Below are 230,686 nucleotides of genomic sequence, written 5' to 3'. Positions count from 1 at the left end.
CGCCACCGCCCTGCAACGCTTCGCGCAACGCGGCCAACGGCGTATGGAATTCACCCTTGATCGGGGTGAACGGCAACTCCACTTTGTTCAACTGCCAGTGACCGGGGGCGTGTCGCAGCGGAGGGTAGTTGGGCACTTGCACCACGACATTCTGTCGGGGTTCCACCAGGGCATGCAGCGCCATGTTGAAACCCGGCTCGACGCCAGGCAGGAACACGATCTGCTGAGGCTCGACACGCCAGGCGTACTTGCTCCACAGGTCAGCCACGATGGCCGCGCGCAGATTGTCCTGGGCGACGCTGTAGCCCAGCATCGGATGTTCGAGGCGCTTGTGCAGCGCGTCGATGACCGCCGGTGGTACGGGGAAGTCCATGTCGGCCACCCACATTGGCAGCACATCGGCCGGGTAGCGGCTCCATTTGGTACTGCCGGTGCCGTGGCGCTCCAATACGGTGTCGAAATCGAAAGTCATGGGGGGTTCCATCAGTCAGTCATGAGATGGCGCACATCATAAAGCAAAGGTCGCTGAGAAAAGCTTGGTGGCGCAGTGCCACCAATTGCTGATAATCAGTTAAAGTTCCCTCTCGAAACGCCGCCGGGCCGTTAGCGGCATTCGGTAACGGACCTCCAAAGTCTTTGAAAAGGACGACCCCCATGACATCGCCCGTGCGCTTTAACGATCACCACCGTAAAGCCGACCGCATCATGCTGGGGCTGCTTTGGCTCACGTTGCTGTATTCCCTGAGCCTGGCGTTCCTGCACTCGACGTTCACCCAGGCGCTGCTGGTGGGGGCGACCACCTGCGGGGCGAGCACCGCGCTTTATCGCGTCCTGGCCGGCACCCGGGCCATGCGCTGCGTCATCGCGGTGGCGCTGATGGTCATGGCGGCATTGCACATCAACCAGACCCAAGGCGTGATCGAATTCCACTTCGGGATTTTCGTGCTGCTGGCCGTGTTGACGTTCTATCGTGACTGGTTACCAATTGTCGTTGCCGCCGCCACCATCGCGGTTCATCACCTTGGTTTTCACTGGCTTCAACACCAGGGTTATCCGGTATTCGTCATGGACAGCCACGGTGGCTGGTCGATGATCTTTCTTCACGCGTTCTACGTGGTGGTGGAAAGCGTGATCCTGATTTACCTGGCGAACCAGAGCCTGGCCGACGCCACGGAAAACCAGGAGGTGCTCGACAAGGTACTGGCGGCGGCCGCGCAGTTGAGCAACGACGCCGACAGGCAGCGCAGCGACGGCGTCAAGGTCTCTTCGAGTGAGCGTTTCGATCATTTCCTCCAGCAGGTTACCCAACTGGTGGACGGCGTGGTGCGCGACACCCGCAACCTCTCGGACCTGGGCCAGGATCTGTCCCAGGTTGGCCAGACCCTGGAAACCGGCGCCCGCCACCAACTCGACGAAGTGGCCCAGATGAGTGGTGCGATCAGCCATCTGGTGACGGCCATGGAGAACATCGCCGGCCATGTCGACCAGACCCTGCAGCGCGCCGGCCAGGCCAACGAGCAGGTCAACCGCGGGCGCACCACGGTTGACCAGACCCGCGAAGAGATTGTCGAGCTGGCAGGGCGCATCAACCTGACCAACGAAACCGTGCAGATCCTGGCCGACCAGGCGCAGCAGATCGGCCAGGTGCTGGATGTGATCAACGGCATTGCCGAGCAGACCAACCTGCTGGCCCTCAATGCCGCCATTGAGGCGGCCCGGGCTGGTGAGCAAGGCCGAGGGTTCGCGGTGGTGGCCGACGAGGTCCGCACGCTGTCACAAAAGACCTCGACGTCCACCACCGAGATCCAGCAGATCATCGCCAAGCTGCAGCAAGGCAGCCGCCAGGCCGCCGTCGCGATGCAAGACAGCCGCGATGGGGTGGAGCGCTGCGTGTCCGCCAGCCAACTGGCTTCGCAGCTGTTACATGCCGTCGTCGAAGACATCGCCGTGATCAATCATTTCAACGACCTGATCGCCAGCACCACCCAGGAACAATCCAAGGCGTCGATGGGCATCAACCAGCGCCTGCAAAGCGTGCAGGCCGTGGCTGAGCGCAACGCCGACAACATCGGCATCCTGACCCGCAGCAGCCAATGCTTGCCACCGTTGGCGGAGCGGTTGGCGGTGTTGGGGCAGGCGTTTCATGGGAAGCCACTTTAAGCGACTGGCTGGCCCCTCGATCGAAACCCGCAGCAAGCGCAAAAGCCGTGTAGAAGCCGCGTAGGCGCTGCGTAGGAGCTGTCGAGTGCAACGAGGCTGCGATCTTTCCCCCGACACTTGAGTCTCAAGCGAAAGATCAAAAGATCGCAGGCTTCGCCAGCTCCTACACAAAACGGGTCCTCCTGATACGAATGTATCTCTGTGTATCCAGGCTCCCGACCGATACGTGCCGTTGCATTCAAGCCCGTCGCTGACACATCCGCGATACCTGGCCAACGTCAAATGGGGCCCATCGAGACAGCTCAAGCCGTCTCACCGGCTCACCCCACGTCGTTCGCAAGGAGCTTCACATGGATATAAACCCTACCTCCGCTTCCCGCCATCGCCGCCTGCTCGCGCCAACCCTTCTGGCGTTGGCAATGATGCAGCTTGGCGCCTTGGGATTGACTTCGTCCCAGGCAAGCGCGGCCGATGTGCCGGCGAGCACTGTCGGCGCGATTACCCCTGGCAGCCACACGTCGTTCGGCCCGCTCAAGCATGTCAAGGCCGGGCTGCTGGACGTGGCCTATGCCGAGGTCGGTCCCGCCGATGGGCCGGTGGTGATCCTGTTGCACGGTTGGCCCTACGACATCCATAGCTATGCAGATGTGGCGCCGGCGCTGGCGGAGAAGGGCTATCGCGTGCTGATTCCCTACGCCCGCGGTTATGGCGATACGCGCTTCCTGTCTGCCAAGACCCTGCGCAACGGCCAGCCCTCCGCACTGGCAAGCGATCTCATCGACTTCATGGACGCGCTGAACATCAGACAGGCGGTGCTGGGCGGTTATGACTGGGGCGCACGCACCGCAGACATTGTCGCGGCCCTCTGGCCGGAGCGGGTGAAGGCGCTGGTGGCGGTGAGTGGCTACCTGATCGGCAGCCAGGAGGCCGGCAAGGCGCCGTTGCCGCCGGCTGCGGAGTTGCAGTGGTGGTATCAGTTCTATTTTGCGACCGAGCGTGGCCGCCTCGGTTACGAGAAAAACACCCACGACTTCGCCAAGCTGATCTGGAAGCTGGCGTCGCCGAAGTGGAACTTCGATGACGCGACGTACGACCGAAGCGCCGCCGCCTTGCAGAACCCCGATCATGTCGCGGTTTCAATCTTCAACTATCGCTGGCGCCTGGGCCTGGTCAAGGGCGAAGCCAAGTACGACAGGCTGGAAAAGAAACTGGCGACGTTCCCCTCGATCGGCGTACCGACCATCACCCTGGAAGGCGACGCCAACGGCGCTCCCCATCCGCCCGCTGAAGCCTATGCCAAGCGCTTCACCGGCAAATATGAGCATCGCCTGATCGACGGCGGCATCGGTCACAACCTGCCGCAAGAGGCGCCGCAGGCGTTCGCCCAGGCAGTGATCGACGCCGATCATCTTCAATGATGCCGCGTTCCCGGTATCCGGAGTGAAGAGTTGCCTGAAACAACGGTTTTTCCTGCCAAGGGCCGCCCCCTGAAAACACCTTGGATCAGGCAACTATGTCGGCGGATCCGGCAAGCGGATCGGTGTTTCGCTCCCCATACTCTCGCGGCCCTGAGGCCCTGCCACAGCTGTATCGCAGTGGCGGGGCCTGTTGAAGGCGGTCGAAAACATGTGTGCGAGTGCTTGATATGGAAAACAACACTGTCCGTTTTGCCTGCAACGGCTGCGGGATTTGCTGCAAAGGTCGGCTGATTCCACTGACGTTGGACGAGGCGAGGCAATGGTTACAACGCGGACATGAGGTGGCGGTCGTGCTGGAGGCGTTCGATGAGTCGACCTGGCCTTCGCAACCCCGACAATTCGCCCACAGCGCCCAAAGAGCCGTGGAAGTCACCAGTGGCGATGCCCGGATCCGAGTCGTTGCGGTGTTGGCCGGCAATGCCCTGACCCAGTGCCGCAATCTCGGCGACGACGGTCGTTGCGGCATCTATGAAGAGCGGCCGTTGGTCTGTCGAATCTACCCGATGGAAATCAATCCGTTCATTGCCTTGCGTCCAGCCGACAAGGCCTGTCCTCCCGAAGTCTGGGAGACGGGGGAGGTCTTGTTTACCGACCGCGTCGTCGATCCGATCCTGGCCGATCAGATCGAGCGTTCCCGCCAGGCGGACCGGGACGATGCCCAGGCCAAGATTGCGCTGTGTGAAGCGATGGGCATGAACGTCGCCGCCTGGAAGGGCAACGCGTTGGCGGTGTACTTGCCTGATCGGGTGCAGTTGGCTGAAGCGATCATTCGCTACGACCGCGCCCCCGAGGCACCGACAGGCCTGGACTGGAAAGTGCGGGTCGAAACACCGGCCCTGGCCCAACGACTGCTGCAAGCAGGTGTCGCGTTGGATGATCAACGGTCAACCGGCTATATCTTCCAGGGGCTCTAGTTTTCGAACCCTGTCGTCACTTTGTGCATTTTCAGCCCGCGAAACATCTTGCAATACATAGGCCTCGGTGACTTGCGTCGGTTGCAGCTCGTTGAATCGTGCAAGAAATTGCGCCAATCAGGCAAGCGGTCCGAACCGCCGACCCAGCATACTGCGTCCATATTGATCAACGATTTGCGGTGATGCCGAGCAGTGTTCGCCATCACCGCAAGTCGTGGGCCCGATGTTTCAAGGAGTGAAGTGTGCACACCGATTTCAAAAGCGACAAGGGCGCCAGCGATCTCAGTCGCCTGGCCGGTTCGGTCAGCCGGCTTGTGCCCAGCGAGGGTGACCATATGACCGCCATTGCCGGTTTGAGCCTGCATCGGCGCAAGGCAATCACCGCGCCCATGCACTGTATATACGGCCTGGGCATTGGCGTGACCTTGCAAGGGCGCAAGCAAGCCATGATCGGGGACGAGATACTGACTTATGCCCCCGGTCAGTCCATGGTGACTTGCGTGGACCTGCCGGTCATTTCCCACGTCTCCCAGGCCAGCGTCGCCAAGCCGTTCCTGGGCATGATGCTGAGATTCGACAGCACGATGGTGATGCAAGTGGCCGAGCGCATGCAGCTGTCACAACGCATGAAAGACGACGCGTTTCGACCGATTACCGTACAGGCGCTGGATGCCGGGGTGCTGGATGCCCTGAGGCGTTTGATAGACCTGCTGGACGAGCCGCCGTTGCTTGAGACCGTGGCCCCGCTGATCAAGGAAGAGATTGTCGCTCGCCTGTTGAACGGTGCCCATGCGCCGCAGTTGCTGCATGTCATCGCCGCCGGTTCACCCAGCCAGCACATTGCCAAGACGGTCGCCTGGCTGAAACTGAATTTTCGCCAGGCGTTGCGCATGGACGACCTGGCGGCGCAAGCGCACATGAGTCCTTCCACTTTCCGCCAGCATTTTCGGACCGTGACCGGAATGAGCCCGTTGCAATACCAGAAGCAACTGCGGCTGCAAGCTGCTCGGCAATTGATGTTGAGCCAGAAGGTCGACGCGAGCAGTGCAGGGGGGCTGGTTGGCTACGAGAGTGCCTCGCAGTTCAGCCGTGAATACAGTCGCCTGTTTGGAGAGCCCCCGCAGCGGGATATCAAGCGGATTCGTTTGTGATCGTGAGGCTGGCCTGGCATTGCGGCCAGACAGCCTCACGCGCCGGTCACGCCAACTTGAACGGCAACTCACGCAACGGTTTGCCCGTCAGGCTCGCCACGGCATTGGCAAACGCCGGGGCCAGCGCCGGCAGGCCGGGTTCGCCCATTCCCGTGGGCGGCTCGGCGCTGGGCACGATGTGAACGGCGAATTCCGGCATGTCGGTAATGCGCGGCACGCTGAAGTCAGCAAAATTGCTCTGCTGCACGACACCGTCTTTCAGGGTAATGGCACCACCGGGCAGGCACATCGACAAGCCCATCAGCGCCGCGCCCTGGACCTGGGCCTCGACACTGCGGGGGTTGACGGCCAGGTTGCAGTGCACGCCAGCGGTCACGTTGTGCAGCACCGGACGACCATCCTGCACCGAGGCTTCGACCACATAAGCCACCACCGAACTGAACGACTCGTGGACCGCCACACCCCAGGCACGGCCCGCCGGTAGCTGGCGCTTGCCGTACTCGCTCTTGTCCACGGCCAATTGCAGCGCCTCGCGATGGCGTGGACTCTGGTCGCCAAACAACTTCATCCGGTAGGCCACCGGATCCTGTTTAGTGGCGCGGGCGATCTCGTCGATCAGTGTTTCCATCACAAAAGCCGTATGGGTGGAACCGACGCTGCGCCACCACAGTACGGGGACGTTGAGTTTCGGGTGATGCACCGTCAGCCGCATGGGCAGCGGATACGGGTCGCGCAGGCCCTCGGTGGCGGTCGGGTCGATGCCATTTTTCACCCGCCCGCCAAACACGGTGCCGGTGATGATCGATTGGCCAACCAAGGCGTGGTCCCAGGCGAGAACCTTGCCACTGTCATCAAAACCGATGCGCGCACGGTGCAGGTGCATGGGGCGGTAGTAGCCGCCCTTGATGTCGTCTTCCCGGCTCCAGAGTGTGCGAATAGGCGCGTCGACCCCGGCGGTGCGGGCGGCCTTGGCCACTTCGCAAGCCAGTACCACGAAATCGTTGGTGGGTACGCCGCGCCGGCCAAAACCTCCGCCAGCGGTTTGCACGTTCACCTGGATCTGCTCGGGCTTGAGGTCCAGCACCTTGGCGGCGGCGGCCGCATCGCCGCCGGGGAATTGCGTGCCGACCCACAACTGAGCGCCATTGCCGGCAAGCTGCACGGTGCAATTGAGCGGTTCCATGGGGGCATGGGCGAGGTAGGGGAACAGGAACTCGGCCTCCAGTCGATGTGGCGCCGTGGCGAGTGGCGTCATGTCGGCATCGAAGTGCAACGGGCCGGGCTGGTTGGCCAGCTCGCGGTATTGAGCCAATTGTTTTTCGCTGTCTACCTTTTCCACGGCGGACGCGTTCCATTCCACCTTCAGCGCATCGCGTGCCAGCTTCGCCTGCCAGTAGCTGTCGGCGACCACCGCGACACCTTCGGCGCCGCCATCCAGCGGTATGCGCAACACGGCCTTCACGCCTTTGGTGGCCCGCGCCGCGCTGTCGTCCAGAGTAGCGATTCTGGCGCCGAACACCGGTGGCCGGGCGACGACCGCCGTGAGTTGCCCCGGCAGGTGCATGTCGATGCCGAAATCCTGTTGGCCGCTGCTCTTGGCCTTGGCATCGATGCGTGTGGTGGCCTGGCCGATGATGCGGAAATCCTTGGGATCCTTGAGGGTGATCTGCTCGGGTACAGGCATCGCCATCGCGGCTTGCGCCAGTTCACCGTAGCTCGCTTTACGGCCCGCCGGGCCGAGCACCATGCCGGCCTGGGTGGTCAGGCTCGCCACATCCACGTTCCAGCGCGCGGCGGCCGCACCCAGCAGCATGGCGCGCGCACGGGCACCAAGTTCGCGGTACTGGGTGTAGCTGTTCTTGATCGTGTTGGAACCACCCGTGAGGTGGATGCCGAACGCCGGGTCCATGTAGGCCGCGTCGTTGCTGCCGTTGCGACTGCGCACCAGGCTCCAGTCGGCATCCAGTTCTTCGGCGAGAATCATGGGCAGGCCGGTCTGCACGCCCTGGCCGAATTCCAACCGATTGATGGTGACCGTGACCTCGCCATTGGGCGCGATCTGCACGAATGCGGAGGGTTGCTGGGTCGGTTTGAGCGGCGCTGCGACGGCGCCGTTGGCTTCCTGCGCCAGGGCCAGGTGTGGAAACGCACCCAAGGCCAGCCCGCCGATGCCGACGATCTTGAGGAAGCTGCGCCGGGGCAGGGCAGCGGGGCCGTCATCCTCGCCGCGTTCAAGCATATGTTGCAAGGCGCGGGGGAGCTCGTTTGGGAGGATCTCATTCAGCATGGTCAGCTCCGATCAGGCAAGGGCTTTGGCGGCATCAGCCACCGCGGCGCGGATTCGGGCGTAGGTGCCACAGCGGCAGATATTGCCGGCCATGGCCGAGTCGATTTCGGCGGCCGTGGGCTGCTTGCCCTTGGGCCGGGCCTTGAGAAAAGCCGTTGCGCTCATGATCTGGCCACTCTGGCAGTAGCCGCATTGCGCCACGTCGTGTTTGACCCACGCCTCGTGCACGGCGCTGCCGACCGGGTCACTTCCATTGGTTGCCGCTTCGATGGTGGTGATCTTCTTGCCTACGGCGGCGGCAATGGGCGTCACGCAGGAACGAATGGCCTGGCCATCCAGGTGCACGGTGCAGGCGCCACACAGCGCCGCGCCGCAGCCGAACTTGGTGCCGGTCATGCCCAGCGTGTCGCGCAGGGTCCAGAGGATAGGGGTGCCAGGGTCGACGTCGACCGTGTATTCACGGCCGTTGATGTTGAGGGCGCTCATAGGGGGGACCAGCTCCAGATGGTTTGGCTCTGGTTAACTATAGGAAGGAATAGTCGGGGTGGGTTGCACGATCCGGGCTGATTATTGCCTGATCATGCGAATCAGCGTGCCCCCGCGAAGGTGCACGCTGTTGATGTCAGTGACGGATGTCTACCCTTGATGGCCTACTCATTGGGCTCCTGCATGTTAGTGCAAGCCTGCTGTAAACCCGCACTGCCTGGCCGACCACACCACCGCCAACGTCAGCAGCAGGAGAACGACCAGGACCGGCGCAAACGCCACGACCCCCAGGTGGTCGAGCAGAATGCCGCCGACGATCCCGCCGCCGGCAATGGCGAGGTTCCAGGCCGTGACCAGCATTGACTGGGCCAGATCCGCCGCATCACCGGCTGTCTTGGCGATGGCTGTCTGGAACAGCGTCCCAGCCCCTCCGAAAGCGATTCCCCAAGCGGCCACGGCGATATACACCGCCGCAGGCCTGTCGCTCATTGCCCCTAGCATCATTGTCGAAAGGGCGAACAGCACCGTACCTGCGAGCGTCAACGCCCGCAGATGGCGATCGATCAGCATGCCGACGACCCAGATCCCCAGTAACGACGCGACGCCAAAGACCAACAGGACCAGATCCGTCCGATCGCCCAGGCCTGCCGCCGTCAAGAACGGAGCGATGTAGGTAAAGAGAATGTTGTGCGCCAGGACAAAAGCCAGTACCACGAACAACACCGAGCGAACGCCCGGCAGGGTGAAGACCTGGCCCAAGGCAAGACGTTTGTTGGAGGCCTGCCCGGGAAAGTCAGGCACCTTGAGTCGTACCCAGACCATCAAGGCTACGGCGAACAGGCTCATGAGGGCGAAGCTCATTCGCCAGCCGATCAGATTGCCGAGCAGCGTGCCAGCCGGTACGCCCAGGGACAACGCTAAGGGCGCGCCCACCATGGCGATTGCAATCGCTCGACCTTTCTGGCTTTCAGGCACCATGCGGGCGGCATAACCGGCCAACAAGGCCCACAGCAGCCCGGCCGATACGCCACCCAGCAAGCGCGCGACAATCGTCAAACCATAATGGGTAGAAAACGTCGTGACGGTATTGGCAACGGCGAAACCGGCGATGGCCGTCAGCAAGAGCGATCTGCGTCGCATGCCTTGGGTCGCGGCGGTCAATGGAATGGCCGCCAGCAAGGAACCGATCGCGTAGACCGTGACCAACTGGCCGGCGAGGGCTTCGGAGATCGCCAGCCCTTCGCTGATCTGTGAAAGAAGACCGGCGGGCAAGGCTTCGGTGAGGATGGTCACGAACGCCGCCAGTGCGAGGGCAAACAGTGATCCGATGGGAAGCGGCGCAGTGTCTTGAACGACCTCGGCATCGGCGTTGATAGGGGTGTTGGCAATCGTCATGTGTCACCTGCTGGAGCGCTCCTGACCCGCCGGGACGACGCGGTCAATCGCAGATTGATAAGTGTCGACTACGGTAGGTGTCCCTCTTTGGCGAGACAAGAATGCTAGAGTGCACAACACATCGGAAAAAATGTCCGCAATGGGAGCTGGCGTGGAATCACTGAGCGGGATTGATTTTTTTGTGCGCGCGGCCGAAACCCGCAGTTTTTCAGAGGCGGGCAGGGCGCTGGGCATTTCGTCTTCGGCGGTGGGCAAAAGCGTCGCCCGGCTCGAGGAACGGCTGGGTGTGCGGCTGTTTCATCGCAGCACGCGAAGTATCACGCTGACGGCGGAAGGGACACTGTTTCTCGAACGTTGCCGGCGCATTCTCTGCGAGGTCGAAGCGGCCGAGCAGGAACTGTCGCAAACCCGCCAAGCGCCTCGGGGCAAACTGCGCGTGAGCCTGCCTCTCGTCGCGGACCTGGTCATGCCGACGCTGATCGCCTTCATGCGGCGCTACCCCAGCATTGAACTGGACCTGGATTTTTCCGACAGGCTGGTGGACATCATCGAGGAGGGGTTCGATGCGGTCATTCGGACCGGAGAGCCGAACGACTCCCGGCTGATGTCCCGTCCGTTGGGCCCGTTCAAGCTCGTTGTGGTCGGTTCGCCCCGGTACTTCGCCGAACACGGCACACCGCACGTACCGACGGATCTTCTGCGCCATGCCTGCCTGTTATACAAGTTTCCCAGTACTGGCAGGATGCAGGTCTGGCCGGTAAACGGGGACGGGGAGCCGGAACTCAACCTGCCGGCGACCCTGGTCTGCAACACCACCGAGGCGTTGCTGCACGTGGTGCATGATGCGCTGGGGATCGCCTGCGTGCCGGATTTCACTGTGCATGAGTCCATCGCGGCCGGTGAGCTGGTCACCGTCCTGGACGACTTCAACAGGCATCAGAGCACCTTCCGCATGCTCTGGCCCTCAAGCAAACACCTGGCGCCGAAACTGCGGGTGTTCATTGATTTTATGAGCAGTGAGTTATTCAAGTGACTGGCCCAGCCCCCACAGGAAAAGGTGCTGGCCATGGATTTCAGGTCAAGGGGCCTTGTTCTCCACCAGGCAGTTGCCGCCATCCACCACGATGACTTCGCCCGTGATGTAGCTCGCCTCTGAAGACGCCAGAAAAGCCACCAGTGCCGCTACCTCTTCGGGCCGTCCCGCCCGGCCCATCGGCGTGTAGCCTGCCGCGGTGGCTTCCTCGGCAGTGGTCGACCCTGTGGCGATCCAGCCGGGCGCGACGCTGTTTACAGTGACCCCTTGCTGGGCGACTTCCAGCGCCAGGCTCATGCTCATTCCGACCATCGCGGCCTTTGCGGCGCTGTAAGCCGCTTCACCAGGGTTACTGCAGCGGGTGCCGGTCGTGGAGCTGATGTTGACGATCCGCCCGTATCGGCGCGCCCGCATACCGGGCAGAACAGCCCGTGTCAGCAGAAAAGCCGTGGTGAGATTGCGCGCCAGTGTCAGGTTCCAGGTGTGCAGGTCCATGACCGCCAACTCGGAAAAGCTCTCCGGACTGCCTTGCATGGCCATGCCCGCGTTGTTCACCAGAATATCGACCTGCCCCCAGACGGACTCTGCCCACACCATAAACTCACGCACCTGGTTTTCATCGGTAAGGTCGATGGCCCGCCCTTCCACTTCGAACCCTTCGGCACGCAACTGCGCGACGCGCTCAAGGATGCGAGCACTGCTCGCGGTGACGATCAATCGGGCGCCGGCGGCGCCCAGCCTGCGTGCGATCGCCATGCCGATTCCGATCTCGCTTCCAACCCCACTGATGAGTGCCACAGGGTTCTGCCCAGTTGCGTTTGGCATGGTGCCTCCAGAGGGGGGGGTAAGTGATTGCCAGGTGTCGGAGCGCTATATAAACATCCTGGTCAACGCCCGAACAGCGCCGTCATTCCCAACAACCGCTTTTGCCGCCAAGCCGGCGCGCTGGTAGGGAAAAGCACTTCGTCGGGCCGGAAGCGGGCGAGACCGCAGGCCGCGGCGATGCGCTGGCGTTGCTGGCCGCGGACAAGGGCTTGCTGAAAGCTGTGTTCGCTATGGGCCAATCCCAGCATGTAACGAGTCCCCACCTGAAAGTGTCCGCCGTTGGCTTGCCACCATCGTTCGATTGCCTGCGGGTCGGGCCAGGGCAGGTTTTCATCGGGGTCCATGGCGACATTGGGATCTTCAGGGTCGTCGTTCGGGCCCCCATCGAAATCCGGCAGGTCCTGCAATTCCAGATCAAGCAACGCCAGGTCAGCGCCGCTGATCAGGCTGAAGGCTTCACCGGCGACGCGGGCATAGGGCAGGTCGCTCATCTGCTGGATCAACCAGGGCACGCTGACCGGATCGCCCAGCAGTCCAAGGGCCTGGATGCCGATGCGCCGATCCCGGGGATCCTGTACCAATTGCCGTATCCAGGCGATGCTGGAGTCGCGCTCTTGCCAAGCCAGCAGTACGCCGAGTGCGCGGTATTGGAACTCGCCCGGTTGCTCGGCGAATGAGCGCAGAGGCTCCAAGGCCTGCTGGTCGCCCATTTGGACAGTGGCCCAATTGGCCCAAAAGCGCGTGGCGGTGTCTGCATGCTGGCGGTGGGCACGAATCGACGGGAACAGGTCACGCCGGCGCAGTTCGCCCGCCGTGCGGGCGGCACGTGCCAGCACGCTTGGGTCGGCATCGGAAAGCCCGGCCAGCAGGGCGGGGCCGGGGTCGTGGCGATGCATGCCGCAGGCCGCAAGGCCGAGACGGCGAAACAGCGGCTCGGGGGAGGCGAGCATACGTTCTATCCACGGAGACACCCGTTCCCAGTCGAGCCAGCCCAGGGCCATCAGGTAACCGCGCTCCGTTTCCAAGGCACTGCGCAACTGCTCGCTGAGCCGCGACAGCACTTTGGCGTTGGCCGCCTCGAAAGCCAGCACCACGCTGGCGAACATCTCGCCGATGGCGTGGGGGCCGAGTTGGCCCAGCAGCGTTTCCAGCCCCGCTGGGCCGGCGATACGCAGGCCATCGAGATGGGCATCGATGCGGTTGTCGAGCGTGCCGAGGTGGTCCAGATCGTAGTGTGGCGCACGTACGGCATAGTCCCTTAGGACCGCGAGGAAACTGGCCTCTTCGGTGTGTTGGTCGAGAATCGGTGACAAACTTTCCATGTATTTCTCTGCATTCGTCTCAAGGACTGGGTATGCGTGTCCAATTCGCTCCGTCAAAAGCGGCAAGGTGTCGTTCACCGGATGACCATAGGCACTGCTCATTCGCGTCGAGGTATCTGAAGGTCTGATCGCCGGGAAGTCCTGTCTCGACCTTCTCCAGCTTGTCGCCTTGTAGCGTATAGAGGGCTTTGGTGGTTGACAGCCAGAGTTGATCATTGAACCAGGCCATGTCCCAGAAGGTATCTTCAGTGAGCTCATGCTCAACGAGCTCCCAGCGGTCGAGACGACCTCGCATGACGATGCCCAACTGGCCTGAGATGTAAACCACGCCATCGGGCGCGCAGAGAACGTTTTCCAGAATGATGTTGGTCGGGCTTTCGCTGCGCTGCCAGGTACCCTGCCAGCGGTACCAGATTTCGCCCTGGTTACCGGTGGCATAGATTTCATCTTCATTAAAACCGTCGATGGACTCGAAGCCACTGAGGCTGTCGGCGGTCGGGTCTTCGACCACCCCTTTGTCGCAGCGCTGCCAGACTCTGTCCTTTCGAACATAGACCTGGCGGCCGAAGCCGGTGGCGTAGACATTTGCACCGATAGGGCGGATGTCGCGCAGCAAACCGTGTTTGCTGGGTTTTTCCGCGACGATATCCTCGTAGGCTTGCCCGTCAGGCGCAGCGCGATGAACGCGACCATCGGCACACAGCGTCAGGATTTCGGGAGGTGCGCCGCGAACGGCGCAGATACCGGCGCAGATCCCTTGAACATAATAGTTGTCCCATCCTCCGGTCCATCGAAAAACGCGGGTGCCGGGCTCGCGTTTGGAGTAGGCAAGTACATAGACGCGGTTTTTATCAAAGACCGCTACTCGGCTCAGCGTCCAATCCAATGTTTGAGTCATGTCGTCCCTGCTCCAATTGAGCTACCAAGCACTGATAGTGACCTCTGGGATCATTTCGTGGGCCAGCTCTTTCTGATTGTCTTGAAGGTTGGGGGTGTGAGTCCTCACTGGGGTTTTGTCCCCGACTCCCACCGTATTCTTGTGGTAAGCGTCTAGCTGCGCTTCCAGGCATTTCTTTGAGCATTTCGATTTCGGAAAGGTTTGCTGGAGCGCTCGTACGCCCGCTCCACGGGATTGGCCATAGTTCCAGGCGTAATCCTTTTGGGCGGTTGGCGCGCGCTCTATCGCGGCCTGTTCCAGCTTGCCTTGGGCTGCATGCATGAAGCCATGATCCCCTTCATAACGTCCGCTTCCGTCCTGAGGGCATTGCACGCAAATGCACGGTGCGTCTTTTTCGTCGTAGTTGGGGAATTGAGGAAGCGGCGTCTGGCGATTCGTGCCTGGCACTGTAAAACTGTGGGCTTCAACGAGATGGTGGCCAGTTTCGCCAGGACAACAGGCTACTTCACTGTTCTGCGCCTTGGAGTCCGCCTGTTTCTTGGAGACCAGCAAACACTTTTTTGCGGCCGTACAGGCCTTGTCGCCACACCGTTCGGCTTTGGTCTTCAACTCCCCACATGCCTTGTTTTTCCTGGCGACTTCTTTCTTGCAACGCTCCACAGGCGCCGTCGCGGAGGCGTCGGTATAAGCCCATGGAGGCGTATTTCCGGGTTTGGACGCATGGTTATGAGTCATCAAGTCTAAATGCCTGACGACATTTTCCCCTTCGAACTTCACGTCCATCGACCAGGCAATGAAGTACACCTTTCCCTTGATCTTGCTGGTCACCACGCCTTTCTTCGGCGTATTCCCGGCTTCATCACCCGTACTGGTCTTGAAACAACTCTTGTCTTTGAGCATCACCTCTTTGCCGGTGATTTTGACCGTTCGTGTCCCCCTGGTCGTATCCTTCGCCATGCCGGTATTGGGGTAGGGGATCGGCACCCCTAGTGGGGTGGGCGGAGCCTGGGGCGGGGTGAAGCAGACATCCGGGAAGCAGGCGATCGACTTGCCCGCCGCCGACTTGCAGGAAACTTCCATATTGTTGGCGTAGACCTCATTCGCCATCAGGCAGCCCTCACAGTCTGGTAACTGAGCAGCGCGACGGCGCGCTCGCCGGCGTCGTTGCCAAGATGACAGAAGATATTCGGACCTTCGCCGTAGCCCTTGCGACTGGCGGCCAACGCCACCGCGAGCATGGCCGGACCGATGGCGGCGCCGACTTCGCCGATGCAGTCGGCCGGATGCCAGAGATGGAAGAACTCCTTGCGCACGCGCAGGGTCCGGCTGAGGGCCAGGGAGGCTTCCTTGAAGTAGTACTGCTCGCCGGAGATGTCGGTGAGCCGATAATCCATTTGCTCCAACCCACAGCCGGCTTCGCCAAGGGCTGCCCGCACAGCTTGTGTCAGGCCTTCGGCGCGCAAGGGAATGTCTTCGGCCTCCACGGTGGCCTTCTCCACACCGAACCCCAGGCCGATGCAAGCCAGTTGCGGCGTTGCGCTGGCCACCGGAGCAGCCAGTACCACAGACGCAGCCCCTTCGCCGGGAATAAAACCGTTGGAGTTCTCGCTGGTAAGCAGGCGCTCGCGCTCTTCGAAGGCGGCCAGGGTCGGTCCGCAAAGGAAGGAGTCGACGCCTGCGACCAACACGTGGCGATGGCCGCCTTGATAGATCAGCGTGCGTGCATTCAGCAGGGCCACGGCGGCGCTGACCCGGCCGCGGGCGATGACGGTGGAGTCCGGGTGAAAGCGCAGGCCCAGTTCCGCTTCGATGTCCTGCAACAGTCTTCTATCGAGTCCATCCAGACGGCCGGGGCGTTCGACTTCGGCCACGCCCAGCAGCAGCGGGGTCTTTTCCGGGTCAACCCCGGGGGTGCTCTGTAACGCCTCGGCGATGGCGCGGGCGGCCATCTTGAGCAACTTGATGCGGCCGCGCCAGGGCTGCTCCAGAGGTACGCTGGCGGCAATCAACCACTCGCCACCTTGGTCGATGAAGCGGGTTTCCTGGAAATTGTCGATGGCGCAGCGGATCGCCGCGCAGCTTGCGGGTGCAGTGAGGCCGACAGCGCTGACCATGCCGGAGCCGATGATACAGAGCGCAGTCACCAGTCCGTCTCCTCGGGCGCCTGCTTGGCTCTTACCAGGGAGGACAGCGACGGGTAGTAATCCTTGCCCAGTTCACGGGCGCGCCACCAGCCCGTGGACATCGTGCCGACCAGCACCTGGGCGATCTCGAACAGGTTGCGCTGCAGGGGACGGGAGACTCGCCAGGTCAGTTGCACCTGGTGTGCGTCCGTGTCGATCAGCAGGGTATCGATCACCGCCTGCACAGTCTCATGGCCACCTTTTTTCAGGAAGAAAGTCACTGGCACGTCCATTTCGGGGATGCGAAAGCTCGCGTGCTCCCGGGGCGTGAGGTTGAGCAGCAGCACGTCCTCGCCGCCACGCGGGTAAGGAATCTGCTGATCGTCGGGGGCCGCCTGGAAGTAGCGACGGTCGAAATCCTGCGGCAGAAACGGAAAGCAGTCGGCCAACCAGGCTTCGTCGTAAGTACCGGCAAACCGGACGCGTTGCGGCCAACTACGGCCAATGGGACCGAGCGCCATGGGGCGAAAGTCGCCGGAGGGGCTGTCGATCGGCTTGCCCAACTCCTCGGTATTGGGCATTGGCTTGCCCGCGATTTGCGCACTGTCGATGCTGCCTGGAAACCAACCGCAACCACTCGGGTTGTCCGGATACCCATGCAGCATGTCCGGCTTGTTGGCCATGGGATGGGAGCCTCCGTAGGCCTGGACATAAGAGATGTCCTGCTCGGTAAAGGGCTGCGGCAAACCGGGAGAAACACCCAATAGCCCCGGTTGCCATCGGCGGGGCCCGAGGACGGAAAAAGCCTTGCTCATCTGACCGACGCGAATGCCTGCGGGCAGTTGCGTCACGGGCCGCCCGCCTGGGGCATAGGCCTTGCCGCGTAGCAGCACATCGCAGAATGGCTTGATTGGGGCGAAGTCCATTTCCTGCAGTGGGGCACTGAGGCCAGGTTCGCCGACGAATGCATCGGCCATAAACAACGGTTGCTGGGTGTCGGCGAGGGTTGCCGCCCGACCGTCCAGCGGCAAATTGAACGTGCCTTTGGCCACGATCACCAGGGATTCGCGGCCATCGGGCTCCATGCCCTGGGTGTAGGCAGCAAGCAGTTTGCTGGCGTTGAGCAGCTCCATGAGTCGACTACCTGTCTAGTTGATCTGCACCGAACCGCCCTTGATGCGGTTCACGCCGGATGATCGGCTTGAGAGGTAGGTCCCACGGATCAGCACCTTGCCCTCACGGGTGAGGGTAATGCTGGCCTTGCCGCAGCGCAGGACGATTTCCCGCTCTGCCGTGAACTCCAGGCGCTCGCCGTCCAGGTGGGCGGCGGTTGGCGTTGCGGTTTGCGGCAGGCGCTGGATGCGACCGATCACCAGCGGCCGGGTCAGGTCGCCGGCCTCGAACATCAGCGCGACCTGGGCACCGATGTCTTCACGGGTGAGCGGGGTGGTGGTGCGCGCGGCGAGGCCCGTTTCGCCGGGGCAGCCCGGGAAGGCCACCACCGGGGCGTCCGCCCCGGGCACATCCAGCAGCACCCCGATCACTACGCCATCCACGCGCGCGGGCGCGGCGGTAGAGGAAACAGGAAAATGATATTCAACGGTCATGGCGCCCACTCCGTGGCTAGTTCTGCAGGATTTTCTGGCCTTTGACGACCACGTTCTTGTTCGCCTTGATGTTGATGGCGCCGGAGCCGTCGATGGTGATGTTCTTGCCTCTGATCACGATGGTGCCGTCCTTCTTCATGGTGATGCTGGCCGCGCCCGTGGTCAGGCTGATGGAGTCGCCAGCGTTGAGGGAGAAGTGCTTGCCCACGTCCAGGCTGTCGTTCTGCTTGATGCCCGTGCTGCGGTTCTGGGCGACGTCGCGGGATTCGTTCTGGCCGATCTGGGTACTCTGGTTGCCGTTGATCTCGATGCCTTCGTTGCCCTGGACCGTTTCGTTACGGTTGCCGCTGATGCCGATGGTCTCGTTGCCACCCACGTCCTCGGTCCGGTTGCTGGCAATGCTGATTTTTTCGTTGGCGCCGACCTTTTCCGTGCGGTCCGCACCGATGGTAATGGTCTCGTTGCTGCCCACCTTCTCGGTGCGATTGGCGCCAATGGTGATTTTCTCGTTGCTGCCGACATCCTCGGTGCGGTTCACACCGATGGAGATGGTTTCGTTATTGCCGACCTTTTCCTTGCGATCCACACCAATGGTGATGGTTTCGTTGTTATCGACGGTTTCGGTGCGGTCGTGTTTGACGTGCACGGTCTCGTCGTTGTCGATGGTCTTGCGGCGGTCATGGCCAACCCAGTGGGTCTCGTCGTTCTCGACCTCGATGTCCTGGTTTTTCTCGGCGTGGATAAACAGCTGCTCGGCGCCTTTCTTGTCCTCCATGCGGATTTCATTGAAGTTGGCCGGCGAGCCGCCCTTGCTTGAACGGCTTTTCACCCCGCTCTGGGTGGCATTGGCCGGCAACCCGTAGGGCACGGTCTGTTCAGCGTTGTAGACACGGCCGGTGATGATCGGCCGATCCGGATCGCCCTCGAGAAAACTGACGATCACTTCCTGGCCGATCCGCGGGAGCTGCACGGATCCCCAGTTCTTGCCGGCCCAGGCCTGGGAGACGCGAATCCAGCAGGAGCTGTTTTCATTGGACTGGTCATGGCGGTCCCAATGGAAATGCACCTTGACCCGGCCATATTGGTCGGTCCAGATCTCCTCGCCACTGGGGCCCACCACCACGGCGGTCTGCGGCCCGCGGACGATGGGCATCGGAGTGAGGGGCAGAGGACGGAAGGCCTGGTTGGCGTCCATGCAGTCCAGCTCGCTGACGAACTGTTCGGCGACGTCAGACTGCCCGCTTTCATAGGCATCCTGACGAATCTGATAACGGGCGGCCACCACCAGATACTCGCGGTTCTGGTCCGCACGATCGTATCCCGTGAGCGTGAACACATGACCGCAACCGATGCCGCGGGCGCGTCCACGCAATTGCACACGCTCGAACTGACTGTGGATGGCTTCGATGCGAGTACGCGCGTAGTGATCGCCATCGTTGCTCTGGACGTATTCACCGGGGTAGTCGTAAAGCGGGTAGTCGGCGTTGGTGTGGTTGCGCGGTACGCTGGAGCGCACCTCGAGGCTGGCACGCGGGCGCAGGAAGTCGTAGTCGTTCAGCGCCAGCGAGCCGGGTTGGACTTCCCGTGCCAGTTGCCAGTCGTAGAAATGATCGCGCTCACGCATTTGCCGATCGGGCGGGTAGAAGGGCACCGAGGCGTAGTCCGCCGCCGTGGAGTGGGCACCATAGGCATCGGCCAGCACCAGCACATGACGGTTTTTTTCATGGCGAAAGTAGTAATAGATGCCTTCCTGCTCCATCAGTCGACTGACGAAGTCGAAGCTGGTTTCACGGTACTGCACGCAATATTCCCACTCGCGATAGCTGCCGCTCAGGCTGTCTTCGAAATCGGAGAAGCCGAGGTCACGGAACACCTGCTTGATGATGTCCGGCACCGTCTTGTTCTGGAAAATCCGGCAATCGGAGGTGCGCGTGAGCAGCCAGAACCAGGGCCGCAGGCTGACGCGGTAACCGGCGAACTGGCCGTGCCCGGTCAACTGCCGGCAACTGCAGACGATGCCGTGGAAATAGCGTTTTGCGCCGTCGTACAGCTCCAGGGTCAGGCCCATCGGCTTGCCCAGCAACTGGTCGAACGTGATCGCCCGGTCTTCGGAGGTCAGGTCCAACTCGTAGTGGAACAACCGCCCCAACTCTTCGCTACCTTCCATGCTTTGCAGCAACAGGACATCGCCGCCCAGAGGGCTGTCGACCTGCACCAAACGGTTGTTTTGGGTGATTGCCATGAGCGGCTTCCTTGGCTCGGGTTCGGGCGTCAGTTGGCCGTCGTAAGAAAGGTGGCGCCGTAGGCGAAGGCGCCGCCAAAGGGAACGTGAAGGGAAATCAAGCTCAACGTCTGCTGCACATCCACCACAGAGGTGATCTCCTTATCAGTCTGGCGGTCTTTAGCATGCGGCCAGATTGGCAGATGCTGAGGTCAAGATAGGTGACTGAAAGGTCGTTTGCTTAGTTTCATTAGCTATATATCTGATTCTTTAATCGAATAACCATGAAAGTGAATGCTGACTCAGACACCCTGGCCATAGGGGTGTGAAGCTGCGTACCCACTGCTGTTCTTCTAGGGTTTCGCCGGGCTCAATAGCTCGGTTTCCATGGCTGAACGTCTATCGATGCGCGCCACGGTGTAGGCGCACACACCCAGCACCGCGGGACACAGGGCCAATACCGCGAAGCTCTTCACGACAGGCATGCCACTGTTGAGCACATGGGCACCGAGCAGCGGCCCGCATACCGAGCCGAACTTGCCCATGGAGGCGGCCCAGCCGGCGCCGTTGCCGCGAATGGCACTGGGGTAGAAAATCCCGGCGATGCTGGTGATGCCGTAGTGACTGCCCTTGACGAAGATGGCACCGACCATGCTCAGCGCAATGAAGGCGTTACCTTGCAGGTCGCCAATGCCCAGCGCCAGCAGGAAGGGTAATGAAAGCAGGGGATAGATCATCACCGCATAGGGCCCTCGGGTATCGACGACGCGCATCAGAACAAGCCCGGCCATGGCACCGCTGAAGGACGCGAAGGAGCTTACCCAGGACGCGGTAGCCCGGTCGAAGCCCGCATACTGATACACCAGCGGGCTCCATGACGCGAGGAAATACATGGCCATGGAGCTTGCGCCAAAGCCGATCCAGATCATGGGCGTGATCCATTTCAGTTTGCCGATGAACAACTGGCCGACCCGAAATGGCTGGCGGCCGATGTCGATTTCATCGGCCAGGAAATAGCGATCCCCGGCGCGCACATCGATGCCGGGATCCAGGCGCTTGAGGATTCGCAGCACGGTTTGCGGTTGCTTCTGCTTGCTCACCAGGAACCGCACCGACTCCGGCAGGGTAAAAAACAACAGGACGCTGGAGAGCAGCGTGGCGATGCCGCCCAACACGAACACACTGGCCCAGCCGTACTGAGGTGCGAGCCATACGGTCAGTGGACCGGCTGCCGCGCCCCCCAGGCTGAAGCCGACCATGATGAGGGTGATCACGCTGGCACGGTAGCGCTTGGGCACGAATTCGATATTCAGTGCCCAGCACAGCGGCAGCATGGCGCCCAGGGCGAAGCCGTTGAGAAAACGCAGCGCCAGCAGCGAGGCGTAGCTGTCGGCGAAGGTGAACAGCAGCGTCAGCACACCAAAGGCACTGGTGGACAGCATGATGGTCGGACGGCGCCCGATCCGGTCGCCGAGATAACCGAAAAAGAACCCGCCCAGCATCATGCCGAACAACCCGATGGAAAAAATGTTGCCCAGTTGCAGTTTGTCCAGGCCGATGTCCTCGGCCATATAGGCGGCGGTATGGGACAGCATCAACAAGTCGAAACCATCGAGGAAGGTGATCAGCACCGACACGCAGATGATCAGATAGTTGAAGCCCGACAGTTTGCGCCCCTCGATCAGGGCGGCGACATCAATGGCGCGTGACGACGTCATGGGTGTTCTCCCGGTAAGACGTATGCGAGCGAGTGTTCCGGTGGGCGGGGCTCACCACAGTTTCCAGGTGTAGGCCACGATCAGGCGGTTCTCATCGAGTTGCTGGGTCAGGCCGTTTCCGGAGCGGAAGGTGAGGTTGCGCCAACGCACGTTCAGGCCTTCCAGGGCACCGCTTTGGAACACGTAAGCCAGGTCGGTGTCGCGCTCCCACTCACTGCCGTCGCTGACGGTGCGCGTGTGGATATCGCTGCCTTTCACGTAACGGGTCATGAACGTCAGGCCGGGTACGCCGAGCGCGGCGAAGTCATACTCGTAGCGCAACTGCCAGGACTTCTCGTTGGCTTTGATGAACGAGTTGTAGGTGACCAGGTTCGCCACGTAGGGCGTGCCGGTATCGATGACCGGAAACACACTCTCGCCCGACAGCCGCTGGAACGCCGCGGAGAAGCGCTGGGCCCCGACGGTCAGGGTGAACATGCCATTGAAGTTGCGGTTATCGATTTTCCCGGCTTTGCCAACACCGATATCATCGCTGTCGACGTAGCGCAGGTCGGAGCGCAGGCTCACGCCTTCACCCAGGGGCAGTACATGGATCAGGCCGGCGAACTGCTGGCGGTAGATGTCTTGCAGCTCACCGTAGTGGTAGCGCAGGGTCAGTTGCTTGCCGACGGTGTAATCGCCGCCGAGCAGGTCCAGGTGATCACTGCTTTGGCCGGCATAACCGATGTCGTCGTTGCTGGATGAGTCGCGGCCATTGGCTTTGGTCAGTCTTGCCGCGGTGACGGTCAAGTTGTCGAGCTCGCCGGACGTCAGGTAGGCACCGGTGAAGGTGGAGGGCAACAGTCGGGTATCGCTGTAATACGCCAGCGGATGAATCGGCATCAGCGTGCCGACCTTGAGCTGGGTCTTGGACAGGCGCATTTTTGCGGTCAGCCCCAATTCGCTGTAGTCGTCCACCGGTTGATTGCTGTCGGGGCCATAAGGCAACAGCCCACCGCCACGGCGGCCCGCGCCGGAGTCGAGTTTGATCCCCAGTTCGCCCAGGGCATCGAGTCCGAAGCCAACGGTGCCTTCGGTGTAGCCCGATTGCAGCTCGGCAATGAAGCCTTGGGTCCATTCCTCGGCCTTGGCCTGAGGCGCGTCGCTCTGGCGGAAATCGCGATTCAAGTAAAAGTTGCGTGTCGTCAGCGTCGCACTGCTGTCTTTGATGAAGTCCGCATGGGCGCCGGTGACTGGGCCACAGAGCGTCAGGGCGGCGGCGAGAAGAAGGTTCCTGTTCATTTTTATTGGTCTCAGGATCAGTAGGATTTTCAGGACGAGTTTTGCCTGACCGCGTCGATAGCGACGCGGTACGGGCTGCCTGGGTCAGGCGCGGTAAGCCGGCAGAAAGGTGCTCAGGTCTGTGATGAGGCGGGCAGGGGGGCCGCCCCACGATGGCGGCGTGTCAGGTGGCCAATGACGAAGGCACAGGCCGCCAGCACGGCGGGGCAGACCGCCAGGACCAGGAAACTCTTGACCACCGGCAGGCCACTATTGAGCACATAGGCGCCCAGCAATGGGCCGAGGATCGAGCCGATCTTGGCGATGGAGGTGGCCCAGCCGGCGCCATTGGCGCGAATGGCACTGGGATAGAACACCCCGGCGATGCTGAGGATCCCATAGTGGGAGCCTTTGACGAACACGCCGCCGACCAGGCTCAACATCAGGAACGCGGTGCCTTGCATGCCGGTGATGCCCAGTACCAGCAGGAAAGGCAAGGCCAGCAACGGATAGATCATCACCATGTACGGTCCACGGGTATCGACGAAACGCATCATCGCCAGGCCCGCCATCGCACCGCTGAAGGATGCGATCGAGCTGACCCACGACGCTGTCGCGCGGTCGAAGCCAGCGTATTGATAGACCAGCGGGCTCCAGGAGGCGAGGAAATACATGGCCATGGAGCTGGCGGAGTAGCCCAGCCAGATCATGGGCGTGATCCATTTCAAGCGGCCGATGAACAACTGGCTGACCCGAAATGCCTGGCGACCGATGTCCGGCTCGTCCAGCAGGACGAATTGGTCAGTAGGAAGCACGTCCAGGTTCGGGTCCATGCGCTTGAGAATCGCCGCGATTTTCTCCGGTGCCTGGCGCTTGCTGGCCAGGAAACGCACCGATTCGGGCAGGGTGAACAACAACAGCACCCAGGCGCACAATGTGACCACACCGCCGAACACGAACACGCCCTGCCAACCGATATGCGGCGCCAGCCACACCGTCAGCGGGCCGGCCATCGCGCTGCCAAGGCTGAACCCGACCATGATGATGGTGACCACCGTGGAGCGATAACGCTTGGGAACGAACTCGATGTTCAAGGCCCAGCACAACGGCAACATGGCGCCCAGGGCGAAGCCGTTGAAAAAACGCAGGACCATCAGCGATTCGTAGCTGTCGGCCATGACAAACAGCAACGTCAACAGGCCGAACGAGCAGGTGGAAAACAGAATGGTGGGGCGCCGTCCGATGCGATCCCCCAGGTAACCGAAGAAGAACCCGCCCAGCATCATGCCCAGCAGGCCGATGGAGAAGATTTCGCCCAGTTGGATCTTGTCCAGGCCGACCTCATCGGCGATGTAGGAGGCGGTGTGGGAGAGCACCAACAAGTCGAAGCCGTCGAGGAAGGTGATCAAGACCGAAACCAGAATCACCACGTAGTTGAAACGTGACAGTTTGCGCGCCTCTATAAGCGCCGCGACATCCAGGGTACGGGACTGTGACATGTGCGTTCTCCACTGCATTTTTTATTGTTGTCGGAGTGGCGCCCCCCCGTTCACATGGCGGGCGCATCGAACTGCTTGAAAAACCTATTCCAGATTGAACGCCAGCCGTTCGCGCAACACCTGCGCGGGTATATCACTCAGGCGCCCGTCCGGGCCAGCCAGATCCAGTGCATGGGCGGCCGCGGCCCCCATGGCGATACACGGCCCCATCACGCGCACACTCGACAGCGCGGCCGCGTCAGCGTCAATGCAGCGGCCCGCGACCACCAGGTTATCGCTGCCTTCGGGGAGCATGCTGCGCAACGGCACACTGTGGACATGGTCGTCGCCAAAGGGCTCCCACTGGTAACCGGTGCTGTCGCCGTGCAATTCCACCGGCCAGGAGGTGCGCGCCACCGCATCCGGAAACATCGTAGCGGCTCGCACTTCATCGGTGGTCAGGTGATGTTGGCCGACGATCCAGCGGGTCTGGCGAATGCCGGGCAATGCATACGCTCGCACCCTGGCCTTGCCGTAGGCCTGGGGGTACTCCGCTTTGAGGAAGTGGATCACCTGGTCCACCTGTTGGCGCCCGGCGAGGGCGACGTGAGACGCGGCAACCGGATCCAGCGGCGTTTCGATGTGCGTCATGTTGAACGCCGCGGTGCCGCGTCCGGGGAACTGGAAGAACAGGCCGTCGTCGCGCTCGATGCCGTAGTGCCTGGCTTTTTCCTTGACCCGTTCGGTGAATTGCGCGCGCGTCGGCAGGTGGGCCTCATTGATATGCTCTAGGACAAACATCTGGGTGCCATAGATGGGGGTGTCCGGTTCGCGACAGGCGAGCCCGGCGTTCCAGACCAGTGCCGCATCGCCGCTGGCATCGATAAAGCCGTTGGCCGCCACGCGCACGTCGCCATAACGGGTGGCCAACTCCACTTCCTGGACCCGCGGGCCTTCGCGCACCACCTCACGCAACACCGCACCGAGCACCACGGTGATGCCAGCGTCGAGCACCTTTTGACCAATCCAGCGACCGAGGGCCACTTCGTCGTAGTAAACCACGGTGGTCAAGGGACCGATGGCCTGGTGCAAATCACCCGAGGCGCCCAGGTCGCGAAGGATGCCGTCGGCGATGCCATGGGTCAGCAACTGGCGGTTCGGGCCATTGGAGAACAAACCGCAAAAAGTCCCGATGATCGAGCCGACCGCCTGGCCACCGAGCATGGGCAGGGCATCGAACAGCACGACGCGCTTGCCGAGCGCGGCGGCCTCCAGGGCGGCGGAAATACCGGAAATACCCGCGCCGGCGATGCAGACATCAGCCTGCAGGCGTTGCGGGGTGGGGGCGCTGGTACGGCGTACCGTGCGAATGACATGAGCCATAAAACTTCCTTTGTGGGGTAAAAAAGGCAGCCGAACCCGAACCCGTTGGCCGATGACCACGGGGAGCGGTTGTTTTCAGCGGGTTTCTTCGGGTTACAACGGCGCCGGCGTTCGCTGCGGAGCGTTGGGCTGTTGCGGTAGGGGCGGGTCACTGCACGATGAGCGTGGGGTCACTTCGACGATCCCGGCGTCGGCATCGACGCGCACCCAGTCCCCGGTACGGATCCGCTCCAGCGGGTCCTCGGTAAAGCCGGTCATGGCGGGTGCGTGCACGACCACCGCGCCCAGGCCCATTTTCGCAGTCATTTCATTGAACAGCATGGCGCCAGGGGCCACGCCGGCGAGGCGCGCGATGTGGAACTGCGAAGACCAGCCGGACGAGCCCTTGGCCCCCGGAAATACCAGCACCTTGCCGGCAAAACTGATGCCCTTGAGTTCGTGGCGGGTCTCAATGACGGTGCCGCTGCGCGGGTCGATGCCGCCCCAGCCAGAGATGCGGTCATGGGTCACCAGGGCTTCGCCTTCGAAGCAGCCGCCAACGACCTTGCGGCCTCGGAGGGTAAAGGTTGCGCTCATCTCAATACTCCTTTCCAGCGGCCGTCGATGGCCGCCTGGATGCATTCGGCGGTGGTGCCGAACCACGCCTGGATGCCCATGATCGCCGGCAGGTAATGGGCCTGTTTGGCCGAGTCCACGGCCGCCACGCGCGTGCCCTCGGGCAGCACCTTGCCGATTGCCGAGCAGGTATCGGTCATCACATGCCCGCCGGCCTGCTCGATGATGCGGGTGTAACCGGCCACATCAGCCAGTTGCTTGATCGACGCGGCGGTAAATATCCAGAGCTCGGTGTTCGCACTCAGGCGCTGGCCTTCCAGCAGTTGGCAGACTTCCCAGATTTGTTCGAGGCTGTAATGCGGACAGCCCAGCATGACGAAGTCGACTTGTGCATCGTGCGCCGTGACGTTGACTTGCTCATAGGCCCAGCGCCGTTCGGCTTCACCGAAGCGCAAGATGGCTGAAGGCCGGGAGGCGCCGAACGCTTGCTCGCGGGTGCGTGCTTCCGGCGTGACCCCGACCAGGTGATACATCTCCACGCCACCGCTGGAAGCTGCCGCCGCGCCGAAGTGCTTGAGGCGAGCCAGATTGGGCTGGTGGCTCACCCCTTCGATGACCGGGATGCAATCCTGCACCTGCTCACCGACCCAGTAGCCGAGCAGTCCCCAATCGGCCGTGGTGCTCACGTCCATGTCCAACTGGATCAGGTGGGTGCCGCGACGGTTCTCGTCCAGGTGCAGGCCCCAATAGGGAATCTTGCCGGTCAGCATCGCCGCGCCGGTGCTTTCCCGGCCCTCGGCATTGGTTCGGGCGCCGAGCACCGAGTTGATGTAGATCACGGCGGAAGACTCCATCCAGGCGCAGTGCTCGCCTTTCACCGGTACGTTGCCGACTTGATAAGGCGTGCAGGTGTTCAACGGTTGGACGCCCAGGCCGCTGCTGTAGGCCTGGCCGGTTTCATAAATGCGCACCACGTCCTCGCCAATGCCCTGGCGCTTGGCGTGCCGAGGGTCGATGCCTTGTTGCAGGTGACTGCTGAAGACCTTGACCTTGGGGATCTGTACCACCTCGGCGCTGTCGAGGTTGAACTCGCTGAACACCGCGTCCATGCCGCCCTCACGTTCGGCGTACTGACGCAGGAAAGGGGTGGTGGCGCCGATGGTTCCGGCCACATTCCGCGTGTCCACCAGGCATTGTGCATCCAGGGCCTCGCCATAACGCACCAGCAGGTCCATGGCTTTCTGCACGGCCGGGCCTTGATCGCCGGCAAGCATGGCTTTCTCGTCGTCGCGCAACCTCATTGCGGTTGTTCTCCGGCGTGGGTGATGTCGCGCGGCTTGATCAGTACCGCACCGCGCTCCATGGAAGACACGTTATGGCGGTAGATATCCAGCCAGCCGCCGCCGAACTGCGGCGCCAGAGGCTGCCAACGGGCGCGCCGCGCCTGCATGTCGGTTTCGCTGACATGGGCGTCGAGGCTGTTGTGGTCCAGGTCGATGGTGATGATGTCGCCGTCCTCGACCAGCGCCAACGGACCACCGACGGCCGCTTCAGGCGCGACTTCGGCCACCACCAGCCCCTTGCACACCAACCCTGAAAGATGGCCGTCCGTCAGCATGGCCACGTGGTCGCCGAGCCCGGCACCGTCGATGGCGAATACCACTTTCGAGGCGCCGCCGCCCATGGCCGGGCCGCCGCGCACACCGGCACCGCGCATGACCACCACGTGGCCAGGTTGTATGCGGCCATCCTGCAAGGCTTGGATCGCATCGGCGGAGCGCTCGAAACAGATCGCAGGGCCTTCGAAGCGGCGCATCTTGTTCGGGTCGATGCCGTATTTGACGATGCCCGCTTGGGGCGCGATGTTGCCACTGAGCATCACGATGGCGGGCTGGGTGGCGAAGGGGTTGTCCAGCGGGCGTATCACCGCGTCATCGCTGACGGTCACCCCTTGCAGATTCTGCTTCAGGGTTTTCCCGGTGACCGTCAGCACGTCGCCATGCAGCAGCGGTTCCAGGCGCTTGAGCAGCCCACGCCCGCCACCCGCGGCCTCCATCTGCTCGATGCTGTGTTCTCCCACCGGCCTTACACCGACCAGCACCGGCACCTTGTTTCCCAGGTCCCTGAAGAGTTGATAGACGTCGACCTCGACGCCGCCTTCGGCGGCTACCGCCTGCATATGTTTGATGGTGTTGACGGAGCCGCCCGCGGCGAGAATGGTCGCGACGGCGTTGGCGAAGGCATTGGGGGTCAGGATATCCCGAGGCTTGAGGTCTTCCTCGATCATTTCCACAATGCGCTGGCCGGCCTGGCGCACGAAATCGAACATCTGCGGGCTGTTGGCGGCAATCGGTGCGCTGCCGGGCAGGGCCATGCCCAGGGCTTCGCACACCAGGTGCATCGAGTTGGCGGTGCCCATCCCCGAGCAGACCCCGGGCCCCTTGATGGCATTGCGGGCCATGCCGGCCAGCTCATCGACCGGCAGCTTGCCGGTCACCACGTGCATGGAACTGATGAACACGTCTTCGATATCGACATGCTTGCCGTTGTACTCGCCGCTTGGCTGGTAGCCGCAGACCACCACCAGGGTCGGGATATTCAGGCGGGCGGCAGCCATCAGTTGGCCGGGTACCGTTTTATCGCAAGAGGCCAGGCAGATCATGCCGTCGAGCTGAGCCCCTTCGACCGCGACTTCGATATCGTTGGTGATGAGGTCGCGGGCAGCGAGCATGTAGGCGCCGCCGGCACCGGCACCGGTGATGAAGTCGCTGGGGGCGGCCGTGCGAATTTCGAAGGGCAGGGCGCCGGCATCGCGTATCGACTGCTTGAGGACCTCCGCGATGCCATCCAGGTGACTGAAGCAGATCGCCAGGTTGGACGATGAGTTCACGATGGCGATCTTGGGTTTCTCCAACTCGCTTTCGTCGATGCCCAAGGCACGCCACTGGGCGGCGCGTACGGCCCATAAATAGGAGCCGTAGGGGAAATTGCTGCGCAGCTTCTTGGGCATGGTGTGCTCCGTTATTGTTATGGGGGATGTCAATTCGGTTAATCGAGTTAACGATCTTGTGCCGAGTCTAGGCTTCGACCTAGAATCCGAAAACCTTATTTCACTTATAGATAAAATCCAAAATATGGATATCAAGGACGTCGATCTCAACCTGCTGAAAGTCTTCGATGCGCTGCGCAAAAAGCAAAGCGTGACCCTGGCCGGCGATCTCATGGGGCTCAGCCAACCTGCCATGAGTTTCGCCCTGGCCAAGCTCCGCACGCTGTTCGACGATCCTTTGTTCATCCGTACTTCCCGCGGCATGCAGCCTACCGCCAGGGCCCTGCAGATCGCCGAGCCGGTGCAGCGGATCCTGGAGATGGTCAGCAGCGAAGTGCTGCCGTCCACGGGCTTCATCCCCGAACACTCCGACCGACAACTGGTGCTGTGCATGTCGGACATTGGCGAAATGGTGTTCCTGCCCCGGCTGATGCGCATGCTCGACAAGGCCGCGCCGAATTTGAGAATTCGCACCCAGGCATTGTCGTCGGAGCAATTGGAGGAGGGCCTGGACGCTGGCGAGGTGGACGCGGCCATCGGCTATTTCCCGCGCCTGCTCAACACCTCGATCCGCAATAGGGCGCTGTACAGCCACTCGTTCGTGTGCATCGTGCGCAACGATCACCCCACCATCGGCGACAGCATAAGTGCCGAACAGTACCAGCAGGCCGTGCACGTCGCGGTCCAGGCCGAAGAGCGAGGCATGAGTGTGCTGGACCGTGAACTCGCCGCCCATGGCGTCACGCGCCGGGTGCGCTTCAGCTTGCCACGGTTCATGGGCGTGCCGTTTCTGGTGGCCGAGTCCGACATGATCGCCACCGTGCCCCTGGCGGTCGGCCGACGTTTCGCCGAAATCACCGATGTGCGCCTGGTGCCGCTGCCTTGGGCCATTTGCGGCTACGACATTCATCTTTACTGGCATACGCGGTTCCACCATGACCCGGCGAATCGTTGGTTGCGTCAATCCTTCATCGAATTGCTCGCCGACTTCTCTCCCGCGGAAACGGTATCCATCTGAGCCGTGGTTATCGTGCGTCGAGGTTGGCCATTGAACCGTTTCTGACAAGAATGTCAGGAAGCGGTCAGCCTCCAGACACCTTCACTGTCTAGACTCATTGGGTTGCCCCCGTTGCCGCAGAGGAATCAGCTGATGCGTTTGCTCATTGTCGAGGACGAAGAAAAAACCTCCTCCTACGTCCATCGTGGCTTGACCGAGCTTGGCTATATTGTCGACGTCGCGACCAATGGCATTGATGGGCTGCATTACGCGCTGGAATGGGACTACGACGTGGTGATCCTGGATGTGATGCTGCCGGGCAAGGACGGCTATGACGTGCTGCAAGGCCTGCGCCTGCAAAAGAAAACCCCGGTCATCATGTTGTCGGCCAGGGGGACGGTGGATGATCGCATTCGCGGCCTGCGCGAGGGTGCCGACGATTACCTGGGCAAACCTTTTTCATTTGCCGAGCTCGTCGCGCGCGTCCAGGCCTTGATCCGTCGCCGCACGGGTGACACGGCCGACCTGACGCATCTGCGCATCGACGACCTGGAGGTCGATCTGCAAGCGCGCAAAGTGACCCGGGGAGGGCTGCGGCTGGACCTGACGGCCAAGGAGTTCTGCCTGTTGAGCCTGTTGGCGCGGCACCAGGGCGAGATCCTTTCCAAGCTGATGATTGCCGAGCAGGTCTGGGACATGAACTTCGACAGTGATGCCAACGTGGTCGAGGTCGCGATCAAGCGGGTTCGCGCCAAGGTGGATGCCCCGTATCCACGCAAGCTGCTGCATACCGTTCGCGGCATGGGGTATGTACTGGAAAGCCGCGAGGAAAGTGGCAGGCAAAGCGGTACGTCTTGATGAAACGATCGATCGCCAAGCGGCTCGCCCTGATGTTCGCCCTCGCTGTCCTGCTGATCATGTCGATCAGCGCGACGCTACTGCGTTGTTCCTTGAAGCAATCGCTCGATGAGCAGATGCAGAACGAGTTGATCCTGCGCCATTCCGTGCTCGACCCGGTGCTGGCGAAATACGATTCGCCGACGTTCTGGGTCGGCTTGCGCCAGAAGCTCGACGGCCTGACGCCCGCCGATGAACGGGTCCGCTATTGGATCCTGGTCGATGACCCGGCCTTCAGCTACGGCGGGGCGATGCCGGACGGCCAGGATTGGTCGACGCGCTCCGATGGGCTTTTTACCCTCGACCTCCCTGAGCGCGAGCGTCCCATGATGGTGTTGCTCAAGACCATTGCGGCCATGGGCGACCGTCCGGAACTGCGCTTTATCGTGGGGCTGGATTCAACGCCCTTCAGGAAGACCCTGGACCACTTCACCAAAATACTGATCCTGACCTCGGCGTTGGGTATCGGTTTGGTTGCACTGCTCGGTTACTGGATCGCGCGCTTCGGCCTGGGGCCGGTGAGGCGCTTGAGCCATCAAGCCAATAGCCTGCCGCCGGGGGATTCGAAACAGCGACTGGACACCGAGGCGCTGCCGGGCGAATTGCAGGAACTGGCGGTGTCGTTCAACGGCGCCCTGGCTCGCCAGGAAGCGGCCTGGTGCCAGCTCGAAGGGTTCAATGCCAATGTCGCCCATGAACTGCGAACGCCCTTGACCAACCTGATCGGACAGACCCAGGTGGCATTGGCCCACGGGCGTGAGGTGGGCGAGCTTCAGGACTTGCTGCAGTCGAACCTCGAAGAGCTGGAGCGGATGGGCACCATCGTCAACGACATGCTGTTCCTGGCCGGCGCGGAGAGCGGCCAACGGGCAACCGAGCTCAGCGATGTCTCGCTTTATGAAGAGGCGGCGAAGACGGTGGAGTATCTGGAGCCGGTGTTGCACGACAAACAGCTGAGCGTGGTGATCCAGGGCGACATGCGCGTGTGCATCGACCGACGTCTTTTTCACCGCTCCCTGGCCAATCTGCTACAGAACGCGGCGCGATACGCCGTGCCGACCAGCACTGTCACGGTAAGCCTGGTCAACCACGGCATGCAGGTCGAGGTGAGCGTTTCCAATGCCGGCGAGCCCATCGACACCGTGCACCTGGAGCGTTTGTTCGAGCGTTTCTACCGTGCCGACGCCGCCCGGACGCGAAGCGATGCGCACCACGGCCTGGGCCTTTCCATCGTGCGTGCGGTGGCGTCCATGCACGGTGGGCGCGTGTTCGCCCACAGCGAGAACGGGCTCAACACCTTCGGATTTTCCTTGATGAACCAGGCGGCGCCTTAGTCGTCGCCCCGCGAGTAAAACCCACCCGCGTTTGACATCTTCCCGTCAGCCAGCAGTCACCTTGACGTCAGTCGCCCCCGCCTAAAGTGCTACGACCGTCCCCCGAGGACACAGTGTCGTGGAGTCCACTATGAACACTCAAAACCTGTCGATTGCCGGCCTGCTGGTCGTCATCGCCCTGAGCGGTTCGCCGCTGCTCGCCAAAGAACAAACGCAAGTCCCGGCCTACGAATATGGCATGCCGCTGGACATCGCCAAGGTCATCCGTATCGAGGCACCGACACCGCCGATGTGCGAGGTCGTGCAAGCGAAGATGACCTACTTGAATACCCAAGGGGTAAAGAAACACCTCAGCTTTCTGCAGTTGGCCGAGGCGTGCTCGAGACAGTGACCGTCCGGCGATGCCGGTTCATTCTTCAGACAGGGAACATCACCATGTGGAATAGCACAACAACCCCCGCCATTGGCCGCATGAGCAACATCAGCCGGCTTGGAAGACTGGCGAAAGCCCTTGCCGCTGGCTTCGCGCTGCTCAGTGCGGCGAGTATCGAAGCGTCCGCTCGCGCCGCACCGAAACCAGACTGGTCGACCGGCGACATGCCGTCCCAGAAAGGTCGGATTGTCCTGATCACCGGTGGCACCAGTGGCATGGGCTATGAGGACGCGCTGGCCTTGGCGCGCGCCGGCGCCGACGTGATCATCGCCGCGCGCAACCCGGAACGCGGTGCGCAGGCCATTGCGCGTATTCGCCAGTCCGTGCCCGACGCCAAGGTACAGTTCGAGGCCGTGGACCTGGCCGATCTTTCGTCGGTGCGCGGCCTGGCCCAGCGGCTCAATCAGCGACTGCCGCGCCTCGACGTGTTGATCAACAACGCCGCCGTCATGGCGCCTCCCGAGCGGGGGACTTCCGCCGATGGCTTTGAACTTCAATTGGCCACCAACTACCTGGGGCACTTCGCGCTGACCGGCCTGTTGGTGCCGCTCTTGCGTCAAAGCGAGGATGCCCGGGTGGTGAGCCTGTCAAGCATTGCCGCTGCGCGTGGCGCGATGAACCTCGATGACCTCCAGAGCGAGCAGAAATACGACCCCTACGCGGCCTACGCACAATCGAAACTGGCCGTGCTGCACTGGGCCTTTGCCTTGCAGCGGCGCAGTGACGCCGAAAACTGGGGCATTCGCAGCATCGCGGCGCACCCCGGCGTTGCCGTGACCGAGCTGGTCGAACGAGGTCCAGGCCTGGACAGCGAGTTCGGTCGGCGCTGGGCAAAGGACCGCGACGCGTACCACTCAGCGGCACAAGGGGCGCTGCCCACGTTATATGCCGCCACGGCTGCCCAAGCCGTAGGCGGGGCTTATTACGGCCCGACCGGTGATGGAGAAAGACGCGGTCCGCTGGGGTTCGCCAAGACGCCGCCTGCCGCCAGCGCGGAGGCGGACGCCGAGCGACTCTGGGCGGTCTCCGAGCGCCTGACCGGCGTGACCTATCGCTGATACGACCCTGGGCGCGGGCGTCCGTCCCGCGCTTGACCTTTGCCTTGTTGCCGTCTCCCCGGAGTCCCTATGAGTACGCCTTCCTATGTGCACCGGCTGAGTCTCGCCCTGAACGCCCGCGATGGCGAGTTGCGTCCGGCGCTGTGCGGGTTCCTGCTGTTTCTTTGCCTCTTCACCGGTTACTTCATGCTGCGTCCGATCCGTGAGTCGATGGGCATCGCAGCGGGGGTGGAGAATTTGCAATGGCTGTTTACCGCGACCTTCCTGGTCATGCTGGCGGCCGTGCCGTTGTTCGCCTGGCTCAGCTCCCGAGTGCCGCGCCTGCGCCTGATCGACTGGGTGTACGGCTTCTTTGGCTTCAACCTGCTGATGTTCGTCGAGCTGTTCCAGTTCCAGCCGGACAGTATCTGGCTGGCCCGGGTCTTTTACGTCTGGATCTCGGTCTATAACCTGTTCGTCGTCTCCGTGGCCTGGAGCCTGATGGCGGATGTGTTCGACAGCGAGCAGGCCAAGCGTCTGTTTGCCTTCATCGCCGCGGGCGCCAGCGTTGGCGGCCTGCTGGGCCCGGCTTTGAGCGCGCTGCTCATCGGTCCTCTCGGCGCCTCGGGGTTGATGTTGCTGGCGGCCTTGCTGCTGGGGGCCACGCTGGTGTTGAAACGAGCGTTGATGGGGTGGCGCGAAAAGGGTGGGGCGGGCCGTCCCGGCGCCGCGCCGACGCAAAGCCCCCGGCAGCCACTACAAGGTAATCCGTTCAGCGGTTTGACGGCGGTGCTCAGGTCACCTTACCTGTTGGGAATCGCCGGGTTCGTCGTGCTGTTGGCGACGGTCAGCACCTTTCTCTACTTCGAACAGGCGCGCCTGGTGGCCGAGCTCTATCCGGATCGCGCGGCGCAAGTGCGCATCTTCGGCACTATCGACATCATCGTGCAGGCCGGTGCGTTGCTGTCCCAACTGTTCATCACCGGTCGTATCGCGCCGAGGCTGGGGGTCCGTGCCTTGCTGGCCATCGTGCCGCTGCTCATGTGCATCGGTTTCCTCGGCCTGGCGTTGGCGCCGGGGTTCGCGCTGCTGGCAGCGCTGATGATCGTGCGACGGATCGGCGAGTACGCGTTCGTCCGGCCGGGCCGGGAAATGCTGTTCGCCCCCCTGGATGCCGAGAGCAAATACAAGGCCAAGAACTTCATCGATACCGTGGTCTATCGCGCGGGTGACGCCCTGAGCGGCTGGGCCAAGAGTCTGCTCGACCTGCTAGGGCAGGGCGCCGGTCCGGCCGCGATGATTGGCGCCTGTTGCGCGTTGCTGTGGGGTTACTTGGGCTGGCAATTGGGGCGGCGGGCGGACAACGCCGCTTCCCGGGAGCTGCGCTTGGCGGCCATCGCGGCCAGGGCATGAAGACCGTGCCAACCCAACTACTTTATTGTCCGTCGCATCGTTGCGACGAGTGAAAGGTGATGCGGATGAGTTTGAAAAAAAAGGTACTGGCGGTCGGTGCGGTGATTGCCTTCCTGGCATTCTCCAGCGTGTTTGCGGGCAAAGAAAACGCCTTGGTCGGGACATGGCGCATGGTCAGCGCAACCGTTGAGAGTCAGGGCAACCGATCGGAGGCTTATGGCCCCAACCCTCATGGCTGGCTTGTGTTCACGCCAGAGCTGACGTTTGTCGAAGTACTCACTGATCCGCGCGTGCCGGTGTTTCGATCCAATGCGCGTGGCGAAGGCACCGATGAGGAAAACCGGGCGGCGATGGCGGGAAGCATCGGTTTCTTCGGGCGATACACCGTCGACCAGAACGGTGAGTTCACGGGCAATACCGTCCAGGGCTCTACGTTCCCGAACTGGGTGGGCGCCGTGCGTACCCGGGACGACCTGCAGTTGAAGGTCGACGGCGACCAGATGGTGGAGGATTTTCGCCGCCCCGATGGGGCGAAGGTCCACATCGTCTGGGAGCGTGTGAAGTGATGTGCCCGAGGGCATTCGGGCACATCTGCCATCGCAGTGTGGACGGCTGGCACCGAAGCCCGAGGCGCGGCGAGAAAAGGGTGCCTAGGTACGCGAAGAGCCTTCAGGCGATTCGCCAAACCCAACGATCGCCTTGGTTTCCAGGTATTCCTCGAGGCCGAAGACGCCGTACTCACGACCATTGCCCGAGCGCTTGTAGCCGCCGAATGGCGCCATGGGATTCCAGGCGGGGTAATTCAGGAGCACTTGCCCCGCGCGAATTCGAGAAGCCACCGCGCGCGCCAGTTCAAGATCCTGCGATTGAACATGAGCGCCAAGCCCATAGATTGTGTCGTTGGCGATAGCGACTGCCTCGTCGATGCTTTCGTAGGCAATGATGCACAGCACCGGCCCGAAGATTTCTTCCTGGGCGATCCGCATGGCGTTATCCACCTCGGAGAAAACAGTCGGGCGGGTGTAGAAGCCCTTTTCAAACCCCGGCACGCGTCCGAGCCCGCCGCAGAGCAGTTTGGCGCCCTCATGCAGACCGGTCTCGATCATGGCTTGCACGCGATTGAACTGGGCTTCATTGGCGATGGGGCCCAGTACCGTTTCCGGTGATTGCGGATCACCCACGATGATCCCGTTGGCGGTGGCGACCGCCAGTGCTTCGACCTCCGCCAACCGGTCCTTGGGCACGATCATCCGGGTAGGGGCGCTGCAGGATTGTCCGACGTTGCGCAACGCCGTCATCACGCCCAATGGGACAGCTTTGGCAAAGTCGGCATCGGGCAGCAGAATGTTCGGGGATTTGCCGCCCAGTTCCTGCCCGACCCGTTTCGCCGTCGGGGCGGCCGCCTGGGCCACCAGCGCGCCCGCGCGATTCGAGCCGGTAATCGAGATCATGTCGATGTCGGGATGGGCGGCCATCGCCGCGCCGACGACATGGCCGCTGCCGTTCACCAGGTTGAAGACGCCCGGTGGAACGCCCGCGTCATGGACCACTTGCGCAAACAGCAGGGCGCTCAGCGGAGACAGTTCACTGGGCTTGAGGACCACCGTGCAGCCGGCCGCCAGCGCCGCGGCGACTTTTGCGGTGATTTGATAAAGCGGCCAGTTCCACGGGGTGATGAGGCCGCAGACGCCGATGGGTTCGCGTTGGATCGCGGTCCCGTTCTCGACGGTCTGGAAACGATAAGTGGACAGCAGGTCGCGGGCGACCCGGACGTGTTCGGCGGCCAGGGGCACTTGCATCGCCCGTGCAGAACCGATGGCTGCGCCCATTTCCAGGGAGATCGCCTGGGCGAAATCTTCTTTGCGCTCAAGGATAAGCTCATGGAGCTTGCCCAGCACCTGCGCACGCGACGCCGTAGAAGTGACAGACCAACCGGCGAACGCGGCACGCGCCGCCGCGACCGCCCGATCGACATCCTCGGCAGACCCGCTGGCGACCTGGGCGACGACCTCTTCGGTCGCCGGATTGACCACCGGCAAACTGGCCGGGCTGACCGGCGCGGACCAACCGCCATTGATATAAAACAGCTGTGCTGTTTGCGGATCAACGCTGTAGCTATTCGAAGATTGAGTCATCATCCAAGGTGTTCCTTTAGAGCGGTCTGTCGAGCCTGCTCAATAAGCTAACAAAGCGGCCCAGACAAAAAATGCCGTTGTTCGAGTGCGCAAAGGAGAATCTGCCGTATCTGCCGGGCTAACTTGGCATTACCCCGTGGCGAGGGCCATCGCCTCGATTTCGATCAGGTAGCCATGATGCAAGGCCGGCACGGGCACTACCGCTCGCGCTGGCCGATGCTCTCCCAGGTAACGGGCGTAGATTCGATCGAACGCGGGCCAGTGTTCGATACCTGCGACATAGACCGTGACCTTCAGCAGGTCGCGCGTGCTTCGGCCCGCTGCGCCGAGGATCGCCACCAGGTTATCAAGGGCGATGGCGGCCTGGACCTCAAACGATTGGTCGGCACTGTGGACGCCATCGGCGCGTATGGGCAGTTGCCCGGACACATACAGAACGCCCTGATGCACCACCGCCTGGGCGTAATGTCCACCCGGCGCAGCGGCGTTGGCCGTGCTGATCAAATGGATCGAGCCTGCTTGATTACCAGCCATGCAAACGACTCCAGGTGTGCACGCCACCCTCGGCGTCAACCGCGTGATAGTCCGGGAATTGCGCGCCTGTGGCACAGGCATGGTTGGGCAGGATGCGCAGGCGGCTACCGATGGGAAAACGCGCGGTGAGGTCGACACCCTCGGCCGTTTCAAGCGCGACAATGCCGTGCTCCTGATTGGCTCCCGTGAGCAACGCGCCCTCGATCCAATCGCCGGCTTCGGTGCAAACCTGGCCATAACCAAAATCCCGCTGCTGACGCTGCGTGCCGCGGTCACGGCTCATGGCCATCCAACCGGCATCGGTGATGATCCAGCCTTTGTCTTTCTGATGACCGATGACAGTGGTCAGCACGCTCAGCGCCAACTCGTCGGCCTGGCAGACACCGATGTTGTGCATCACCAGATCGAAGAACACATAGACGCCGGCGCGCACTTCAGTGACGCCTTCCAGGTTCAGTGCCGACAAGGCCGTAGGCGTCGAGCCCATGCTGACCTCCGGGCAGGCGAACCCGGCTTCGCGCAGTCGTTGGGCCGCTTTGACGCAAAGAGCGCGCTCCTGTTCGGCCAGGGCTCGCAGCGCTTCAGGGGTGTCGAGTTCATAGCTTGAGCCGGCATGGGTCATCACCCCGCGAAGCGGCATGCCACCCTCGCTGAGTATCCGAGCGACTTCAAGGAGTGAATCGTCTTCGACGTGCAGGCCGGATCGATGGCCGTCGCAATCGATCTCGATCCAGACGTCGAAGCGTTCGTTGTGTTGCTGGCCGAAGGCGACGATGGCCTGGGCCGCGGCAAGGCTGTCCGTGAGGAGGCTCAACTGGCAGCCCTGGCGCCGCAGCAGCAAGGCCTGGGGCAGTTTGCCTGGCGCGATGGCGACGGCATAGAAAACGTCACGAATGCCTTCAGCGAAACAGTACTGGGCTTCCTTCAAGGTCGAAACCGTGACGCCGCTGGCTCCCGCGGCGAGCTGCGCCTGGATCACGGGGAGGCATTTGCTGGTTTTGATATGCGGGCGCAAACGCACACCCAGGGCATCCATGCGTTGTTGCATGCGCTGGATATTGTGCTGCATGCGCGGCACATCCACGAGCGCGGCGGGGGTATCGAGGGCGGCAAGAGAGGTTGACATAAGAAGGGCTCGAATGGCTGGGTACAGGGCCCACTCTACAAAGCCGTCGTGAAGGTGTGCTTCAATGAGGCGTCATCAATCATTAAGTAGAATTGAATGATCTCCATCGAGGACCTGCGTCTGGCCGTGACGCTGGCGCGCGCCGAATCGTTGAGCGCCGCCGCCAGAATCCTGAATGTCTCACCTCCCGCGCTGTCCATGCGTCTGCGCAAGTTGGAGACGCTGCTCGGCCTGACGCTGGCCAATCGCGATGCCCGACGCCTGAGTCTCACCGCCGATGGCGAGCGTTTCTCCCGGGAAAGCGCGCGTTTGCTGGAGCAGTTGGAAGCGCTCCCGGAGTCCTTCAAGCAACGGGACGAGCAGTTGGTTGGCACCCTCAGGCTGGCGGCGCCGTTCGGCTATGGGCGGCAACGCATTGCGCCGCTGCTGGCGCGTTTCGCCAGGCTGCACCCTCAGTTGTGCCTGCACCTGGATTTACGCGAGACGCCATGGCCGGATCGCCATGACAGCGACGCGGTGATTCACATCGGTCACCTCAATGACAGCCTGTGGGTCGCCAGGCTCCTCACCTCAAATGACCGATGGTTATGCGCAAGCCCTGCCTATCTGCAGCAGCACGGCACGCCGTCGTCACCTGAGCAACTTGCCGGGCACCGCTGCATTTGCATTCGTGAAAATGATGAAGATGTCACGCTGTGGCACCTGCGCAAGGGGCAGGGGCGTAGAACCCTGCGCATCGAGCCCGCGATGCTGAGCAACGATGGCAGCGTGGCTCGACGCTGGGCCGAGCAAGGCCTGGGGCTGGTGCTGCGTTCGCAATGGGATGTCAGTGATGCCATTGCCGACAAGCGTCTGGTTCGGGTGTTGGCGGATTGGCAATTCGACAGTGCGCCGATCAACCTGTTGGTGCCTTCACGAAAACTGCGTAGCCCGCGGGTGCAGGCCTTGGTGGCGTTTCTGGAGGAGGCATTGAAAGCATGATCGGCAGACTGCCCGCGAAGGTGGTTTCATCGTCGATGGGACGTTGAATGGGCCGGCGTCATCGCGAGCAAGCTCGCTCCCACAGAGGACTGAGCACCTATTTTTGTCTGCCGAAAATCCAATGTGGGAGCGAGCTTGCTCGCGATAGCGGTGGCCCAGCTAAATGAATGCCGGATGTGACCCTCGGACCAGATGATCAAAACCTCCCATCCGAAGCACTCCGCAAAGTCTGCTGAACACATCCCGCAAAACGGTGGTTTGTACCAGGCGACCTATACTTTTAACCGTTTATGCACGGTTTCTTGGTGTTGTAATAACACCATGATTCAGCGTGGCACTGATGCTTCCAGAACGGAGTAGCGGCTTGCCCTGGTCGCTACCCTCAGTGCATGGCCGATGCACCCGCGACCGCCTGAAGAAGACGTACCTTCAAATTCCCCGGCCTTCATGGACATCCCTAAAATGCCAGCACCGTTAATTTCCGTAGAGACGAATTCTGAGCTTCCGACGCATGCTGACGTTGTCGTGATCGGCGGCGGCATTATCGGAACCTTCACGGCCTATTACCTGGCCAAGCGCGGCATGAAGGTCGCGCTGGTGGAAAAAGGCCGCGTGGGTGCGGAGCAATCGAGTCGAAACTGGGGCTGGTGCCGTCAGCAGAATCGAGACGCTCGTGAACTGCCGCTGTCGACCAAGAGCCTGGATCTTTGGGAGCAGTTCGCGGCAGAGACCGGTGAGGACACCGGTTTCAGAAGGTGTGGCTTGCTCTACCTGAGCAACAACGAGAAAGAGCTGGCCGGTTGGGCGAAATGGGGGGAGTTCGCCCGTACCGTCAATGTGAAAACCCACATGCTGACGGCGGAGCAGGCCGCTCAACATGGCCGGGTGACCGGCAAGCCCTGGAAAGGCGGGGTCTTTTCACCTACCGACGGTACGGCAGACCCATCCCGTGCCGCCCCGGCGGTCGCACGGGCCATCATTAAACTGGGCGGCACGGTGCACCAGGGCTGTGCCGCCCGTGGCCTCGAGACCGAGGGGGGCCGGTTGTCTGCCGTCGTCACCGAGAAGGGCACCATTCGCACCAGGCTCGCGGTGCTCGCCGGTGGCGCATGGGCGTCCTCTTTCTGCCGTCAGTACGGCATCCGGTTTCCCCAGGCGTCCATTCGCCAGACGATATTGTCGGTCTCCAAGAGCACCCAAGAGATACCGGACGCGCTCCACACGGATGAAGTCTCCATGACCCGTCGCTCCGATGGCGGGATCACGCTGGCCATCAGTGGCCGAGGGCGTGTTGACCCGACCTTGCAATTGCTGCGTTTCGCCCCGCAGTTCCTGCCGATGTTCCAGCGCCGGTGGCGCAAGCTGGCCCCCGGTGGCCTGGAAGGCTTTCAATCGGGACACGAGGGCTTGGGGCGCTGGCGGTTGGACCAGCCGACGCCGATGGAGCGCATGCGAATTCTCGATCCGAAGGCAGACGCCTCGACGGTCGAGTTGACTTACAAGCGCGCGGTAGACCTGATCCCGATGCTGAAAACCTCGTCGGTCACCGCCGCCTGGGCAGGTTATGTGGACAGCACGCCGGACGGTGTCCCGGGCATCGGCGAGATGGCCAGCCTGCCTGGCCTGGTGCTGGCGGCAGGGTTCAGTGGTCATGGCTTCGGCATCGGCCCGGGTGCGGGCCATTTGATCGCCGACATAGTCTGTGACATGCCCCCGCTGGTTGATCCGCGTCCCTATCATCCGGACCGTTTTCAATCTTCGGCCTGGGGCAAGGTCGCGGAGTTCTGAGGCGCTGGAAACTCACCGGCAAAACAATGAACGGGCGCATCCTCAGGGGATGCGCCCGTTTTCGTTTGCAGGCGCAGATTCTGCCGTTGGTGGCGTTTCCCAGCGGTTCTTTACGCACCATAAACGTCCGCAAAAGCCTTGAAAACGGCGCAAATGCCCGTGCATGGCGCATCCCGCACAGTCTGCTGAGCAGGCCCCGAAAAACGGTGGTTTGTGCCAAGGGACCTATACTTTTAACCGTTTATGCACGGTCTCATGATGCTGTAATAAATCCGTGATGCAGCGTTGCACCCAGGCTTTCGGAACGGCGCAACCGCTTGCCCCTCATGACCTCAACCATCATTCAGGACTGCACTCATGAGCTTCCTTCGCCCCAAGTTCATTACCTTTGACTGCTACGGCACGTTGACCAACTTCCAGATGGGGACCATGACGCGCGAACTGTTCGCCGATCGGGTCCCCGCCGAGCAGATGGACCAGTTCGTCAAGGATTTCTCGGCCTATCGCCTGGACCAGGTGATGGGTGACTGGCGGCCCTATGATGAAATTCTCAAGACTGCCCTGGCCCGGGTCTGCAAGCGTTGGGGTGTCGAGTACAAAGGCGAAGGTCAGCGCTACTACGATGCCGTCCCGACCTGGGGACCCCATGCCGACGTACCGGCCGGCCTGTCGAAAATCGCCGACAAGATTCCCCTGGTGATTTTCTCCAACGCGATGGACGAGCAGATCATGTCCAACGTCGACAAGCTCGGCGCACCGTTCCATAAAGTCTTCACGGCTCAACAAGCCCAAGCCTACAAGCCGCGCCTGGCGGCCTTCGAATTCATGCTCGATAACCTCGGCTGCGGGCCGGAGGATGTCCTGCACGTGTCCTCGAGCTTCCGTTATGACCTGATGTCGGCCCACGACATGAAGATCAAGCACAAAGCGTTCGTGGCCCGTGGTCATGAACTGCCTGGAAACGCTGGCTACAACTACCACCAGATCCCGGACATCGGCGGATTGGCCGGCCTGGTCGGTCTCTGAGTCTTTGGGCACTCTTCAAGGCATAAGGGGTTAGACATGGGCAGTGAGTCTTATTGGCTCGATACCGCACCGGCATTTACCGGTGCCCAGCTCGGTGCGTTGCCCGGGCAGGTCGATGTAGCCATCGTCGGTGGTGGTTTCACTGGCCTGGCCGCGGCCCGGGCCCTGGCCTTGAAGGGGGCCAATGTCGTGGTGCTGGAAGGCGGGCGGGTCATTGGCGAGGCGTCGGGGCGCAATGGCGGCCAGTGCAATACCGGCGTGGCCCAGGACTACGCGGCCCTGAGTGCCAGCCTCGGCGCTGATAAAGCGCGCGCCTATTACCAGGCCTATGAAAGCGCTGTGCAGAGCGTCGTCTCGCTGGTGGAGCAGGAACAGATTGCCTGCGACTTCACACGCAATGGCAAGCTCAAGCTGGCGGCCAAGCCCTTGCATTACGAAGGTTTGGCGCGCACCTGCGAATTGATTCGGCGAGAGGTCGATGCCGAGGTCGAATTGCTGTCTGCGCAAGAGACCCGCGCTGAAGTCAACTCGGCCCAGTTCCATGGCGGCTTGTTGCAGCGCAATGGCGTGCAGATGCACGTCGGGCGCTTCGGGGTCGGGTTGGCCGAGGCCGCCGTCCGTCACGGCGCCTTGATTTTCCAGGGCGTGTCCGTCACGGACTGGAAAGCCAGTGCCGGCGGCTATCGGGTCAATACCACCAAGGGATCGCTACAGGCCACGCAGGTCCTGCTGGCCACCGGCACCTCCCAGCAGGGTGGGTTGGGCTGGTATCGGCGGCGGATCGTGCCGGTGGGCAGCTTCGTGATCGCCACCGAGGTGTTGCCGCAGGCGCTGATCGACAGTTTGCTGCCGGCACACCGCTCCTATGTCACCAGCCGCATGATCGGTAACTACTTCCGCCTGACCCCGGACAACCGTCTGCTGTTTGGCGGGCGGGCACGGTTTGCCATGTCTGACAGCGTGTCCGATGCCAAGAGCGGCAAAGTCTTGCACGCGGCGATGGTGCAGATGTTCCCGCAGCTGGCCCAGGTGAAGATCGATTATTGCTGGGGCGGATTGGTGGACATGACCTCCGATCGGCTGCCCCGGGCCGGCCAGCACGGAGGGGTTTATCACTCCATGGGCTACAGCGGCCATGGTGTGCAGATGTCGGTGCACATGGGGCAAGTCATGGCCGACGTCATGGCGGGCAAGGTCGAGGCCAACCCTTGGCGCGAACTCGATTGGCCGGCCATCCCCGGTCATTTCGGCAAACCCTGGTTTTTGCCTCTGGTCGGTGCGTACTACCGCCTCCAAGACTATTTGCACTGAGTTGCGGGGTGACGCTTCACGTTTCAACACATTGCGTTAATCGCGCGCAATCGAGCCTTATCATTTCCGAAAGGTAGAACTGACATGACTGACGAAAAAAACAGTATCGACACCCAGCTGATAACAGGTACGGAAAGTCTGCGCATTTTCGAAGGGCTCAATCGCGGCATGTCACGCCGCAATGCATTGCAAATGCTGGGGTTGGCCGGGGTGGCCGTGGCGGGCGCGGGCAGCCTGTTCGGCGCCGCCGGCAAGCTGTTCGCCGATGAGGAGGCCGCCGCCCCTGGCAAAGGCAAGCCTGGCGGGCGCATTCGCGTCGCCGGCTCGACCAGTTCCACCACCGACACCCTGGACCCGGCCAAAGGTTCGTCGTCCACCGATTATGTGCGCCATTACATGTTCTATAACGGGCTGACGCGTTTCGACAGCCACATGGTGCCGCAACTGGAACTGGCCGAGCGTATCGACACCACCGACGCCACGCTTTGGGTGATCAGCCTGCGCAAGGAAGTGACCTTCCACAATGGCAAGGCACTGACCGCCGCCGACGTGGTGTTTTCGCTGCTGCGGCACAAGGACCCGATCACCGGCTCCAAGGTCCTGCCGCTGGCGTCGCAGTTCGCCGAAGTCAAAGCCGTCGGCACCCACGAAGTGCAGATACAATTGAGCGGTCCCAACGCGGAGCTGCCGTCGATCCTGGCCGTCTCCCACATGTTGATCGTTCCCGAGGGCACCAGCGATTTCAGCCAGGGCATCGGTACCGGTCCGTTCAAGGTCAAGGAGTTCAAGCCCGGGGTGCGCTCCATTGGTGTGCGCAACACCAACTACTGGAAACCCGGCTTGCCGTACCTGGACGAGATCGAATTCATCGGCATTGCCGACGAATCGTCACGGATCAACGCCCTGTTGTCGGGGGACGTGCACATCGTCAACGAGGTCAACCCACGTTCGACGACTCGCATCAAGGCCAGCGCCAAGCACCAGGTCATCGATTCACCGTCGGGCAACTACACTGACCTGATCATCCGCCAGGACCAGATGCCGGGCCAAAGCCCGGAATTCACCCAGGCCATGAAGTTGCTGCTGGACCGGGAACAGATCAAGTCGGCGATCTTCCGGGGCTATGCCAGGGTCGGCAACGATCATCCGATCGCACCTGGTGCACGGTTCTACAATGCCGAGTTGCCGCAACGGGCCTACGATCCGGAACAGGCCAGGTTCCTGCTCAAGAAGGCCGGCATGCAAGACATCAGCATGCCGCTGATGTGCTCGCCAGCGGCGACCGGCTCGGTGGACGTCGCGGTGCTGCTGCAGCAGTCCGCCAAGGAGGCGGGACTCAAGCTCAACGTCAACCGCCTGCCGAGCGATGGCTACTGGTCCAACCATTGGGCCAAGCACCCATTGAGCTTTGGCAACATCAACCCGCGGCCCAATGCCGACATGCTGTTCTCGCAGTTCTTCCAGTCGAGCGCACCGTGGAACGAATCCGGTTGGAAAAACGAACAGTTCGACCAGCTGTTGGTGCAGGCCCGAGGTGAGACCGACGAGGTCAAGCGCGGCAAGATGTACGGCGACATGCAAGTGCTGGTGCATGAGCACTGTGGCATCGGTGTACCGGTATTCATCAGCAACATCGATGGCGCCGATCAGCGCGTAAAGGGCTACGGTGCCAACCCCCTGGGCGGTTTCATGGGCTACATGTTTGCCGAGCAAGTCTGGCTGGATGCCTGATGACCGTCAGGTTTGTGCCATATTGCATGAGGGTCGGATGATGAACAGCAACACACTCTGGTTGATCGGCCGTCGCCTGGGGGCGGCGGTCGTGACCTTGTTGATTGTCTCCATGGTGGTGTTCGCCATCACGGCAGTGCTGCCGGGGGACGCGGCGCAACAGGCGCTGGGCCAGTTCGCCACACCGGAACAGGTGGCGGCCCTGCGGATGAAAATGGGGTTGGACCAGCCCGGTGTGTTGCGTTACCTGCATTGGCTGACGAGCCTGCTCAGCGGTGACTTGGGGATGTCGATGTCCAATGCCACGCCGGTCGTCGACTTGATGGCCGGCCGGGTCCCCAACACCTTGATGCTGGCGGCTGCCACGGCGTTGGTGTCGGTGCCTGTGGCCTTGGCCCTGGGTATCGGTTCGGCGATGGGACGAGGCGGGCGTATCGACAGCTTCCTGAGCTTCTTCACCTTGACCATGGTGGCGGTGCCGGAGTTTCTGGTCGCCACCTTGGCGGTGCTGATATTCGCCGTGAACCTGGGCTGGTTGTCGGCACTGTCCTACGCCAGTGACATCACCTCACCCTGGCAATTCATGCGCACCTACGCCTTGCCGGTGATGACGCTGTGCTGCGTGATTGTCGCGCAAATGTCGCGCATGACCCGGGCGGCGGTGATCGATCAACTCGACAGCCCTTACGTGGAAATGGCCCGGCTCAAGGGCGTCAGCAATATCCGGATCGTCCTTCGCCATGCCTTGCCCAATGCCATTGGCCCCATCGCCAATGCCATCGCCCTGAGCCTGTCCTATCTGTTGGGTGGGGTGGTGATCGTGGAAACGATCTTCAACTACCCCGGCATCGCCAGCCTGATGGTCGATGCCGTGACCAACCGCGACATGGCCCTGGTCCAGGCCTGCACCATGTTGTTTTGTACGGCGTATCTGGCGTTGGTATTGATTGCCGACCTGTGCGCCATCCTTTCCAACCCGAGGCTGAGAAACCAATGAACAACCTCATTGTGAAGTCCCCGACGGCAGCCGTTGCGCTGGGGCTGGGCAAAGACGCCCACGCAAAGTCCTGGCTTGGCCTGGTCGGTGCCGCGATGTGTGTGATCTGGTTGCTGGTGGCCATCTTCGGCCCTTGGCTGGCGCCGCATCCGGTGGGGGAAGTGGTCTCTGACAACGTCTTCGACAGCCTCAGCGCGACGTACCCGTTCGGCACCGATTACCTGGGCCGCGACATGCTCAGCCGGATCCTCGTCGGCGCACGCTTCACCGTCGGCCTGGCGTTGGTGGCCGCGGTGTTGTCCAGCACCCTGGGAACCAGTCTCGCGCTGTTGTCGGTGGTGTCGTCAAAGTGGCTGGATGAGCTGATCAGTCGCCTGATGGACGCGTTCATTTCGATCCCCAGCAAGATGTTGGCGCTGATCATGGTCTCGGCCTTCGGCTCCTCGGTCACCCTGCTGATCTGCACGGCGGTGTTGAGCTACACCCCCGGCGCTTTCCGCATCGCCCGCAGCATGGCGGTGAATATCGAAGCCCTGGAATACGTGCAAGTGGCCCGTACCCGTGGTGAGCGCCGGCTGTACATCGCTTGTGTGGAAATCCTGCCGAACATACTCAACCCGGTCCTGGCGGACCTGGGCCTGCGCTTCGGTTTTATCGTGTTGCTGCTCAGTGGCATGAGTTTCCTGGGGCTGGGCGTGCAACCGCCGGATGCCGACCTGGGCTCGCTGGTGCGCGAGAACATCGGTGGCCTCAATCAGGGGGCGCCGGCCATTGTGATTCCGGCCCTGGCCATCGGCACCCTGACCATCGGTGTGAATCTGTTCATCGACCGGTTGTCGTCGCGGCGTAGCCGACGTTCGGGAGGTCATTGAAATGAGCGAATTGATTCGAGTACAGGACCTGCGCGTGGTCGCCTGTGGCGAGCGCGGTGAAGTGGACATCGTCAAGGGGGTCAGCTTTTCCCTGCAAAAAGGCGAAGTGTTGGCGTTGATCGGTGAGTCCGGTTCCGGCAAGACCACCATTGCCCTGGCGCTGCTCGGCTATGCCCGGCGCGGTTGTCGCCTGGCGGGCGGCGTGGTGCAGGTCGGCGAGCATGACATGCTGGCGGCGAGCGAAAGCCAGTTGCAGAAGTTGCGCGGCAACCGGGTGTCCTATATCGCCCAGAGCGCCGCAGCGGCCTTCAACCCGGCGAAAAAGCTGATCGACCAAGTGGTGGAGGGCGCGCTGATTCACGGCTTGGGTAGTCGGGCGGTGCTTGAAGCCAAGGCCATCGAGTTGTTCCGCGACCTGGCCCTGCCAGACCCTGAGCGCATTGGCCGGCGCTACCCCCACCAGGTGTCCGGCGGGCAACTGCAACGGGTGATGGCGGCCATGGCGCTGATCAGCGATCCGTTGCTGGTGGTGCTCGACGAGCCGACCACGGCCCTCGACGTGACAACCCAGATCGATGTGCTGCGGGCCTTCAAGCGAGTGGTCGGCGAACGTGGGGCCACGGCCGTCTATGTGTCTCACGACCTGGCGGTGGTGGCGCAGATGGCTGACCAGATCGTGGTGCTCAACGGCGGTGAAATCTTCGAGCACAGCGCCACGGCACCGTTGCTCAAGGGCCCGGCCCATGAATACACCCGCAGCTTGTTGGCGGCGGCGCGACCGGACACGACGATCCGTCCGCCGAGCGACATCGCCCAAGACACACCGTTGCTGACCATCCAGGGGCTGACCGCCGGCTACGGCAACAAAAATGCCCAAGGCATGCCGGCGATTCGCGTGCTGGAAGACATTGACCTGACGATTCGCAGGGGTCAGGCCATTGGTGTCATCGGTGAGTCGGGCTCTGGCAAATCGACCCTGGCACGGGTCGTGGCCGGATTGTTGATGCCGGCCCTTGGCGGGTTGACCTTCGATGGCCAACCCCTGGGGGGCAGCCTGTCGTCGCGCACCCCCGAGCAGTTCCGACGTATCCAAATGGTCTTCCAGAATGCCGACACCGCGCTCAACCCGATGCACAGCGTCAGCACGATCCTGAGCCGGCCGCTGAAGATGTATTTCGGCCTCAAGGGCGCGGCTTTGCGCGAGCGTATCGGCGAATTGCTGGACCTGGTGCGTTTGCCGCGGGCGATGGCGCAGCGGCGTCCGAACGAACTGTCCGGCGGGCAGAAGCAAAGGGTCAACCTGGCCCGGGCCTTGGCGGCCAAGCCGGACCTGATCCTCTGCGACGAGGTGACCTCGGCGCTGGATACCGTGGTCGGTGCGGCGATTCTCGAACTGCTGCGCGATCTGCGCCAGCAACTGGGAGTGTCCTATCTGTTCATCAGCCACGACATCTCCACCGTGCGCGCCCTGTGTGACGACATCGTGGTGATGTACAGCGGCCACAAGATCCAGGCCGGCACGCGCCAATCCTATGCCGAGACGCCGTTCCATCCGTACACCGACCTGCTGATCCATTGCGTACCGGAACTGCGCCAGGGCTGGCTGGAAACCTGTGGGGCCACGACCTGCCAGACGCTGCCGTCCGTTGGCCCCAAAGCCAACGTGCCCGGCCTGTGTACCTTTCTCAGTCGCTGCCCGGTGCGGGTCGACGGCTTGTGCAATTGCGTCGCGCCGCAACGGCGGACGATTGTGGGCGGCAGTGAAATCCTCTGCCACCACGACAGTGCGGAACTGATGAAGACCCAGCAGTCCAACAACCTGACCGTGGCGGCATATGCATGAACCGGCGTTTCGTCAGGCGGGTCGACATCAAGCGTTTCTTCTTTTCAGTCGAGCAACGGAGCAAGGCCTCATGAAACCCCGCGTGTTGGACATTCTCAAACGGCTGATGGCCTTCGATACCGTCTCTTCGGAATCGAACATGGCCTTGATCGAGTACGTGCGCGACCTGCTGCTGACCAAGGGCATCGAGTCCCTGATCGTCCAGGATGAAAGCGGCAGGAAAGCCAATCTGTTTGCCAGCACCGGGCCACGGGACGTGCCGGGGATCCTGCTGTCCGGGCATACCGACGTGGTGCCGGCGGCGGGGCAGGCCTGGACCTTTCCGGCCTTCGAGGCGACGGTGCAGGATGGGCGGATTTATGGTCGTGGCAGTTGCGACATGAAGGGTTTTATCGCACTGGCTGTCGACGCCATGCTCGAGGCCACCGGGCAGCCATTGAGCCGGCCATTGCAATTGGCCCTGTCCCATGACGAAGAGATCGGTTGCGTGGGGGTGCGTCGTCTGCTCGATGTGCTGCACCTGGCACCGGTCCGGCCGTTTCTGTGCGTCATCGGCGAGCCAACCAATATGCAGTTCGTGCTCGGGCACAAGGGCAAGGGTTCCTACCGTACTTACTGTCGCGGCCTGGAAGCCCATTCGTCCCTGGCACCGCGCTCGGTCAATGCGATTCACGTGGCCTGCGATTTCATCGCCGCGCTGCGCCTGAGCCAGCAGCAGTTGCAAGAGCAGGGCGCCCGGGATACCGATTACGACGTACCCTACAGCACCGTGCATGTTGGACAGATTGTCGGCGGCAAGGCGCTGAACATTGTGCCCAACTTGTGCACCCTGGACTTCGAAGTGCGTAACTTGCCGGCGGACGACCTGGACGGGTTCCTGGAACAGATGCGCGAGCGCGCCGAACTGATCGTCGGCGAAGCCAGGAAGCTCTCCAGCGTGGCCGCTATCGAAATCGAGACCCTGAATGTCTATCCGGGCCTCGATACCCACCCGAGCGTCGAAGCGGTGCGTTTCCTGAAAAACTTTGCCGCGCCGGATACTGGCACGGCAAAGGTCTCATTCGGCACCGAGGGCGGGCTGTTCAAACAACGCCTGGATGTACCGGTGGTGGTCTGCGGGCCAGGCTCGATAGAACAGGCGCACAAGCCTGACGAGTTCATCGAGATCAGCCAGATGGACGCTGGCGAGCGTTTCCTGCAAGGGTTAGTGGGCTCAATGCACCGCTAGTATTCCGTCTGCCTGATTGAACATTCCCTCACCACGCCTGCAACCCCGTGCGTTTCATCGCCTGATCGAGGCGTACGGCGATCGATCCCCACCCGCGGTAGAGCATGCCGTCGAAGGCTGATTTTCAGCATTCACGGCTGTAGGGCCGGCGTTTTCAGCATCCTCGTTCAGGGCGAAACAATAGACTGAAAGCTGTCTCAAAACAGGACCCGACACCATGCTCAAGAATCGCCTGAAAGACCCCAGCTTGCTGGTAGAACGCGCTTACATCGACGGTCAGTGGGTCGGCGCCGACAACGCCGCGACCGTGGACGTTATCAACCCGGCCACCGGCGAAATGCTCGCCAGGGTCCCCGCGATACAAGGCAATGAAACCCGGCGCGCCATCGAAGCCGCCGACCGTGCCTGGCCGGCCTGGCGTGCGCGTCCGGCGGCAGAGCGGGCGGCGCTGCTGGATCGCTGGTATCAGGCCATGATCGACAACCTCGATGACCTGGCGTTGATCTTGACCTGCGAACAGGGCAAGCCTCTGGCGGAAGCCCAGGGCGAAATCCGCTACGGCGCCAGCTTCGTCAAATGGTTCGCCGAAGAAGCCCGACGGGTCTATGGCGAAACCATCCAGGCCCCCAGCGGTGACCGCCGCTTGCTGACCCTCAAGCAACCGGTCGGTGTTTGCGCCGCGATCACCCCGTGGAACTTCCCCAACGCGATGATCACCCGCAAGTGCGCGCCCGCCCTGGCCGCCGGTTGCACGATCGTGGTCAAGCCGTCGGACCTGACCCCGCTGTCGGCCCTGGCACTGGCGGTGTTGGCCGAGCGGGTCGGCATTCCGGCCGGGGTGTTCAACGTCGTGACCGGCATGCCCGCCGGCATTGGTGAAGAACTGACCGGCAACCCGACTGTGCGCAAGCTGTCTTTCACTGGGTCCACGGCGGTCGGTCGCCTGCTGATGCGCCAGAGCGCCGAACACATCAAGCGCTTGAGCCTGGAGCTGGGCGGTAACGCACCGTTCATCGTGTTCGACGACGCGGACCTGGAGCAGGCCGTGACCGGCATCATGCTCAGCAAATTCCGCAACGCCGGGCAAACCTGCGTCTGCGCCAACCGGATCCTGGTGCAGGACGGGATCTACGAGCGCTTCGCCCTGCGCCTGGTGGAGGAGGTGGGCAAGCTCAAGGTCGGCGATGGCCTGGATGACGGCGTAAACATAGGCCCACTGATCAATACGGCGGCGGTCAGCAAGGTCGCTCGACATATCGACGAGGCCTTGAGTCAGGGCGCTCGTCTACTCTGTGGTGAAATCCCCAAGGGTGACAGCCAGTTCGTCCAGCCGACGGTGCTCGGTGAGGCCCATGCCGGAATGCTGCTGGCCAATGAAGAGACCTTCGGTCCCGTTGCGCCGTTGATGCGCTTCAGCACCGAAGAAGAGGCGCTGGCCTCGGCCAACGCAACGCCCTATGGCTTGGCCGCCTATTTCTTCACCCAGGATTTGCGCCGCTCATGGCGGTTCGGCGAGGCGCTGGAGTTCGGTATGGTCGGGCTCAATACCGGGCTCATCTCCATGGATGTCGCCCCCTTTGGCGGCATCAAGCAATCGGGCCTGGGGCGTGAAGGCAGCAAGTATGGCCTGGACGAGTTCCTTGAAGTCAAAGCCTTCCACATGGGTGGCTTGTGATGCGGTCAGCATTTGAAGAGAGGAGGCACGGTTGATGAGCAAACCATTCAGAATCGCCGCGATTGCCGGCGACGGCATTGGTAAGGAAGTCCTGCCGGAAGGGCTGCGGGTATTGGAGCAGGCCGCGAAGAAATGGCAATTGGATTTGAGCATCGAAGTGCTCGACTGGGCCCACTGCGATTATTACCTGGAACACGGGCAGATGATGCCCGCCGACTGGTTCGCGCAGCTCAAGGACTTCGACGCGATCTATTTTGGCGCCGTGGGCTGGCCGGACAAGGTACCGGATCACATTTCCCTGTGGGGGTCGCTGCTGAAGTTTCGCCGGGACTTCGATCAATACGTGAACATCCGGCCGGTGCGGCTGTTTCCCGGTGTACCGTGCCCGCTGGCCGGACGCGAAGCCGGGGACATCGACTTCGTGGTGATCCGCGAAAACACCGAGGGCGAATATTCCTCGATCGGCGGCAAGATGTTCGAAGGCACCGAACATGAGTTCGTGCTGCAGGAATCGGTGTTCACTCGCCGCGGCGTGGACCGGATTCTCAAGTTCGCCTTCGACCTGGCCCAGACCCGGCCGCGCAAACGCCTGACCGCGGCGACCAAGTCCAACGGCATCTCCATCAGCATGCCGTACTGGGACGAACGCACCGCGCTCATGGCGCAGCAGTACCCGGACGTCACCTGGGACAAGCAACACATCGATATCCTCTGCGCCCGCTTCGTGCTTCAACCCGACCGTTTCGATGTGGTCGTGGCCTCGAATCTGTTCGGCGACATCCTGTCCGACCTGGGCCCTGCCTGCGCCGGCACCATCGGCATTGCACCGTCAGCCAACCTCGACCCGGAGCGCCGGTTCCCCTCGCTGTTCGAACCGGTCCATGGCTCGGCGCCGGATATCTATGGACGGAACATCGCCAACCCGATTGCGATGATCTGGTCCGGCGCCTTGATGCTGGACTTCCTCGGCAATGGCGATGAGCGCTACCGTGCGGCCCATGATGGGATTCTCAGGGCCATCGAGCAGGTGATTGCCGAGGGGCCGATCACACCTGATCTAGGCGGGCAGGGCTCGACCCAGGATGTTGGTCAGGCTATTGCGATGGCGCTTTGAACTGAGGTGTTGCATTCATCGCGAGCAAGCTCGCTGCCACATTGGATTTTCAAAAGCCACAGACCTCATGTACACCACGCTCCCCTTGTGGGAGCGAGCTTGCTCGCGATGGCGTTGTGTCAGTCGACATCATCATTGCTGACGATCCGCCATCGCGAGCAAGCTCAGCTCCCACAAGGGATTGCGGGCGGATGCTGAATCTGTGGGCACCGAAGAACCCATGTGGGAGCCGAGCTTGCTCGCGATGAGGCCAGCAAGCCCGGCATCCATGTGACCGGACCACCGCCATCGCGAGCAAGCTCGCTCCCACAGGGGGAGCGTGGCCTTGCCAATCCAAAAAAGCCTCGCCAGACATCACTTGCAGACGTAGAACTTGCGCACATAGACGCTGCTCTTCCAGGCGCAGGGCGCGCCTCGTGGCACGAACACGGTATCGCCCGTGTTGACCGCCAGTTCGGAACCGTCGGCGATCTGGAGAATGATGCAGCCCTCGATCAGGTGCATCAGCTCATGCATCGTGTGTGGCCGCGCCTTGCGGGTATAGGGTGTCGAGTCCCAGATGCCGATGCGCAGGTTGGTCGCGTCCTCGACGAACACGTTGTTCGAGCGACATTGCGGTGTCGGGCTCAGCAGGAATTCTTCACTCGGAGGCGTCGAAGGGGAGAGCAGGGTGTATGGGGGGAGGGCGGTCAGGCCGATGTTGCCGGCTTCAACAGGCTGGATATCGGCACAGAATGCCCAGAACGAGCCAGGTAGCGCGTCGATCTGAACCGATGTGCCACGGGCGATCACGGCGCTGTCACCCGGATTGAGTTCGAGCGCGTGATCCTGGCTCTGCAAGATGACGCGTCCCGCGTGGACCACGATCGTTTCACTGTAGGGGTACCGATCGCTGCTGAATTGTCCGCTCGCCTGGACGACGCCAGCGGCAATGTCATCCGTCCCGACATAAGCAATCTGCCTGTCGAAAGGATCGTTGGCGCCCAATGAGCCGCAGGTGAATGCTGTTGACGCGGGAGTGCCGTTGGCATGTGCGAGCAGCACGGCGGTGGGTTCTGGCATGAGGGTACTTCTCCAGGAGAGTGGATGATGTCGCTGTGGGGTAAGGGTCAGCCGATGGCCTGGGTTACCAGTGCAAATTGATGCACGCCGCCGCTGGCCTGGGGCGGGGTCCCACGAACCATTTGTGCGACGGTGTCGACCTGTTTCAGCCCGGCTTCTTCCAGCCAGGAACCGAGCCCGCTTTCGGGCAGTACATCCATGCGCACGAAAGCATCCGGCACTTGAGCCAACAACACCGCGATCAGGTGCTTGGCCTGCTCTGGATTTTCCGCAACGACCGGGCCGATGTAACGACCGCGACCGAAGGAACGCAGGAGGGCGAACGCTCGCAATTGACCCTCACGCTCGATACCCACGACGTCTTCGACACGCTCGAACAGGTCGTTGAACACGGCATGCCGGTCCAGGCCGCTGCCCGCGTTGGCGAGTGCGATCACGTCGTTTCGATCGGCTTCGGTCAGGTGGCGCAGGCGCTCACCGGATGGCAGGTCCGTGGGGGCCGGAGGCGATACGTTGCCTTGGTGTTGTTGGATATGCCCAAAGTCAACGAAGCCCTGGCTGGCATAAAGGGGCGCGCCGGCCAGCGTCGCATTGAGCATGGCGGTCTGCGAACCGCACGCCTGGAGTGCCAGCTCCATCAGTTTTCGACCGATGCCCTGGCCCTGGTACTCATCACTGACGATCACCAGGCCGATCGTGGCGTAATCGCCCTGCGGGCAGGTGAACGCCGTACCGATCAGGCGGCCTTCGTCCTCTGCGACAAAACCCTGCGAGACACGCTGCAGCATGGCCCAGTCTTCCAGGCGGTGGGGCCACTTCAACTGCACGGACAACGCATGGGCCGATGTCACATCGGCAGGCGTCATGGGGCGATAGGTGTAGGCGGGGCGTTGCGTGTTGGACATGACAGATCTCCATGGACAGGGAGCGTGACCGGTCGGATTTCTCCGCTGAAAGTGTGGGTATCTCACCTGCCACCAGGCCTGACAAGAGGCGGACATTGATTCGGTAGATTGCATAAGTTGCGGCTTCGCGCACCGCAGTTATTGCTCAAATCGGGCGCAGGCTCAGCAGCAAATATCAGCGGATTTTCCGTAGGTGTTTTTTCTCGTAGGTGCATGACAAGCGCAGGTCAATAACGTCGCTGAGGGTCAATCTGACCGAGCATCGATTCGCCGCGTTGATGGCGACGGATATTGTCCAGCAACACGCCAAAGGCGCTTTCGGGCTGGGTCATCGCCGCGATATGCGGCGTCAGCAATATTTGCGGATGCTGCCAGAACGGGTGATCCGGCGCGGCCGGTTCCTGTTGCAATACGTCGAGTACCGCGGCACTGAGCTGGCCGCTGGCCAGAGCCTCGAGCAGATCCTCTTCTATCAAGTGCCCGCCACGGCCCATGTTGACCAGGGCAGCCCCCTTGGGCAGATGTTGGAACAACTGGCGGTTGAGAATTCCTCTGGTCTGCTCGGTCAATGGCAAGACACACAGCACGATGTCGCATTGGCCGAGGAACGCCGGGAGCTGTTCGTCACCGGCAAAGCAATCCACCCCGGCGATGCGGTGTTCGCTGCGTGCCCAACCTGATAAGGCGAAGCCAAAGGTTTGCAAGGTGGCCAGGATCTGCTGGGCCTGCATGCCTAGCCCCATGACACCGACCCGACGCTGGGCCGCCGGCTGCAGCAAGTGCGCCTGCCAGCACCGGGCGACCTGTTGCTGGCGATAACGGAGCATGTCCCGGTGCAGGCTGAGCACGGCGAAACTGGCGTACTCGCACATGCCCCGGGTGATGCCGGGGTCGAGTAACCGGACCACGGGTAGGGACGTGGGCAGGCGATCGAGGTCAAGCTGGTCGACCCCGGCCGACAAGGCGAACAGCACCTCCAGGTTTGGCAGCCGTGTTTCGAGGTCGTCCGGTGCCTGCCAGGCGGCGAGGTAGCGAATATCCTTCGGATCGCCGATGTCCGGCCAGGCACGCCATTCGATATCCGGCGCGTGCTCGGCGAATAGACGCTTCCATTGTTCGCCGCGTACCGGATCGGCTTTGTAAAGCAGGGCCATGGGTCAGTTCTCGTACTGGATAGGGAACCTCCAGCATGCCCGAGTGGCAAAGCAGGATGTATCAAAAGAGCCTGCGTAATCACACATCGCTGCGTTGTATGGGGCGTCTGCCGGCAGATTCCATCGGGCTGGAGGCGGCTGAAGGAATCTGCTGTTTGCCGGGGTGAAAACAGTCGATCCGAATTTCCCAGAGGCCAAGTTCGGCTTAGACAATCGCGTCGAACGCTTAACCTGTGGAGCACATCGCAGCCGTTTCCCGGTTGCCCGGTTCACTGTGGGAGATGCCATGAACAGTAAAGTCGAAGAAACCCCAAGCTTGCTCCATCAACGCGATCAATTCGTGCCTCGGGGTCTGGTCACCGCACATCCGCTGGTCATCGACCGGGCCCAGGGGGCTGAAGTGTGGGACGTGGACGGGGCGCGCTACCTGGATTTCGTCGGCGGCATTGGCGTCTTGAACATCGGTCACAATCATCCGAAGGTAGTCGCGGCCGTGCAGGCCCAATTGCAAAAGGTCAGCCATGCTTGCTTCCAGGTGGTGGCCTACAAGCCCTATCTCGACCTGGTCAAGCGCCTGTGCGGGTTGGTGGGTGGTCAGCAAGCCTACAAGGCGGCGCTGTTCACCTCTGGCGCGGAGGCGGTGGAGAACGCGGTGAAGATCGCCCGCGCCCATACCAATCGTCCCGCCGTCATTTCCTTTCGTGGCGGCTTTCATGGGCGGACCTTGCTGGGTACGACGCTGACAGGCATGAGCCAGCCCTACAAGCAGAACTTCGGGCCCTTCGCACCGGAGGTCTTCCACACCCCATACCCGAATGCCTATCGCGGTTTCAGCAGCGACATGGCGTTGCAGGCCCTGAATGAGTTGCTGGCGACCCAAGTCGCTCCGGATCGAGTCGCGGCGATCATCATCGAGCCGGTGCAGGGCGACGGCGGCTTCCTTTGCGCACCGCCCGAATTTCTCCAGGCGCTGCGGACCCTGACCGAGCAACACGGCATCGTGCTCATTCTCGATGAAATCCAGACCGGCTTCGGCCGTACCGGCAAGTGGTTCGGTTTTCAGCACGCCGGCATTCAGCCGGACCTGGTCACTGTCGCCAAGAGCCTGGCAGGTGGCTTGCCCATTTCGGGCGTGGTGGGGCGTGCGCACATCATGGACGCACCATTGCCCGGTGGTCTTGGCGGCACCTATGGCGGCAACGCCTTGTCCTGTGCCGCGGCGCTGGCGGTGATCGACGCTTACGAACAGGAGCAGTTGCTCGAGCGTGGCCAGGTCCTGGGGGAGCGGCTGCGTCAGGGGCTGCTGCGCTTGCAGGCACGTCACCCGCGCATCGGTGACGTGCGCGGTACCGGCTTCATGCTGGCCATCGAATTGATCAAGAACGATGAGGCCCGCAGCCCCGATGCCGAACTCACCCAACAACTGATCGACCAGACCAGGGTAGGCGGGCTGTTGGTGATCAAATGCGGGGTGTACCGAAATGTCCTGCGCTTCCTGGCGCCCCTGGTCACCGAAGAAAGTCAGATCGACGAAGCACTGGCCATCCTTGAAGCAGCATTGCTCCGCGTGTTGGATTAATCTCAGGCCTCGGTCGGCCCGCTGTAGTGACGGGCCGACCGAAAGCATTTAGCGCATATGGATGGATGAATGCATCATGGGAGGCGACACACATGCACCTGACTGATTATCGTGCGCTGCTGATCGATTGCGACGAAGTCCTGGTCGATCGGGATTCCGGTGTCTGGACGGCCCTGCAACCTTTGCTCGACAACCATCCGGACGTGCCAGGCAGGGAAGCGGTGCTGGCTGAGTTCGACGAGACGGTGCGCGGGCTCTATCCGCGTTTTTCCGAACTGGGCTTCAGTGGTTTATTGTGCTTCGCCCATCGTCAACTGGCAGAGCGCCTGGGGCTCAAGGTCAGTTGGGAGGAGGGCATGAGCTTTGCCCGTTCGGCCTGCAACTGGTCGCTGTTCGAGGACGCGCCCGGTGCCATGTTGTACCTGCGCAAATTCTACCGGCTGCTGGTGTACTGCGATCGTGATGCCGAGGATCGTGACCCGCTCTGCGAGCGCCTGGGAATTCCCCCCGAGGACCTGCATTCTCGCGCCAACAATCCATTGGAGGACGAGGCATGGTTGCTGGCGAACAAGCTCAAGCCTGAAACCATCATGCAAGTGTCCAGGCCGCCCGCGCGCCCGCCAAAATCGGCGGGCTTGTGCCTGATCCGCCGTGGCCATGAGCCTGATAATCAAGCATATTCCGCCGATTTCTACATCACCAGCATGGCCGACCTCGTCGCTCAGCATCAGCTATCTTTGCGACGTTGAATTTGCTAAAACCACTGTCAACCTGAAGACAACCGAGGGGTACCCGATGGAAGGTTTAATAAAACTAGACCGAATTGATATCAGTATCCTTGTTGAACTTCAAAAGGACGGTCGAATGACCAACGTCAGTCTCGCCGATGCCGTGGGCCTGTCATCCAGCCCCTGCCTGCAGCGAGTCAAGCGGCTCGAGTCGGCCGGTTATATTTCCGGCTACAGGGCTCATCTCAACCTGGCCAAGATCACTGACTCGGTCACGGTCTTCACTGAAATCACCCTCAGCGACCACAAGCGGGAAGACTTCGCCAAGTTCGAATCCAATATTCGCTTGGTCGATGAGGTGCTGGAGTGCCATTTGATCAGCGGCGGTTACGATTACCTGGTGCGCTTCATGACGTGCAGCATCCAGCATTACCAGGAAGTGATCGAAGGGTTGCTGGACAAGAACATCGGCATTTCCAAGTACTTCAGTTATATCGTCATCAAATCCCCCGTGCTCAAGGATGGGGTCCCGCTGCGCAGGTTGTTGCGTCACTGATACGTCCCAGCACTAGCCGTCCATGACGGCAACCCCTCGAACGGGTCCTTAGGACCTGCAAGCAGCCCCAGCGCTGCCGGCATCAATGCGCCTCAGCGTCGCGATCCGATCAATCGGCGATATGACTTCCACTTCTTCAGGCTCTGCAAAACGCCGGTGCGTGCGTGTGCACGAGCTTTTCGTGTCGGTGCGGCGGCACAAAAAGGGGACATTTGCTCCCTTGCCATTCGATCTTCATAAAAACGTAACACGACTGTTGCAGAGTTCCCCAGCCCGTCATCACAAGGAATTTCTTTCAATGAAAAGTTTGATGAAGTCTGTTGCGCTCGCCGTTACGCTTTCTCTTGGTGCCACTTCGGCGACATTCGCTGCAGAAAGCGTCCGTCTGACGGGTTCTGGCGCGAGTTTCCCCGCGCCGATCTACCTGACCTGGTTCAAGGATTTCAGCAAGAAATCCGAAGGTGTCACTGTGGATTACCAATCCAAGGGCAGTGGCGCGGGTGTACAGGACTTTCTGAATAAAACCGTTGATTTCGCCGCCAGTGACTCGGCAATGAAAGACGAAGATATCGCCAAGGTTGCCGAAGGCGTGCAGTTGCTGCCGATGACCGCTGGGGAAATCGTGCTGGCCTATAACCTGCCGGGCAACCCTAAAGGCTTGAAATTGCCACGCGATGTGTACTCCAACATTTTCCTGGGCAAGATCACCCGCTGGAACGATCCGCAGATCGTCGCCGCCAACCCGGACCTGAAACTGTCCGATACGCCGATCACGGTGGTGGTGCGTGCGGATTCCAGCGGTACGACCGCGGTATTCACCAAGCACTTGGCAACCATCAATCCGGAGTTCAAGCAGGCGCTGGGGGAGGGCAACACCGTCAACTGGCCGGCCAGTGACAAGTTCATCAAGTCGCCGAAGAACGATGGCGTGACCGCTACTGTGCGCCAGACCCCGGGCGCGATTGGTTACATCGAATACGGTTTCGCCAAACTTGCCAAGGTTGACTTTGCCCAGTTGCAGAACAAGGCTGGCCACTATGTCGTGCCAAACGCCGAGAGTGGTGCCGAGGCTCTGGCAGCGGTGAAAATGCCGGATAGCCTGGTGTCCTGGTTGCCTGATCCAGACGGCGCCAAGTCGTACCCGATCACGTCCTACACCTGGATGATTTTCCGCAAGAACAACGGCAACCCGGCCAAGGCCAAGGCCATGCGTGAAATGGTCGAATACAGCCTGACCGAAGGGCAGAAAATTGCCGATTCGATGGGTTACATCCCGTTGCCGCAGTCGGTTGTCGAGCAGGTTCGCAAAGCGTCCGCCAACATCCAGTAACGCCTGAGGCCTCTCCCGGTGTGTGCTGTCAGCCATGCCGGGAGAGTTTCCCCCCTGTTCCGGACTTAGCCAATGAACAAACCCTTTGTCGTACCGGTTAATCCAGATTCTGCCTGCCAACCACCGTCCGCGAAGGACTTCCTGGTTGATCGCACCTTTCGTGCGCTTGCGCGTATTGGGGTCATTCTGGTTCTGGCGTTGGTATTTGCCCTCGTGTTCGAAGTGGGACGCAAGGCGCTGCCTGGCATGGAGAAACACGGGTTCGATGTGCTCCTAGGCACCGTGTGGGACGTGAACCAGGGTAAATACGGCATCTTGCCGGCAATCTGGGGCACGCTCTACAGTGCCTTCATCGCATTGCTGATCGCGGGCTTTTTCGGCGTCAGCATGGCGATTTTCCTGACCCAGGACTTCCTGCCTCCCAAGCTCGCCGCCATTTTCCGGACCATTGTCGAATTACTCGCGGCCATCCCCAGCGTCGTCTACGGCCTGTGGGGGATCTATGTAGTGATCCCGGCGATTCGGCCACTGACCACCTGGTTGAACAGCGAACTCGGCTGGGTGCCATTTTTCGGCACATCCTTGAGCGGGCCGGGGCTGCTTCCTGCGGCGTTGGTGCTCGCCATCATGATTCTTCCAACCATTGCCGCTGTTTCGCAGGATGCGCTCACGGGCGTACCGATGAAAACCAAGCAGGCCGCCTACGGCATGGGGACCACTCACTGGGAAGCGATTCTCAAGGTGATGGTGCCGTCGGCCGCCACGGGCATTTTCGGTTCTCTGGTACTTGGCCTGGGGCGCGCGCTGGGTGAAACGATGGCGCTGGCCATGCTGGTAGGCAACGCGAATAACATTTCCCTTTCGCTGTTCGCACCGGCCAACACCCTGGCGGCCTTGCTGGCCCTTAACTTCCCCGAAGCCGGGCCGAACGAGATCGAGGTGTTGATGTATGCCGCACTGGTGCTGATGTTGATCACCTTGATCGTGAACGTCTTCGGCTCCTTGATCATGATGTACGCCCAACGGGGTAATAAGTGATGACCGACCTGACTGCTGCAACAGACTTGACGGCTCCGGCAGGCGCAATGCCCAGCCTGCAGCGCAAGTTCGAGGGCCGCGCCCTGCGCAGCCTGATCCTGACCACCCTGGTCTGGGGCGGGGCGCTGCTGGCCAGCGTGCCGTTGATTTCCGTGCTCTACATGCTGATCACCCGCGGCGGTGCTCGGCTGAACCTGGAAGTGTTCACCGAACTGCCGCCGACTGGCTTCGAGATGGGCGGGGGCTTCGGCAACGCAATGGCAGGTACCTTTGTGATGGTGGGTATCGCGGCGGCAATCGCGGTGCCGGTCGGCATCATGGCCGCGATTTTCCTGGCTGAACTGGGGCCGGACAGCAAGCTGGCGAACGCGGCGCGCTTTGCCGCCAAGATGCTCACGGGGCTGCCATCGATTCTGGCCGGGGTGTTCGCTTACGCCCTGGTGGTGATGACCACCGGCACTTATTCGGCACCGGCCGGTGGCGTAGCGCTGGCAGTCCTGATGCTGCCTATCGTCGTACTGACGGCGGAAGAGTCGATGCGGATGGTGCCCAAGATCATGAAGGATGCCGCCTATGGCATGGGCTGCACCCGCTCGCAGGTGATCTGGAAAATCGTCTTGCCCACCGGCATGCCGGCGATCCTGACCGGCGTCATGCTGGCGGTGGCACGGGCCGCGGGCGAAACAGCGCCGCTGTTGTTTACCGCGCTGTTCAGCAACTACTGGATCTACCACCAAGGCAGCCTCGAGGTCATGAACCCGACGGCATCGCTTGCCGTGTTGATCTACAACTTCTCCGGCATGCCGTTCGACAACCAGCTAGAGCTCGCATGGGCGGCCTCACTGGTGCTGGTGATGATCGTGCTGGTCGTGAATATCATCAGCCGTATCTTCGGCAAGCCCAAGTATTAAGAACGGGAGCATCTGATCTTGAACGTATCCACTGCGCAAATAGCCGCTCCGTTTGTCACCCAGGCGCCTGTAGTCATGGACTGCAAACTGGACAAGATTTTCTACGGCAACTTCATGGCGGTGCGTGACAGCCATGTGCCGATCGAGAAAAACAAGATCACCGGTTTCATCGGGCCATCCGGCTGCGGCAAGAGTACCGTGCTGCGCAGCCTCAACCGGATGAACGATCTGGTGAAAGGTTTCCGTTTCGAAGGCCACGTGCATTTCCTTGGGCAAGATGTCTATGGCAAGGGCGTTGATCCGGTGGTCGTGCGCCGTTATATCGGCATGGTGTTCCAACAGCCGAACCCGTTCTCGATGAGCATCTTCGACAACGTCGCGTTTGGCCTGCGCCTCAACCGCTACAAAGGCGATATAGGCGATCGGGTCAAGCATGCGCTGCAAGGCGCCGCCCTGTGGGATGAAGTCAAGGACAAGCTCAAGGTCAGCGGCCTGTCGCTCTCCGGCGGCCAGCAACAACGCCTGTGCATCGCCCGCGCCATCGCCACCGAGCCGGAAGTCCTGCTGCTGGATGAGCCGTGTTCGGCACTCGACCCGATCGCTACCCGGCGGGTCGAGGAATTGATGGTCGAGTTGAAGAAGGATTACACCATCGCGCTGGTCACCCACAACATGCAGCAAGCCATCCGTGTCGCTGACACCACTGCGTTCTTCTCGGTGGATATTTCCCAGGGCACCCGTACTGGCTATCTGGTTGAAATGGGCCCGACGACGCAGATTTTCGACAACCCACGTGAACAGATGACCGGCGATTACATCAGCGGCAAGTTCAGCTGAGTCACACATCCGGTCAAGGCCGCATACCTGCAGAAGCCAAATGGATTTGGCGGGCATCCGGTAGACATTTACCAAGCGTTTCCAAGGAGCACCAATGCCTGCTACGCATCGCCTTGATTTGCCTGCGATTGAACATGCACTGCGCGAAGTGCAACACCGCTTCGCCGAGCTCAGCCGGCACTTCACGGAGCCACGCGATCCCTTGACCGACGAAGTACTGCAGAATGTGCTTGAAGGCTACGCATTGATTGACGACTATGTTGCCCGCGGCGTCGATCTGTTCGACCTTCAGCACCTGAACCTGATGCTCGAGATCAACGCCACAGTGCTTTGTGGCCGAGACCCGACGCGCCGCCTGGAATACGCCCAGCACCTGGCCGCGACCGAGGCGCATTTCTTCAACAACGTTGAGGGAGGCATCAAGGACTTGTTCAATTGGTATTGCGCGTACCGCAGCGAATCCGTCTGGAAGCGTGCGGCCGGCGTCTATGTACGCATTCTCAGCAAGCCGCAGTTGTTCATTGAAGGGAACAACCGCAGTGGGTCGCTCATCGTCAGCTACCTGCTCATGCGCGCGGGCTTGCCGCCTTTCGTGTTGACGCTGGAAAACGCCAAAGGCTATTTCAACCCGTCATCGGTTATACGCAACTCTGCCAAACATGGAGTCAAGGCGTTGTACGAACTGCCCAAGATCAAGAAAAAATACGCAGCCTTCCTGGAAGAACAAGCGCCTGACCCGATGAAGTTCTTCCTCAAGGGCAAGTCATTGCCCCTCTCTCAGGGTGGCCATTGATGAGCGGGAATTCAGCGCTCGCCAAATGCAAAACCTTCGGCAGCCGGGCAGGGCAGGCCATCCGCTGGGCGATCCCGATGCAGATGTCCAGGCGGCAGCGCATACGCATTTCGTTTGATATCGATGACACGCTCGCCTGCCAACTCCACCACTGCGAAGTCGAACAAAGCCGATTGCCGGACTGTGTTCATCGCTGGCTGGGTGAGCCATTGCGCAGGGGGACACGCGCCCTGATCCGAGAGCTGCGCCGCCAGGATTGCAGCATCTGGGTCTATACGTCGTCCGGCCGCACGCCGTCCTACATCCGGCGTTGGCTGTTGCTCTACGGCATCCGCGTCGACGGTGTGGTCAACAGCGTGCTGCACAATCAGGCGCTAACGGACCATGGGCTGTCGAATGCCCCCTCGAAATATCCGCCGGCGTTCGATATCGATTTGCACGTCGATGATTCCGAGGGCGTGCAGATTGAAGGTGATGACCATGGCTTTCGCGTTGTCGTGGTGCATCCGGAAGATGACGGCTGGGCGCATAAAGTGCTGGAGGCGGTCGCCATTGTTCAGGCGCATCTGGCTTGGCAGAAGATGCCTGTCCAGCGTGCTTCGCTACGCCGAGTACCGACTGTTTAGCGGCTGATCGCGAGTCGCGCCCCTTCAGCAGGCCGAACGCGCTCGGTCGCTCCAGCTCATCCCTCAACCTCGTCAATGGAAAAACGCAGGCGAGGGCAGGGAATGATGGCCTTTTGATTTCAAGCGAATATCGCTAGAATTCGTCCCCCTCTCTGTGAGCGGTATCAATACATTAAGCAAGGAAGTCGATATGCAATTTGGAAAAGCCATAGGCCTTGCCTTGGCCTTGAGCCTCAGTGGATGCGCCAGTTTCACCAAAGATGAAGTCGCCCCCGTGAATCTGCCTTCAATGGCCAGCTATTCGAACAAACCGAACGTCTATGTCGACTTCGATTTCTATCAGGGCGAACCCGACAATGCCAAAGCCACCGAGGTGCCTCAGGCCCGTGACATGCTCAAGCCCGATCTGAAGCGAGCCTTCGATGAATCAGGGCTTTTCGGGCGTGTAGTGTTCGACGAATTCCAGAAGCAACCCGGCGACTACAGCCTTCGCCTGAAGGTCTACAACCATGCGCCAGGCGGTGGGCAAATGGTCTGGGCGTTTATCAGCGGCCTCACGTTCACGGTCATTCCTGCGCTGGCAACCGACCAGTACACCGTGAGCCTGGAAACTTTGGACAATCAGGGCCAGCCGTTGGGCAAGACCAGCAATCATGACGCGGTCAACACTTGGATGGGTATCTGGTTCCTGCCGCTGGCGGGTAACACCCCCAAGGCTGCCGTCACCGACACCTTCAATCGCCAGGTCAATGCGCTGCTGAAAAACTGGGTCGACAACAACCGCATGAAATATTCCGCTGTCGATACCCACATCCCACGGGGTTGAGACCGATAGAAAAAGAGCCGCAGTCGCGGCTCTTTTTTTTGATCACTTCAACGCTTGAGTGAACTGTGGGTCGTTGTACAAGCTCTTGAGCAGATCTTGCAGCATAGGATTGTAGTTGTTAGCCGCCGCCGGAATGGCGATCGGACCGAAGAAGCTACTGTCCCACTCACGCTGCACGTCTTTAGTGGTTTCGTACAGGACCTGATCACCTTTACGCAGGGTGAAGCGTGCAGCCAGTTCGCCGTGCCCAGTGCCCACGCCGGCGGTGAGCTGGCTCTTGACCAACTGAACCTGCAGCTGCCGATCGGCACGAGGATCCAACAGACCCGCCTGACGGAGCTCATCGTTTATCGCAGCCTGGATGTGCAGTGGAACGCTGCCCACAGGCGAAGAAATCGGGTTCAGGCGCACGATCAGCGACCCTTGGCCCGTATCGGCATTCACTTGCGTCTCGCGCAGGGGCTGCATAGGCTCATTTTTCTTGAGCTGCTGAACGTTCTGGAAATTGGGTTCATAGCGGGTCATGGTCACGCCGCAGCCCTGGAGCAGCAATGCGCAGAACGGTAGAGCCAGGTAGAGCTTCTTCACAGCAAATCCTTATGTGCTTTTTTTGAAGGGGGGATTATCGACAGATAGCGTTGAGCCATCAAGGGTGGGGGTGGGTTTATGGCATACTTAAACATCGTGTGGACGGATCAGTCATTCATGTACCCCCGATAAACTAACCGGTCTACTCACGAACCACCGCCGGGAAAACGCATCGACAGACCTGGAGAAAGGACTGCCATTGCGACTCTGTCCATGATGAGTGGCGTTTACCTGGCGCAAGTCATGTCTGCAAATTGCATGAGGTTCTTTCGAACTGGAAGCACCAAATATCCTCGTATGGGCAGTCTTGTGTGAACACTGTTACATCTCACCCTGAACTCCTGATTTAAATATGGCCAATATAAACGCATCTAGGGCAAGCGCCCACGCTGTTTTGGCGGATAATGCTAATATACTAAGTATGCTGCTGGCATGCTTAGATGCATTGCTCTTGGAAGGCACCCATTGAATGCCGATTGTGGCTATAGGCATTTCATCAAATTTGGCATATATTCACCTCAAGCTAAACAAATTAGGTGATATATCTACATGGCATCTGTACTAACGCAGTCCCTGGTTGAGTTTATGGAGAGCGTGGCCTTGGCGAATGGAGGTAGGTGGGATCATCACGCCTATTGTTATTTAAACTTTCAGACTTCCGTTCAGGTGGCGGTGGAGGAGGGTGATTCATTCGGTGCGCTTCCTGGGGCCTTCAGTACCACCAAGCAGTTTTTTAAATGGGCAAAATTAAACGGGCTGACCAAAGTGTCTGTTGGCACCCCATCAAATCCTGCGTTCATGACGCATGGCGTGGACAATAGCTCGTTTAACTTGAGAGGCAGCTCATTTATCTGGGTCAAAGCCACGTCGTCAAAATACAGAGTGGCACTGCTGGCTTGGTTGAATTACCTACGCGATGATCGAAAGCTATTTGAAGTGCAGGGGCGTGCTGCGATTGTTTACGAGCGAGTCGCAGCTTCTGTGGAAGCGGGTGCCATCCGTAAAAAAGTATCCCCAGGTCGCCGCGCGAAGCTGGTTAAAATTTTCAGAGCCATGGCCGAGCGCTGTCAGATTGCTTCTTCCTCTGAACAGGCCGCCATTAAAGACAGCCACCTGCTCAAGCCATTTGACTCGACACTGGATGCGGATCATGTCATCAATAAAAAATCCCTGAAAGATCTACCGCACGCATGGGTAATGTTGGCGCCCGTCATCGCGAGCTCGAATAGAAGGTTTGGCCTTGCCGTTGAGCAATACGCCGTACCTTTTACTGCACAGCAAGGCCCAATTGGCTTGGACGCAGTGACCACATTCAAGTTGTTCGCCGCCACGTTTCCTTCAACTGCTAACACCTTGGACAAACAAGTCACTGCTTTTAGAAAACGATTTATCCCAAGAGGGCCAGGGCTCCAGGCCGAGTTGGAGACGGTTGCCGATAAGCTGCGCGGGTTTGTAGACAGAACCAACACGACCTTCATCCGTTAAGTCTTCAGCCCCCAAGCACTTCATTCCATCTGGCTCCTAGCCTACAGGAGTTGACTCGGGCGTCACGTAAAAGGCCCTGGCAAGATAAAAAGCTTCACCGCGTAGCGGCCGGCTCCTGGCGGCATAAACAAAGTAGTCGTGCAAAAAGCGAGGCAGTCTCTGCTCGTGAAGGGAACGTATCCAAGTATCGATGCCGTGCGCGTGGAACTGGGAGGAGGGTAACGAGTCGATCGAACAGTCCCGATCCGCCTTTGATTTAGAGCGTGTAGGGTTCGAGACGCAGATCGCCAACCTGAAAACTGAGCTGACCGCGACGCGTAGGCAGCTGGACACTCAGCAAGCGGCGAAATCCGCCGGCTTTGTTGGCGATTGCCTCAGGAGAATGCTGCGCCTGGGGACTGTTCTAATGTTCGCGACAGCGCATAGTTGGCGCCAGCCTGATCTGTCTGAAGTAGCGTCTTGAGGCAATTTTTGTTGATCAATAGCTCGCCTTCAGGCGTATAGACAACATGAGTCTTTACTGCTTTTTGAATACGTGTGGCTGCTTTCGGATCGACCAGATCTGATGGTTCTGGAAGATTAAGATTCAAGGCCGATACCGGGAAAATGACTGGGGATTTATTGTTATTATCACTCATCGTCATCAGCTCCCACGTAGGTTATTTCCTCGTACAGTTTCGTGAGTGCCTTAAAGGCTTCGCTGTCACCATTGGTCTTATCGGGATGCACTATGTTGGCCAGTCTTCTGAACCATCGCTTGGCAGCCTCATGATCACGGAAGTACTCATCTTTGACTTCAAGGAAGTCATTCCTGGTCTTTCCAGTAAGCATGGTCAGGAAGAAAATGACCTCAGCCTGTCGGCTGACAAAGTGACCAGAGTGGGGGTTGCCCCAGGGCTGTACTCTCATAATATAGGGCATCAGCTCCTCATAGCTCTGTGCTTGAACCTTGAATGGGCTAGCGAACTGTTCAAGGGCGAGCCTTACCTCTTCGACCGTACCGAGTGCCTCAAGCTGCTCCGGAGAATCAATGTTTGCGAAATTCATGGTTGGAGTCACCTGTAGTGTGGCCGGAAAAAATCCCGTAAGAACGAGTAGAAACAATCCTCACCGTGGCTGCTGTTCTTCAGCTGTTGGCGCTTCGTCAGACTAGGGCTTCAGGCTGGTAGCTCCTGAATCACCAACCCATTTGGCTAATTCTTCGACTGCGGCCCGCAAAGCGTCTTTGTTATGGCTCAGACGCTCAAGGACTTCAGATGCTGTCCATAGCTCTTTCATGAATAGCGTGCCTTGATGAGGTTTGAAGCAGAGGTTGTACCACGGTTTTCTAGCTTTAAGATGTAGAACGTGAGCATCCAGCCATCGGTCTCAACGGTCATCTGGCTGCAGTAGATTTCAGGCCAAGACCATGGCGAACGCCTTATAGACGTCAGGCTTTGTGAGGGCGGCAATGTAGCGGAGTTCGGGACAAGCATATCGTTTAACATAATATACATTATGTGTATTCAATGATCAGCCCAGGTGACGCCCTGTGCAGGCTTTTTTGCTGCGCTACCGCTGTCGGCCACGACGGTAAATGCGGCGCCTTTTGAACGACTGGCTCACGCTTTGAGGCCGGTTCAGCATGCTGACGAGGACCTGCCAGCCACGGGTTAAACTTCCATACGTGACAGCGGCACTGAACTTCGTTAATTGACAAAAGCTTCCTGGACACCAGGCTGCCGATGTCTCCAAGGAGACATGTCGACGCACCGTTCTCATCAATCCCCCTTGTCAGATCCTGTAATAAATAGTCTCGTATGAAGTATTGGAAACCGTTGTAGGATTTCTTCCCCAATCATTTCCAGGTCTGTATGAACACCCTCCAGGAACCTCCCAGTCGCCTTTCAAGCAATCGTTTTCTCTCTTGTGTCCCAGCGCAGCACCGGTCCCTCGCATTGACCGTCCGAGGGAGAGAATAATCCATGGAATGGATCGTTGACCCCACGGCATGGCTGGGCCTGCTGACATTGATCGTGCTGGAGCTGGTGCTCGGCATCGATAACCTGGTATTCATCGCCATCCTGGCCGACAAACTTCCGCCCGAGCAGCGCGACCGTGCTCGCATCATCGGCCTGTCCCTGGCGTTGCTGATGCGTCTTGGCCTTCTTGCCAGCATCTCCTGGATGGTAACGTTGACCAACCCGCTGTTCGAGGTCTTCGGCAAGACGTTCTCGGGTCGGGATTTGATCATGCTGTTCGGTGGTGTGTTCCTGTTGTTCAAGGCGACCATGGAGTTGCATGAGCGACTCGAGGGCCACGTGGCGCAACGTTCCGGCAATGCTGCCTATGCGATGTTCTGGCCTATCGTTGCGCAGATTGTGGTGCTCGACGCGGTCTTTTCCCTGGATGCGGTGATCACGGCCGTGGGGATGGTGGAGCACCTGTCGGTCATGATGATCGCGGTGATGTTCTCGATCGGCTTGATGATGATCGCGAGCAAGCCGCTGACGAAATTCGTCAACGGCCACCCTACCGTCATCATGCTGTGCTTGGGCTTCCTGATGATGATCGGTTTCAGCCTCACGGCCGAAGGCCTGGGCTTCCACATCCCGAAAGGCTACTTGTACGCCGCGATTGGTTTCTCGATCCTGATCGAACTGTTCAACCAGCTGGCACGCTCGCGCCGCAAGAAAAGCCTGCAAGGTCTTCGGCCGATGCGCGAGCGTACCGCCCATGCGGTGTTGCGCCTGCTGGGCGGTCAAAAGCTGGGGCCCGATGAAGTCGGCGAGGAAATCGCCGACATGCTGGAAGGCGATGAACCGGAGCAGGTTTTCCATCGGCGCGAACGGGTCATGATCAGTGGCGTGCTGCAATTGGCCGAGCGCCCTATACGCAGCGTGATGACGCCTCGTGCGCAAATTGACCACCTCGACTTGGCAGACGCTCCGCAAGACATCCGTACGGCGCTGATGCACTCTTCTTATTCGCGCTTGCCGTTGATCCGCGAAGGGCGCGTGGATGAGCCGCTAGGCTTTGTCCATAAGAAAGAACTGCTCAAGGAAATACTGGCGGGCAATCAGCCGAACCTGGAAGTCATGGCGCGCAAAGCCATCAACCTGCTCGACAGCTTCACGATCCTCAATGCACTGGAGCAAATGCGTAAAGAGTCGACCCACATCGCGTTCGTGGTGAACGAGTTCGGTGACTTCGTCGGCCTCCTCACCATGACTGACATCCTGGAATCCATTGCAGGTGAACTGCCGGACGCCAGTGAAATCGAAGGCCCGAATATCGTTCCCCAGCAAGACGGGTTCCTGGTCGGCGGCGCCCTGAATCTCAGTCAGGTCCGCGAACACATCGGCTTCCAGGCGAAAGCGACAGAGGATTACCAGACGCTGGCTGGTTTGGTGATGAGCCTGCTGGACCGCTTGCCGATCATTGGCGACACGCTCAGTTGCCAAGGATGGAGCATGACCGTGATGGAGGTTGAAGAGCGTCGAGTGACCAGGGTGCTGTTGCGTCAGGAATAAGCACAGAGATGCAATTGAAAGGAGCCATGACGGTGAGTGTCGATATCGATTGCGTAGTCGTGGGTGCGGGTGTCGTCGGTCTTGCCGTCGCGCGAGAAATGGCCCTGGCAGGTCATGAAGTGCTGGTGATTGAAGCCGGAGAAGCGATTGGTATCGGCACAAGCTCGCGTAACTCGGAGGTGATCCATGCCGGGATCTATTACCCGCCCGGCAGCCTCAAGGCCCGGTTGTGCGTCGAGGGCAGGCCTGCACTTTATGCCTACTGCGATAGCCATGGCGTCAGCACACGTAAAACTGGAAAGCTGATCGTCGCCAAGGATGAAGCGCAAGTTCGCCAACTGGAAGTCTTGCTCGAGCGAGGACGGGTGAATGGCGTGGAGGATCTACGCCTGCTCGATCGTGAGCAAGCCCTCGCGCTGGAACCTGCCCTTGAATGCATTGCAGCGTTGTATTCGCCGTCGACCGGCATCGTCGATTCACATGGGTTGATGTTGGCGCTGCAGGGCGATGCTGAAGCGGCGGGCACCACCATCGCGTTCCACTCGCCCCTGATCAGCGCTCAGGTCATCGCTGAGGGTTTCCTTCTCAATGTCGGAGGGCCGGCACCGATGGCACTGTCCTGCCGCCTGCTGATCAACGCGGCCGGCCTCAAAGCGCCTGCATTAGCCAGGCGCATGGAGGGCTTGGCGCAACAAACGGTACCCCGGGATTACCTGTGCAAAGGCAGCTACTTCAGCCTGGCCAAGCGCGCGCCCTTCACACATCTCATCTACCCCGCGCCGGAGGCCGCCGGCCTCGGGGTTCACATGACCTTGGACCTGGGCGGCCAAGCGCGTTTCGGCCCGGACACCGAATGGGTCGAGGCCGAGGACTATCGGGTCGATCCATCGCGGGCCGATGCCTTCTATTCAGCGATTCGCAGCTATTGGCCCGGTTTACCGGACAACAGTTTGCAACCCGGGTACAGCGGGATTCGCCCGAAAATTTCCGCACTTGGCGAACCTGCCAGCGACTTTCTCATCAGCAGTGAACGGCTGCACAACGTTCCGGGATTGATCAATCTGTTCGGGATCGAATCGCCCGGGTTGACCTCTTGCCTTGCCATTGCCAAGCGGGTTCGGGGGCTGCTTGAGCGCTAGCCACCGAGGACCGCCTGGCTCGGGACCGCGCAGGTCATGACTCCTGCAACTTGCGCAACTCACCGCCCTCCTCCTTCAGACGCTCCAGATACGCGCTGGCGTCCAACAGTTGATAAGGAAAATAAAGCCCTGGCGGAGTCGGTGGCTGGCCGTCCAACCCGAGCAGCCGTTCCAGGGTCATAGCGACGCTGAGACCGGTCAAGGGCGCAGCGCCTGCCGGGTGGATGACCGCATGACGTGTATGCAGCGGTTCGCCCTCGAGGTCATCGCCAACGAGTTCGATGATGATCTCGGTAGACATCGGCCTACCCTGGCGTCGGCTTGAGCTCACCGCGGTGGCCATGTTGAACTGGACATTCGGTGCGCCCGTCGCCGCCGCCAGGCCAACGACATCAATGGACGAGAAGCCCCCAGCCTCGATTTGCGTCCCATCCACCGCGCGGAAAATTGCCTTGGACTCCTCCCCTTCGCGCCAGACGAAGACACCGTCTCGGCGAGTCAGTGCGGCGGGCAGCATTTTGTTCAAGTGTTCAAAGTCGGTGGCGACGGTCGGGCCGCCGGTGTCCTGCTCATCGACCAGCGCGTTGATACGGATATCGTGAACTCGGCTGAATGCCTGGGCAATGCTCAGTGTCGATACTGTTGTCGCGCCGGCCATCCACTCGTAACCCAGAACAATGGGCGAGGCGTCAGGCCTATGCATATACGTCGCGATTTCCGGTGCGATCTCGAAGACACCGGAGGAAATGCTGAGATGCGGCACGCCGCGCTTTTGCGCAAACCGCAACCCGGCAATAGCGTGGTCCATATAAAAAACCACGACGGCGCTGAGCGGGTGATCGCCGAGGCCCAGGTCGTCGGCGGCAGAGTCAATCACCACGCCCTGCGCCCCGCCAATGTGCTCCGCGGCGCGTTGAGCCTTGGCAAGGTCGCGACCACCGATCAGCAGGGGGACGTCGGGATGAGCGGCGCGCAGCGCCCGGGCCGTGTGGTGGCCAATGGCGCCAGAACCGCCCATTAGCAAGATAGGATCAATTGACATGGTGTGTTCTCCTTGTCTCTGGTTTAAACCTACTTTCAGTAGGTAAGCTAACACAACATGACGCACCCAAACCTACCATTGGTAGTTTTTTATCGACCAGGAACGAAAACATGCAGAAAAACATTGAGCAAAGCGCTATCAGTTCCCCTCCCCGCCGGCTTTCGAAAGCCGAACGGCGGCGACAGTTGCTCGATACCGCGTTATTGATCGTGCGCGAGGAAGACGCGGATCGCTTGACCTTGGGGCATCTGGCCGTGCGCGCCGGTGTATCCAAACCTGTGGTCTACGATCATTTCGGCACCCGCTCGGGCCTGTTGATCGAGCTCTACAAGTGGATCGATACCGAGCGGGTCACCGCTTTCCGTGACGCCATGTCCAAGACTGCGCGCAGCCTGGAGGAGACGGCCCAAGTCCTGGCCAGCGCCTACATTCAGTGTGCGGCGGATAACACCGACGAATTCCATGCCGTGGGTGCAGCCCTGGCAGGCAGCGAGGAGAAGGCGGCGGTGTTCCAGGAGCTTCTGGATAACTGCGTACAGATGTTCATGTCTGTGCTCGAACCCCATACGACGTGGTCAGCGGACGAACTCGAGCGATACTGCATTGGCCTGGTTGGCGCGGGAGAAGCCCTGTCCGGCGCGTTGGTACGGGGGCGGCATGGCGAAGACGAGGTCATCGGAACGTTCGCTTCACTGATTCGAAGCGTCATAGAACCGACAGGGACCCAACGTTAGTCGCTGCCGTAACGGACCCGGGATGGTTACTGTCCGATTGACTGCTGTGGTGCTCAACGCAGCTTCAAATACACCCCGGCCAGCCCGTCCTGTGAATCCGGCACCGCGTTGTAGCCAATGACCGCAAAGCCTTTCACCAGTTGAATGTGATACGGCCCATTCTTCTCGCTGGCTTGCGGCTCGCGCACGATGATCAGGTTGTCGGTGTCCATCGGCACGATGTGATGCTCAGTCATGCTGTCCTTCGTGGTCACGGTGAACTCGGCGACTTCTTTCCCATTGGCGTCGTGGTCCGGGAGGATCTTCAAGTCCAGATCCGCGTCATGCCCCAGGGCATCCTGACGCATCCGGTAATGGCCGCTGCGCTGGTCAGCGTCGACATCGTCGATTTTATCGGCCTCCAATTCCCGTTCTTCGTCATGTAGCAGGACAGCCCGCTGGTTGTCGTCGCCCTTGGCATCGCTGACCCAAGTACCGGTGAAAAAATAGGGTTCGACGTTTTCCCGGGAGATCCGCCAGGTACCCGTTTGAACACCGTCGCCGGCATATTCATGGAGGCTGATAAGGCCATCGTCAGCGTCTTCCCGAATGCCCAGCAGTTTGATCGGTTCGCTATTGTCCGCCTGGGTATAGCGCACTTCGCCAATGATCACGGCGCCTTGCGCCTGATACCAGAGCTCTACCGGGGTCTTGGCGTCGAGGGTGCCGGCAAGGATCACCGGATCCTCCTTTTCCGGACCTTCCAGGCGCGATTGTTCGTGCCACTGGCCTTCTTTCAATTCACCCGTGGTGCGCAGCGTGTAGCCACCGGGCATGCTGGTGTTTTCGCCTGGCTCGGTGGGCTGGATTTGCTCCTCGGTGCTCGAATAGAGCAGCACCAACTCGTCGCCACGCATTTTCCAGTGGGTGGCGCGTGTCCAGCAGCAGTCGCGGTCGGTTTGCGAAAGCAGGATGCCGTCCAGCGGACTGACGGAGAACATGCCCTTGCTGTCCTCCTTTGCCAGGTTCGTCAGGGCCGGGTTGAGGACCCATTGGGCTTTCTGCGGCTCCTGCAGGTAGACGTCGAATGTCGGCTTGTAGCTCGCTTCGGGATCATTGCCGTTGCGAATCGCCAAGTCCTGGCGTCCGTCGAAGTTGAAGTCGTCGAAGTACAACAGGCTCTGTGGGCCAAGTAGCCAGTTACCGACCTTACCATTGCGGTCCACGGGCACATTGCCGGCGGGTGTCTGCAATTGCTGCAGGACTTCGAGGGTTTTGCTGTCGCGCACGGTAATGAACCCTTGTGCCAGCTGATGTGGATCTTCCGGCGGCTCCGGGAACAGCACGTCGATCAGGTACTGACCGCTGCGATCGTTCACCGAAAACGCCCGCGGCTCGGCCATGGCCGAGGCTGCCAGAGCCGTGGAAAGAAGCACACTGCCGACAAGCGAACGCATCCATCGACTTCCTTGCTGAAATTCGGGGTCGCAGTTTAGCGACAACCGTGATTCATCGCGAGACGACTGTTGCTATCAGATAAGCCCGGACTGTAACTGACGCCCTCCTCGCCCTTCGCTTACTGTCGTGGCTCATTCCACGGAGTGATCCCCATGCCGGATACCGCCAATCTCTACCTGTTCGTGATCGCTGTCGTGCTTCTGCTGATCGTTCCGGGGCCCAACATGGCCTTTGTCACCAGCCATGCCTTGGCCCACGGCTGGCGTGCCGGCGTCGCGGCCGCCCTCGGCATTGCCTTTTCGGACGCGCTGATGACGCTGATGGTCAGCGCTGGTATTGGCGCGCTGGTCATGAGCTGGGCGCCAGCGTTCGACGTGCTGCGCCTGGCCGGGGCCGGTTATCTGCTGTGGCTGGCCTGGCAAGCACTGAAAACGCCGGCAGCGACGCAGGATAGCCAGCTCCAGGCGGCTTCGCTGTGGAAAATCTTCTGCCGAGGCACCCTCAACAGCCTCTTGAACCCCAAGGCGCTGCTGTTCTTCATGGTGTTCCTGCCCCAGTTCGTCAACCTCAAGGCCGGCGGCGTGGGCCTGCAGTTGATCTTCCTCGGAGCCTTGCTGGCACTGATTGCACTGGTCTTCCATACACTGCTGGGTGTTGGCGCCGCACAGCTCAGGGCAAAACTGGCAAGCGGTGGGATTTCAAGACGCCTGGGCACCTATGGTTTTGCCGGGGTCATGGCCGCGCTGGCGGCACGCCTGTTATTTCTTGACCGACCGCTTTGACCTGCGGCGCCCCTGCGCCAGCCGTTGTCCTATGCTTACTCGACCTATTACCGGAGCTGGATTGATGTCGCTCTCCGAAACCACCCTCCTCCAAAGCTGGCACCACAATGCCCGAGCCTGGATCGAAGCCATCCGCACGGGGGCCATCGAAAGCCGCCAGACGGTCACCGACCAGGCCATGCTGCTGACGGTACTGAGCCGTCAGCCCGAGCGCGTGCTGGACCTGGGCTGCGGCGAAGGTTGGTTGCTGCGGGCGCTGGCTGAACGGGGTGTCGAGGCGGTGGGTGTGGATGGCGACGCGACCTTGGTCGATGCGGCCCGGGCGTCGGGATCTTCGCCGGTGCATCTGGCAAGCTATGACGCGCTGGTAGAGGCGAAGGTGGACGTCGGCAGCGGGTACGACCTGGTCTGCGCCAACTTCGCCCTGTTGCATCAGGACATCATCCCGCTGCTCGCCGCCATGAACGCCCTACTCAGCCCTGGCGGTGCTCTGGTGATCCAGACATTGCATCCCTGGACCGTGGCGGCGGGCAATTATCAGGACGGCTGGCGGGAAGAGACCTTCGATGGGTTCAAAGGCCAATGGCAGCCGATGCCGTGGTACTTCCGCACCCTGTCCAGTTGGCTCAATGCCTTGGACATGGCTGGTTTTCGACTGGTGGGCCTGCAGGAGCCGCAGCACCCGCAAAGCCCGGTGCCGCAGTCATTGCTTATGGTGGCCGAGCAATCCCCGTCATGGCGTTAGCGACTCGACGGTACCCCCTTTGGTGTTACCGGAATATCTTTACCACAGCGCCACCGTATAGCTGACGATCAGCCGATTCTCATCCAGGTCGTTACCGAAATTCGAGCGCACCGCCGCGTTGCGCCATTTCAAGCCCAGCCCCTTCAACGTGCCGTCTTGCACCACATAGGCAATGTCCGTGTTGCGCTCCCATTCCTTGCCTTCGCCCGCGGCGCTGCGTTGGACGTTGTCGCCACTGATGTATCGAGTCATGAAGGTCAGGCCGGGCACGCCAATGGCCGCGAAGTTGTAGTCATAACGCGCTTGCCAGGAACGCTCGTCGATGTTGGCGAAGTCGCCAATCTGCACGAAGTTGACCAGGTACGGATCGCTGCGGCCGATGTAGGGGAACGGATCGTCGCCGCTCATGCGCTGGTAGCCCAGGCCGACGGCATGGCCCGCCAGGCTGTAGGTGAACAAGGCGCCGAAGGCCTGGTTGTCGAGATCGCGGAAGCTGCCGTCTTCGGCGCTGCGGGAATAACGCACGTCACTCTTGAATGACTGACCTGCGCCCAGGTCCAGGGTGTGGACGAACCCGAGGTAGTTTTGCTGGTAGATGTCTTGCAACTGGCTATAGCGGTATTGCGCCGTGAGGTTCGGCAGGAACTGATAGTCCGCCCCGGCGAACCGGAACTGGTCACTGCTGCCACCGATGCGATTGGCGATCATGTCCTGGTAGTCGGTGGAGTCGACAAAGTTGATCTGCGAGAGTTGCCCAGCGGTCAGCTTCAAGCGATCGATTTCCTGCACGCTCAGTAATCCACCCTTGAACGTTCCCGGCAACAGGCGCGTGTCGTTGGAACTCACCGCTGGGTCCTTGATCTGCAACGTCCCCAGTTTCAAGGTGCTATTGGACAGGCGCACCTTGGCGGTCAGGCCCAATTCGCCATAACGGTCCTGGGAACCGCCAGACAAATCCGCTGGCAACAGATTGGTGCCGGCCGTGCCGCCGCCGGAGTCCAGTTTGAAACCGGCCATGCCCAAGGCATCGAGGCCGAAACCCACGGTCCCGGCGGTGTATCCCGATTCCATCCGCAGCAGAAAGCCCTGGGCCCATTCCTCGGCCTTGTCCCGTGACCCTTCCTGGCGAAAGTCGCGGTTGAAGTAGAAGTTGCGGGCCTCCAGGCTGCCTTTGCTGTCGGCGATGAAATCAGCCTGGGCGCACGGCACGCCGATCAGGCTCAGGCCGAGCAAGGTGCCCGCCGAGGTGCAGGTCCATCGAGGGAATGTGGCATGTCGCATGGCGCGCTCCTTTTATGGGCGCGAGCGAACCCACCAGGGGCTGTGCGCACGCCTCGTTATTGTTGTCATGGGGTATCGGCGCGGTGGGGCTGCGTCGTGGAGCGGATTCTTGGTGCCGGATCCGCGCAGCGTCAAACGGGAAAAAAGCCGGATCGGGCATAAGAAAATTTGATGCGCCCGGGGGCCCGATCTGGAGTAACAATTGCAATCATAAGAACCACACGTCTCCAGAGAACCTTCATGAACCTCAAATTCCTCGAAACCTTCGTCTGGGTCGCCCGGCTGCAAAGCTTCAGCCTGACCGCCGAGAAGATGTTCAGTACCCAGGCGGCGATCTCCAGCCGGATCGCTTCGCTGGAAGAGGAACTGGGCCTGCGCCTGTTCGTGCGAGATTCGCGCGGGGTCTCGCTGACACCCGAAGGCCTCAAGGTGCTCGACTACGCGCAACAGATGCTCGACGTCCAACGGGCGCTGAAGCAATCACTGGACACCAGCAGCCCCCAGCAAGGCCTGGTGCGCATCGGCGTGATGGATACGGTGATCCATACCTGGCTCAGCCCATTGATGTCGATGCTGATGCAGGCCTTCCCCGCCGTGGAAATCGAAATCACCGCCGATGCCGCACGCAACCTCTGTGAGCAATTGCAGAAAGGCTACCTGGACATCGTGTTCCAGACCGATCTGGTGCGCCACGAAAGCGTGCGCAACCTGGAACTGGGGCACTACCCCATGCACTGGATCGCCGCGAGCCAGTCGATCTATGCCCGACCCTATGGGTCGTTGGTGGAGATGGCCAGCGAACGCATCATCACCTTCGTCAAGCATTCGCGACCGCATCAGGACGTGCTCAACCTGCTGTACGCCCATGGCGTCAGTGCGCCGCGGGTCAGTTGCGTCAATTCGGTATCGGCCATGACCCGGCTGATTCGTGACGGCTTCGGCATCGGCGCCTTGCCGGCCGCACTGGTGGCCAAGCCCCTGGCCAGCGGCGAATTGATCCAGCTCGAACCCGGTACCGCCCTGCCCCAATTGGACGTCGTTGCGTCCTGGCGCGCTGGCGTCGGCCTGGAGTTGATCGAGAGCATCGTCCAGATGAGCCGCCAGGTGGTCAGCCAGTACGCCATCGATGTTGGGCCGTTACGCATGGTGGCCGCCTCCGGCCTGAACAGCCAACCGCCCCTCGAATAACTTTTAGTTGTCGCGGGGTACCAATATTCCTTGTTGGACGTCCCAACCACGGTGTTCTCAAAGTAGCGAACGAACACTTGGAGACCCCGTGATGACGTCCTTCGAACAACTGCAGCAATGCACGCCTCTCGTCCTGCGCCAAAGCATCGCCGACGGCCAGTACCAGGGCCATACCAGCGGCCTGGGCCAGGGTCGCGTGCAAGCCAATATCGTGATTCTGCCCGGCGACTGGGCCAATGAATTCCTGCGCTACTGCACCCTCAACCGCCAGGCCTGCCCGGTGCTTGACGTGACCGAGCCAGGGGATCCGTTCTTCCGCAACCTGGGCGCCGCCATCGATATCCGTCATGAAGTGCCTCAATACCGGGTCTATCGCCACGGCGAGTTGAGCGAATCGCCGGTGGACATCGAACACCTGTGGCAGGACGACCTGGTGGCCTTCGCCCTCGGTTGCTCGTTCTCCTTCGAACAACCCTTGCAGGAGGCCGGCATCCGTTTGCGACACATTGAACTGGGGCGCAATGTCGCGATGTTCCAGACCAACATCGACACGCGACCCACCGCCCGCCTGTCTGGCAAGATGGTGGTGACCATGCGGCCGATGAAAGCCGCCGCAGCCATCCAGGCGATCCAGATTACCGGGCGCATGCCCAATGTCCACGGCGCCCCGGTGCACATCGGCGATCCATCGCTGATCGGTATTCAGTCCCTGGACACGCCGGACTACGGCGATGCCGTACCGGTGGAAGCGGACGAGATCCCGGTGTTCTGGGCCTGCGGCGTGACGCCTCAATCGGTGGTGCAGGCCTCGCGTCCACCGCTGTGCATCACCCACGCCCCGGGCTGCATGCTGGTGACGGACTTATGGAACAGTGATTTGTAGGCCTCGAACGAGGCTGCTTTCCGACTTGAAGGGATACACGATGAATACCGCTCAGTTCTCGATCCAACAGTACATCCGAGCCAAGGACGGCAACCGCCCGCACCTGCTGGACCAGGCCTTTACAGCGGCGGCTATCCTGGACATGGTCGTGCACACCGGCGCCATCACGTTTCCCGACCACGTTGAAGGCCGTGCCGCCATTGGCGATGTGCTGGTCAGGCGCTTCGGCCAGACCTTCGAAAACGTCTACACGTTCTGCCTGGCCGCCCCTCCGCCGGCAAACGCCGAGGCGTTCCAGTGCAAATGGCTGGTGGCGATGTCAGACAAGAACAGCGGCGAGGCGCGTGTCGGTTGTGGCCTGTACGACTGGCAGTTCGATCCGCAGTCGCAACGGGTCGAGCGATTGACCATCACCATCGAACACATGAAGACTCTGCCAGCGACCGATCTGCCGATGATCATGGCCTGGGTATCGACGTTGGACTATCCATGGTGCCGGCCCGAGGCGATTATTGATAACACGCCGGATTTGGACGAATTGCTAGAGGTAGTCCGCTGCTTGGCTAATACCGGAGCGGTGAAGAAAATGAAGCCAGCCTAGGCAATTGTGGCAAGGGGATTTCTCTATGGGAGCAAAGCTTGCTCGCGATGCAAAGGCCTCGGTTCCTAGGGAGGCCGCGTTATCTTCATCGCGGGCAAGCCTTGCTCCCACAGGGTGGGGTTACTCCCGTCGCCACTGTTTCTATGCTCCCATGACTGTTCCAAGGAACCGCCCCCAGTGAACATCAAGTTTCTCGAAACCTTCGTCTGGGTGGCCCGGCTGAAGAGCTTTCGCCTCACCGCGGAAAAGCTGTTCACCACCCAGGCCTCCATTTCCAGCCGGATCGCCGCCCTGGAAGACGAAATGGGCGTGCGCCTGTTCGTGCGCGACTCCAAAGGGGTGTCGCTGACCTCCGAAGGCCAGCGCGTGCTGGAATACGCCGAGCGCATCATGGACACCCTGCAAAGCATGAAAGCCGTGATCAAGGATCCGCGCCAGGTGCGCGGCCGGATCCGCATCGGTGCGATGGATACGGTGATCCACACCTGGCTCAGTCCCTTGGTGACACGCCTGATGGAATGCTACCCGGCCCTGGAAATCGAACTGTCGGCCGACACCGCGAGCAACCTCTGCTCACAGCTGGAAAAAGGCTACCAGGACATCATTTTCCAGACCGACATCCTGCGCCTGGACAGCGTGCGCAATGCGTTGCTGACCCGTTATCCGATGCACTGGGTGGTGCGCACCGGCTCCGCCTATGACCGAGCCTATGGGTCACTGGACGATCTGTCCCAGGAACGCATCGTGACATTTTCACGCAACTCACGGCCCCACCAGGACATCCTCAACCTGCTGCACTCGGCCAACATCGTCTCGCCCCGCATCAACTGCGTGAACTCGGCCTCGGCCATCACCCGCCTGGTTCGCGACGGCTTTGGCATCGGCGCCATGCCCGCGGCGCTGGTGGTCGGCGAACTGGCCCAGGGCACATTGACCTTGGTGGACGGCGTGCCACTGCCATCGGTCATGGACATCGTCGCCAGTTGGCGGACCGGCGCCGGAATGGAGCGGGTGGAAGACATCGTCAGCCTGACCCGGGAAGTGGTCGGCGAGTTCGTCGCGCAACTGCCAGCCGCGTACCGATTGGCGGGGCAAGACTTCAGCGGGCTGTAAGTGAACTGCAACATCCCCGACTTATTCTGAAGCAAGCGCACTGCGGCGAACGCTGGTTGTGCATGTCGCTCGCTCGGAATGATCCAGGGAATCCGCCATGAAGATCAGTGTATTCGGAAGTGGTTACGTAGGGCTGGTGCAAGCCGCCGTGTTGGCCGAGGTGGGCCATGACGTGGTGTGCATGGACATCGACGAGCGCAAGGTCGACAGCCTTCGGCAAGGCCAGGTGAGTATTTTCGAACCCGGCCTGGCCGCGCTGGTGCGCGAAGGGCTGGAGGCCGGGCGTTTGCACTTCACCTGTGACGAACAGCTTGCCGTGCAACACGGCCAGGTGCTGTTTATCGCGGTGGGTACGCCCTCCCGGGACGATGGCAGTGCCGACCTGAGCCAGGTGCTGGCCGTTGGCGAGGCCGTCGCCCGTTATCGCGAGCAACCGCTCATTGTGGTTGAGAAGTCCACCGTGCCGGTGGGCACCGGTGACGTGCTGCGGGCGCACATCGACAAATGCCTGCTCAAGGCCAGTCGCTTGCTGCAGTTCGATATCGTCTCCAACCCCGAATTCCTCAAGGAAGGCTCGGCCGTCGCCGATTGCCGGCGTCCGGATCGCATCGTGATCGGCTGCGAGCGCGATGAAGTGCGCGAAACCATGCGCGACCTGTACGCACCGTTCAACCGCAACCATGACCGGGTCCTGTTCATGGACCTGCGCAGCGCCGAGCTGACCAAATATGCCGCCAACGGCATGCTGGCGACCAAGATCAGCTTTATCAACCAGATCGCCGAACTGGCCGAACACCTGGGAGCCGACATCGAGTCCGTGCGCCTGGGCATCGGCGCCGACTCGCGCATCGGTTACCACTTCATCTACCCGGGATGCGGCTATGGCGGCTCGTGCTTTCCCAAGGACATGCGCGCCCTGATCCACACCGCCGAGCAGGCGCACTGTTCCAGCGACCTGCTGCAAGCGGTGGAAGCCATCAACGGCCGGCAGAAACACAAGCTGTTCGAGCGGATCAACGCGTTCTACCAGGGCGACCTGCGGGGCAAGACCTTCGCGCTGTGGGGCCTGGCGTTCAAACCCAACACCGACGACATGCGCGATGCGCCGAGCCGCACCCTGCTGGAGTCGCTCTGGGCTGCGGGAGCCAGTGTCCGCGCCTTTGACCCCGAGGCGATGCAGCAGACGCAATTGCTCTATCCCGACGAAACCCGACTCATGCTGATGGGCACGCCGGAATCGGTGTTGCCGGGGGCCGACGCGCTGGTCATCTGCACCGAATGGCAGCCCTTCAAGGCGCCGGACTTCGAGCTGATCCGGCAGCGGCTCAAGGCCCCGGTGATTTTCGACGGGCGCAACCTGTTCGACCCCGAACGCATGGCCGACAAGGGCTTTACCTATTTTCCGATGGGCCGCGGCCAGTCACGCAACCTGCCCATTGCCCAGCAAACGTGGTTCCCCGCCTCGAGAAGCGCTTGAGTCTGACCGTTACCTCAAAATTAATGCACTCAACCAGCATTAATATGAATTTGTAAGCAAGGGTTGTGACCGGCACACTGTGCACCGTTCCTCCCCCAACTGTTGGAACACTTAAAGGGCTTTCTGGGATTTTCCCGTAAGCCCCTTTTTTTGTTCGTTTTTTGGATTCTCGCTTAATGCTTTCTCGCTGGTTTCCCGCCGCCATTAATACCCGTCCCACCGAATGGAGCCGCGCCGCCCTCGGCATGGCACTGGGGACGATGTTCAGTGTCTGGCTATGTGGCCAGGTCTTTGGCCTTGAGGTGGCGCAACACCTGATCGGCCCGCTCGGCGCTTCGGCCGTGTTGTTGTTTGCCGTGTCCTCAGGCGCCCTCGCCCAGCCCTGGTCGATTGTCGGGGGTTACCTCTGTGCGTCGGTCGTGGCACTGCTGGTGGCCCATGTATTGGGGCGGACGCTGGGCAGCGCCTGCCTGGCGGCCGGCATGGCGCTGGTGTTGATGTGTTGGCTGCGTTGCCTGCACCCACCGGCAGGCGCCCTGGCGGCGACCTTAGTGCTGGCGGATCCGTCCATCGTTGCCCTGGACTGGCAGGCGGTCGGCGCGGCCATGTTGGCTGGCTCCGGGTTGCTCGCCTGTGCGCTGGCCTACAACAACCTGACGCGGGTGCGCTATCCCAAGCGCGCCAGCGAACCGGCGGCCGTCATTCCGGCTGACCATCCTCCCGTCGACCGCCAGGCCATCACCGCCGAAGACCTGAAATTGGCCCTGGCGGAAATGGAGGCCTTTTTCGACGTCACCCCGCAAGATCTCGAACAATTGATCCATGCCAGCGAGCGAAACGCCAGGCGCCGCAGCATCGCGGAGGTGCTTTCCGGTCGCGGTTGAGCCTGTGACTGCTATAAATATGCAGACAGGACCTGCACGTATCCCGGTTGTGCAAGGCAAATTTGCACTGGTACGATCCTGAACGGGTACGCGCGACACCATTCGTAAAAAACAATAAAAGCAGGGAGTTAGCGATGACAGCTCAGGTTTCATCCCAAGCTGCGGAAACCATGGACACCGTGACCAATGAGGTGTTGGTCGACGTTCGCAATCACATTGGCCATTTGACCCTGAACCGCCCCGCCGGCCTGAATGCCCTCACCCTGGGCATGGTGCGCAGCTTGCAGCAACAACTCGATACCTGGGCACTCGACCCACACATTCGCGCGGTGGTACTGCGTGGCGCGGGCGACAAGGCCTTCTGCGCCGGCGGCGATATCCGCTCGCTGTACGACAGCCACCAGCAAGGCGACACCCTGCATGAAGATTTCTTCGTCGAGGAATACGCCCTCGACCTGACGGTCCACCATTACCGCAAACCGATCCTCGCCTTGATGGACGGCTTCGTGCTGGGCGGCGGCATGGGCCTGGTACAAGGCGCCGACCTGCGGATCGTGACCGAACGCAGTCGCCTGGGCATGCCGGAAGTCGCCATCGGTTATTTCCCGGACGTGGGCGGCAGTTATTTCCTGCCGCGCATTCCTGGTGAGCTGGGGATCTACCTGGGGGTCAGCGGCGTACAGATCCGCGCCGCCGACGCGCTGTATTGTGGGTTGGCCGACTGGTATCTCGACAGCCGCAAACTCAAACAGCTCGATGAGCGCCTCGATCGGCTGGAATGGCACGACACACCGCTCAAGGACCTGCAAAGCCTGCTGGCCAAACTCGGCCAGCAACAACTCCCTGCGCCCCCCCTGGCCGATTTGCGGCCGGCCATTGACCATTTCTTTGCCCTGCCCGATGTGCCAAGCATGGTCGAGCAGTTGCGCCAGGTCACCGTCGTCAACAGCCACGAATGGGCGCTGAAGACCGCAGACGTGCTGGACAGTCGCTCGCCGCTGGCCATGGCCGTGACCCTGGAAATGTTGCGGCGCGGTCGGCATCTGAGCCTGGAAGACTGTTTTGCCCTGGAACTGCACCTGGACCGGCAATGGTTCGAACGCGGTGACCTGATCGAGGGCGTGCGCGCCTTGCTGATCGACAAAGACAAAAACCCGCGCTGGAACCCGCCGACCCTGGAGGCGCTGGACGCCGACCATGTCGCGAGTTTCTTCGACGGCTTCGACGACTACGGGAACTGAGCCATGCACGACCTCGAACTGACCGAAGAACAAGTGATGATCCGCGACATGGCCCGGGACTTCGCCCGTGGTGAAATCGCCCCCCATGCCCAGGCGTGGGAAAAGGCCGGCTGGATTGACGACGGCCTGGTGGCGAAGATGGGCGAACTGGGCCTGTTGGGGATGGTGGTTCCGGAAGAATGGGGCGGCACCTACGTCGATTACGTGGCCTATGCCCTGGCGGTGGAGGAAATCTCCGCGGGCGACGGTGCCACCGGGGCGCTGATGAGCATCCACAACTCGGTGGGTTGCGGGCCGGTCCTGAATTTTGGCACCGATGAACAGAAACAGACCTGGCTGGCCGAGCTCGCCAGTGGCCAGGCCATTGGCTGCTTCTGCCTGACCGAACCCCAGGCCGGTTCCGAAGCCCACAACCTGCGCACCCGCGCCGAACTGCGCGATGGCCAGTGGGTGATCAACGGCGCCAAGCAGTTCGTCAGCAACGGCAAGCGAGCGAAATTGGCCATCGTGTTTGCGGTGACGGACCCGGAGCTGGGCAAAAAAGGCATTTCGGCGTTCCTGGTGCCCACGGATACACCTGGGTTCATCGTCGATCGCACCGAACACAAGATGGGCATCCGCGCCTCGGACACCTGCGCGGTCACCTTGAGCAACTGCACCATCCCCGAGGCCAACCTGCTGGGCGCGCGAGGCAAAGGCTTGGCCATCGCGTTGTCCAACCTGGAAGGCGGTCGCATCGGTATCGCGGCGCAAGCCTTGGGCATCGCCCGCGCGGCATTCGAAGCGGCGCTGGCCTACGCGCGCGATCGCGTCCAGTTCGACAAGCCGATCATCGAGCACCAGAGTATCGCCAACCTGCTGGCCGACATGCACACCCGCATCAACGCCACCCGCCTGCTCATCCTCCACGCCGCCCGCCTGCGCAGCGCCGGCAAGCCATGCCTGTCGGAAGCCTCCCAGGCCAAGCTGTTTGCCTCGGAAATGGCCGAGAAGGTCTGCTCCTCGGCCATACAGATTCACGGTGGGTACGGGTACCTCGAGGATTACCCGGTAGAACGCTATTACCGCGATGCGCGGATCACCCAGATCTACGAAGGATCGAGCGAGATACAGCGGATGGTCATCGCTCGGGAACTCAAGCACTACCTGGCGTAACTGCAGGAAAAGCATCGCGAGCAAGCTCGCTCCCACAGGGTCCAGTGCTGTACGCAAATGCTGCGTACAGCCCAAATCCAGTGTGGGAGCGAGCTTGCTCGCGATGGCGTCAGCCGGAACGCCGCCTTACTTGTCCTGAAACGCCGCCGCGCGCTTGGCCACGAATGCCGCCATGCCTTCTTTCTGATCCTGCGTCGCGAACGCCGCGTGGAATACCCGGCGCTCGAAACGTACGCCTTCGGACAGGCTGACTTCAAACGCGCGGTTGACGCTTTCCTTGACCATCATGCTGATGGGCACCGACTTGGAGGCGATCAACGCTGCGGTTTTCAGCGCATCGTCCAGCAGTTCATCGGCCGGTACGATCCGCGCGACGATGCCGCAGCGCTCGGCTTCTACCGCGTCGATAAAGCGCCCGGTCAGGCACATTTCCATGGCCTTGGCCTTGCCCACCGCCCGGGTCAGGCGCTGGGTGCCGCCCATGCCCGGCAGTACGCCGAGGTTGATTTCCGGCTGGCCAAACTTGGCATTGTCGCCGGCCAGGATGAAGTCGCACATCAACGCCAGCTCACAACCGCCGCCCAAGGCAAAACCGTTCACCGCCGCGATGATCGGCTTGCGACGGTTGGCCACGCGGTCACTGTCGCTGAACAGGTCGTCCAGGTAGATCTGCGGGTAGGTCAGCTCAGCCATTTCCTTGATGTCGGCACCGGCGGCGAAGGCTTTTTTCGAGCCCGTCAGCACGATGCAGCCGATCTTCGGATCCGCCTCCAGGCTGTCCAACGCCTGGTTCAGTTCGCTGACGATCTGCGCATTCAAGGCGTTCAAAGCCTGGGGACGGTTGAGGGTGATCAGGCCGACGCGGTCCTTGATCTCCAATAAAATCGTTTCATAGCTCATGCAGGACTCCTGTTCAAAGATTGCGCGAAATGACCATGCGCTGAATGTCGCTGGTGCCTTCGTAGATCTGGCAGACCCGCACGTCGCGGTAGATGCGCTCCAACGGGAAGTCGTTGAGATAACCGTAACCGCCCAGGGTTTGCAACGCCATGGAGCAGACTTTTTCAGCCATTTCCGAAGCGAACAACTTGGCCATGGACGCTTCCACCAAAGCCGGCTGGCCGCTGTCCCGCAGTGCGGCGGCGTAGTGCACCATCTGCCGGGCCACGGCGATCTGGGTCGCCATGTCGGCCAGGCGGAACGCCACGGCCTGGTGCTCGATGATCGGCTTGCCGAAACTGGAACGCTCCCGGGCATAGTCCCGGGCCGCTTCGAACGCGGCCCGGGCCATGCCCACCGCTTGCGCCGCGATACCCACCCGTCCGCCTTCCAGGTTCGCCAGGGCGATCTTGTAGCCCTCACCCTCCTCGCCCAGGCGATTGCCCACCGGCACCTTCACCTCTTCAAAGAGGATCTGGCAGGTGTCGGACGCATGCTGGCCGAGCTTGTCTTCGACCCTCGCCACACTGTAGCCCGGCGAATCGGTCGGCACGATGAACGCACTGATGCCTCGCTTGCCGGCGCTCGGATCGGTCACCGCAAACACAATGACCACCCCGGCGTTCTGCCCGGAGGTGATGAACTGCTTGCAACCGTTGAGCACGTAATGATCGCCCTCCAAGCGCGCCCGCGTCTTCAGGCTGCTGGCGTCCGAACCGGCCTGGGGCTCGGTCAGGGCAAACGCGCCGAGCATTGCACCGCTGGCCAGGGGCGTCAGGAAGCTTGCCTTCTGCTCATCGTTGCCGAACTTGAGGATCGGCACGCAGCCCACCGAGTTGTGCACGCTCATGATGGTCGAGCAGGCGCCGTCGCCCGCGGCGATTTCCTCCAGGGTCATCGCATAGGCCAGGTAACCGGTGTCGCAGCCGCCCCACTGTTCCGGCACCAGCATGCCGAAAAAGCCCAGCTCGGCCATTTCAGCGATGGCTTCCCGGGGGAAACGGTGCTCGCGGTCCCATTCGGCGGCGAACGGGTTCAGGCGGTCCTGGGCGAACTGCCGGGCCATGTCGCGGATCTGGGTCTGTTCTTCAGTCGGGAGCATGGTGGTTCCTTAATACAGGCATTCAACGGCCATGGCCGTGGCTTCGCCGCCGCCGATGCAAATGGCCGCGACGCCGCGCTTCAAGCCTTTCTGGCGCAGGGCCGACAGCAGGGTCACCAGGATCCGCGCGCCAGACGCGCCAATCGGATGGCCCAGCGCACAGGCGCCGCCGTGAACGTTGACCTTGTCATGGGCGATTTCCAGCTTGTCCATGGTCACCAGCCCTACCACGGCAAAGGCTTCGTTGACTTCGAACAGGTCGACTTGGTCCAGCGACCAACCGGTCTTTTGCATCAGTTTCTTCACGGCACCGATCGGCGCGGTGGGAAACAGGCTCGGGGTGTCGGCGAACGCTGCATGACCGTGGATCACCGCCAGCGGCTTGAGGCCACGCTGGACCGCTTGGCTCTGGCGCATCAGCACCAGGGCAGCGGCGCCATCGGAAATGGAGCTGGAGTTGGCCGCTGTCACCGTGCCGCCCTCGCGGAACGCCGGTTTGAGCGAGGCGATCTTGTCGATCCGCGCTTTGGGTGGCTGTTCGTCGTGGCGAATGGTCACTTGTTCCTTGCCTGCCATGACCTGCAACGGCACGATCTCGGCGTCGAAACTGCCGTCCTTGATCGCCTGCTGGGCGCGGGTGGTGGACGCAATGGCGAAGGCATCCTGGGCCTCGCGCCCCAGGCCATTGGCCTCGGCGCAATCTTCGGCGAAGGTGCCCATCAGCCGACCTTTGTCGTAGGCGTCTTCCAGGCCATCGAGGAACATGTGGTCAAGTACCCGGCCATGGCCCATGCGATAACCGCCGCGGGCGCGATCCAGCAGGTACGGGGCGTTGGACATGCTCTCCATGCCGCCGGCCACCACCACCTCGGCGCTGCCGGCGATGAGCATGTCATGGGCCAGGATCGCCGCTTCCATGCCCGAACCGCACATCTTGTTGAGCGTGGTGCAGCGGGTCGACTTGTCGAGCCCCGCGCCCAGAGCGGCCTGACGTGCCGGTGCCTGGCCCTGGCCAGCGGCGAGCACGCAACCGAACAACACCTCTTCAACCGCACCCGGCGCGATACCGGCCCGCTCCACGGCGGCCTTGATAGCGGCGGCACCGAGTTGCGGCGCGGTGAGGCTTTTCAGTTCGCCCTGGAAACCGCCCATGGGGGTGCGGACGGCACTGACAATGACAATAGGATCGTTGGACATCATGAATCCTCCTTACTTATTTGGCTGCCATACGCAAGGCACCGTCGAGACGGATCACCTCGCCGTTGAGCATGCTGTTCTCAATGATATGCCTGACCAGCGCCGCGTACTCGGAAGGTTTCCCAAGACGCGGCGGAAACGGCACGCCGGCGGCCAGGGAATCACGCACCTCGGGCGTCATGCCGGCCATCATCGGGGTTTCGAAAATCCCCGGGGCAATGGTCATCACCCGGATACCGAAGCGCGCCAGCTCACGGGCAGCCGGCAGCGTCAGGCTGGCGATGGCGCCTTTGGAGGCCGCGTAGGCGGCCTGGCCGATCTGGCCGTCGAAGGCCGCTACCGAAGCGGTGTTGATGATCACCCCGCGCTCGCCGTCGGCGTTGGCCTCGGTTTCGGCGATGGCCGCGGCCGCCAGGCGCAGCAAATTGAAGCTGCCGATCAGGTTGACGTTGATCACCTGGCTGAAACTGTCCAGTGCGTGGGGGCCGTTCTTGCCGAGGATTTTTTCGCCGCGCACGATACCGGCGCAATTCACCAGGCCATTCAGACCGCCGAAAGCCGTGACCGTGGCCTTGACCGCCGCGTCAGCCGCCGCTTCGTTGCTGATATCGGCCACTACGCTCTGGCAACCTAGCTTTTGCGCCTGGGTTGCCACGGCGTCGGCGTTGAGGTCCACCAGCATCACCTTGGCGCCGGCCTTGAGCAGCATTTCAGCGGTGGCCGCGCCGAGGCCGGAAGCGCCGCCGCTGACGAGGAAAATCTTGTTGTCGATCTGCATCATGGTTTCCTTGGGTTCAAGCTGAAACGTTCTGCGCCGCGGCTTCTTGGGCCTTGGCGATTTCCTGGTTGCGCAAGATAAAGCGCTGCAACTTGCCGCTTGGGGTTTTCGGCAAGTCGCTGACAAATTCGATTTCACGGGGATAGGCATGAGCCGCCAGGCGCTTGCGCACATGCAGGCGCAATTCCTCGGCCAGCTCCGGTGAGGCGCGATATTGGGTGCTGAGCACCACGAAGGCCTTCACCAACTCGGTGCGCTCCGGATCGGGCTTGCCGATCACCGCCGCCTCCACCACGGCCGGGTGTTCGATCAGCGCGCTTTCCACGTCGAACGGGCCGACCCGGTAGCCGGAGGTGGTGATCACGTCGTCGCTGCGGCCGACGAAGCTGATGCTGCCATCCGGATTCAGCTCCACGGTGTCGCCGCTCAAGTAGTAGTCGCCGACGAAGGACTTGGTCGGCGCGCCTTCGTAACCGGCGAACCAGCACATGGGCGACTGGCTGCGGTCCACCGCGAGAATGCCCGGCTGGCCCACGCCCAGCTCGCGTTGCTCTTCATCCAACACCACGATCCGGTGGCCCGGCGAAGCGAAACCGGCGGCCCCCAGGTGCACCGGGTGTTCCAGCCCGTGGTGGTTGCACAGCACCATGCCCAGTTCGGTCTGGCCGTAATGGTCGTGGATCACCACGTTCAAGTTGTCGGCGAACCAGCGGATCACCTCTGGGTTCAATGGCTCACCGGCACTGCTGACGATGCGCAGCTTGCCCTTGATCGAGCGGGCAAACTGCTCGCCCCCGGCGATCAACAGGCGATAGGCCGTGGGCGAGCCGGTCAGGTTGGTGATGCCGTACTTGTTGATGACCCGGCAGGTGCTTTCCAGGGTGAACGGGCCATCGTAGAAGGTGATCGGATGCCCCATGGCCAGCGGCCCGGTCACGCCAAAATAAATGCCGTAGGCCCAACCGGGGTCGGCGACGTTCCAGAAGGCGTCTTCAGGGCGCAGGTCCACCGCGTCACGGGTGTAGCTCTGGAACGCCACGATGGCCTTGAGCGGCACCGACAGCGCCTTGGCGGGTCCCGTGGTGCCGGAGGTGAACATCAGTAAAAACGGATCTTCGCCAGTAAGCATCAGCGGTTCGCACTGGCTGGACTGGTTCGCCACTTCGGCCCAGAAACTGTAGTCGCCCCGCACGATGCCCTGGCCCTTTTCGCCTCCGACCGTGACGATGGTGGGGCAACCGGCGACTTCATTGAGCTTGGGACGGTTGACGGCGTCGGTCACGACGATCCGCGCGCCTGAGCTGCCGAGGCGGTGCTCGATGGCCTTGGGCCCGAACGCAGTGAACAGCGGTTGATACACCGCACCGATACGCCAGGTGGCGAGTACGACGATCAAGAGTTCCGCGGTGCGCGGCAGCAGGCCGGCCACTCTGTCGCCCTTGCCGACGCCTTGGGCACGCAGGAAATTGGCGAACCGCGCGGCATTGTCCTGCAGGTCGCGGTAAGTCCAGGTGGCTGCGCTGCCGTCACGCCCCTCCCAGAACAAGGCGATGCGACCCGGCAACGCATGCCGGTCGCAACACTCGACACAGGCATTGAGCGCCTCGAGCGAGCCGTGCAGCGCGGCGTTGACGGTTTGCAGGTAATCGAACTGTGACGTGGCGGACGAATAATCGCGCATGACCAGAATCCCTCTGTACTTTTTATTGGTTGGGGGAACCGTGAAGAGCAGGCAAATACTCGCGCCGAAGGACGGTGGCGGCAATGGTCAAAGCCATCAAGTTGCTTGACTGGTTTGGCCATGGTTCGAGGGATGTGTTGTCGGTCAGACCGTTATCGCGAGCAAGCTCGCTCCCACAGGGAATGTGAGGTGGGCCTCGATTCTGTGACCGCCCAAGCCCCTATGTGGGAGCGAGCTTGCTCGCGATAGCGGCGGTCCGGGCGCTACAAGGGCTGCTTCCAGGCAAATGAATAAACCTTCTCCGGCACCGGGGACTGGCAGCGCTGATTGTCCGCATCAGGCCCCACCAGGAACCACTCGGCCCGCGAGGTATCGCCGACCCGGCGCGCCTTTTGCGGGTCGTAGCAACGCGCCAGGTCCCGCGCGGGCACCAAGGCAAAGGCCTGCGGGTGGCTGCGTAGCCAGGTGGCGGATCGTTCCAGGGACTGGCGATCATGGAAGCCAAAATGCACGATGGGCTGCTGGGCGAACAGCCAATGACCCTCGCGCCACCCGACGAGCACCAACTCGGCATTTGCAGTCAGCCCCGCGACATCACGCATCAAGGTCTGGTGGGGGTTGATGCCTTCCCTGTGGGGCTCGATGAAGCCGCGCACAAACCAGGCGCACAACCACACCACCGTCAACCCGGCGAATACCGCCCTGCCCCTCGGACGCCGGCTGAACCAGCGGTGCAGCAGCCACGGCACAAGCGGCGCCACCAGCAGGATCAAGGCCGGCAACGCGGGAAAGATATACAGCTTGCGCTTGCCACTGCTCAGGCTGAAAAACAACAGCACCAGTACCACCCACCCCAGCAGTACCAGCACGCGACCATCCTGCTTGAGCAACTGCCTGCGCCAGGCCGGGACCAGCCATGGCAGCATGAAAAAGATCGGCAGCCAGTATTTCGGAATCACCTGGACGAAGAAGTACCAGAAGGGTTCGCGGTGCTCCCAGGCATTGGCATAACGCCCCGCCGTCTGCTTCAGCAGGATTTCCTGGGCGTACGCCAGGCTGTCGGGGCTGCCCTGCCATACGATCAGCAGCAAAGGCCCAAGCCACAGCGCGATGGCGGCCAGCGCCACAACCAGCCCCAGCCACCAAGCCCCCGCCTCGCCCGGCATGGACACCAGGCCTTTCCACCCTCGACGCACCCCATAAGCGTAGGGAATCAGCATCAACACCGGCAGAAACCCCACGCCTTTGCTGATGACCCCCAGCCCCATCGCCGCACAGGCCAGGTAATACCAGCGCCACGCCGGGCCGAGCATCAGATGCCGGCACAAGCCATAGATCCCCAGGATGGTCCAGAGTGCAAGAAAACCATCGATTTGCCCGGTGCGCAGGATGCTGTAGGTCTGGTAGGTGGCGAGAAACAAGAGCGCGGCGATCCCCCCCACGCTTCGTCCCCACAAGCGTCGGCCCAGGTCATACAGGCATGCCGTGGTAACGGCGCCGGCCAACAGCGCGGGCAGGTACAGGGCGACTTTCGGCAGGTGGGTCAATTGCACGAACGACGCCACCGCCCACATGAACAACGGCGGCTTGTCGGCGTAGATTTCCCCGGCGCGATGGGGAATGAACCATGAGCCGTTCTGCAACATCTCCAGGGCAACGCCGAGGAAGCGCTCTTCATCGACGTTCATCGGTTGGCGCCAACCCAGACCGGCGCCCACCATGATCAAGGCCAATGCCACAAGCGCCAGAAGCTCCACTCGCGAGGAAGACAATCGTATCCGCACCGTCTCAGCCCTTCTCGGCCAGTTCGCGGTTTTCCTGCTCGTGGTGCTTGGCGATCAACTGCAAATTGCGCAAGTAAACGATGAAGCCGAAGGACTGGCCGACAATGAACACCGGGTCTTCGCGGTAGATGGCGTAGGCCAGCAACAGCGCGCTGCCGACGATACTCAAGTACCAGAAACCCACGGGTATCACGCTGCGCTTCTTGTACTCGCTGTACAGCCATTGCAGGGCAAAACGCCCGGTGAAGGCCAACTGGCCGCCGAAGCCAACGGCCAGCCATATCGATTCTCTGCCCATGTCACACCTCGGTTTCTTGTGCGTTGATATCCAGGCGGGTGCGTCTTATCAACCACCACACCCCGAACAGATCGACAATGCCCACCAGCGCCCGGTCGAGGTTGCCGTAGTTCGACACCCCAGCCCCGCGCTCACGGTGATTCACCGGGTGAACCAGCATCCGGCCGTTGTGCCGACGGATCAGCGCCGGAATGAAGCGATGCATGTGATCGAAATACGGCAGGCGCAGAAACGCCTCGCGCTCGATCAACTTGATGCCGCAACCGGTATCGGGCGTCTGGTCCTTGAGCAGACTGGCCCGCAGTTTGTTGGCGAACCGCGAGGCCCAACGCTTGCTCGCCGTGTCCCGGCGGTTGACGCGATGCCCCGCCACCAGCTTCACACCGGCGGGCGTACCCTCCGAACCGCGCACCAGGTCGAGCATCTTTGGCAGGTCGGCCGGGTCGTTCTGCCCGTCGCCGTCGAGGGTTGCCAGCCAATGCCCGCGGGCCACTTCAGCGGCGTGGTAGATCGACGTGCTCTGCCCGAGGGAACGGGCATGGCTGAGCACCCGCAACTGGCGATAGCCACTGCCTTGCAACGCCCGCAGTTCAGCGGCGGTGGCATCGGTGCTGCCATCGTCGACCACGATGACTTCGAAGGCCTCGTCCACCAGCGCCGCCCGCACTTCTTCCAGCAGTGGAATGAGGTTGCCGGCTTCGTTCTTTGCCGGAATCAGGACCGACACATAAAGGGTTTCGTGCATGACACTCCAGTAAAAAAGCTGAGGGGGTTAAACGCGGTAATACGCGCGGTACCAATCGACAAACGACTGCACGCCGACGGGCACCGCGACCTGCGGGCGAAACCCTATGTGTTCCTCCAGCTCGCGCGTGTCCGCCCACGTGTCGACCACGTCACCCGCTTGCAATGGCAAGAAATGCTTGATCGCGGGAATGCCCAGGGCCTCTTCCAGGCACTCGACGAACTGCAAGAGCTTCACCGGAGCGCCGAAGCCGATGTTGTAGAGCTTGTGGCGCACGCCTGCTTCATTGGCCGGCGGCCGCGGCAACAACCGCACCAGGCCTTCGACGATGTCGTCGATGTAGGTGAAGTCCCGCGACATCGCGCCGTCGTTGTAGAGGTCAATGGCGCGACCGTCGAGGATGGCGTCGGTGAATTTGAACGGTGCCATGTCGGGCCGCCCCCACGGTCCATACACGGTGAAAAACCGCAGGCCGGTGGTGGGAATGCCGTAGAGATGCGAGTACGCGTGGGCCATCAGCTCATTGGCGCGCTTGGTCGCCGCATAGAAAGACACGGGCTGATCCACCGGATCGGTCGTGGCATACGGCAACCGGTCGTTCAAGCCATACACCGAGCTGCTTGAGGCGAACACCAGGTGCGCCGGCCGGTGGGCACGGCACGCTTCCAACACGTTGAGGAACCCTACCAGGTTGCTTTGCGCGTACAGGTCGGGATTATCGATGGAATAGCGCACACCAGCCTGGGCCGCCAAGTGGACGACGTACTCGGATGCGGTTTTCGCAAATACATCCAGCAGCGCCTGCTTGTCAGCCACGTCCAGCCGCAGGAAGCGGAAGTTGGGGTATTCGGCCAACAACGCCAGTCGTGCCTGTTTCAGCTCGACGCTGTAGTAGCTGTTGAGGTTGTCGATGCCGATGACCTGATGGCCTTCACTGCACAACCGCCTGGCGGTATGAAAACCGATGAATCCTGCGGCGCCGGTGACCAATACGCTCATACGCTGCCCAAAACGGTCACGTGCATACACTACCCTGATGGATGGCCCGGCTTTTCCGGCGCCTGCACAGGCTTGTATCAAAGAAAAATGACAGTTTTATGAGCGTGCCAGCTTGCCAAGCGAAAGTCCCTGTGGGAGCGAGCTTGCTCGCGATGAGGGTGTGGCAGTCAATGACGAGGCGACTGAACCACCGCTATCGCGAGCAAGCTCGCTCCCACAGGGGGGCTTGGGTAGGCACGAGATTGGAAACCACCCGATGGATCAATCAGGGTCGTTGAGAATCAGGCTGCGATAATGCCCCGGGTTGGACCCGGACCATTTGCGAAACGCCTTGTAGAAGGAGCTGGCATCGGCAAAACCCAGGCGGGAGGCGATTTCGACGAAACTGATGGACGGCTCGGCCAGCCAGGTGATCGCCAGATCCTTGCGCACGCTGTCCTTGAGGCCTTGGTAAGTCTGGCCCTCCTCCGCCAGGCGTCGGCGCAGGGTCGAGGCGGACACGCATAGCTGCTGGGCCAAGGCCTCGGTTTCCGGCCACCGGTCGGCGGGCAGTTGCCGCAGGTCGTGCCGGATGCGGCTGGCCAGGCTTTGCGGGTCGCGGTATTTGACCAGGATGTTGCCCGGGGCCCGGGCCAGGAAGCGCTTGAGCTCGTCAGCGTTGCGCCGGATGGGCAGGTCGAGACATTCGGCGGCGAAAATCATCCGGGTGCGCGGTCGGTCAAAGCGCAGGTTTTGGGAGAACATCACCCGGTAGTCGTCGCAGAAATCCGGTGCTGGGCAGCGCAGTTCGATAGACAGGATGGGAATGCGCCGTCCGGCCAGCCAGCAGGCGACGCCATGGACGATCATCCAGTAAGTGAAGTAAGTAAAGGCTCGGCGCGGCGCCTGATCGTCTTCCAGCAGCACGATCTCCGCCAGGCTTTGCTGGCGCACCCACTGGGCCGGCAGGCGTTCGAGCATCAGCGACAGAAACCCCAGCCCCGCCGTCAAGCCGCTCGCCAGCGTAGGCTGGGCCATGGCGCACTGGCAGAGAAACGCCAGGCTGCCGGACTTGAGCTTGCGCGGGTCCATGCCGAAAAACTCGTCATCCAGGCGCTGGGCCAGCAAACGCCAGAGCCGCGCATAGGCATGGGCCGGGACCCGCGCCTGGGGATCGTCGAGCAGCGCCGGGTCTATGCCGACCTGGCTCAAGGCCTCCTCGGTGGCTGCCCCGGGTGCGCAGCTTTGCAGCAACGCCTCACGTACCAGCTGGATGGAGATGGTGTCTTTTTCCGACATGGCGCGGGTGTTCACAGGATCCGGTAAAGCAGCCGTTCTATCCGCACCCGGCTGACCCGTTTCAGGAACCTGGCCACGGCCTCGGGGTAATCCGGCAGGGTTTCCAGGTCCAGGTAACGCTCGATCCGATGGGTGTAGCGGTAGATCCGCTCAAGCTCGGCCTGGCGCGGCGCCAGCAGCTCGCCCTTGGGGTCGTCCAGCAACAGCGCGTTTTCCAGGTCCAGGCGAAAGGCCCGCGGGTTGAGGTTGTTGCCGGTCAGCAAGGTGTAGCGCTCGTCGACCCACATGCCCTTGAGGTGATAGGTGTTGTCCCCGTCACGCCACAGGTGCAGGTTCAATTGGCCGCTGTCGATCGCGTGCTGATGCCGTTTGGCAAAGCGTCGCAGGCTGATTTCGTAGAGGTATGGCAGCGCCGCGATGATCTTGAACGGTTCGCTGGGCGGAACGTAGAAGTCGTTGGCGGTCTTGTCGCCGACGATGATGTCGATCCTGACCCCGCGGGCCAGGGCGCGGTTGAGCTCCCGGGTCACGGCCAGGGGCAGGTTGAAATACGGGGTGCAGATGGTCAGTTGCTGGCGGCTGCTGGCGATCAGTTCACCGATCACCCGGCTCAGGGGGTTGTTCTTGCCCACGCCCAGCAACGGGCTCACCGACAGGCCGCTCTTGTCGAGGCTGCCGACGCTGGTGTCGTAGGTCGCGTATTTGAGACGGCTGCGCAGGTCGCCGATGTCCTTGCGCAAACTGCGGGTGCTGGGCAGGTTGGGCAGGTCCAGGCGATGCACCGCCCTGGAGGTGATCAGGCCATGCTGCACCAGGTGATGCATCGAATCGGCCAGTGCCGTGTTCTGCAGCAGGTGATAGCGGTCGTAGCGGTATTTGTCGAACTTGTGCAGGTAGACGTTATTCAGGCTGGCGCCGCTGTAGAGCACACAGTCATCGATCACGAAACCTTTCAAATGCAACACGCCGAACAGTTCGCGGGTCTGCACCGGCACGCCGTAGATCGGCACTTCGCTGGCATGGGTGCGGGTCTGTTCCTGATACCACGCCGAGTTGCCCGGCTGCTTCTTGGCGCCAATCAGCCCGCGCTGGGCCCGCAACCAGTCCACGACCACGACCACGTCCAGTTCCGGACGCGCCGCTTTGGCGGCGTGCAGGGCATCGAGAATTTCCTGGCCGGCCTCGTCCTGTTGCAGGTAGAGGGCGACGATGTAGATGCGCTGGGTGGCCTGGGCGATTTTCTCCAGCAGGCAACGGCGGAATTGGGCAGCGCCATCAAGGACGGTCACCGCGTCGGCGGTCAGTGCAAAGCTGCGCAGCTTGGGCAGCAGGGAGCGTTTGAAGAGCGACGGCATAGGGCTCGCAAAAGGTCGATTCCAAAGAACGGATGAGCTTACACCATGGATGGGTTCGGGTCTTCCTGTCGTCAAGAAAAAAACAACTTGACCAAGGAGAACGATCGTTCTACTTTTATCCCATGAACGAAATCACTGGTAATGAAACACGAGACATCATCCTCGATGTCGCCGAAAAGTTGATCTATAGAAGTGGCATCGCCGCCACCGGCATGGACCTTCTGGTGAAAACCGCCGGCGTCTCCAGGAAAAGTGTCTATCGCTACTTCGCCAACAAGGACGACCTGATCGTGGCCGCCCTCGAGCGGCGGGACGAGCGCTGGATGCACTGGTTCAGCAGCGAAGTGGACAAGGCGCCCACACCGACGGCGCGGCTGCTCAACCTGTTCACCGTGCTCAAGGGCTGGTTCGACAGCGAAGGCTTTCGCGGTTGTGCCTTCATCAACACCAGCGGCGAAACCGGTGATCCACAGGATCCGGTCCGCCAGGTGGCGAAGATGCACAAACAGAAGCTGCTCGACTACGTCACCCGGCTGTGCGTCGAACAAGGCGTCGAAAATCCGGACGCCCTGGCCCGCCAGCTCCTGATTCTGATCGACGGCGCCATTACCGTGGCGCTGGTCATGGGCGACCACAGCGCGGCTGACCACGCCCAGGACATGCTGAAGATATTGCTACACACCTGACCGTTGAACCCTGCGTCATTTATCAACTTAATGGAGATTCGCCATGTCTGCCTCTTCTGAAGTTCGTCCGCCGTTGCCGCCGTTCACCCGTGAATCGGCGATCGAGAAAGTTCGCCTGGCCGAAGACGGCTGGAACTCTCGCGACCCGCAAAAAGTATCCCTGGCCTACACGCTGGACACCCAATGGCGTAACCGCGCCGAATTCGCGCACAACCGCGAAGAAGCCAAGGCGTTCCTGACCCGCAAGTGGGCCAAGGAATTGGATTACCGGCTGATCAAGGAACTCTGGGCCTTCACCGATAACCGCATCGCCGTGCGCTACGCCTACGAATGGCACGACGACTCGGGCAACTGGTTCCGCTCCTACGGCAACGAAAACTGGGAGTTCGACGAGCAAGGCCTGATGTACAACCGCTACGCTTGCATCAACGATATGCCGATCAAGGAAAGCGAGCGCAAGTTCCACTGGCCCCTGGGCCGCCGGCCGGATGATCATCCGGGGTTGTCCGAGTTGGGGTTGTAACCCTCTCGGCTGACCTACCGTTATCGCGAGCAAGCTCGCTCCCACAGGAGATCGAGGTCAGGCACAGCATTCGTGTGCGCTGAAAATCCAAATGTGGGAGCGAGCTTGCTCGCGATGACGGCGGCAAATCCAACAGGTGTGCAAACTGACCCTCCGCTATCGCGAGCAAGCTTGCTCCCACAGTACAACAGCCGCGCCAGACCAGCGGCCCATCCAACAGGCTTGACCCACATGCCGCCAGGTATCACATTGCCCAGGCTGGCGATAAGCTCGCTGTTTCGTTGTGCAGCAGACTTTGTGGAGCCCATGACCGCGTCGATCCCGATCCGTCCCCCCTGCCCGCCCGGCGTCTGCGATTGCGGGCGTGATGCCTTGTTGCAAGCGCCTGGCAGCGACCTGCGCATCCTGTGCCTCAATCGCCAGGAAGAAAAACGCCTGCTCGAGCGCCTGGAGAACATCCAGAGCCTCGACGAACTCCAGCGCCTGCAGCAGCGCCTGTATGAAAACCTGGGGATCCGCCTGCGCGTCGAGCCCGGCTACAACGAAGTGCGGACCATGCGCGGCATCGCCATCGAATTCCAGGAACAGCCCGGCCTGTGCCGCAAGATTCGCCAGTCGATCCCCGCCGCCATCCGCCGCGGGCTGGAAAAACGCCCCGAGATCGCCTGGCGACTGCTGGATGCCCACGACCTGTTTCGCGATACCTGAACCTGGGCCGCTCCCTCCCTGGAGCGGCACATCGGCCTAGAAATCGACCGTCGCGGACAGCAGGTAGGTGCGCGGGGTCGACAGCGTCAAGCCCGGTTCACTGTCATCCGATGCGCCGGCCGAACTCCAGTAGCGCTTGTCGGCCACGTTTTCGATGTTGGCCCGCAGGGTGATGTGTTTTTCATCGACTTTGAACGCGTAGCGAGCGCCTACGTCGAAACGCGTCCAGGCATCGATTTCCTTGGTGTTGGACTGGTCCAGGTACTGTGAGCTGGAATAGATGCCGCGACTGGTCAGGGTCAGGCCCTGTACCGTTGGCACGTCCCATTCGGCGCCGAGGTTGACGTTGTACTTCGGCGTGGCCGGTGCGCGGTTGCCATCGAAGGTGCTGTCGGTGGTGTCAGTCAGTTCACTGTCGATGAACATCACGCCGCCGAGCAAACGGGTTCCCTTCAGCGGTTCGCCGAACACACTCAACTCCACGCCGGTGTTTTCGCGCTTGCCATTCGGGCCGAAGACACGTGTCGTGGCGTCGGTCGCATAGGCAGGCTGCTTGATTCGGAACACGGCGGCGGTGACGGCGAACGGGCCAGCGTCATACTTGGCGCCCACTTCGACCTGGCGACTGATGAACGGCGGGAAAATCTCATCCTCGTTAATCGATGTCGATGGCGCGATCTTGCCCTGGCTCAGGCCTTCCATGTAGTTGGCATACAGCGACAGCTTGTCAGTCGCCTTGAACAGGATCCCGCCCGACGGCGAAACCTTTTCCTCGTCGTAGGCGGTGTCGCCCTTGACGTTATTTGTCCAGTCATCGACCTTCACCCGTTGCCAGCGAGCGCCGAGGGTCAGCAGCAAGCGATCCTCGAACAGCCCCAGGGTGTCGGACAAGGCCACGCCGCTGAAGCGGTTCTCGGTATAGACCTTGTCGTCCTGTCGGGTCGGGTTGCTCGGCGTCGGGGTCTGTACCGGGTCATACAGGTTGCTGCGACCGTTGGCGTAACGGGCGCCGCCATTTTCGAAGTCCATGTAGAAATAACTGGCCGCCAGGTTGACCTCATGGCTCACCGGACCGGTATGGAACCAATTGCGCACCCCGGCCGTGGCCGTCCGGACATTTTCCTCACGGGTAAAGTCACGGGGCTGGACGGTGAAGTCGCCCGCGTCGTTGGTGACCGAAACGTTGTGCCGAAGGAAGTCGTGGTCGCTTTTGCGCGCGCCGACACCGCCATACAGCATCACCGAATCGCTGACATCGAACTCAGCGTTCACCGTGCCGAAGGTGTCCTGGGTGCGCGCCTTGCTCCACGACTGGGCGTAGTTGTCGCGCACATCGCTGGCGTGAGGGACCTGGGCATTGGCACCGACCTGCACGCGTTCCTGGGGCGCGTCGGTGTTGCGTTCGGTGTGGCCGATGTCCGTCGATAGTCGCAGGCGTTCACCGCGAAAATCCAGGCCCAGCACCGCCATCTCGCGGTCCACGCTCTGGTGATCCCACTCGGTGTCGCCCGCCTGCTTCACACCATTGAAACGAATACCGAATTTGTCTTCTTCACCAAAGCGCCGACCGACATCCACCGCCCCGCCAAGCTGGTTATTGGAGGCATAGCTGCCGGTAAACGAGGTGATGGGCGTGTCGGTGGCGCGTTTGGGCACCACGTTGATCCCGCCCCCCACGCTGCCCCGCGGCGAGATACCGTTGATGAGCTGGCTCGGCCCCTTGAGGATGTCGACGCGTTCTGCCATCTCCATGTCGATTGTGTACGTCGGCAGGATGCCGTAGAGACCGTTGTAGGCGACATCACTGTTGAACAGGCTGAAACCGCGAATGGTGAACTGCTCATAGCGTCCGCCCGCCGGGTTGGTGGTGCGGACCGAGGGATCGCTGGCGATCAGGTCGCCCAGGGTGCGCGCCTGCTGGTTCTTGACCGTCTCGCTGGTGTAGGTGGTCATGCTGAACGGCGTCTCCATGAAGTCCCGCGAACCCAGCAGGCCTTGCGAACCACGCCGTGCCACCTGGCCGCCGGCATACACTGGGCTGTCCGTCGACGCCGTGGCGCCGAGAATCGAGGTGGGCGCCAGTTGCAAGCTGCCGCCTTCTGGCGTCGGCATCAGGATGTAGGCCTGCTCCCCCACCGGTTGCAACTGCAGGCCCGAGCCCCGCAACAGCCGGGCAAACCCTTCTTCCACCCCGAATTCCCCCGAAAGCCCGGCGCTGTCGCGTCCGCTCACCAAGGCCGGATCCACCGACAGGTTGACCCCCGCCAACCCGGCAAACCGGGTCAACGCCGCGCCGAGGCTGCCGGCCGGTACCTGATAACTGCGCCGGACGGCTTCTTCGGCCAGGCTTGACGACATGAAAAACGGGCTGGCACCCAGGCTCAGCATGAGGCTCAGGTTCAACAGCGGACGCCGGCCGGCAAAGGCCGGGCGCAAACGCAAAGGTACAACTGCGGACATTGGAAAGCGCTCTCGTTTTTGTTCAGTTGCCTTGAATGACAAGCGAAACAAAAAAAGGGGACAGGCCTCAGGCCAGATTCTTGCGAAGCGTCAACGTGACCCAGTAACGGGTGCGCATGTGCACATCCAGCGGCAGGCTGGCCGCCAGCAACGCGAGGATCCGATCGGTGTTGTCCAGGCGGAAGCTGCCAGTGATTCGCAGCGGTTCCAGGGTTTCGTCCCAACGCAGCACGCCGGGGCGATAACGACTCAGTTCCCGCAGGAAATGCCCCAGCGGCTGGTCCTGCGCCACCAGTACCCCGTCACGCCAACCCAGCTGTGCCACGTCGAACGCCTGCACCGGCCCCGCACCCGAGGCCTGGACGTTGACCTGCTGGCCCTCTTCCAGACTCAGCAATGCTCCCCGCAGGGGTTGCAGGTACGCCGAACCGCTGACCACCGACACCCGGCAGTCGCCCTCGCCCAAATGCAGGCAGACTTCGCCACGATGGATCGTGACGAGCCCATAGGGTGACTGGACGGACAGCGGCGTGCTCCCGGCGAGTTTGAGGGCCATCTCACCGCGCAGCAGCACCAGGCGCCGGGCCTTGAGGTCCAGGTCGACGGCACTGTCGGTGTTCAGTTGCAGCGCACTGCCATCGATCAGCGACCAGCGCCGTTGCTCGCCCGTGGCGGTGTGCAAATCAGCGCGCCAGACCTCCAGCGGCAGCTCCCGCCCCAGCAGCCAGGCGGTCGGGACCAACGCGGCGACGCCCAATGCACGCTTGAGCACCGCGCGCCGGGCCAGCGCCGGACGGTCCAGGGTTGCCATGCCCAGGGACGCGGGGACCCCGGAAAAACGCTGGCGCAATCGCTGGGCCTTCTGCCAGGCCGCCTCGTGGTGAGCGCTACTGTCGCGCCAGCGTTGCAAGGCCGCTGAGTCGAATGCCTCGCCGTCGAACTCCATCAGGGTCAACCAATGGGCAGCCGCCCGTGCCGCTTCACGAGCCTCGGGTGATGGTGCCGATGGCATCAGAAGTCCACCAACAGGCAATGCTCATAGGCCTGGGCCATGTAGCGCTTCACAGTGCGCTCGGACACTTGCAAGCGCTCGGCGATCTCGCGATAGCCCAGGCCTTCGAGCTGGCTCCATAAAAAAGCCCTCCGCACCAAGGGCGGCAGGCCATCCAGCAATTCGTCCAGGGCTTGCAGGGTTTCCAGCAGCAGCCAACGCTGTTCCGGAGACGGTGCGCAGGCTTCAGGCAGGTTCGCCAACGCGTCGAGATAGGCCTGTTCCAGATTGCGGCGGGTATAGAAATTGCTCAGCAGGCGTTTGCCGACAGTCAGCAGATAGGCGCGGGGTTCTTGCAGGTCCGTCAAGGCCTGGGAGCTGGCCAGCACCCGCACGAAGGTATCCTGGCGCAGGTCCGCCGCATCCCAGGCATTGCCCATGCGCCGTCGCAACCAGCCTTCCAGCCAACTCCCGTGGTCACGGTACAACGCATGGAGGGATTGCTCCGTCGGCGTAACTGCATCACACATGTCCAGAAGCCTGCGCAAAGTCTTAAATGAGACTGATTCTAATTAATGTTCGCGCAGGAATCCAAGTTGTTTATGCAAAGTGAGTCTAGAAACGGGATGCAAGCCCCCTCCCCTGTGGGAGCGAGCTTGCTCGCGATAGCGGTGGGTCAGCTTGCTTCCATGGCGCTGGGTGGTCGCCATCGCGAGCAAGCTCGCTCCCACAGTCAGGTCTTTGCACGCAGTGCGATCAATGACTGGCGTGCAAGGTCTTTGGCACTTCCGGCATGGCCGAAGAGTGGTGGTTGATGATCTTCCACTGGCCATCAAGGCGTTCATAGAGGAAGGTGTAGCGCGCCTGGACCTCACGCTTGGAACCATCGGCCTGGGTGAGTGTGAAGGTATAGACACCACTGTCCATCGCCGCGTCGGGCCCCAGGTGACGAATTTCCCGGTAGTTGATCTGTCCGACCGGCTTGGCGGCCAGGAAATGCTCGAAGTAGTCCTGGATCTGCGCCGGTGTGTTGCGCACCTTGTTGGAGACGGTCGGTTGCAAAATCGCATCCGGGGCATAGAGGCCGGTCACGGCGGTGGCGCTACCGGTTTGCAGCGCGGCGTTCCAGCGATCGAACAGGGCAGCGATTTCCCGGTCATTCACGTTCTTGGGCTGCTCGGCCACCGTGCGATACACGTAGGGTGTGACCTCGACAGCCTGGACAAGCGGCGCGCCCAGCAGGAAAAAAGCAGCGATGGCACAGGTTTTCATTTTCATCGGAAAGCTCCTTTGGGTTTCAATGAGCTCACTTTGCCGACCTTCCCGGCTCTCGCCATCGGCCAACCGGTGCCAATCGCCTATGCCATTTGGCAGATAGGCCCGATGCCGGTGACACGGTCTAATGGCGTCACCGCGAACCGTCCGATCTTTTTCCACGCTGGAGCTCCCCATGCAAAGCCCGCCCCATGATCCCGGCAGTGCCCTGGCCATCCGCAGTCAGTATCGCCAGTCGCAAAGCCGTGCCGCGCGCCTGGGGCTGCTGCTGGGCACCGGCCACGAGCTGACGCAGTTGCCCCTGCCGGCCATGCGTCAGCGTGCGCTGCAACGGGCGTGCGCCTTCATGGCGATGGACCACGGCCTGCTGCTGGAGTGGGCGCCGGACCACACGCTGCGTACCCTCGCCAGCCACGGGAGCGCGGAACGGGTCGACTTCCTCGCCAGCCAGGCCCAGCCGCAAACGCCCGGTCCGAATTGGCTGGAGTCCCCCGGCAGCGCCCTGCCCCAGGTCCTGCGCATTCCACTGCGCACCTCCGATGGCGTGACGTTCGGGGCGTTGCTGCTGGGCAACAGCGTCGCCCTCGGCGCGCCGGACAACGAAGACATCGAGTCGCTGCAATTGCTGGCGACACTGTTGGCGGCGCACCTGGAGAACAGCCGCCTGGTCGAAGCGCTACAGGCCCGCGAGCGGACCATGTCCGAGCTGGTCCACCGCTTGTTCAGCGCCCAGGAAGACGAACGCAAGCGCGTGGCCTACGACCTGCACGACGGTCTGGCGCAGAACCTGGCCGGTTTGCACCAGCGCTTGCAGGGCTTCGCCGGTCGTTGCCCGTCGCTGGCGCCGGCGCTGGCGAGCGAGTTGCAGGCCATCCTCGACCTGGCCCAAGGCTGCGTCGGCGAGGGCCGGCAACTGATCGGTGGCCTGCGCCCCCACGTGCTGGATGATTTCGGCCTGTACAAAGCCGTCGACAAGGAGGCCGATCGCCTGCGTGACGCGGGCCTGACCGTGAGCTGGGCCGAACACAGCAGCGCGCGACTGCCGGGCAACACCGAGATCGCCCTGTTTCGCATTGCCCAGGAAGGCATCAACAACATTCTCAAGCACGCCCAGGCCCGTCATGTGGGCCTGGGACTGGCGGTGGAAGATGGCCACGCCAGCCTGCGGGTAGAAGACGATGGCCGTGGCTTTGCCCTGGAGCAACCCATCGAGACCAACGGCAGTTGCCACCTGGGGCTGGCCGCCATGCAGGAACGCGCCAACCTGCTGGGCGGCCACCTGGCCTGTCGCAGCCAACCCGGCGGCGGCACCCGCCTGCTGGCCAGCGTGCCGCTACCGTCCGCCGGAGTACAGCCATGAACCGTCCTTTGCGCCTGCTGCTGGCCGATGACCATGAAGTCACCCGCACCGGGTTCATCAGCATGCTCGCCGACAGCCCTGGGTTCGAGGTCGTCGGCCAGGCCCGCGACGGCCAGGAGGCCCTCGACCTGTGCGAGCGGCTACAGCCGGACATCGCGATTCTCGACATCCGCATGCCCGTCCTCAACGGCCTGGGCGCGGCGCGGATCCTGCAGCAGCGCCAGCCCGGGATCAAAGTGGTGATCTTCACCATGGATGACAGCCCCGACCACCTCGAAGCCGCCATCGGTGCGGGCGCGGTCGGCTACCTGCTCAAGGATGCCAGCCGCGATGAAGTGCTCGACGCCCTCAAACGGGTCGCCCAGGGCGACGAGGCGCTGAACAGTTCAGTCAGCGCGCGCCTGCTGCGCCGCATGACCGAGCGCGGTGCCAGTGGTGCCCCTCAGGCCCAGGCCCTGACCGCCCGTGAGCGCCAGGTATTGGGGCTGGTGGCCGGCGGCTTCAGCAATCGAGAAATCGGTGAAAAGCTGGGCATCGCACCCGGCACGGCCAAGGCCCACGTCGAGCGCGTCATCGGCAAGCTGGGTGCCGCCGACCGAACCCAGGCCGCCGTGCGCGGCGTGGCCCTGGGGCTGGTGGCGCAACCCGCCGGGCAATGGCCATGAGGTTTCTCGCCGCCCGCCGCTGGGCCGACCTGCCGTTGCGGGGCAAGGCCCTGGTGGTGATTTCCCTGCCCCTGGTGGTCCTGCTGTTGTCGCTGGTGCTGATCTATATCACCGAACGGCAGACCGCACGGGCCGAGGAGGATGTGCGCCGGGTACTGCTCGTCCAGGGTGATATCCAGACGGTCCATACCTTGCTGGCCGAGGCGGCGGCCAGCGTGCGCGGTTACCTGCTGACCCGGCGCGAAGATTTCCTGCCCAGCTACGAACAAGCCACGCCGCTGATCCATGCGGCGTTGCAGCGCCTGGACCACAACATTCGCGATGCCAGGATGCGCGAGCACCTCAAGACCATCACCCCGCTAATCGCCGACAAACTCGACGGTTTGCTCGCCTTGCGCAACGGCAAGCGTGACGACCCCGAGGCCATCACCGCGATCCTGATCGAAAACAAGCAGGTGCTGGATGTGCTGCGCGAGCAGATCAGCGCCATGCGCATACGCGAGGATGGCCTGCTCGCCGAGCGCAGCGCCGCCGCCTCGGCCACGCGCATGCGCCTGTTGTTCGCCACGTTGCTGGCGGCGGTGTGCGGCTTGCTCGGGGCCATTGTCGCGGTGCTGTTTCTATCCAAGGGCATCGTCGCCCGGGTCCAGCAGGTGCAAGGCAACGCCCAGCGCCTGGCCCTGGGGCAACCGTTGTTGCCGCAACCGCCAGAGCAGGACGAAATCGGCCAGCTCGGCACGCGGCTGGTGGAGGCCGGGCAGTTACTCGCAGAACGCGAGCGGGCCCTGCGCGATAACGAGGAGCGCTTGCGGCTGATCATCGACGGGGTGAAGGACTACGGGATCTTCGCGCTGGATGCCAAGGGCTACGTCACCACCTGGAACGCCGGCGCGCAGCGGATCAAGGGCTACACCGAGCAGGAAATCCTTGGCCAGCACTTCTCCCTGTTCTACTTGCCCGAAGAATGCCCGGCGCACCCGGACATGGCCCTGCGCGAAGCCACCCGCGACGGCCATTACATGGAGGAAGGCTGGCGTTGCCGCAAGGACGGCAGCCGTTTCTGGGCCAGCGTGGTCATCACCGCCCAGTACGATGGCACGAGCGCCTTGCGCGGCTTCTCCAAGATCACCCGCGACATCACCGACCGGCGCGCCGCCGAGATCGCCCTTCGCACGGCCCGCGAAGAAGCGGAAAGCGCCAGCCGGGCCAAGAGCGAATTCCTTTCGCGCATGAGCCACGAATTGCGCACGCCACTGAACGCCATCCTGGGTTTCGCTCAACTGCTGGACATGGACTCCACCGCCGGCCAGCGCCCCCAGGTCAGCCACATCCTGCGGGCCGGCCAGCACTTGCTGGCGTTGATCAACGAGGTGTTGGACATCGCCCGGATCGAGGCCGGGCGCCTGCCCCTGAACATCGAGCCGATCGCCCTGGCGACGGTGCTGCACGAAGCCTTGACGCTGGTTTCACCCATGGCCGCCGACGCCGGTATCCACTTGATCGACCTGCCTGCATTGCCAGACGACAGCGGTGTGCTTGCCGACCGCCAACGCCTGGTGCAGGTATTGCTCAACCTCTTGTCCAATGCCATCAAGTACAACCGGCCCGGCGGCGAGGTGCGCATCGAAGTGAGCGTCCAGGCCCGCCAGGTGAGCATCGCCGTCCACGATACCGGCCATGGCATCGCCCCTGAGCAGTTGGGCCAGCTGTTCAAGCCCTTCGAACGCCTGGGCGCCGATCCGCAGGTCGAAGGCACCGGCCTTGGCTTGTCCTTGAGCAAGAACCTGCTGGAGATGATGCGGGGCAACCTGCAGGTCCACAGTGAACCCGGGCACGGCTGCTGTTTTACCCTGCAACTGCCCGCCACTCAGGTGATCGGCACGCACTTGCCACCCATCGCCGCCCTGGCCGTGACGCGCCCCCCCATGGATTACCACGGCAAAATCCTCTGCATTGAAGACAACCTGTCGAGCCTTGCGCTGATCGAGACCCTGATGCAGCGCCGTTCCGGCATCCAGCTGCTATCGAGCATGCAAGGCCAGATGGGCCTGGACCTGGCCCGCCAGCACTCGCCGCAGCTGATCCTGCTGGACGTCACCCTGCCGGATCTGGAAGGCCTGGAGGTCTTGCGGCGCCTGCGCCAATCCCCGGCCACCGCGGCCACCCCGGTACTGATGATCACCGCCGATGCCAGCGCGCTGACCCATCGCGCCCTGCGCGACGCCGGGGCCACGGCGATCCTGACCAAACCTATCCATATCCAGGCCTTTCTCGGCCACCTCGAGCACTATCTACCGGAGCCCGCATGAATCGCGACTTGCGCATTCTGATCGTCGACGATCAGCGCCCCAACCTGGACCTGATGGAGCAACTGCTGGCCCGCGAAGGGCTGCACAATGTGCTGAGCAGCACCGAGCCTTTGCGTACGCTCGACCTGTTCAACAGCTTCGAGCCGGACCTGGTCATCCTCGACCTGCACATGCCAGCATTCGACGGTTTTGCCGTGCTGGAACAACTGAACCGGCGCATCCCCGCCAACGACTACTTGCCGATCCTGGTCCTGACCGCCGACGCGACCCGTGACACTCGCCTGCGTGCCCTGGCCCTCGGCGCGCGGGACTTCATCAGCAAACCCCTGGATGCCCTGGAAACCATGCTGCGCATCTGGAACCTGCTGGAAACCCGGGCGCTCTATAAAGCGTTGCGCGAGTTGATTCCGTCCCAGCAGATCGAACTGTTGCGCCAGCACCGCCCCGCCGCCGACCCGGTCTAGCCGGGCGGTCGCTTCATCGAGGCCATCGAAGCATGGAAGTCACCGAACGAACATCGGCAAACGGCCTGCAAGGGCACATTCGCGGCGAACGCCTGGCCACCTCCGACGGAGTATCGAGCAAGGAGATCCTGGTGGAGATCTTTGTCCGCGAGCGTTGCGAAGCCCACATCGTCGTGCCAGCGGTGGCCGAGCCGTTACTGGTCTGGGTGTTGTCCGGGCAAGCCATTGTCGAGGAGCGCACCGCCCACGAGCCGTGGGACGCGAATACCGTGGGCCGCGGGGATTTTTTCCTGACCACCTCCCCTGTGCCTTATGAGATGCGCTGGCAAGTGACCAGCCCTGAGCCGTTCGTGGTCATGCACGTGTATCTGGGCCTGGCGTTGCTGGAGCGCGCCATCGCCGAAGCTGGCGGCGGCGCGATCCAACTGCGGGAAGTCTCAGGCGGGCGGGATGAAGTACTCTCGGCCTTGCTGGAGCAGATCCGGATGGAACTGACCCGACGCGGTGAAACCAGTGCCTTGCTGGTCCAGGGCGTGGCGCAATGCCTGGCGGTGCACCTGGCACGGCATTATGTGGATGCCGGGGCCGAGGACATGTCCGGCCGCAACGCCCTGCCCGCCTTCAAGCTCAAACGGGTGATCCAGTTAATGGAGCAACACCTGGCCGAACCCTTCAACCTTGGTGACCTGGCCCGGGCCATCGGGCTGAGCGAATATCACTTCAGCCGCCTGTTCAAGCGCGCCACCGGGCGTTCGCCCTCGCAGTACTTCATCCAGCTGAGAATGGCCCGGGCCCGGCAACTGCTGATCGAAACCGAGCGCAGCATCATCGATATCGGCCTGGAGGTCGGCTATGGCAGCGCCAGTCACTTCTCCCAGGTATTCCGTCGCGAACTGGGCGTGGCGCCGAGTCATTACCGCAAGTAAAGGCCTGATGGCGCCACAATGTGGCCGCACACAACCCCTGTGGGAGCGAGCTTGCTCGCGATAGGGCCAGGCCAGTCAACATTGATGGCAACGGGTCCACCGCTATCGCGAGCAAGCTCGCCCACAGGCATTTCCTGCCAGGCCTGTCTTCATTTGATCCGGTAATGAAAGGTATTGCGCACCGCCGGCACCGGCACCGCCTTGCCATCGATGATTCGCGGCTGATAACGGAACGTCTGGGCCGCGGCCAGGGATGGGCGGATGAACAGCGGGTGGCAGCCGTCGATCACCTTGGGACTGTCGATCCGCCCGTCCGGCGTCACGCTGTACTCCACGGTGCAATCGCCTTCCAGGCCCTTGTCCAGGGCTCGTTGCGGATAGTCCGGGGCTTGCTTGCTCAGGGGCTGATAGCTGCGGCTGTCGGCGGCGGCCTGGCGCGCCTGCTCGGCGTGGCGTTGCTCGGCGAGTGCTTGGGCCTGCCGGGCCTGGCGCTGTTGTTCGGCTGCTTGCTGCTCGGCGTCTTGCCTGAGCCGCTCACTTTCCAGGCGTTCGCGCTGCTGCTGTTGCGCCTGTTGCTCGCGTTTTTGCTCCTCGACCCGTTTGCGGGCCAGCGCCGCCTGTTCCAGCTTCTGCGCCTGGACTCGCGGGTCGACAAGCGGCTTGGTGGGGACAGGAAGTGGCGCTTGCACGGGTGGCGGCGCGGGTTCGACCACCGGTGGTGCAACAGGGATGACAGCCGCCGGTGCAGGCGCTTCGGGCACCGGTGCGGCCGGCAACATCACCAGTTGCGTACGCAACACCCGTGGCGTCTCGGCGGCGGGCTTCTCCACGTTCCACCCCAACACCAACAACGCGGCTATCGCGACGTGCAGAGCCACGGCCAGTCCCGCCGCCAGGCTGTTTCTCCACAAACCGGGGCGGCTCAACGCGGGTACGCTCATGAAGGGACTGTGCATGATCATCGCCGTCATTGCGGCGCCTCGGTCACCAGCCCCAGGTTGCTCACGCCACCCTGCTGCAACGCAGCCATGGCCGCGACGACTCGGCCGTAATCGGCATGATCATCGGCACGGATGTACACCTGGGTGTCGCTGCGCTCGGCCACGACCTGCGCCACCTTGACGCGCATCTGCTCCAGGTCCACGGCGCTGTCGGTCTGGTGGCGGGTGTCCAGCTCACCGCCCAGGTTCCAGTAGTAACCGCCTTCGGCCTTTACCGACAGGGTGAGGATTTGCTGGCGACCGTCGGTGGCCAGCGCTTCGCTCGCGACCTTGGGTAATTCGATCTTCACGCCCTGGGTCAGCATCGGCGCGGTGACCATGAAAATCACCAGCAGCACCAACATCACGTCGATGTACGGCACCACGTTCATTTCGGCCTTGGGACCGTGCTTGCGTTGTGGCTTGACGAGCATCTGTCCTCTCCTTTCAAGCGGCCGAGGCCAGGTTCACCGGGGCGCCGTGCAGCTTGCGGTGCAGACGCGCCTGCAGTTCGTTGCCAAACCCGTAGTAACGGGTCAGCAGGGTCTGGCCGCGGGCGGCAAAACGGTTATAGGCAATCACCGCCGGGATCGCCGCGAACAAACCGATGGCCGTGGCGATCAGCGCTTCTGCAATGCCTGGCGCTACGGTGGAAAGGCTGGCCTGTTGCACCTGGGACAGGCCGAGGAACGCATTCATGATCCCCCAGACCGTGCCGAACAAGCCGATGTAAGGGCTGACCGAACCGACGGTCGCGAGAAACTGCAAACCTTTCTCCAAGTGCACTTCCTGTTCGCTGATCGCCACCTGCAGCGAACGCTCGACACCTTCGAGCACCACCTCGGGCGTGCAGGCAGGCTGGTTGAGTTGAGTGAAGGCCAGCAAGCCTGCCTGGAAAATCGGCGTGACGCCCTCGTCCTCACGTATGTGTGCGTGTTCCCGGTACAGGGGCAACAGGTCCTGGGTGCTGCGAAAACGTTGCATGAAACCGTTGAGCTGGCGCTCGTTGCGTTGCAGCACGGCACTGCGCTGGATGATCAGGTACCAGCTCAAAAGCGAGGCCAGCAGCAAGGTGAGCATGACCGCCTTGACCAGCAGACTCGCGTCGCTGATCAGCCCCCAGATCGTCATGTGTTCCAAAGTGGCTTGCATGGGTAGAACTCCTGTCTGGCTGCTATTCGATGAAATGTTCGTGACCGGTTGATGACCGTGCCGCTCAAGGCAGACGCAGGGCTTTCGCCACGTCGGCCCAGGGCACGAACTTGAAGTTCTGGGTCTGTTCGGGCATGCGCTTGCGGCCGTCCTGGACCACCAGCATGCCCTGGCTCCAGGGCCCGCCGAGGTTCACCGAGGTCACCTCCAGGCCATCGGTCTCCGACGCGCCATCAATGCCCGCAGCCGCGTTCAGGCCGACCCGGAACGCGCCCCGTACGGCGAACGGAGGCTCGGCGTCGAGCACCAGGTAGCTGTCGTTGCCTTGGCTGGAGATCACCAGGTAGTCGCGGCCCTTGGCCTGGTACAAGGCCATGCCCTCGACGTCAGCGTGCAACGACGGGCCAACCTTGATCACACTGCTCAAGGTCGCCGGCTGGTCGGCCCGGGCATCCATCGTCCAGACACCCACGTCCTCCTCTCCGAGAAACAAGCGCTGGCGCTGCTCATCGGCCACGCAGCCTTCGGGCTGGCTGTCGACGCTGAACTGGCGCACCAACTGGCCGTGCACCACGCCGTCCGGCGCACTCAGGCGGTATTGCACAAAGCGCCCGTCCTTGCCGTTGGCGAAGGCGTACAGCTCACCTTCGGCGGGCTGGAACAGGCAGATGCCGTAGATGTCCTTCAATGGCGTCGCAATCTCCCCCGCTTCGCGCAACTCGCCACTGGCGCGGTCGATGCTGAACAGGCTCAAGCTGTTGCGATCACGGTTGCTGGCCACCGCCAGATCGACGGTTTGCGTGCCCAGTTTGAAGTTCGCCCGCACATCGACGTTGTTCAGGCGCCCGACCGGCAGCTCCTGCAGCAACTTTCCTTGCAGGTCATAGGCCAGCAGGCCTTGCTTTTTGTTGGTGCCCAGCACCCGGCTCAAGCCCGGCGTGGTCGGATGCACCCAGATCGCCGGGTCATCCGCGGCGTCGCCCTGGCGGGCCACCGGCTCGCTCTGGGCGATGGCAGCCACCGTGGGCAGTACCGGCGGCAAGGGCATGGGCGTGGGTTGCCAGTCGAGTTCTCCCTGATACAGGCGCCCGTCGTCATCGTCGCGCAGCAGCACCTCGATACCGGTTTTCGTCCGGCGTGCCGCCAGGCTTTCCGGTTCCTTCAGGCCCGGCAGCGACAACGTGGCGCGGGGTGTCCAGCCTTTGCCGTCCTGCTCATACAGGTGCAACTGCACAGCCTCTGGATCGAGGCCCAACACCCCACCGGGCAATACCGCCAAGGCGCCGGCCGCCTGCTGGATGTCGCCGAACGGCGCACGCATCGCCACGGGCACCCGCACGGTCTCAGCCTCGGAGGATGCCGGGTAGGCCCACCAGCCGATCCGCTCTTCGTTGACGAACAACTGCTGGCTGGCGTCCTGCACTTGGCAGGTCTTGGCGTCCGGCGGCAGAGGCAAGCCACGCACCCGTTGGGCGGTCGCGCCCAACTGCTCGCCGGCGCCCACCAGCCATTGCTCGCCCTTGCCCTCTTCCCCCACCAGAAACACGAACAGGTTGCTCGCCTCGTCGCGGTACAGGCACAGGCCGTTTACCGGGAACTCGCGCGTGGGCAGGTACAGCGGCGTGCCCCACTGGCGGCCTTGTGGGTCGAGGCTAACGACTACGGCTTGCTGGCGCTCGCTGTCGAGGCTGGCGACCAGCACGTTCGCGCCCTGGGCCCGGCTATCGACACCTTCGAAGGTGCCCTTCAGGCGCGTCAGTTCGCGACCCTGGGCATCGAGCAAGAACAGGCCCTCGCGGGCACTGGCCAGTCGCTCGGTCGTCGAAGGACCAGGCAGGAATGCCAGGGCGTTGATCGACCGTTGTTCGGCTTGAGACCAGGGTTGCAGCTTTAGCTTGGGCGCTGAAGCAGCTGCCAGGGCGACGGCTGATGCCAGGCTGAGCGCCATCGCCAGTAGGCAGCGCTTGGGTAAGGAAAACATCGTGTTCAACGGGAAAATCCTTGTCGTTCAGTCAGACTCAAACGGGCTTGTTGCTCACTTCTATTGCCAGGGAATTCATCTGTGGGAGCAAAGCTTGCTCCCACAGCCAAATCCTCTTGCCACAAGTGATCAGGTTCGCGAATCAGAAATGGGTAAAGGTCAGCCCCAGCTTGTACGTCGGGCCGTACTCTTCGTACTGGCCGTTATAGGAGCGGTGGCCGGTGTAGACGAAATACGACTCGTCGGTGAGGTTCTGGGCTTCGAGGCTGACTTGCAGGTTCTTGGTCAGCGAGTAACGCGCGCTGAAATCGACGAAGGTCTGGGCATCTACGTGCAGGTCATGGTCGCGGTCGCCGATGGACGCCAGTTCGAACAAGTACGCTGACTTGTAGTTGGCCGACAGCCGCAGGCTCAGCTTGTCGTTTTCCCAACCCAGCATCAGGTTGCCGACCGTGTCCGACTGGTTCGGCAGGTCGATGCTGCGCTTGCGCTGGGTACCGCTGGCCTGGTCGAAACCCTCGATCTCGGCGTCCGAACGGCTGAAGGTGGTATTGGCCCCCAACAGCAGCCCGTTCCAGGGGGCCGGCAGCCAGTCGAACTTTTGCGAGTAGGCCAATTCCAGGCCATACAGCTTGGCGCTGTCGCCGTTGGCGTAGCTGTGGGCTTCTGAAAAGTCGGTCCAGGCACCCGTACCGGCCAGGTCGGTGTTGTAGACGAAATGCTTGATGTCCTTGTAGAACACAAAGGCCGAGACCGTGCCGGCGTGGCCCATGAAATGCTCGATACCCAGGTCCAGGTTGCTCGATTCCAGCGGCTTGAGTTCCGGGTTGCCGAAAGTGGCCTCGTCATCGTCGATGACAAAACCTGGCGCCAATTGCCCGAAGGTTGGACGCACCACGGACTTGGTCCAGGCCGCACGCACCTGGGTGTTCTTGTCCAATTGGTAGCGCGCGTGCAGGCCCGGCAACCAGTGGTGATACTTGCGACGGGTTTCGGTATCGGTGAAGACGCCGTCAGTGGCGCCGGTGCCCTTGGCGTCGAATTCGGTACCTTCGTAGCGCATGCCAGCGATGAAGCGCCAGTCATCGATGTCGACGGTGTTCATCAGGTACGCGGCATTGATGTCCTCGCTCATCTTGAAATCGTTGACTCGCGATTCTTGCTCGTCGAAAAACTCGTCGCGGTTCAGGCCGCCCAGCAACCGTTTGATCGCATCGGCGCTGATGCCCGGACCGAAGCGACCGAGACGGTAGTCCACGCTGCCTTTCCGGAACTGCCCGAGGTTCAATTGCTCGTCGGTGAAACCCAGGTCGTCGAAATCCTCGTAGACCCAGGCGTCCAGGTCGTTGTCCTTGTCCCGCCGGCTGACTTTGCCACCGAACTTGACCTGGGACGCATAGCCGCTGAAGTCGTAGTCCCGGGCCAGGTCCAGGCGCAGGTTTTTCTCGGTGTCGGTGGTCTTCTGCGCTTCCCAGTCCACCTTGTCGAGGCTGAAGTTGGCCGGATCGTAGAACCCCGAGCCGATGATCGGCCGCGGCTTGTCGTTGTCGTAGAAACCACCGTTGAAACCATCGATGCCTTCGAAGGTGGCCCCGGCAATATGGCCGGGGCTGTCTTCGCTGGATTGGCTATAGCCGCCCTGGCCACTCAGGGTCCAGAGACCGAACAGACGCTCGCCACCGAGTACGTAGGATTGGATTTCCTGGGTCTCTTCACGTTGCTTGAGCTTGCGCTCGCCCTCGGCGTCCCCCAGTTGCCCGGCGGCCTGCGGGTCTTCGAAGGCGATGCTGGCGGCGTTGCGGGTTTCGCTGTCCTTGTAGCGGCTGTACAGCGTGCGCAGGTAATAGCTGCTGAAGTCATCGGGTTTGTAGTCGAAGTTCAAGCCGCCACCGGCCCGCTCGCGGCGGATGTCGTAGTCGCGCTGTTCGAACTCTTCGAGGCGTGAACCCTGCGCGAAATCCCAGGCACCGCCGGTTTCGACGTTGTCCGAACCGAAGTCGCGCTTCTGCCAGCTCAGCGCCGCGGCCACGCCGAAGTTGTCGATACCATCGCCAAGGCTGAAACGGTCGCTGATGGCGCCGGAGAATTTCGGGCTGGTCTGGCGGGTGTTCTTGTCATAGCTGGCTTCGCTGCTGCCGGTGTAGAACAGCCCCTTGTGGTCGAAGGCCGAGAGGCTTTTCACATCCACCGTACCGCCCAGGGAGTTGGCGTCCATGTCCGGCGTCAGGGTCTTGATCACCGACAACGACTGCACCAGTTCCGAGGGCAACACATCCAGGGCAACGGCGCGACGCTCGCTTTCCGGAGCCGGCACCAGGGTGCCGTTGATGGTCACGCTGTTGAGGTCCGGCCCCAGGCCACGCACGCTGACAAACCGGCCTTCGCCCTGGTCGCGCTCGACGCTGACACCGGGCAGGCGCTGCACCGCTTCGGCGACGTTTTCATCCGGCAGCTGCGCCACGCCGTCGGCATGCACCACGCTCTTGATGCTGTCGGCGCTGCGCTGCTCCTTGAGGGCCTGGTCGATACTCGCCGCCTGGCCGACCACTTCAACGTGTTCAGTGGCGCCGGCCGCTTGCTCGGCGGCACTCAGTCGTTCGCTGGCAATGGCCATCGCCAACGCGGTGAAGGTGAAACCGACGAGCCCGGCGGTGCTTGTGCGGTGGTACATGGTGATCCTCCCCAGGAATCCGGAAATCCGCCAGGCAGTGGCCCGGCAACTGGGAGGGCACGCTAGGGGTGGGGAATGACGGTTCTGTGACAGGGGTTGGCTGGAGGGGCTGAAATCGGCTGATTTAGCGGGGTTGGCGAGCCGGAATGAGCTGAAATGACCTGCTGGAACCAGGCTCGGAAACGCCGTGGCGAGGGAGCTTGCTCCCGCTGGGGCGCGCTCGTAGGAGCTGTCGAGTGCAACGAGGCTGCGATCTTTCCCCAATCACTTGAGTCTCAAGCGAAAAATCAAAAGATCGCAGGCTTCGCCAGCTCCTACAGAGTCGAGCGGGAGCAAGCTCCCTCGCCATAGGGGCCGTGTTGTCGCAAAAAAAACGAATGACCGATGAGCTGATTCGACCTCCCCCACCCCATCACCCGCCGTCACCGCACTGTCACATCCATCTGCTGTGCTGGGCCGCATTCCGCTTCTGGCAAAGGACTTCGGCCATGTTCTCCGTGCTTCGCCCGCACCGCTTCAAACTCGCCCTGCTTCTGCTGGCGGCCAACCTCGGGCTGATCCTGCATTTGGCCAGCGGCGAGCTCAAACCCATTGCCGAATGGGTCTGGCTGGATATTCTCGGCGAAGGTGGCTCGGCGCTGCTGGCGCTGGTCTGGCTGGGGCTGGTATTGAAAAGCCGCCCGGCCGGGCGGGTGACCAACTACCTGGTCCTGGGCCTGGGCTGCATCTTCTTTTCCTGGTGGATCGACTGCCTCGACGAATTCATCCGTTTGCCCGACAGCATCACCTGGGATCACTGGCTCGAGTCCGGGCCCATGCCGGTGGGCATGATCCTGCTGACCCTCGGCATCTATCACTGGCACCGCGAACAGCTGGCGATCAACGGGCAAATGGAGAAGCGCGAGCGACTGTTCCGTGAGCACCGCCTGTTCGACAAGCTCACGCCGTTGGGGGGCGCCGACTTTCTCAAACACGAACTGTCCGCCAGCCTGGAAGACACTCGGCGCCGCCAGCAGCCACTGTCGTTGCTGGCCCTGGACCTGGACAACTTCACCGCCATCAACCAACGCTTCGGCCACGGCGAAGGCGACGCGGTGTTGCAGGCGATCAGTCAGTTGCTGGTCTTGAACCTGCGTCGCCAGGACCTGCTGTGCCGCCTGGCCGGCGATCGCTTCGTGGTGCTGCTGCCCGACACCGGCGAGAGCCAGGCCCGGCGCCTGGCCCTGGAGCTGGAAATCGCGGTGCGCAGCCTGGCCCACAAGACCCGGCAACACAGCGAGCGCTTGCAACTGGCCGCCAGCACGGCGGTGGTGATGGCGTTCGACGAAGCCCCCGACGCTTTGCTCAAACGCCTGAACCTGGCACTGGCCCAGTCCCGGACCACGCTGGCGAAAAGCGCATGACGCTCAAGACCTGCTGGTACGAAACCGACAGCCGCTTCATTCCGGGGCACTATCAGCCAGCCGCGCTGATTGACCTGGCGCTGTCGCGGGACATCGACAGCCATCGCCTCCTGCGCGGCACCGGACTGTTCCATGACGATATCCTCGCCGGACAGAGCCGCATCAGCCCGCAGCAATTCCTCGGCCTGATCGACAACAGCCGGCGCCTGCTGGATGCCAGCGACAGCAGTTTCCTGTTTGGCCAGCGGCTGTTGCCCGGTCACTACGGACCCGCGAGCCACGCCTTGCGCCACGCGCAGAATCTGCATCAGGCCTTGCAAAGCCTGATCGACCAGCAGGCGCTGCTCAGCCCGTTGGCAGCCCCGCGCCTGTTGCTGGACGAGCACTACGCCTATGTCCATTGGCTGGACAGCTGCGGCGCCGGGGAACAATGGCGCTTCGTGCTGGAGGCGAGCATGACCTCGATGGTGGCGATGAGCGCCTGGCTCAGCGGTGAACGCCTGCCCTGGCAGTGCAGTTTCCGCCACAGCGAGCCGCGTTACGTCGAGCAGTATTGGGTGCACCTGGGCGAGCACACACAATTCGACCGTCCCCTGGACCTGATGCGCCTGCCCCGCCACTGCCTCGCCCAGCCGTGGCCCAACGTGTCGGCCACCGCTGGCCAGGTGGCGCGGATCGAAGCCCGGGACCAGCTCGACCAACTGGGCTTCGCGTCAAGTTTCCTGGATTGCCTCTACGACTACCTGCACGCCCATGTGCAGCAGACGCCAAGCCTGGAACAGACCGCCCAGGCCTTCGCCATGAGCCCGGCGACCCTCAAGCGCAAGTTGCACAAGCACCACACCGGGTTCCAGCAACAGGTCGACCGGGTGCACACCCACGTGGCGTTGTATCTGTACCAGGTCAAGGGGTTCAGCAACGAGGAAGTGGCGCAGTACCTGCGCTTCAACGATACGGCGAACTTCCGTCGCTCGTTCAAGCGCTGGACCGGCAGCACGCCGAATCTGATCCGGCAGTTGCTGATGCTGGGCTGAACTGTGGGAGCGAGCTTGCTCGCGATAGCGTTGGATCAGCAGCAGGTTGACGACTGATGCACCGCTATCGCGAGCAAGCTCGCTCCCACAGGTTTTCATTCAGCTTTCAACTCACGGATCAGTCTTCGCCAATCTCCACCACATCGCCATTCAAACGCACCGGCCACACCCGCAGGCTTTGCTCCGGATATTCCAGGCAATGCCCGTCTTCCAGGCGGAAATGCTGCTTGTACATCGGCGAGGCAATCACCAGCTCACCCTTGATGCTGCCCAGCAGGCCGCGGCCGATGACGTTCGCACCGGACTTGGGGTCGCGGTTGTCGATGGCGTACAGCGGCTTGTCCTCATGTTCCGGCAGATAGAGCAACGCCACTTGGCTGCCGTCGTGCCAGGCGACCACGCCGGAGTTCGGCACCAGGTCGGCGCGGCTGCACAGGGCGCGCCACTGCAAGGGCTCCTGGGCGACATCGCGGGCGGGCATACGAACGACGTTTGATTGGCTCATCAGAGCACCTCCTCGGTAACGGGAATCAGGTGGAGTTCATGGGCGTGAACCGGTCGACGCTGGCCGCGCTCGCGGACGAAGTGAACGTCCGGATCGCCGCGCTTGTCGTTGACGAAGGTGCGGAAACGCTTGAGTTTGTCCGGGTCCTTCAAGGCGTTGGCCCATTCGCATTCGTAGCGGTCGACCACCAGTTGCATCTGGGCTTCAAGCTCGGCGCCCAGGCCGAGGCTGTCGTCGATGATCACGTCTTTGAGGTAGTCCAGGCCACCTTCCAGGCTTTCGCGCCAGACCGAGGTGCGTTGCAGCTTGTCGGCGGTGCGGATGTAGAACATCAGGAAACGATCGATGTAGCGGATCAGCGTGGCGTCATCCAGGTCCGTGGCGAACAGCTCGGCGTGACGGGGACGCATGCCGCCGTTGCCGGCCACGTAGAGGTTCCAGCCCTTCTCGGTGGCGATCACGCCGATGTCCTTGCCCTGGGCCTCGGCGCACTCGCGGGTGCAACCGGACACGGCGAACTTGAGCTTGTGCGGCGAGCGCAGGCCTTTGTAGCGATCTTCGAGGGTCAGGGCCATCTGCACACTGTCCTGCACGCCGTAGCGGCACCAGGTACTGCCCACGCAGGATTTCACCGTACGGGTGGATTTGCCGTAGGCATGGCCGGTTTCGAAACCGGCTTCGATCAGCTCGGCCCAGATGTCCGGCAACTGGTGCAACTGGGCGCCGAACAGGTCGATGCGCTGGCCGCCGGTGATCTTGGTGTAGAGGTCGTATTTCTTCGCGACCACGCCGATGGCGATGAGTTTGTCGGCGGTGATTTCCCCACCGGCGATGCGCGGCACCACCGAGTAGGTGCCGTTTTTCTGCATGTTCGCCATGAAGGTGTCGTTGGTGTCCTGCAGCGCTACCAGGGACGGGTCCATGATCGGCTGGTTCCAGCACGACGCCAGGATCGAGCCCACCGCCGGCTTGCACAGGTCGCAGCCGGTGTGACCACGACCGTGCTTGGCCAGCAGTTCTTCGAAACTGATGATGCCTTCAACGCGCACCAGCGCATACAACGCCTGGCGGGTGTAGGCGAAGTGTTCGCACAGGCTCTTGTCGACGCTGACGCCACGGGCAATCAATTCGTGCTCGAACACTTGCTTGACCAGGGCCGCGCAACCACCGCAACCGGTACCGGCCTTGGTGTCGCACTTGAGCTGGCCGAGATCGGTACAGCCGCCGTCGATGGCCGAGCAGATCGAGCCCTTGGTCACGTTGTGGCACGAGCAAATCGTCGCGGTTTCGGGCAACGCCGCCGGGCCCAGGGTCGGGGCGCCTTCGGACGATGGCAGGATCAGGCTGGCGGCATCCTTGGGCAAGGCGATGCCGTTCTGCATGTATTGCAGCAAGGTGTCGTAGTAGCTGTTGTCCCCCACCAGCACCGCGCCGATCACGCGCTTGCCGGTGGCGTCCACCACCAGCCGCCGGTAGCTGGCGCTGGTTTCGTCGATGAACTGGAAGCTGCGCGAACCTGGAGTGTTGCCATGGGCATCGCCGATGGAGCCGACGTCCACGCCCAGCAACTTGAGCTTGGTGGACATGTCGGCGCCGGTGAAGGCTTCAGCGCTTTCGCCGCACAGCCGGGCCGCGACGTTGCGGGCCATCTGGTAGCCCGGCGCGACCAGGCCGAAAATGCTGCCGTTCCAGGCTGCGCATTCGCCGATGGCGTAGATGTCCGGATCGCTGCTCTGGCAATGATCGTCGATCACCACGCCACCGCGCGGGCCGATCTGCAGGTCGCTCTGGCGCGCCAGGGCATCCTGGGCGCGGATACCGGCGGAAAACACGATGAGGTCCGTTTCCAGGAAATCGTCGTCGCCGAAATTCATCCGATAACGGTACTGCTCGCCGGCGCTGATGGACTGGGTGCCCTTGGACAGGTGCACGCCGACGCCCAGGCTTTCAATGCGCGCCTTGAGGGCCAAGCCGCCCTGGGTGTCCAACTGCACCGGCATCAGCCGTGGCGCGAATTCCACCACATGGGCTTCCAGGCCCAGGGTCTTGAGGGCATTGGCCGCCTCCAGGCCCAGCAGGCCGCCACCGACCACCACGCCGCGGCGGGCATGGCTGGCAGCGGCGCGGATCGCATCCAGGTCTTCAAGGGTGCGGTAGACCAGGCAAGAATCCCCCTCGGCGCCCTGGATCGGCGGCACAAACGGGTAGGAACCGGTGGCGAGCACCAGTTTGTCGTAGCTGAGGCGCTCCCGAGCAGTGACGACCTGGCGCGCCTGGCGGTCGATTTCCAGCACGGGAACGCCCAGGTGCAACGTGACGCCGGGGGTCTGGTACAACGACGCTTCGCCCAGGGCCAGGGACTCGGCATCACGCCCGGAGAAGTATTCGGACAAGTGCACGCGGTCGTAGGCACGCATCGGCTCTTCGCTGAACACATGCACGTGGTAATGATTGAGGGCACCGCGTTCGATCAGTTGCTCAACGCAGTGATGGCCGACCATGCCATTGCCGATCACGATCAGCGTTTGCAGCTTGTTCAGAGAAGCAACGTTGGAATTCATAAAAAGCACCCGACAAAAGCCCATCACGATTTTGAAAGCAAAAAAAAGACGCCTGAAACCTTGCGGTTCCAGGCGTCTTTGCCTGTTCTGTGCGGTATCGGTCCGGCGACTGCGCCCTGACCTACCGTTGTCCCCCGGCCTGTTGGCGCTCGATCTTCGTTGACCGACGGGGCTGCCCACTCGGCTGTGTTCGCGGTGGGCCTGAATAACCTCTTGCAGCGAGCGTGCCAAACCTTATCCGCGACTGTATCCACAACCTCGCATTCGCCGACGCCCCCCTGTGGGAGCGGGCCTGGCTGCCGAACCGTCAGCCCAGCCACCGCAAGCTGACCAGCCCCTGCGGCGTTTCGCAGGCACCGCCAACTGCCTTGCGATGGTGCGATCACTCCGCCCGCGGCTTCATAAAAGTGCAGCCGTTCGCACCCGTCGTTCACCGTCAGACCGTCATCGCGAGCAAGCTCGCTCCCACAGGGGGAGTTGCGGTTGAGCCCAACCCTCTGTGGGAGCGAGCTTGCTCGCGATAGCGGTGGGTCAGCTTGAAGGGTTATCGGCGGTCCTGGCCACCATCGCCACGATACTGACCAACAACTCTTCCTTCGCCTCGTCAGCGCTGATTTCCCCGGTGGCGGCGGCATTGGACAGTGCTTCCGCCGCTCCCAGCATCGCCCGCAAACCGGCCTGGGTGATGCCCTTCGTGCCGGCGAACGGCTCCAGCACCGCGCGGCATTTGTCGAGAAAAATACCCTCGTATTCGCGCTTGATACGTTCCAGCTCCGGCGAACTGGTCAACGCTGCAATCACCCCCGGAATCTCTCGGCCTTGCAACAACACGCATTCGACGTAGGAAGAAGCGATCACCGCCGCCCGGCTTTGCAAGGTGGCGTCACTGGCATCCAGGGCCGCCTCCATCCGTGCGGTCTGACGGGCATCGAAATCCTGGTAAAGCGCCGCCAGCAGCCCAGATCGGGTAATGAAGTGGTTGTAGACGATGGGTTTGGTCACCCCCGCCTGGTCCGCCAGCCGGGCCAGGGTCAGGGCGTCGCTGCCCTCCTCCCGCACCAGTCGCCAGGCGACATCCAGCAATTGGCGCTGCCGGTCGTGCCGGGATAAACGACGCCGAGGTGAAGCCTGCGAATGTTCGTCAGTGCTTGACATGCTAACTTTACCAACCGTAACTTACTAAGCGTAACTTAAGCATACCTGTCATCAAGACCTCGTGACCAGAAGGAGTTTCGCCATGCATGCACTCATCGTTGTGGCTCACCATGATCCGCGCTCCCTCACCCACAGCCTGGCCGGGAAAATCGCCGAGGGCATCACCCGCGCCAACCCTGCCGATACGTTCGAGATCGCCGACCTGGCTGCCGAAGGCTTCGATCCGCGCTTCAGCTTCGCCGACCACGCCGTGCACCACCGCGAGGCCTTGCCGCCAGCGGATGTGCTGGCCGAGCAAGCCAGAATCGACCGTGCCGACGCGTTGGTGCTGGTCTATCCGATTTATTGGTGGTCCATGCCGGCACTGCTCAAGGGCTGGATCGACCGGGTGTTCTCCAACGGCTGGGCGTTTGATTTCAGCCTCGACAAGCCGTTCATCCAGAAGCTGCGGCACTTGCGGGTTCATTTGGTGGAAGTCGGTGGCGCCGATGCCGACAGCTTCCAACGCCACGGCTACGGCGAGGCGATGACCACGCAGATCGACCATGGCATTTTCGGTTATTGCGGCGCCCGGGTAGTGAGTTCCCAGCGTTTGCTCGACTCGGAAACCGCCGATCCGCAACAGCATTTGCAGGCCGCCGGCGTTATCGGCCAACGGTTATTCGCAACGCTCGACGAAACCACCCAGGCGCCCGCGACCGCATGCGCCTGAGCTCAGAGCGCACGTCCACGGGCGGCCGACAGCGTCGCGTCACGCCCATAGATATCCGGGACGTACACCGCCTGGCCCTGGCTGTCCGCTTGTGCTGTCCAGTAGCCCAGCAGGATCGGCACGGGCCGGGCCAGCCTGAACTCGTGGGTCGACTCACTGGCCAGCAACGTGTCGGTGCGTGCGCGTTCGGCCGGGCTTACCAGCAGGTCGCGCAGGTGCATCACTTGCTCGATCCGCACGCAGCCTGAACTGAAGGCCCGTGGCCCTTTGCTGAACAACGCCTGGCTCGGTGTGTCATGCAGGTACACCGAAAACGGATTGGGAAAACGGATCGCCATTTTGCCCAACGGGTTCTTCGGACCTGGATCCTGACGCAGCATGAGGTTGCCCGGGTGCTCCCAGTCGATATCTTCCGCCAGCAACGGCAGGCCATCGCCATCGAGGATCCGCAGGTTGTGACGGCTGAGAAACTCCGGATCGCGGCGGATCTCGGGCAGTTTGTCTTCGCGCATGATGGTCGGCGGAATGGTCCAGGTCGGGTTGAGTGTCAGCCGGGTGACGTGGGATTTGAGCAGCGGCGTCTGCCGTTGCGCACGGCCCACCTGGGTGCGGGTTTGCCAGACCGGCGCGCCGCCCTGGTAAACCGTCAACTGCGCCGCCGCCACGTTGACCAGGACGCTGTCGGTCTCCACGTCCTGGGCCAGCCAGCGCATGCGCTCCAGGTTGATGCGCAACTGCTCGCGGCGCATGGCCGGGCTGATGTTCAGTTCGGTGACGGTCCACGGCCCCACCACGCCATCGGCCTGCAACGAATGCTGGGCCTGGAAGCTCTTCATCGCCTCCACCAGCATGGGGCTGTAGTGCTCGTCGCTCACCTGCGGCGGCGTACTCAGATATCCCTCGTTGAACAGTCGTTGGGCCAGGGCGGGTACGCGGGCGTCCTGTTTGTCCGGTTGCAGCAACGGCCCGCCCGGCACCGCTTGCCATTCGGCCAAAGGCTGTTGCCGCAGCCGGGCATAGAGGCCGCGCAGGTTGCGGTAGAGGTCCAGGTTCGGCCGTGCCTGTTCAAAAGCGTCGGCCAGGTTCTGCAGGCCCAGCCCGGCGATGGCCAGCACCACGGCCGGGTGGTTCTGTGGCGGTGGGTTGGCCTTCCACACCGGTTCCAGCCGGTCTTGCGGCAGGTAGCCGAAACGCAGGTCATGCAAGGCTTGCAGGTAGCGCCGGCTGATGGCGATATCGGCACAATGAGGGCCTTGGGTTGCCCCCTCGCCCGGCAAGCCATAGCGCGCGGGATCCAGGCCGTCATCGGCAAGCTGTTGCAACTGGACCTGCAACGCCCCCCGTCGTTCGTCGTCCGACCAGACTTCCTGGCCTGCGTTTTGCTGATAGAACGCGTGCAAATCGAGCAGCGTCGGAAAGTCGACACCCACCGCGATGTCCGGGCATGCGACCGCCAATTGCGCCAGGGTGGTCTGCACCAGTGCCGGATCGCTGTCTTCGGCTGTGGCGACCAATGGCGCAGTGAGCAATAAAAGGCTCAGGTAACATGCGGACTTTTTGAACAACTGCTTTACTCCAATCCATGGCCGTCTCGTTGACGGTGAATTTTGCGACAGGTACGACCCGCCATCATGCAGACAAACAAAATCGGACGGGATGCCGCGAACGAACACCACGTTGGAACCCCTTCGCCTGTGTCGGGCCTTTTGCGCCGACTCTGCCTGGTCATGCTGGGCCTGGGCATCATTTGCAGCCCGGCACTGGCCGAAAAAAAGGCAAAGCCGCAGACGCTTTACCACAGCCTCGCCCAGGCAGCGCCGGAACTCAATCCCCTGGCGCTCAAAAGTGCCTTGAGCGCCATGCAATGCGCGGTCGCCAATGGCGCCGGCCAAGCCCGTCACCTGGCGGTGATCGACTACTCGCAACCGTCCACGGCCCGGCGTTTGTGGATCTTCGACTTGCGCCAGAAAAAACTGGTGCTGCGCGACCTGGTGGCTCATGGGCAGAAATCCGGGGAAAATTTCGCCACGCAATTCTCCAATCGCCTGGGCAGCTATCAGTCGAGCCTGGGCCTGTTCCGTACCCAGGAAAGCTACCAGGGCACCCACGGCTATTCACTGCGCATGGACGGCCTCGAACCGGGCTTCAATGACCAGGCCCGTGACCGGGCGATCGTGATCCATGCCGCCGACTACGTGAATCCGCTGTGGAGCGTGCGCCAGGGGCGTATCGGCCGCAGCCAGGGTTGCCCGGCGGTGCGCCCGCAAGTGGCGCGGCAGGTGATCGACAAGCTCAAGGGCGGCCAATTCATGTTTTCCTGGTACCCGGACCCGGGCTGGCTCAAGCGTTCGGCCTATCTCAACTGCCAGCCGCAACAGGTGGCGAGCATTCTGGCTACCAGCGGTGGCTGAACAGGCCGTCGCTGCGTAACTGAGCGGGAGCAAGCTGCCTCGCCGCAGGTTAAAATGCCGGCCTTTCGAATCGCTGGCCTTGCCTGATGACCCCTCAAGTTCTACATGACCTGCAGACCCATTTGCTGACAGCCCTGGCGTCCCCGCCGGAAGAAACCCGCCGTTTGTTCCATGGTCGCGGCCGTTGCTGGCCGGGGTTGGAGCAGATCACCGTCGACTGGCTGCAAGGGATTGTGCTGGTTTCGTTGTTCAAGGAACCGGAGCCGGCGCAGTTGGATGACCTGATGGCCATGCTGCTCGCCCTCGCCGCCTCGCCCGCCTGGAAAGACAGCGGCGCCCATACGCTTGCCGTGCAGCACCGCTACCTGCCCCAGAGCCTCACCCAATGGCTGGTGGGCGACCCCATCGACGAATGGACCCTGACCGAAGGTGGCCTGCGCTATCGGATCGACTTGGGCAAGAAACAGAACAACGGCCTGTTCCTCGACATGCGCTACGGTCGCGACTGGGTGCGGGCCAACGCCAGTGGCAAGCGGGTACTGAACCTGTTCGCCTACACCTGCGGTTTCTCGGTGGCGGCCATCGCCGGCGGTGCGCGGCATGTGGTCAACCTGGACATGTCGCGGGCGGCCCTGAGTCGAGGCCGTGACAACCATCGCCTGAACGGCCACGACCTTGGCCAGGTGAGTTTCCTCGGGCATGACCTGTTCAAATCCTGGGGCAAGGTGATCAATAGCGGGCCGTACGACCTGGTGATCATCGACCCGCCGACCTTCCAGAAAGGCAGCTTCCTGCTGACCAAGGACTACCAGCGGGTCCTGCGCCGCCTGCCGGAACTGCTGACGGCAGACGGCACGGTCCTGGCCTGCAGCAATGACCCGGCCACCGGCCCGGACTTCCTCATCGACGGGGTCACCCGCGAAGCCCCCGGCCTGAGGTTCGAGCAGCGCCTGGCCAACCCACCGGAGTTTCCCGATGCCGACGTGCAATGTGGCCTGAAGGCGCTGATCTTCAAAGCGGCAGCACCGGCCACCAGGCGGTAACCAGGCTCCTGGTCACCCGGCGCACCAAGGCCTCGACCTCCCGGCTCTTGACCGAGCGGTAGATGGCCATGGTGCGACGCAACTGATCCTCGTTGAGCGTCACCGGCTGGCCGCCCCTCCAATCCACATCGGCGACGGCTTCGAGTCCCGCGCGACGCCAGACGATCCGCTCGCCTTCGGTGACCGGCTCCAACGGGCTGGGTAATTCGGGGTCCGGCAGGACCAGGTTATCCAGCATGACCTGGGGCCAGCGGGACGGATCGATGGGCTCGCTGAAGGCATTCACCAGGTCGTCATCGACCGTTTCCCAGATCGCCAATCCTTCGGGCCAGTCGCGGGACATCAACCCCAGGTAAGGCCGCCAGGTCATCTCGCCGGTACGTGGGGTTTGATCGTTGCTATTGAACGTATCCTGGGCGTCGCTGAGCCATTCTATGAATGCCTCCCGGCTCATCTGTGCATGGCGTTGCAAGGGATCGATATAGCGATCCATCAGCGCGAAGTCCCAATGGGAGAGGTGTTCGGCCAGGAAACTCGCGAACGGCGCCCCGTCCCGGGCCAGTCGTGCACGCATCACCGACTCGAACATCGTGAAGTGCACCTCCAGCTCGCCGATGTCCGGCTGCTGCCGATCATGACTGCGGATTTGCAAACGCGTGCGCAGTTGGCGAAGTTGCACATCGAAATCGCCAATCAAGGTGGGCAGGCGGCCATAAACGTTTCCATCACCGATGAAGTGCTGCAGAACGGCCCCGGCCCTCTGGCGAACGCCAAACGCCAGCCCGGCTGGGGAATCCTCGTCGGCTTCGCGGACGCGGCCAGAAAACCAATCGATGAAACCCCGCATCCCGGGATCGTCACGGGCGACCTCCAGCGCCCTTTGGAGCGAGGCGGAAATATAGAGCCACTCGTCGACGGTGTAGTGAAACGCCTCGGGAAACACATTGCGCAGGGCATTGATCTGGGCGCTGGGCAAGGGATTGTCATCAAGCCAGACCCCAAGTGTGTCAAGGCTCGGCAAACGGTTGAGCGCAGGGAGCAGGTCATCCTGGATAGAGGTGATACGGTTGCCGCTGAGATCGACGACGAACGTATCGGAGATGAACACATCGGAATGCCTGGCCAGCACCGCCAAGGCCAACGAGGGCACCCGATCCAGGCCGGTCCTGCCCAGCTCCAGCGTCATCAGGTTTGCAAGCTCGGGGAGCTCCGGCAGGTCCCGGCAGTTGTTTCCACTCAGGCGCAGTTCCTGCAAAGCAGTGGCGCTGCGCAGGAAGGCGCTGCCCTCCTCGTCCAGCCGCAAGCCACAGCGCGCCAGGTTCAGCGCCCGCAGGTCAGGCAACGTGGCCGTCAGGGCCTGCAACTGCTCGGGCGTGAAATCCAGGTTGTCGGTCCAGATGACTTCACGCAGGGACGGTAGCGAGGCCAGGCTGCCAATGGCGGCAAGCACCTCGGCGTTGGTGCCCGAAGCCGCGCCGCTGCTGATCCCGGACACGTCCAGGGTCCATAACGGGATCGTGGGATCATCGCCCAGCAGAGGGGCAAACACATCCGGGTTCAAGTGCAACGGGTTGCGAGCCAATGACAGATCCACCAGCGCCCGCAACTCACCTACCGCTACGGGGACGGCGGTGAGGTGATTGCCTCGCAGGTTCAGCGATTCGATGCCGGGGAACATGCGCAGGAAGGCTGAAGGATCCTCGACCAGCTCCAGGTTGGCCAGCACCACCGATTCGATGTGCTCGAAACGAACAGGAATGGGCGGCAGCCTTCCGATGTTGACGTTCTCTATCCGCAGCACCAGCTCTGCGCCCTCCCGGCCCGGGTCAGGCGCGCGTTGCCAGGCCCGGCGGATTTCCCTCGCGATGACCTGGCGCTGCGCGACGAGCGCCTCACGGTCCAGAACCTGTTCGGCGGGATGGTGAAAGCCTTCCTGGTCGACCCATTGGCGCAGCCCCTCGTCCAAGGTGGTCCATTCATGCTCCAGGCGGTTGATCACATCGTTGAGGCTGATGCCCTCGAGCCCGGCCTGTTCGGTCAGGCCAAGCTGCAGCCGTTCCAGTGCATTGCCCGCGTGGGCGGGATAGAGCCGCTCCAGGCGCTGACGCGTGCTGCCTTGCCATTCCTGCAACGGCAGCCGGCCACGGCCGCTGAGCGGGTAAACCAGGTGTCCGTTCAGCCATTGCGGACGAGACCCGAGGCTGCCCAGGCGACGCATCGCCAAGTACGGACGCAGGGCTTGCCGGTCTTCCAGGGCCTGTGCCAGCAGTTGGCTGCGCAGCCGCTCCGCCTCCCAGATGTTCAGGCCCAGGGCGCTGCGCGCTTCATCCGGCATCGCCCTTAGCAGCGCCGCCTCCAGGGCCACGGCGTTCGCCAGTTCTTCGCCGGTTTCGTCGAAGGGGCGATACCGTTCACCTTCCTGGCGGATGACCTTCAGTGGTCCGGCGTCCCCCAGCCCGACCGGATCCGCCAGCTCGCGCAACCACAGGCGCAGGTGCAGACGCCCGCGGAGCCTGGGCATATCCGCCAGCAGGCCCATGACGATGCGATCCCGATCGACGCTGCTTTCGCCACGCTCCAGGGCGCGCAGCGCACGGCTCAAGCGCAGCTCGCGCAACGCTTCGGCCGCCTGCCTGCCGAGCTGCCCAGCCACCCGCCCCTCGAGCAAACGCAGCCGGTCATCGCCCGTCACGTCGCGCACAAGTTCGTTGGCGATGGATTCAGGCAGGCTCGGGAATGCCTGGACCAAGGGCACTGCCAGCGGATCGAGCCGGGTGGACCTGCCCATGGCCATCGTCACCCGCCTGGCGTCACGCTCCAGGCGTGCGGCCCAACGGCCGGCCAACAGACGACTTCGCTCCAGCGGTTGCAAACCGATACTGCTTTGCCCCAGCAGTACGGTCTGCTCGTCGCTGCTCAGACCTTCCAGGATGCGAGCGGCCCAAGCGTCATGGGCCAGGTCGGTTTTGGTCAGGAGGATGGAACGGGTGTCGGCCGTATCGCCTACCGGGTACAGATTGATGCCATCGTGGTAGCGCAAGGTCATGTCTTCCGGCCAGCCCGGCAACTCCACGAGGGTCTGGACAATGCGAAAATGCGTTCCTTGTGGTGCTTCGCCACGCCGCAGGCGTTCGATGGTGTGCCGCACCCATTGCCAGTTCCGTGCCTCGTCCAGGGCGTCGGCCAATATGGCCGGCATCGGCCGCGCCTCCACTTGCAGGTAGCGCAGATGCGCTTCGCCGATACCGACCTGGCGTTGCACGGCCAGGATCGTAGGGTCGTCGAGTTCGACGGGCGTCTCGGGGAAGGTTCGCAACAGCTCCAGGCCACTTCGCTGCAAGGGGTTGCGGTGCGTCCACTGCCAGCCTCGCGTGCGGTTCCATTCCAGCGGCGGGGCAACGCCTCTATGCCCGGGAGGCAGGCGCAGATTCACCTTGTCCCGCGTGCCTTGCACTTCGAAGTAACGATCCTCGATCCGCACCCAGGCCTCGTCAGCGGTGCGCCAGACACCCCAGGCGTCCTGCTCGGCCTCCACCGGAGGCAAGCGCTGTGCTTCAAAGGAGCGCACGTCGCCATTCCACAGCCGGGTGGTGCCGTCAGCCACCGGCATGGGCTCGATGGCGGCGCCAATGAAGCCCAGGTAAGCGCCTTGGGCAACCCCGAACAAGGCGTTGAAGATATGCTCGATACCTTCTTGCGCATGCCCTTCATTGAACGCCTGGATCCCTTCGAAGATTTCGTACACCAGGCGCACCCCGCCGACCGCGGCGGCCACCATGCCGACGGGCGCGCAGAACGGGAAAAAGGTCGCGGCGACCATCAGCGAACGCTCGACCAGGCTTTCCCAGTATTCGAGGCGTGCCAGCAGCGCCCGCCAGTCCTGGTCCCGGGTCGGGACCATCAATGCCGAGGCGTTGGCCAAGGTATGACCGCGCCATTCATGGTAGGTGGAGTGCCAGGGATCCTCGCGCAGTTCATCCAGTCCCCAGGCCACCTTGGGCGTGGGGATCCGGATGCGTCGAGGGTTGTCGTCCTCGCCTCGCTCACCCTCGCGCCAACCGGTGATGCGGGCATGGATTTCCTGGAAGAGGTTGAGGTTGTCCGTGACCTTCCACTCCACCTGATCGTGCAGGGCCGACCCCAGGCTGGCCTGTAGACGCAGCGGCAGATAACGCAACAGGGTCTGGCGGTAACTGCGTTTGCGGACCCGCTCGGTCAGCTCGGCCGACAGTGCCTGCAAGCTGGGAAACTGCTTGAGCGGTGCCACTGCATCATGAGGCATGTGCAGCACGATCGGGCGAACACCCTTGGCATCTCCTTCCAGTCCCCAGTACACCCGTGCGCCGAACAACGGCGCCGACAGCAACGCCAGCGCCTTGACCTCGCAGGCCAGGGGCGCCACGGGCCGATCTTCCAACTGCACGCCGACATGGGCCAGTAAACGCTCACCGGTGTTGTCCAGGCGTCCATCCAGCTTCGCCTCGTAGGCGTCATAGGCGAGCTGGCTGCGTGCATAGGCCATGTAAGCCGTGGCGACAATGGGTACTTGACGGCCGATACGCGGCAGCCGCCATTCGAGCGAGCGCCGATAAGCCCCGCCCACATCCACGCTGCGGCACAGGCGAGCGAAGCTGGCCGGGGTCATGGGCAGCGGCGTGGTGTCCGCTGGGGCACCCCAACGATAGAACTCCCCAGGCTTGCCCTTGATGAAAAGCTCGCCTTTTCGATCGAACGCGCTGCCGGTGACTGCATCGTCGGGAGGATAGTTGCGCATGGCCGCCTCGACGATCGACAGCGCGGGGTCCGTGACGAACGAACTGCGCCGGACCCTTGCCCGACGTAGCGCATCCGCGGCATCGCCGCGGCCATTCACCTGGCTCCAGCCTTGCACCTGCGGCTGCTCCTTGAGCAGGTCGAGGGTAAAGGCATAGGGCGCGGGCAGGTCCTTGAGCAATGCGTTGAGTGCATCGCTGTCGTGTTGCAGTTGCCGGGTGAGCACCCTGAAGCGCTCCTGCCGGGGCCGTGGGGCTCGTTTCAGCCAGGCGGGCAGCCTGGCCTGGATAAACTCGACATGGGTATCGAGGGTAGACATGGTGGACCTCCATCCTTGGGGGCGATTGGGTATTCGACAGGTGACGTACGCTTGACCGGCACGAACCCGATGCTCCAAGAAATGGCTGTCTTTTGAAACTGTCCAACCGTTGCAAGGGGTTGCGCGGCGCGGAGCCTGGCAAACGGCTACACCACCAGCGTCAACCACGCCGACGCCAGCAACAACACCGCCATGCTGCGATTGAAGCGTCCCATCGCCACGGCTGAGCGACAGAACCTGGCGGCCCCCAGGCCCAGGTAGGCCCAGACGGTCATGCAGGGAATGGAGATCGCGAAAAATGCCAGGGACAACCAAAGGACCCGGATCGTCCGGTCGGCCTCGGCGCCGGCAAACACGCTGACCACCGCCAGCGCCATCATCCAGGTCTTGGGGTTCACCAATTGCAACCCGGCGGCCCCCGCCAGGCCCAGTCGCGGGCCCTCAACCGGACGGTCCGGGTCGATGGCCTGGGCCGGGGCGCGGAAAATCTGCCAGGCCATCCAGCTCAACCAGGCAATGCCGGCCCATGAAAGCACGGTCTGCAGCGTGGCGTGGCGCGCCAGCACGTCGCCCAATCCGGTGCCCACCAGCAACACCAGCAAAGCCGCCGCGGCGCAGGCCCCCAGGATGATCGGCAAGGTGGTGGCCAGGCCAAAGCGCGAGCTATGGCTCAGCACCAGGATATTGGTCGGGCCCGGGGTGATGGAGGCGACAAAGGCGAACAAGGCAAACGGCAGCAACTGGTCCATGGAGCAACTTCTCGGTGAATGATCGTCACTCGATCATCCCCACGAAGGCCCGCTCAGTCTGGAACAATTGAGCAGCGCTTGCGGTAGTCCGCCGGGCTCAGGCGATAGGCACGCTGGAACCAGCGCCCCAAGTGGCTCTGGTCGGCAAAACCGAGCATGGCCGCCACCGCCCCGGCACTCTCGCCAGAAGCCAGCAAGCGCCGCGCACGGGCCAGGCGCAATTGGATCAGATAGGCATGGGGGGCCAGGCCGAAAGCCGCCTTGAATGCACGGCTCAGGCGAAAACGATCCACACCGGTGACCTGCGCCAGATCGTCCAGACCGATGTCGTCGCTCAGGTGACTGTGCAGATAATCCCGGGCCTGCTGCGCCACCAATGGCAACCGCGGATCCGGGTTGATCCGCGCCCGCCAATGCAGGTGTTGGGTCAGGTTGGCCAACAAGGTATCAAGGGCCGTCTGGCGCACGATGCGGATTTCCTGCTCATGCAGGCTCTGGAAGGCCAAGGCCGTGGCACTCGCCAGCCGCGCATCGTCGGTCAGGGTGGCGGCGAATCCCAATTGGGCGTTGTCCGGCGCCCCGTCGAACAAGGAACGCAACTCACGCTCCAGCCATTGGGGTTCCAGGTACAACGTGCGGTAGGTAAAGCCGTGGTCGTGGGGCGCGTTGCCGTCATGCAACTCGCCGGGCTCGAGCAGGAATACCTTGCCCGGCGTGCTGTTGTGCTGCTGGCGACGGCAATGGAACTGTTGCACCCCCTGCTCGGTCACGCCCACCAGGTAGCTGTCATGCCAGTGGGGATCATAGGCATGCCCCTCGAAATGCGCGCGCACGGTCTCGATACCGGACGTGGCGTCCTGCTTGAGATCGATCCAGTTGCGCGCTGTCATGCCCTGCCCCGTTTAACGAATGTGCTCTTGACAGAGTAACTGCTGATGGGGCGTGTGTCTGGAAGATTTGTGCAAACCCTGTGGGGAGCGGGCTTGCTCGCGAAGGCGCTCAGCCTGTAGATACACGGGGCGACTGACCTACCGCTATCGCGAGCAAGCTCGCTCCCACCTTTTCTTGTGGTGCTCACAAAATCGCATTCCCCTGCAAAGCCCCCTTCCCACAGGTTTATGGCCGTCTCAGGCATCCGGGGTGATCGCGGGCAGCACCGCCTCCACCGCCAGTCTGGCCAATTCGGCGTCTTGCTCGGCCTTGACCCCGGACACGCCAATGGCGCCGATGCATTGACCGTCATGACGGATCGTCACCCCACCTTCAAGCATGCCCTGCAGGTGCGGAGCGCTGAGAAACGCGTAGCGACCACCATTGATCATGTCTTCGAAAACCTTGCTGTCGCGCCGGCCCATGGCGGCCGTGCGGGCTTTTTCGGTAGCGATATAGGCCGATAACGGCGAGGCATCGTCCAGGCGCAACAGCCCGAGGGGATGGCCACCGTCGTCCACCACGCAGACCGAAACGGCCCATTGGCGCTGGTGCGCCAGTTCCTTGGCCGCCACCAGCAACTGCGCGACATCCTGTTCAGTGAGTACGGCTTTGCTTTTCATGGATCACTCCGTGCTGTGCCACAGGAAGCCCGCAGGCTAGACCTGCGGGCCAAAAAACAGCCTCGAACGTCATTCACCGTAGATATCGAAATCGAAGTACTTCTGGCGAATCCTGTCGTAGGTGCCGTTGGCGCGAATGGTCGCCAGTGCCTGATTGAAGCGGCCCGCCAGCGCATCGTTCTTGCGTACCGCAATGCCGATACCCGTGCCGAAGTATTGTTCTTCGGTGAAATTGGGCCCGACAAACTCAAAATCCTTGCCCTCGGGACGCTTGAGCAGGCTTTCATCGATCACCACCGAACTGGCCATGGTCGCATCCAGGCGTCCGCCCAACAGGTCGAGGAAAATTTCATTCTGCGAACCATAGCGCACTACTTCGGCACCCGCCGGGGCAAAGTGATCGGTGACATAGCGATCGAAGTTGGTCGCCCGCTGCACACCGATCCGCTTGCCCTTGAGTTGTGCCGGGATGTCGCTGATACCACTGCCCTTGCGGAACACCAGGCGCGCCGGGATCCGGTAGTAGCGGTCGGTGAAATCCACCGACTTCAAGCGCTCCGGGGTGATCGACATAGACGAAATCACCGCGTCGACCTTCTTCACCTTCAGCGCCGGGATCAAGCCATCGAACTCTTGCTCCTGCCAGACACAGCGGACCTTCATCTCGGCGCACAATGCCTGGCCGATGTCATAGTCGAAACCGACGATGGCGTTATCCGGGGTTTTCGAGGCGAATGGCGGGTAAGCCGCCTCAATGCCGATACGCAACGATGATTCGGCGGCTTGCAGGCTCGCGCCGAAGGCCAGCAGAGAGATGAAACCCAGTTTCAGGGCAATGCGTTTAACGTTCATTCATTTGCTCCAGGTGCGATGTTATTGAGTTCGGGCGCTCTACAGAAGTCGCCCGTTATGGCAGCAGCAATGTGAACAAGCCCGGACGGCGACTCTGGCGGTCGCCTGCCCGGTGACAGCACAACGGTGATCCGGCCGGCGGCCTCAGACCGCCGCCGTGACAATCAACTCCAGCAAAATCTCGGGATCGTCGAAGGCCACTTGGGCGGTGGCCCGCGCCGGGGTGTGCGCGGCATCGACCCAGTCACTCCACAACGCGTTCATCGCAGCGAAATCCCGGGCCATGTCTTTCATCCAGATCTGCACACTGAGCAGCCTGTGTTTGTCGCTGCCGGACGCGGCCAGCAGCTCATCGACCCGCTGCAACACCTGGCGGGTCTGGCCCTGGATGTCCTGGCTGCAATCGGCGGCGACGACACCACTGAGCCAGGCCACGCCGTTGTGCACGACGCTGCGGCTCAGGCGTGGGTTGCTTTCGATGCGTTGAATACTCATGAGGGTTCCTCGACAGAGAGACGCTCGCCAGCCAATTGGGCGAGCGTGATGGGTTTGAGGGGCGAACGGATGCGGTAGTAGCCCACCTCGATGGGTGAGACGTGGCGGCGTTCGGCGATGATTTCGGTGACGCTCAGACCACACTGGCGCCCCTGGCACGGGCCCATGCCGCAACGGCCGAAGGCCTTGGCCTGGTTGGGCCCCAGGCAACCCAGGTCGACGTAACGGCGGATGTCCCCGGCGCTGACTTCTTCGCAGCGGCACACGGTGACGTCGTCGGCGGGGATACGATGGCCGACCTGGGGGCGATACAGGGTGTCGAGCAGCGGCCGTGCGGCGCGGGCGCGGCGTAGTGCGTATTGCAGGGGCCGCGCCTGCGCCTGCTGGCCGGCGATGGCCAACGCGGCCAGGCGTCCTTCCAGTCTCGCCACCTGGGCTCCGCCGATGGCGCCACCGTCACCGGCGATGAAAATGCCCGGCGTGCTGCTTTCACCCCATTGGTCACGGCGGGTCATCCAGCACAGCTGCTGCTCGCTCCAATCATGCTCCAGGCGCAATGACCAACTGACCTGGGTGTTCGGCACCACGCCTTGATGCAGCAGGATCAAATCGGCGCGAATGCGCTGCGAACGGCCTTGGCTGTCGAAGCTCAAGGCGCAGGCCCGATCCGCGCCTTCAATCTTCAGGTTGCGCGCACCGTGAAAATGCCGGACGCCAGCCCGCTTGAGTTCCGTCAGCAGCCCCAGCCCTTTGAGCAGGTCGCGCCAACCGCGCAACGCAGCGGGAATGTGTCGCCAGGCCCGCAGCAGATCGCTTCGGTGGCTGGTATCCACCAGCGCTTCAATGACGATGCCGGCACGCAGGTATTGCACTGCCAGCAGGTAAAGCAATGGACCACACCCGGCCAGTACCACGGGCGTGGCCGGCACCATGGCCGCGCCTTTGAGCAGGATCTGCCCGGCGCCAGCGGTCATGACGCCCGGCAAGGTCCAGCCAGGAATCGGCATCGGCCGTTCGAAAGCCCCCGTGGCAATCAACAGGTGGCGCCCTTGCAGGACTTCGGCGCGCCCCTCGACCAGGTAATGCACCTGGCGCTGCGGCGTCACCTGCCAGATGGCCGCATTGGGCAGATAGCGAGCACCGCAGCGCAGAAAGTCGGTGGCCAATGTCGCCCCGGCCCCGTAGTCATCACCCAATACGGCACGGCGATGTGCGTCAGCCTGGAGCACCTGGCGATAAATCTGCCCGCCTGGACTGGCCTGCTCATCCAGCACGACCACCGACAGGCCGTGGCTCCTGGCTTCGAGCGCAGCACTCATTCCCGCCGGGCCAGCGCCGATGACGATCAGATCGATGACCGCGTTACTCATCGCCGCCCTCCTCCCACGGTGCCAGGCAAACGGCCCCGCGTTGACGACGCACGCGCATGCCGGCACGCACCGGCACCAGGCAGGCCTGGGTATTGGCGTATCCGTTCACCTCCACCAGGCACTCGAAGCACACCCCCATCATGCAATAAGGCGCGCCGGGGCGGCCGTTGATGGCGCTCTCGCGGGTGTGTCGGATGCCGCAACCCAGCAGCGCCGCCGCCAGGGATACCTCGGCGGGTACCGTGAAGGGCGTGCCTTCGAATTCGATTTGCACGGTGTGATCTTCCGAGGCCAATGGCCGGAACAGACTGTCAGCCGACATGGCGCGCCTCTGTTTGCAGGTTGAAACGTTGCAGCCCGAATGGCTTCACCGCCGAATCATCGAATTCGCCGGCGATCCACGGCGCCAGGCGCAAGGCATGGGCAGCAGCCAGCGTCACGCCGCTGTGGCAGCTGACAATCGACAGCCCCGGGCAGCTTGGCGGCGTTTCGTAGATGGGAAAGCCATCGGCACTCATCACCCGCAGCGCCCCCCAGGCCCGCACCAGTCGTACCTGGCCCAAGCGCGGGAAGCACTGCACCGCGCGCCGTGCAATGGCGGCCATGACCTGGCTGCCGGTGCCATCATCCAAGCCCGTCGACTCGTGAGAATCCCCCAGTTGCAGCGTGCCCTCGTCGGTCTGGCGGACATAGGTGGTGGGGTAATGCAGAAATGGCTCGAGCCGTTCGGTGACCAGGATCTGGCCACGGTTCGGCTGCACCGGTACATCCAACCCCACCATGCCCCCCAGCGCCCGATTGCCAAGGCCGGCGGCCAGCACGACCTGGCGGGCAGACCAGCGCTGCGCTCCGGCCCGCAGCTCGAAACCCTTGGCAACCGCATCGATCGCATCGACATGATGGCCGTTGATGAGCCTGACCCCGCGAGACTGGCAGGCGGCAAAAAGCGAGCGCAGCAGCTTGAGCGGGTTGACGTGACCGTCCATGGGCGAAAAGCAGCCGCCCACCACATCCGGCCCGATGCCGGGCAAGCGCGCCCGCAGTTGCGCGGCGTCCAGCTGTTCAAAGGGGTAGTCGCCGGCAAAGGCATCGCGCAGCCAACCCAGTCGACGGCTTTCTTCGGCCATTTCCGCGTCGCTCAGGCACAACTGGAAGCCACCCCGTTGGCGCAGATGAATGTCGATGCCGGTATCGGCTTGCAACGCCGCGGCAAACCGAGGCCAGAGCGCCACCGATTCCCGCGTCCACCGGGCATACGGACTCATGCGGTAGCCCTTGCCCTGGACCCAGAGCAAACCAAAGTTGCCCCGGGCGGCGCGAATAGCGTCATCGCCCTCGTCGAGCACGCTCACCTGGCGCCCGAGCAAAGCCAGTCCATAGGCGATGGACATGCCCACCAGGCCACCCCCTACGACAATGACATCAGTTTTTAGCATGGCTTTCGGATCGCTGTTTTCGGCGCCGATGATTCAGTCAGGCGTCGGCCCATGGCTGGTTCAAGTGCTTTGCGTCGATCCTAGGGCGATGACAACGCCTTGAAAAATGCTTTATTTTGGCAACCTCATGTCTTTTTGTTATGGGTTGGTCCGCACCATGAATCTCCGTCAGTTGGAAGCCTTTCGCGCCGTCATCCTGGGCCAGACCGTGACCCGCGCCGCCGAAATGCTGCACATCTCACAACCGGCGGCGACCCGGCTGATCGCCAGCCTGGAAGAGGACATCGGTTTCAGCCTGTTCGACCGGGTCAAGGGACGGCTGCAACCCACCGCCGAGGCCATGACGCTGTATCAGGAAGTGCAACGTTCGTTGCTGGGCGTGGAACGCATTGCGCGCACCGCCCAGGACATCCGCACGCTCAAGCGCGGTTCGCTGCACATTGCCTGCGCACCGGCCATGGGCCTGTCATTCGTGCCCCGGGCGATTGCCGCGTTCATGGCCGAACACGATCAGGTACAGATCTCGCTGGTGGTGCATTCGTCCCGGGAAGTGGTGGACCTGGTGGTGGGGCAACGCTGCGACCTGGGCCTGATCGTATTGCCTAACACGTACCCAAGCCCCCGCGCCGAAAAACTGTTGGCAACGCGCATGCTCTGCGCCCTGCCCGCTGGCCATCGCTTGCAGGGCCAGGCGACGATCCGCCCGGAAGACTTGCAAGGCGAACCGTTCATTTCCTACCCGCAGTCGATTGCCTCGCGCCAACACATCGATGCGATCTTCGCCGCCCACGGCGTAGACCGAGAACTGCGGCTGGAAACCCAACTCTCGCTGCCCATGTGCGCATTCGTCGAACAAGGTTTGGGCGTGGCGTTGGTGGACGCCATCAGTGCCGTCGAGTACCGCGGCCAGGGCATCGTCTTCCGGGCTTTCGAACCGGCGATAGAAATGGACTTCAGCATGCTCCTGCCCATCCAGGGGCCGGTTTCCAGGCTGCAAGCCAGCTTCCTGGAGCACATGAAGCGATTCATCGAAGCGCAGGTGCCGGCGGCCTACCGGTTCTGACGCTGTCGCAAAACGGCAGCCAATGGATCCACTGAACAAGCCAATCATCCACTTATCCAGCAAAACCGTTGACAAAGAAATTAGTTAAGAGAGTTAATGGATCCACAGACAAGAACAACATCCGCCTGGAGATCCGTCATGTACCCCAAGAACGCCTGGTACGTTGCCTGCACCCCCGATGAAATCGCCGACAAACCCCTGGGCCGGCAGATTTGCGGTGAAAAGATGGTTTTTTACCGGGGCCATCAAGGTAGGATCGCGGCCGTGGAAGACTTCTGCCCCCATCGCGGCGCCCCGCTGTCCCTGGGCTATGTCGAAAATGGCAACCTGGTGTGCGGCTATCACGGCTTGGTGATGGGCGGTGATGGCAAGACCGTCGAGATGCCGGGGCAACGGGTACGGGGATTCCCCTGCAACAAGACCTTCGCGGTGCAGGAACGGTATGGCTTCATCTGGGTCTGGCCCGGTGACCAGGCGCTGGCCGACCCGGCACTGATCCATCATCTGGAATGGGCTGAAAGCGATGAATGGGCCTACGGCGGCGGCCTGTTCCACATCCAGTGCGACTATCGCCTGATGATCGACAACCTGATGGACCTGACCCACGAAACCTACGTCCACGCCTCGAGCATCGGCCAGAAGGAAATCGATGAGGCGCCGCCAGTGACCACCGTCGAAGGCGATGAAGTGGTCACCGCCCGCCATATGGAAAACATCATGGCCCCGCCGTTCTGGCGCATGGCCCTGCGCGGCAACAACCTGGCCGATGACGTGCCGGTGGACCGCTGGCAGATCTGCCGCTTCACCCCGCCCAGCCATGTGCTGATCGAAGTGGGCGTGGCCCATGCCGGCAACGGCGGTTATCACGCCGCGCCGCAATTCAAGGCGTCGAGCATCGTGGTGGATTTCATCACACCGGAAACCGAGACCTCGATCTGGTATTTCTGGGGCATGGCCCGGCACTTCCAGCCGCAGGATGAAGCCCTCACCGCATCCATTCGCGAAGGCCAAGGCAAGATTTTCAGCGAAGACCTGGAAATGCTCGAACGCCAGCAACGCAACCTGCTGGACCACCCGCAACGCAACTTGCTCAAGCTCAACATCGATGCGGGCGGCGTGCAGTCCCGGCGGGTGCTGGAGCGTTGGATCGCACGGGAGCGCGAGCCTCAAGCCGGCTTGATCGCCAGCAGCCAACAGCCACATCTGGCGGAGCAACGGCCATGATCGAAGTCCAGGTCACGGCGCGACACCGCGAAGCCCTCGATATCTGCAGCTACGAGTTGACCCGCGTCGACGGCGCGCCGTTGCCGGCCTTCACCGCTGGTGCCCACATCGATGTGCACTTGCCCGACGGGCTGATTCGCCAATACTCGCTGTGCAATCATCCCGAGGAACGGCATCGCTACCTCATAGGCGTGCTCAAGGACCCGGCGTCCCGCGGTGGTTCGCGCAGCCTGCATGAGCTGATCCAGCCAGGCATGCGCTTGCACATCAGCGAACCACGCAACCTGTTCGCGCTCGCCCCCCACGCCCGGCGCAGCCTGCTGTTTGCCGGAGGCATCGGCATTACGCCGATCCTGTGCATGGCCGAGCACCTGGCCCAGAGCGGTGCAGCGTTCGAGCTGCATTACTGCGCCCGCTCCCGAGACCGTGCTGCCTTTGTCGAACGCCTGCGCCAGGCCCCTTACGCTGACCGGGTGTTCCTGCATTTCGATGAAGAACCAGAAACCCTGCTGGACGCCGCCAGGGTGCTGGCCGCCCCCGATAACGACCTGCACCTCTACGTGTGCGGGCCCGGTGGTTTCATGCAGCACATCCTCGAGACCGCCAAGGACCAGGGTTGGCAGGAAGACCGCCTGCACCGCGAATACTTCGCCGCCGCCCCTACCGACACCCGTGCCGACGGCAGCTTTTCAGTCAAGCTCGCCCGCACAGGCCAGGTCTTCGAGGTACCGGCGGACCGCAGCGTGGTGCAGGTGCTGGAGAGCCATGGCATCGAGATCCCGATCTCCTGCGAACAAGGCGTGTGCGGCACTTGCCTGACCCGCGTGCTGGAAGGCGTGCCGGAGCATCGGGACATGTTCCTGACCGAGGCCGAACAGGCCTGCAACGACCAGTTCACACCGTGCTGCTCCAGGTCGAAGACGCCGGTGCTGGTGCTGGATCTCTAACGCAGAACACTGTGGGAGCGAGCTTGCTCGCGATGGCGCCGGCTCAGCAGCATTGGTGGCGACTGACACACCGCTATCGCGAGCGAGCTCGCTCCCACAGGAGAGCTGTGGCGTATGCGAATCCTGGGGCCACCCCAAAACAACTGTGGGAGCGAGCCTGCTCGCGATGGCGTCGGCTCAGCAACATTGATGGCGACTGATATACCGCTATCGCGAGCAAGCTCGCTCCCACAAGGGATCTGGGCAAGAGGAAATTCTGCCGTTGCCTGCGACCGGGCGAATTACTCCGAACGCAGAATCACCGTCATCCGCTCGTCAGCCAGCGTCGAGCCGAACACTTCGGCGTAACGCAGCGTCGCATTGGCATGCTCGCGCATGATCGCCTCGGCACGGCCGCTCTGGCGATTGATCAGTGCGTCGAACACCGAATGGTGTTGCATGTGGGCATAGTTGAAACGGCGAAACTCGCCGGCCATGTTCTGGCGATCCACCGCCAAGGCGGTGACTGAAGCGAAAGGCAGATGATCGTTGCGAGCCAAGGCGTCGGCGATCGCCGGGTTGTGGCTGCCTTCGACGATCACCTGATGAAAGCGCATGTTGAGGTCGTGATAGACCTCCAGGTCATCCTCGGTCACATAACCTTTGGCGAACAGTTCATCCCCCTGCACCAGGCATTGCTCGAGTATCGCGCGCGCTTCTTCAGACAAGCCATGCTCGGCCGTCTGCCGTGCCGCCAGGCCCTCCAGCACGCCACGTACCTCCACAGCCCCGGCGATTTGCTCGGCACTGACCGAACGCACCTGAAAACCTCGCCCGCCAAAGCGCACCAGCAGCCCTTCCTGCTCCAGGGTGCGGAACGCCATGCGCACCGGCATGCGCGACACGCCGAACAACTCAGCCGTGGGAATTTCCATCAAGCGCTCGCCAGCGGCCAGCTCACCCGAGGCGATCATCTTGCGCAGCGCAACCAGCACCGTTTGGCCGGGCTTACTCATCCAGGCGATTCCAGAGAAAAGAAGCCCTCATAGTAGAAGGCTTGGCGCAACGTGTCACGGCGAGGCACGGGGGCGAGGCCTTGATAAAAGCCGGTGGTTCAAATGCCCGCCAGTTCCCGCAACTGCGCCAAAGTCTGCTCGTCCAGGATAATCCCCTGCTCATTGGCCTTGCTGCGCTCGCGATGACGACGGTCTCCCGGCAACCGCCGCAGCCCGACGCCATGCATCTGCCTGACCAGTTCCCGGCTGCGTTCGGCGAAATCTTGCCCGGCTGACTTGCTGGGGTCGATCACGATCAACAACTGGCCAGTCCACGGCGTCTTGGCGCCCGGATGATTGCTCCAGTCGAACTCGAAGGAAAAGTTACCCCCGGTCAGGGCCGCCGCCAGCAACTCGACCATCATCGACAGCGCCGAGCCCTTATGCCCGCCGAACGGCAGGAGCGCTCCGCCTTCGAGAATCGCCTTGGGGTCGCGGGTCGGTTGGCCGAGGCTGTCCACGCCCATGCCCGGCGGCAACAACTCCCCCTTGCGTGCAGCAATCTGTACGTCACCGTGGGCAATGGCGCTGGTGGCCAGGTCGAAGACAATCGGCTCACCGTCGGCCCGTGGTGCGGCGAAGGCAATGGGGTTGGTGCCGAACAGTGGACGATCCGCGCCATGGGGCACCACACACGTCATGCTGTTGACCACGCTCAACGCCACCAGGCCTTCGTAGGCAAACGGCTCGACATCCGGCCAGAGCGCCGCAAAGTGATGGGAGTTGCGAATGGCCAGGACGGCGATACCGGCGCTGCGGGCCTTTTCCACCAGCAATGGCCGCGCAGCAGCCAGGGCTGGCTGGGCAAAGCCATTGCCGGCATCCACCGCGACGAACCCTGACGCCACGTCTTCGACCACCGGCACGGCCTTGCCGTTGACCCAGCCGCTGTTCAGCGTCGAGACATAACCGGGGATGCGGAACACCCCATGGCTATGGGCACCGTCGCGCTCGGCCCCGGCGCAGTTTTCAGCCAGGCACCGGGCGACTTCGGTCGACGTGCCATGACGCAGGAAAATCTTCTCCAGCAAGCTCACCAGAGCATCGAAGGACAGGGTGCAAGAAGCGGCATGATCGGATGGTGCAGACATCTGAAGCTCCGGAATGATTGTTGGAGGTAGCAACAGCGTGAAGGACCCGCCCGGTGATTAAACACTGTTTCAGGCGCGCACTGTCAATCCTTCCACTGCCGATCGAAGAAGCCCGGCGTGCAATAACTATGTACCACCCTTGCCCATCCATCGCTGCCTAGTCTGAGCGCTTGCGCCCCATTCGCGGCGCCTTGATCGAGAATCAACGATGACCACTGAAACCACGCCACTGCTATTTCCCGAGGTATTGAACGCCACTCGCCTGGACGAATTGACCGCTCCCCATGGGCTGACCCAGGCCGACCTCGACTGGTTGCACCATGTCTCCCTGCCCAGCCATGCGCAACGTGCGGCGCAGATGCCGTCGATGTCCGCCGAAACGATCCTGCTCCAGGCCGAGAACAAGGCGCCGATTCCATTGGCCGGCTGCTTTACCCTCAAGGTCCTGCCAGATACCGACGCAGCCGACCTCAAGCCTGCGTTCCTTTACACGCCGGACAAGGGGATTACCCGGTTCAGCGACCCGCAAGCCCTCGAAAACAAGATCGATGAAATGCTGCAGGATGCCGCGGGGCGCGACGATCTGTTTCGCTACCTGTCGATTTCCCAGCGCAGCGAACTGAACAGCACGACCGACCTCACACAAACCAGCCAGATCATCGACGAAGACGTTTTCAAGGCGCAGATCGAATCCATCGAATACGCCCAGAGCCTCAACGCCCTGGCCATGGTGGATGAGCTGATCAAACTGCCCACACTGACCTCGATGCTTGACCAGGCCTTGAACGAGCGGCTTCCCGACTTCGATCAACGACAGGCCCGCGTCGCCTTGCGCAAGGGTGTCCCGCTGGGCGCTACCCATGCGATCCCGGTCACCGAGAGCATTGCGCTGAGCGACGCCGTGCTGGTGTACTTTCACCATCAGGGTTGGCCTGCCGGGCATGACGTCGACCTGACGCACCCCGGCACGAGCGCACACACGGCGCAGCAATGGGAAGGCATCATCGAGGCCACGGCCAGGAACCTGATCCCCAAGCTCAGCCAATGCATCGATGCCTACTGGGCGGCGAACAGCCCCTTCCACCTGTCGCGCCGCCACTTTCTTGCCCGCGTCATTCGCGACGCATTGCAGGCCGCGATCCTGATCGAACGTGAAAAAGGGCAACTGACCCAGGCCCAAAGCCAGGAGTTGCTTCGACTGTTCAGGCCTTCGCGCCGGGAAGAGCCACTGCTGTTCATCGAAACGATTCGCCTCTGGGAATATGCGCCGCGTTTCGTCGAACTGGCGGGTTCGTTGATGATCAGCGGCAAGGATCATTATCTCTATACCCCCAGCCATGGTCTGCAGAAGGTCGCGAACTACCTGGGCTTCAAGGATGCACTGTTTAACCCCCCCGCCACAGTCAAGCCCGGGCAAGCGCTCTACAACCTCTTGAGCCTGGAAGAACACAACCGTTTTCTGCGCTTCGACCAGCCGCAAGTGTCGGGCGAATCGGTGAACCTGCCAGTGGCCGAATCCCTGGCAGACGCGATCATTGCCAAACAGCTGGACAACTTGCACTACGCGTTGGAAATGTCCCGCCAGGGCGACGTCAACCTCCACTCACTCATCGACAAGGCGCTGGATATCCGCACCTTGATCAACAAAAGCCTGCTGGATCAGAAAACCGATGGGCATTGGGGTACACGACCGGCGTTTTACGGAGACTTGCGACCGTCCAACTTCATGGCCGACCAACTGGAAAGGAAGATCAAGAGCTACACCGATGTCGAAGACGCTTTTCACACCCACTTCATCAAGCTGCCCCCCGCCAACACGGCCTCGCTGCACAGCGGGCTGGACAAGCTGCTGCCTGAACTGACCAACGTTTTCTCACTGGGCCTGCGCGCCGAGGCCGAACTCAGAGAACGTGACGCAACGCTACCCGCCGCCGCCCATGACTTGATCAGGAGCGTTTTCGCCTACGACGCCGACTACCCGGACCGCACGCAGCGCCCGGGCGTCAGAGGCTTTCAGCCAGATGTCTATTCGTTGAAGCTGACATGCCGTACCGAGGAGCGCGTGATTTCCCTACGCCTGGCCAACTGTTTTTTAATGACCGAGCGCGGCGGCCTGGATACTCCCTACTCGGGCATGGCCATCCTTTGGTCCCCCACCGACGGCCTACAGGCTTTTGCGAACGTCGAGCTGGCCACGGAGCAATTGAACAAAAACCTGCTGGACACTCGAAAACGCTTTGCCTGGCTCTCGAACCTGGCGCCCGCTCAACGCCTGCCCCACGGACGCTACCAACTCCAGGCCTATGAACTGCTGGAAGATAATGTGCTGGTGAATCGGATGAATTCGTTCATCGAACAGTTCAAGAGCGAGCGCAATTACTTGAGCACGTTGAAGGTCGGGGATTGGAAACTCAGCGGATCGGCGCTGCGCAACAGCCTCGACGCCTTGCTGGCCAAAGGCGCGCCCACCAATCTGAAGCGCGCCGTGGACATCGCCCGAGCCAACAGGCGACAACAGACACTGCCCGCCTGGCTCGGTACGGCGTCCCTGGAAGATCAACGCCTGCATATCGAACTGCTCGAGCAGTACAGGAACAGCGTGGTCGATGCCGATGCCAAGGACTACCTCGACGGTATCGAGCCATTGCGCACCTACGTGCATAAAAAGCTCAAAGCGTTACTGGACGCACGTTTCCCTGGAAAAAACCTCGACCCCGACACCCTCCAGATCACACCGAACCTTGCCGTCGTGGGGCCGGCCAGCGCGTTGACCGACTTTGCCTTGCATCATGTCGATGTGACCCGAAACGGCTTCAAGATTTCGTCAACCTCCACGCACAAACTGCCCGACGGCTTGAACGAGATGGCGGTCAGGCAAATATTATCGTCATTGGATATTTCCACCGCCTATAAAGCACAGGTCGTGGAGAAACTTTCCGGTTCTGCCGCGCCAGGCTTGCAAAGCAAGCGACGGTTCCGCCGACAACTCCCCTGGCAACTGCTGCAACATGCTCACGCCCGGCACCTGCAGCAACAGCTCTCCAGCAAGGCATTCGACCTGATTCGCCAGGTACTGGACATGCCGGACGCCATCGCCCGTAGCGCGGTCGAAGGCGCCAGCGCCGTGTTTCGCCCAGTGGAACTGATCAAGACCGGCGGCGCGGCGGCGGTCAAGGCCCTTGGGCTTTACCTGGTGGGTTTGAACGCCCAGGTAGCCAACCCCCTTGTCCTGTATGCCCCTTATCACTCAGGTCATTGCTTTACCGAATTCAAGGACGAAGCGAGTGTGGTCGCGGCCTTCAACACGCCCGGCGCGCTCCAGGATCTGCTGGTCCACCGGCTTCCCGAGGATCAGCGAGCCATTTTCAAGAACCTGTTCGCTTCGACACTCGGGCGCCTTTCGGAAATCACCCTGGGGTCCAACCCTGTTCGCACAAACCTGTTCGACACGCTGTTCGATGACAACACGAAGTTGCTGGCAGAACTGTTGGGTTCCCAGGCACAGGACAAGCGTCAATTTGACTGGAGTACCGTCTTGCACCTGTTCAGCTCGGGCATCCGGTTAGTGGGAAGACAGTTGCCAGGCAAACTGACGTTCATAGAAACGCTGTGGGACAGTTACCAGGACTTCAAGGCGTCTTCCGAGGCCCTGCAAGCGCATGACTGGAAAGCCGGCTTGCACAACTTCATCGCCGGCGCCGCCGAGATGGTCTCGCTGGGCCTGCTCAATCGCGACGATACATTCGGTCTGCTCGATCCCGTTGAACCCGCCTTGCCAAGCGCCCCGTCGACGCTCGACTGGAAGAGCATCGCTTCCACCGGCCAACTGCGTACCGACCTGGGCGTCTTCGAAGCCACGGGCGTCAGCCTGTCCAACCTGCAAAAAAACCTGGCTGATGGAACTTACAAGGCCATGGAAAACGGCAGGCTTTATATCCCCTTGGCCGGCAAAGTCTTTCAAGTGGCAAAAGCCGGCCAAAACTGGCGAATCATTCATGAACACGGCGAGGGACCGTTTTTGAAAAAGTCCCCGGATGGCCGGACATGGGAAATCGACCCACAACGCCAAACCATCCGCTTTGGCAAGGCCGGCTCGAAGATGGCCATCACCTATAGCGACTTCAAAGCCAAAGGCTCATTGAATATTGAAGCACGAGGCATGACGGAAATACGCCGGAAATATCAGCATCGGGCAAATGCGATCGTGCAGGCCCTGGAGACCGCGCGGTTCTACTCGTTCAATGCCCTTCACAACCTCCATCAACTCAAGCAACAGGTTGTTCCGGGCTCTCGACTGGACAACTACCTCAGATTGTTTTTTGGTGTCAGCAGCGTCGACGCCAGTCTTATCCGCAAAATAGAGACGGCGATCTCGCCGATATGCCAGGCCTTGGCCGATCCTTCCTGGGAACTGCAAAATGCGAACCGCATCGTTGTCGGCCACCTCAAACATCTGGAGGACAGAGCCACTGCATTCGTGCTCGAACCGACCGCCGTTGGAAGAATCTACCTCACACAGTTCTTCTTCGACATGGAATTGGATGGGTACAAGGCTGTCGTCCCCGATACGTTTAATGTCGACGCCCATGCCCAGGCAGCGACCTTCATCCATGAAGTCTCCCATCAGCTGTTCGATACCCTCGATATCATCTATCTGGACGCGGTACTGCCATTCCTCGACTTGATTTCAACAGCGACTCATCCAGGGCAAGTGCAATACGCCAAGCAAAAGGACCTGCAACTCAACGGACTTTCATTGACCACCCCAAAATCCAAACTGTTCATGCATTGGGACAGCGCAGACAACACCTACAAGAAGTTTGAGCTGCTGCCTTTGTACAAAGAAACAACCCGGGAGATCCTGAAGATCACTGGCGCCAAAACCATGGATATTGCCCGCGATGATTTTCTGGATCCGATTTTGCCGGGCAAGCGCATCGACGTCATACTTCGCAACGCCGACTCGCTCACACTGTTGATTTGTGAACTAGGACGGCAACTCGATGCGAGTCCTTCCCGGCAACTTGCCGTGCCGTGAGCTGCACAAGAGGGGGGTTGATTAATGCCAGTCAAAAACCCGTGGGAGCAAAGCTTGCTCGCGATAGCGGCCGATCAGTCAATGGCATGTCGACTGGCTCACCCAATCGCGAGCAAGCTTTGCTCCACGGGTTTGGGGCTTGACTGACTGGCGCTAGGGGTGTTGATCTTTTTTTCACGCAAAGTATGCGACGGTAGGCTACGACTGTTGTTTGAGCGAAAAAACAGGCTCATTGATGCGCAAACGCCATGACGGCAGTTCTCGGCAGCTCATGCCGAAGGTTAGAATGCGGCAAACCAGGACGAATCAATGACCGAACATACCCTCTCGGAAGCCGAATACGACGCCATTACCGATGCCGCAGCCCATTGGTGCATGCGGTTGCATGCCGTCGACTGCACCGATGCCGAACGGCAGGCATTCAAGCAGTGGCACGATGCCGATCCCCTGCATGCTTTCGAATACCAAGCCATGCTGGAAATCTGGGATGTTGCCGATCATCTGCCGCGTGTCGAGGCCATGGCCGCCACTCCAGCGTCCAGGCCCCGGTCGCGCTGGAGCCGGTTGGCTGTGGCGGCCGCAGTGTTCGTCGTCGGCCTGCCCCTGGCCGCCTACACGGGCTGGAACCTGGACTGGATCGCCAATTCCTACCAGCGGTTCGAAGCCAGCACGAGCGTGCGCCATGTCACCCTGAGCGACGGCAGCCAGGTGGAACTCAACCTGGGCAGCGAGCTGACCTTCGCCAACTACAAGCACGAGCGCCGGGTAACCCTGGAAAAGGGCGAGGTGTTTTTTGACGTCAGCCATGACAAACAGCATCCGTTTGTCGTGCGCGCGGGCCAAGGCCAGGTGCGTGTGACCGGTACTCGCTTCAACGTCTGGATGTACCAGGACCAGGTGCGGGTCACGCTGGTGGAAGGCTCGGTCAAGGTCACCAGCAACCAGGCGCTCACCCATAACGGCCTGCAACTTTCGCCGGGCATGCAGGCGAGCTACAAGGCGGGCGACTATCAGCCCCAAGTCCGCGAGACGGCCGCGAACGACAGCTCGCTGGCGTGGCGCAACGGCAAGCTGGTGCTGGATGACCTCGCCCTGAGCGACGCGCTACCGCTGATCAACCGCTACCTCGAGCGTCCCGTCATGCTCGCTGACAACAGCACCGGCGGCCTGCGTGTCGGCGGTGTCTACAACATCAGCGAAGTACAGAACCTCGTGGCTTCGTTACCCAAAGTCCTGCCGGTCTACCTGACCCAGAACAAGGACGGCAACCCGGTGCTCAATCCCATCGGGCAGCGGCCGGTCCATAACTGAAAGTCTCCCCTGTAGGAGCAAAGCTTGCTCGCGATAGCGGTGAATCAGCCTGACTCGTTCTTGAAGTACCGCCCCTATCGCGAGCAAGCTCGCTCCCACATTGGCAGTGTGGTGGACTCAGGTTATGTGAACGCCGCAACGCCCCTGTGGGAGCGAGCTTGCTCGCGATGACGCCGGCAAGCACAACAGCGGTTACTGCGTCGCCACCCTGCCCGCCTCATCACGCTCACGGATAATCACGGCCTGATAATGCGGATCGGCCTTGATCTGCTGTTCGGTGAAAGGCAGCACACTCCACTGCTTCTGCGAAAACGCCTGGGTCTGGTCGGCCGAATACGGTGAAGCGGGGTCGCTGGAAATGGAGAACGCCAACAATCCCTGGGCTTGCGGACCTTTACCGTCAAACGTCACCACTTGCAGGTAGCTGGTACCGCTGACCACCTCCCGCTTGCCGTTCGCCCCCGGCACGCTCTGGATCGCGTTATAGATGCCCAACTCCCCGGGGCCGCCGTGGATCGGCGTCTGTCGGCTGCCGCTGCTGGCCACCTGGAGGTCCTGCCATCGGCTGTCCTTCGACAACCCCGCAACCTTCACCGCCTCCACCGAAGCCAGCATGGCCTCGCGCACAGCCTTGAGCACCGGCGGTCGCTCGATCGCCAGGCCACGCGGGGTGCGTTGCGGGTCTTTGGGATCGAACGCAACGCGCCATGAATCCGGCACTGCCTGCAGCCGTTCCATGATCTGCTGGAAGTACACGAACCCCAGACCGCTGTTCAGGCCGGCCTTGCGATCCCAGGCCTTGAGGCTGGTACAGGCCCCGGCCAATGTCGACGCATCGCCCCCCAGGTCACCGGCGCAAATGCCGAGCAGGTCCGGCATCACCTGGTCAGCCAGGTAAACCTGATCGTCCATGACCATGCGCTGCAAATCCTCCACCTTCACCGGCCCGTCCTTGGCCAACTGGCCCACCCGTTCCAGCGCAAACCGCGCCCGCAGGCCCAGCGGCTGGCCTTGCTGGCTGATCACCGGGGAAAAACCGGACAACGGCTGCGCGGGGTTGACCATCCAGGCCGAATCGTTGGAGTTCTGCACGTAATCGCGGCGCAGCAACTGCGGGAGCTTGTCGGCGGCATAAATGCCCTTTTGCACGGCGTTGGCATCGCTGCCCCAGGCACACTCGCTGCGACTGCCATCCAACACGATCAGCTGCAATCCGGCCCTGGGATCGCTGCACCGCTCCAGTTTGTCGGCGTCGACGTTCGGCACCACCGACACGTTCATGTAGAGGCTTTGCCCCTGGTCGTCCACCGCCAGGGTATTGACCCAGGGAATGCCTTGGATCTTATGGACAGCGTCCTGCAAATCCTTGAGGGTGACGGCCTTGTTCATGGCGTACCACTGGGCCAGCACGCGATCGTTTTCCAGGTTCGCGTCCCGCAGGCTGTAGGCGAACCGGTTGTCCCAGTCCAGCCGGCCAGGCCATTGCACGATCGGGCCGAACTGCGAGCCATAGACCAGGCGGGAAACCGTCTGCACCTGGCCGTCGGGTTGCCTGATGTCCACCGCGACCGTCTGCTGGCTCATCGGCACGGATTTGCCATCGAGCAGGTAGCGGGTCGGATCTTTCGGGTCGAGCTGCAGCCGGTACAGGGTGAAATGCTTGGAACTGTCGACGGTGTGGGTCCAGGCCAGGTGCTGGCTGAAACCGATATTGATCATCGGCAGGCCTGGCAGCGCCGCCCCCATGACGTCCAGCTTGCCGGGAATGGTCAGGTGCATCTGGTAGAAACGCATGCCGCCCACCCACGGGAAATGCGGGTTCGCCAGCAGCATCCCGCGACCGTTGAACGAACGCTCACTGCCGATGGCCAGGGCATTGCTGCCGCGTTCCAGGGCAAAACGCTGCTGCCGGGTTGCGGCGGCGGCGAAACCGGCGACCGGGGTGTGCGCGAGGGCCGTCGCCTGGGGCGGTTGCGCGCCAGCCAGGGCTTCGGCGAACTGGCCGACGCCGCCTTCCACCAACAACCGACGGGTCAATTTGACCAGGTCCAGCGCGGTGATCGGCCGCACCCAATCGCTGGCGCACTGCTCGGGCAGGCCCTTGGCCTTGCGCTCGGCCAACGCGCGGTTGTAGCCCGCCGCATAACCTTCGACCAGTTGTTGCACTTGAGGCGTCTGGGCCTGCCAGAAACCGGAGACCGCTTGCGGCGTGTTGAGCCAACTGAAAAACAGATCGCTGACGCGGTTCTGCCGCTGCTCGACCGTGACCTGCTCGGGCCCGAAATAACGCGAGCGCTGGGCATTGACCGTGACGATCTCGTTGGCCAGCAGGCACAGATTGTCCTGGGCATAGGCATAACCGATGCCATAACCCAGCCCACGCTCGTCCTGAGCCCGGATATGTGGCACGCCAAAACGGGTGCGACGGATCTCGGCACTGGCCTGCTGCCCATCGTCCTGTGCATTGACCACGGGGCTGAGCCCGAGGGCGATCCCTAGAAAAGCACCTGCAAGGCCAACCCTCGATAACTGCCCGGACATTCTCACGTTCACTCCTGATGAAAACTGCAGAAACCAGGACGGCTACCGGTGCGCCAGTAGACAAGCACTCGGCCCGCCTGGGAAATCACACGCCGCATACTGGGCCGGAATGTGCCTACCTTGAAAACGAACCGGATGAAAAAAAATTAATGACCGCACACCGCTTGAATACGGGGGTTTGACGAAGCAGGGGCAATTTTTTCACATCACCGCCCTCATGATTGCGCATCCTCGTTCGTCCTATTACAGGAGAGCATTCGTGACCTTTTCTGATCTGGCTGGTAAGGAGTTTCTGCATGCGTAACGCGCAACTGCCCATGGAGGGCAAGCCAAGGCCGACCGGCGTCCCGCTGAGCGCCACCCACCGTGAATTAGAGAGACCGCCAGAGCGCGGCGGCAATGACCATATCAGGCGCCTGCTCAAGAGCTTCGGACTCAGGACCAGCCTGATTCGCCTCAAAGTCATCGACGCGTTGCTCAAGGCCGCCCACGAAAACCGCTGCCTGGGCGTGCGTGGTGTGCACAGTCAGTTACTGGGCCTGGACATTCCGCTGTCCTTTCTCAGCGTGCGCGAGGTGTTGAAGCGCCTGTGCAGCGAGGGCGTCGTGACCCTCAACCCCGATAAAAGCTACCGCCTGCACCCCAGCGCGCTGGCCTTGCTCGAGGCCGAGGAATGAAGCAGGCGCTCAGGGCTTGACCTTGCGCCGCATCACGCCGTTGATCACCACCACGATGACCGCCACGGCGATGGCGATGTATTGAAACAGCTGCTCGCTGATCATGCCCTTGCCCTGCATCCAGGACAGCCCGAGCATGATTGCCAGGACGACGAGGACGATCAGAATCGAGTATTTCAAACGTTGCGAATGAGTCATTGCCAATTTCCTGAATGTATCCGTTCTGTATCCGAAGGCTTGCCGATCCATACCTCATCTACCGGAATGACGACTCACCAACGGGGCCCCATGGTACAGCCGAAGGCGCGTCTTCGTGCAATCCGCTCATTTTATCCCTTGGCTGACTGACCTCTAAAGCTGCGTCCCCCCAGGCCGATATATACGGAACTGCCCATTCGCCAGTTCCAGAAAATCGCCTTCGTGCAAGGATTCCCCGTATGCCCTCACTCCGAACGATCCAGGCTCGCTATACCCTGTTTCTGGTTGTTTTCATGCTGGTGGTGTCCCTCTTGACCGTGGTGGGCATCAGTTACCTGGTCGCGCCCAAGCTGCGCCAGACGGAAGAGAAAGTGGCACTTAACCGCATCGCCGAGGTTGCCGAGCAGATCCAGGGCGAACTGAACAAGGTGCAGGCGCAGCAACGCAGCATTACCCAGACCATCCCGCTGCTCGACAGCGATGCCATCGACAAAGTGCTGCCGGGGCTGGTGGACCAGTACGGCGAGCTGAAAGTCTTCGGCGGCGGGATCTGGCCCTTGCCCAACCAGCGGGCCGAGGGACGCAGCAAATTCAGCACGTTCTGGCACCGCGACGCGTCCGGCAAACTGGTGGTCAATACCTTCTGGAACAGTGACGCCGCGCCCAACTATTACGAACAACCCTGGCACAAGGGCGGCATGGCCACTCCACCGGGCAAATGCGCCTGGGCCGCGGCCTACAAAGACGACGCCAGCGCCGAACCACGCACCAACTGCGCCATGGCCATCCAGAAAAACGGCGTGCCTTACGGCGTTTCCACCATCGACGTGACCCTGGGCTTCTTCAATGAGCTGGTGGCACGCAAGGAAGCCGACCTGAGCGCCGAGATGCTGATCGTCGAAGGCGACGGCAAGATCATCAGCAACAGTTCGCGCATCAGCGGTCCGATCGTGCTGAAGAACATCAGTGAACTGGCGGCCACCTCGCCATTCGCCGCCCAGGTCAAGGCGGGCCTGGCCAAGCGCGACCAGCCGCTGCAACGTGTGGAGTTCGACAACAAGGGCGAGGCCAGTACCTTCTTCATGCGCCCTATCGAAGGTTCGCCGTGGTTCCTTGCCACCGCGTTGCCGACCCGCCTGATCACGGCCCAGCGCGATGATGTACTGAGCACGCTGAGCCTGCTGCAGATCCCGATGGTGATCCTGCTGGTCTTGATGCAGCTGTACGCGATCCGCCAATTAACCAATCGCATGAAGGTTCTCAAAGGCAACATCGACGCCCTGTCCACTGGCGATGCCGACCTGACCCGACGCATCACCATCCGGGCCGAGGATGAATTGGGGGCGATCGGGCACTCGGTCAACCGCTTCATCGCTTACCTGCAAGACATGATCGGTGAAGTCACCCAGGCCACCGGCGCCATGGCGTCGAGCCTGGGCGATCTGCAGCGGACCTCGGCCCACACCAGTGAAATCCTGATGCGCCACGCCTCGGAAACCGACCAGACCGTGACGGCCATCACCCAGATGAGCTCCACAGCTGAAAGCGTCGCGCATAACGCGGCCGAGACCGCGGCGTTCACCCAACGCGCCAACGAGCATGCCGATCGCTCCCGCGTGGTGGTCGGTGAGGCCTCCAACAGCGTGGTGGCCTTGATCGACGAAGTGGCCAGCGCCACCCGCAAAGTCGAGAGCATGCAACAGGACGCTCAGCGCATCACCGAGATCCTGGGTGTGATCGGCGCCATCGCCGGGCAGACCAACCTGCTGGCCCTCAACGCGGCCATTGAAGCCGCCCGGGCAGGCGAGCAAGGCCGTGGTTTTGCCGTGGTGGCCGACGAAGTCCGCGCCCTCGCCGCCCGCACCCAGGCCAGCACCTCGGAAATCAATGAAATGCTGACCCGCCTGACCCAAGGCGTGAGTTCGTCGGTCTCGGCCATGGAAAACACCCAGGCCAGCTGCCAGTCGGCCGCCGACGCGACCTCCCGCGTCAACTCGGGCCTGGACGAAATGGCCGGCTCGGTCAGCCAGATCAACAGCCTGAGCACCCAGATCGCCACGGCCGCCGAGCAACAAAGCGCGGTGACCGAGGAGATCAATCGCAGCATGGTGCAAATCCGCCACATGGTGGAGGAACTGGTGGAAAGTGGCCTGGCCAGCGAAACCAACACCCGGCAACTGCTGGAAGCCAACACACGGGTGAATGCGATCATGGGGCGCTTCAAGGTTCGCTAAAACTTCACCATCCCCCGTGGGAGCGAGCTTGCTCGCGATAGCGTCGGATCAACTGCAAGGTTGTGACTGACAAACCGCTATCGCGAGCAAGCTCGCTCCCGCAGGCCTGTTTTCGCCCTCCCAACCTGACAATTCTGTAATCCCTGCCTCAGCCCCCTGTCAGCTCGTGCTCGCTACTCTCTGTTATCCTTGCGCCAAACCGTTCGACACGAGACCTCCTTCATGGCCAACTCCCTGCACCTGCTCGCCTTGAGCGCCCTGTTCATGACCACCCTGGCCCAGGCCGCCGAACCGGTCACCATCGATGTGCACCGCGACGCCAATTGCGGCTGCTGCAAAAAGTGGATCTCGCATCTGCAAGAAAACGGCTTCAAGGTCAACGACCATGTCGAGGCCGACATGAGTTCGGTCAAGCAACGCCTCGGCGTGGCGCCGAACCTGCGCTCCTGCCACACCGCCGAAATCAACGGCAAATTCGTCGAGGGCCATGTCCCGGCCGACCAGGTACTGGCGCTGAGCAAGCGCGATGACTTGCTCGGCGTGGCCGCACCGGGCATGCCCATGGGCTCGCCCGGCATGGAAATGGACGGCATGAGCGACGCTTATCAAGTGATCGGCCTGAAAAAAGACGGGACCCAAACCGTAGTGGCGGATTACCCGGCCCACTGATGGGCCAAGCCTATATCGGCTTGTTCCTGGCGGCATTTGGCGCGGCGACCTTGCTGCCGCTGCAATCGGAGGCCTTGTTGGTCGGCCTGTTGCTCGGCGAGCGCCACGTTGTCTGGCTGTTGCTGGGGGTCGCCACGCTCGGCAACGTCCTGGGTTCGCTGGTGAACTGGTGGCTGGGCACGCGCCTGGAACACTTCAAGGACCGACGCTGGTTTCCGGTCAGCCCGACACACCTGGACAAGGCTCGCGTGCATTACCAGCGCTTCGGCCGCTGGTCGCTGCTGCTCAGTTGGTTGCCGATCATCGGCGATCCGTTGACCCTGGTGGCCGGGGTGATGGGTGAGCCGTGGCGCCGCTTCCTGCTGATCGTGACCGTTGCCAAAGGCTTGCGCTATGGCGTTCTCGCCCTGGCCACGCTGGGCTGGATGGGTTGAACATTCGGGCCGTTCGGTTGCCTGTGGTTAATGTCGCCATAATCGGGTCGCGCCAGGATCGGCGGCGGCCACAAGGAGATTGACCATGTCCCGAACCCCCACGCGCTGGTTGCCCAGCCTCTTGCTCAGCGCCGCCCTGCCCCTGCTCGTCCAGGCCGCCACCCCGCCGGAAAGCCCGGCCTACGGCGCCCAGCTGGAGGGCTTCGAATACCCCTATACCCTCAAGCACTTCGCCTTCCAGTCCCAGGGCCAATCGTTGCAGATGGGCTATATGGACGTGCCGGCCCAAGGCAAGGTCAATGGCCGCACCGTGGTGCTGATGCACGGCAAGAATTTCTGCGCCGCCACCTGGGGCGATTCGATCAAGGCGCTGAGCGAAGCCGGCTACCGGGTCATCGCCGCGGACCAGGTCGGCTTCTGCACATCGAGCAAACCCGAGCATTACCAGTACAGCTTCCAGCAACTGGCGACCAACACCCAGGCCTTGCTCAAGGCCCTCGGTATACAGAAAGCCATCGTCCTCGGCCATTCCACCGGCGGCATGCTCGCCACCCGTTACGCCTTGCAGTTCCCCGATCAGGTCGAGCGCCTGGCGATGGTCAATCCCATTGGCCTGGAAGACTGGAAAGCCTTGGGCGTGCCCTACCGCACCGTGGACCAATGGTACGCCCGTGAGCTGAAAGTCACCGCCGAGGGCATTCGCAATTACGAGCGCACGACCTATTACGCCGGCCGCTGGAAACCTGAGTTCGACCGCTGGGTGGACATGCTCGCCGGTTTGAACAAGGGCCCGGGCCATACACAAGTGGCGTGGAACTCGGCGCTGATCTACGACATGATCTTCACCCAGCCGGTCTATTACGAGTTCAAGGACCTGACCGTACCCACCCTGTTGTTGATCGGTACCTCCGACACCACCGCCATCGGCAGCGACATCGCGCCGCCGGCGGTAAAGGCCAAGCTGGGCCGCTACGAGGTATTGGGCAAGCAGGCCGCCGGGCTGATTCCCCGCTCGACCCTGGTGGAGTTCCCCAATCTGGGGCATGCCCCGCAGATGGAAGAGCCGGATCGGTTTCACAAGGCCCTGCTGGACTGGCTGGACAAACCCATTCCCTGACGAGGTGTTCCATGGCGGTGCAAATAGCAGTCATAGACGATTGGCAAGATGTGGCACGCGGTGTGGTGGACTGGTCGGTGCTGGACAGCGTCGGCCCAGTGACCTTTTTCCACGACTATCCCGCCGACCGCGACACCCTCGCCGAACGCTTGCAGCGCTTCGAGGTGATCTGCGTGATGCGCGAACGCACCGTGTTCGACGAAGGCCTGCTGCGCCGCCTGCCTAATCTCAAGCTGCTGCTCACCGGCGGCATGCGCAATGCCGCCCTGGACCTGAAGGCCGCCGCCGAGCTGGGCATCCAGGTGTGTGGCACCGACAGCTACAAGCATGCCGCGCCCGAACTGACCTGGGCGCTGATCATGGCCCTGGCCCGCAACCTGGTGCAGGAAGCCAATGCCTTGCGCGCCGGCCTGTGGCAGCAAGGCCTGGGCGGCGACCTGCACGGCAAGACGCTGGCGATCCTCGGCCTGGGCAGCATCGGTACACGGGTGGCGCAGTTCGGCCAGGTGTTCGGCATGCGGGTCATCGCCTGGAGCCAGAACCTCAGCGCCGAACGGGCCGCCGAAGTGGGCGTGACCTACGTCAGCAAGCAGGCGTTGTTCGAACAGGCCGACATTCTCTCGATCCACCTGGTGCTCGGCGAACGCACCCGCGGCCTGGTGGATGCCCAGGCGCTGGGCTGGATGAAACCGGAGGCGCTGCTGGTCAACACCTCCCGCGGGCCGATCGTCGATGAAACCGCCCTGATCGACGCCCTCCAGCACCGGCGCCTGGCCGGCGCCGCCCTGGACGTCTTCGCCCAGGAGCCCTTGCCGCTGGCCCATCCATTCCGCACCCTGGAGAACGTGCTGGCCACACCTCACGTGGGTTACGTCAGCCGACAGAATTACCAGCAGTTCTATTCCCAAATGATCGAAGACCTGCTGGCCTGGGCGGCGGGCCAGCCAATTCGCTTGCTGACGCCGACGAGCTGAACCCCGCGGAGCATCCTCCCTTGCTGTGGGAGCGAGCTTGCTCGCGATAGCGGAGGGTCAGTTGCAGGTTTGTGCCTGACACACCTCTATCGCCAGCTCGCGCCCACGGGAAACAGCGTGCTTCCAAGATGTTATTGGCCATCAAAACGCCTCTACCCCACCCGCCCTCCAATGGTGCATCACGCCATTCCATCGCGCACGCCAATGAGCCAACGCCCTCCCCCTACACTTTTTCCTTTGCAGAAAACTGCACTTCGTCGGTGCGTACTCCCCTTCGTCGTGTAAGACATTGCCGCTAAAAAACGTGATTGTCTGACAATGCGACGAACCGAGGCGCACCGCTCTAGGATATGACCTAGACTGCCAAACCGGGGAGAAAACCGACCGGTCATCCGGACGAAAAAAAGTCGAAACTTTTCGCAACGGCGACAGGTCAGGTTAGAGGTAGGGCAACAGCGACTGGTGCAGTCCTTGCACTGGTCATTGCAACAGCTCCTTCAGCTGATTCGCTTCGTCGCGTTTGGGTAGCCGTTCGCTTTCCTTGCGTAGCGCTTGTGCGCCTGGCCGCAGGATTCGGCCAATGAAACAACAGCTCTGGCGCTTGCCGGAAACAGATCGAGAAAATGGGAGATATTTATGATCAGTGCTGCCTTGGAACCACAACAAGTTCGTTCTCAATTACCGCCGGCGGCCGAATCGCCGACGGCCCCGGTGCTGGTCACCGGCGGCAAGGCACTGCTCCCTGTCGTTCGACAGAATCCCAATCGCAAGAAAGTCTTGTTCGTCACCTCTGAAATCGCCGACCTGGTCAAGACCGGCGGCCTGGGCGATGTGTCCTCGGCACTGCCCCGGGCCATGGCCGGGCTGCACGACGTCCGGGTGCTGATCCCCGGCTATCCGCAAGTGATGAACAGCGGCAATCCGATCCACATCGTCGGCGAACTGGGCGGCCACGCAGCACTGCCGCCCTGCAAGATCGGGCGCATGGACATGGCCGATGGCCTGGTGATCTATGTACTGATCTGCCCGGAACTGTTTGCCCGCGAAGGCTCTCCCTACGGCGCCAACAACGGTCGCGACTGGCCGGACAATCACATTCGCTTCGCTCGCCTGGGCCTGGCCGCCGCCGACATCGCCGCCAACCTGGCGCAGATCCACTGGTGCCCTGACCTGGTCCACGCCCACGACTGGCCAGCCGGGTTGGCGCCGGCCTACATGCACTGGCGCGGGCAACGCACCCCGACCCTGTTTACCATCCACAACCTGGCGTACCAGGGCGTGGTCAGTCTGGCGTCCTGCCCGGAACTGGGCATCCCCGAGCACGCCCTGCAACAGGAAGGCATGGAGTTCTACGGCAAACTGTCGTTCCTCAAGGCCGGGATGGCCTACTCCAGCCATATCACCACGGTCAGCGCCACCTATGCCCAGGAGATCACCACCCCTGAGTTTGGTTGCGGACTCGACGGCTTCCTGGCTGCCAAGACCCAACAAGGCTTGCTCAGCGGCATCCCCAACGGCATCGATGAAAGCTGGGACTCGGCCACCGACACCCACCTGTTCCGTCAGTTCGCCATGGGCGACTGGGAAGGCAAGGCCGTCAACGCCAGCCATGTGCGAGAACTGTTTGGCCTCGACGACTCCCCTGGCCCGCTGTTCGCCGTGGTGTCGCGCCTGGTCTACCAGAAAGGCCTGGACCTGACCGAAGCGGTCGCCGAGTTCATCGTCGAATCCGGCGGCCAGATCGCCATCATCGGCCGCGGCGAACCGGAGGAAGAACAGGCCATGCGCGAACTGGCACTGCGCTTCCCCGGCCGCATCGGCGTGCGCATCGGCTTCAACGAAACCGATGCCCGGCGGATGTTCGCCGGCAGCGATTTCCTGCTGATGCCGTCGCGCTACGAGCCCTGCGGCTTGAGCCAGATGTACGCCCAACGTTTCGGCTCGCTACCGGTGGCGCGCAATACCGGAGGCCTGGCGGACACCATCGAGGATGGCGTCACCGGTTTCCTGTTCGATGAGTCCACCGTGGAGAGCTACCAACAGGCCTTGAGCCGGGCCTTCAAGGTCTTCGAGTTCCCCGACCTGCTCAACGCCATGCGCTGCCGGGCCATGTCGGCACCGTTCAACTGGCGCCAGGCCGTGGAACCCTATGCCGAACTCTACGAACAGCTGGTGGCGAAGTCACTGGGAAAATCGGCCAGACAATGAGGTAACAATGACGTCAAGGACGCCTGATACATGGACCCACGGGGCGGTCATGCTGGATGACGAGCACACCCGCTTCGCCCTCTGGGCCCCGGATGCCTTTTTTGTCAGTGTCGAACTCGACACTGGAGAGTCAATACCGTTACTGCCGCAAGCCGACGGCTGGTTCATGATCCAGACCCGTTGCCCCGCCGGCACCCGCTACCGCTACAACATCGACGGCGAGCTGGAGGTGCCGGACCCGGCCTCTCGCGCCCAGGCCGGCGACATCGACCGTCACAGCGTGGTGGTCGACCCTCATGCCTACCCATGGCGGCACACCCAATGGTGTGGCCGTCCCTGGCACGAAGCCGTCATCTACGAATTGCACGTGGGCGCCCTGGGCGGCTTCAACGGTGTCGAACAGCATTTGGCCCGCCTGGCCGGGCTGGGCGTCACCGCCATCGAGCTGATGCCGCTGGCGCAGTTTCCCGGCGATCGCAACTGGGGCTACGACGGGGTCCTGCCCTACGCGCCCCAAGCCTCCTACGGCACGCCTGAACAACTCAAGCATCTGATCGACAGCGCCCACGGCCATGGGCTGTCCGTCATCCTGGACGTGGTCTACAACCACTTCGGCCCCGACGGCAATTACCTGCATCGCTATGCCAAGGGCTTCTTCCGCGAAGACAAGCACACGCCCTGGGGCGCGGCGATCGATTTCCGCCGCCGCGAAGTGCGGGACTTCTTCATCGACAATGCGCTCATGTGGCTGCTGGAATACCGCTTCGACGGCCTTCGCCTCGACGCGGTACACGCCATCGAAGACCCGGACTTTCTCCAGGAGCTGGCGGCCAGGGTGCGCGAACAGGTGGACCCGGGCCGGCATGTCTGGCTGACCGTGGAAAACGAACACAACCAGGCCAGCCTGCTGGAACAGGGCTACGACGCCCAGTGGAACGACGATGGCCACAATGCCTTGCACGTACTGCTGACTGGCGAGACCGACGCCTACTACGCCGACTATGCCGAGCAGCCGACGGAACAACTGGCACGTTGCCTGAGCCAGGGTTTCGTCTTCCAGGGCCATACCAATCGCCACGGCGAATCCCGGGGCGAACCCAGCGGTCACCTGCCACCGAGCGCATTCGTGCTGTTCCTGCAGAACCATGACCAGGTCGGCAACCGTGCCCTGGGCGAACGCCTGCATCAGCTCGCCCCGCCTCAGGCCTTGCACGCGGCGACCGTCTTGTTGCTGTTGTCACCGATGATTCCGCTGCTGTTCATGGGCGATGAGGTGGCCGCCGAACAACCGTTCCTGTTCTTTACCAGTCATCACGGCGAACTGGCAGAACTCGTGCGCGAAGGCCGACGCAACGAGTTCAAGGCATTCAGTGCCTTTGCCGATCCGCAGAAACGCGAGCGAATTCCCGACCCCAACGCGGCCAGCACCTTCGAGCTTTCACGGCCAAGCCTGGAATCGCAACGCGCGGAGCAGCAGGCCAGCGAGGCGCTGTATCGCCAACTGCTGAAAATCCGCCGTGAAGAGATCGTCCCGCGCCTGCCCGGTGCCCAGGCCCTGGGGGCCGATGTGCTGGGCCATGGTGCCGTCAGCGCACGCTGGCGACTGGGCGATGGCAGCGTGTTGCGCATCGACCTGAACCTTGGCGACCAGCCCGTCGCACACCACGCCCCGGAAGAGACACGCATTCTTTTCGAACATCCGCAGCAGATCGTGGGTCTGTTGCAACAGGGCGTCCTCGCGCCCTACAGCGCGCTGGTCAGTCTGACGCAGGCGACAACCTTGCCCAACATCACTGGAGAGCGCCTATGAGCGATGCGCAACTGGAAATCCTCGCCAGCCGAGCGGGCCTGGCGGTGGATTGGATCGATGCCAATGGCCGGGCCCAGAAAGTCTCGGCGGCGGTCTTGCGCTCAGTCCTCACGGGCCTGGGCCACCCAGCTGGAAGTGCCCAGGAAATCGACGCCAGCCTGCTGCAATTGCAGAAAGATCAACAGAACCATCAACTGCCACCGCTGATCACCGCCGATGTCGGGGCCAGCCTGGACTTGAGCCGCTACTTCGAGGCCGGGACACCCTGCGAAATCAAACTCGAAGACGGCGCGACACTGAATCTGAACCTCGATGCCGACGGCAAGCTGCCGGGCATGGTCCCGGTGGGTTATCAGCACGTCAACATCCGGGGCCAGCATTTCACCCTGGCCGTCGCACCCGCCCGCTGCTACAGCGTGGCCGATGCGGTGGACGACCCGACGCCCCGGGCCTGGGGCTTGAGCGCGCAATTGTATGCCCTGCGACGCCCCGGGGACGGCGGTTTCGGTGATACCCAGGCCCTGGAGGAACTGGTGCGGGTGGCCGGCGAACGCGGCGCCGATGCCGTTGCCATCAGCCCGATGCACGCGATGTTCAGCAGCGACACCGGGCGCTACAGCCCTTACTCGCCGTCCAGCCGACTGTTCCTCAACAGCCTGTATGCCGCCCCCGGCACCATCCTCGGCGAACGCGCCCTGCGCACCGCCATCGACGCCACCGGTTTGACCAACCAATTGCGCAACCTGGAAGAGCAGCCGCTGATCGATTGGCCAGTCGCCGCCCAGGCCAAGCAGAAGATTCTCCGCGCCCTGTACGACGGGTTCAGCCAGGGCGCGCACCCGCTGCATGAAGACTTCAGCAGTTTCCGCCACACCAGCGGCGAGGCCCTGGAAAACCATTGCCGCTTCGAGGCCTTGCAGGCCGAACGCGCCGCCCGTGGCGAAAGCCTCGACTGGCGGCAGTGGCCGGAAGAATGGCGCGATCCGCGCAGCGCGGTCCTGGCCCGTTTCGCCGAAGAAAATGCCGACGAAATCGGTTTCTACGCCTTTTGCCAATGGTTGATCGCCCGCTGCCTGGAACGCGCCCAGAGCGCAGCCAAATCCAGCGGCATGGGCATCGGCCTGATCGCCGACCTGGCGGTAGGTGCCGATGGCGCTGGCAGCCAGGCCTGGAGCCGGCAGGACGAACTGCTCGCATCGTTGACCGTGGGCGCACCGCCGGACATTCTCAATCGCTCCGGCCAAGGCTGGGGCATTTCGGCGTTTTCCCCGGAAGGCCTGGTGCGCAACGGCTTTCGCGCCTTCATTGAAATGCTGCGGGCCAACTTTGCCCACGCCGGTGGCTTGCGCATCGATCACGTCATGGGCTTGCAACGGCTCTGGGTGATTCCCAACGACGCCCCACCCAGCGACGGTGCCTACCTGTATTACCCGGTAGACGACCTGTTGCGCTTGCTGGCACTGGAATCCCATCGGCACCAGGCCATCGTGCTGGGCGAAGACCTCGGTACCGTGCCGGATGGCTTGCGGGACAAACTCAGCGCCCGCTCGATCCTCGGCATGCGCGTGCTGCTGTTCGAACAGGACAACACCCACTTCAAACCCATCCTCGACTGGCCGGACAACGCCCTCGCCACCACCAGCACCCATGACTTGCCGACGCTCAACGGCTGGTGGCACGGTCACGACATCGACTGGAACGCCCGCCTGGACCTGATCGACTCCCACACCGAAATGGACTGGCGCAAACACCGCGAGCGCGAACGCGAAGGTCTGCGCCAAGTGTTGAATCAGGATCCGCAGAATTTTCGCGAAGAACACCGCGAGACCGACCAGGTGCTGGATGCCAGCGTGCGCTTCCTCGGCCACACCCGCGCACCGCTGGTGTTGCTGCCGCTCGAAGATGCCCTGGGGATCGAGGAGCAGGCCAACCTGCCCGGCACCATCGATACCCATCCCAATTGGCGCCGCCGCCTGGCCCAGCAGAGCCAGGCGTTGCTGGATCACCCGGACGCCGCCCGGCGTCTGGAAATACTCGCCTGCGCGCGACTTCAGGCGAACGAGCGTGACCGATGAAACAGCCATTGATCCAACCTCTGCGGGCAACATTGCGCCTGCAGTTCCATAAAGGCTTCACCCTGGACGATGCCATACCCCAGGTGCCGTACTTCGCCGCGTTGGGCATCAGCCACATTTATGCCTCTCCATTGCTCAAGGCCCGGGCCGGCTCCATGCACGGCTACGACGTGGTCGATCCGACCCTGGTCAACCCCGAGCTGGGCGGCGAAACCGCGCTCAAGCGCCTGGTTGCAGCCTTGCGCGAGCACCGGATGGGCTTGATCCTCGACATCGTCTCCAATCACATGGCCGTCGGCGGCAATGACAATCCCTGGTGGCTGGATCTACTGGAATGGGGTCGACTCAGCCCCTACGGCGAGTTCTTCGACATCCAATGGCATTCCCCCGACCCGCTGATGGAAGGCCAGCTGTTGCTGCCGTTCCTGGGCAGCGACTACGGCGTGGCCTTGCAGGAAGGCACCTTGCGACTGCGCTTGGATGCCACCCATGGCAGCTTCTACGTCGAACACTATGAACATCGCTTCCCGATTTGCCCGATGCACTACGGCGAGCTGCTCAAACCCGCCGAAACCCTGCCCGTCGAGCAGGCCGAATCGCTCAAGACCCTGGCTGAGCGCTTCACCACGCTGAATTACCAGACCGATGCCCACGCCCTCGCTCGCCCGCTGCAAACGGAGTTGCGGGACCTGGCGGCACACGCCGGCATCCTGGCCGCCATCGAGGACAACCTGGCTGGCTACGACTCTACCCATCCCCAGGGGTTCGAACGCCTGCATCAGTTGCTGGAGCGCCAGAGCTACCGGCTCGCCAGCTGGCGCACCGCGGCGGACGACATCAATTGGCGGCGTTTTTTCGATGTCAATGAATTGGGCGGGCTGCGGGTCGAGCGTCCGGCGGTATTCGAAGCCACCCATGCCAAGATCTTCGAATTGATCGGCGAAGGGTTGGTGGATGGGCTGAGGATCGATCACATCGACGGTCTTGCCGACCCTCGTGGTTACTGCCGCAAATTGCGCCGACGCGTGAATTCGCTGTCGCCGACCCGACACCTGCCGATTTTCGTCGAGAAGATCCTCGGCGATGGCGAGACGTTGCGGCGGGACTGGAACATCGACGGCAGTACCGGTTACGAGTTCATGAACCAGGTCTCGCTGTTGCAGCATGACCCGGCCGGTGCCGCTCCCCTGGCCGAATTCTGGAGCCGGCACAGTGAGCGGCCGGCGCACTTCATCGAAGAAGCCCGCCTGGCTCGCCAGCAGATACTCAATGGTTCCTTGGCCGGGGATTTCGAAAGCGTTGCCCAGGCCCTGCTGCAAGTGGCCCGGGACGATGTGATGACCCGCGACCTGACCCTGGGCGCGATTCGGCGGGCCTTGCAGGAATTGGTCGTGCATTTCCCGGTGTATCGCACCTACATCACGCCGTTGGGACGCTCTGCTGAAGACCAGGTGTTTTTCAACCAGGCCCTGGAAGGCGCCCGGCAAACCCTCAGCGAAGCCGACTGGCCAGTGCTCGACTGCCTGGCCGGCTGGCTCGGTGGCATGCCTTGGCGGCAACGCCCCCGCGGCAGCCAGCGCAAACGCCTGCGCCACGCCTGCGTACGCTTCCAGCAACTGACCTCGCCGGCCGCCGCCAAGGCCGTGGAGGACACTGCCCTCTATCGCTCGGCGGTGCTGCTGTCGCGCAATGACGTGGGCTATGACACCGAGCGTTTCAGCGCCCCGGCGCAGGCGTTCCACCAGGTATGCGCCGAACGCCTCGAGCACTTTCCCGACAACCTGATGACCACCGCCACCCACGACCACAAGCGCGGCGAAGACACCCGCGCCAGGCTGGCCGTGCTCAGCGAGCGCGCCGACTGGTACACCGCCAGCGTGGAGCAATGGCGCATCCTCTCGCCTTCGCTGCACAGCGACCCGGCGGCGCCCTCGGCCGGTGATGAACTGATCCTGTACCAGGCGTTGCTCGGCAGCTGGCCCCTGGACCTCGACCTCCAGGACCACCAGGCGCTGGCCGCCTACAACGAACGCCTGTGGCAGTGGCAACGCAAGGCTCTGCGCGAAGCCAAGTTGCAAAGCAGCTGGGCGGCGGTCAACGACGCTTATGAGCAAGCCACCCAGATGTTCCTCGAACGCCTGCTGCTGGGCGATGAGGGGCTGCCCTTGCGCAGCGCCATCGCCGAGGCGGTCCAGGCCGTCGCGCCGGCGGGCGCCCTCAACAGTCTGGCGCAAACTTTGCTGCGCATGACCGTACCCGGCGTACCGGACCTGTACCAAGGCAACGAGTTCTGGGACTTCAGCCTGGTGGACCCGGACAACCGCCGCCCAGTGGATTTCCAGGCACGCCGCGAAGCGATGCAGGCCGACAACACCCCAGCCGCGTTGGTACGCGATTGGCGTGACGGCCGGATCAAACAGGCATTGATCGCCCGGACACTGGCCGTGCGAGCCGAGTATCCGCAACTGTGGCGCCAGGGCCGCTACCAACCGCTGGACGTGCTCGGTGAGCAGGCCCATCGGGTACTGGCCTTCATGCGCGAGGACTCGCAGCAACGGGCGATCGTTGTCGTACCTGTCCATGTGGCGCATTTGCTGGAAAACAGTGCCGTGCCGCTGGTGGCTGCGTCGGATTGGGGCGATACCCGCGTATCGTTACCGTTCGCCGCCAAGGATGAAAAACTGAAGGGACTTTTTTCAAGCGCAACAGTCACACCCCAAAGGGAGCTGCTGATCAGCACCGCGCTGGGGAATTTCCCGGTCAATGTCTTTATCCAACCTTGAGTTGAATCAGGAGCACTGCGATGAGTACCGACGATAAACGCATTCGCGAATTCGCCTATCAGATCTGGGAGTCCGAAGGTAAGCCTGCCGGGCAGGAAAAACGCCACTGGGAGATGGCGCGCAAACTGGCTGAAGCCGAAGCGCTGGCGCCGAGCAAGCCACCCAAGGCCGCGAGTAAATCGGCGGCCAGCAAGACCGATGGCGCCAAGCCTGCTGCAACCAAGGGCACCACGGCCAAGACCGCCGCGAAAAACACCACGCCCAAGGCCAAGCCAGCGGCCAAGCCTGCCGCGGCGACCGCAGCGGTCGTGCCACCGGCGAACAAGGCCGCCGACAAAAAACCTCGGGCACCGCGCAAGCCACCGGCGGTTTGATTCTTCCTACCGATCTCCTCGTCAGGTGGGAGCAAGGCTTGCTCGCGAAACAGGCGCCTCGATGTCTGGAGGAACCCATCGCTTCGTCACGGGACAGCCTTGCTCTCACAAAGAAGCAACTTTAGTTCCACGTAACGGGATAAATCCCTCGCCACAGGTGAAGGGTGATGCCATCCCTTTGAAGTGAACAACATCGCTGTATCTGTCTGTTTTTTTGCAGGAGCAACTATGACCCGTCCAAACAAAACCACGCCGCCGCCCGTTATCGAGGCTTCGCGGATTCGTGAAGGGCTGCCTTTTCCACTGGGTGCAACCTGGGATGGCCTCGGGGTCAACTTCGCGCTGTTTTCAGCCAATGCCACCAAGGTCGAACTGTGCATTTTCGATGATACCGGCGAAGTCGAACTCGAACGCATCGAGCTGCCGGAGTACACCGACGAGATTTATCACGGTTACCTGCCGGATGCCCACCCGGGATTGATCTATGGCTACCGGGTCTATGGCCCCTATGATCCGGCGAACGGCCATCGCTTCAACCCGAACAAGCTGCTGATCGACCCCTACGCCAAACAGCTGGTCGGTCAATTGAAGTGGTCCGAAGCCCTGTTCGGCTACACCATCGGCCACCCCGACGGCGACCTCAGTTTCGACGAGCGCGACAGTGCCCCGTTCGTGCCAAAGTGCAAAGTCATCGACCCCGCGCACACCTGGGGCCACGACCAGCGCGTCAGCGTGCCTTGGGACAAGACCATCCTGTATGAAACCCACGTGCGCGGCCTCACCATGCGCCACCCGTCGGTGCCCGAGAACCTGCGCGGTACGTTCGCCGGGCTGATGGTCGACGATGTGCTGGAGCATATCCGCAAGCTCGGTGTCTCTTCGGTGGAACTGCTGCCCATCCATGCCTTCGTCAATGACCAGCACTTGCTGCACAAAGGCATGACCAATTACTGGGGCTACAACAGCATTGCCTTCTTCGCGCCCGACCCGCGCTACCTGGCCAGCGGCAAGATCGCCGAGTTCAAGGAGATGGTCGCTCACCTGCACGAGGCCAACCTGGAAGTCATCCTCGACGTGGTCTACAACCACACCGCCGAGGGCAACGAACAGGGCCCCACCCTGTCCATGCGCGGCATCGATAACGCCTCGTACTACCGGCTGATGCCCGACGACAAGCGCTACTACATCAACGACTCCGGAACCGGCAACACCCTGGACCTGAGCCATCCCTGCGTGCTGCAGATGGTCACCGACTCCCTGCGCTACTGGGCCACGGAAATGCACGTCGATGGCTTCCGCTTCGACCTGGCGACCATTCTCGGCCGTTACCATGACGGTTTCGACGAGCGCCACAGCTTCCTCGTCGCCTGTCGCCAGGATCCGGTGCTGCGCCAGGTGAAAATGATCGCCGAGCCTTGGGACTGCGGCCCCGGAGGCTACCAGGTGGGACGCTTCCCGCCGGGTTGGGTCGAGTGGAACGACAAGTTCCGCGACACGGTGCGGGCCTTCTGGAAGGGTGATGACGGCCAGCTCGCCGATTTTGCCAGCCGAATGACCGCCTCGGGCGAGATGTTCAACCAGCGTGGCCGGCGGCCGTATGCCTCGGTGAACTTCGTCACCGCCCACGACGGTTTCACCTTGCATGACCTGGTGTCGTACAACGACAAGCACAACGAAGCCAACGACGAGAACAATCAGGACGGCAGCAATAACAACCTGTCCTGGAACCATGGCGTCGAAGGCCCGACGGATGATCCGCAAATCAATGCGCTGCGCCATCGGCAGATGCGCAACTTCTTCGCCACCCTGCTGCTGGCCCAAGGCACGCCGATGATCGTCGCCGGCGACGAGTTTGCCCGTACCCAGCACGGCAACAACAACGCCTATTGCCAGGACAGCGAGATCGGCTGGGTCAACTGGGACCTGAGCGAGGATGGCGCGGCGCTGCTCAAGTTCGTCAGGCGCCTGATCAAGTTGCGCCTGACCTACCCGATCCTGCGACGCGGACGCTTCCTGGTGGGTAACTACAACGAGGACATCGGCGTCAAGGATGTGACTTGGCTGGCCCCGGACGGCAGCGAAATGACCATCGAACAATGGCAGGACAGCCATGGTCGCTGCCTCGGCATGCTGATGGACGGCCGCGCCCAGGAAACCGGTATTCGGCGCAAAGGGGGCGATGCGACGCTGCTGCTGGTGGTCAACGCGCATCATGACATCGTCAACTTCCGCTTGCCGGAAGTCCCGGAGGGGAGTTTCTGGACCTGTATGGTCGACACCAACCAGCCGACCGTTCGTGGACAGGAGCGCTTCGATTTCGATTCCGAATACTCCGTCACCGGACGCTCGCTGCTGCTGTTCGAACTGCAACGCGAAGAAGAGGATTGAAATACCTGCTGTAAACAGCCATAAGGAACCGCAAGGACGCGGTTTTTTATTCCACACCGTCCAGTTTCAAGAAAAAAATGCAGCTCAGATGCACATGTCACGAGACGGATCGGCTGACATGGTCAATACTTACCCCTGCGGTAGTCTCCAGGATTCGGAGCACTGTGAATCGCAGTCATGCCCCATCGGTGCCATCGGACAGTAGGCCCGGTGCATGGCTGAAAGATTGAATACACACAAGGATGTCGCTTATGAAGCCCGCCTCTCGCCTGCCTGGCCGGCAGCACCCGCAAATCTGGAACAGTGCCGCGCAACTGGCCGATATTCCGATCATCAGTACCCAGACACTCATTCCCGCCGGCGCTCGCGCCGTCATCCTGGCCCCGCACCCGGGCGATGAGATCGGGGCCTGTGGCGGATTGCTGCAGTTGCTGAACAACCTGGACCAGCCCATGTTGCTGATCTCGGTCACCGATGGCGCCCTCGCCCACCCCGGCTCACCGCTGTGGAACGACGAACGCCTGCGTGCACACCGCCCTCATCCCCAGGAAAGCGTCGACGCCCTGCATCGCCTGGGCATCGCTGCCCATGGCCTGCAATGGGTGCGCGGCGGTTTCCCGGAAAAAAACCTGGCCGAGCACGAAACCGAGCTGGCCACGTTCATTGCCCGTCACCTGCGCCCCGGTGACGTGGTGTTCAGCACCTGGCGCCAGGATGGCGACAGCGACCACGACACCGTCGGGCGCGCCGGAGCCCTGGCCGCCGACAGGATCGGAGTGGCGTTCAACGAGCTGCCGGTGTGGGCCTGGCACTGGCCGGTCCGCGAGCAGAATAAAATCCCCTGGCACCGGGCCCGCAAACTGCGGCTCGACGTCTGGACCACCGCCCGCAAACGTCACGCCATGCACGCCTACGTCAGCCAACTCAGCGGCGAACCGGCGAGCGGCATCGCCCCACTGTTGCCCAGGGTCATTCTTGACCGGATGGGCTTGCCCTATGAGATTGTCTTCATTTGAACGCCTGCCTGTTGTTCGCGGTGGCGGTGGTTCAGATACACCGCCATCGCGAGCAAGCTCGCTCCCACATTGGTTCCTTGGGAATGCAACCTCTGCGTGCGCCTCCCTGTGGGAGCAAGGCTTGCCCGCGATGGCGGTGGTACATTCAGTGATGATGTTGGATGTGCCGACGTCTTCGCGAGCAAGCCCGCTCCCACAATGGATCGGTGGGGACACGAAAAATCCGGAACTGCCGGTGTCTTGGATCAGTCGCATGAACAAGTACGTCTGATTCAGGAGTGAACGTGACTCAAGATCCCGATTGGCGAGCTGTCGAACCCATGCCATCGGACGCGCCTGCGGCGGTTCATCGGCTGCGGGTCCTGACGGTCAACACTCATAAGGGCTTCACCGCCCTCAACCGGCGCTTCATCCTGCCCGAATTGCGCGAAGCGGTGCGCAGTACCGGTGCCGATCTGGTGTTCCTGCAAGAAGTGCTCGGCGAACATGACCGCCACGCGTCACGCTACGACAACTGGCCCCAGACGTCCCAGTACGAATTCCTCGCCGACAGCATGTGGAGCGACTTCGCCTATGGCCGTAATGCGGTCTACCCCGATGGCCACCATGGCAACGCCTTGCTTTCCAAGTACCCGATCCGCCAATTCCGCAATCTCGATGTGTCCATCACCGGCCCCGAGCGGCGCGGGTTGCTGCATTGCGTGCTGGATGTGCCAGGCCACGCCGCGGTCCACGGGATCTGCGTGCATTTGAGCCTGCTGGAAAGCCATCGCCAGCTGCAGCTCAAACTGCTCTGCCAATTGCTCGACTCGCTGCCCGAGGACGCCCCGGTGATCATTGCCGGTGACTTCAATGACTGGCAACTGCGCGGCAACCTCGCCCTGGCCCGCCGAGGTTACTTGCACGAAGCCTTCGAGCACCACCTCGGCCGCCCCGCCAGAACCTATCCGGCCCGCTTCCCGCTGTTGCGCCTGGACCGCATCTACCTGCGCAACGCCAGCAGTCATTCCCCGCAAATACTGGGCAACAAGCCCTGGACCCACCTGAGCGATCATCTGCCGCTTTCGGTGGAAGTGCATTTGTAGAGCGCGCCTTCCCCCACGCTTTCCGCCCTTGGACCTGTAAGTTCTGACAGTAGCGACGCCCTTTATTCGTTGCTAGCGTGCCATTCCATACAGCGAGCGTTGCCAGGCCCTGTGTGCCATCTGTTGTGCAACCGATGCTGAAACCGGTGTCCATGGGGATGCCGATGCAGAGGGATAGCACATGATTCGGCACGATAAAGGATTCAATCGGCTGTTCAACGCCTTGTGGGTATCGGCTCCCTTCCTGTTACCCGCTCCCGCCGCCATGGCAGCCTGCACACTGGCGCCAACCGCAGGCAATGACACCTATGTCTGCGACAGCGGCACCAGCCCCGGGCTGACGGACCTTTCAGGCAACAACAGCCTGACCATGCCCGCCAACGGCAGCGGCGTCATTACGGGGGATGTCACGTTCGGCACCGGCGTCGATACCCTCGAAATCAACGCCAACGGCGTGATTGACGGTGATGTCGAGCAAGGCTCGGAAGCCGACTCTTTCGTCATGAACGGCGGCAGGATCCTCTCCCTGGCCCAAGGTGATGGTCTCGATCAATTCCTGATGACCGGTGGCACCATCGTCGATGCGTTCGAAGACGGCGACATCGCCAAGATGACGGGCGGTACCATCGGCCGGGTCGACATGAAGCTCGATGACAACGTTTTCGATATGTCCGGTGGCAATATCATCGGCAACCTGGTGACCGGTTTCGGCCAGGACACCATCATCCTCTCCGAGGGACGCATCGGCGGCAATGTCAGTGTCAGCGGCGGCAACGACAGCATTACCGTCAGCGGTGGCGAAATCCTCGGTGAAGTCCGGGCCAGTGCCGGCGATGACCAGTTTCGGTGGAGCGGCGGCCTCATTCACTCGGCCATCCTGATGGGTGACGGCAGCGACACAGCGTTATTGAGCAACCTCAATGAAACCCAGCTCGCTACCACACCCAGCCTGAACGGTGGCGCGGGCCAGGACGTCTTGACCTTCAGTGGCAGCACCTCCAGCACCGGCGCCCGTTATCTCAACTGGGAAACGGTCAACCTCACCCAGGGCTCGCAACTGGACCTCAACGACACACTGACCTTGGGTGACAGCGCCACCGGCACCGGGACGCTCAACATCGAGAGCGGCAGCACGCTGACGGCGACCCAAGGCGTCATCGCCCCTTTTACTGCCGGCCAACTGGCGACACTCAATAACGCCGGCACGATAGACCTTACCCAGGGCAACACCCGCACCAACGACACGCTTACCGTCCAGGGCAATTACGTCGGCGGCAACGGCCAGTTACACGTGCAAACGGTCGTCGGCGCCGATGGCTCGGCCAGCGACAAACTGGTGGTCAATGGCGGGACACTCACCGGCAATACCGCTATCACGGTCACGAACCTGGGCGGCACGGGCGCACTGACGACTCAGGATGGCATCGAAGTGGTCCAGGCCCTGGGTGGCGCGGTCAGTAACGTCAATGCCTTTTCGCTGGCGCAGTCCGTCTCGGCCGGCGCGTTCGATTACCGTCTGTTCAAGGGTGGCGTGAGCGGCAACCCAGACAACTGGTACCTGCGCTCCACCGTGGTCGCCGGGCCGGTAGCGGCGCCCATCCCGACGGCGCCTCCCGCGCCGGGCGCGCCCCCCGCCCCGACGCTGCCGCCCTTGCCAACCGCAGTGCCCGGCGCGGCCCCCATCCCGTTGTATCGCCCGGAAGTGCCGACCTGGTCGGTACTGCCTCCGGCGGCGGCGCAATTGACGTTGATGGCCCTCGGTACGTTCCATGACCGTCAGGGTGACCAGCGCCTGCTCACGGAAACCGGCGCGTTCGGCGCGGGTTGGGGCCGGGTCTATGGCGTAGACCTGGATAAAACCTGGGCCGGTACGGTGACGCCGCAGTTCGATGGGTCGATCAAGGGGTTCCAGGTGGGCAACGATCTGTACAGCTCGCTTCTGTCCGGCGGCCAGACCCAGCGCATTGGCTTCTTCGTCGGGCACACGGAATTGAACGGCGATGTCAAAGGCTTCAACCTGGGGTTCGAAGGCCGGCACGCCGGCAAGATAGAACTCGACGGCGACAGCTACGGGCTCTACTGGACGCTCACCGACCCCAGCGGCGGCTACGTCGACACCGTGGTGATGGGCACGCGATTGAACGGCGACAACCGTTCCGAGCGCGGCCTGAAAATCGACAATCGCGGGCACGCCTTGACCGCTTCGGCAGAGACCGGCTACCCCTTCAAGGTGACCACTGACTGGGACTTTGAACCCCAGGCCCAGATCATCTACCAAAAGGTTTCCCTGGATACGCAAAACGATGGGGTCTCCAAGGTCGAATTCGATTCCGACGGTGCCTGGACCGGCCGCCTCGGTGCGCGCCTCAAGGGCCGCTACCAGGTCAGCGGCATGCCCGTGGAACCGTACTTGCGCGCCAACCTCTGGCATACGTTTTCCGGCACCGATTCGGTGATATTCGACGACACCGAACGGGTCGAGACCCAACAGCGCGCCTCCACCGGTGACCTCGGGATTGGCGTCACCGTGAGCCTGGCGCCCACCGTCGCCCTGTACGCCGGCGCGAACTACAGCCAAAACCTCGACAGCAACCAGCAACACAGTGTCATGGGGAACGTCGGTTTGCGGATCAGTTGGTAGACGGGGTCTTGACGCCCCAATAGGCACCACAGTAACCCATTGAAATCAGCGCCTTATTGGCGCTGGTTTCAACTGCCAGGTCAGCGGCCTCGCTTTCGCTTGGGGACTCGAGTGTCCGGGGGGAAGATCGCAGCCTCGTTTCACTCGTCAGCTCCTACATAGCTCCTCTCCTGCATAGCTCCTGCAATGCAGTCCGGCGCAAGCAATCTGCCGCCACTTAAAAAACACCTCCATTAAGGCGTATAACGCTAAAAGCGTTTCATGCCTGCACATGGCTCATTTCATTGATGGAGTAACGACATGACCACAGCCCCCTTCCTCGCCAACCTGTTCCCCGGTGCCGCCGACATCCCCGACGCCTACCGCCTCGAAGGTCGGATCGAGCAGCGCGAATACCTGGTCGATGGCGTCCTGGAAACCTGGCAAGGGCCGCTGGCCGTCGTCCGCAGCCCCGTCTACCTGACCGGCGAGCTGGGTGATGAACAAGTGATTCTCGGCAGCACACCCCTGCTGGATGCCGAGACCGCCCTCACCGCCCTGGACGCCGCTGTCCGGGCTTACGATCGCGGCCAGGGCCAGTGGCCGACGATGCGCGTCGCCGAGCGCATCCGCCATGTGGAAACCTTCCTGGCGCGCATGCGCGAGCAGCGCGAGGCCGTGGTCAAGTTGCTGATGTGGGAGATCGGCAAAAATCTCAAGGACTCCCAGAAGGAATTCGACCGCACCTGCGATTACATCGTCGACACCATCAATGCCCTCAAGGAACTGGACCGCCGCTCCAGCCGGTTCGAGCTGGAACAGGACACCCTCGGGCAGATCCGCCGCGTTCCCCTGGGCGTGGCGTTGTGCATGGGGCCCTACAACTATCCACTGAACGAAACCTTCACCACCCTGATTCCGGCCTTGATCATGGGCAACACCGTCGTGTTCAAGCCGGCCAAGCTCGGTGTGCTGCTGGTGCGGCCGCTGCTCGAAGCCTTCCGCGACAGCTTCCCGGCGGGTGTGATCAACGTGATCTACGGCAGCGGCCGGGAAACCGTCAGCGCGCTGATGGCCAGCGGCAAGATCGACATCTTCGCCTTCATTGGCACCAACAAGGCCGCCAGCGACCTGAAGAAACTCCACCCGCGCCCGCACCGCTTGCGTGCCGCCCTGGGGCTGGATGCGAAGAATCCCGGGCTGGTGCTGCCGGATGTGGACCTGGACAACGCGGTCAGCGAGGCATTGACCGGCTCGCTGTCCTTCAACGGCCAACGCTGCACGGCGCTGAAAATCCTGTTTGTCCATGAAGACGTGGCACCGGCATTCATCGAAAAATTCAACGCCAGGCTGGCCGGCCTGAAACCCGGCATGCCGTGGGAAGAGGGTGTGGCGCTGACGCCCTTGCCCGAGGCGGGCAAGGTCGACTACCTGCATTCACTGGTCGCCGATGCGGTCGCCAAGGGTGCGGAGGTGAAGAATGTCCACGGTGGCGAATCGCGCAACTCATTCTTCTACCCGGCGGTACTGTACCCGGTGAACACGGCGATGCGGGTCTACCACGAAGAACAGTTCGGCCCGGTCGTGCCCATCGTGCCGTACCGCGACCTCAATACCGTGATCGATTACGTACTGGAGTCCGACTTCGGCCAGCAGCTCAGCATTTTCGGCACCGACCCGGCACAAGTCGGCAAGCTGGTGGACACCTTCGCCAACCAGGTCGGCCGCATCAACATCAACGCCCAGTGCCAGCGTGGCCCGGACACCTTCCCGTTCAATGGTCGGAAGAACTCGGCCGAGGGCACCTTGTCCGTCCATGATGCGCTGCGCACCTTTTCCATCCGCACGCTGGTGGCGACCAAGTTCCAGGAGAGCAACAAGGCGTTGATCAGCGACATCATCCGTGAGCGGGATTCCAACTTCCTGACCACGGACTACATCTTCTGAGCCACGCCCGGTGGGCTACGGCAGGGCTGGGCGACGCCACTTGATGCCCCAGCCCTGTTGCATGCCGGCAGCCGCCAGCAGGATCGCCGCCACCCCCAGCCACTGCAGCGGTTCGAGGCGATGGCCGAAGGCGAACCAGTCGACGAAGATCGCCGCGATGGGATAGATGAACGACAGGGCCCCGGTCAACGCGGTCGGCAACCGTTGGATGGCGCTGTACAGCAGCACGTACATCACGCCGGTATGCACCATGCCCAGGGTCAACAGGCTGGCCCAGGCCTGGGTGTGTTGCGGTAACGCCGAGAAGTTCGCCCAGGGCGCCAACAGCAATACGCCGGTGCTGACCTGGATCAGGGCGATCAGATGGGGTGGCGTGCCCGTCAGGCGCTTGATGATCAACGCCGCGACGGCGTACAACAACGCAGCCCCCAGCGCCAACGCAATGCCCAGCAGATAGTCACCGCCGCCCTGCCCTTGCTCACCATGGGCACTGACGATGGCCAGCATTCCGAGAAACGACACCGCCAGCCAGAACAGTTTTTGCGTGGTGATCTTCTCCCCCAGGAACAACGCCGCCAGCCCTACCAACATGAATGGCTGGACGTTGTACACCGCCGTGCCGATGGCAATCGAAGCACGGGAGTAAGAGGCAAATAACAACACCCAGTTACCGACGATCGCCACTCCACTGAGCACCGCCAGCAGGAAGGTGGCACGGGTGAGGATGCCGGGCCGCAAAAAGCCGAAACCGGCGCAGATCAGCAGCAAAGTCACCGCACCGAACACGCAGCGCCAGAACACCACATCCAGCACCGGCAAACCGGAAACCAGCACGAACCAACCAATGGTTCCGGAGATCAGCATGGCGGCGGTCATTTCCAGCGAACCACGGCGTAAGGTCTTGTCCATCTTCAGGCTCCTTCAGCAAGTGGGCACAGTATGCCGAGCCGACTGGGGCCTTCTCCATGGCTTGAAAAAGGCTAAACTGCGTTTCGACCTTTTTTATCAAGGCAACTTCACGCATTCGCCTAATGGAGCTGAAATGACTGACGACATTGACCAGATCCTCATCAGCGCCCTGATGGAAGACTCCCGACGCTCTCTCAAGGCCCTGGCAAACCTCAGCGGCCTGTCCTCCCCCAGTGTCGCCGAACGTCTTCGCCGGCTCGAGGAACGGGGCGTGCTCAGGGGCTACACCGTCGAGGTGGACCCCAAGTGCTTCGGCTATCAACTCCAGGCCATCGTGCGCATCCGCCCGCTGCCAGGGCAGTTGCAGGAAGTGGAGCGGCAGATCCAGGCCATCGCTGAATTCACCGAATGCGACAAGGTTACCGGCGACGACTGCTTCATCGCACGCCTGCATGTGCGCTCGATGGAACAGCTGGATACCTTGCTGGACAAGCTCAATGTCCACGCCGAGACCAATACAGCCATTGTCAAGAAGAGCCCGGTCAAGCGGCGGTTGCCGCCGATGGCGTGAGTGGAAACCGGCCTCGGGTCGTCCGAGGCCGGGAAAGAGGGTTATTCGAGTTCTTCCAACTCGGGGCTGCGCTGCACTTTGTGCACTTGTTCCTCAGGCGCGTTGCTCGCTTTGATCAACTTCAGCGTCTGGAGCTTGGTGCAGGCATTGACGCCGTCGGCATAGACGCCGCTGTGGTTGCACTTCCAGTCATAGAAATTGGCCAGGGCTCCGGACAGTTGCAGGCTGTAGTCCGTGCTTTGCGTACCCGGGCTGAACGGTTGACCGGCCGGAATGTTCTGGAACCATTGCATCCAGACATCGCCCCCCACAGTTGGCGGGTTGGCCTGGAACGTCGGGTTCATGATCGCCAATTGCTGGTACTCGGCGGTCATGTGGCAACTCAGGCAGGACGCCTGGGGATTGTCCACCGGCCCATTGAGTCGCCCATTCCAACCCAGGTGGGTCGGTGGCAGTTCCTGGGTGTTGGCGTTGATCGCGGTCTGTTTCAGGGCCGGGTTGATCTTGGTGACCACCGGCTTGGGGTTGGTGAAGTCGTTGCCGGTTTCCTTGGGATCATTGCCCCACATGATCCCCACCGGCACCAGGTTGTTCCAGTTCGCCTTGCCGGTCTTGGCGCCGTTGTATTGGAATGTGCCGAACAGCCAGCCGGTATCGCTCACGCGGGTGTCGCGCACGGCAATGTCCATCTGAATCAGCGCCACTTTGGTGACGTGCCGTTTTGTCGAAGTGAAGGTTTCGGCGGTGTAGGCGTTCCAGAGCAATGGGTTCGCCAGGAACGGCACTGTCTTGACGTCTATATCGGCGAACAGCGCCTTGCAGACCACCGTGCCGTTGGCAAAGCTCTTGGGTTTGGAGGTATAGCTTGGGTCTGGATTATCCGGGTCTTTCCAGACCTGGCCGATGGTGTAGGCCCCTATGTCGTTATAGATACCCACCGCGTAGGTCTGCCCGCTGTCGGTCTGCGTACTTGCCAGTTGCCCAGGCTGAATCGGTGCCTCCTTGGTCAGCCCGCTGATGCCTTCACGACCGTTGGGACCATAATGCTGCCAAGGCATGTGATACCACTGGCGAACCTTGTTCTTCTGTACTTTCCAGCCGATTTCAGTATTGCCTTCCAAGCAATATTTTTTCACTTCCTCCATGTACGGGCGCCAGGTTTCAAAGTCATTGGAGAATGTCTTGGGCAAATGTTGGAAAAATGCCGGTACCGACGATGCGCCCGGGGCCACCTTCGGATAATCCTGGCTGAGCTGGAACGGGGCTCCGGAGTATGCGCTCTTGGGCGGGGCGTAGCCGAAATCGGGGAAGACTCCGGCATGGACACTAGCGGTGGACAATGCCCCCGTCAGGGCCAGCCACGCGATGATCTTTCCTTGAGACTGCTTCATCAATATCTCCTTATAGGGAAGCGCCTGCTACCGCATCGGATTCCTGGCCGATGTGCAGGGCCTCCTTCTGTTATCAGGCTGCAGCACGATGCCCAAGCCTGCTCACGGTCCTGCGGAGTCGCCTTGATAGCCTCCCGATCCCAACGAACGGCCACGACCAGACCGGGCTCGGTGGCCAAATACGTGATAGGGGAACTTCAGGCAGGTAACCAAGCGATCCACTTCTTGCCTCCCATGGCAATACGCTTCCATTTCCTAGGTGTAGATCATTTATCCGAAGGTGCCATCTGTTTCAGATTCTTTGTTGGCCATTGGCCATAACTCGAAACACGGGCGAAAAAAAGCCCGCCGAAGCGGGCTTTTCGTTCATCTCGGATGCAATCAGTCGTCACGACCCATCAGGCCGAACAGCTGCAGCAGGCTGACGAACAGGTTGTAGATCGATACATACAGGCTGACAGTCGCCATGATGTAGTTGCGCTCGCCGCCGTGGATGATGGCGCTGGTCTGATACAGGATGCAGACCGACGAGAACAGCACGAAGCCGGCGCTGATCGCCAGTTGCAGGCCGCTGATCTGGAAGAAGAAGCTGGCCAGCACGGCTCCCATCAGGACGAAGAAACCCGCGGTGATGAAACCGCCGAGGAAACTCATGTCCTTGCGGGAAATCAGCACGTAGGCCGACAGGCCACCAAATACCAGGGCGGTCATGGCAAAGGCCGAGCTGACCACTTCGGCACCGCCCTGCATTTGCAGGTAGCGATTGAGGATCGGGCCGAGCAGGAAGCCCATGAAGCCGGTCAGGGCGAAAGCCGACACCAGGCCCCAGGCCGAATCACGGAGTTTGTTGGTGAGGAAGAAAAGGCCATAGAAACCGATCAGCACGACGAAGATGTTCGGGTAACCCACCCGCATCTGTTGTGCGACGTAGGCCATCACACCGCTGAAAGCGAGTGTGAGTGCCAGCAGGCCATAAGTGTTGCGCAGGACGCGGCTAACCTCTAGCTGCTCAGCCTGCACGCTGTTGTTCACTGCGTAATCCTGTTCGCGCATGGCGACACTCCTCCGGTTTTGAAACATTCAGTGGCAAGGATCATAACAGACGCTCTGTAACAAGCTACGTAGAGAGTTTGACAGTGTGTTTCATTCCGGTATTATGGCGCCCGCAACGCAATACGGAGGTGTGGCCGAGTGGTTTAAGGCAACGGTCTTGAAAACCGTCGACTGTAACAGGTCCATGAGTTCGAATCCCATCGCCTCCGCCATCTTCTAACGTCAAAGCCCTGATTATTCAGGGCTTTTTCGTGTCTGGCATTCTGAATACCTATCGCAGCTTCAGCATTGGACATCGCTATGGCAAACCCCGCCCCGCCACTCAAGGAAAGAAAAGTGACCAGCAAAACCATCGGCTCCATCGGTGCTGCAATCATCGGCATCGTCTTGTTGTGCGTACTGTTCGGCAGTTGGTACACGGTCGACGAGACCGAGCGTGGCGTGCTGCTGCGCAATGGGGCGCTGGTCGGAGTGGTTGAACCGGGATTGTCCTTCAAGACGCCCTTCATCGAATCCGTACGCATGATCAGCGTCCAGAGCCAAGTCACCGCTTACGAAGACCTGCAGGCCTACAGCAAGGACCAACAGTCCGCCCAGCTCAAGGTGTCCGTGTCCTGGCATATCGCCCCGTCCGATGTGGCGAAGGTCTATACCCAGTTCAAGGACCTTGAAGGCATCCGCGACCGGATGATCAGCCGCCAGGTGCCGACCCAGGTGGAAAACGTCTTTGGCAAGTTCAACGCCGTGGCTGCCGTGCAGAACCGCGTCCAACTGGTCAACGATATTTCCACGGCCATCAAGGCCACCATTACCGGGCCGGTGATCATCGACAGCGTCCAGGTCGAAAACATCGATTTCAGCGATGCCTACGAAAAAGCCATCGAGGCGCGCATGGCCGCTGAAGTCCAGGTCAAGACCCGCGAACAACAGCTCGCCACCGAGCAGGTCCAGGCCCAGATCCGCGTGACCCAGGCCCAGGCGGAAGCCGATTCGCAAGTGGCCCAGGCCAAGGCAGACGCCCTGGCGACCGAGCTGCGGGGCAAAGCCGAAGCCGAGGCCATCAAGGCGCGGGCCCAGGCCCTGGCCAGCAACCAGAACCTGGTGGAACTGACCAAGGCCGAACGCTGGAATGGCGTGCTGCCCACCACCGTGCTGCCGAACAGCGCCATGCCCTTCATCGACATCAAGTGACACCCCAGGCGCGGCCTCCCTGGCCGCGCCAGCTCCATCCCGGCGCGCCCCGAGCAAGCGTCGCCCCTCTCGTTAGCGCTACACTGCCAATGAATCCGACGTCCATCGTTAGCAGGGAGCTCAACGTGTACCCAGGCAAAAGCAGATCGACACGCCCTACCGTACGACGATTATCTCGTCTCCCCTTCGGCTCAGGCCTTGAGCAACTCCCTCCCCCCGGCAATTCACCGACGCATTCGATAAGCACCCTGGACAGGAGAGTCGCGTGACCACTCTTATCAAGAAATATAAATGGCCTGCCCTGTTGGCCGTCGCGCTTATTGTGTTTTCCGCACTGATATTCTTTTTGATCAAGTCATACACGTACGACTCATCGACCTACTTCGAGTCCCGCGACTTCATTCGTCAACTCAAACAATCCGATGCGAACTGGAACGGCAAGATCCTGAGGAAAAAGATCGGCATCAACAACAACCTGTCACTGGCCCCGCCCCCGGAGGCCGACAGTCGCTGGCAGCAGTTGGAACGACTCAACAATTCAGGCCCCTTGGCGGCGCTTTGGGCGTCCCGGCGCCGGGGTTATGTGGATGCCGTCAAGAACAAGACCTTGCTGGTTGAGCAATTCGAACAACACAACGCCCATCTGCGCACGTCCCTGGATGCGCTGCCGCAGGTCGAAGACCAGATTCAAGCGCTGCTCGAGGACATGCACATCGAAAGCCCCATGGAGCGCCTGACCGCGGCGTCCAATGTGCTTGAGTTGACCCTGACGACACTGGAGTTCGGGCTTTATGTCACGACAGACAAAGCCCGGGAAGTACAAGGCAAGCTGACTGAGCTGGAGCCGTACATTCACCAGTTGCCCGCCACCTATCAGGCGCCTTTCATCAGCCTCATCCAGCACGTCAAGACCATTGTCCAGGAGCAACCGGTGGTCAATGACCTGCTTGACCGCATCAGCGTCATTCCGGTTGCCCAGGAACTGGACAACATCAATGAGCTGTTGAACGAGACACAGCGCAGGACCGCCGCCACCGACCGTCAATACCACATCTACCTGGCCGTGTGCGCCAGCCTGATGGCACTGCTGATGATCTACCTGGCGGTGCGCCTGGTTCGCAGCTATGCCGTGATCAATCAGATCAACCAAGCGTTGCAATCGTCCAACGAACGCCTGGAAGAGCGCGTGCAGGAGCGTACCCGTGAATTGAAGGAAGCCGAACGCGAACTGGTGGACGCGGCCCGAATGGCGGGCATGGCCGAAATCGCGACGAATGTGTTGCACAACGTCGGCAATGTGCTCAACAGCGTCAATATTTCCGCCGAGCTGGTGACCCGCAAGTTGAGGAGCAGCAAGACGCTCGGACTTACCAAAGCCGTCAACATGATGAACGAACATGCCGAGGACCTTGGCCGGTTCATTACCCTTGATGAAAAAGGCCGGTTGCTGCCGCGTTACTTCAACGAGTTGGCCGACTCCATTGCCGCCGAACAGAAACTGCTTATCGATGAATTGGCACAGTTGACCAAGAGCATCGATCACATCAAGGAAATCGTCACGACTCAACAGACTTACGCAGGGGCCGCCAGGCTGATCGAACCGCTTAATGTCAGCGACCTGTTCGAAGATGCGCTGCGCATGAACTCGGGTGCCCTGAGCCGGCATCACGTCTGCGTCATCAAGGATTACCATGACGTACCCGCGATCATGGGAGACAAGCACAGGTTATTGCTGATCCTGATCAACTTGATCAGCAACGCCAAATTCGCCATGTCGCACATCAGCGAACATCCGCGTGAAATGACCCTGGGGATCCGTATCCTCGACGAAACCAAGCTGTGCCTGAGCGTCAAGGACTGCGGAGAAGGCATTTCCCCAGAGAACCTGACGCGCATCTTCAACCATGGTTTCACCACCCGCAAGGATGGTCATGGCTTTGGCCTGCACAGCTGCGCCCTGGCGGCGGTTGAAATGAACGGCCGCCTCCATGTCCATAGCGACGGCCCCGGGCAAGGTGCCCTGTTTACCCTGGAGATCCCGTTGGAGCTGGCGCGCGCCTGATCAGCGAAACACGCAGGCTGAGCCACCGCCATCGCGAGCAAGCTCGCTCCCACAGGGGATCTATGATGGACGCATTCTTGATGGGCACCCGGGAAAAACTGTGGGAGCGAGCTTGCTCGCGATGGCGGCGTGGCTGTCACCCAGATTTCGAATGTACTGACCGCATCGCGAGCAGGCTCGCTCCCACCTATTTCGTGTTCCCAGGCCGGCCGCTACGGTTTCTCCGGGTCGGCAATGCCGCCGCGTAGGCCAGCGCCTCCTCCCGGGACGCAAAGGAGCCCAAACGGTCAGCCTGGGTACAGACTCGCCATGGGCCGCTGTTTACGCTGAGCACGTCATAACCGTTGATGTGCATTTTCGTCATCATCGCAGTACTCATGATCACCTCCGACTTCAACAAGGGTGCATCGCCTACCATACACGCTGATGACCACGGCTGCCGACCGGACGTCGCGAAGCCGACTGCATCCGTGATGCCCTCAGTGGGAATCCGAATCCCACAACCAGTCCCACAATCCCGGCAAATGGACGGGCTCTGCACTGTGATCGACCGTCCGGGCCAAGGCCGCTCGCTCCAATGCCTGGTGGTCATCGTAGAACGGCCTGGGGGCGGTCCTCATGCCGGTCGCCTTGGCGCTGTCGAGCAGGATCTGCAGGTATTCGCGGGCATGTCGGGCGGTATAACGATTGATGTCGTGAAAAGTCACCACAACCGGGATGACCCCATCCACCGCTGGCAGTTGTCCGGCGGCGATGCGCTCGCGCACCTCGGAGAGTTGTCGGGTCAGGTTGATCCGTCGCCGCGGGCTCATCGTGATGCCCCAGACCTTGCCGTCATTGGCGCTCAGGTCGGTCAACAAGATGTGCAGGCCGTGTTGCCGGTAGGCCGCTGCGGTACGCCTGTCGAAACTCCAGAAAGGCGGCCTGACCAGGGACGGTGCCGCGCCGGTCATGGCGGCGATATCACTCCCGCCCCGGGTGAGCGATTGCTCCAGCTCATCAGGGCTCAGGAACCGATGATTGGTGTGCCAGTAGGTCGCCGTATGGAAACCCAGCACATGGCCTTCCTGCTGCTGGCGACGCATCACTGAGCGGCCGATATCACTGCCGCCGGCCCGCGGCCCGCGGGTCTGCAGAAAAAACACCGCCTTGATGCCAGGCTGCACCGGGTTGTCTGCAAGTGCGTCCAGCACCTCCAGGCTAGGGTTCCAGATAGACGATGCACTGGGTCCATCGTCGAATGTCAGCAGGAAACGGATCGGGGGTTGTTCGAGCAGGCGTTGTTCGGTTTGCGGCGTCAGTTCGATGGGGGCACCAATGCAGCCCGATAAACCGATGGCGAGGGCTGCAATGGACAGGACCCTGGCGATTTTTTTCATGTTTTGCCTTTAGTTGATGCCGCGTTGCTTCGCCTTTGATCCCTGGCCGACGGTGTTGAAGCCCACCTTGGAGAAGGGTAACCGGGTTTGGTTCCTTGCAGTGAACAATGGCTGTTCGCAAAATTGTTGTCGCCCCGCGCTTGAGCTTGAGCGGTATTAATTTGACCGTCTGGAAATTCGATGGAATTTTCCCAATGCCTTTGCATCCATCCGTATAGAACTATATTAGGGAGGATTTATGGGCGGGCCATCGCTTTACATCATTGACTACATACTCCATGGCGAACCCAAGTCATTCATTATTCGCGCAGAAGTGATGAATAACTCCGAGGCTTGGCATTGGGCCAGTTGCGACGCGGGAGTCGGGCGTATACCGAAATTCGGCAGGGAGAAGGTCAAGCGGGTTTCCAAGCCCCTGGCGGAAAAATACGGCATTACCGATGTACGCTGGCGGGCGAGCGTCGCGCCGACCTGGGTCAAGGAGTCCGGCTGAAATAACGTGTACCGTTCCGGCGCGCCGGTTGTCTGGCCGGGCGCCGGATTCTTCGACAGATCCGAAATAACTCAACTACGCTTAGACCACAGCATGGCCCGCCCCTGGCGGGTTTCGTGCTGCCTCATCAACCCTGAATGGAGGTGTGACATGTCCGAAAAAGAGTCCATCACCACCCTGCTCACCCTGTTGGAATCACGTCAGGCCAGGCTCACGGCAGCCTGCAAGGAAATCGCCGATTGGGTCGACCACCAAGGTGGGCACCCTACCGCGGTGCGTATCCGCGACCGGCTCGCGGACATCGACAAAGACGCTCCATCGATCCAGAGCGCGCTGACGTCACTCAAGCCCGCTGAGCCACCGCTGCCCAAGTTTCGCTGACACGCTACGTCAGAGGTTTCCCTCGAGTTCTACCGGTTGGAAAACTGATGGAACGCGGCCATTTTTTGCGCCTCGAAATGGATAGTCACCGGTGCAAAAGCCGCAGAGGGAAAATCACATGAATGCCAGAATCCTGCTATTGATCGCTTGTGCGAGCCCCGCCGCCGTCATGGCCCAAGGCTGCGACGTCATCACCCACTCCCAGAGCCAGTCGGTCCCGGTGATCGAAAGCCATAGCTGCTACGAATACAAAGGCATGCCCGCCGAAACCCTGGATTGGTCTTGCAGCAATGAAAGCAAGGGAACGCTCAGCACCCAAAAGCGTAAAGTCGAGCGTTGTGCCGAAGGATATGTGGCGACCTGCCAGGCCAGGCTGACCCAGGAAGCGCTGGCCAACCCGCGCTCAACCAGTAAAGACAAGCACGGAGGATCGGCCAACCTTCCCGACAACGCCAAAGTGAATTGGTATTACTACGATGTCGAGCAGCTACAGCAGGCCCAGGAAGACTGCGAAAGCACCGGCGGCGAGTGGAAAAGACAGTGACAGGCCGGGTACGTGCGGCGCAACTTGTTCGTTCCTAGCCCTTGCTGTGCTCCGGTGACGACGGCCCCTCCTTGATGCCACGGGGCCCGGCTACGCCCCAGATGACCAGCCCCAACACCGGCAGGATGATCAGCAGCAGCGCCCAGCCGGCCTTGGTCCCGGCCGACTTGTCGCTTCGAAAGACACTGACGATCGCCCATAGATCCACGAGTAGCAAAAGCACCGCGACAGCGATCCAGAAGTAACTGGCTAACTCAGACATGGCCTAATCCTCTTGTCGGTTTAAGGATTAGGCACAGCCGTTCAGGCACCGTTCAAAGAATTTCGCCTATGGCGCGTGCGGCAGCTACCCCCGCTCATTCAGATAAGCGACCCACCGCTCATAGGCTTCATGTTGACGCTGAACCGCCTCATCCCAAGTCGCTCCGCTCATTTGATGGACACATATGAGCTTCATCATTTCCGCTGTTGCCATATCGAGCTCCACCAGGAGTTCATGGGATTTGATCTTGAAGTCTTCAACGGTGGTCATCTGCCTGTCCTTCCCCCGACCGGGAGCAGCCATTGCACCCAACATGGATTCTTTTTTTCGAAGCTGATTCCCTTTGAGGCGATAGCCGGTCGAAAGCCTGGCGCTGACGGTAGGGAAGATCGACGAGAGCGATGACAGACTCAAATGAACCCAGCCTTTCCCAACCCGTCATGGTCGTACGGACAGGACCCTGAAAATCGATATTTGAACGAGCGACAGATGCCATGCTCAAATATTGCAGATATATTTCAATTTAATGACAGTCACGGATCGAACACCATCATGAAAATTCGAGCGACCGTCATCTGCGAAGACAATCGCCACGTCCTGCTGGTCCGCAAAGCCAATAGCCGCTGGACGCTTCCCGGCGGTACCGTCGAACGGGGAGAAACCCGTGAGGGCGCAGCCATCCGGGAACTGGCGGAAGAAACTGGCCTGGACGTCGAGAACCTGCTCTACCTGATGCGCATCAATGATGGGCAAACCGAGCACCACGTGTTCGAAGCGTCTGTCAGCGACTCGGCGGCGGCCCGGCCACAGAATGAAATCAGCGATTGTCTCTGGCACCCGCTGGATGCCATTGCCCAACTGCAAATGAAAAAAGGCACGCGGGATATTCTCGAGGCGTTTCGCCGGCGGTTGTGATGAGCCGGTACAAGCGGGAAACCGAAACGAACAAGGGTTTGCATCAGCTTTCGCTCGCAAACCCTTGATTTTAGATGGTGCCCGAAGCCGGAATCGAACCGGCACGCCCTTACGAGCGGGGGATTTTAAGTCCCATGCGTCTACCAGTTTCGCCATTCGGGCGGTAGCGCGATTAGCCATGGGAACGTCGGCAAATCCAATGGCCGAAGTCCTGGCTGGTGCAGCAAGAGGGGGAATATATACATCCCACCCCTGTGAAGCAAGGTCGCTTATGCCCTTTTCAAGACAAAACCTTTCAATGCTTCGAAAATAAAAAAGCTCCGTAAATCATAGATCTACAGAGCTTTTTAAAAGTGGAGGCCGAAGTCGGAATCGAACCGGCGTAGGTGGATTTGCAATCCACTGCATAACCATTTTGCTATTCGGCCTCAAGACGCTCGATGCGATGCAGCCACATCAACCGCGGTACAAACCTGATCAGGAGACAAGCCACTTGCTCAGCGCTATCTCCTTGAAAACATTGAGATTTTTTACGTCCCAGTGCGTTCGATGGGCGCAATTATGTACTCATTTGCCTAGGCTGACAACCCCTTGATTTCAAAAAAAATTCGTCGAACGATCAGCTTTTCCTCCCCTGGCCAACCAGCCAGCGAATCCCGGACCGCCCTGGCAAACGCTCGAACTGCAGCGCCATGATTCGCCTCATCGGAAAGCTCGCACGTCGACGGAACAACCGCACCTCCCCCGGCTCATTCCTTATGTCGCCCCTGGAGAATGAGGAAACCATCATGTCTGAACGACCCAAACTGGTTGCGAGCCGGGCAGCGGTGCCGACCCCGTCGCATCCCAATCTCGGCACGCCGGAGCGTGCGGTGTCTTTGCTGGCCGGCACGCTATTGATCGCCAATGGACTGCGCCAGGGCGGGCTCCAGGGTTGGCCGCAGGTGCTGTTGGGTGCCTGTGCCGCCTGGCGCGGTTATTCAGGCACATGCAGGATCAAGCGCGCGCTGACCCACACCCCCTTCGAACAAGCTTTCGAGCAGGATCGAGACTGGGACGGCAGCAAGGTGATCTCTCGTAGCATTACCGTGGGTAAACCAAGGGAAGCGATCTTCGCGTTCTGTCGCAACCCAGGTAATCTCGGTGCGTTGCTGCCCTGGGTCGATGCAATCGAACAGACCGGTGAACGCACCTATCGCTGGGTCGCCCACGGGCCGATGGATAAGACCCTGCATTGCGACATCGAACAGGACGAACCCAAGGACGGCCGAAAGCTGCATTGGACGGCCGCTCCGGGTACACGATTCAAGCATGACATCCAGATGCACTTCACTGATGCACCGGCCGGCCGAGGCACGCAGCTCAAGGTCATCGTCGCCTGCCAGACGCTCCCCGGTGCTGCGGGATATGCCCTGGCGGCCGCCCTTTCGAAGTTCTCGGACAAAGCCTTGTTGCACCTGCTGCGCAGCATCAAGCAACAACTGGAAACCGGCGAGGTGGCCACGCATCGAATGCACGCCCCCGGCACCAAGGATTTCTTGTTCGTCCATCCGGCCACCGATACCCCTCAAACACCGACCCACCAGCCGTCCACTGGAGGTAACGCCTGATGCGCGCATTGACTTGGCAAGGCCCGAACAAGCTACAAGTTGAAACCGTCGATGACCCGTCCATTATCAATCCCCGCGACGCTATCGTCCGGGTGAAAATGTCGTCGGTGTGTGGGTCAGACCTGCATCTGCTGGGAGGCTACGTACCAACTATGCAGGCCGGCGACATCATTGGCCATGAATTCATGGGTGAAGTCGTGGAGATCGGTTCAGCCGTCAGCTCATTGCGCAAAGGCGACCGGGTCGTCACGGTTTCGATCCTGGGTTGCGGCGAGTGCGAACATTGCAGGCGCTCGGATTTTTCCTGCTGCGACAACTCCAACCCCAATCCCAGCGCCACGGATCTCGCCTACGGCCAACCGGCATGCGGGATTATCGGCTACAGCCATGCGTTTGGCGGCTATGCCGGCAGCCATGCGACCTATATTCGCGTGCCGTTTGCCGACGTCAACCTGTTCAAGATTCCCGACGGCATCCGCGACGAGCAGGCGGTATTCGTCTCCGACGCGGTGCCCACCGGTTATTTCGCCGCCGATAACGCCAATATCCAAAAGGGCGATACCGTGGCGGTATGGGGGTGCGGCGGGGTCGGGTTGATGGCGATGTCCAGTGCCTGTTTGCTGGGGGCCGAACGGGTGATTGCCATCGACCGCCTGCCTGATCGCTTGCAACTGGCCGAAGAAAAGACCGGCGCCATCGCCCTCAACTATGAAACCACGGACGTGCATGCCGCCTTGCTGGAGCTCACCGGCGGCCGGGGCCCGGATCGCTGCATCGACTGTGTGGGCATGGAGGCCCATGGTACAGAGGTCGACTATCTCTACGACAAGACCAAGCAAATGCTGCGCCTGCACACCGAGCGCGGGACGGTGTTGCGCCAGTCGATCCGAGCCTGCCGCAAAGGCGGCACGGTCTCGGTGGTCGGGGTTTATGGCGGTCTGCTGGACAAATTTCCCATGGGGGCCATCGTCAATAAAGCCTTGACCTTGCGCTCCGGCCAACAGCCCGGACAGCGTTACGTGGAACGATTGTTCGAGCACATCCAGAAAGGTGAACTGGACCCCTCCTACCTGCTGACTCATCCAATGGGACTCGAACAGTCGGTAGAAGGTTATGCAATGTTCAAGGAGAAGACACAGAATTGTGTGCGGGCAGTGTTTCGGCCTGAGTGATTGCGCTGTTTGCAGGGCTGCGCACACACCAGCAGTCGCAGCCCTGCACCATTATGGGTAACATACCGGCCTTCCCGCAGCCCTTCTGCGACCTGCCCAATAAGCCCATTCCATGCCTTTCGAACTCAGCGTTGACCTCACTACCCTCGCTATCCTTGCCGTTGTCGCTTTCATTGCCGGCTTCATCGATGCCATTGCCGGTGGCGGTGGGCTGCTGACCACGCCGGCGCTGCTGACCGCAGGCTTGCCGCCTCACCTAGTCCTGGGGACCAACAAACTCAGCTCGACCTTCGGCTCGGCGACGGCCAGCTTCACCTTCTATAAGCGCAAGCTGTTCCACCCGAGGCAATGGACCCATGCCCTCGTCGGCACTCTGGTCGGGGCCCTGACCGGTGCCATCGTCGCCCATTACCTGCCTGCCGAGTGGCTGAACAAGATGCTGCCGGTGATCGTCTTCGCCTGCGGCCTGTACCTGTTGTTTGGCGGCACGCCCAAGGCACCGCTGGACAGCGATGCGCCGATCAAGAAGACATGGCAATCGTCCCAGGGTTTCAGCCTGGGTTTCTATGACGGCGTGGCCGGGCCCGGTACCGGTGCGTTCTGGACGGTCAGCAGCCTGCTGCTCTACCCCATCGACCTGGTGAAGGCCAGCGGCGTGGCGCGCAGCATGAATTTCGTCAGCAACATCGCGGCGTTGTCGGTGTTCGTCTTTTCCGGACAGGTGGACTGGGTCATCGGCCTGAGCATGGGCCTGTCGGTGATGATCGGCGCATTCTTCGGCGCTCGCACCGCCATCAGCGGCGGCGCGAAGTTCATCCGACCGGTGTTCATCACCGTGGTGCTGGGCTTGACCGTGCGCCTAGCCTGGCAGCACTGGTTCAGCGTGGCCTAAGCGCCGCGCCACATAAAGGTCGATCAGGTAGCGGGCGATCGAGCGCGAGGCCGGCAACGGTGGCAGGTCGTGGACGTTGAACCATTGGGCGTCCTCGATTTCATCTTCCTGGGGCACGATGTCGCCGCCGGCATATTCAGCGTGAAAACCGAGCATCATCGAATGGGGGAACGGCCAGCACTGGCTACCCATGTACTGGATGTTCTTCACTTCGATACTGACTTCTTCACGCACCTCCCGCACCAGGCAATCCTCGGCCGACTCGCCAGGCTCGGCAAACCCCGCCAGGGTGCTGTAGACGCCCGTGACGAAACGCGGCGAACGGGCCAGCAGGACTTCATCGCCGCGGGTAATCAACACGATCATGCTCGGTGAAATCCGCGGGTAATGACGCAGGTCACAGGCGTCGCAATACATGGCCCGCTCCAACGGAATCTGGCTCATGCGCTTGCCGCAACTGCCACAGAAACGATGCTCCCGGGCCCAGGTGCCGATCTGCGCCGCATAGCCCAACACCTTGTACAGCGTGTGGTCGCCCTCGAGCATGAACGCCCGCAGGCCTTTCCAGTTACAGCCAGGAATCTCCAGCGGGCTGTGCAACTCCAACAGGTAGACCGGCTCGCCATCCAGGTGACCGATGCCGTGTTCGGCGAGGATCGACAGGTCTTGGCGCTTGAGCCACTCGCGGGGGAACAGCGCGCCGTTGTCGTCGAACAGAAAGCCTTCCGGGCTACGGGCCACGGCCCAGCCGCCAGGAAGATCGGTATCGAGTACTGCGGTGGTCCAGCGTGAAGTCATGGTCAGTCAATCCAGAAATTCGGGTTTCTGTTTGCTCATATGGGCGGCCATGGCCACGCGCAGGTCGGTCGATTGCAGCATGGCGGCGTTCCAGGTGGCGACGTATTCCAGGCCGTCGTCGATGCTGTGGTCGCGCATGTAGCTGATCATTGCCTTGGTGCCGGTCACGGCGATCGGAGACTTGGCGGCGATTTCCCGGGCAATGCCCAGCACGCCGTCGAGCAGGCTGGCGGTGTCGCTGTACAGGCGATTGACCAAGCCGATGCTGCGCGCTTCTTCGGCACCGAAGGTGCGCCCCGTATAAGCGAGTTCACGCAGCATGCCGTCCCCGATGATCCGGGGCAAGCGTTGCAATGTGCCAACATCGGCAGCCATGCCGATATCGATTTCCTTGATGGAGAACTGGGCGTCCTCGGCGGCATAACGCATGTCGCACGCGGCGATCAGGTCGATGGCACCGCCCAGGCAATAGCCTTGAATGGCCGCGAGCACCGGCTTGCGGCAATTGTCCACGGCGTTGAACGAGGCTTGCAGTTGCAGGATCTTGCGCCGCAACAGGCGCGCATTGCGTCCCACGTCCTTGCCCAGCTCGTTGGCCACACCGGCCAGCATCATCAGGTCGATGCCAGAGGAAAAATGCTTGCCGGCACCGCTGAGCACCACCACCCGCGCCTCATCGGTGTCATCGATCCATTGGAAGATCTCGATGATCTCGCGCCAGAAATCAACGTTCATCGCATTGATCTTTTCCGGGCGATTGATCTGCACATGGGCGATGTTGTCGGCAAGTTCGACGTTGAACGCTTGGTATTTCGACATGGCAGTGATCCTTTACCGGCTGAAAAGAGGCCTGAACTATACCAAGCCATCGCGACAGGACGTAGGCAGTGCATCGGCCAAAAGCGGGACTTACAGCGCGAGAATCCCCCCCTGTGGGAGCGAGCTTGCTCGCGATAGCGGTGGGTCAGCTTGCAGCGATGGCGAATGTACTGCCGTCATCGCGAGCAAGCTCGCTCCCACAGGAGTTTTCAATGGACACACCCCCCTTTGAATTACCCGCGGCTACTCGCCCGCCTGTAACTGCCCATCCCAACCACCGCCCAACGCCGCAATCAGTTGCACGCTGGCAATCAAGCGGCTCTGTTGCAGGCTCAGCATGCTGCGCTCGTTGCTCAGCGCGGTGGCCTGGACGGTAACCACGTCGAGGTAGGCAATCAATCCGGCTCGGTATTGGTTCTGCGTCAGGCGCAGGGATTCCCGAGCGGCGTCCAGGGCTTCCTGGCGTACACGGGCTTCGTCTTCCAGCACCTTGAGCTGGATCATGTAGTTTTCCACCTCGCGCAAGCCATCGAGCACGGTCTGGCGATAGGTGGCGACGGTCTGGTCATACGCGGCGACAGTGCGGTCGACTTCCGCCGACCGCTGGCCGCCATCGAACAGCGTCATCGCCAGTTGCGGCCCTACCGACCAGAAGCGGTTCGGCACGCTCACCCAATTGTCGTAGGTACTGCTGCTGTAACCGCCACTGAGGCTCAGGGTCAAGTCCGGGTAATACGCGGCTTTGGCGACGCCGATGTTGGCATTGGCGGCCATCACCGAGCGCTCTGCCGAAGCGATATCCGGCCGGCGCTCGAGCAGTTGCGAGGGTAGCGCCACCGGGATCTGCGGCAGTGCTGGGATGTCCTGGACCTCGGCCAGGTTGAACTCCGCCGGCGGCAGGCCGATGAGCACGGCGATGGCGTTTTCGAACTGGGCCCGCTGCCAGATCAGGTCGATCAGGTCGCCCTGGGTGGTCTTGAGCTGGTTTTGCGCCTGGGCCACCGCGTCCTTGCCGGAGACCCCGGCACGGTACTGGTTTTCGGTCATCTTCAGCGAGCGCTGATAGTTGTCGACAGTGGTTTGCAACAAACGCTTCTGTTCATCGATCACCCGCAACTGCAAGTAGTTCTGCACCAGTTCCGATTGCTGGCTCAGGCGCATCGCCGCCAGGTCGGCGAAACTGGCTTGCGCGCTCGCCTCGTCGGCTTCCAGGGTGCGGCGCAACTTGCCCCACACGTCCGCCTCCCAGCTGACGCCGGCCTGGGCGTTGTAGGTGTCGCGAATGCCGCTGGACGAACTGCTCAGGCTCGAACTGCTGCTGCCGGTGCCCTGGCTGGAGCGCGTCTTGCCGACGGTCAGGTCCACGGTGGGGAAAAACGCGCCACGAGCATTGCGCACCAGTGCCCGGGCCTGCCGGTACTGGGCTTCGGCCTGGGCCACGGTCTGGTTGGAGGCGTTGAGCTTGTCCACCAGGCCGTTGAGTTGCGTATCACCGTAGAGCTCCCACCAGGCGCCCCGGGCCAGGGCATCGCTGGGGTTGGCCTGGCGCCAGCCCTGGGCCTCCTTGTACTGCACCGGGGCCGCCGCGGCGGGGCGCTGGTAATCCGGGCCGACGGCGCAGGCGCTGAGCATCGCCACGCACAGCACCAGGCTCAGCACCCGCGAGCCACGGGCGGTCGCCAGCGTCGCGGCAAAATTGAAAGGCGAACGGTCGGTCATAGCGGAGTTTCCAGGGCAGCATCAGTGCGCACGCCACGCCAGCGGTTGAAGCGATGGCGCAGCTTGTCGAGATAAAGGTAAACCACCGGCGTGGTATAGAGCGTCAGCACCTGGCTGAACACCAGCCCGCCGATGATGGTCAGGCCTAGCGGCTGGCGCATTTCCGCGCCTTCGGCGGCGCCGAGCAGCAGCGGCAAGGCACCCAGAATCGCCGCCAGCGTGGTCATCAGGATTGGCCGCAATCGCAGCAGGCAAGCGCTGCGGATCGACTCCAGCGGCGTCTGCCCGGCACGTTCCAGTTGCAGCGCCAGATCGATCATCAGGATGGCGTTTTTCTTCACCACGCCGATCAGCAGGAACAGCCCCAACAGCGAGATCAGGCTGAACTCGCTGCCCAGTGCGTAGATCGACAACAAGGCGCCGACCCCGGCCGATGGCAAGGTGGACAGGATGGTCAGCGGATGAATATAGCTTTCATACAGCACGCCCAGCACCAGGTACACCGCCAGCAACGCGCCGAGGATCATGAACGGCTGGCTCTTCTGGGTGGCGGCGAATGCGTCGGCGGTACCGGCCATTTTCGCGATGACATCCTCGGGCATCCCGAGCTTGGCAATCGCCCGCTCGATAGCCGCGGTGCCCTGCTCCACCGTGACGCCTTCGGCCATGTCGAAGGAAATGCCCTCGGAAGCGAACTGGCCTTCATGGCTGACACGGTCGTCCTCCAGGCTGTTCTCGTAATGGGCAATGGCCGACAGTGGCACCCGCGCGCCGTCGGCGGTGATCACTTGGACCTGCTCGAGGGTGCTCGGGTCCTGGGCATACTTGGGATTGACCTCCATCACCACCTGGTACTGGTTGAGGCTGTCGTAGATGGTGGAAATCTGCCGCTGGCTGTAGGCGTTGTTGAGCACCGCGGTGACCATGTCCATGTCGATGCCCAGGCGCTTGGCCTGGTCGCGGTCCACCACCAGCGTCACCTGCTGCGCCCCGCCACCGTCGCGGGCGTCGATGGCGGTCAGCTCCGGCAAGGCCCGGAAGGCGGCCACGACCTTGGGGTACCAGGTGCGCAGCGTCGCCAGGTCGGCGCTTTGCAGGATGTAGGAATACTGCGAAGTGGTCTGCTCGCGACCGCCACCGAATTGCAGGTCCTGGTCGGCCATCAGCATCAATTGGCCGCCGGGCACCTTGGGCATTTCCTTGCGCAGGCGCTCGATGACTTTCTGTGCGGAAATCCCCCGCTCCTTGATTGGCTTGAGGCGCACCAGCATGAAGGCGTTGTTGGTGCCGTTGTTGCCGCCGATGAAACCGGCGACGCTTTGCACTGCCTCGTCCTTGAGCACGGCACGGCGGAAGATTTCCATTTTCGGCTGCATCACATTGAACGACAGCCCGTCGTCGCCACGCACGAAACCGATCAGTTGGCCGGTGTCCTGCTGTGGCATGAAGGTTTTCGGCACCACCACATACAACGCGACGTTCACGCCAATGGTCACCAGCAGGCTGAGCAAGGTCAGGCGCCGATGGCGCAGCACCCAGTCCAGGCTGGTGGCGTAACCACGGACCATCCGCTCATTGAGCCCCAGGCTCCAGCGCTGCAAGCGGTTTTCCTGCCCCGGTACGTGAGGCTTGAGCCAGCGGGCGCAGAGCATCGGCGTGAGCGTCAGCGAGACCACCAGCGAAACCACGATGGAGGCCGCCAGGGTGATGGAGAATTCGCGGAACAGGCTCTCGATGATGCCGCCCATGAACAGGATCGACAGGAATACCGCCACCAGCGAGACGTTCATCGACAGCAACGTAAAGCCGACTTCTTCGGCGCCCAGATAGGCGGCGTTCATCGGTGGCACGCCTTCGTCGATGTGCCGGGAAATGTTCTCCAGCACCACGATGGCGTCATCCACCACCAACCCGGTCGCCAGGATCAACGCCATCAGTGACAGGTTGTTCAAGGAGAAACCGTACAGGTACATCACCGCAAACGTGCCCACCAGCGACACCGGTACCGCCAGGGTCGGGATCAGCGAGGCGCGGAAGTTGCCGAGGAACAGGAACACGACCAGCACCACCAGGGCCACGGCGATCAGCAAGGTCATTTCCGCTTCATGCAGGGTGGCCTTGATCACCGGCGAACGGTCCATCGCCAGGTTCAACTTGACGCTGGCCGGCAGCACCGCCTGCAACGCCGGCAGTTGCGCCTTGATCTCGTTGACCGTCTCGATGATGTTGGCCCCGGCCTGGCGGTTGATCACCAGCAACACGGCGGCATCGTTGTTGAAGAAACCGCTGTTGTAGCGATCCTCGACGCTGTCGGTGACTTTCGCCACGTCCTTGAGCCGCAGGACCGAGCCGTCCTGGTAGCGGATGATCAGCGTTTCGTAGTCCTTGGCCTTCTCCAACTGGTCGTTGGCCTGGACCTGCCACATGCGCCGGTCGTCCTCCACCGAACCCTTCGGCCGGCGTACGTTGCTGTCGGCGATGGCGGTGCGCACATCGTCCAGGGCCACGCCGTACTGATTGAGCAACTGTGGCTCCAGTTCGATGCGCACCGCTGGCAACGAGCTGCCGCCGATCTGCACCTCGCCGACGCCCGACACCTGGGACAGGCTCTGGGACAGGATGGTGGACGCCAGGTCGTAGAGCTGGCCTTTTTCCAACACATCCGAGGTCAGCGACAGCACCATGATCGGCGCCTGGGACGGGTTGACCTTCTTGTAGGTAGGCATGCTGCGCATGCCACTGGGCAACAGGTTGCGCGACGCATTGATGGCCGCCTGCACTTCCCGGGCGGCGCCGTTGATGTCACGGTCCAGGTCGAATTGCAGGATGACCCGCGTAGAACCCTGGCTGGAGCGGCTGCTCATGGTGTTGACCCCGGCGATCGCGCCGAAGGAACGCTCCAGGGGCGTTGCCACTGTCGAAGCCATCACCTCGGGGCTGGCTCCTGGCAGGTTGGCCTGGACCACGATGACCGGGAAATCCATTTGCGGCAGCGGCGAAACCGGCAGCAGGCCGAAACACACGCCACCGAGCAACATGATGGCGAAACTCAGGAGCATGGTCGCTACGGGGCGGCGGATGAAGGGGCCGGAAAGGTTCATCGGCCAGCGCTCCGGGCTTCAGACCAAAGACCGAAAGGAATGACCGGGCTTTTGTGGCGAGGGGATTTATCCCCGCTGGGCTGCGCAGCGGCCCCTTTTGTGAGCGCTGCGCACTCAAGCGGGGATAAATCCCCTCGCCACAAAAAGCGCACTTGCCCCGAGTTCTGCGGCGCAGGGTCCAGCCGGAAGCTCCCGACCGTCATACCCGCACCTCTTTCCCTTCCGGCCTGGCAAACCGGCGGCCCAGGCGATCGAAGTACAGGTAGATCACCGGCGTGGTGAACAAGGTCAGGACCTGGCTCACCAACAATCCACCCACCATCACCAAGCCCAGGGGCTGGCGCAATTCGGCACCGGAACCGGTGGCGAACATCAGCGGTATGGCACCGAACAACGCCGCCAGGGTGGTCATCAGGATCGGGCGGAAGCGCAGCAACGCCGCCTGGTAGATCGCCGTCTGCGGGTCCATGCCCTGGTTGCGTTCAGCGTCAAGGGCGAAGTCGATCATCATGATCGCGTTCTTCTTGACGATGCCGATCAGCAGGATGATGCCGATGATCGCGATCATACCCAGGTCATTGCCGCTGAGGATCAACGCCAGCAAGGCGCCGATGGCCGCCGAGGGCAAGGTGGAAAGGATGGTGATCGGATGGATGTAGCTTTCGTACAGCACACCCAGGACGATGTACATGGTCACCACCGCCGCCAGGATCAGCAGCAAGGTACTCGACAACGACGCCTGGAACGCCTCGGCCGCGCCTTGGAATTCGGTCTGCACGCCCACCGGCATGCCGATGTCCCGCTGGACCTTCTCGATCATGTCCACCGCATGCCCGAGGGCCACGCCGGGCGCGAGGTTGAACGACATCATCACCGCCGGAAACTGGCCGATGTGGGCAATTGCCAGTTGGGCCTGGCGCTCTTCGACCCGGGCCAGGCTCGACAAGCGCACCTGCCCGCCATCGGTGGTCTTGACGTGGATCTGGTCCAGCGCCTGCGGTCCGATCCGCTCCCCGGCCTGAGCCTGCAACACCACGCGGTACTGGCTGGCCTGGGTGTAGATGGTGGAGATCTGCCGCTGGCCGAAGGCGTCATACAGCGCATCGGTGATGTTCGACACCGAGACGCCCAGGCGTGACGCCGCGTCGCGGTCGATCACCAAGTAGACCTGCAAGCCCTTGTCCTGCAGGTCGCTGGCCACGTCGGTCAGTTCCGGCTGGCGGCCCAGGGCCTCGACCAGGCGCCCGCTCCAGAGGCTGAGCAATTCGGCGTCCGGCGATGACAGGCTGAACTGGTATTGGGTACGGCTGACCCGGTCTTCGATGGTCAGGTCCTGCACCGGCTGCATGAACAGGCGAATGCCCACCAGTCGATCCAGCTGTGGCTGCAAGCGGGCAATGATCTCGGTGGCGCTGTCGTCCCGTTCGCTGTGGGGTTTGAGGTTGATCAGCAGGCGACCGCTGTTGAGCGTGGCGTTGTCGCCGTCCACGCCGATGTAGGACGACAGGCTCTGCACCGCCGGGTCGGCGAGGATCACCTTGGCCAACTGCTGCTGGCGCTCGCTCATGGCGGCAAAGGAGATCGATTGCGGCGCCTCGGAAATGCCCTGGATCACCCCGGTGTCCTGCACCGGGAAAAAGCCCTTGGGCACGGCCAGGTACAGCACCACCGTCAGCACCAGGCTGCCCACCGCCACCAGCAGGGTGAGTGGCTGATGCTTGAGCACCCACTGCAACTTGCGCCCGTAGGCGGCGATCAACCAGTCGATCCAGGCGCCGCTGGCGCGGTAGAAACGGCCCTGTTCTGCTTCCTTGGGCTCGCGCTTGAGCAAGCGGGCGCACATCATCGGCGTCAGGGTCAGGGACACCACCAGGGAAATCAGGATCGCCACCGCCAGGGTGATGGCGAACTCGCGAAACAAGCGCCCGACCACATCGGCCATGAACAGCAGCGGGATCAGCACGGCGATCAGCGACAGGGTCAGGGAAATCAGCGTGAAGCCGATCTGCTTCGCACCCTTGAGCGCGGCCTGCAACGGGCTGTCGCCCTCCTCGATGAAGCGGGCGATGTTTTCCAGCATGACGATGGCGTCGTCCACCACGAAACCGGTGGCGATGGTCAGGGCCATCAGGGTCAGGTTATTGATGGAGAAACCGGCCAGGTACATCACGCCGAAGGTGCCGATCAACGACAACGGCACGGCCACCGACGGGATGATCGTGGCACTGACGCGACGCAGGAACAGGAACGTCACCATGACCACCAGGGCGATGGCGATCAGCAACTCATGCTGCACGTCGGTGACCGAGGCGCGGATGGTCTGGGTGCGGTCGGTCAGCACGGTGACGTCCAGGCCGGCCGGCAGGTTATCGGTGATGCTCGGCAGCAGGGCCTTGATCCGGTCCACCACCTCGATGACATTGGCCCCCGGCTGGCGCTGGATGTTCAGCAGCACGGCCTGGTTTTCGTTGGCCCAGGCGGCAAGGCGTTCGTTTTCGGCCCCGTCGACGATCTGTGCCACGTCCTTGAGCCGCAACGGCGCGCCATTGGCGTAGGCCAGGATCAGCTCGGCGTAGTCCTTGGGCGAGGTCAACTGGTCGTTGGCATCGAGCATCGAGACCCGGGTCGGGCCGTCGAAGTTGCCCTTGGGCTGGTTGACGTTGGAAGCACCGATCAACGTGCGCACATCCGCCAGGTTCAGGCCGTTGGCCGCCAGGGCCTCGGGGTTGACCTTGATTCGCACGGCCTGGCGCTGGCCACCGGCGATGGTGACCATGCCTACGCCGCTGATCTGGGCGATTTTCTGCGCCATACGGGTGTCCACCAAGTCATTGAGCTTGGGCAGCAGCATGGTCTTGGAGGTGATCGCCAGGGTCAGCACCGGGGTGTCGGCCGGATTGACCTTGTTGTACACCGGCGGGGCCGGCAGGTCCTTGGGCAGCAAATTGGTGGCCGCATTGATCGCGGCCTGCACCTGCTGCTCGGCGACATCCATGTTGATGTCCAAGTTGAAGCGCAGGGTGATCACCGACGCGCCGCCGGAACTGGTGGAGGCCATTTGCGTCAGGCCCGGCATCTGCCCGAACTGTCGCTCCAGGGGCGCGGTGACCGCACTGGTCATCACATCGGGACTGGCGCCCGGGTACAGGGTCATCACGCGGATGGTCGGGTAGTCGACCTGGGGCAATGCCGACACCGGCAGCAACCGGTAGGCGATCAGGCCGGCGAGGATGATCGCCAGCATGCTCAGGGTGGTGGCGACCGGGCGAAGAATGAACAGCCGCGAGAGATTCATGCGCCGCCCTTGTTCGCCTTGTCGGCCTCAGCCGACCCAGGCACCGCCGCAGACTTGCCCTGCAAGTGCTCGGTCGGCGTGGTGGGCACCTCCTGGCTGTCGTTGACCACCTCCACTTCGCTGCCTTCCTTCAGGCGATCGGTGCCTTCGAGCACCACCCGGTCGCCAGCGGCCAGGCCTTCGGTGACCACGGTGTTCGTGCCGTCGCTGGCCCCGATCTTCAGCTTCTTGATGGTGACCTTCTTGTCGCCCTCCAGGGCGTAGACGAAAGTGCCGTTGGTGCCGAACTGAATAGCCGCCGTCGGCGCCAGGACCACGCCTTTGAGGGTGTCGGCCAGCAGGTGGACGTTGACGAACTGATTGGGGAACAGCGACTGGTCGCGGTTCTCGTAGCGCGCCTTGAACTTCAAGGTGCCGGTGGCGACATCGATCTGGTTGTCCAGGCTTTGCAATACGCCACTGGCCTGGCGCTTCACATCGCCCCGGTCCCAGGCTTCGACGGGCAGCTTCGCCCCGCTGCGATAACGGGCGAGCACGGTGTCGAGGTTGTTCTCCGGCAAGGTGAACACGACACTGATGGGTTGAGTCTGGGTAATGACCGCCAGGGCCGTGGTGTCGTTGGCCGACACCAGGTTGCCGATGTCCAGTTGCCTCAAGCCCACGCGGCCGGTAATCGGCGCGCGGATCCTGGTGAATTCCAGGTTGAGCTTGGCGTCGTTGACCGCCGCCTGGTTGGTCTTGACCGTGCCCTGGTACTGGCCCACCAAGGCCGCGGCGGTGTCGAGGGTCTGCTTGGCAATACTGTCTTCGGCGTACAGGCCGCGATACCGCTCAAGGTCGACCTGGGCATTTTTCAGTTGGGCCTGGTTCTGCAACAGCGTGCCTTCGGCCTGGAGCAAGGCGTTCTGGTACGGCCGTGGGTCGATCTCGGCCAGCAAGTCCCCAGCCTTGACCATTTGTCCCTCTTCGAAGGCGATCTTGACCAGTTCGCCACCCACGCGGCTACGCACGTTGATGGTGTTGAGGGCCGTGACCGTACCCAGCGCCTTGAAGTACAGCGGGAAATCCCCGGTCACCGCCGGCGCCACCCGCACCGGGATCGGCCCCGTCGCCCCACCGAACCCCGGCCGCATGCCGCCCGAGCGTCCTACGTGCCCCGTCGCGGCCTTGTCCCCCGCCCCCGGCTTCTGGGCCGAACCACCGGGCCAGAACTTCCAGGCCAGCGCCGCGACGACCAACAGGACGAACAGGCCGAACAGCCAGCGACGGGAATTGCGGGAAACAGACGATTGCATGGAGTGATCAACCATTGGGCGCGTGGACTTCTTTTACGGGAGGCTGAACGATAAGCACTGGCGGGTATTTAGCAAAGCGCCTTTACCGGCAATTTACGTTGGGCTTACCTTTCGAATAGTCGGCTAAAGCCTTGAAGCACAAAAGAAAACGGCCTGGACAGGGCCAGACCGTTAACAATTGTAATAAATACCTTATTTCATTCCACTTATTTCAGAACAGCCAGGGCCGCGTCGTAGTTCGGCTCTTCGGCGATTTCCTTGACCAGCTCGCTGTGCAGCACGGTGTCGTTTTCGTCCAGCACGACCACGGCACGGGCGGTCAGGCCTTTCAATGGACCGTCGGCAATCGCCACGCCGTAGTCCTGGATGAACTCGGCACCGCGCAGCGTGGACAGGTTCTGGACGTTTTCCAGGCCTTCGGCACCGCAGAAGCGCGCCTGGGCAAATGGCAGGTCGGCGGAGATGCACAGCACCACGGTGTTGTTCAGTTCGTTGGCCTGAGCATTGAATTTGCGCACGGAGGTGGCGCAGGTCGGCGTGTCGACGCTTGGGAAAATGTTCAGCACTTTGCGCTTGCCGGCGAAGTCCTTCAGGGAAACGTCCGACAGATTGCCGGCGACCAGGGAAAAGGCTGGTGCCTTGGAACCGGCTTGTGGCAACTGACCGTTGACTTGGACCGGGTTGCCTTTGAGGGTGACTTGAGCCATGAACGGATTCCTTCTGACAGTTTGAAAATGGTGAGGCCGGAGTTAACCACGAAATGCTCGCGCGACCTATGGGCGGACATAAAAAGACGTGGCGTCGACACCCCGGCGACGGTAAGGGTTATTTGGCCTTGAGCTGTAGAAACGACTGATGCAAGTCCGACGCCCAGCCATCGATGACCCCTTTGACATCATCGGGCTTCATGACCTGGGATTCGTTGGACAGTGGCTTGCCCGTGCCCTTGCGCACCACCTGGGCGACCACCGCGTTATTGCCACCGTCGAGAAAAGCCGCTTCGGTGCCCAAGGTGGTTTCCTGGTCGCGAATACCGCTGGCAGTGCTGACAGCGGCCGCCACCAGCGCAATCGGGACCACCTCATACGGTTTCAAGCCTTCGGTCTTGCTACTGACAGCCGTGATCGCCGCCCGTATCACCAATACACCCGGTCCTGGGACGGTCGCCAGGGGCAAGGACTTACCCGCCTCCCGCATGAGGGCCTGATCGTAATACGCGGTGATGCCCGACAGCGTGGCCTGGGGGATCCTCACGGTCGGCTGCGGCTTGGGGTAAAGCTGCGTCGGCTCGATATAGAGGCTGGTGTACTTGCTCAGATCGATCTTCGGATCGACCCAACGCATGACCTCGGCCCCCGACGGCGACTTCTCTTCCTTGAGCCGGCTGTAATCCCCCAGGAACCCGGAATATTCATCCGGCTGGGTGACTTTGCTCGAACAACCCGCCAAGGCAAGCGAGGCTATGCAGATGCTGCCAATCATTGACGCGAACTTCATGCTGTCACTCCTGTAAGCCACACGAGGCGGGGCCGGAACTACAGGTATAGCCAATGGGCAGTTTTTTGCCTGCCCTGAAAAGAACAAGTGATTCAGCCGCGCTCGCGGGGTATCAGGCTCTGCAATTGTTGGGCGAGGAAGTTTGCATCGAAGGCAAACGTGTCGGGGTCCTTCAACCCATTGGTACGGCGCCATTGCCATTGCGTCGATGGCGGCTGGCACACCAGGGAAATGCTGCCGTGACGGGTCGCGGCCAGGCCGATGATCGACAAAGAAACCAAGCCGCCCACCCCCATCACATCCGGCACGAACTCTACCGGTTTACCGGTAATGGCCAAGGTCAGTTTTTCGGTCTTGAAAGCGGATGTTTCTACCGGAACGTTCGACCCGTGGGCCACATACGCCTCACGGTTCAGCTCCAACAAGCCGAGCGCCATGACCGGCGCCAGCCATTGCTCGATTTGCCCGTACAGCGCCTTGATCTGTTGCGCCCAAACCGCCGACTGGGCCTGGTGCAGTTGTTTCTTGTGCGCTTCGCTGTCGGCGTAGTGACGAAGCATCTCGCCCAGTTGCTGTACATCGTCCATGGGCCGTTCCTCGGTTAGGGAGTGCTGCGAAGCTGGATGATGACAGGTCCAAGACGCCGGTGTACGTAAAAGCCACTTCACCTGCGTGGCTGATCCTTCAGCGCAGCCGCGCCATGGCGAGGGTGTCCGCCGGCATTGATGTCGAATGAACCACCGCTATCGCGAGCAGGCTCGCTCCCACATGGGTTTCGAGTGACTGCGAGGTCTGGGGGCACTGACGATTTACTGTGGGAACGAGCTTGCTCGCGATGAGGCCCTTTCAGCCGGCATTGATGTCGAATGAACCACCGCTATCGCGAGCAGGCTCGCTCCCACATGGGTTTCGAGTGACTGCGAGGTCTGGGGGCACTGACGATTTACTGTGGGAGCGAGCTTGCTCGCGATGAGGCCCTTTCAGCCGGCATTGATGTCGAATGAACGACCGCTATCGCGAGCGAGCTCGCTCCCACAGAGAGGTTACTTCCTGTTTCGGTCAGGCCTGGAACCAATCCCGCCGCTCATCCAGCGTGTGGTGGATCAGTTCACGCAGCATCTGCACTTCCGGCGAGCCTTCGGCCTGGGCATTGACGGCCATCCACAAGTGCCGTTGCATCGACAGGCCGAACACTTGCGGCAATGCCACCAGGCCTCGGTCGAAGCGGCTCATGTACTGCGGCAGCAGGCCGATGCAGGCGCTGCAGCGAATCATTTCCAGCATCAGTTCGTAGGACTGCACCTGCACCACGCCGGCCCGGCGTTGGTCTATCAAGGCGTTCCACGGTGCGAAGCCGTCCACGTGTCGGTCCGCCTGCCATTGCACCAGCATGTAGTCGTTCAGGTCGTCCAGGCAGTCCGGGCGCGTGGCCGGGCGTGAGTAGCGCTTGGCGATGTGCGGCACATAGTCCAGCCGCGCCAGTCGATCCGCGGGCAATGTGGCGAAACTCGGCCCCGGCCCCAATGTGTGGGCATCGCTCAACCACAGCACCAGGTCGGCGCTGACGGCTTGCAGCGCCAGGTCACTGTCCAGGGTGATGATCTGCAGTCGCACGCTGGCGTTGCGTCGCAGCAATGAAATCAGGTCACGGCCCAGGATGTCATGCAGTATCGACTCGGCCACGGCCAGGCGAATCAAGGGTTGATCGTTCAAGGGCGGCGCGCTTTCGTGGGCCAGGCTGATCAAGCGCGCCTGCAACTGCCTGCCCTCGCGGCTGAGGGTCAAGGCGCTGCCCTGAAAGCTGAACAGCGAGCGCTGCAGGCGCGCCTCCAATTGCGCCAACTGCTTGCGCAGCCAGGTCGCCTTGACGTTGAGGCTGCGGGCCGCTTGCATGAAGCAGCCGCAACGGGCACTGACCAAGAAGCACTGCGCCACCTGCGGCTCGATACCACCGGCCATGGCCAGCCACGGGTCGGGGGCACGCAACGGTGTGCGGTATGCGATGACAGCCTGGCGTCCTGCGGGCTCGATGAAGGTCATGGGTGACTCCCTGTCGGTTGTACGAAGTGGCGAGGGGATTTATCCCCGTGGGTCGCGAAGCGGCCCCCCTTGGCTTGAACTCCATCAGGTCTGACACTGAGGGATATTGATAGGGGCTGCTACGCAGCTCAACGGGGATAAATCCCCTCGCCACAAATTAATCCTCTTGCCACAAAGGTGTTCACATCAAACAAAGTACCTGGGCTAAAGCCCCTCCTCCAACACCTTGCTCAACTGCGCGCCATCGATGCTCAACGTCGCCGTGTCGAGCATGCCGTCCAGGTACGCCTTGGCGATCTGTTCCTGGCGCTGGGCACGCAGGGCCTGGGTCAGGCGCTCGCGGACTTCGTCCAGGGTCGCCTCTCGGGCCGGTTGTTGCTCGGTGAGCTTGATGACATGGAACCCTGCCGGGCTCTGCACCGGGTCCGATACCGCGCCAACCTTCAAGCGTGCCACGGCCTCGCGCACCGGCGGCACCAGTTGCTGCAAAGGCTGGTAACCACTGTCACCGCCGCGCTCGGCACTGGTGCGGTCCTGGGAAAAACGACTGGCCAGGGCGCCGAACTCAGCGGGTGAGGCCTGGGCTTTCTTGCTCAACTCCAGCGCTTGCCGACGCACCGCTTCCACGGTTTGCGGCTCGCTGGCTGCCAGGAAAATCTGACTGACACGGTACAATGCCGGCGCGGTCCAATTGGCTTTCCCGGCGTCGTAAGCCTGTTTCAACTCGTCTTCACTGGGATAGCCGGCCGGCACCTGGCTCACCGACTGCAAGTAATCGCGAAACACAATCTGCTCGGCCGCCGCTCGTGTCTGCCGCTCCACCTCGGGCCGCTGGCGCCAACCCTGGGCATCGGCCTGCTCCAACACGGCTTTTTCCGCCAGGCGGGCACGGATCCAGCCCTCCAGCGCAGCCCGATTACCGCGCATTTGCTGACGAACCTCGGGAGCCAGTGCGGCCAGCAAGGTCTTGAGCTCTTCGGGGCTGACCTGCTGGTTGCCCAATCGGGCCAAACTCGGCGAGTCGGCCGACACAACGCTGGCGGCCTGCACCGCGGCGACCGGATCGCTGCCCGGCCGCAGGCCCAGCACCAGCGCCAAGGCGATCAGCCCCAGCGCCGCGGCGCTGATGACGAAGGTCGGTTTTTTCACGATGCGACGGCCTCCTCCAGGGGCGCCTCGACGGGCTCGGCCGGGGTTTGCGCCCGCGCCGCGTTCTGGCTGTACTCACGCAGGTAGACAATGAATTCCTGCAACAGGCGGTCCCACAGTTCCAGATGACTGCGCAGATGATCGGCACTCACGCCCGCCGCAACCACGACGTCCATTTCCATCACCAGGAATTCGCCTTGCAACGACAACCGGGCAAAACGTCGCGAGGCGTTCCACAGTTCTGCCAACCCGTCCGGCAATTGGCCTTGCACCCGCAAGGCACAGCTGAAGGTGAAGTCCAGGTATTGGCCCGCCGTCGCCGCCGGATTGCCGAAACGCACGGCAAAGCCGATGCCCTGGCTGGCACTGAGCAGTTGCACAATGCCGTTCTGCTCGGTTTCGTTGACCCGATAACCCGCGGCCTGCAACAACTCGGTCAGGGATTTCGCACCGACGTTTTCAATCATTGAGGTCATGTTCGATTCATCCTTGTTCTGTTCAGTGAGTGATCGAGGCCTGGGGCGCATCGAAACGGTTCTTGTAGAGATCATCGCCGAACCCTTGGGCCAGCTCTTCGAAACGCACCCGGGCCTTGGCCGCGAACGGCTGGCGGATCTTCACGATGTCGGTCACATCAATGGTTTCGTAGGCATGCAGCAGCGTCTTGGCGACTTCGTACATCTGTTGATTCTTGACCGAACATTGCTGCACTTGTGTGTCACGCTCGGTCAATTGCGCCTCCAGACGCGCGCGCTCGGCCTCTTTGCCGCGAGCCAGGACCAGCAGCTCGTCGTAGGCTTTCTTGAACTTGCCCATTTGCTCGTTGCTGGCCGCCACCTGGGCCTGGGCCTGGCTTTGCAGGTTTTGCTGATGCCCGGCCAGTTGCTCATTCAGGGCCTGGGCCTTGCTCAATTGCGCGGTCAATTGCTTGATCTGCGCCTGGGCCTCCTTGGCCTGGCTCTCTGCGGCCTGCCGGGCGGCACTGGCCTGGGCCTGTTCGCTTTGCAGGGTCTGCAACTGGGCGGTGGTGCTGCGCAGTTGCGCCCGCAGGCGTTCTTCCAGGCCTTCGCCGTGGGCACCGCCGCTCAGAAGCAGGCCCAGCACCAGTAACGCGGCCGGACATTGGTAGATGGCACGCCTTTTCATGAGACCTCCCTGCGCTTAGAAGCGCGTGTTGATTTCAAGCTGCAAGACATCGATGTCGTACGGCGCGCCGTACACCGCTTCGGAACTCAACCAACGACCGGTGGCGAAGACGTTGCTCGCCAGGCCATAGTTGCCGCCCAGGAAATAACCCTTGGCGTTGGTGCCACCCAGATGGAATGACGAATCGTTGAAGCCGTCCGGCAAGGCGTCCGGCTGGATGTACTTGTAGCCGGCGAACAGGTTCCAGTCGCCTTCGCGCTTGAGTTCCAGGGAGTTGCCAAGGGTGAACTGGAGCATCCAGGCGTTGGCACCGCTTTCCACCTCGCCATCGCTGTCCAGGTTGTTGGCGAACTGCCCCGCGGAGCGCTTGCGCATCTCGCCTTCGTCGTAGCCCAGGTTGTGGACGTAGTGGGCCTGGCTGCGCAGTTTCAGGTCTTCGGGCAGATCGGTGTCCCACGCGAAGTTCAGGTCCAGCAGGTTGAACTCCGAGGCCAGGCCGACGTATTGCGGCTGTGGCGTGGTCGACGGGTTGAGGGGGTTGGGCGTGATGTCGCGCAGCAGGAACACGGTGTTGCCCTTCTGCATGAACGCCACCCGCGAACCGTCGCTGTCACAGCCTGGATCACCGGCCCAGGGCTGGCACGGCGAGGAACGCTGGCCTTCGATGTCGTCGAAGCGGTAATAGGCCAACGCGCCCTTGATCCGGTTGCTGTCGTTGATGGCCCAGTTGGCCCCCAGTTGTGCACCGTACAGCCACTTGTTGTCGCTCTCTTCCTTGTCGCTGCCATTGCTGGTGCTGGTGTCGTTGGTGTACTCCACCGGGAACGCGCCGACGGTGCCGAACACGCCCCAGTCCTGATTGAGCTTGTGGTTGAAATTCGCCGCCACGCCATCGAAGTTCAGGTCGCCGGAATACAACAGGTCGGTGGAGAAGAACGGGTTGGCGAAACGCCCGCCGGTCAAGGTCAACTCGTCCGAGGGCTTCCAGGTCAGGTAGCCCTGGTCGAGCCAGATGTCTTTTTTGCCAAAGCCGCCGCCGAGGGTCTGGGTGGTGGACACCGGGTTGTTGTCCGAGCCGGTGCCGATGCGGATGCCCGCCGTCCATTGCGGGGCAATCACGGCCTTCATGCCCAGGCGGGCACGCAGGCGGAACAGGTTTTCCCGGTCTTCCCGAGTATTGAGCAACGGCGGCAGGCTGGAACTGCTGTTGGGGTTGACGTCGTAAGGCCCCTTGTCATTGAGCCGGGCGAAATCGACGATTTCGTTGCTGTTGGTGCCGGAGTAATAGCGCGACTCATCCCGCAAGCGAATGTCGCCATCGAAACTGATGCGTGAGACCCAATCCGGGAAGGTGTTGGGCTGGGCCCAGTTTTCCTGCTTGGCGGTGGCCATGACTTCGGCCTTGACCTGGTCGCGGATCTGCTCACGCACGATGTTCGGCACGTATTGCACCCGCACGTCCCCCGGCGCACCGACCGGCGTCGCGGCGACTGCCGTGGCGGCTTGGCGGGCCTGCACGGCCTCCCGCTCGGCCTGGGCGATCAAGCCATCGGCCTGGTCCTGTTTCAACACGCCCTGCTGCACCAGCAGGCGGATCAGATTGATCGTGGCGTTTTCCGAAGGCGCCGGGGCGGCGGCCGCGTGGCCGGCCAGGCTCAGGACCACCAGGCCGATCGCCCACGACAATCGATTCACATTGGAAATCATCTGCACACAACTCCTGTTGGCAAACTTTCAAATAGTCGGTTAACCCGGCCGCCGTCCCTGCAAGGACAGGCGCACGGGCAACGTCAGGGAGGCCGGGGGCCGTTCACTCAAATGGGGCGCGGCACGCAGGGCGGAAATCACTTGCTCGTCCACTTGCCGGTTGCCGCTGGACTTGACCAGCTCGACCCGGGTGATTTCGCCCACGGCACTGAGCCAGACATCGGCCTGCAGGGAGAACGCCAGGCTGCGCAGGTCGGGGTTTTCCCGCAGCAAGCGCTGGAAGGTGAACGCCAGGAACTGGCTGTAGGTGCCATTGCCCAGGCGTCCGCCCCCTGCCCCGGCCATGCCGCCGCCCTTGCCGGCACCGATGTTGAACGCGTCGTTGCCGGACTGGGCATCGCCGTCCATTTGCATCGGGTTCGCCAGGTCATCCACCGGCGACGGCGGCGCTTCTTCTTCGGGCTTGACCTCTTCGGGTTCCGGGGTCGGCTCTGGCTCGACCACTTTCTCCTCGACCTGGGGTTCCGGCTCCTTGGGCTTCTCCGGCGGTGGTGGGGGCGGAGGCGGCAGCGGGATGATGGTCGGCACCTTCGGGGCTTCGCGGCGCACGCCACTCATGTCATTGGCCCACTGCCACAGCAGCCAGGCCGCGACGACGCCCAGCAGCAGGCCGGCGACCCACTTGAGCAGGCGCAGCGGCGAAGTCTTCACCGGGGGCGGATCGATGGGAAGTCTGGCGGTCATGATCAGCCCTGGCTCGGTTTGCCGGTCACGAGACCGACCTGGGACAGTTCCAGGCGCCGCAACAGATCCAGCACTTCAATGACTTTCTGGTACTGCACCGTCGCGTCGCCGCGCACGATCACCGGGAAGTCCGGGCTCTGTGCCTTTTCGATGCGTAGGCGCTCTTCCAGTTCGGCCAGGGTCACCGGATAGGCATCGAGGAACACCTGCCCGCCGTCATTCACCGAAATCGCCTTGGTCTTGGCCTCGGACAACGACACCGAGGCACTGGCCTTGGGCAGGTTGATCTGGATACCTGACACCTGGGCGGTGGCCGTGAGGATGAACATCACCAGTACCACCATGAGCACATCCACCAGTGGCGTGATGTTGATGCTGTCGACCGCTGCATCATCGTCGTCATCGTGTGAAGCGTTTACGCTAGCCATGGCGACTCCCTCAGGCGGGTACGGACGATTGGACGTGATGACCGCGACGAGGGGCCGCTTCACCGGACTGGCCTTCTCCGTGCATCTCCGCCAGGCGCGTGATGAACTCGTCGACGAAGACCCGCATGTCGGCGCTGACTTCCTTGTTACGGGTGATCAGGCGGTTGTAGCCGAACAACGCCGGGATCGCGACGAACAGGCCCATGGCGGTGGCGAGCAATGCCGCGGCCATGCCTGGGGCGATAGCGTTGATGTTCACGTCGCCGGCCATGGCCGTGCCGAGGAACACCACCATGATCCCCAGCACAGTGCCGAGCAGGCCGATGTACGGCCCGCCGGCGATGGCGTTGGACAGGGTCGAGAGCTTCGAACTCAGCGCCTGGTTCTCGCGGGTGCGCACGCCATCCATCGAGCAACGGATCGCTTCGATGGTGGCCGCTGATACCGACGAGGTGTCCGCGCCCTGCTCACGGCGGGTGCGGATTTCCTTGACGGCCACCAGGTACAAGCGCCACAGCGATGAATGTTGCAGGCGCTGGGCGAGGTCCTGGTCGTCGGCGAACATTTCCAGGCGCGTGCCGATCTTGGCGAACTGCTCGCGAAAAACTTCGTTGGCGGCACTGAGGCGGCTGACCATGCGGTTCTTGCGGATCATGATGATCCACGACTGGAACATCATCAGCACCAGCACCCCGATGATCACCCAAGCGTCGAGCGGCACGGCGTTGAGCAGGAACCCCAGGCTGCCGAAACCGAAGCCGGACTGTTCTTCATCGACGCCGTAGGCCACCAGTTTCGATTCGGCGCCCTGGGCATTGGCGTCGGCCAACAGCAACGGCGCCGGACGAGCGACCTTGGACAGGCGCGCTTCGTCCATGGCGCCGCTGAAAGGCGCGAAGGCTCCGGCGGAGACATCGGCACCCAGGGCGATCGGCGAATTGAACGCCGGCATCGCCACCGCCAGGCTCGCGGTCTCACGCCCGTTGACGTACAGCACGACCCGGTCGCCCGAGGCGGTCAACGCCAGGTGCTGCCATTGACCGGGGTTCAGCGGCTGGGTCGAGACGGCGCGCTGGTCATTGATCGCCACGAACGGCACACCCTGGTTGACCCCAACCAACAGGCTGGTGGCGGCTTCGCGACGGGCCAGGATCACCTGTTCGCCACTGGCCTGGTCCTGGCGCAGCCAGGTGCTGAAGGTGAACGCCGCGCCGGCGCTGTGTTGCAACGACGGACTGGCCGGCAACAACAACGGCTGGCCATTGAACTGCAAGGCCCGTCCGATCACGCCGTCGATGCTCACGCCGGTCGCGCCCTGGGCATTGTTGCCGTAGGCCGTGGTATCCCGGGGCGGTACGCCGGTGGCGCCGTCGAAGTGGTACAGCGCGGTGTAGTCCGGGTCGAAGGTCAACTGGCCGCCGCTCGTGGCCGGCGCCTTCTGGTTGCCGTAATACATCCACACGTCCTGGCGCTGACCGCCCTCCACGCTCGGCACGTCGACCCAGATCAGCGCCATGCCCATCAGCGGGTCGAAGCTTTCGATCTGGTGATTGAGCACGGTCTTGTCGTCGGCACTGACGAAACGCAAGTCCGAGCCGTCGTCCTTGACCCCGTCGAAGGTGAAGTTGCCGGTGTGCAAGCGCACCAGCAACGCGGTGCGGCCCAAGGCCTGGGCGATGGCGGCGCCCTGGGGCGTGGTGTCCACCGAAATCTGTTTGCGATAGTGCCAGTCGTCCTGCCACCAGGCGTTGGCGGTCGCCGGAAGCACCAGCCCCAGGCAGATAAACAGGGATAACAATAAGCGTTGCATGGACATGACTCCTGGGTTCAAAACGTCGCTTGCAGGTTGAAGTGCAGGCGCGATTCCTGTTTCGAGGTGTTCGGCCCTTCGAGCAGCGGATAGCCCCAGTCGAGGCTGCCGGACAGCCATTTGCTCAGGCTCGCGCGGGTGCCGAGGCCGACGCTGGCGAGGCTGTAGTCGGCGTCCTGGTCGGGCAGTTCGTCACGCAAATACAGCTGCGCGCCTTCGGCGAAGGCATAGAAGCGCCACTCCTGGACATAACTGCCGAGGAACTTGGCCAGGGACGGGGTACGCAGCTCCTGGGACAGCAGGTAGCCGTCGTCGCCGGTGCGCTCGGCAGCCAGGTAGCCGCGCACCGACGTGGCGCCACCGGCGGAGAATTGCTCGTTGGAAACCAACGGCCCGGAGGCCAGTTGGAAAGCGGCCTTGGAGGCCGTCTGCCAGTCGTTGCCGAAGGTGAAGGTGTAATTGCCGTCGCCCTTGAGCACCGCGAAGCTGGGGCTGGCGCGATAGCGCTTGTAGTCGAACTCTTCGTCGGAGCTGCCATAGCCCAGCAGACTCCGGGTACCCGCCACCAGGCTCAGGCCGAGGCCCAACTGGCTGTTCTCGGTGTAGCGGAAACCGTTATAGGCGAAGGTGAACGGTGCGTATTTGAGCGGCGCCTTGTCGCTGGCACCGCCCAGGTTCAGCTCTTCCTCGAAGTCCTTGAAATCCACCCCGACCGAAAAGCTGTTGGCCCATGCCCCCGTGGACGGCAGGCTGTAGATCGCCGACACCCCGTAGGAATGCCCTTTGCCCAACACGTTACTGCCGCCGACGGTCGCCACGTTGCTGTCGGACTGGTACCCCGAGAACTGCACACTCCAGCGTTCGCTCAGCGGCGCGGTGTAGGAACCCGACCAGACCTTGGCGTTTTCGGTGTCCTGGGGCGCGGTGAAGAAGGTCAGCGAAACGCTGTGGCCCAGTTGCCAGAGGTTGTTGTAGCCCAGGCTGGCGACCGTGCGCAGTTTTTCGGTGTCGGCACTGTAGTCGTTGTTCAGCCCCAGGCTGGCCTGCCAGGGGTCCTGGTCCTGGACTTGCAAGTCCACGTCCATGGTCCCGGGGCGCTGGCCTTCGCGCACCAGCGGCATGACCTGGCGCCCCGGGGTCTTGTTCAACTGCGCCAGCTCTGCCTGGACCCGGGCGAAATCGGGCACCTCGCCTTCCTTCAGCGCCGGCACGTCGTCACGAATTTCAACGGGCGAATAGTGCTTGGCCCCTACCACGCGCACCCGACCGATCTTGGTTTCGCTGACTTGCAGGTAGACGATGCCGTCTTCGACTTTCTGCTCTGGCAACTCGACGAATACCGATTGATAACCGCGGGCCTGATAGGCTTTTTGCAGGGCTTCCCGGGCGCCTTCGATGTCGCTCAAGGCCTTTTGCGGTCCCAGGAACGGGTACACCGCTTCCTCGATCGCCCGGGCATCGAGCACGGTGTTGCCGCGCACGAAGTACTCGTTCACGTCCACCCGGCGCGTCGGCGCCGCGTCGGCCTCCTGCCCGCCTTCGGCGGCAAAGGCCGACGGCCCCCCGACCGCCAGCAGCAGCCAGCCCCACAGCGCCGGCCGCGATTTGAAGAAATGCTCCACACCACCCCCTGAGTTCAAAGTACGGCTCAATTGCTTATGGTCGATGTCGTGGCGTGCCGGGCCAGCCAGGTGTGCAGCAGCGCGAAGTTCAAGGAGAACTCCGGCATTTGCAGCAAGGCGCCACAGAACACTTCACCGATGATTTTCTCGATGAGCCGCACCGCCCGCGCATCGCCCAGCAGCGTGGCGAGGTCTTTACTCAGGACGTTGAAGCTCCAGACCTTCTGGTTCAGGTCCAGGCCGACGAACCAGCGGAACAGCAGGTTGTAATTGAGTTGTTCGTAGAGTTGCTGCTCGCTGGGCACCGAATAGAGCAGTTGCAGCAGGAGGATGTGCATGGCGGTTTGCGGTGCGATCAGCATCTGGGCTCTGGCGTTGAGGCCCTGCAGCACATCGCGATGGTCATCCAGCAGGTCGTCGATCTGCGGACGCAGCAAGACCAGTGAATGGCCTTGCGGAATGTAGCTGGACACTTCCTTGAGCGCGCCCTGCCAGTCATCCTGGGAAACGATCCAGACCCAAGGCGCACCGTAGCGATACACCGAGACCGGTTGCTTGCGCGCCGCCTCGACGATCTTCGACAGCCGCTGGTCAAGCTCCTGCATGCCCACTTTCGAATAACGTTCCATAGTCCCCATCGCCTCACTCCCGGCTTCGCGCCCCGGCTCCAAACGACCTGAAAGGCCCCCTCGAGCACGTCACACAGGCATGACGGGAATGGCGATGTGCTACCGAACTTTTGTCATGAAAGCTTCATTTTGGCGGGTAAGGAGGGAGTGAGCTTTTTGGGGGAGCGAGCTTGCTCGCGATGGCGGTGGGTCAGTTGGCGGTGATGTCGAATGGGCAGCCGTTATCGCGAGCAAGCTCGCTCCCACAGGGGTTTTCGGGTGGAGACAGGGTTTGTGTCCACCACCCTTCCAGTGTGGGAGCCGAGCTTGCTCGCGATGGCGGTAGGTCTGTTGGCGATGATGTCGGCTGGTCAGCCGTCATCGCGAGCAAGCTCGCTCCCACAGAGGTTCTCGGGTGGAGACGGGGTTTGTGTCCACCACTCATTCCAATGTGGGAGCTCGGGTGTTGGCGAGGAGGCCTGTGTCTTTATTGGTGCTGCACCTGCACCATCGAACTCACCTGCACCCGCGCCTGCATCTGTTCCGCCCCGCCACCCCGGCGCATGCCGCGTACTGGGCAGGCGTCGAGGTAGTCCAGGCCGATCGCCAGTTTCAGGTGGCGATCGGGAAGGGTCAGGCGGTTGGTCACGTCGAAGCTGTACCAGCCATCGTCCAGCCAGGCTTCGGCCCAGGCGTGGCTTGCCAGGTGGCTTTCATCTTCGGTGCACAGATAGCCGGAAACATAGCGCGCTGGAATACCCAAGCTGCGTGCGCAGGCCAGGAAGGCGTGGGTATGGTCCTGGCAAACCCCCGTTCCACCGGCAAACGCCTCGGCGGCGGTGCTGTTGACCGCTGTCGTGCCGGGGCTGTAGGGCATCCGCGCCGCCAGGCCGTTCATCAGGTCGGTCAAGGCCGAACGATCACGCCGGCCGGCGCATTGTTCGACGGCGAAGGCGCTGAGGGTCTCATCCGCCTGGGTGAGGCGGCTGGTGCGCAGAAACGGCAGCGGTGACTGAGAGTCCGGTTCCATCGCGATGGACTGATGGATTTCCACCTCGCCATACGCCGTCAGCACCAAGGCACCGTGGGGCTCGTCCATGGTCATCACGTGGAGAATGTTGCCATAGGGGTCAATCTGGCTGCGCACCAGTCGCGGCAGTTCCAGATGCCATTGCAGGATGCGCTGGCGCTGAGTGTCCCGAGGCGTCAGGCGCAGGAACTGGATGCTGGTGCAGACTTCATCGGCGTAGCTGTAAGTCGTGTCGTGGCGTATGGACAGTTTCATACGACCTCCAGGTAAGACTCATGGACGGTCTGGCCCAAGTGACGGATCTGACCAATCAGGTCGGTCAACCATTGGTGCAGGCCCGACGCCAGGATTTCGTCGATCCCGGAATAGCGCAAGCGCGCATTCAGCTCGGCGGCCAGGCGTTGTGCCGGCCGGCCGTTGTTGCCCGGCAAGCTGGCGAGGATATGGTCCAGTTCCTCGATACAGGCATGCAGCGAGCGTGGGACGTCGGCCCGCAACAGCAACATCTCGGACACCTGCTCGGCATTGGGCGCGTTGCGGTAGATCTCGTTGAACGCCTCGAACGAAGACAACGCGCGCAACAAGGCACTCCACTGGTAATAACCACGGGCCGAGTTGTCGCTGACCTCTTCCGATTCCTCGCCGAACATTTCATAGCGAGCATCCAGCAGGCGCAGGGTGTTGTCGGCTCGTTCGATAAAGGTCCCCAGGCGGATGAAACAGTAGGCATCATTGCGCATGATGGTGCCCGATGTCGCGCCACGGAACAGGTGCGAACGCTCCTTGACCCACTCACAGAAATGGCTGATACCGTAGCGCCCCAGGCCGTTGCTGGCGATGTTGCGCATTTCCAGCCAGGTGGCGTTGATGTTTTCCCACATGTCGGCGGTGATGCGCCCGCGCACGGCATGGGCATTGGTCCGCGCGGCTCGCAGGCAGCTATAGATACTGCCGGGGTTGGTTTCGTCCAAGGCGAAGAAATGCAGCATGCGCTCGGTGTTGAGCGCGTCATAACGGGCGTTGTAGTCGTCCAGCGTGCCGGCCGCCAGCAGCGACATCGCCAGCTCGGCATGGCCATCGCTGCGTCCGGCCTGGGGCATCAGCGACAGCGAATAACTGACTTCGAGCATGCGCGCCAGGTTCTCGGCGCGCTCCAGGTAGCGGGACATCCAATAGAGGTCCGAAGCAGTTCTTGAAAGCATGTCTTAGTCCTCCACTACCCAAGTGTCTTTGGTGCCGCCGCCCTGGGACGAGTTCACCACCAGCGAGCCCTCACGCAGCGCCACGCGGGTCAGCCCGCCAGGCACCAGGCGGGTTTCCTTGCCCGACAGCACGAACGGGCGCAGGTCGATGTGGCGCGGCGCGATGCCGCTTTCGACAAAGGTCGGGCACGTGGACAGGCTCAAGGTCGGCTGGGCAATGTAGGCTTCGGGACGGGCCTTGAGGCGTGCACGGAAATCTTCGATTTCCGCCGCGCTGGCGGCCGGCCCGACCAGCATGCCGTAGCCGCCGGAACCCTGGGTTTCCTTGACCACCAGATCCGGCAGGTTGGCCAACACATGGGACAGGTCCTGGGGCTTGCGGCACTGCCAGGTGGGCACGTTCTTCAGGATCGGTTCTTCGGTGAGGTAGAAGCGGATCATTTCGTCGACGTAAGGGTAGATCGACTTGTCGTCGGCCACGCCTGTGCCGACCGCGTTCGCCAGCACCACGTTGCCCGCACGGTAAACAGCGATCAGCCCGGGCACGCCCAGCATCGAATCAGGGTTGAACGACAACGGGTCGAGGTAGGCATCGTCAAGGCGACGGTAAATCACGTCCACCTGTCGAGGGCCGGCGGTGGTGCGCATGTACACGTGGTCGTCCCGCACGAACAGATCGGCCCCCTCCACCAGCTCCACGCCCATTTCACGGGCCAGGAAGGCGTGTTCGAAATAGGCACTGTTGAAGCGTCCCGGCGTCAGCACCACGGCGGTGGGGTTTTCCAGGGGGCTTGAGCTCTTGAGAGTGTCGAGCAGCAGGTTCGGGTAATGATCGATGGGGGCCACGCGCTGGGCGGCGAAGAGCTCGGGGAACAGGCGCATCATCATCTTGCGGTCTTCGAGCATGTAGCTCACGCCGCTGGGCGTACGCAGGTTGTCTTCCAGCACGTAATAGCTGCCGTCACCGTCGCGAACCAGGTCGACACCGGCGATATGGGCGTAGATGCCCCGGTGCAGGTTCAGGCCCTGCATCGCGATCTGGTAGCCCTCGTTGGCCAAGACCTGCTCGGGCGGGATGATCCCCTCCTTGAGAATGCGCTGCCCATGGTAGATGTCGGCCAGGAACATGTTCAGGGCCTGGACCCGCTGGATGCAGCCACGCTCGACCATCTGCCATTCACTGGCCTTGATGCTGCGGGGAATGATATCGAAGGGGATCAGGCGCTCGGTGCCCTGCTCGTCCCCATAAAGGGTGAAGGTGATGCCGGCCCGGTGGAACAGCAGGTCGGCTTCGCGGCGGCGTTGCTCGAGCAGTTCAAGCGGGGTATCCGCCAGCCAGCGCGAGAAGGCTTGGTAATGCGGGCGGCAGTCACCCTTTGCGTCATACATTTCATTAAAAAAAGCGTGGGGCATAGCCAACTCCCAGCCGCGTTCTACACGGCATTTCTTATCACTTCGTCATTCCGACGGTTCGGCCTTGCCTTGCTTTAAACCCTGCTTGATTGCGTGCGGTCCCGGGATTGCCCTCTGTTACTCTTCATGGATGGTGTGTCCTGGCCTGAAAGGCCAGGTTTTCAATGCTTAGCAAAGGGTGTGCCTAAGCGTGACGGTGGCACGTACTGAATAGAAGAAGCATTGCAAAACCGCAGAAAGGCGAAATTATTTTTCGATCTGGCGACATGAATAAACGTAAATGCTGACGCCCTTTGTCTCGAGCGCAGGCTTGAGCGGCCTTTGAGCGGGTGAAATGGGACAACGACACCCCACAAGAGGGAAGTTTTTACTCATTCGTCCATGGCCGATCCTTCAGGCGCCGCCAGCAACCCTAGGTGGCGTGACCCTGAACGCACTGCAACGTTGCAGGAACATGCACGGATTCAAACCCTCGCCCCACCGTGAAGCAGCCAGGCCGTTCACCTCAGCTCGTCCAGGACCGGGCGGTGATTGAACCATTGATGTCCGTGCACGAAGCGTAGACCACTTCCCTCAAGGTCGCGGGCAGGCTTCATCGATCCCGGTGGGAGCGAACCTGCTCGCGATAGGCATCCACCTGAAACAACAGTGTCAAATCTGACAATTATCCCCACTACCCCGTCGCTCCCCGAAAACCACTATTAACGGCTCAAAAATCCCAATAACGTACCGCGCAATAAGGATCAACTCTGATTAAGGATGATGTGCGTGGGGCTTTATCGGTTGCTGCTGGCCATGCTGGTGGCAGTTTCTCATATGGGCGTGACGTTCATGGGTTTGAATCCCGGCGTCGTTGCCGTGGTGTCATTCCTGATCATCAGCGGCTTCGTGATGACATCGCTGATCGAGAGGACCTACAACACGCCGGGCCAGATCGGCCTGTTCTATATCGATCGATTGTTGAGGCTGTACCCGCAGTTCCTGATGTATTTCGTCATGTCCTGCGCGGTGATTCATTTTCTCTTGCCGGGAACGCCCCAGGCAGCCGCCCTGACCCTGGAAAACATCGCCACCAGCCTGCCGATCCTGCCGTTGGGTTTCTACATGTTCGGCATTACGGTGCCCGAGATCCTGCCAGCCGGTTGGTCCTTGGGACTGGAAATGTGCTTTTACCTGCTGATCCCGTTCCTGATCCTCTACAAGGCACGGGGTGTCGCCTTTGCCGTGTCCGTGACGGTGTTCATGGTCGCTTCGCTGGGCTACCTCGACACGGACATCTACGGCTACCGCCTGCTGCCGGGCGTGCTGTTCATTTTCCTTTGCGGCAGCTACCTGTATCGGGCGCAGGCCAAAGGGCTGTGGATCGTGTCCATCACCCTGCTCGTTGCCGCCTTGATGTTCCTGGCCATCGTCGTAGGGATCATTCCCCGTCGGCCGTTCAACGGCGAGGTGACCCTGGGCATCGCCCTGGGCCTGCCAGCGGTGTTTCTGCTCGGCAGGCTTAAGCATCACCGGCTCGATGAGTTCCTGGGCAACATCAGCTATGGCGTATTCCTCAACCACTTCGTGGTGATGTATGTATTGCGGGCGTTCTGGCCGGTGGAGTACAGCGCCCTGATCATCACGGCGGTACTGGTGCTGTCGTTCGCGTTGAGTGGCGTTTCGTACTATGGGGTCGAGCGATCGGCGCTGAAGCTTCGTCATGCCCTCAGGGCGGGCGTTAAGTACGATTCCACGGCTCCCGTTGGCAGCACGGCGACTTAGCCTCTGGCTGCCGTACAAAAAAAAGCCCGGGACGCAGGTCCCGGGCATTTTTTGTTTCAGCGCAGCAAAATCAGAACGTCACGCTGGCGCTCAGCTTGGCGGTACGCGGCTCGCCGACGTTGACTTGCAACTGGCTGCCAGTGGAGGACGGGTAGTACTGCTTGTCGAACAGGTTGTCGACGTTCAACTGCAACGAGGTCTTGTGCCCCATCACCGGCGCTTCCCAGCGCACGAAAGCGTCGGCGACGGTGTAACTGCTGAGCCAGAAGTCGTTGGCGTTGTTGGCGGCACGTTCGCCGACGTAACGAGCGCCGGCACCGGCGTGCCAGGCGCCGAATTCGGCCGGGACGTTCAGGTGGTGGGACAGGTAGAGGCTGGCGGTGTGCTTAGGCGCGTCGGAGAGACGATGCCCTTCGTTCTTAGGATCATCAAGTATTTCCGTATGGGTATAAGCGTATGTGCCGATCAGATCCCAGCGGTCGGCCAGGCGGCCAGTGATGTCGAGCTCCAGGCCTTGGGAACCCACCTTGCCAGCGGCTTGTGCGATGTTCTTTCCGCCGACTACAGTGGTTGTTACTACATTCTTTTTGACGATATCGAACAAGGCGAGGTTGATATTCAGCCCAGGCATCGGGTCGTATTTGGCACCCACTTCATAGCTACGCCCTTCTTCCGGTTTGAAGGTGCTGAGGTTGTCGTCGACGGTATCGTTGGGCTTGAATGAACGGCTGTAATTACCATAAAGAGACAGGGTCTCGGCAGCTTTATAGACCAATCCGAGGAATGGAACGAAGGCGTCGCCATTATCGTCGCGAACCCCCTCTCGCTTGATCATGCCTTGTTCGGCGAATTGGTCGTAATGCTGGTAGCGACCACCGAAGACCAGTATCCAGCGATCATCCAGATGCCAGTTGTCCTTGAGATAAATGGAGCTGGAGGTCAGTTGGTTACTCAGGTTGCTCTGTTTTGCATTCAGTTTGCTGGGTTCTGCCAACCCACCATAAACCGGCGCAGTGATGTCGAACCCTCCTTGCGCATCCCCACGGTAGGTCTTGCCACGAAACTGATCGGACACTTGATTATCGACGCCAATCAACAGGTCATGGCGCTGGCCGAACAACTCCTGCTTACCGATGAAATCCCAACTGGCGTAGCGCGTTTCGTCATCGTAATGAGCGCCGTTGGATTTTCTGCTCAGTTGATTTCCCGTCAAATCATCGGGCTGCGCAATCGAAAGACTGTACCGATCATTGTTCCAACCATAGGTGACCCGCGTTTTCCACGCGTCGCTCAACTCATACTCGAACCGAGCCGTCGCCGTTTCGCGAATCCCCACGCTCTTGGCCCAAGGCTCATCGAGGCGCTTGTCATAATCGATATCGGCCGGATGCCCGTTGGTGAACACCGTACCCCGGTCAAACGGATTGGAGTATTCGTTGTACTCATAGCTGAGATTCAACGAAGCCCGCTCCCCCGTCCAAGCCAGGGACGGCGCCACCAGCGTGCTCTCATTGACGCCGTAGTTGCGCCAGTAGTCCTCGTGGCCGCGCTCGGCAATCAGGCGATAGGCCAGGCCGGTATCGCCCAGCGGCCCGGTGGTGTCCAGGGCCATGGTGCCGCCGCCTTCGCTATAGGCCGAGCCGCTCAGCGTGGTGCTTTGGGTGTATTCCGGTTTCTTGCTGATGACATTGATCAGGCCGCCGGGCTCCAGCGCGCCGTACAGCATCGAGGCCGGGCCCTTGAGCACTTCGACGCGGTCGGTGGTGGCGCTGAAGTTGTGGCCCAGGTTCGAACGCACGCCGTCGCGCAGGATCGAACCGTCGTCGTTGGTGCCGAACCCGCGCTTGACCAACGAGTCCCGCGAGCCGCCCAGGGTATTGCCCTGGCTGACGCCGCTGACGAACTTCATCGCATCATCCAACGAACGCACCTGGTAATCCGACAAGGTCTGCTGGGTCACCACGTTGATCGACTGCGCCTCTTCCTTGATCGGTACATCGCTCTTGCTCGCCGTACTGGCTTGCGACGTCGTATAGCCCTCGTCCTGAGTGACACGACTGCCCTGGATATCCGTGGCCGGCAGTTCGACAGCGTCCTGTGCCCACAACGGGCTTGCAATGAAGCAGCAGGACAGGGTTGGCAACACACACTGGATGAAGACGTTGCGATTTGCGAGGGGGGTGGAACGATTCAAGACGCGCACTCATGGAAGGACGTTAATGAGAGCAAATATACTTTGAGAATCATTCCCAGTAAATATTTTGTATCAAGTGATGATCACCCCAAACCTCTGTGGGGCTTGCTCCCACAGGTGATATCAAATCGCCCCGCCGCCCTAAAGCTTTGCCGTTCGCGGTCGAATGTATTCCATTAAGAGATTTTTTTGCCCAGGAGCAGCGGCATGCAGACGTTAAAGGACTTGTACGAGTCTATCGAAATGCGGTTTTTCGATACCCTCACCAAAAAGCTATCGAGTCTTTTCCTGTTGGTGCTGGTCAGTGGCTTGCTTTATTGGGTGGCCGTCAGCGCCCGCGCCGAGATCCTGCTGTTGTTGCGCAACGCGCAGCTGGACGGTGCCTTGCTGGGGCAGATCGAAGGCCGGCTCGACAGCCTTACCCACGCCCTGCTCTTCGGCGCGGTCCTGACGCTGGGCATGATCAGTTTCATGGTCTGGTATTTCCGCCACCTCATCGTGCGCCCCGTCACCGCCATGACCAAGGCCTTGGAAGAGATCGCCAACGGCGAAGGCGACCTGTCCAAGGACCTGCCGCTGGTGACCCATGACGAGATCCGCGTATTGGCCGGCACCTGCAACCGATTCCTGGCCAAGCAACGGGAGATCATCAGCAATGTCCAGGCACTGACTGTGCACATCGCTGTCGAGTCGGCCCGCTCGCTGAAGAACATCAGCGACTCCAGCGACAGCGCCACCCACCAGGCCCGCTTCGCCAAGGAAGTGATGGACCAGAGCAACACCGCCGTGGGCCGCATCGAAGAAGTCTCGCGCCAGACCCAGGGCATCTCCAGCACCACCGCCCAAAACCTGAGCATGGCCCGCGACTCCTACGCCGAGCTACTGGAAGTAACCGGCAACATCAGTGAGATTTCCAGCAGCCTCGGTGAATTTGCCACCCTGGTGAGCGCCTTGAACCAGCGTTCCTCGAGTATCAAGTCGATTGTCGGGTTGATCCAGCAGATTTCTGCCCAGACCAACCTGCTGGCCCTCAATGCCGCCATCGAAGCCGCCCGGGCCGGCGAAAGTGGCCGTGGCTTCGCGGTGGTGGCCGATGAAGTGCGCACCTTGGCACAGAATGTCAGCCGGGCCACCGACGATATCTCGCGCAACATCGACGCCATGCTCGAGGAAGTCAGCTCCACCCACGAACAGACCACGCAGATCAGCCACAGCGCCCGGGAAACCCAGAAAGTGGTGGAGCGCGCCTCCGGCCATTTCGAGAGCATGATCGTCGATTTCGAATCCACCAACGGCAAGCTGGCGGACATCGCGACCCACATCCAGCAGTTCGCCGACAGCAACACCGGGATCAACGACCGGGTGACCCAGATTCATGCCGACAGCGAGTTGATCGACCAGCGCATGCAGCATTCGGCAACGGCCACCCGCGACCTGTCCGGCGTGGCCGAAAAGGTCCAGGCGTTGCTGGGTCGTTTCGTGCTCGGCCACGGCAAGCTGGATGCCGCCATTACCCGCGCCAGCGAGTGCCGCGACACGCTCCAGGTCCGCCTGGAGGCGCTGCAACGCGAAGGCCTGAACCTGTTCGATCAGAATTACCAGCTGATTCCCGGTACCGATCCCAAGCAGTACATGGCCAGCTACACCGAACGCTTTGCCCAGGTGTGCCAGGAAGAATGCGACAAACTCACCCGCAGCACGCCGGGTGGCAAGGTTTCGTTCATTGTCGACAGCAAGGGCTACTGCCCGGTGAACAACAGTTGGGTCTCCAAGCCGCCAACCGGCGACCGGGCGGTGGATTTGCCGGTGTGCCGCAACAAGCGAATCTTCAACGACCCGATCGGCCTGCGCGCGGCGGGCAACGTCCAGCGCTTCCTGCTGCAGACCTACCTGCGCGATACCGGGGAAATCATGACCGAGATCGACGTGCCGTTCTTCCTCGGCGGCCGCCATTGGGGCAACTTGCGGGTGGGCTTCGATGCGGCGGTGTTGTTGGCGGAGTGAGGGGGCGCTTGCACGACGCCTGCCCCCTAAAAAACAACTGTGCGAGCTATTTGTGGGAGCCGGGCTTGCCCGCGATAGCATCACCCCGGTAGCCAGATCAATCGAGGTGTCGGCATCGCGGGCAAGCCTTGCTCCCACACGGGCTCGTTTTTGCAAGGGATCCGGGGTGGATGACAATCCTGCCCCCCAAAAACGACTGTGGGAGCGAGCTTGCTCGCGATGGCGCTGGATCAGTCGACATCATCGTCAACTGCCCCACCACCATCGCGAGCAAGCTCGCTCCCACAAGGGTTGCATCATCCACCGGCCATCAGTTCAACAGCACTTGGGCCCACCCTTGCCGCCGTAACGGGCCTCCTGGCGTTCGCGAAAGAACGCCTCGTAGTCCATCATCGGTTTGTCCGGGTGCTTGGTTTGCATGTGCTCGACGTAGTTGTCGTAGTCGGGCATGCCGACCATCAGGCGGGCGGCCTGACCGAGGTATTTACCCAGGCGACTCAAGTCATTGAACATTGTTGCAATCCTCTATCAAGCGTCCGGCAGGGCCTGGAATGGCGCTTCCTTGTCCGTGCGTTCCTTGGTGCCCCAGGCAGCGATGCCGACCTTGAGCGCGTAGAACAGGATGCTGAAGACCACGAACAGGAACAACACCGTCAGCGTTGCGTTGGTGTAGGCGTTGAACACCACGTGCTGCATCTGCTCGATGCTCTTGGCCGGGGCCAGGATCTGGCCGGCGGCCAGGGCATCGTTGTATTTGCGCGCCAGGGCCAGGAAGCCGATCGCCGGGTTGGCGTCGAACAGCTTGATCAGGCCCGCGGTGGTGGTGCAGATCAGCAACCAGGCCGCCGGCAGCAGCGTGACCCAGACGTAGCGCTGGCGCTTCATCTTGATCAGCACCACGGTGCCGAGCATCAGGGCGATACCGGCCAGCATCTGGTTGGAGATGCCGAACAGCGGCCACAAGGTGTTGATGCCGCCCAGCGGATCGATCACGCCCTGGTACAGCAAGTACCCCCACAGCGCCACGCAGCCTGCGGTGGCGATCAGATTGGCCGGCCAGGATTCGGTGCGCTTGAGCGAAGGCACGAACGAGCCGAGCAAGTCCTGGAGCATGAACCGCCCGGCACGGGTGCCGGCGTCCACGGCCGTGAGGATGAACAGCGCTTCGAACAGGATCGCGAAGTGGTACCAGAACGCCATGGTGTTCTCACCCGGCAGCACCGAGTGCAGGATCTGCGCGATCCCCACCGCCAGGGTCGGCGCACCGCCGGCACGGGCCAGCACGGTGGTCTCGCCGATGTCCTTGGCCACCGCCTGCAGCGCCTCGGGCGTGATGGCAAAACCCCAACTGCTGACGGTCTGGGCCACGGCCACCACGTCACCGCCGACGATGGCCGCCGGGCTGTTCATGGCGAAGTACACGCCCGGCTCGATCACCGACGCGGCCACCATGGCCATGATCGCCACGAAGGACTCCATCAGCATGCCGCCGTAACCGATGTAGCGGGCGTTGGTTTCGTTATCCAAAAGCTTGGGCGTGGTGCCCGACGAGATCAGCGCATGGAAGCCCGAGACCGCGCCGCAGGCGATGGTGATGAACAGGAACGGGAACAGCCCGCCCTTCCACACCGGCCCGGTGCCGTCGGTGAACTGGGTCAGCGCCGGCATTTTCAGCTCGGGCATGGTGACCAGGATGCCGATGGCCAGGGCGACGATGGTGCCGATCTTGAGGAAGGTCGACAGGTAGTCCCGCGGGGCCAGGATCAGCCACACCGGCAGCACCGCCGCGACGAAACCGTAGCCAATCAGCATCCAGGTGATCTGGATCCCGGTGAAGGTGAAGGCCTTGGCCCAGACCGGGTCGGCGGCGATTTGCCCGCCCAGCCAGATCGAACCCAGCAGCAACAGCACGCCGATGAGCGAGATCTCACCGATGCGGCCCGGGCGGATGTAGCGCATGTACAGGCCCATGAACATCGCGATCGGGATGGTCGCCATCACCGTGAAGATGCCCCACGGGCTCTCGGCCAGGGCCTTGACCACGATCAGCGCCAGCACCGCGAGGATGATGATCATGATCAGGAAGCAGCCGAACAGCGCGATGGTGCCGGGGATACGGCCCATTTCCTCGCGCACCATGTCGCCCAGGGAGCGACCGTTGCGGCGCGTGGACAGGAACAGGACCATGAAGTCCTGCACGGCACCGGCCAGCACCACGCCGGCGATCAGCCAGAGCGTGCCGGGCAGGTAGCCCATCTGCGCCGCCAGCACCGGCCCGACCAGCGGCCCCGCGCCGGCAATGGCCGCGAAGTGGTGGCCGAAGAGGATGTGCTTGTTGGTCGGGACGTAGTCCAGGCCATCGTTGTTGAGCACGGCGGGGGTGGCCCGGCGCGCATCGAGTTGCATCACGTTGTTGGCGATGAAGAGGCTGTAGTAGCGGTAGGCGACCAGGTAGATGGCCACGGCGGCGACGACGATCCAGAGGGCGTTGAT

The 230,686-nt window shown here is 62.0% G+C and carries 192 protein-coding genes, 3 tRNA genes and 3 pseudogenes (1 of these 198 cut by a window edge); 96 read left to right on the top strand and 102 right to left on the bottom strand.

All coding sequences use genetic code 11. The features are described from left to right. On the bottom strand, positions 1 to 472 hold the start of the coding sequence (locus BLQ55_RS09380; RefSeq protein ID WP_092253546.1) for a MalY/PatB family protein. The gene continues 677 nt to the left of window position 1, outside the view; 472 of the gene's 1,149 nt are visible here — the first part of the coding sequence; the start codon lies at positions 470 to 472; the stop codon falls past the left edge of the window. A gap of 182 nt (positions 473 to 654) precedes the next feature. On the opposite strand from BLQ55_RS09380, the gene BLQ55_RS09375 reads away from it, so the two are divergent. The 4 genes from BLQ55_RS09375 (at position 655) to BLQ55_RS09360 (ending at position 5,703) form a co-directional block, all read left to right on the top strand. After that, positions 655 to 2,160: a methyl-accepting chemotaxis protein gene (locus BLQ55_RS09375; protein WP_092199821.1), complete on the top strand. Its 1,506-nt coding sequence runs from the start codon at positions 655 to 657 to the stop codon at positions 2,158 to 2,160. A gap of 350 nt (positions 2,161 to 2,510) precedes the next feature. Then, the gene (locus tag BLQ55_RS09370; RefSeq protein ID WP_092253544.1) at positions 2,511 to 3,578 is read left to right on the top strand and encodes an alpha/beta fold hydrolase; all 1,068 of its coding nucleotides are present in this window, start codon (positions 2,511 to 2,513) and stop codon (positions 3,576 to 3,578) included. A 227-nt stretch (positions 3,579 to 3,805) separates the two neighbouring features. Then, positions 3,806 to 4,552, top strand: a complete 747-nt coding sequence (locus BLQ55_RS09365; protein WP_092253542.1) for a YkgJ family cysteine cluster protein — start codon at positions 3,806 to 3,808, stop codon at positions 4,550 to 4,552. Positions 4,553 to 4,794: 242 nt separating this feature from the next. After that, positions 4,795 to 5,703 carry an AraC family transcriptional regulator gene (locus tag BLQ55_RS09360; RefSeq protein WP_092199811.1) on the top strand — a complete coding sequence of 303 codons (909 nt, stop codon included), beginning with the start codon at positions 4,795 to 4,797 and terminating at the stop codon, positions 5,701 to 5,703. Positions 5,704 to 5,749: 46 nt separating this feature from the next. Here BLQ55_RS09360 and BLQ55_RS09355 read toward each other — a convergent pair whose 3' ends face one another. The 3 genes from BLQ55_RS09355 to BLQ55_RS09345 form a co-directional block, all read right to left on the bottom strand. Continuing rightward, positions 5,750 to 7,990 (bottom strand): xanthine dehydrogenase family protein molybdopterin-binding subunit, encoded by a 2,241-nt coding sequence (locus BLQ55_RS09355; RefSeq protein ID WP_092199808.1) that lies wholly within the window; start codon positions 7,988 to 7,990, stop codon positions 5,750 to 5,752. Between the two features lie 12 nt (positions 7,991 to 8,002). Next, complete coding sequence (locus BLQ55_RS09350) at positions 8,003 to 8,476, bottom strand: (2Fe-2S)-binding protein (protein ID WP_092199805.1); 474 nt, start codon at positions 8,474 to 8,476, stop codon at positions 8,003 to 8,005. A gap of 186 nt (positions 8,477 to 8,662) precedes the next feature. Next, on the bottom strand, positions 8,663 to 9,871 hold the full coding sequence (locus tag BLQ55_RS09345; RefSeq protein WP_092253540.1) for an MFS transporter: 1,209 nt from the start codon (positions 9,869 to 9,871) through the stop codon (positions 8,663 to 8,665). A gap of 151 nt (positions 9,872 to 10,022) precedes the next feature. On the opposite strand from BLQ55_RS09345, the gene BLQ55_RS09340 reads away from it, so the two are divergent. Then, positions 10,023 to 10,904, top strand: coding sequence for a LysR family transcriptional regulator (locus BLQ55_RS09340; protein WP_092253639.1), 882 nt, complete (start codon positions 10,023 to 10,025; stop codon positions 10,902 to 10,904). A gap of 45 nt (positions 10,905 to 10,949) precedes the next feature. On the opposite strand, the gene BLQ55_RS09335 is transcribed toward BLQ55_RS09340, so the two are convergent. The 15 genes from BLQ55_RS09335 to BLQ55_RS09265 form a co-directional block, all read right to left on the bottom strand. Next, entirely contained in the window at positions 10,950 to 11,729 is a 780-nt protein-coding gene (locus BLQ55_RS09335) for an SDR family NAD(P)-dependent oxidoreductase (protein WP_092199784.1), read from the bottom strand. Between the two features lie 62 nt (positions 11,730 to 11,791). Further along, positions 11,792 to 13,051 (bottom strand): TIGR02270 family protein, encoded by a 1,260-nt coding sequence (locus BLQ55_RS09330; RefSeq protein ID WP_092199781.1) that lies wholly within the window; start codon positions 13,049 to 13,051, stop codon positions 11,792 to 11,794. A 19-nt stretch (positions 13,052 to 13,070) separates the two neighbouring features. Then, positions 13,071 to 13,949: a hypothetical protein gene (locus BLQ55_RS09325; protein WP_060742380.1), complete on the bottom strand. Its 879-nt coding sequence runs from the start codon at positions 13,947 to 13,949 to the stop codon at positions 13,071 to 13,073. 21 nt (positions 13,950 to 13,970) lie between these two features. Beyond that, positions 13,971 to 15,056: a PAAR-like domain-containing protein gene (locus BLQ55_RS09320; protein ID WP_092199774.1), complete on the bottom strand. Its 1,086-nt coding sequence runs from the start codon at positions 15,054 to 15,056 to the stop codon at positions 13,971 to 13,973. Continuing rightward, entirely contained in the window at positions 15,056 to 16,096 is a 1,041-nt protein-coding gene (locus BLQ55_RS09315) for a 3-oxoacyl-ACP synthase (protein ID WP_092253538.1), read from the bottom strand. The genes BLQ55_RS09320 and BLQ55_RS09315 overlap by 1 nt, the downstream gene beginning before the upstream one ends. After that, complete coding sequence (locus BLQ55_RS09310) at positions 16,090 to 17,205, bottom strand: DUF2169 family type VI secretion system accessory protein (protein WP_092253536.1); 1,116 nt, start codon at positions 17,203 to 17,205, stop codon at positions 16,090 to 16,092. Before BLQ55_RS09310 ends, BLQ55_RS09315 begins: the two co-directional genes overlap by 7 nt. A gap of 15 nt (positions 17,206 to 17,220) precedes the next feature. Beyond that, the gene (locus BLQ55_RS09305; protein ID WP_092253534.1) at positions 17,221 to 17,679 is read right to left on the bottom strand and encodes a DUF6484 domain-containing protein; all 459 of its coding nucleotides are present in this window, start codon (positions 17,677 to 17,679) and stop codon (positions 17,221 to 17,223) included. A 16-nt stretch (positions 17,680 to 17,695) separates the two neighbouring features. Then, positions 17,696 to 19,921 (bottom strand): type VI secretion system Vgr family protein, encoded by a 2,226-nt coding sequence (locus BLQ55_RS09300; protein WP_092253532.1) that lies wholly within the window; start codon positions 19,919 to 19,921, stop codon positions 17,696 to 17,698. 332 nt (positions 19,922 to 20,253) lie between these two features. After that, positions 20,254 to 21,618, bottom strand: coding sequence for an MFS transporter (locus tag BLQ55_RS09295; protein ID WP_092253530.1), 1,365 nt, complete (start codon positions 21,616 to 21,618; stop codon positions 20,254 to 20,256). Between the two features lie 51 nt (positions 21,619 to 21,669). Then, positions 21,670 to 22,899 (bottom strand): OprD family porin, encoded by a 1,230-nt coding sequence (locus BLQ55_RS09290; RefSeq protein WP_092199756.1) that lies wholly within the window; start codon positions 22,897 to 22,899, stop codon positions 21,670 to 21,672. A gap of 113 nt (positions 22,900 to 23,012) precedes the next feature. Beyond that, a complete protein-coding gene (locus BLQ55_RS09285) occupies positions 23,013 to 24,377 on the bottom strand; it encodes an MFS transporter (RefSeq protein ID WP_092199753.1) in 1,365 nt (454 codons plus the stop codon). An 84-nt stretch (positions 24,378 to 24,461) separates the two neighbouring features. Further along, positions 24,462 to 25,739 carry an FAD-dependent oxidoreductase gene (locus tag BLQ55_RS09280; protein WP_092199750.1) on the bottom strand — a complete coding sequence of 426 codons (1,278 nt, stop codon included), beginning with the start codon at positions 25,737 to 25,739 and terminating at the stop codon, positions 24,462 to 24,464. Between the two features lie 93 nt (positions 25,740 to 25,832). After that, positions 25,833 to 26,315 carry an aconitase X swivel domain-containing protein gene (locus BLQ55_RS09275; RefSeq protein ID WP_176814197.1) on the bottom strand — a complete coding sequence of 161 codons (483 nt, stop codon included), beginning with the start codon at positions 26,313 to 26,315 and terminating at the stop codon, positions 25,833 to 25,835. Continuing rightward, entirely contained in the window at positions 26,312 to 27,595 is a 1,284-nt protein-coding gene (locus BLQ55_RS09270) for an aconitase X (protein WP_092253526.1), read from the bottom strand. Before BLQ55_RS09270 ends, BLQ55_RS09275 begins: the two co-directional genes overlap by 4 nt. Continuing rightward, complete coding sequence (locus BLQ55_RS09265) at positions 27,592 to 29,304, bottom strand: dihydroxy-acid dehydratase (RefSeq protein WP_218130104.1); 1,713 nt, start codon at positions 29,302 to 29,304, stop codon at positions 27,592 to 27,594. Before BLQ55_RS09265 ends, BLQ55_RS09270 begins: the two co-directional genes overlap by 4 nt. Positions 29,305 to 29,428: 124 nt before the next feature. Between BLQ55_RS09265 and BLQ55_RS09260 the strand changes: the two genes are divergently transcribed. The 7 genes from BLQ55_RS09260 (at position 29,429) to BLQ55_RS09230 (ending at position 36,020) form a co-directional block, all read left to right on the top strand. Then, positions 29,429 to 30,361, top strand: a complete 933-nt coding sequence (locus BLQ55_RS09260) for a LysR family transcriptional regulator (protein WP_092199741.1) — start codon at positions 29,429 to 29,431, stop codon at positions 30,359 to 30,361. 132 nt (positions 30,362 to 30,493) lie between these two features. Next, entirely contained in the window at positions 30,494 to 31,198 is a 705-nt protein-coding gene (locus tag BLQ55_RS09255; RefSeq protein WP_092253525.1) for a heavy metal response regulator transcription factor, read from the top strand. After that, positions 31,198 to 32,571 carry a heavy metal sensor histidine kinase gene (locus BLQ55_RS09250; protein ID WP_092253523.1) on the top strand — a complete coding sequence of 458 codons (1,374 nt, stop codon included), beginning with the start codon at positions 31,198 to 31,200 and terminating at the stop codon, positions 32,569 to 32,571. Before BLQ55_RS09255 ends, BLQ55_RS09250 begins: the two co-directional genes overlap by 1 nt. Positions 32,572 to 32,701: 130 nt before the next feature. Beyond that, a complete protein-coding gene (locus BLQ55_RS09245; RefSeq protein WP_092253521.1) occupies positions 32,702 to 32,962 on the top strand; it encodes a DUF2790 domain-containing protein in 261 nt (86 codons plus the stop codon). 44 nt (positions 32,963 to 33,006) lie between these two features. Beyond that, complete coding sequence (locus BLQ55_RS09240) at positions 33,007 to 34,062, top strand: oxidoreductase (protein ID WP_092253519.1); 1,056 nt, start codon at positions 33,007 to 33,009, stop codon at positions 34,060 to 34,062. 69 nt (positions 34,063 to 34,131) lie between these two features. After that, complete coding sequence (locus BLQ55_RS09235) at positions 34,132 to 35,454, top strand: NTP/NDP exchange transporter (RefSeq protein WP_092199726.1); 1,323 nt, start codon at positions 34,132 to 34,134, stop codon at positions 35,452 to 35,454. Between the two features lie 65 nt (positions 35,455 to 35,519). Continuing rightward, positions 35,520 to 36,020 carry a lipocalin-like domain-containing protein gene (locus BLQ55_RS09230; RefSeq protein ID WP_092253517.1) on the top strand — a complete coding sequence of 167 codons (501 nt, stop codon included), beginning with the start codon at positions 35,520 to 35,522 and terminating at the stop codon, positions 36,018 to 36,020. A gap of 84 nt (positions 36,021 to 36,104) precedes the next feature. On the opposite strand, the gene BLQ55_RS09225 is transcribed toward BLQ55_RS09230, so the two are convergent. From BLQ55_RS09225 to BLQ55_RS09215, 3 genes are all read right to left on the bottom strand, one after another. Beyond that, positions 36,105 to 37,592, bottom strand: coding sequence for an aldehyde dehydrogenase family protein (locus tag BLQ55_RS09225; RefSeq protein WP_092199719.1), 1,488 nt, complete (start codon positions 37,590 to 37,592; stop codon positions 36,105 to 36,107). A 126-nt stretch (positions 37,593 to 37,718) separates the two neighbouring features. Then, complete coding sequence (locus BLQ55_RS09220) at positions 37,719 to 38,123, bottom strand: RidA family protein (protein ID WP_092253515.1); 405 nt, start codon at positions 38,121 to 38,123, stop codon at positions 37,719 to 37,721. Beyond that, positions 38,113 to 39,249, bottom strand: a complete 1,137-nt coding sequence (locus BLQ55_RS09215) for a DSD1 family PLP-dependent enzyme (RefSeq protein WP_092253513.1) — start codon at positions 39,247 to 39,249, stop codon at positions 38,113 to 38,115. Before BLQ55_RS09215 ends, BLQ55_RS09220 begins: the two co-directional genes overlap by 11 nt. A 96-nt stretch (positions 39,250 to 39,345) precedes the next feature. Here BLQ55_RS09215 and BLQ55_RS09210 point away from each other — a divergent pair, with 96 nt between their 5' ends. The 11 genes from BLQ55_RS09210 (at position 39,346) to BLQ55_RS09160 (ending at position 53,815) form a co-directional block, all read left to right on the top strand. Continuing rightward, the gene (locus BLQ55_RS09210; RefSeq protein ID WP_092253511.1) at positions 39,346 to 40,230 is read left to right on the top strand and encodes a LysR family transcriptional regulator; all 885 of its coding nucleotides are present in this window, start codon (positions 39,346 to 39,348) and stop codon (positions 40,228 to 40,230) included. A gap of 462 nt (positions 40,231 to 40,692) precedes the next feature. Further along, the gene (locus BLQ55_RS09205) at positions 40,693 to 42,018 is read left to right on the top strand and encodes an NAD(P)/FAD-dependent oxidoreductase (RefSeq protein WP_092253509.1); all 1,326 of its coding nucleotides are present in this window, start codon (positions 40,693 to 40,695) and stop codon (positions 42,016 to 42,018) included. A gap of 357 nt (positions 42,019 to 42,375) precedes the next feature. Next, complete coding sequence (locus tag BLQ55_RS09200) at positions 42,376 to 43,044, top strand: haloacid dehalogenase type II (RefSeq protein WP_092253507.1); 669 nt, start codon at positions 42,376 to 42,378, stop codon at positions 43,042 to 43,044. A gap of 36 nt (positions 43,045 to 43,080) precedes the next feature. After that, positions 43,081 to 44,355 carry an NAD(P)/FAD-dependent oxidoreductase gene (locus BLQ55_RS09195; RefSeq protein WP_092253505.1) on the top strand — a complete coding sequence of 425 codons (1,275 nt, stop codon included), beginning with the start codon at positions 43,081 to 43,083 and terminating at the stop codon, positions 44,353 to 44,355. An 84-nt stretch (positions 44,356 to 44,439) separates the two neighbouring features. Then, on the top strand, positions 44,440 to 46,086 hold the full coding sequence (locus tag BLQ55_RS09190) for an ABC transporter substrate-binding protein (protein WP_092199698.1): 1,647 nt from the start codon (positions 44,440 to 44,442) through the stop codon (positions 46,084 to 46,086). Positions 46,087 to 46,126: 40 nt separating this feature from the next. Next, positions 46,127 to 47,083: an ABC transporter permease gene (locus tag BLQ55_RS09185; protein WP_092200018.1), complete on the top strand. Its 957-nt coding sequence runs from the start codon at positions 46,127 to 46,129 to the stop codon at positions 47,081 to 47,083. Next, the gene (locus BLQ55_RS09180; protein ID WP_092253503.1) at positions 47,080 to 47,955 is read left to right on the top strand and encodes an ABC transporter permease; all 876 of its coding nucleotides are present in this window, start codon (positions 47,080 to 47,082) and stop codon (positions 47,953 to 47,955) included. Before BLQ55_RS09185 ends, BLQ55_RS09180 begins: the two co-directional genes overlap by 4 nt. A gap of 1 nt (position 47,956) precedes the next feature. Further along, the gene (locus BLQ55_RS09175) at positions 47,957 to 49,798 is read left to right on the top strand and encodes an ABC transporter ATP-binding protein (RefSeq protein WP_092253501.1); all 1,842 of its coding nucleotides are present in this window, start codon (positions 47,957 to 47,959) and stop codon (positions 49,796 to 49,798) included. A 70-nt stretch (positions 49,799 to 49,868) separates the two neighbouring features. Then, positions 49,869 to 51,026, top strand: coding sequence for an acetylornithine deacetylase (argE, locus tag BLQ55_RS09170; protein ID WP_092253498.1), 1,158 nt, complete (start codon positions 49,869 to 49,871; stop codon positions 51,024 to 51,026). 217 nt (positions 51,027 to 51,243) lie between these two features. Next, the gene (locus BLQ55_RS09165; RefSeq protein WP_092199686.1) at positions 51,244 to 52,701 is read left to right on the top strand and encodes an NAD-dependent succinate-semialdehyde dehydrogenase; all 1,458 of its coding nucleotides are present in this window, start codon (positions 51,244 to 51,246) and stop codon (positions 52,699 to 52,701) included. Positions 52,702 to 52,735: 34 nt separating this feature from the next. Beyond that, on the top strand, positions 52,736 to 53,815 hold the full coding sequence (locus BLQ55_RS09160; protein WP_060742358.1) for a tartrate dehydrogenase: 1,080 nt from the start codon (positions 52,736 to 52,738) through the stop codon (positions 53,813 to 53,815). 354 nt (positions 53,816 to 54,169) lie between these two features. Here the strand turns inward: BLQ55_RS09160 and BLQ55_RS09155 are convergent, their stop codons facing one another. The 3 genes from BLQ55_RS09155 to BLQ55_RS09145 form a co-directional block, all read right to left on the bottom strand. Further along, positions 54,170 to 54,877, bottom strand: a complete 708-nt coding sequence (locus BLQ55_RS09155; protein WP_092253496.1) for a cupin domain-containing protein — start codon at positions 54,875 to 54,877, stop codon at positions 54,170 to 54,172. Between the two features lie 47 nt (positions 54,878 to 54,924). Beyond that, complete coding sequence (locus tag BLQ55_RS09150; RefSeq protein WP_092253494.1) at positions 54,925 to 55,782, bottom strand: GNAT family N-acetyltransferase; 858 nt, start codon at positions 55,780 to 55,782, stop codon at positions 54,925 to 54,927. Positions 55,783 to 56,009: 227 nt separating this feature from the next. Next, positions 56,010 to 56,936, bottom strand: a complete 927-nt coding sequence (locus tag BLQ55_RS09145; RefSeq protein ID WP_092253492.1) for a 2-hydroxyacid dehydrogenase — start codon at positions 56,934 to 56,936, stop codon at positions 56,010 to 56,012. A 286-nt stretch (positions 56,937 to 57,222) separates the two neighbouring features. On the opposite strand from BLQ55_RS09145, the gene gabT reads away from it, so the two are divergent. The 10 genes from gabT (at position 57,223) to BLQ55_RS09095 (ending at position 66,160) form a co-directional block, all read left to right on the top strand. Continuing rightward, entirely contained in the window at positions 57,223 to 58,515 is a 1,293-nt protein-coding gene (gabT, locus tag BLQ55_RS09140) for a 4-aminobutyrate--2-oxoglutarate transaminase (RefSeq protein WP_092253490.1), read from the top strand. Positions 58,516 to 58,607: 92 nt separating this feature from the next. Continuing rightward, positions 58,608 to 59,264 carry an HAD family hydrolase gene (locus BLQ55_RS09135; protein WP_092199668.1) on the top strand — a complete coding sequence of 219 codons (657 nt, stop codon included), beginning with the start codon at positions 58,608 to 58,610 and terminating at the stop codon, positions 59,262 to 59,264. A gap of 46 nt (positions 59,265 to 59,310) precedes the next feature. Then, positions 59,311 to 59,799, top strand: a complete 489-nt coding sequence (locus tag BLQ55_RS09130) for an Lrp/AsnC family transcriptional regulator (protein ID WP_008146530.1) — start codon at positions 59,311 to 59,313, stop codon at positions 59,797 to 59,799. A 298-nt stretch (positions 59,800 to 60,097) separates the two neighbouring features. Then, positions 60,098 to 61,129 (top strand): phosphate ABC transporter substrate-binding protein PstS, encoded by a 1,032-nt coding sequence (pstS, locus tag BLQ55_RS09125; protein WP_092199665.1) that lies wholly within the window; start codon positions 60,098 to 60,100, stop codon positions 61,127 to 61,129. A gap of 72 nt (positions 61,130 to 61,201) precedes the next feature. Continuing rightward, entirely contained in the window at positions 61,202 to 62,167 is a 966-nt protein-coding gene (gene pstC, locus BLQ55_RS09120; RefSeq protein WP_060742350.1) for a phosphate ABC transporter permease subunit PstC, read from the top strand. Then, positions 62,167 to 63,078: a phosphate ABC transporter permease PstA gene (pstA, locus tag BLQ55_RS09115; protein ID WP_060742349.1), complete on the top strand. Its 912-nt coding sequence runs from the start codon at positions 62,167 to 62,169 to the stop codon at positions 63,076 to 63,078. The genes pstC and pstA overlap by 1 nt, the downstream gene beginning before the upstream one ends. Positions 63,079 to 63,153: 75 nt before the next feature. Further along, positions 63,154 to 63,915 carry a phosphate ABC transporter ATP-binding protein PstB gene (gene pstB / locus BLQ55_RS09110; RefSeq protein ID WP_025214260.1) on the top strand — a complete coding sequence of 254 codons (762 nt, stop codon included), beginning with the start codon at positions 63,154 to 63,156 and terminating at the stop codon, positions 63,913 to 63,915. Between the two features lie 94 nt (positions 63,916 to 64,009). Next, positions 64,010 to 64,708, top strand: coding sequence for a hypothetical protein (locus BLQ55_RS09105; RefSeq protein ID WP_092199659.1), 699 nt, complete (start codon positions 64,010 to 64,012; stop codon positions 64,706 to 64,708). Next, positions 64,708 to 65,334, top strand: coding sequence for a hypothetical protein (locus tag BLQ55_RS09100; RefSeq protein ID WP_371128523.1), 627 nt, complete (start codon positions 64,708 to 64,710; stop codon positions 65,332 to 65,334). The genes BLQ55_RS09105 and BLQ55_RS09100 overlap by 1 nt, the downstream gene beginning before the upstream one ends. A gap of 190 nt (positions 65,335 to 65,524) precedes the next feature. Beyond that, the gene (locus BLQ55_RS09095; protein ID WP_092199650.1) at positions 65,525 to 66,160 is read left to right on the top strand and encodes a hypothetical protein; all 636 of its coding nucleotides are present in this window, start codon (positions 65,525 to 65,527) and stop codon (positions 66,158 to 66,160) included. A gap of 42 nt (positions 66,161 to 66,202) precedes the next feature. On the opposite strand, the gene BLQ55_RS09090 is transcribed toward BLQ55_RS09095, so the two are convergent. Beyond that, the gene (locus BLQ55_RS09090) at positions 66,203 to 66,748 is read right to left on the bottom strand and encodes a hypothetical protein (RefSeq protein WP_092199648.1); all 546 of its coding nucleotides are present in this window, start codon (positions 66,746 to 66,748) and stop codon (positions 66,203 to 66,205) included. 549 nt (positions 66,749 to 67,297) lie between these two features. Here BLQ55_RS09090 and BLQ55_RS09085 point away from each other — a divergent pair. Then, positions 67,298 to 68,233 (top strand): hypothetical protein, encoded by a 936-nt coding sequence (locus BLQ55_RS09085; RefSeq protein WP_092253488.1) that lies wholly within the window; start codon positions 67,298 to 67,300, stop codon positions 68,231 to 68,233. A gap of 123 nt (positions 68,234 to 68,356) precedes the next feature. Continuing rightward, positions 68,357 to 68,446 (top strand): annotated as a pseudogene (locus tag BLQ55_RS32445) (DNA-binding protein); the annotation flags it as partial. Positions 68,447 to 68,607: 161 nt separating this feature from the next. Here BLQ55_RS32445 and BLQ55_RS31375 read toward each other — a convergent pair. Both BLQ55_RS31375 and BLQ55_RS09080 read right to left on the bottom strand, forming a co-directional pair. Beyond that, positions 68,608 to 68,871 (bottom strand): hypothetical protein, encoded by a 264-nt coding sequence (locus BLQ55_RS31375; RefSeq protein WP_143011708.1) that lies wholly within the window; start codon positions 68,869 to 68,871, stop codon positions 68,608 to 68,610. After that, positions 68,864 to 69,280 carry a hypothetical protein gene (locus BLQ55_RS09080; RefSeq protein ID WP_092253486.1) on the bottom strand — a complete coding sequence of 139 codons (417 nt, stop codon included), beginning with the start codon at positions 69,278 to 69,280 and terminating at the stop codon, positions 68,864 to 68,866. The genes BLQ55_RS31375 and BLQ55_RS09080 overlap by 8 nt, the downstream gene beginning before the upstream one ends. Positions 69,281 to 70,197: 917 nt before the next feature. On the opposite strand from BLQ55_RS09080, the gene BLQ55_RS09075 reads away from it, so the two are divergent. Together BLQ55_RS09075 and BLQ55_RS09070 are read left to right on the top strand one after the other, a co-directional pair. Next, on the top strand, positions 70,198 to 71,745 hold the full coding sequence (locus tag BLQ55_RS09075; RefSeq protein WP_092253484.1) for a TerC family protein: 1,548 nt from the start codon (positions 70,198 to 70,200) through the stop codon (positions 71,743 to 71,745). A 32-nt stretch (positions 71,746 to 71,777) separates the two neighbouring features. Further along, positions 71,778 to 72,884, top strand: coding sequence for an NAD(P)/FAD-dependent oxidoreductase (locus BLQ55_RS09070; RefSeq protein WP_092253633.1), 1,107 nt, complete (start codon positions 71,778 to 71,780; stop codon positions 72,882 to 72,884). Positions 72,885 to 72,918: 34 nt separating this feature from the next. On the opposite strand, the gene BLQ55_RS09065 is transcribed toward BLQ55_RS09070, so the two are convergent. Then, complete coding sequence (locus tag BLQ55_RS09065) at positions 72,919 to 73,926, bottom strand: NAD(P)-dependent oxidoreductase (protein ID WP_092253482.1); 1,008 nt, start codon at positions 73,924 to 73,926, stop codon at positions 72,919 to 72,921. Between the two features lie 110 nt (positions 73,927 to 74,036). Between BLQ55_RS09065 and BLQ55_RS09060 the strand changes: the two genes are divergently transcribed. Next, positions 74,037 to 74,660, top strand: coding sequence for a TetR/AcrR family transcriptional regulator (locus BLQ55_RS09060; RefSeq protein WP_176814196.1), 624 nt, complete (start codon positions 74,037 to 74,039; stop codon positions 74,658 to 74,660). A gap of 53 nt (positions 74,661 to 74,713) precedes the next feature. On the opposite strand, the gene BLQ55_RS09055 is transcribed toward BLQ55_RS09060, so the two are convergent. Next, positions 74,714 to 76,096, bottom strand: coding sequence for an XAC2610-related protein (locus tag BLQ55_RS09055; protein WP_092253480.1), 1,383 nt, complete (start codon positions 76,094 to 76,096; stop codon positions 74,714 to 74,716). Positions 76,097 to 76,249: 153 nt separating this feature from the next. Here BLQ55_RS09055 and BLQ55_RS09050 point away from each other — a divergent pair, with 153 nt between their 5' ends. Both BLQ55_RS09050 and BLQ55_RS09045 read left to right on the top strand, forming a co-directional pair. After that, on the top strand, positions 76,250 to 76,879 hold the full coding sequence (locus tag BLQ55_RS09050; RefSeq protein WP_092199637.1) for a LysE family translocator: 630 nt from the start codon (positions 76,250 to 76,252) through the stop codon (positions 76,877 to 76,879). Positions 76,880 to 76,943: 64 nt separating this feature from the next. Then, positions 76,944 to 77,624 (top strand): class I SAM-dependent methyltransferase, encoded by a 681-nt coding sequence (locus BLQ55_RS09045; protein ID WP_092253478.1) that lies wholly within the window; start codon positions 76,944 to 76,946, stop codon positions 77,622 to 77,624. 39 nt (positions 77,625 to 77,663) lie between these two features. On the opposite strand, the gene BLQ55_RS09040 is transcribed toward BLQ55_RS09045, so the two are convergent. Then, the gene (locus BLQ55_RS09040; RefSeq protein ID WP_092253476.1) at positions 77,664 to 78,905 is read right to left on the bottom strand and encodes an OprD family porin; all 1,242 of its coding nucleotides are present in this window, start codon (positions 78,903 to 78,905) and stop codon (positions 77,664 to 77,666) included. A gap of 240 nt (positions 78,906 to 79,145) precedes the next feature. Between BLQ55_RS09040 and BLQ55_RS09035 the strand changes: the two genes are divergently transcribed. The 8 genes from BLQ55_RS09035 to BLQ55_RS09000 all read left to right on the top strand — a co-directional run bounded on the left by BLQ55_RS09035 (position 79,146) and on the right by BLQ55_RS09000 (position 87,447). Further along, positions 79,146 to 80,093, top strand: a complete 948-nt coding sequence (locus BLQ55_RS09035) for a LysR family transcriptional regulator (RefSeq protein ID WP_092253474.1) — start codon at positions 79,146 to 79,148, stop codon at positions 80,091 to 80,093. A 91-nt stretch (positions 80,094 to 80,184) separates the two neighbouring features. Next, positions 80,185 to 80,976 carry a putative hydro-lyase gene (locus BLQ55_RS09030; RefSeq protein WP_092199625.1) on the top strand — a complete coding sequence of 264 codons (792 nt, stop codon included), beginning with the start codon at positions 80,185 to 80,187 and terminating at the stop codon, positions 80,974 to 80,976. A gap of 40 nt (positions 80,977 to 81,016) precedes the next feature. After that, on the top strand, positions 81,017 to 81,577 hold the full coding sequence (locus tag BLQ55_RS09025; protein ID WP_092253472.1) for a hypothetical protein: 561 nt from the start codon (positions 81,017 to 81,019) through the stop codon (positions 81,575 to 81,577). Between the two features lie 177 nt (positions 81,578 to 81,754). Next, positions 81,755 to 82,690, top strand: coding sequence for a LysR family transcriptional regulator (locus tag BLQ55_RS09020; RefSeq protein WP_092199619.1), 936 nt, complete (start codon positions 81,755 to 81,757; stop codon positions 82,688 to 82,690). Positions 82,691 to 82,787: 97 nt separating this feature from the next. Further along, positions 82,788 to 84,167 (top strand): UDP-glucose dehydrogenase family protein, encoded by a 1,380-nt coding sequence (locus BLQ55_RS09015; protein ID WP_092199616.1) that lies wholly within the window; start codon positions 82,788 to 82,790, stop codon positions 84,165 to 84,167. Between the two features lie 176 nt (positions 84,168 to 84,343). Further along, the gene (locus BLQ55_RS09010) at positions 84,344 to 85,051 is read left to right on the top strand and encodes an HPP family protein (RefSeq protein WP_092253470.1); all 708 of its coding nucleotides are present in this window, start codon (positions 84,344 to 84,346) and stop codon (positions 85,049 to 85,051) included. Positions 85,052 to 85,185: 134 nt separating this feature from the next. Beyond that, the gene (locus BLQ55_RS09005) at positions 85,186 to 86,292 is read left to right on the top strand and encodes an enoyl-CoA hydratase/isomerase family protein (RefSeq protein WP_092253468.1); all 1,107 of its coding nucleotides are present in this window, start codon (positions 85,186 to 85,188) and stop codon (positions 86,290 to 86,292) included. 3 nt (positions 86,293 to 86,295) lie between these two features. Next, on the top strand, positions 86,296 to 87,447 hold the full coding sequence (locus tag BLQ55_RS09000) for an acyl-CoA dehydrogenase family protein (protein ID WP_092199608.1): 1,152 nt from the start codon (positions 86,296 to 86,298) through the stop codon (positions 87,445 to 87,447). Between the two features lie 126 nt (positions 87,448 to 87,573). On the opposite strand, the gene BLQ55_RS08995 is transcribed toward BLQ55_RS09000, so the two are convergent. From BLQ55_RS08995 to pssA, 11 genes are all read right to left on the bottom strand, one after another. Continuing rightward, a complete protein-coding gene (locus BLQ55_RS08995; protein ID WP_092199605.1) occupies positions 87,574 to 88,347 on the bottom strand; it encodes an enoyl-CoA hydratase in 774 nt (257 codons plus the stop codon). A 13-nt stretch (positions 88,348 to 88,360) separates the two neighbouring features. Next, complete coding sequence (locus BLQ55_RS08990; protein WP_092253466.1) at positions 88,361 to 89,488, bottom strand: acyl-CoA dehydrogenase; 1,128 nt, start codon at positions 89,486 to 89,488, stop codon at positions 88,361 to 88,363. A gap of 9 nt (positions 89,489 to 89,497) precedes the next feature. Next, positions 89,498 to 90,688 carry an acetyl-CoA C-acyltransferase gene (locus tag BLQ55_RS08985; RefSeq protein ID WP_170847574.1) on the bottom strand — a complete coding sequence of 397 codons (1,191 nt, stop codon included), beginning with the start codon at positions 90,686 to 90,688 and terminating at the stop codon, positions 89,498 to 89,500. A gap of 13 nt (positions 90,689 to 90,701) precedes the next feature. Next, positions 90,702 to 91,463: an SDR family NAD(P)-dependent oxidoreductase gene (locus tag BLQ55_RS08980; RefSeq protein ID WP_092199599.1), complete on the bottom strand. Its 762-nt coding sequence runs from the start codon at positions 91,461 to 91,463 to the stop codon at positions 90,702 to 90,704. A gap of 16 nt (positions 91,464 to 91,479) precedes the next feature. Beyond that, entirely contained in the window at positions 91,480 to 93,144 is a 1,665-nt protein-coding gene (locus tag BLQ55_RS08975; RefSeq protein WP_092199595.1) for an AMP-binding protein, read from the bottom strand. A gap of 263 nt (positions 93,145 to 93,407) precedes the next feature. Next, positions 93,408 to 94,865 (bottom strand): ArnT family glycosyltransferase, encoded by a 1,458-nt coding sequence (locus BLQ55_RS08970; protein WP_256326557.1) that lies wholly within the window; start codon positions 94,863 to 94,865, stop codon positions 93,408 to 93,410. A gap of 67 nt (positions 94,866 to 94,932) precedes the next feature. Then, entirely contained in the window at positions 94,933 to 95,226 is a 294-nt protein-coding gene (locus BLQ55_RS08965) for a lipid-A-disaccharide synthase N-terminal domain-containing protein (RefSeq protein ID WP_092199589.1), read from the bottom strand. Position 95,227: 1 nt separating this feature from the next. Continuing rightward, positions 95,228 to 95,971 (bottom strand): glycosyltransferase family 2 protein, encoded by a 744-nt coding sequence (locus BLQ55_RS08960; RefSeq protein ID WP_092253463.1) that lies wholly within the window; start codon positions 95,969 to 95,971, stop codon positions 95,228 to 95,230. 27 nt (positions 95,972 to 95,998) lie between these two features. Further along, a complete protein-coding gene (locus tag BLQ55_RS08955; protein ID WP_092253461.1) occupies positions 95,999 to 96,970 on the bottom strand; it encodes an SDR family NAD(P)-dependent oxidoreductase in 972 nt (323 codons plus the stop codon). Positions 96,971 to 97,231: 261 nt separating this feature from the next. Then, a complete protein-coding gene (locus BLQ55_RS08950; protein ID WP_092200001.1) occupies positions 97,232 to 98,248 on the bottom strand; it encodes an AraC family transcriptional regulator in 1,017 nt (338 codons plus the stop codon). 11 nt (positions 98,249 to 98,259) lie between these two features. Then, the gene (pssA, locus tag BLQ55_RS08945) at positions 98,260 to 99,603 is read right to left on the bottom strand and encodes a CDP-diacylglycerol--serine O-phosphatidyltransferase (protein WP_092253459.1); all 1,344 of its coding nucleotides are present in this window, start codon (positions 99,601 to 99,603) and stop codon (positions 98,260 to 98,262) included. 122 nt (positions 99,604 to 99,725) lie between these two features. Between pssA and BLQ55_RS08940 the strand changes: the two genes are divergently transcribed. The 3 genes from BLQ55_RS08940 (at position 99,726) to BLQ55_RS08930 (ending at position 101,520) form a co-directional block, all read left to right on the top strand. Beyond that, entirely contained in the window at positions 99,726 to 100,289 is a 564-nt protein-coding gene (locus BLQ55_RS08940) for a TetR/AcrR family transcriptional regulator (protein ID WP_092164464.1), read from the top strand. Positions 100,290 to 100,332: 43 nt separating this feature from the next. Continuing rightward, positions 100,333 to 100,812, top strand: a complete 480-nt coding sequence (locus BLQ55_RS08935) for a nuclear transport factor 2 family protein (RefSeq protein ID WP_060742285.1) — start codon at positions 100,333 to 100,335, stop codon at positions 100,810 to 100,812. Between the two features lie 306 nt (positions 100,813 to 101,118). After that, positions 101,119 to 101,520: a hypothetical protein gene (locus BLQ55_RS08930; protein ID WP_060742284.1), complete on the top strand. Its 402-nt coding sequence runs from the start codon at positions 101,119 to 101,121 to the stop codon at positions 101,518 to 101,520. A gap of 36 nt (positions 101,521 to 101,556) precedes the next feature. On the opposite strand, the gene BLQ55_RS08925 is transcribed toward BLQ55_RS08930, so the two are convergent. The 4 genes from BLQ55_RS08925 to BLQ55_RS08910 all read right to left on the bottom strand — a co-directional run bounded on the left by BLQ55_RS08925 (position 101,557) and on the right by BLQ55_RS08910 (position 106,249). Further along, positions 101,557 to 103,980, bottom strand: a complete 2,424-nt coding sequence (locus tag BLQ55_RS08925; RefSeq protein WP_092253457.1) for a TonB-dependent receptor — start codon at positions 103,978 to 103,980, stop codon at positions 101,557 to 101,559. Positions 103,981 to 104,047: 67 nt separating this feature from the next. Then, complete coding sequence (locus BLQ55_RS08920) at positions 104,048 to 104,992, bottom strand: FecR domain-containing protein (RefSeq protein ID WP_092253455.1); 945 nt, start codon at positions 104,990 to 104,992, stop codon at positions 104,048 to 104,050. Next, a complete protein-coding gene (locus BLQ55_RS08915) occupies positions 104,992 to 105,501 on the bottom strand; it encodes a sigma-70 family RNA polymerase sigma factor (RefSeq protein WP_092199570.1) in 510 nt (169 codons plus the stop codon). Before BLQ55_RS08915 ends, BLQ55_RS08920 begins: the two co-directional genes overlap by 1 nt. A gap of 226 nt (positions 105,502 to 105,727) precedes the next feature. After that, a complete protein-coding gene (locus tag BLQ55_RS08910; RefSeq protein ID WP_092253453.1) occupies positions 105,728 to 106,249 on the bottom strand; it encodes an SgcJ/EcaC family oxidoreductase in 522 nt (173 codons plus the stop codon). 172 nt (positions 106,250 to 106,421) lie between these two features. Here BLQ55_RS08910 and BLQ55_RS08905 point away from each other — a divergent pair, with 172 nt between their 5' ends. Genes BLQ55_RS08905 through BLQ55_RS08885 form a run of 5 tightly spaced genes read left to right on the top strand, consistent with a single transcriptional unit; the run spans position 106,422 to position 111,970 of the window. After that, positions 106,422 to 107,606 (top strand): sensor histidine kinase, encoded by a 1,185-nt coding sequence (locus BLQ55_RS08905; RefSeq protein WP_092253451.1) that lies wholly within the window; start codon positions 106,422 to 106,424, stop codon positions 107,604 to 107,606. Then, entirely contained in the window at positions 107,603 to 108,271 is a 669-nt protein-coding gene (locus BLQ55_RS08900) for a response regulator (protein ID WP_092253449.1), read from the top strand. Before BLQ55_RS08905 ends, BLQ55_RS08900 begins: the two co-directional genes overlap by 4 nt. Then, positions 108,268 to 110,580: an ATP-binding protein gene (locus BLQ55_RS08895; RefSeq protein WP_092253631.1), complete on the top strand. Its 2,313-nt coding sequence runs from the start codon at positions 108,268 to 108,270 to the stop codon at positions 110,578 to 110,580. Before BLQ55_RS08900 ends, BLQ55_RS08895 begins: the two co-directional genes overlap by 4 nt. Further along, a complete protein-coding gene (locus tag BLQ55_RS08890; RefSeq protein ID WP_092164443.1) occupies positions 110,577 to 111,044 on the top strand; it encodes a response regulator in 468 nt (155 codons plus the stop codon). The genes BLQ55_RS08895 and BLQ55_RS08890 overlap by 4 nt, the downstream gene beginning before the upstream one ends. Before the next feature lie 32 nt (positions 111,045 to 111,076). Beyond that, positions 111,077 to 111,970 carry an AraC family transcriptional regulator gene (locus tag BLQ55_RS08885; protein ID WP_092253447.1) on the top strand — a complete coding sequence of 298 codons (894 nt, stop codon included), beginning with the start codon at positions 111,077 to 111,079 and terminating at the stop codon, positions 111,968 to 111,970. A gap of 149 nt (positions 111,971 to 112,119) precedes the next feature. On the opposite strand, the gene BLQ55_RS08880 is transcribed toward BLQ55_RS08885, so the two are convergent. The 5 genes from BLQ55_RS08880 to BLQ55_RS08860 all read right to left on the bottom strand — a co-directional run bounded on the left by BLQ55_RS08880 (position 112,120) and on the right by BLQ55_RS08860 (position 118,754). Further along, positions 112,120 to 112,941, bottom strand: a complete 822-nt coding sequence (locus tag BLQ55_RS08880; protein ID WP_092253445.1) for an energy transducer TonB — start codon at positions 112,939 to 112,941, stop codon at positions 112,120 to 112,122. After that, positions 112,938 to 113,384, bottom strand: coding sequence for a protein TolR (gene tolR / locus BLQ55_RS08875; RefSeq protein WP_092253443.1), 447 nt, complete (start codon positions 113,382 to 113,384; stop codon positions 112,938 to 112,940). Before tolR ends, BLQ55_RS08880 begins: the two co-directional genes overlap by 4 nt. A 13-nt stretch (positions 113,385 to 113,397) precedes the next feature. Further along, a complete protein-coding gene (tolQ, locus tag BLQ55_RS08870; RefSeq protein ID WP_092199549.1) occupies positions 113,398 to 114,102 on the bottom strand; it encodes a protein TolQ in 705 nt (234 codons plus the stop codon). A 64-nt stretch (positions 114,103 to 114,166) separates the two neighbouring features. After that, positions 114,167 to 116,092, bottom strand: a complete 1,926-nt coding sequence (locus tag BLQ55_RS08865) for a phytase (protein WP_092253441.1) — start codon at positions 116,090 to 116,092, stop codon at positions 114,167 to 114,169. Positions 116,093 to 116,225: 133 nt separating this feature from the next. Beyond that, the gene (locus BLQ55_RS08860) at positions 116,226 to 118,754 is read right to left on the bottom strand and encodes a TonB-dependent receptor (protein ID WP_092253439.1); all 2,529 of its coding nucleotides are present in this window, start codon (positions 118,752 to 118,754) and stop codon (positions 116,226 to 116,228) included. Between the two features lie 488 nt (positions 118,755 to 119,242). On the opposite strand from BLQ55_RS08860, the gene BLQ55_RS08855 reads away from it, so the two are divergent. Both BLQ55_RS08855 and BLQ55_RS08850 read left to right on the top strand, forming a co-directional pair. Next, on the top strand, positions 119,243 to 120,157 hold the full coding sequence (locus tag BLQ55_RS08855; protein ID WP_092253437.1) for a GGDEF domain-containing protein: 915 nt from the start codon (positions 119,243 to 119,245) through the stop codon (positions 120,155 to 120,157). Beyond that, on the top strand, positions 120,154 to 121,191 hold the full coding sequence (locus tag BLQ55_RS08850) for an AraC family transcriptional regulator (RefSeq protein ID WP_092199537.1): 1,038 nt from the start codon (positions 120,154 to 120,156) through the stop codon (positions 121,189 to 121,191). The genes BLQ55_RS08855 and BLQ55_RS08850 overlap by 4 nt, the downstream gene beginning before the upstream one ends. Positions 121,192 to 121,309: 118 nt before the next feature. Here BLQ55_RS08850 and nirD read toward each other — a convergent pair whose 3' ends face one another. The 3 genes from nirD to BLQ55_RS08835 all read right to left on the bottom strand — a co-directional run bounded on the left by nirD (position 121,310) and on the right by BLQ55_RS08835 (position 125,412). Continuing rightward, positions 121,310 to 121,696, bottom strand: coding sequence for a nitrite reductase small subunit NirD (nirD, locus tag BLQ55_RS08845; RefSeq protein WP_092253436.1), 387 nt, complete (start codon positions 121,694 to 121,696; stop codon positions 121,310 to 121,312). Continuing rightward, positions 121,696 to 124,257 (bottom strand): nitrite reductase large subunit NirB, encoded by a 2,562-nt coding sequence (gene nirB / locus BLQ55_RS08840; RefSeq protein ID WP_092253434.1) that lies wholly within the window; start codon positions 124,255 to 124,257, stop codon positions 121,696 to 121,698. Before nirB ends, nirD begins: the two co-directional genes overlap by 1 nt. 531 nt (positions 124,258 to 124,788) lie before the next feature. Further along, the gene (locus BLQ55_RS08835; protein ID WP_092253432.1) at positions 124,789 to 125,412 is read right to left on the bottom strand and encodes a TetR/AcrR family transcriptional regulator; all 624 of its coding nucleotides are present in this window, start codon (positions 125,410 to 125,412) and stop codon (positions 124,789 to 124,791) included. A gap of 82 nt (positions 125,413 to 125,494) precedes the next feature. Between BLQ55_RS08835 and BLQ55_RS08830 the strand changes: the two genes are divergently transcribed. Continuing rightward, a complete protein-coding gene (locus BLQ55_RS08830; RefSeq protein ID WP_092199526.1) occupies positions 125,495 to 126,124 on the top strand; it encodes an NAD(P)H-dependent oxidoreductase in 630 nt (209 codons plus the stop codon). A gap of 2 nt (positions 126,125 to 126,126) precedes the next feature. Here the strand turns inward: BLQ55_RS08830 and BLQ55_RS08825 are convergent, their stop codons facing one another. Beyond that, positions 126,127 to 127,689, bottom strand: coding sequence for a L,D-transpeptidase family protein (locus tag BLQ55_RS08825; protein ID WP_092253430.1), 1,563 nt, complete (start codon positions 127,687 to 127,689; stop codon positions 126,127 to 126,129). A 162-nt stretch (positions 127,690 to 127,851) separates the two neighbouring features. Here BLQ55_RS08825 and BLQ55_RS08820 point away from each other — a divergent pair, with 162 nt between their 5' ends. Continuing rightward, a complete protein-coding gene (locus tag BLQ55_RS08820; RefSeq protein ID WP_170847579.1) occupies positions 127,852 to 128,535 on the top strand; it encodes a murein L,D-transpeptidase catalytic domain family protein in 684 nt (227 codons plus the stop codon). 86 nt (positions 128,536 to 128,621) lie between these two features. Further along, positions 128,622 to 129,578, top strand: a complete 957-nt coding sequence (locus tag BLQ55_RS08815) for a class I SAM-dependent methyltransferase (protein WP_092199517.1) — start codon at positions 128,622 to 128,624, stop codon at positions 129,576 to 129,578. Here BLQ55_RS08815 and BLQ55_RS08810 read toward each other — a convergent pair. The 9 genes from BLQ55_RS08810 to BLQ55_RS08770 form a co-directional block, all read right to left on the bottom strand. Continuing rightward, a complete protein-coding gene (locus BLQ55_RS08810; protein ID WP_092253428.1) occupies positions 129,547 to 134,670 on the bottom strand; it encodes a dermonecrotic toxin domain-containing protein in 5,124 nt (1,707 codons plus the stop codon). The two genes, BLQ55_RS08815 and BLQ55_RS08810, sit on opposite strands and share 32 nt — an antisense overlap. Positions 134,671 to 134,816: 146 nt before the next feature. Then, positions 134,817 to 135,419, bottom strand: coding sequence for a LysE family translocator (locus BLQ55_RS08805; protein ID WP_092199512.1), 603 nt, complete (start codon positions 135,417 to 135,419; stop codon positions 134,817 to 134,819). A gap of 53 nt (positions 135,420 to 135,472) precedes the next feature. Further along, positions 135,473 to 136,309, bottom strand: coding sequence for an AraC family transcriptional regulator (locus tag BLQ55_RS08800; RefSeq protein ID WP_092253426.1), 837 nt, complete (start codon positions 136,307 to 136,309; stop codon positions 135,473 to 135,475). A 237-nt stretch (positions 136,310 to 136,546) separates the two neighbouring features. Beyond that, on the bottom strand, positions 136,547 to 136,972 hold the full coding sequence (locus BLQ55_RS08795; RefSeq protein WP_092199506.1) for a GlcG/HbpS family heme-binding protein: 426 nt from the start codon (positions 136,970 to 136,972) through the stop codon (positions 136,547 to 136,549). Between the two features lie 69 nt (positions 136,973 to 137,041). After that, positions 137,042 to 137,824 (bottom strand): ABC transporter substrate-binding protein, encoded by a 783-nt coding sequence (locus BLQ55_RS08790; RefSeq protein WP_092199503.1) that lies wholly within the window; start codon positions 137,822 to 137,824, stop codon positions 137,042 to 137,044. A gap of 144 nt (positions 137,825 to 137,968) precedes the next feature. Continuing rightward, positions 137,969 to 138,319, bottom strand: coding sequence for a RidA family protein (locus BLQ55_RS08785; protein WP_092199500.1), 351 nt, complete (start codon positions 138,317 to 138,319; stop codon positions 137,969 to 137,971). Then, complete coding sequence (locus BLQ55_RS08780; RefSeq protein ID WP_092199497.1) at positions 138,316 to 139,689, bottom strand: FAD/NAD(P)-dependent oxidoreductase; 1,374 nt, start codon at positions 139,687 to 139,689, stop codon at positions 138,316 to 138,318. The genes BLQ55_RS08785 and BLQ55_RS08780 overlap by 4 nt, the downstream gene beginning before the upstream one ends. Beyond that, positions 139,682 to 140,011 carry a (2Fe-2S)-binding protein gene (locus BLQ55_RS08775; protein WP_092253424.1) on the bottom strand — a complete coding sequence of 110 codons (330 nt, stop codon included), beginning with the start codon at positions 140,009 to 140,011 and terminating at the stop codon, positions 139,682 to 139,684. The genes BLQ55_RS08780 and BLQ55_RS08775 overlap by 8 nt, the downstream gene beginning before the upstream one ends. Beyond that, the gene (locus BLQ55_RS08770) at positions 140,001 to 141,125 is read right to left on the bottom strand and encodes an NAD(P)/FAD-dependent oxidoreductase (protein ID WP_092253422.1); all 1,125 of its coding nucleotides are present in this window, start codon (positions 141,123 to 141,125) and stop codon (positions 140,001 to 140,003) included. Before BLQ55_RS08770 ends, BLQ55_RS08775 begins: the two co-directional genes overlap by 11 nt. Before the next feature lie 157 nt (positions 141,126 to 141,282). On the opposite strand from BLQ55_RS08770, the gene BLQ55_RS08765 reads away from it, so the two are divergent. The 3 genes from BLQ55_RS08765 to BLQ55_RS08755 all read left to right on the top strand — a co-directional run bounded on the left by BLQ55_RS08765 (position 141,283) and on the right by BLQ55_RS08755 (position 144,359). Further along, on the top strand, positions 141,283 to 142,188 hold the full coding sequence (locus BLQ55_RS08765; protein ID WP_092199995.1) for a LysR substrate-binding domain-containing protein: 906 nt from the start codon (positions 141,283 to 141,285) through the stop codon (positions 142,186 to 142,188). Positions 142,189 to 142,326: 138 nt separating this feature from the next. Continuing rightward, positions 142,327 to 143,412, top strand: a complete 1,086-nt coding sequence (locus BLQ55_RS08760) for an aromatic ring-hydroxylating oxygenase subunit alpha (RefSeq protein WP_092253420.1) — start codon at positions 142,327 to 142,329, stop codon at positions 143,410 to 143,412. Next, positions 143,409 to 144,359, top strand: coding sequence for a PDR/VanB family oxidoreductase (locus tag BLQ55_RS08755; RefSeq protein ID WP_092199485.1), 951 nt, complete (start codon positions 143,409 to 143,411; stop codon positions 144,357 to 144,359). Before BLQ55_RS08760 ends, BLQ55_RS08755 begins: the two co-directional genes overlap by 4 nt. Positions 144,360 to 144,640: 281 nt before the next feature. Here the strand turns inward: BLQ55_RS08755 and BLQ55_RS08750 are convergent, their stop codons facing one another. Next, the gene (locus BLQ55_RS08750; protein ID WP_003202123.1) at positions 144,641 to 145,354 is read right to left on the bottom strand and encodes a GntR family transcriptional regulator; all 714 of its coding nucleotides are present in this window, start codon (positions 145,352 to 145,354) and stop codon (positions 144,641 to 144,643) included. Positions 145,355 to 145,452: 98 nt separating this feature from the next. Next, positions 145,453 to 146,484, bottom strand: a complete 1,032-nt coding sequence (locus BLQ55_RS08745) for an Ldh family oxidoreductase (protein WP_092253418.1) — start codon at positions 146,482 to 146,484, stop codon at positions 145,453 to 145,455. A 208-nt stretch (positions 146,485 to 146,692) separates the two neighbouring features. On the opposite strand from BLQ55_RS08745, the gene BLQ55_RS08740 reads away from it, so the two are divergent. Both BLQ55_RS08740 and BLQ55_RS08735 read left to right on the top strand, forming a co-directional pair. Next, positions 146,693 to 151,522, top strand: a complete 4,830-nt coding sequence (locus BLQ55_RS08740) for a dermonecrotic toxin domain-containing protein (protein ID WP_092253416.1) — start codon at positions 146,693 to 146,695, stop codon at positions 151,520 to 151,522. Between the two features lie 309 nt (positions 151,523 to 151,831). Further along, complete coding sequence (locus tag BLQ55_RS08735; protein ID WP_092253414.1) at positions 151,832 to 152,833, top strand: FecR family protein; 1,002 nt, start codon at positions 151,832 to 151,834, stop codon at positions 152,831 to 152,833. Between the two features lie 192 nt (positions 152,834 to 153,025). Here the strand turns inward: BLQ55_RS08735 and BLQ55_RS08730 are convergent, their stop codons facing one another. Further along, positions 153,026 to 155,374 carry a bifunctional acylase PvdQ gene (locus BLQ55_RS08730; RefSeq protein ID WP_092253412.1) on the bottom strand — a complete coding sequence of 783 codons (2,349 nt, stop codon included), beginning with the start codon at positions 155,372 to 155,374 and terminating at the stop codon, positions 153,026 to 153,028. Between the two features lie 296 nt (positions 155,375 to 155,670). Here BLQ55_RS08730 and BLQ55_RS08725 point away from each other — a divergent pair, with 296 nt between their 5' ends. Beyond that, positions 155,671 to 156,051, top strand: coding sequence for a fe2+ zn2+ uptake regulation protein (locus BLQ55_RS08725; protein ID WP_092253410.1), 381 nt, complete (start codon positions 155,671 to 155,673; stop codon positions 156,049 to 156,051). Between the two features lie 9 nt (positions 156,052 to 156,060). On the opposite strand, the gene BLQ55_RS08720 is transcribed toward BLQ55_RS08725, so the two are convergent. Then, positions 156,061 to 156,249: a hypothetical protein gene (locus BLQ55_RS08720; RefSeq protein ID WP_042731964.1), complete on the bottom strand. Its 189-nt coding sequence runs from the start codon at positions 156,247 to 156,249 to the stop codon at positions 156,061 to 156,063. A 239-nt stretch (positions 156,250 to 156,488) separates the two neighbouring features. On the opposite strand from BLQ55_RS08720, the pseudogene BLQ55_RS32775 reads away from it, so the two are divergent. The 16 genes and pseudogenes from BLQ55_RS32775 to BLQ55_RS08645 all read left to right on the top strand — a co-directional run. Further along, positions 156,489 to 157,625, top strand: a pseudogene (locus BLQ55_RS32775) (cache domain-containing protein); the annotation flags it as partial. A gap of 330 nt (positions 157,626 to 157,955) precedes the next feature. Further along, a pseudogene (locus BLQ55_RS32770) lies at positions 157,956 to 158,483 on the top strand (methyl-accepting chemotaxis protein); the annotation flags it as partial. A 222-nt stretch (positions 158,484 to 158,705) separates the two neighbouring features. Next, a complete protein-coding gene (locus BLQ55_RS08710) occupies positions 158,706 to 159,152 on the top strand; it encodes a DUF411 domain-containing protein (RefSeq protein WP_092199463.1) in 447 nt (148 codons plus the stop codon). Further along, positions 159,152 to 159,586 carry a YqaA family protein gene (locus tag BLQ55_RS08705; RefSeq protein ID WP_092199460.1) on the top strand — a complete coding sequence of 145 codons (435 nt, stop codon included), beginning with the start codon at positions 159,152 to 159,154 and terminating at the stop codon, positions 159,584 to 159,586. The genes BLQ55_RS08710 and BLQ55_RS08705 overlap by 1 nt, the downstream gene beginning before the upstream one ends. 85 nt (positions 159,587 to 159,671) lie before the next feature. Continuing rightward, entirely contained in the window at positions 159,672 to 160,703 is a 1,032-nt protein-coding gene (locus tag BLQ55_RS08700) for an alpha/beta fold hydrolase (protein WP_092199457.1), read from the top strand. An 11-nt stretch (positions 160,704 to 160,714) separates the two neighbouring features. Further along, the gene (locus tag BLQ55_RS08695; RefSeq protein WP_092253408.1) at positions 160,715 to 161,677 is read left to right on the top strand and encodes a D-2-hydroxyacid dehydrogenase family protein; all 963 of its coding nucleotides are present in this window, start codon (positions 160,715 to 160,717) and stop codon (positions 161,675 to 161,677) included. A gap of 636 nt (positions 161,678 to 162,313) precedes the next feature. Next, positions 162,314 to 163,885 (top strand): glycogen synthase GlgA, encoded by a 1,572-nt coding sequence (glgA, locus tag BLQ55_RS08690; RefSeq protein ID WP_092253406.1) that lies wholly within the window; start codon positions 162,314 to 162,316, stop codon positions 163,883 to 163,885. Positions 163,886 to 163,892: 7 nt separating this feature from the next. Continuing rightward, positions 163,893 to 165,695 carry a malto-oligosyltrehalose trehalohydrolase gene (treZ, locus tag BLQ55_RS08685; protein ID WP_092253404.1) on the top strand — a complete coding sequence of 601 codons (1,803 nt, stop codon included), beginning with the start codon at positions 163,893 to 163,895 and terminating at the stop codon, positions 165,693 to 165,695. After that, on the top strand, positions 165,692 to 167,770 hold the full coding sequence (gene malQ / locus BLQ55_RS08680; RefSeq protein WP_092253402.1) for a 4-alpha-glucanotransferase: 2,079 nt from the start codon (positions 165,692 to 165,694) through the stop codon (positions 167,768 to 167,770). Before treZ ends, malQ begins: the two co-directional genes overlap by 4 nt. Continuing rightward, positions 167,767 to 170,553: a malto-oligosyltrehalose synthase gene (locus BLQ55_RS08675; RefSeq protein ID WP_092253400.1), complete on the top strand. Its 2,787-nt coding sequence runs from the start codon at positions 167,767 to 167,769 to the stop codon at positions 170,551 to 170,553. Before malQ ends, BLQ55_RS08675 begins: the two co-directional genes overlap by 4 nt. A 20-nt stretch (positions 170,554 to 170,573) precedes the next feature. Then, on the top strand, positions 170,574 to 170,927 hold the full coding sequence (locus tag BLQ55_RS08670; RefSeq protein WP_092199439.1) for a DUF2934 domain-containing protein: 354 nt from the start codon (positions 170,574 to 170,576) through the stop codon (positions 170,925 to 170,927). A 228-nt stretch (positions 170,928 to 171,155) separates the two neighbouring features. Next, entirely contained in the window at positions 171,156 to 173,315 is a 2,160-nt protein-coding gene (gene glgX, locus BLQ55_RS08665; RefSeq protein WP_092253398.1) for a glycogen debranching protein GlgX, read from the top strand. A 251-nt stretch (positions 173,316 to 173,566) separates the two neighbouring features. Continuing rightward, positions 173,567 to 174,331: a PIG-L deacetylase family protein gene (locus BLQ55_RS08660; RefSeq protein ID WP_092199433.1), complete on the top strand. Its 765-nt coding sequence runs from the start codon at positions 173,567 to 173,569 to the stop codon at positions 174,329 to 174,331. 320 nt (positions 174,332 to 174,651) lie between these two features. Then, entirely contained in the window at positions 174,652 to 175,416 is a 765-nt protein-coding gene (locus tag BLQ55_RS08655; RefSeq protein WP_219738694.1) for an endonuclease/exonuclease/phosphatase family protein, read from the top strand. 181 nt (positions 175,417 to 175,597) lie between these two features. Further along, positions 175,598 to 178,057, top strand: a complete 2,460-nt coding sequence (locus tag BLQ55_RS08650; protein WP_092253396.1) for an autotransporter family protein — start codon at positions 175,598 to 175,600, stop codon at positions 178,055 to 178,057. 300 nt (positions 178,058 to 178,357) lie between these two features. Beyond that, the gene (locus BLQ55_RS08645) at positions 178,358 to 179,983 is read left to right on the top strand and encodes an NADP-dependent glyceraldehyde-3-phosphate dehydrogenase (RefSeq protein ID WP_092199426.1); all 1,626 of its coding nucleotides are present in this window, start codon (positions 178,358 to 178,360) and stop codon (positions 179,981 to 179,983) included. Positions 179,984 to 179,998: 15 nt separating this feature from the next. Here BLQ55_RS08645 and BLQ55_RS08640 read toward each other — a convergent pair whose 3' ends face one another. After that, positions 179,999 to 180,892, bottom strand: a complete 894-nt coding sequence (locus tag BLQ55_RS08640; protein WP_092199423.1) for a DMT family transporter — start codon at positions 180,890 to 180,892, stop codon at positions 179,999 to 180,001. 133 nt (positions 180,893 to 181,025) lie between these two features. On the opposite strand from BLQ55_RS08640, the gene BLQ55_RS08635 reads away from it, so the two are divergent. Next, the gene (locus BLQ55_RS08635; protein WP_092199420.1) at positions 181,026 to 181,463 is read left to right on the top strand and encodes an Lrp/AsnC family transcriptional regulator; all 438 of its coding nucleotides are present in this window, start codon (positions 181,026 to 181,028) and stop codon (positions 181,461 to 181,463) included. A gap of 41 nt (positions 181,464 to 181,504) precedes the next feature. Here BLQ55_RS08635 and BLQ55_RS08630 read toward each other — a convergent pair whose 3' ends face one another. Beyond that, positions 181,505 to 182,854 (bottom strand): hypothetical protein, encoded by a 1,350-nt coding sequence (locus tag BLQ55_RS08630; protein ID WP_092199417.1) that lies wholly within the window; start codon positions 182,852 to 182,854, stop codon positions 181,505 to 181,507. 381 nt (positions 182,855 to 183,235) lie between these two features. Next, the gene (locus tag BLQ55_RS08625) at positions 183,236 to 183,907 is read right to left on the bottom strand and encodes a Bax inhibitor-1/YccA family protein (RefSeq protein WP_025213780.1); all 672 of its coding nucleotides are present in this window, start codon (positions 183,905 to 183,907) and stop codon (positions 183,236 to 183,238) included. Between the two features lie 124 nt (positions 183,908 to 184,031). On the opposite strand from BLQ55_RS08625, the gene BLQ55_RS08620 reads away from it, so the two are divergent. The 3 genes from BLQ55_RS08620 to BLQ55_RS08610 all read left to right on the top strand — a co-directional run bounded on the left by BLQ55_RS08620 (position 184,032) and on the right by BLQ55_RS08610 (position 187,160). Beyond that, a tRNA-Ser gene (locus BLQ55_RS08620) sits at positions 184,032 to 184,119 on the top strand. Between the two features lie 124 nt (positions 184,120 to 184,243). Further along, on the top strand, positions 184,244 to 185,098 hold the full coding sequence (locus tag BLQ55_RS08615; protein ID WP_081015426.1) for a prohibitin family protein: 855 nt from the start codon (positions 184,244 to 184,246) through the stop codon (positions 185,096 to 185,098). A gap of 265 nt (positions 185,099 to 185,363) precedes the next feature. Then, positions 185,364 to 187,160 (top strand): DAHL domain-containing protein, encoded by a 1,797-nt coding sequence (locus BLQ55_RS08610; protein WP_092253394.1) that lies wholly within the window; start codon positions 185,364 to 185,366, stop codon positions 187,158 to 187,160. A gap of 187 nt (positions 187,161 to 187,347) precedes the next feature. On the opposite strand, the gene BLQ55_RS08605 is transcribed toward BLQ55_RS08610, so the two are convergent. Both BLQ55_RS08605 and BLQ55_RS08600 read right to left on the bottom strand, forming a co-directional pair. Further along, positions 187,348 to 187,539: a DUF2188 domain-containing protein gene (locus tag BLQ55_RS08605; RefSeq protein ID WP_092199992.1), complete on the bottom strand. Its 192-nt coding sequence runs from the start codon at positions 187,537 to 187,539 to the stop codon at positions 187,348 to 187,350. Positions 187,540 to 187,639: 100 nt separating this feature from the next. After that, positions 187,640 to 188,539, bottom strand: a complete 900-nt coding sequence (locus BLQ55_RS08600) for a polysaccharide deacetylase family protein (RefSeq protein ID WP_092199411.1) — start codon at positions 188,537 to 188,539, stop codon at positions 187,640 to 187,642. Between the two features lie 238 nt (positions 188,540 to 188,777). On the opposite strand from BLQ55_RS08600, the gene BLQ55_RS08595 reads away from it, so the two are divergent. From BLQ55_RS08595 to BLQ55_RS08585, 3 genes are all read left to right on the top strand, one after another. Then, on the top strand, positions 188,778 to 189,032 hold the full coding sequence (locus BLQ55_RS08595; protein ID WP_060742222.1) for a DUF6555 family protein: 255 nt from the start codon (positions 188,778 to 188,780) through the stop codon (positions 189,030 to 189,032). Between the two features lie 150 nt (positions 189,033 to 189,182). Further along, positions 189,183 to 189,413: a hypothetical protein gene (locus BLQ55_RS08590; RefSeq protein ID WP_092199408.1), complete on the top strand. Its 231-nt coding sequence runs from the start codon at positions 189,183 to 189,185 to the stop codon at positions 189,411 to 189,413. A 118-nt stretch (positions 189,414 to 189,531) separates the two neighbouring features. Continuing rightward, positions 189,532 to 189,957, top strand: a complete 426-nt coding sequence (locus tag BLQ55_RS08585) for a hypothetical protein (protein ID WP_092199405.1) — start codon at positions 189,532 to 189,534, stop codon at positions 189,955 to 189,957. Positions 189,958 to 189,991: 34 nt separating this feature from the next. On the opposite strand, the gene BLQ55_RS08580 is transcribed toward BLQ55_RS08585, so the two are convergent. Further along, a complete protein-coding gene (locus tag BLQ55_RS08580) occupies positions 189,992 to 190,219 on the bottom strand; it encodes a PLD nuclease N-terminal domain-containing protein (protein WP_042731642.1) in 228 nt (75 codons plus the stop codon). Positions 190,220 to 190,303: 84 nt separating this feature from the next. Beyond that, complete coding sequence (locus tag BLQ55_RS08575) at positions 190,304 to 190,489, bottom strand: hypothetical protein (protein WP_092253629.1); 186 nt, start codon at positions 190,487 to 190,489, stop codon at positions 190,304 to 190,306. A gap of 282 nt (positions 190,490 to 190,771) precedes the next feature. Here BLQ55_RS08575 and BLQ55_RS08570 point away from each other — a divergent pair, with 282 nt between their 5' ends. Then, entirely contained in the window at positions 190,772 to 191,134 is a 363-nt protein-coding gene (locus tag BLQ55_RS08570) for an NUDIX hydrolase (RefSeq protein WP_092199399.1), read from the top strand. A 75-nt stretch (positions 191,135 to 191,209) separates the two neighbouring features. Here the strand turns inward: BLQ55_RS08570 and BLQ55_RS08565 are convergent. Together BLQ55_RS08565 and BLQ55_RS08560 are read right to left on the bottom strand one after the other, a co-directional pair. Continuing rightward, positions 191,210 to 191,296, bottom strand: a tRNA-Leu gene (locus BLQ55_RS08565). A gap of 192 nt (positions 191,297 to 191,488) precedes the next feature. Then, positions 191,489 to 191,562: transfer RNA gene (locus BLQ55_RS08560), tRNA-Cys, on the bottom strand. A gap of 360 nt (positions 191,563 to 191,922) precedes the next feature. Here BLQ55_RS08560 and BLQ55_RS08555 point away from each other — a divergent pair. The 3 genes from BLQ55_RS08555 to BLQ55_RS08545 all read left to right on the top strand — a co-directional run bounded on the left by BLQ55_RS08555 (position 191,923) and on the right by BLQ55_RS08545 (position 194,808). Beyond that, positions 191,923 to 192,744, top strand: a complete 822-nt coding sequence (locus BLQ55_RS08555; protein ID WP_176814195.1) for an SRPBCC family protein — start codon at positions 191,923 to 191,925, stop codon at positions 192,742 to 192,744. After that, positions 192,744 to 193,916 (top strand): zinc-dependent alcohol dehydrogenase, encoded by a 1,173-nt coding sequence (locus BLQ55_RS08550; protein ID WP_092253390.1) that lies wholly within the window; start codon positions 192,744 to 192,746, stop codon positions 193,914 to 193,916. Before BLQ55_RS08555 ends, BLQ55_RS08550 begins: the two co-directional genes overlap by 1 nt. Before the next feature lie 112 nt (positions 193,917 to 194,028). After that, the gene (locus BLQ55_RS08545) at positions 194,029 to 194,808 is read left to right on the top strand and encodes a TSUP family transporter (protein WP_092164354.1); all 780 of its coding nucleotides are present in this window, start codon (positions 194,029 to 194,031) and stop codon (positions 194,806 to 194,808) included. Here BLQ55_RS08545 and nudC read toward each other — a convergent pair. The 22 genes from nudC to BLQ55_RS08430 all read right to left on the bottom strand — a co-directional run bounded on the left by nudC (position 194,776) and on the right by BLQ55_RS08430 (position 222,231). Then, a complete protein-coding gene (gene nudC, locus BLQ55_RS08540; protein WP_092253388.1) occupies positions 194,776 to 195,606 on the bottom strand; it encodes an NAD(+) diphosphatase in 831 nt (276 codons plus the stop codon). The genes BLQ55_RS08545 and nudC overlap by 33 nt on opposite strands. Before the next feature lie 6 nt (positions 195,607 to 195,612). Further along, positions 195,613 to 196,425, bottom strand: a complete 813-nt coding sequence (locus BLQ55_RS08535; RefSeq protein WP_092199387.1) for a crotonase/enoyl-CoA hydratase family protein — start codon at positions 196,423 to 196,425, stop codon at positions 195,613 to 195,615. Positions 196,426 to 196,668: 243 nt separating this feature from the next. Beyond that, positions 196,669 to 198,144, bottom strand: a complete 1,476-nt coding sequence (locus BLQ55_RS08525; RefSeq protein WP_092253386.1) for an efflux transporter outer membrane subunit — start codon at positions 198,142 to 198,144, stop codon at positions 196,669 to 196,671. Next, positions 198,141 to 201,245: an efflux RND transporter permease subunit gene (locus BLQ55_RS08520; protein WP_092253384.1), complete on the bottom strand. Its 3,105-nt coding sequence runs from the start codon at positions 201,243 to 201,245 to the stop codon at positions 198,141 to 198,143. The genes BLQ55_RS08525 and BLQ55_RS08520 overlap by 4 nt, the downstream gene beginning before the upstream one ends. A 199-nt stretch (positions 201,246 to 201,444) precedes the next feature. Then, positions 201,445 to 204,540, bottom strand: a complete 3,096-nt coding sequence (locus BLQ55_RS08515) for an MdtB/MuxB family multidrug efflux RND transporter permease subunit (protein WP_092253382.1) — start codon at positions 204,538 to 204,540, stop codon at positions 201,445 to 201,447. Further along, positions 204,537 to 205,850, bottom strand: coding sequence for an MdtA/MuxA family multidrug efflux RND transporter periplasmic adaptor subunit (locus tag BLQ55_RS08510; protein WP_092253380.1), 1,314 nt, complete (start codon positions 205,848 to 205,850; stop codon positions 204,537 to 204,539). The genes BLQ55_RS08515 and BLQ55_RS08510 overlap by 4 nt, the downstream gene beginning before the upstream one ends. Before the next feature lie 191 nt (positions 205,851 to 206,041). Then, positions 206,042 to 206,542 carry a thiol peroxidase gene (tpx, locus tag BLQ55_RS08505; RefSeq protein WP_018602018.1) on the bottom strand — a complete coding sequence of 167 codons (501 nt, stop codon included), beginning with the start codon at positions 206,540 to 206,542 and terminating at the stop codon, positions 206,042 to 206,044. Between the two features lie 118 nt (positions 206,543 to 206,660). Continuing rightward, positions 206,661 to 207,332 (bottom strand): DUF3313 domain-containing protein, encoded by a 672-nt coding sequence (locus tag BLQ55_RS08500; RefSeq protein ID WP_092199369.1) that lies wholly within the window; start codon positions 207,330 to 207,332, stop codon positions 206,661 to 206,663. Positions 207,333 to 207,424: 92 nt separating this feature from the next. Next, positions 207,425 to 207,919, bottom strand: coding sequence for a hypothetical protein (locus BLQ55_RS08495; protein WP_092253378.1), 495 nt, complete (start codon positions 207,917 to 207,919; stop codon positions 207,425 to 207,427). A 472-nt stretch (positions 207,920 to 208,391) separates the two neighbouring features. Continuing rightward, positions 208,392 to 209,372: a LysR family transcriptional regulator gene (locus tag BLQ55_RS08490; RefSeq protein WP_092253376.1), complete on the bottom strand. Its 981-nt coding sequence runs from the start codon at positions 209,370 to 209,372 to the stop codon at positions 208,392 to 208,394. Positions 209,373 to 209,576: 204 nt separating this feature from the next. After that, a complete protein-coding gene (locus BLQ55_RS08485; protein WP_092253374.1) occupies positions 209,577 to 210,521 on the bottom strand; it encodes a peptidylprolyl isomerase in 945 nt (314 codons plus the stop codon). Beyond that, the gene (locus BLQ55_RS08480) at positions 210,518 to 210,997 is read right to left on the bottom strand and encodes a YbjN domain-containing protein (protein WP_092253372.1); all 480 of its coding nucleotides are present in this window, start codon (positions 210,995 to 210,997) and stop codon (positions 210,518 to 210,520) included. Before BLQ55_RS08480 ends, BLQ55_RS08485 begins: the two co-directional genes overlap by 4 nt. Positions 210,998 to 211,019: 22 nt before the next feature. Then, positions 211,020 to 211,667, bottom strand: a complete 648-nt coding sequence (locus BLQ55_RS08475) for a DNA repair protein (protein ID WP_092164334.1) — start codon at positions 211,665 to 211,667, stop codon at positions 211,020 to 211,022. Positions 211,668 to 211,682: 15 nt separating this feature from the next. Beyond that, positions 211,683 to 213,374, bottom strand: a complete 1,692-nt coding sequence (locus BLQ55_RS08470; protein WP_092199351.1) for a putative porin — start codon at positions 213,372 to 213,374, stop codon at positions 211,683 to 211,685. A 39-nt stretch (positions 213,375 to 213,413) separates the two neighbouring features. Continuing rightward, the gene (locus tag BLQ55_RS08465; RefSeq protein ID WP_092199348.1) at positions 213,414 to 214,118 is read right to left on the bottom strand and encodes an energy transducer TonB family protein; all 705 of its coding nucleotides are present in this window, start codon (positions 214,116 to 214,118) and stop codon (positions 213,414 to 213,416) included. A gap of 2 nt (positions 214,119 to 214,120) precedes the next feature. Then, positions 214,121 to 214,546, bottom strand: a complete 426-nt coding sequence (locus tag BLQ55_RS08460) for an ExbD/TolR family protein (RefSeq protein WP_003201710.1) — start codon at positions 214,544 to 214,546, stop codon at positions 214,121 to 214,123. A 10-nt stretch (positions 214,547 to 214,556) separates the two neighbouring features. After that, complete coding sequence (locus BLQ55_RS08455; protein WP_092199345.1) at positions 214,557 to 216,356, bottom strand: DUF2341 domain-containing protein; 1,800 nt, start codon at positions 216,354 to 216,356, stop codon at positions 214,557 to 214,559. 17 nt (positions 216,357 to 216,373) lie between these two features. Then, the gene (locus BLQ55_RS08450) at positions 216,374 to 217,936 is read right to left on the bottom strand and encodes a ShlB/FhaC/HecB family hemolysin secretion/activation protein (RefSeq protein WP_371128524.1); all 1,563 of its coding nucleotides are present in this window, start codon (positions 217,934 to 217,936) and stop codon (positions 216,374 to 216,376) included. A gap of 68 nt (positions 217,937 to 218,004) precedes the next feature. Beyond that, entirely contained in the window at positions 218,005 to 218,607 is a 603-nt protein-coding gene (locus tag BLQ55_RS08445; RefSeq protein ID WP_092199339.1) for a transposase, read from the bottom strand. Between the two features lie 466 nt (positions 218,608 to 219,073). Beyond that, positions 219,074 to 219,871 (bottom strand): transglutaminase family protein, encoded by a 798-nt coding sequence (locus tag BLQ55_RS08440; protein WP_092199336.1) that lies wholly within the window; start codon positions 219,869 to 219,871, stop codon positions 219,074 to 219,076. Then, positions 219,868 to 220,818, bottom strand: coding sequence for an alpha-E domain-containing protein (locus tag BLQ55_RS08435; protein WP_003201699.1), 951 nt, complete (start codon positions 220,816 to 220,818; stop codon positions 219,868 to 219,870). Before BLQ55_RS08435 ends, BLQ55_RS08440 begins: the two co-directional genes overlap by 4 nt. Positions 220,819 to 220,821: 3 nt before the next feature. After that, on the bottom strand, positions 220,822 to 222,231 hold the full coding sequence (locus BLQ55_RS08430; protein ID WP_092164313.1) for a circularly permuted type 2 ATP-grasp protein: 1,410 nt from the start codon (positions 222,229 to 222,231) through the stop codon (positions 220,822 to 220,824). 768 nt (positions 222,232 to 222,999) lie between these two features. Between BLQ55_RS08430 and BLQ55_RS08425 the strand changes: the two genes are divergently transcribed. Continuing rightward, complete coding sequence (locus tag BLQ55_RS08425) at positions 223,000 to 223,995, top strand: acyltransferase family protein (protein ID WP_092253627.1); 996 nt, start codon at positions 223,000 to 223,002, stop codon at positions 223,993 to 223,995. Between the two features lie 70 nt (positions 223,996 to 224,065). Here the strand turns inward: BLQ55_RS08425 and BLQ55_RS08420 are convergent, their stop codons facing one another. Next, complete coding sequence (locus BLQ55_RS08420; RefSeq protein WP_092253368.1) at positions 224,066 to 226,189, bottom strand: TonB-dependent siderophore receptor; 2,124 nt, start codon at positions 226,187 to 226,189, stop codon at positions 224,066 to 224,068. A gap of 207 nt (positions 226,190 to 226,396) precedes the next feature. Here BLQ55_RS08420 and BLQ55_RS08415 point away from each other — a divergent pair, with 207 nt between their 5' ends. Beyond that, positions 226,397 to 228,193: a methyl-accepting chemotaxis protein gene (locus BLQ55_RS08415; RefSeq protein ID WP_092253366.1), complete on the top strand. Its 1,797-nt coding sequence runs from the start codon at positions 226,397 to 226,399 to the stop codon at positions 228,191 to 228,193. A gap of 315 nt (positions 228,194 to 228,508) precedes the next feature. Here BLQ55_RS08415 and BLQ55_RS08410 read toward each other — a convergent pair whose 3' ends face one another. Both BLQ55_RS08410 and BLQ55_RS08405 read right to left on the bottom strand, forming a co-directional pair. Beyond that, on the bottom strand, positions 228,509 to 228,706 hold the full coding sequence (locus BLQ55_RS08410; RefSeq protein WP_003182142.1) for a YbdD/YjiX family protein: 198 nt from the start codon (positions 228,704 to 228,706) through the stop codon (positions 228,509 to 228,511). Between the two features lie 15 nt (positions 228,707 to 228,721). Next, positions 228,722 to 230,686 (bottom strand): carbon starvation CstA family protein (locus tag BLQ55_RS08405; RefSeq protein ID WP_143011703.1); only part of this gene is annotated, 1,965 nt, incomplete at its 5' end.

Source organism: Pseudomonas sp. NFACC13-1 (assembly GCF_900104425.1).
In the GTDB taxonomy this organism is placed as follows: domain Bacteria; phylum Pseudomonadota; class Gammaproteobacteria; order Pseudomonadales; family Pseudomonadaceae; genus Aquipseudomonas; species Aquipseudomonas fluorescens_AA.
The sequence above is the reverse complement of the archived record's forward strand: the minus strand, read 5'-3'. Positions and strand labels throughout refer to the sequence as shown.

What these genes read in the sequence shown, in the direction of transcription:
- BLQ55_RS09355 (WP_092199808.1), bottom strand. Translation starts at nt 7,990, where the DNA reads ATGCTGAATGAGATCCTCCCAAACGAGCTCCCCCGCGCCTTGCAACAT.
- BLQ55_RS09335 (WP_092199784.1), bottom strand. Translation starts at nt 11,729, where the DNA reads ATGCCAAACGCAACTGGGCAGAACCCTGTGGCACTCATCAGTGGGGTT.
- BLQ55_RS09350 (WP_092199805.1), bottom strand. Translation starts at nt 8,476, where the DNA reads ATGAGCGCCCTCAACATCAACGGCCGTGAATACACGGTCGACGTCGAC.
- pstC (WP_060742350.1), top strand. Translation starts at nt 61,202, where the DNA reads ATGAACAAACCCTTTGTCGTACCGGTTAATCCAGATTCTGCCTGCCAA.
- BLQ55_RS08520 (WP_092253384.1), bottom strand. Translation starts at nt 201,245, where the DNA reads ATGAACCTTTCCGGCCCCTTCATCCGCCGCCCCGTAGCGACCATGCTC.
- BLQ55_RS08965 (WP_092199589.1), bottom strand. Translation starts at nt 95,226, where the DNA reads ATGGGCAGAGAATCGATATGGCTGGCCGTTGGCTTCGGCGGCCAGTTG.
- BLQ55_RS08810 (WP_092253428.1), bottom strand. Translation starts at nt 134,670, where the DNA reads ATGTCTACCCTCGATACCCATGTCGAGTTTATCCAGGCCAGGCTGCCC.
- BLQ55_RS09240 (WP_092253519.1), top strand. Translation starts at nt 33,007, where the DNA reads ATGTGGAATAGCACAACAACCCCCGCCATTGGCCGCATGAGCAACATC.
- BLQ55_RS08830 (WP_092199526.1), top strand. Translation starts at nt 125,495, where the DNA reads ATGCATGCACTCATCGTTGTGGCTCACCATGATCCGCGCTCCCTCACC.
- BLQ55_RS09305 (WP_092253534.1), bottom strand. Translation starts at nt 17,679, where the DNA reads ATGACCGTTGAATATCATTTTCCTGTTTCCTCTACCGCCGCGCCCGCG.
- BLQ55_RS08760 (WP_092253420.1), top strand. Translation starts at nt 142,327, where the DNA reads ATGTACCCCAAGAACGCCTGGTACGTTGCCTGCACCCCCGATGAAATC.
- BLQ55_RS08890 (WP_092164443.1), top strand. Translation starts at nt 110,577, where the DNA reads ATGAATCGCGACTTGCGCATTCTGATCGTCGACGATCAGCGCCCCAAC.
- BLQ55_RS08795 (WP_092199506.1), bottom strand. Translation starts at nt 136,972, where the DNA reads ATGAAAAGCAAAGCCGTACTCACTGAACAGGATGTCGCGCAGTTGCTG.
- BLQ55_RS09185 (WP_092200018.1), top strand. Translation starts at nt 46,127, where the DNA reads ATGAACAGCAACACACTCTGGTTGATCGGCCGTCGCCTGGGGGCGGCG.
- BLQ55_RS09250 (WP_092253523.1), top strand. Translation starts at nt 31,198, where the DNA reads ATGAAACGATCGATCGCCAAGCGGCTCGCCCTGATGTTCGCCCTCGCT.
- BLQ55_RS08860 (WP_092253439.1), bottom strand. Translation starts at nt 118,754, where the DNA reads ATGTACCACCGCACAAGCACCGCCGGGCTCGTCGGTTTCACCTTCACC.
- BLQ55_RS09015 (WP_092199616.1), top strand. Translation starts at nt 82,788, where the DNA reads ATGAAGATCAGTGTATTCGGAAGTGGTTACGTAGGGCTGGTGCAAGCC.
- BLQ55_RS09205 (WP_092253509.1), top strand. Translation starts at nt 40,693, where the DNA reads ATGCCAGCACCGTTAATTTCCGTAGAGACGAATTCTGAGCTTCCGACG.
- BLQ55_RS08695 (WP_092253408.1), top strand. Translation starts at nt 160,715, where the DNA reads ATGGCGGTGCAAATAGCAGTCATAGACGATTGGCAAGATGTGGCACGC.
- BLQ55_RS31375 (WP_143011708.1), bottom strand. Translation starts at nt 68,871, where the DNA reads ATGAGTGATAATAACAATAAATCCCCAGTCATTTTCCCGGTATCGGCC.
- BLQ55_RS08740 (WP_092253416.1), top strand. Translation starts at nt 146,693, where the DNA reads ATGACCACTGAAACCACGCCACTGCTATTTCCCGAGGTATTGAACGCC.
- gabT (WP_092253490.1), top strand. Translation starts at nt 57,223, where the DNA reads ATGAACAGTAAAGTCGAAGAAACCCCAAGCTTGCTCCATCAACGCGAT.
- BLQ55_RS09260 (WP_092199741.1), top strand. Translation starts at nt 29,429, where the DNA reads ATGGATATCAAGGACGTCGATCTCAACCTGCTGAAAGTCTTCGATGCG.
- BLQ55_RS08815 (WP_092199517.1), top strand. Translation starts at nt 128,622, where the DNA reads ATGACCCCTCAAGTTCTACATGACCTGCAGACCCATTTGCTGACAGCC.
- BLQ55_RS09280 (WP_092199750.1), bottom strand. Translation starts at nt 25,739, where the DNA reads ATGGCTCATGTCATTCGCACGGTACGCCGTACCAGCGCCCCCACCCCG.
- BLQ55_RS08415 (WP_092253366.1), top strand. Translation starts at nt 226,397, where the DNA reads ATGCAGACGTTAAAGGACTTGTACGAGTCTATCGAAATGCGGTTTTTC.
- BLQ55_RS08925 (WP_092253457.1), bottom strand. Translation starts at nt 103,980, where the DNA reads ATGTCCGCAGTTGTACCTTTGCGTTTGCGCCCGGCCTTTGCCGGCCGG.
- BLQ55_RS08625 (WP_025213780.1), bottom strand. Translation starts at nt 183,907, where the DNA reads ATGCGCGAACAGGATTACGCAGTGAACAACAGCGTGCAGGCTGAGCAG.
- BLQ55_RS08915 (WP_092199570.1), bottom strand. Translation starts at nt 105,501, where the DNA reads ATGTGTGATGCAGTTACGCCGACGGAGCAATCCCTCCATGCGTTGTAC.
- BLQ55_RS09195 (WP_092253505.1), top strand. Translation starts at nt 43,081, where the DNA reads ATGGGCAGTGAGTCTTATTGGCTCGATACCGCACCGGCATTTACCGGT.
- BLQ55_RS09215 (WP_092253513.1), bottom strand. Translation starts at nt 39,249, where the DNA reads ATGTCAACCTCTCTTGCCGCCCTCGATACCCCCGCCGCGCTCGTGGAT.
- BLQ55_RS09310 (WP_092253536.1), bottom strand. Translation starts at nt 17,205, where the DNA reads ATGGAGCTGCTCAACGCCAGCAAACTGCTTGCTGCCTACACCCAGGGC.
- BLQ55_RS09025 (WP_092253472.1), top strand. Translation starts at nt 81,017, where the DNA reads ATGAATACCGCTCAGTTCTCGATCCAACAGTACATCCGAGCCAAGGAC.
- BLQ55_RS08820 (WP_170847579.1), top strand. Translation starts at nt 127,852, where the DNA reads ATGCTGGGCCTGGGCATCATTTGCAGCCCGGCACTGGCCGAAAAAAAG.
- BLQ55_RS08770 (WP_092253422.1), bottom strand. Translation starts at nt 141,125, where the DNA reads ATGCTAAAAACTGATGTCATTGTCGTAGGGGGTGGCCTGGTGGGCATG.
- BLQ55_RS08980 (WP_092199599.1), bottom strand. Translation starts at nt 91,463, where the DNA reads ATGCAGATCGACAACAAGATTTTCCTCGTCAGCGGCGGCGCTTCCGGC.
- BLQ55_RS08535 (WP_092199387.1), bottom strand. Translation starts at nt 196,425, where the DNA reads ATGTCGAAATACCAAGCGTTCAACGTCGAACTTGCCGACAACATCGCC.
- BLQ55_RS09160 (WP_060742358.1), top strand. Translation starts at nt 52,736, where the DNA reads ATGAGCAAACCATTCAGAATCGCCGCGATTGCCGGCGACGGCATTGGT.
- BLQ55_RS08480 (WP_092253372.1), bottom strand. Translation starts at nt 210,997, where the DNA reads ATGACCTCAATGATTGAAAACGTCGGTGCGAAATCCCTGACCGAGTTG.
- BLQ55_RS08960 (WP_092253463.1), bottom strand. Translation starts at nt 95,971, where the DNA reads ATGCACGAAACCCTTTATGTGTCGGTCCTGATTCCGGCAAAGAACGAA.
- BLQ55_RS08490 (WP_092253376.1), bottom strand. Translation starts at nt 209,372, where the DNA reads ATGACCTTCATCGAGCCCGCAGGACGCCAGGCTGTCATCGCATACCGC.
- BLQ55_RS08655 (WP_219738694.1), top strand. Translation starts at nt 174,652, where the DNA reads ATGCCATCGGACGCGCCTGCGGCGGTTCATCGGCTGCGGGTCCTGACG.
- treZ (WP_092253404.1), top strand. Translation starts at nt 163,893, where the DNA reads ATGACGTCAAGGACGCCTGATACATGGACCCACGGGGCGGTCATGCTG.
- BLQ55_RS08595 (WP_060742222.1), top strand. Translation starts at nt 188,778, where the DNA reads ATGGGCGGGCCATCGCTTTACATCATTGACTACATACTCCATGGCGAA.
- BLQ55_RS08775 (WP_092253424.1), bottom strand. Translation starts at nt 140,011, where the DNA reads ATGTCGGCTGACAGTCTGTTCCGGCCATTGGCCTCGGAAGATCACACC.
- BLQ55_RS09295 (WP_092253530.1), bottom strand. Translation starts at nt 21,618, where the DNA reads ATGACGTCGTCACGCGCCATTGATGTCGCCGCCCTGATCGAGGGGCGC.
- BLQ55_RS09050 (WP_092199637.1), top strand. Translation starts at nt 76,250, where the DNA reads ATGCCGGATACCGCCAATCTCTACCTGTTCGTGATCGCTGTCGTGCTT.
- BLQ55_RS08445 (WP_092199339.1), bottom strand. Translation starts at nt 218,607, where the DNA reads ATGGAACGTTATTCGAAAGTGGGCATGCAGGAGCTTGACCAGCGGCTG.
- BLQ55_RS08720 (WP_042731964.1), bottom strand. Translation starts at nt 156,249, where the DNA reads ATGACTCATTCGCAACGTTTGAAATACTCGATTCTGATCGTCCTCGTC.
- BLQ55_RS09135 (WP_092199668.1), top strand. Translation starts at nt 58,608, where the DNA reads ATGCACCTGACTGATTATCGTGCGCTGCTGATCGATTGCGACGAAGTC.
- BLQ55_RS08600 (WP_092199411.1), bottom strand. Translation starts at nt 188,539, where the DNA reads ATGAAAAAAATCGCCAGGGTCCTGTCCATTGCAGCCCTCGCCATCGGT.
- nirD (WP_092253436.1), bottom strand. Translation starts at nt 121,696, where the DNA reads ATGAGCCAATCAAACGTCGTTCGTATGCCCGCCCGCGATGTCGCCCAG.
- BLQ55_RS09370 (WP_092253544.1), top strand. Translation starts at nt 2,511, where the DNA reads ATGGATATAAACCCTACCTCCGCTTCCCGCCATCGCCGCCTGCTCGCG.
- BLQ55_RS09225 (WP_092199719.1), bottom strand. Translation starts at nt 37,592, where the DNA reads ATGATGACTCAATCTTCGAATAGCTACAGCGTTGATCCGCAAACAGCA.
- BLQ55_RS08570 (WP_092199399.1), top strand. Translation starts at nt 190,772, where the DNA reads ATGAAAATTCGAGCGACCGTCATCTGCGAAGACAATCGCCACGTCCTG.
- BLQ55_RS09150 (WP_092253494.1), bottom strand. Translation starts at nt 55,782, where the DNA reads ATGTCCAACACGCAACGCCCCGCCTACACCTATCGCCCCATGACGCCT.
- BLQ55_RS09175 (WP_092253501.1), top strand. Translation starts at nt 47,957, where the DNA reads ATGAGCGAATTGATTCGAGTACAGGACCTGCGCGTGGTCGCCTGTGGC.
- BLQ55_RS08985 (WP_170847574.1), bottom strand. Translation starts at nt 90,688, where the DNA reads ATGATGTCCAACGATCCTATTGTCATTGTCAGTGCCGTCCGCACCCCC.
- BLQ55_RS08750 (WP_003202123.1), bottom strand. Translation starts at nt 145,354, where the DNA reads ATGAGTAAGCCCGGCCAAACGGTGCTGGTTGCGCTGCGCAAGATGATC.
- BLQ55_RS09365 (WP_092253542.1), top strand. Translation starts at nt 3,806, where the DNA reads ATGGAAAACAACACTGTCCGTTTTGCCTGCAACGGCTGCGGGATTTGC.
- BLQ55_RS08900 (WP_092253449.1), top strand. Translation starts at nt 107,603, where the DNA reads ATGAACCGTCCTTTGCGCCTGCTGCTGGCCGATGACCATGAAGTCACC.
- BLQ55_RS08475 (WP_092164334.1), bottom strand. Translation starts at nt 211,667, where the DNA reads ATGAAAAGGCGTGCCATCTACCAATGTCCGGCCGCGTTACTGGTGCTG.
- BLQ55_RS08515 (WP_092253382.1), bottom strand. Translation starts at nt 204,540, where the DNA reads ATGAATCTCTCGCGGCTGTTCATTCTTCGCCCGGTCGCCACCACCCTG.
- BLQ55_RS08920 (WP_092253455.1), bottom strand. Translation starts at nt 104,992, where the DNA reads ATGCCATCGGCACCATCACCCGAGGCTCGTGAAGCGGCACGGGCGGCT.
- BLQ55_RS08435 (WP_003201699.1), bottom strand. Translation starts at nt 220,818, where the DNA reads ATGCTTTCAAGAACTGCTTCGGACCTCTATTGGATGTCCCGCTACCTG.
- BLQ55_RS08855 (WP_092253437.1), top strand. Translation starts at nt 119,243, where the DNA reads ATGTTCTCCGTGCTTCGCCCGCACCGCTTCAAACTCGCCCTGCTTCTG.
- BLQ55_RS08650 (WP_092253396.1), top strand. Translation starts at nt 175,598, where the DNA reads ATGATTCGGCACGATAAAGGATTCAATCGGCTGTTCAACGCCTTGTGG.
- BLQ55_RS09145 (WP_092253492.1), bottom strand. Translation starts at nt 56,936, where the DNA reads ATGGCCCTGCTTTACAAAGCCGATCCGGTACGCGGCGAACAATGGAAG.
- BLQ55_RS08895 (WP_092253631.1), top strand. Translation starts at nt 108,268, where the DNA reads ATGAGGTTTCTCGCCGCCCGCCGCTGGGCCGACCTGCCGTTGCGGGGC.
- BLQ55_RS08500 (WP_092199369.1), bottom strand. Translation starts at nt 207,332, where the DNA reads ATGAAGTTCGCGTCAATGATTGGCAGCATCTGCATAGCCTCGCTTGCC.
- BLQ55_RS09000 (WP_092199608.1), top strand. Translation starts at nt 86,296, where the DNA reads ATGCACGACCTCGAACTGACCGAAGAACAAGTGATGATCCGCGACATG.
- BLQ55_RS09085 (WP_092253488.1), top strand. Translation starts at nt 67,298, where the DNA reads ATGGCATCTGTACTAACGCAGTCCCTGGTTGAGTTTATGGAGAGCGTG.
- BLQ55_RS08580 (WP_042731642.1), bottom strand. Translation starts at nt 190,219, where the DNA reads ATGTCTGAGTTAGCCAGTTACTTCTGGATCGCTGTCGCGGTGCTTTTG.
- BLQ55_RS09105 (WP_092199659.1), top strand. Translation starts at nt 64,010, where the DNA reads ATGCCTGCTACGCATCGCCTTGATTTGCCTGCGATTGAACATGCACTG.
- BLQ55_RS09235 (WP_092199726.1), top strand. Translation starts at nt 34,132, where the DNA reads ATGAGTACGCCTTCCTATGTGCACCGGCTGAGTCTCGCCCTGAACGCC.
- BLQ55_RS09230 (WP_092253517.1), top strand. Translation starts at nt 35,520, where the DNA reads ATGAGTTTGAAAAAAAAGGTACTGGCGGTCGGTGCGGTGATTGCCTTC.
- BLQ55_RS08790 (WP_092199503.1), bottom strand. Translation starts at nt 137,824, where the DNA reads ATGAACGTTAAACGCATTGCCCTGAAACTGGGTTTCATCTCTCTGCTG.
- BLQ55_RS08455 (WP_092199345.1), bottom strand. Translation starts at nt 216,356, where the DNA reads ATGCAACGCTTATTGTTATCCCTGTTTATCTGCCTGGGGCTGGTGCTT.
- BLQ55_RS09095 (WP_092199650.1), top strand. Translation starts at nt 65,525, where the DNA reads ATGCAATTTGGAAAAGCCATAGGCCTTGCCTTGGCCTTGAGCCTCAGT.
- BLQ55_RS08660 (WP_092199433.1), top strand. Translation starts at nt 173,567, where the DNA reads ATGAAGCCCGCCTCTCGCCTGCCTGGCCGGCAGCACCCGCAAATCTGG.
- BLQ55_RS09190 (WP_092199698.1), top strand. Translation starts at nt 44,440, where the DNA reads ATGACTGACGAAAAAAACAGTATCGACACCCAGCTGATAACAGGTACG.
- tpx (WP_018602018.1), bottom strand. Translation starts at nt 206,542, where the DNA reads ATGGCTCAAGTCACCCTCAAAGGCAACCCGGTCCAAGTCAACGGTCAG.
- BLQ55_RS08730 (WP_092253412.1), bottom strand. Translation starts at nt 155,374, where the DNA reads ATGTCCGGGCAGTTATCGAGGGTTGGCCTTGCAGGTGCTTTTCTAGGG.
- BLQ55_RS08605 (WP_092199992.1), bottom strand. Translation starts at nt 187,539, where the DNA reads ATGAGTACTGCGATGATGACGAAAATGCACATCAACGGTTATGACGTG.
- BLQ55_RS09255 (WP_092253525.1), top strand. Translation starts at nt 30,494, where the DNA reads ATGCGTTTGCTCATTGTCGAGGACGAAGAAAAAACCTCCTCCTACGTC.
- BLQ55_RS09270 (WP_092253526.1), bottom strand. Translation starts at nt 27,595, where the DNA reads ATGAGGTTGCGCGACGACGAGAAAGCCATGCTTGCCGGCGATCAAGGC.
- pstS (WP_092199665.1), top strand. Translation starts at nt 60,098, where the DNA reads ATGAAAAGTTTGATGAAGTCTGTTGCGCTCGCCGTTACGCTTTCTCTT.
- BLQ55_RS08470 (WP_092199351.1), bottom strand. Translation starts at nt 213,374, where the DNA reads ATGATTTCCAATGTGAATCGATTGTCGTGGGCGATCGGCCTGGTGGTC.
- BLQ55_RS08885 (WP_092253447.1), top strand. Translation starts at nt 111,077, where the DNA reads ATGGAAGTCACCGAACGAACATCGGCAAACGGCCTGCAAGGGCACATT.
- BLQ55_RS09325 (WP_060742380.1), bottom strand. Translation starts at nt 13,949, where the DNA reads ATGACTCAAACATTGGATTGGACGCTGAGCCGAGTAGCGGTCTTTGAT.
- BLQ55_RS08575 (WP_092253629.1), bottom strand. Translation starts at nt 190,489, where the DNA reads ATGACCACCGTTGAAGACTTCAAGATCAAATCCCATGAACTCCTGGTG.
- BLQ55_RS09030 (WP_092199625.1), top strand. Translation starts at nt 80,185, where the DNA reads ATGACGTCCTTCGAACAACTGCAGCAATGCACGCCTCTCGTCCTGCGC.
- BLQ55_RS08935 (WP_060742285.1), top strand. Translation starts at nt 100,333, where the DNA reads ATGTCTGCCTCTTCTGAAGTTCGTCCGCCGTTGCCGCCGTTCACCCGT.
- BLQ55_RS08440 (WP_092199336.1), bottom strand. Translation starts at nt 219,871, where the DNA reads ATGAAACTGTCCATACGCCACGACACGACTTACAGCTACGCCGATGAA.
- BLQ55_RS09220 (WP_092253515.1), bottom strand. Translation starts at nt 38,123, where the DNA reads ATGGCTGGTAATCAAGCAGGCTCGATCCATTTGATCAGCACGGCCAAC.
- BLQ55_RS08930 (WP_060742284.1), top strand. Translation starts at nt 101,119, where the DNA reads ATGACCGCGTCGATCCCGATCCGTCCCCCCTGCCCGCCCGGCGTCTGC.
- BLQ55_RS08780 (WP_092199497.1), bottom strand. Translation starts at nt 139,689, where the DNA reads ATGAGTAACGCGGTCATCGATCTGATCGTCATCGGCGCTGGCCCGGCG.
- argE (WP_092253498.1), top strand. Translation starts at nt 49,869, where the DNA reads ATGAAACCCCGCGTGTTGGACATTCTCAAACGGCTGATGGCCTTCGAT.
- pstB (WP_025214260.1), top strand. Translation starts at nt 63,154, where the DNA reads ATGGACTGCAAACTGGACAAGATTTTCTACGGCAACTTCATGGCGGTG.
- BLQ55_RS09265 (WP_218130104.1), bottom strand. Translation starts at nt 29,304, where the DNA reads ATGCCCAAGAAGCTGCGCAGCAATTTCCCCTACGGCTCCTATTTATGG.
- BLQ55_RS08630 (WP_092199417.1), bottom strand. Translation starts at nt 182,854, where the DNA reads ATGAAGCAGTCTCAAGGAAAGATCATCGCGTGGCTGGCCCTGACGGGG.
- BLQ55_RS09165 (WP_092199686.1), top strand. Translation starts at nt 51,244, where the DNA reads ATGCTCAAGAATCGCCTGAAAGACCCCAGCTTGCTGGTAGAACGCGCT.
- BLQ55_RS09040 (WP_092253476.1), bottom strand. Translation starts at nt 78,905, where the DNA reads ATGCGACATGCCACATTCCCTCGATGGACCTGCACCTCGGCGGGCACC.
- BLQ55_RS08765 (WP_092199995.1), top strand. Translation starts at nt 141,283, where the DNA reads ATGAATCTCCGTCAGTTGGAAGCCTTTCGCGCCGTCATCCTGGGCCAG.
- BLQ55_RS09155 (WP_092253496.1), bottom strand. Translation starts at nt 54,877, where the DNA reads ATGCCAGAACCCACCGCCGTGCTGCTCGCACATGCCAACGGCACTCCC.
- BLQ55_RS09005 (WP_092253468.1), top strand. Translation starts at nt 85,186, where the DNA reads ATGACAGCTCAGGTTTCATCCCAAGCTGCGGAAACCATGGACACCGTG.
- BLQ55_RS08545 (WP_092164354.1), top strand. Translation starts at nt 194,029, where the DNA reads ATGCCTTTCGAACTCAGCGTTGACCTCACTACCCTCGCTATCCTTGCC.
- BLQ55_RS08805 (WP_092199512.1), bottom strand. Translation starts at nt 135,419, where the DNA reads ATGGACCAGTTGCTGCCGTTTGCCTTGTTCGCCTTTGTCGCCTCCATC.
- BLQ55_RS08700 (WP_092199457.1), top strand. Translation starts at nt 159,672, where the DNA reads ATGTCCCGAACCCCCACGCGCTGGTTGCCCAGCCTCTTGCTCAGCGCC.
- glgA (WP_092253406.1), top strand. Translation starts at nt 162,314, where the DNA reads ATGATCAGTGCTGCCTTGGAACCACAACAAGTTCGTTCTCAATTACCG.
- tolQ (WP_092199549.1), bottom strand. Translation starts at nt 114,102, where the DNA reads ATGCAAGCCACTTTGGAACACATGACGATCTGGGGGCTGATCAGCGAC.
- BLQ55_RS08675 (WP_092253400.1), top strand. Translation starts at nt 167,767, where the DNA reads ATGAAACAGCCATTGATCCAACCTCTGCGGGCAACATTGCGCCTGCAG.
- BLQ55_RS08995 (WP_092199605.1), bottom strand. Translation starts at nt 88,347, where the DNA reads ATGAGCTATGAAACGATTTTATTGGAGATCAAGGACCGCGTCGGCCTG.
- BLQ55_RS08590 (WP_092199408.1), top strand. Translation starts at nt 189,183, where the DNA reads ATGTCCGAAAAAGAGTCCATCACCACCCTGCTCACCCTGTTGGAATCA.
- BLQ55_RS09345 (WP_092253540.1), bottom strand. Translation starts at nt 9,871, where the DNA reads ATGACGATTGCCAACACCCCTATCAACGCCGATGCCGAGGTCGTTCAA.
- malQ (WP_092253402.1), top strand. Translation starts at nt 165,692, where the DNA reads ATGAGCGATGCGCAACTGGAAATCCTCGCCAGCCGAGCGGGCCTGGCG.
- BLQ55_RS08460 (WP_003201710.1), bottom strand. Translation starts at nt 214,546, where the DNA reads ATGGCTAGCGTAAACGCTTCACACGATGACGACGATGATGCAGCGGTC.
- BLQ55_RS08835 (WP_092253432.1), bottom strand. Translation starts at nt 125,412, where the DNA reads ATGTCAAGCACTGACGAACATTCGCAGGCTTCACCTCGGCGTCGTTTA.
- BLQ55_RS08525 (WP_092253386.1), bottom strand. Translation starts at nt 198,144, where the DNA reads ATGACCGACCGTTCGCCTTTCAATTTTGCCGCGACGCTGGCGACCGCC.
- BLQ55_RS09045 (WP_092253478.1), top strand. Translation starts at nt 76,944, where the DNA reads ATGTCGCTCTCCGAAACCACCCTCCTCCAAAGCTGGCACCACAATGCC.
- tolR (WP_092253443.1), bottom strand. Translation starts at nt 113,384, where the DNA reads ATGCTCGTCAAGCCACAACGCAAGCACGGTCCCAAGGCCGAAATGAAC.
- BLQ55_RS09210 (WP_092253511.1), top strand. Translation starts at nt 39,346, where the DNA reads ATGATCTCCATCGAGGACCTGCGTCTGGCCGTGACGCTGGCGCGCGCC.
- BLQ55_RS09290 (WP_092199756.1), bottom strand. Translation starts at nt 22,899, where the DNA reads ATGAACAGGAACCTTCTTCTCGCCGCCGCCCTGACGCTCTGTGGCCCA.
- BLQ55_RS08785 (WP_092199500.1), bottom strand. Translation starts at nt 138,319, where the DNA reads ATGAGTATTCAACGCATCGAAAGCAACCCACGCCTGAGCCGCAGCGTC.
- BLQ55_RS08585 (WP_092199405.1), top strand. Translation starts at nt 189,532, where the DNA reads ATGAATGCCAGAATCCTGCTATTGATCGCTTGTGCGAGCCCCGCCGCC.
- BLQ55_RS09055 (WP_092253480.1), bottom strand. Translation starts at nt 76,096, where the DNA reads ATGCGTTCGCTTGTCGGCAGTGTGCTTCTTTCCACGGCTCTGGCAGCC.
- BLQ55_RS09060 (WP_176814196.1), top strand. Translation starts at nt 74,037, where the DNA reads ATGCAGAAAAACATTGAGCAAAGCGCTATCAGTTCCCCTCCCCGCCGG.
- BLQ55_RS08510 (WP_092253380.1), bottom strand. Translation starts at nt 205,850, where the DNA reads ATGGTTGATCACTCCATGCAATCGTCTGTTTCCCGCAATTCCCGTCGC.
- BLQ55_RS08755 (WP_092199485.1), top strand. Translation starts at nt 143,409, where the DNA reads ATGATCGAAGTCCAGGTCACGGCGCGACACCGCGAAGCCCTCGATATC.
- BLQ55_RS08975 (WP_092199595.1), bottom strand. Translation starts at nt 93,144, where the DNA reads ATGCGCGATTATTCGTCCGCCACGTCACAGTTCGATTACCTGCAAACC.
- BLQ55_RS08955 (WP_092253461.1), bottom strand. Translation starts at nt 96,970, where the DNA reads ATGAGCGTATTGGTCACCGGCGCCGCAGGATTCATCGGTTTTCATACC.
- BLQ55_RS08850 (WP_092199537.1), top strand. Translation starts at nt 120,154, where the DNA reads ATGACGCTCAAGACCTGCTGGTACGAAACCGACAGCCGCTTCATTCCG.
- BLQ55_RS09075 (WP_092253484.1), top strand. Translation starts at nt 70,198, where the DNA reads ATGGAATGGATCGTTGACCCCACGGCATGGCTGGGCCTGCTGACATTG.
- BLQ55_RS08645 (WP_092199426.1), top strand. Translation starts at nt 178,358, where the DNA reads ATGACCACAGCCCCCTTCCTCGCCAACCTGTTCCCCGGTGCCGCCGAC.
- glgX (WP_092253398.1), top strand. Translation starts at nt 171,156, where the DNA reads ATGACCCGTCCAAACAAAACCACGCCGCCGCCCGTTATCGAGGCTTCG.
- BLQ55_RS08940 (WP_092164464.1), top strand. Translation starts at nt 99,726, where the DNA reads ATGAACGAAATCACTGGTAATGAAACACGAGACATCATCCTCGATGTC.
- BLQ55_RS09080 (WP_092253486.1), bottom strand. Translation starts at nt 69,280, where the DNA reads ATGAATTTCGCAAACATTGATTCTCCGGAGCAGCTTGAGGCACTCGGT.
- BLQ55_RS08905 (WP_092253451.1), top strand. Translation starts at nt 106,422, where the DNA reads ATGCAAAGCCCGCCCCATGATCCCGGCAGTGCCCTGGCCATCCGCAGT.
- BLQ55_RS09375 (WP_092199821.1), top strand. Translation starts at nt 655, where the DNA reads ATGACATCGCCCGTGCGCTTTAACGATCACCACCGTAAAGCCGACCGC.
- BLQ55_RS09130 (WP_008146530.1), top strand. Translation starts at nt 59,311, where the DNA reads ATGGAAGGTTTAATAAAACTAGACCGAATTGATATCAGTATCCTTGTT.
- BLQ55_RS09330 (WP_092199781.1), bottom strand. Translation starts at nt 13,051, where the DNA reads ATGGAAAGTTTGTCACCGATTCTCGACCAACACACCGAAGAGGCCAGT.
- BLQ55_RS09180 (WP_092253503.1), top strand. Translation starts at nt 47,080, where the DNA reads ATGAACAACCTCATTGTGAAGTCCCCGACGGCAGCCGTTGCGCTGGGG.
- BLQ55_RS09300 (WP_092253532.1), bottom strand. Translation starts at nt 19,921, where the DNA reads ATGGCAATCACCCAAAACAACCGTTTGGTGCAGGTCGACAGCCCTCTG.
- BLQ55_RS09035 (WP_092253474.1), top strand. Translation starts at nt 79,146, where the DNA reads ATGAACCTCAAATTCCTCGAAACCTTCGTCTGGGTCGCCCGGCTGCAA.
- BLQ55_RS09100 (WP_371128523.1), top strand. Translation starts at nt 64,708, where the DNA reads ATGAGCGGGAATTCAGCGCTCGCCAAATGCAAAACCTTCGGCAGCCGG.
- BLQ55_RS09285 (WP_092199753.1), bottom strand. Translation starts at nt 24,377, where the DNA reads ATGTCACAGTCCCGTACCCTGGATGTCGCGGCGCTTATAGAGGCGCGC.
- BLQ55_RS09245 (WP_092253521.1), top strand. Translation starts at nt 32,702, where the DNA reads ATGAACACTCAAAACCTGTCGATTGCCGGCCTGCTGGTCGTCATCGCC.
- BLQ55_RS08410 (WP_003182142.1), bottom strand. Translation starts at nt 228,706, where the DNA reads ATGTTCAATGACTTGAGTCGCCTGGGTAAATACCTCGGTCAGGCCGCC.
- BLQ55_RS08635 (WP_092199420.1), top strand. Translation starts at nt 181,026, where the DNA reads ATGACTGACGACATTGACCAGATCCTCATCAGCGCCCTGATGGAAGAC.
- BLQ55_RS09010 (WP_092253470.1), top strand. Translation starts at nt 84,344, where the DNA reads ATGCTTTCTCGCTGGTTTCCCGCCGCCATTAATACCCGTCCCACCGAA.
- BLQ55_RS09200 (WP_092253507.1), top strand. Translation starts at nt 42,376, where the DNA reads ATGAGCTTCCTTCGCCCCAAGTTCATTACCTTTGACTGCTACGGCACG.
- BLQ55_RS08910 (WP_092253453.1), bottom strand. Translation starts at nt 106,249, where the DNA reads ATGAAAATGAAAACCTGTGCCATCGCTGCTTTTTTCCTGCTGGGCGCG.
- BLQ55_RS08465 (WP_092199348.1), bottom strand. Translation starts at nt 214,118, where the DNA reads ATGACCGCCAGACTTCCCATCGATCCGCCCCCGGTGAAGACTTCGCCG.
- BLQ55_RS08430 (WP_092164313.1), bottom strand. Translation starts at nt 222,231, where the DNA reads ATGCCCCACGCTTTTTTTAATGAAATGTATGACGCAAAGGGTGACTGC.
- BLQ55_RS08800 (WP_092253426.1), bottom strand. Translation starts at nt 136,309, where the DNA reads ATGACAGCGCGCAACTGGATCGATCTCAAGCAGGACGCCACGTCCGGT.
- BLQ55_RS09065 (WP_092253482.1), bottom strand. Translation starts at nt 73,926, where the DNA reads ATGTCAATTGATCCTATCTTGCTAATGGGCGGTTCTGGCGCCATTGGC.
- nirB (WP_092253434.1), bottom strand. Translation starts at nt 124,257, where the DNA reads ATGAATTCCAACGTTGCTTCTCTGAACAAGCTGCAAACGCTGATCGTG.
- BLQ55_RS08550 (WP_092253390.1), top strand. Translation starts at nt 192,744, where the DNA reads ATGCGCGCATTGACTTGGCAAGGCCCGAACAAGCTACAAGTTGAAACC.
- nudC (WP_092253388.1), bottom strand. Translation starts at nt 195,606, where the DNA reads ATGACTTCACGCTGGACCACCGCAGTACTCGATACCGATCTTCCTGGC.
- BLQ55_RS08990 (WP_092253466.1), bottom strand. Translation starts at nt 89,488, where the DNA reads ATGCTCCCGACTGAAGAACAGACCCAGATCCGCGACATGGCCCGGCAG.
- BLQ55_RS08670 (WP_092199439.1), top strand. Translation starts at nt 170,574, where the DNA reads ATGAGTACCGACGATAAACGCATTCGCGAATTCGCCTATCAGATCTGG.
- pssA (WP_092253459.1), bottom strand. Translation starts at nt 99,603, where the DNA reads ATGCCGTCGCTCTTCAAACGCTCCCTGCTGCCCAAGCTGCGCAGCTTT.
- BLQ55_RS08640 (WP_092199423.1), bottom strand. Translation starts at nt 180,892, where the DNA reads ATGGACAAGACCTTACGCCGTGGTTCGCTGGAAATGACCGCCGCCATG.
- BLQ55_RS08735 (WP_092253414.1), top strand. Translation starts at nt 151,832, where the DNA reads ATGACCGAACATACCCTCTCGGAAGCCGAATACGACGCCATTACCGAT.
- BLQ55_RS08970 (WP_256326557.1), bottom strand. Translation starts at nt 94,865, where the DNA reads ATGGTGGGCGCCGGTCTGGGTTGGCGCCAACCGATGAACGTCGATGAA.
- BLQ55_RS08495 (WP_092253378.1), bottom strand. Translation starts at nt 207,919, where the DNA reads ATGGACGATGTACAGCAACTGGGCGAGATGCTTCGTCACTACGCCGAC.
- BLQ55_RS08710 (WP_092199463.1), top strand. Translation starts at nt 158,706, where the DNA reads ATGGCCAACTCCCTGCACCTGCTCGCCTTGAGCGCCCTGTTCATGACC.
- BLQ55_RS08880 (WP_092253445.1), bottom strand. Translation starts at nt 112,941, where the DNA reads ATGACGGCGATGATCATGCACAGTCCCTTCATGAGCGTACCCGCGTTG.
- pstA (WP_060742349.1), top strand. Translation starts at nt 62,167, where the DNA reads ATGACCGACCTGACTGCTGCAACAGACTTGACGGCTCCGGCAGGCGCA.
- BLQ55_RS09320 (WP_092199774.1), bottom strand. Translation starts at nt 15,056, where the DNA reads ATGGCGAATGAGGTCTACGCCAACAATATGGAAGTTTCCTGCAAGTCG.
- BLQ55_RS09275 (WP_176814197.1), bottom strand. Translation starts at nt 26,315, where the DNA reads ATGAGCGCAACCTTTACCCTCCGAGGCCGCAAGGTCGTTGGCGGCTGC.
- BLQ55_RS08745 (WP_092253418.1), bottom strand. Translation starts at nt 146,484, where the DNA reads ATGTCTGCACCATCCGATCATGCCGCTTCTTGCACCCTGTCCTTCGAT.
- BLQ55_RS08555 (WP_176814195.1), top strand. Translation starts at nt 191,923, where the DNA reads ATGTCTGAACGACCCAAACTGGTTGCGAGCCGGGCAGCGGTGCCGACC.
- BLQ55_RS08705 (WP_092199460.1), top strand. Translation starts at nt 159,152, where the DNA reads ATGGGCCAAGCCTATATCGGCTTGTTCCTGGCGGCATTTGGCGCGGCG.
- BLQ55_RS08950 (WP_092200001.1), bottom strand. Translation starts at nt 98,248, where the DNA reads ATGTCGGAAAAAGACACCATCTCCATCCAGCTGGTACGTGAGGCGTTG.
- BLQ55_RS08725 (WP_092253410.1), top strand. Translation starts at nt 155,671, where the DNA reads ATGCGTAACGCGCAACTGCCCATGGAGGGCAAGCCAAGGCCGACCGGC.